205 protein-coding genes, 4 tRNA genes, 3 rRNA genes, 2 pseudogenes and 2 riboswitches (2 of these 216 only partly in view) are annotated in these 230,686 nt (G+C 33.5%); of the genes and pseudogenes, 94 read left to right on the forward strand and 120 right to left on the reverse strand.

Annotated elements, in window-relative coordinates:
* The 21 genes from rplR to rpsL form a co-directional block, all read right to left on the reverse strand.
* Positions 1–56 carry the start of a 50S ribosomal protein L18 gene (rplR, locus tag ACVEGE_RS04050; RefSeq protein ID WP_173852659.1) on the reverse strand. It extends 295 nt beyond the left edge of the window, so only the first 56 of its 351 coding nucleotides appear in the window; it begins with the start codon at positions 54–56; the stop codon falls past the left edge of the window.
* 13 nt (positions 57–69) lie between these two features.
* A complete protein-coding gene (gene rplF / locus ACVEGE_RS04055) occupies positions 70–612 on the reverse strand; it encodes a 50S ribosomal protein L6 (protein ID WP_173852657.1) in 543 nt (180 codons plus the stop codon).
* Positions 613–627: 15 nt separating this feature from the next.
* Positions 628–1,026 carry a 30S ribosomal protein S8 gene (gene rpsH, locus ACVEGE_RS04060; protein ID WP_192500705.1) on the reverse strand — a complete coding sequence of 133 codons (399 nt, stop codon included), beginning with the start codon at positions 1,024–1,026 and terminating at the stop codon, positions 628–630.
* Between the two features lie 71 nt (positions 1,027–1,097).
* Positions 1,098–1,367: a 30S ribosomal protein S14 gene (rpsN, locus tag ACVEGE_RS04065; RefSeq protein ID WP_126745308.1), complete on the reverse strand. Its 270-nt coding sequence runs from the start codon at positions 1,365–1,367 to the stop codon at positions 1,098–1,100.
* A 3-nt stretch (positions 1,368–1,370) separates the two neighbouring features.
* Positions 1,371–1,922 carry a 50S ribosomal protein L5 gene (gene rplE / locus ACVEGE_RS04070; protein WP_173852655.1) on the reverse strand — a complete coding sequence of 184 codons (552 nt, stop codon included), beginning with the start codon at positions 1,920–1,922 and terminating at the stop codon, positions 1,371–1,373.
* 2 nt (positions 1,923–1,924) lie between these two features.
* Positions 1,925–2,239, reverse strand: coding sequence for a 50S ribosomal protein L24 (gene rplX, locus ACVEGE_RS04075; protein WP_173852654.1), 315 nt, complete (start codon positions 2,237–2,239; stop codon positions 1,925–1,927).
* Between the two features lie 11 nt (positions 2,240–2,250).
* The gene (gene rplN / locus ACVEGE_RS04080) at positions 2,251–2,619 is read right to left on the reverse strand and encodes a 50S ribosomal protein L14 (protein ID WP_007136556.1); all 369 of its coding nucleotides are present in this window, start codon (positions 2,617–2,619) and stop codon (positions 2,251–2,253) included.
* Between the two features lie 2 nt (positions 2,620–2,621).
* Positions 2,622–2,882, reverse strand: a complete 261-nt coding sequence (gene rpsQ / locus ACVEGE_RS04085) for a 30S ribosomal protein S17 (RefSeq protein WP_072945395.1) — start codon at positions 2,880–2,882, stop codon at positions 2,622–2,624.
* Between the two features lie 17 nt (positions 2,883–2,899).
* Positions 2,900–3,091, reverse strand: a complete 192-nt coding sequence (gene rpmC, locus ACVEGE_RS04090; RefSeq protein ID WP_026707011.1) for a 50S ribosomal protein L29 — start codon at positions 3,089–3,091, stop codon at positions 2,900–2,902.
* Positions 3,092–3,104: 13 nt separating this feature from the next.
* Positions 3,105–3,530, reverse strand: coding sequence for a 50S ribosomal protein L16 (gene rplP / locus ACVEGE_RS04095; RefSeq protein WP_173852652.1), 426 nt, complete (start codon positions 3,528–3,530; stop codon positions 3,105–3,107).
* An 18-nt stretch (positions 3,531–3,548) separates the two neighbouring features.
* A complete protein-coding gene (gene rpsC, locus ACVEGE_RS04100) occupies positions 3,549–4,298 on the reverse strand; it encodes a 30S ribosomal protein S3 (RefSeq protein WP_026707012.1) in 750 nt (249 codons plus the stop codon).
* A 6-nt stretch (positions 4,299–4,304) separates the two neighbouring features.
* Entirely contained in the window at positions 4,305–4,715 is a 411-nt protein-coding gene (rplV, locus tag ACVEGE_RS04105) for a 50S ribosomal protein L22 (RefSeq protein ID WP_173852650.1), read from the reverse strand.
* Positions 4,716–4,721: 6 nt separating this feature from the next.
* A complete protein-coding gene (gene rpsS, locus ACVEGE_RS04110; RefSeq protein ID WP_007136562.1) occupies positions 4,722–5,000 on the reverse strand; it encodes a 30S ribosomal protein S19 in 279 nt (92 codons plus the stop codon).
* Between the two features lie 6 nt (positions 5,001–5,006).
* On the reverse strand, positions 5,007–5,831 hold the full coding sequence (rplB, locus tag ACVEGE_RS04115) for a 50S ribosomal protein L2 (protein ID WP_026707014.1): 825 nt from the start codon (positions 5,829–5,831) through the stop codon (positions 5,007–5,009).
* A gap of 9 nt (positions 5,832–5,840) precedes the next feature.
* A complete protein-coding gene (gene rplW, locus ACVEGE_RS04120; RefSeq protein WP_026707015.1) occupies positions 5,841–6,131 on the reverse strand; it encodes a 50S ribosomal protein L23 in 291 nt (96 codons plus the stop codon).
* 6 nt (positions 6,132–6,137) lie between these two features.
* A complete protein-coding gene (gene rplD, locus ACVEGE_RS04125; protein WP_173852648.1) occupies positions 6,138–6,767 on the reverse strand; it encodes a 50S ribosomal protein L4 in 630 nt (209 codons plus the stop codon).
* Complete coding sequence (gene rplC, locus ACVEGE_RS04130; RefSeq protein ID WP_026707017.1) at positions 6,767–7,384, reverse strand: 50S ribosomal protein L3; 618 nt, start codon at positions 7,382–7,384, stop codon at positions 6,767–6,769. The genes rplD and rplC overlap by 1 nt, the downstream gene beginning before the upstream one ends.
* A 156-nt stretch (positions 7,385–7,540) precedes the next feature.
* Positions 7,541–7,846 (reverse strand): 30S ribosomal protein S10, encoded by a 306-nt coding sequence (gene rpsJ / locus ACVEGE_RS04135; protein WP_007803605.1) that lies wholly within the window; start codon positions 7,844–7,846, stop codon positions 7,541–7,543.
* 10 nt (positions 7,847–7,856) lie between these two features.
* On the reverse strand, positions 7,857–10,013 hold the full coding sequence (gene fusA / locus ACVEGE_RS04140) for an elongation factor G (RefSeq protein WP_173836777.1): 2,157 nt from the start codon (positions 10,011–10,013) through the stop codon (positions 7,857–7,859).
* A gap of 10 nt (positions 10,014–10,023) precedes the next feature.
* The gene (gene rpsG, locus ACVEGE_RS04145) at positions 10,024–10,500 is read right to left on the reverse strand and encodes a 30S ribosomal protein S7 (protein ID WP_173852647.1); all 477 of its coding nucleotides are present in this window, start codon (positions 10,498–10,500) and stop codon (positions 10,024–10,026) included.
* A gap of 73 nt (positions 10,501–10,573) precedes the next feature.
* Positions 10,574–10,957 carry a 30S ribosomal protein S12 gene (gene rpsL, locus ACVEGE_RS04150; RefSeq protein ID WP_007136570.1) on the reverse strand — a complete coding sequence of 128 codons (384 nt, stop codon included), beginning with the start codon at positions 10,955–10,957 and terminating at the stop codon, positions 10,574–10,576.
* A 179-nt stretch (positions 10,958–11,136) separates the two neighbouring features.
* Between rpsL and ACVEGE_RS04155 the strand changes: the two genes are divergently transcribed.
* From ACVEGE_RS04155 to rlmB, 10 genes and pseudogenes are all read left to right on the forward strand, one after another.
* Positions 11,137–12,819, forward strand: a complete 1,683-nt coding sequence (locus ACVEGE_RS04155; RefSeq protein WP_192500706.1) for a BamA/TamA family outer membrane protein — start codon at positions 11,137–11,139, stop codon at positions 12,817–12,819.
* Positions 12,820–12,904: 85 nt separating this feature from the next.
* The gene (locus ACVEGE_RS04160; RefSeq protein WP_192500707.1) at positions 12,905–16,030 is read left to right on the forward strand and encodes a SusC/RagA family TonB-linked outer membrane protein; all 3,126 of its coding nucleotides are present in this window, start codon (positions 12,905–12,907) and stop codon (positions 16,028–16,030) included.
* A gap of 13 nt (positions 16,031–16,043) precedes the next feature.
* Positions 16,044–17,624, forward strand: a complete 1,581-nt coding sequence (locus ACVEGE_RS04165; protein WP_192500708.1) for a SusD/RagB family nutrient-binding outer membrane lipoprotein — start codon at positions 16,044–16,046, stop codon at positions 17,622–17,624.
* Positions 17,625–17,967: 343 nt separating this feature from the next.
* The gene (locus tag ACVEGE_RS04170; protein WP_225738100.1) at positions 17,968–18,279 is read left to right on the forward strand and encodes an ISAon1 family transposase N-terminal region protein; all 312 of its coding nucleotides are present in this window, start codon (positions 17,968–17,970) and stop codon (positions 18,277–18,279) included.
* Positions 18,280–18,570: 291 nt separating this feature from the next.
* A pseudogene (locus ACVEGE_RS04175) lies at positions 18,571–19,050 on the forward strand (transposase); the annotation flags it as partial.
* Positions 19,040–19,228, forward strand: a pseudogene (locus ACVEGE_RS04180) (transposase); the annotation flags it as partial. The pseudogenes ACVEGE_RS04175 and ACVEGE_RS04180, both read left to right, overlap by 11 nt.
* 847 nt (positions 19,229–20,075) lie before the next feature.
* Positions 20,076–23,225 (forward strand): SusC/RagA family TonB-linked outer membrane protein, encoded by a 3,150-nt coding sequence (locus ACVEGE_RS04185; protein WP_192500709.1) that lies wholly within the window; start codon positions 20,076–20,078, stop codon positions 23,223–23,225.
* A 10-nt stretch (positions 23,226–23,235) separates the two neighbouring features.
* Positions 23,236–24,939 (forward strand): SusD/RagB family nutrient-binding outer membrane lipoprotein, encoded by a 1,704-nt coding sequence (locus tag ACVEGE_RS04190; RefSeq protein ID WP_192500710.1) that lies wholly within the window; start codon positions 23,236–23,238, stop codon positions 24,937–24,939.
* Between the two features lie 13 nt (positions 24,940–24,952).
* Positions 24,953–25,837 (forward strand): hypothetical protein, encoded by an 885-nt coding sequence (locus ACVEGE_RS04195; RefSeq protein ID WP_192500711.1) that lies wholly within the window; start codon positions 24,953–24,955, stop codon positions 25,835–25,837.
* 71 nt (positions 25,838–25,908) lie between these two features.
* Positions 25,909–26,643, forward strand: coding sequence for a 23S rRNA (guanosine(2251)-2'-O)-methyltransferase RlmB (rlmB, locus tag ACVEGE_RS04200; RefSeq protein ID WP_173852637.1), 735 nt, complete (start codon positions 25,909–25,911; stop codon positions 26,641–26,643).
* A gap of 50 nt (positions 26,644–26,693) precedes the next feature.
* Here the strand turns inward: rlmB and ACVEGE_RS04205 are convergent, their stop codons facing one another.
* On the reverse strand, positions 26,694–27,461 hold the full coding sequence (locus tag ACVEGE_RS04205) for a rhomboid family intramembrane serine protease (RefSeq protein WP_192500712.1): 768 nt from the start codon (positions 27,459–27,461) through the stop codon (positions 26,694–26,696).
* Between the two features lie 228 nt (positions 27,462–27,689).
* Between ACVEGE_RS04205 and ACVEGE_RS04210 the strand changes: the two genes are divergently transcribed.
* Complete coding sequence (locus tag ACVEGE_RS04210; protein ID WP_173856687.1) at positions 27,690–28,967, forward strand: replication-associated recombination protein A; 1,278 nt, start codon at positions 27,690–27,692, stop codon at positions 28,965–28,967.
* A gap of 65 nt (positions 28,968–29,032) precedes the next feature.
* Here the strand turns inward: ACVEGE_RS04210 and ACVEGE_RS04215 are convergent, their stop codons facing one another.
* Genes ACVEGE_RS04215 through radC form a run of 3 tightly spaced genes read right to left on the reverse strand, consistent with a single transcriptional unit; the run spans position 29,033 to position 31,189 of the window.
* Positions 29,033–29,794, reverse strand: coding sequence for a hypothetical protein (locus ACVEGE_RS04215; RefSeq protein WP_173852632.1), 762 nt, complete (start codon positions 29,792–29,794; stop codon positions 29,033–29,035).
* Positions 29,795–29,797: 3 nt separating this feature from the next.
* Positions 29,798–30,487 (reverse strand): YjjG family noncanonical pyrimidine nucleotidase, encoded by a 690-nt coding sequence (locus ACVEGE_RS04220; RefSeq protein ID WP_173852630.1) that lies wholly within the window; start codon positions 30,485–30,487, stop codon positions 29,798–29,800.
* 9 nt (positions 30,488–30,496) lie between these two features.
* Entirely contained in the window at positions 30,497–31,189 is a 693-nt protein-coding gene (radC, locus tag ACVEGE_RS04225; protein WP_173856684.1) for a RadC family protein, read from the reverse strand.
* 94 nt (positions 31,190–31,283) lie between these two features.
* Between radC and ACVEGE_RS04230 the strand changes: the two genes are divergently transcribed.
* Positions 31,284–31,910 carry a DUF1287 domain-containing protein gene (locus ACVEGE_RS04230; RefSeq protein WP_192500713.1) on the forward strand — a complete coding sequence of 209 codons (627 nt, stop codon included), beginning with the start codon at positions 31,284–31,286 and terminating at the stop codon, positions 31,908–31,910.
* A 50-nt stretch (positions 31,911–31,960) separates the two neighbouring features.
* On the opposite strand, the gene ACVEGE_RS04235 is transcribed toward ACVEGE_RS04230, so the two are convergent.
* Positions 31,961–33,316 (reverse strand): UDP-N-acetylmuramate--L-alanine ligase, encoded by a 1,356-nt coding sequence (locus ACVEGE_RS04235; RefSeq protein ID WP_192500714.1) that lies wholly within the window; start codon positions 33,314–33,316, stop codon positions 31,961–31,963.
* A gap of 17 nt (positions 33,317–33,333) precedes the next feature.
* Positions 33,334–34,023, reverse strand: a complete 690-nt coding sequence (locus ACVEGE_RS04240) for a tetratricopeptide repeat protein (RefSeq protein WP_173852622.1) — start codon at positions 34,021–34,023, stop codon at positions 33,334–33,336.
* A gap of 242 nt (positions 34,024–34,265) precedes the next feature.
* On the opposite strand from ACVEGE_RS04240, the gene ACVEGE_RS04245 reads away from it, so the two are divergent.
* The 3 genes from ACVEGE_RS04245 to lysM all read left to right on the forward strand — a co-directional run bounded on the left by ACVEGE_RS04245 (position 34,266) and on the right by lysM (position 36,484).
* Positions 34,266–35,255 (forward strand): glycosyltransferase family protein, encoded by a 990-nt coding sequence (locus ACVEGE_RS04245; RefSeq protein ID WP_173852620.1) that lies wholly within the window; start codon positions 34,266–34,268, stop codon positions 35,253–35,255.
* Between the two features lie 210 nt (positions 35,256–35,465).
* A complete protein-coding gene (locus ACVEGE_RS04250; RefSeq protein WP_173856681.1) occupies positions 35,466–35,927 on the forward strand; it encodes an Mpo1 family 2-hydroxy fatty acid dioxygenase in 462 nt (153 codons plus the stop codon).
* Between the two features lie 98 nt (positions 35,928–36,025).
* Positions 36,026–36,484 carry a peptidoglycan-binding protein LysM gene (gene lysM, locus ACVEGE_RS04255; RefSeq protein ID WP_192500715.1) on the forward strand — a complete coding sequence of 153 codons (459 nt, stop codon included), beginning with the start codon at positions 36,026–36,028 and terminating at the stop codon, positions 36,482–36,484.
* 84 nt (positions 36,485–36,568) lie between these two features.
* On the opposite strand, the gene obgE is transcribed toward lysM, so the two are convergent.
* The 4 genes from obgE to hpt form a co-directional block, all read right to left on the reverse strand.
* The gene (gene obgE / locus ACVEGE_RS04260; protein ID WP_173852614.1) at positions 36,569–37,570 is read right to left on the reverse strand and encodes a GTPase ObgE; all 1,002 of its coding nucleotides are present in this window, start codon (positions 37,568–37,570) and stop codon (positions 36,569–36,571) included.
* Positions 37,571–37,774: 204 nt separating this feature from the next.
* Positions 37,775–39,049, reverse strand: a complete 1,275-nt coding sequence (locus ACVEGE_RS04265) for a hemolysin family protein (protein ID WP_173852612.1) — start codon at positions 39,047–39,049, stop codon at positions 37,775–37,777.
* 151 nt (positions 39,050–39,200) lie between these two features.
* Positions 39,201–39,773, reverse strand: coding sequence for an adenylate kinase (locus ACVEGE_RS04270; RefSeq protein WP_173856678.1), 573 nt, complete (start codon positions 39,771–39,773; stop codon positions 39,201–39,203).
* Between the two features lie 16 nt (positions 39,774–39,789).
* A complete protein-coding gene (gene hpt, locus ACVEGE_RS04275) occupies positions 39,790–40,320 on the reverse strand; it encodes a hypoxanthine phosphoribosyltransferase (RefSeq protein WP_173856677.1) in 531 nt (176 codons plus the stop codon).
* Positions 40,321–40,431: 111 nt separating this feature from the next.
* On the opposite strand from hpt, the gene ACVEGE_RS04280 reads away from it, so the two are divergent.
* From ACVEGE_RS04280 to ACVEGE_RS04315, 8 genes are all read left to right on the forward strand, one after another.
* Positions 40,432–40,962 (forward strand): hypothetical protein, encoded by a 531-nt coding sequence (locus ACVEGE_RS04280; protein ID WP_192500716.1) that lies wholly within the window; start codon positions 40,432–40,434, stop codon positions 40,960–40,962.
* 55 nt (positions 40,963–41,017) lie between these two features.
* Positions 41,018–42,172 carry a 5-(carboxyamino)imidazole ribonucleotide synthase gene (locus tag ACVEGE_RS04285; protein WP_192500717.1) on the forward strand — a complete coding sequence of 385 codons (1,155 nt, stop codon included), beginning with the start codon at positions 41,018–41,020 and terminating at the stop codon, positions 42,170–42,172.
* A 64-nt stretch (positions 42,173–42,236) separates the two neighbouring features.
* Positions 42,237–43,544, forward strand: coding sequence for an AAA family ATPase (locus ACVEGE_RS04290; protein WP_192500718.1), 1,308 nt, complete (start codon positions 42,237–42,239; stop codon positions 43,542–43,544).
* Between the two features lie 2 nt (positions 43,545–43,546).
* Complete coding sequence (locus ACVEGE_RS04295; RefSeq protein ID WP_192500719.1) at positions 43,547–44,143, forward strand: hypothetical protein; 597 nt, start codon at positions 43,547–43,549, stop codon at positions 44,141–44,143.
* Between the two features lie 8 nt (positions 44,144–44,151).
* A complete protein-coding gene (gene purE / locus ACVEGE_RS04300) occupies positions 44,152–44,634 on the forward strand; it encodes a 5-(carboxyamino)imidazole ribonucleotide mutase (protein ID WP_192500720.1) in 483 nt (160 codons plus the stop codon).
* 60 nt (positions 44,635–44,694) lie between these two features.
* A complete protein-coding gene (locus tag ACVEGE_RS04305) occupies positions 44,695–46,722 on the forward strand; it encodes a M3 family metallopeptidase (protein ID WP_192500721.1) in 2,028 nt (675 codons plus the stop codon).
* Positions 46,723–46,736: 14 nt separating this feature from the next.
* On the forward strand, positions 46,737–48,386 hold the full coding sequence (locus ACVEGE_RS04310) for a hypothetical protein (protein WP_192500722.1): 1,650 nt from the start codon (positions 46,737–46,739) through the stop codon (positions 48,384–48,386).
* Between the two features lie 236 nt (positions 48,387–48,622).
* Positions 48,623–52,300, forward strand: coding sequence for an SNF2-related protein (locus ACVEGE_RS04315; RefSeq protein ID WP_192500723.1), 3,678 nt, complete (start codon positions 48,623–48,625; stop codon positions 52,298–52,300).
* A 581-nt stretch (positions 52,301–52,881) separates the two neighbouring features.
* Here the strand turns inward: ACVEGE_RS04315 and ACVEGE_RS04320 are convergent.
* The 4 genes from ACVEGE_RS04320 to ACVEGE_RS04335 form a co-directional block, all read right to left on the reverse strand.
* Entirely contained in the window at positions 52,882–53,913 is a 1,032-nt protein-coding gene (locus ACVEGE_RS04320; protein WP_192500724.1) for a hypothetical protein, read from the reverse strand.
* A gap of 25 nt (positions 53,914–53,938) precedes the next feature.
* Positions 53,939–54,616, reverse strand: a complete 678-nt coding sequence (locus ACVEGE_RS04325) for a hypothetical protein (protein WP_192500725.1) — start codon at positions 54,614–54,616, stop codon at positions 53,939–53,941.
* A gap of 53 nt (positions 54,617–54,669) precedes the next feature.
* Positions 54,670–55,434, reverse strand: coding sequence for a hypothetical protein (locus ACVEGE_RS04330; RefSeq protein ID WP_225738101.1), 765 nt, complete (start codon positions 55,432–55,434; stop codon positions 54,670–54,672).
* A gap of 311 nt (positions 55,435–55,745) precedes the next feature.
* Positions 55,746–56,489 carry a putative adhesin gene (locus tag ACVEGE_RS04335; RefSeq protein ID WP_458008623.1) on the reverse strand — a complete coding sequence of 248 codons (744 nt, stop codon included), beginning with the start codon at positions 56,487–56,489 and terminating at the stop codon, positions 55,746–55,748.
* A 557-nt stretch (positions 56,490–57,046) separates the two neighbouring features.
* Between ACVEGE_RS04335 and ACVEGE_RS04340 the strand changes: the two genes are divergently transcribed.
* The 6 genes from ACVEGE_RS04340 to ACVEGE_RS04365 all read left to right on the forward strand — a co-directional run bounded on the left by ACVEGE_RS04340 (position 57,047) and on the right by ACVEGE_RS04365 (position 61,188).
* The gene (locus ACVEGE_RS04340) at positions 57,047–57,550 is read left to right on the forward strand and encodes a GbsR/MarR family transcriptional regulator (protein WP_192500727.1); all 504 of its coding nucleotides are present in this window, start codon (positions 57,047–57,049) and stop codon (positions 57,548–57,550) included.
* A 61-nt stretch (positions 57,551–57,611) separates the two neighbouring features.
* Positions 57,612–57,923, forward strand: a complete 312-nt coding sequence (locus tag ACVEGE_RS04345) for a hypothetical protein (protein WP_192500728.1) — start codon at positions 57,612–57,614, stop codon at positions 57,921–57,923.
* 11 nt (positions 57,924–57,934) lie between these two features.
* A complete protein-coding gene (locus ACVEGE_RS04350) occupies positions 57,935–58,978 on the forward strand; it encodes a YqjF family protein (RefSeq protein ID WP_370566971.1) in 1,044 nt (347 codons plus the stop codon).
* Positions 58,975–59,796, forward strand: coding sequence for a DCC1-like thiol-disulfide oxidoreductase family protein (locus ACVEGE_RS04355; protein ID WP_192500729.1), 822 nt, complete (start codon positions 58,975–58,977; stop codon positions 59,794–59,796). The genes ACVEGE_RS04350 and ACVEGE_RS04355 overlap by 4 nt, the downstream gene beginning before the upstream one ends.
* A 4-nt stretch (positions 59,797–59,800) precedes the next feature.
* On the forward strand, positions 59,801–60,709 hold the full coding sequence (locus ACVEGE_RS04360; RefSeq protein ID WP_192500730.1) for a TIGR01777 family oxidoreductase: 909 nt from the start codon (positions 59,801–59,803) through the stop codon (positions 60,707–60,709).
* Positions 60,706–61,188: an SRPBCC family protein gene (locus ACVEGE_RS04365; RefSeq protein ID WP_192500731.1), complete on the forward strand. Its 483-nt coding sequence runs from the start codon at positions 60,706–60,708 to the stop codon at positions 61,186–61,188. The genes ACVEGE_RS04360 and ACVEGE_RS04365 overlap by 4 nt, the downstream gene beginning before the upstream one ends.
* Here the strand turns inward: ACVEGE_RS04365 and ACVEGE_RS04370 are convergent.
* From ACVEGE_RS04370 to ACVEGE_RS04390, 5 genes are all read right to left on the reverse strand, one after another.
* Positions 61,159–61,536 (reverse strand): hypothetical protein, encoded by a 378-nt coding sequence (locus ACVEGE_RS04370; RefSeq protein WP_173856659.1) that lies wholly within the window; start codon positions 61,534–61,536, stop codon positions 61,159–61,161. The two genes, ACVEGE_RS04365 and ACVEGE_RS04370, sit on opposite strands and share 30 nt — an antisense overlap.
* A gap of 313 nt (positions 61,537–61,849) precedes the next feature.
* Entirely contained in the window at positions 61,850–62,596 is a 747-nt protein-coding gene (locus ACVEGE_RS04375) for a LytR/AlgR family response regulator transcription factor (protein ID WP_192500732.1), read from the reverse strand.
* The gene (locus tag ACVEGE_RS04380) at positions 62,589–64,334 is read right to left on the reverse strand and encodes a tetratricopeptide repeat-containing sensor histidine kinase (protein ID WP_192500733.1); all 1,746 of its coding nucleotides are present in this window, start codon (positions 64,332–64,334) and stop codon (positions 62,589–62,591) included. Before ACVEGE_RS04380 ends, ACVEGE_RS04375 begins: the two co-directional genes overlap by 8 nt.
* A gap of 101 nt (positions 64,335–64,435) precedes the next feature.
* Positions 64,436–64,897: a hypothetical protein gene (locus tag ACVEGE_RS04385; protein ID WP_192500734.1), complete on the reverse strand. Its 462-nt coding sequence runs from the start codon at positions 64,895–64,897 to the stop codon at positions 64,436–64,438.
* A gap of 455 nt (positions 64,898–65,352) precedes the next feature.
* A complete protein-coding gene (locus tag ACVEGE_RS04390; protein WP_192500735.1) occupies positions 65,353–66,165 on the reverse strand; it encodes a UbiA prenyltransferase family protein in 813 nt (270 codons plus the stop codon).
* A gap of 138 nt (positions 66,166–66,303) precedes the next feature.
* On the opposite strand from ACVEGE_RS04390, the gene gcvP reads away from it, so the two are divergent.
* From gcvP to ACVEGE_RS04420, 6 genes are all read left to right on the forward strand, one after another.
* Positions 66,304–69,147, forward strand: coding sequence for an aminomethyl-transferring glycine dehydrogenase (gene gcvP / locus ACVEGE_RS04395; RefSeq protein WP_192500736.1), 2,844 nt, complete (start codon positions 66,304–66,306; stop codon positions 69,145–69,147).
* Positions 69,148–69,433: 286 nt separating this feature from the next.
* On the forward strand, positions 69,434–70,495 hold the full coding sequence (locus ACVEGE_RS04400; protein WP_192500737.1) for a 3-oxoacyl-ACP synthase III family protein: 1,062 nt from the start codon (positions 69,434–69,436) through the stop codon (positions 70,493–70,495).
* A gap of 202 nt (positions 70,496–70,697) precedes the next feature.
* On the forward strand, positions 70,698–71,231 hold the full coding sequence (locus tag ACVEGE_RS04405; RefSeq protein ID WP_173852576.1) for a methyltransferase domain-containing protein: 534 nt from the start codon (positions 70,698–70,700) through the stop codon (positions 71,229–71,231).
* Positions 71,232–71,280: 49 nt separating this feature from the next.
* Positions 71,281–72,129: a glycosyltransferase family 2 protein gene (locus ACVEGE_RS04410; RefSeq protein ID WP_192500738.1), complete on the forward strand. Its 849-nt coding sequence runs from the start codon at positions 71,281–71,283 to the stop codon at positions 72,127–72,129.
* 79 nt (positions 72,130–72,208) lie between these two features.
* Positions 72,209–72,958, forward strand: a complete 750-nt coding sequence (locus ACVEGE_RS04415) for an MlaE family ABC transporter permease (protein ID WP_173852572.1) — start codon at positions 72,209–72,211, stop codon at positions 72,956–72,958.
* A complete protein-coding gene (locus ACVEGE_RS04420; RefSeq protein ID WP_173856652.1) occupies positions 72,955–73,716 on the forward strand; it encodes an ABC transporter ATP-binding protein in 762 nt (253 codons plus the stop codon). Before ACVEGE_RS04415 ends, ACVEGE_RS04420 begins: the two co-directional genes overlap by 4 nt.
* Before the next feature lie 68 nt (positions 73,717–73,784).
* Here ACVEGE_RS04420 and ACVEGE_RS04425 read toward each other — a convergent pair whose 3' ends face one another.
* From ACVEGE_RS04425 to ACVEGE_RS04435, 3 genes are all read right to left on the reverse strand, one after another.
* Complete coding sequence (locus tag ACVEGE_RS04425; RefSeq protein WP_192500739.1) at positions 73,785–74,384, reverse strand: SprT-like domain-containing protein; 600 nt, start codon at positions 74,382–74,384, stop codon at positions 73,785–73,787.
* 15 nt (positions 74,385–74,399) lie between these two features.
* Entirely contained in the window at positions 74,400–75,077 is a 678-nt protein-coding gene (locus ACVEGE_RS04430) for an SDR family NAD(P)-dependent oxidoreductase (protein WP_192500740.1), read from the reverse strand.
* A gap of 112 nt (positions 75,078–75,189) precedes the next feature.
* Positions 75,190–76,329, reverse strand: a complete 1,140-nt coding sequence (locus ACVEGE_RS04435; protein ID WP_192500741.1) for an acyl-CoA dehydrogenase family protein — start codon at positions 76,327–76,329, stop codon at positions 75,190–75,192.
* A 223-nt stretch (positions 76,330–76,552) separates the two neighbouring features.
* On the opposite strand from ACVEGE_RS04435, the gene ACVEGE_RS04440 reads away from it, so the two are divergent.
* From ACVEGE_RS04440 to ACVEGE_RS04475, 8 genes are all read left to right on the forward strand, one after another.
* The gene (locus ACVEGE_RS04440; protein WP_192500742.1) at positions 76,553–77,620 is read left to right on the forward strand and encodes an anhydro-N-acetylmuramic acid kinase; all 1,068 of its coding nucleotides are present in this window, start codon (positions 76,553–76,555) and stop codon (positions 77,618–77,620) included.
* 146 nt (positions 77,621–77,766) lie between these two features.
* Entirely contained in the window at positions 77,767–78,351 is a 585-nt protein-coding gene (locus ACVEGE_RS04445) for a chalcone isomerase family protein (RefSeq protein ID WP_173856648.1), read from the forward strand.
* An 89-nt stretch (positions 78,352–78,440) separates the two neighbouring features.
* Positions 78,441–79,667 carry a Glu/Leu/Phe/Val dehydrogenase dimerization domain-containing protein gene (locus ACVEGE_RS04450; RefSeq protein WP_173856647.1) on the forward strand — a complete coding sequence of 409 codons (1,227 nt, stop codon included), beginning with the start codon at positions 78,441–78,443 and terminating at the stop codon, positions 79,665–79,667.
* A 217-nt stretch (positions 79,668–79,884) separates the two neighbouring features.
* Positions 79,885–80,589, forward strand: a complete 705-nt coding sequence (locus ACVEGE_RS04455) for a MotA/TolQ/ExbB proton channel family protein (protein ID WP_173856646.1) — start codon at positions 79,885–79,887, stop codon at positions 80,587–80,589.
* A 46-nt stretch (positions 80,590–80,635) separates the two neighbouring features.
* Entirely contained in the window at positions 80,636–81,028 is a 393-nt protein-coding gene (locus ACVEGE_RS04460; protein WP_173856645.1) for an ExbD/TolR family protein, read from the forward strand.
* A gap of 33 nt (positions 81,029–81,061) precedes the next feature.
* Positions 81,062–81,856 carry an energy transducer TonB gene (locus ACVEGE_RS04465; protein WP_173856644.1) on the forward strand — a complete coding sequence of 265 codons (795 nt, stop codon included), beginning with the start codon at positions 81,062–81,064 and terminating at the stop codon, positions 81,854–81,856.
* A 41-nt stretch (positions 81,857–81,897) separates the two neighbouring features.
* Positions 81,898–83,118 (forward strand): bifunctional folylpolyglutamate synthase/dihydrofolate synthase, encoded by a 1,221-nt coding sequence (locus tag ACVEGE_RS04470; protein WP_192500743.1) that lies wholly within the window; start codon positions 81,898–81,900, stop codon positions 83,116–83,118.
* A gap of 87 nt (positions 83,119–83,205) precedes the next feature.
* Positions 83,206–83,280: transfer RNA gene (locus tag ACVEGE_RS04475), tRNA-Val, on the forward strand.
* A gap of 822 nt (positions 83,281–84,102) precedes the next feature.
* Here ACVEGE_RS04475 and ACVEGE_RS04480 read toward each other — a convergent pair.
* Both ACVEGE_RS04480 and gldJ read right to left on the reverse strand, forming a co-directional pair.
* Positions 84,103–85,389: a UDP-N-acetylmuramoyl-tripeptide--D-alanyl-D-alanine ligase gene (locus ACVEGE_RS04480; RefSeq protein WP_192500744.1), complete on the reverse strand. Its 1,287-nt coding sequence runs from the start codon at positions 85,387–85,389 to the stop codon at positions 84,103–84,105.
* Between the two features lie 65 nt (positions 85,390–85,454).
* Complete coding sequence (gene gldJ, locus ACVEGE_RS04485) at positions 85,455–87,131, reverse strand: gliding motility lipoprotein GldJ (protein ID WP_173856641.1); 1,677 nt, start codon at positions 87,129–87,131, stop codon at positions 85,455–85,457.
* Between the two features lie 209 nt (positions 87,132–87,340).
* Between gldJ and porU the strand changes: the two genes are divergently transcribed.
* The 5 genes from porU to ACVEGE_RS04510 all read left to right on the forward strand — a co-directional run bounded on the left by porU (position 87,341) and on the right by ACVEGE_RS04510 (position 95,744).
* Positions 87,341–91,174 (forward strand): type IX secretion system sortase PorU, encoded by a 3,834-nt coding sequence (gene porU / locus ACVEGE_RS04490; RefSeq protein ID WP_192500745.1) that lies wholly within the window; start codon positions 87,341–87,343, stop codon positions 91,172–91,174.
* A gap of 38 nt (positions 91,175–91,212) precedes the next feature.
* Positions 91,213–92,385 carry a type IX secretion system outer membrane channel protein PorV gene (gene porV, locus ACVEGE_RS04495; RefSeq protein ID WP_173856639.1) on the forward strand — a complete coding sequence of 391 codons (1,173 nt, stop codon included), beginning with the start codon at positions 91,213–91,215 and terminating at the stop codon, positions 92,383–92,385.
* A gap of 77 nt (positions 92,386–92,462) precedes the next feature.
* Entirely contained in the window at positions 92,463–92,945 is a 483-nt protein-coding gene (locus ACVEGE_RS04500; RefSeq protein WP_173854711.1) for a cytidine deaminase, read from the forward strand.
* Positions 92,946–93,086: 141 nt separating this feature from the next.
* Positions 93,087–94,085, forward strand: coding sequence for a pyruvate dehydrogenase (acetyl-transferring) E1 component subunit alpha (gene pdhA / locus ACVEGE_RS04505; protein ID WP_173854712.1), 999 nt, complete (start codon positions 93,087–93,089; stop codon positions 94,083–94,085).
* Between the two features lie 3 nt (positions 94,086–94,088).
* A complete protein-coding gene (locus ACVEGE_RS04510) occupies positions 94,089–95,744 on the forward strand; it encodes a pyruvate dehydrogenase complex dihydrolipoamide acetyltransferase (RefSeq protein WP_173856638.1) in 1,656 nt (551 codons plus the stop codon).
* Between the two features lie 244 nt (positions 95,745–95,988).
* Here the strand turns inward: ACVEGE_RS04510 and ACVEGE_RS04515 are convergent, their stop codons facing one another.
* Positions 95,989–96,567, reverse strand: coding sequence for a hypothetical protein (locus ACVEGE_RS04515; RefSeq protein WP_173856637.1), 579 nt, complete (start codon positions 96,565–96,567; stop codon positions 95,989–95,991).
* A gap of 49 nt (positions 96,568–96,616) precedes the next feature.
* Positions 96,617–97,855: a glycosyltransferase gene (locus ACVEGE_RS04520; protein WP_370566972.1), complete on the reverse strand. Its 1,239-nt coding sequence runs from the start codon at positions 97,853–97,855 to the stop codon at positions 96,617–96,619.
* A 326-nt stretch (positions 97,856–98,181) separates the two neighbouring features.
* Here ACVEGE_RS04520 and miaE point away from each other — a divergent pair, with 326 nt between their 5' ends.
* The 4 genes from miaE to ACVEGE_RS04540 all read left to right on the forward strand — a co-directional run bounded on the left by miaE (position 98,182) and on the right by ACVEGE_RS04540 (position 100,105).
* Complete coding sequence (miaE, locus tag ACVEGE_RS04525) at positions 98,182–98,763, forward strand: tRNA-(ms[2]io[6]A)-hydroxylase (RefSeq protein WP_192500746.1); 582 nt, start codon at positions 98,182–98,184, stop codon at positions 98,761–98,763.
* A gap of 159 nt (positions 98,764–98,922) precedes the next feature.
* Entirely contained in the window at positions 98,923–99,156 is a 234-nt protein-coding gene (locus ACVEGE_RS04530; RefSeq protein WP_458008649.1) for a hypothetical protein, read from the forward strand.
* Positions 99,157–99,419: 263 nt separating this feature from the next.
* Positions 99,420–99,746 (forward strand): transposase, encoded by a 327-nt coding sequence (locus tag ACVEGE_RS04535; protein WP_370566973.1) that lies wholly within the window; start codon positions 99,420–99,422, stop codon positions 99,744–99,746.
* Entirely contained in the window at positions 99,746–100,105 is a 360-nt protein-coding gene (locus tag ACVEGE_RS04540) for a transposase (protein ID WP_370566974.1), read from the forward strand. Before ACVEGE_RS04535 ends, ACVEGE_RS04540 begins: the two co-directional genes overlap by 1 nt.
* A gap of 467 nt (positions 100,106–100,572) precedes the next feature.
* Here ACVEGE_RS04540 and rrf read toward each other — a convergent pair.
* From rrf to ACVEGE_RS04570, 6 genes are all read right to left on the reverse strand, one after another.
* Positions 100,573–100,682, reverse strand: a 5S ribosomal RNA gene (gene rrf, locus ACVEGE_RS04545).
* A 153-nt stretch (positions 100,683–100,835) separates the two neighbouring features.
* Positions 100,836–103,719 (reverse strand): 23S ribosomal RNA (locus tag ACVEGE_RS04550).
* A gap of 189 nt (positions 103,720–103,908) precedes the next feature.
* Positions 103,909–103,982 (reverse strand) — tRNA-Ala (locus tag ACVEGE_RS04555).
* A gap of 90 nt (positions 103,983–104,072) precedes the next feature.
* Positions 104,073–104,146, reverse strand: a tRNA-Ile gene (locus ACVEGE_RS04560).
* 184 nt (positions 104,147–104,330) lie between these two features.
* Positions 104,331–105,844, reverse strand: a 16S ribosomal RNA gene (locus ACVEGE_RS04565).
* Together the 16S, 23S and 5S rRNA genes with 2 tRNA genes alongside form the textbook arrangement of a ribosomal RNA operon.
* A gap of 794 nt (positions 105,845–106,638) precedes the next feature.
* Entirely contained in the window at positions 106,639–107,874 is a 1,236-nt protein-coding gene (locus tag ACVEGE_RS04570; protein WP_173853714.1) for an ABC transporter permease, read from the reverse strand.
* Positions 107,875–107,951: 77 nt separating this feature from the next.
* Between ACVEGE_RS04570 and ACVEGE_RS04575 the strand changes: the two genes are divergently transcribed.
* Positions 107,952–109,214 (forward strand): exo-beta-N-acetylmuramidase NamZ family protein, encoded by a 1,263-nt coding sequence (locus ACVEGE_RS04575; RefSeq protein ID WP_370566987.1) that lies wholly within the window; start codon positions 107,952–107,954, stop codon positions 109,212–109,214.
* 2 nt (positions 109,215–109,216) lie between these two features.
* Here ACVEGE_RS04575 and ACVEGE_RS04580 read toward each other — a convergent pair whose 3' ends face one another.
* Positions 109,217–109,711, reverse strand: coding sequence for a YkgJ family cysteine cluster protein (locus ACVEGE_RS04580; protein WP_173853712.1), 495 nt, complete (start codon positions 109,709–109,711; stop codon positions 109,217–109,219).
* An 82-nt stretch (positions 109,712–109,793) separates the two neighbouring features.
* On the opposite strand from ACVEGE_RS04580, the gene ACVEGE_RS04585 reads away from it, so the two are divergent.
* On the forward strand, positions 109,794–110,501 hold the full coding sequence (locus ACVEGE_RS04585; protein ID WP_192501176.1) for a class I SAM-dependent methyltransferase: 708 nt from the start codon (positions 109,794–109,796) through the stop codon (positions 110,499–110,501).
* A 10-nt stretch (positions 110,502–110,511) separates the two neighbouring features.
* Entirely contained in the window at positions 110,512–111,057 is a 546-nt protein-coding gene (locus ACVEGE_RS04590; protein WP_192501175.1) for a YfiT family bacillithiol transferase, read from the forward strand.
* Between the two features lie 79 nt (positions 111,058–111,136).
* On the opposite strand, the gene ACVEGE_RS04595 is transcribed toward ACVEGE_RS04590, so the two are convergent.
* The 8 genes from ACVEGE_RS04595 to ACVEGE_RS04630 form a co-directional block, all read right to left on the reverse strand.
* Positions 111,137–111,541, reverse strand: coding sequence for a DUF2059 domain-containing protein (locus ACVEGE_RS04595; RefSeq protein ID WP_192501174.1), 405 nt, complete (start codon positions 111,539–111,541; stop codon positions 111,137–111,139).
* A 56-nt stretch (positions 111,542–111,597) separates the two neighbouring features.
* A complete protein-coding gene (locus ACVEGE_RS04600; RefSeq protein WP_192501173.1) occupies positions 111,598–112,230 on the reverse strand; it encodes a 7-carboxy-7-deazaguanine synthase QueE in 633 nt (210 codons plus the stop codon).
* Between the two features lie 128 nt (positions 112,231–112,358).
* Positions 112,359–114,029 (reverse strand): tetratricopeptide repeat protein, encoded by a 1,671-nt coding sequence (locus ACVEGE_RS04605; protein ID WP_192501172.1) that lies wholly within the window; start codon positions 114,027–114,029, stop codon positions 112,359–112,361.
* A 22-nt stretch (positions 114,030–114,051) separates the two neighbouring features.
* The gene (locus tag ACVEGE_RS04610) at positions 114,052–114,981 is read right to left on the reverse strand and encodes a PstS family phosphate ABC transporter substrate-binding protein (RefSeq protein WP_173857528.1); all 930 of its coding nucleotides are present in this window, start codon (positions 114,979–114,981) and stop codon (positions 114,052–114,054) included.
* Between the two features lie 233 nt (positions 114,982–115,214).
* On the reverse strand, positions 115,215–116,015 hold the full coding sequence (locus tag ACVEGE_RS04615) for an energy transducer TonB (protein WP_173857526.1): 801 nt from the start codon (positions 116,013–116,015) through the stop codon (positions 115,215–115,217).
* A gap of 40 nt (positions 116,016–116,055) precedes the next feature.
* A complete protein-coding gene (locus tag ACVEGE_RS04620) occupies positions 116,056–116,601 on the reverse strand; it encodes an ExbD/TolR family protein (RefSeq protein WP_173857524.1) in 546 nt (181 codons plus the stop codon).
* A gap of 19 nt (positions 116,602–116,620) precedes the next feature.
* A complete protein-coding gene (locus tag ACVEGE_RS04625) occupies positions 116,621–117,232 on the reverse strand; it encodes an ExbD/TolR family protein (protein WP_192501171.1) in 612 nt (203 codons plus the stop codon).
* Positions 117,233–117,263: 31 nt separating this feature from the next.
* Positions 117,264–118,082: a MotA/TolQ/ExbB proton channel family protein gene (locus ACVEGE_RS04630; protein WP_173857521.1), complete on the reverse strand. Its 819-nt coding sequence runs from the start codon at positions 118,080–118,082 to the stop codon at positions 117,264–117,266.
* A 375-nt stretch (positions 118,083–118,457) separates the two neighbouring features.
* Between ACVEGE_RS04630 and ACVEGE_RS04635 the strand changes: the two genes are divergently transcribed.
* Positions 118,458–120,002, forward strand: coding sequence for a helicase HerA-like domain-containing protein (locus ACVEGE_RS04635; protein ID WP_173857520.1), 1,545 nt, complete (start codon positions 118,458–118,460; stop codon positions 120,000–120,002).
* A 55-nt stretch (positions 120,003–120,057) separates the two neighbouring features.
* Positions 120,058–120,420 carry a cupin domain-containing protein gene (locus ACVEGE_RS04640; protein WP_173857518.1) on the forward strand — a complete coding sequence of 121 codons (363 nt, stop codon included), beginning with the start codon at positions 120,058–120,060 and terminating at the stop codon, positions 120,418–120,420.
* Between the two features lie 75 nt (positions 120,421–120,495).
* Here ACVEGE_RS04640 and ACVEGE_RS04645 read toward each other — a convergent pair whose 3' ends face one another.
* Entirely contained in the window at positions 120,496–121,833 is a 1,338-nt protein-coding gene (locus tag ACVEGE_RS04645) for an FAD-dependent oxidoreductase (protein ID WP_192501170.1), read from the reverse strand.
* Between the two features lie 273 nt (positions 121,834–122,106).
* Entirely contained in the window at positions 122,107–124,491 is a 2,385-nt protein-coding gene (locus ACVEGE_RS04650) for a penicillin acylase family protein (RefSeq protein ID WP_192501169.1), read from the reverse strand.
* Between the two features lie 161 nt (positions 124,492–124,652).
* Between ACVEGE_RS04650 and ACVEGE_RS04655 the strand changes: the two genes are divergently transcribed.
* Positions 124,653–125,297 carry a flavin reductase family protein gene (locus ACVEGE_RS04655; RefSeq protein WP_192501168.1) on the forward strand — a complete coding sequence of 215 codons (645 nt, stop codon included), beginning with the start codon at positions 124,653–124,655 and terminating at the stop codon, positions 125,295–125,297.
* Positions 125,298–125,379: 82 nt separating this feature from the next.
* Here the strand turns inward: ACVEGE_RS04655 and ACVEGE_RS04660 are convergent, their stop codons facing one another.
* Positions 125,380–125,808: a YMGG-like glycine zipper-containing protein gene (locus ACVEGE_RS04660; RefSeq protein WP_192501167.1), complete on the reverse strand. Its 429-nt coding sequence runs from the start codon at positions 125,806–125,808 to the stop codon at positions 125,380–125,382.
* Positions 125,809–126,033: 225 nt separating this feature from the next.
* On the opposite strand from ACVEGE_RS04660, the gene ACVEGE_RS04665 reads away from it, so the two are divergent.
* Positions 126,034–127,596: an AsmA family protein gene (locus ACVEGE_RS04665; RefSeq protein WP_192501166.1), complete on the forward strand. Its 1,563-nt coding sequence runs from the start codon at positions 126,034–126,036 to the stop codon at positions 127,594–127,596.
* 44 nt (positions 127,597–127,640) lie between these two features.
* On the opposite strand, the gene kynU is transcribed toward ACVEGE_RS04665, so the two are convergent.
* From kynU to ACVEGE_RS04720, 11 genes are all read right to left on the reverse strand, one after another.
* Positions 127,641–128,912: a kynureninase gene (gene kynU, locus ACVEGE_RS04670; RefSeq protein WP_192501165.1), complete on the reverse strand. Its 1,272-nt coding sequence runs from the start codon at positions 128,910–128,912 to the stop codon at positions 127,641–127,643.
* Positions 128,913–129,253: 341 nt separating this feature from the next.
* Positions 129,254–130,303: a tRNA preQ1(34) S-adenosylmethionine ribosyltransferase-isomerase QueA gene (queA, locus tag ACVEGE_RS04675; RefSeq protein WP_173853694.1), complete on the reverse strand. Its 1,050-nt coding sequence runs from the start codon at positions 130,301–130,303 to the stop codon at positions 129,254–129,256.
* A 193-nt stretch (positions 130,304–130,496) separates the two neighbouring features.
* Positions 130,497–131,735, reverse strand: coding sequence for a 3-phosphoshikimate 1-carboxyvinyltransferase (aroA, locus tag ACVEGE_RS04680; RefSeq protein WP_192501164.1), 1,239 nt, complete (start codon positions 131,733–131,735; stop codon positions 130,497–130,499).
* 79 nt (positions 131,736–131,814) lie between these two features.
* On the reverse strand, positions 131,815–132,141 hold the full coding sequence (locus ACVEGE_RS04685) for a nucleotide pyrophosphohydrolase (protein ID WP_173853692.1): 327 nt from the start codon (positions 132,139–132,141) through the stop codon (positions 131,815–131,817).
* Between the two features lie 61 nt (positions 132,142–132,202).
* A complete protein-coding gene (dtd, locus tag ACVEGE_RS04690; RefSeq protein WP_192501163.1) occupies positions 132,203–132,655 on the reverse strand; it encodes a D-aminoacyl-tRNA deacylase in 453 nt (150 codons plus the stop codon).
* Complete coding sequence (rsgA, locus tag ACVEGE_RS04695) at positions 132,652–133,632, reverse strand: ribosome small subunit-dependent GTPase A (protein WP_173856151.1); 981 nt, start codon at positions 133,630–133,632, stop codon at positions 132,652–132,654. The genes dtd and rsgA overlap by 4 nt, the downstream gene beginning before the upstream one ends.
* 141 nt (positions 133,633–133,773) lie before the next feature.
* On the reverse strand, positions 133,774–134,856 hold the full coding sequence (locus ACVEGE_RS04700; protein WP_192501162.1) for a bifunctional 3-deoxy-7-phosphoheptulonate synthase/chorismate mutase type II: 1,083 nt from the start codon (positions 134,854–134,856) through the stop codon (positions 133,774–133,776).
* A 76-nt stretch (positions 134,857–134,932) separates the two neighbouring features.
* Positions 134,933–135,790 carry a prephenate dehydrogenase gene (locus tag ACVEGE_RS04705; protein ID WP_192501161.1) on the reverse strand — a complete coding sequence of 286 codons (858 nt, stop codon included), beginning with the start codon at positions 135,788–135,790 and terminating at the stop codon, positions 134,933–134,935.
* Between the two features lie 156 nt (positions 135,791–135,946).
* Complete coding sequence (locus tag ACVEGE_RS04710; RefSeq protein ID WP_192501160.1) at positions 135,947–137,092, reverse strand: pyridoxal phosphate-dependent aminotransferase; 1,146 nt, start codon at positions 137,090–137,092, stop codon at positions 135,947–135,949.
* A gap of 37 nt (positions 137,093–137,129) precedes the next feature.
* Positions 137,130–137,963, reverse strand: a complete 834-nt coding sequence (locus tag ACVEGE_RS04715; protein WP_192501159.1) for a prephenate dehydratase — start codon at positions 137,961–137,963, stop codon at positions 137,130–137,132.
* Between the two features lie 329 nt (positions 137,964–138,292).
* On the reverse strand, positions 138,293–139,534 hold the full coding sequence (locus tag ACVEGE_RS04720) for a dicarboxylate/amino acid:cation symporter (RefSeq protein ID WP_192501158.1): 1,242 nt from the start codon (positions 139,532–139,534) through the stop codon (positions 138,293–138,295).
* A gap of 152 nt (positions 139,535–139,686) precedes the next feature.
* Between ACVEGE_RS04720 and gldA the strand changes: the two genes are divergently transcribed.
* The gene (gene gldA / locus ACVEGE_RS04725) at positions 139,687–140,583 is read left to right on the forward strand and encodes a gliding motility-associated ABC transporter ATP-binding subunit GldA (protein ID WP_192501157.1); all 897 of its coding nucleotides are present in this window, start codon (positions 139,687–139,689) and stop codon (positions 140,581–140,583) included.
* An 84-nt stretch (positions 140,584–140,667) separates the two neighbouring features.
* Here the strand turns inward: gldA and ACVEGE_RS04730 are convergent, their stop codons facing one another.
* The 13 genes from ACVEGE_RS04730 to ACVEGE_RS04790 all read right to left on the reverse strand — a co-directional run bounded on the left by ACVEGE_RS04730 (position 140,668) and on the right by ACVEGE_RS04790 (position 157,586).
* On the reverse strand, positions 140,668–141,450 hold the full coding sequence (locus ACVEGE_RS04730) for a hypothetical protein (protein WP_192501156.1): 783 nt from the start codon (positions 141,448–141,450) through the stop codon (positions 140,668–140,670).
* A gap of 88 nt (positions 141,451–141,538) precedes the next feature.
* On the reverse strand, positions 141,539–142,495 hold the full coding sequence (gene metF, locus ACVEGE_RS04735) for a methylenetetrahydrofolate reductase [NAD(P)H] (protein ID WP_192501155.1): 957 nt from the start codon (positions 142,493–142,495) through the stop codon (positions 141,539–141,541).
* A 169-nt stretch (positions 142,496–142,664) separates the two neighbouring features.
* Entirely contained in the window at positions 142,665–146,177 is a 3,513-nt protein-coding gene (locus ACVEGE_RS04740) for a vitamin B12 dependent-methionine synthase activation domain-containing protein (protein WP_192501154.1), read from the reverse strand.
* Positions 146,178–146,503: 326 nt separating this feature from the next.
* Complete coding sequence (locus tag ACVEGE_RS04745) at positions 146,504–147,283, reverse strand: hypothetical protein (RefSeq protein ID WP_173839290.1); 780 nt, start codon at positions 147,281–147,283, stop codon at positions 146,504–146,506.
* Between the two features lie 12 nt (positions 147,284–147,295).
* The gene (locus ACVEGE_RS04750; RefSeq protein WP_173839289.1) at positions 147,296–147,961 is read right to left on the reverse strand and encodes a hypothetical protein; all 666 of its coding nucleotides are present in this window, start codon (positions 147,959–147,961) and stop codon (positions 147,296–147,298) included.
* Positions 147,962–147,965: 4 nt separating this feature from the next.
* A complete protein-coding gene (locus ACVEGE_RS04755; RefSeq protein ID WP_192501153.1) occupies positions 147,966–148,967 on the reverse strand; it encodes a homocysteine S-methyltransferase family protein in 1,002 nt (333 codons plus the stop codon).
* Positions 148,968–149,215: 248 nt separating this feature from the next.
* Positions 149,216–149,336, reverse strand: a riboswitch (SAM riboswitch).
* A 93-nt stretch (positions 149,337–149,429) separates the two neighbouring features.
* Positions 149,430–150,482, reverse strand: a complete 1,053-nt coding sequence (locus ACVEGE_RS04760) for an NAD(P)/FAD-dependent oxidoreductase (protein ID WP_192501152.1) — start codon at positions 150,480–150,482, stop codon at positions 149,430–149,432.
* Between the two features lie 245 nt (positions 150,483–150,727).
* Positions 150,728–151,312 carry a precorrin-2 dehydrogenase/sirohydrochlorin ferrochelatase family protein gene (locus ACVEGE_RS04765; RefSeq protein WP_173853674.1) on the reverse strand — a complete coding sequence of 195 codons (585 nt, stop codon included), beginning with the start codon at positions 151,310–151,312 and terminating at the stop codon, positions 150,728–150,730.
* Positions 151,299–152,093, reverse strand: coding sequence for a uroporphyrinogen-III C-methyltransferase (cobA, locus tag ACVEGE_RS04770; protein ID WP_173856164.1), 795 nt, complete (start codon positions 152,091–152,093; stop codon positions 151,299–151,301). Before cobA ends, ACVEGE_RS04765 begins: the two co-directional genes overlap by 14 nt.
* A complete protein-coding gene (locus ACVEGE_RS04775) occupies positions 152,086–154,176 on the reverse strand; it encodes a HEPN domain-containing protein (protein WP_192501151.1) in 2,091 nt (696 codons plus the stop codon). The genes cobA and ACVEGE_RS04775 overlap by 8 nt, the downstream gene beginning before the upstream one ends.
* A gap of 288 nt (positions 154,177–154,464) precedes the next feature.
* Entirely contained in the window at positions 154,465–155,709 is a 1,245-nt protein-coding gene (locus ACVEGE_RS04780) for a sulfate adenylyltransferase subunit 1 (RefSeq protein ID WP_192501150.1), read from the reverse strand.
* A gap of 168 nt (positions 155,710–155,877) precedes the next feature.
* Positions 155,878–156,777 carry a sulfate adenylyltransferase subunit CysD gene (gene cysD / locus ACVEGE_RS04785; protein WP_192501149.1) on the reverse strand — a complete coding sequence of 300 codons (900 nt, stop codon included), beginning with the start codon at positions 156,775–156,777 and terminating at the stop codon, positions 155,878–155,880.
* A gap of 107 nt (positions 156,778–156,884) precedes the next feature.
* The gene (locus ACVEGE_RS04790; RefSeq protein ID WP_192501148.1) at positions 156,885–157,586 is read right to left on the reverse strand and encodes a phosphoadenylyl-sulfate reductase; all 702 of its coding nucleotides are present in this window, start codon (positions 157,584–157,586) and stop codon (positions 156,885–156,887) included.
* 313 nt (positions 157,587–157,899) lie between these two features.
* On the opposite strand from ACVEGE_RS04790, the gene ACVEGE_RS04795 reads away from it, so the two are divergent.
* A complete protein-coding gene (locus ACVEGE_RS04795; RefSeq protein ID WP_173839280.1) occupies positions 157,900–158,688 on the forward strand; it encodes a sulfite exporter TauE/SafE family protein in 789 nt (262 codons plus the stop codon).
* A gap of 82 nt (positions 158,689–158,770) precedes the next feature.
* Here ACVEGE_RS04795 and ACVEGE_RS04800 read toward each other — a convergent pair whose 3' ends face one another.
* From ACVEGE_RS04800 to ACVEGE_RS04830, 7 genes are all read right to left on the reverse strand, one after another.
* Positions 158,771–159,181 (reverse strand): RrF2 family transcriptional regulator, encoded by a 411-nt coding sequence (locus ACVEGE_RS04800; RefSeq protein ID WP_173839279.1) that lies wholly within the window; start codon positions 159,179–159,181, stop codon positions 158,771–158,773.
* Positions 159,182–159,256: 75 nt separating this feature from the next.
* A complete protein-coding gene (locus ACVEGE_RS04805) occupies positions 159,257–160,429 on the reverse strand; it encodes a trans-sulfuration enzyme family protein (protein ID WP_192501147.1) in 1,173 nt (390 codons plus the stop codon).
* A 100-nt stretch (positions 160,430–160,529) separates the two neighbouring features.
* On the reverse strand, positions 160,530–160,976 hold the full coding sequence (locus tag ACVEGE_RS04810; RefSeq protein ID WP_192501146.1) for an OsmC family protein: 447 nt from the start codon (positions 160,974–160,976) through the stop codon (positions 160,530–160,532).
* Positions 160,977–161,079: 103 nt separating this feature from the next.
* On the reverse strand, positions 161,080–161,766 hold the full coding sequence (locus ACVEGE_RS04815) for a hypothetical protein (RefSeq protein ID WP_192501145.1): 687 nt from the start codon (positions 161,764–161,766) through the stop codon (positions 161,080–161,082).
* Positions 161,767–161,824: 58 nt separating this feature from the next.
* Positions 161,825–165,211: a bifunctional aspartate kinase/homoserine dehydrogenase I gene (thrA, locus tag ACVEGE_RS04820; protein WP_192501144.1), complete on the reverse strand. Its 3,387-nt coding sequence runs from the start codon at positions 165,209–165,211 to the stop codon at positions 161,825–161,827.
* A gap of 80 nt (positions 165,212–165,291) precedes the next feature.
* Positions 165,292–165,400, reverse strand: a riboswitch (SAM riboswitch).
* A 180-nt stretch (positions 165,401–165,580) separates the two neighbouring features.
* Complete coding sequence (locus ACVEGE_RS04825) at positions 165,581–165,784, reverse strand: hypothetical protein (RefSeq protein ID WP_173853665.1); 204 nt, start codon at positions 165,782–165,784, stop codon at positions 165,581–165,583.
* A 543-nt stretch (positions 165,785–166,327) separates the two neighbouring features.
* Positions 166,328–167,602, reverse strand: a complete 1,275-nt coding sequence (locus ACVEGE_RS04830) for an O-acetylhomoserine aminocarboxypropyltransferase/cysteine synthase family protein (protein ID WP_192501143.1) — start codon at positions 167,600–167,602, stop codon at positions 166,328–166,330.
* Positions 167,603–168,465: 863 nt separating this feature from the next.
* Here ACVEGE_RS04830 and metK point away from each other — a divergent pair.
* Positions 168,466–169,716: a methionine adenosyltransferase gene (metK, locus tag ACVEGE_RS04835; protein ID WP_173856174.1), complete on the forward strand. Its 1,251-nt coding sequence runs from the start codon at positions 168,466–168,468 to the stop codon at positions 169,714–169,716.
* A gap of 177 nt (positions 169,717–169,893) precedes the next feature.
* Here the strand turns inward: metK and ACVEGE_RS04840 are convergent, their stop codons facing one another.
* On the reverse strand, positions 169,894–170,412 hold the full coding sequence (locus ACVEGE_RS04840; protein ID WP_192501142.1) for an outer membrane beta-barrel protein: 519 nt from the start codon (positions 170,410–170,412) through the stop codon (positions 169,894–169,896).
* A gap of 147 nt (positions 170,413–170,559) precedes the next feature.
* Here ACVEGE_RS04840 and ACVEGE_RS04845 point away from each other — a divergent pair, with 147 nt between their 5' ends.
* Both ACVEGE_RS04845 and ACVEGE_RS04850 read left to right on the forward strand, forming a co-directional pair.
* Positions 170,560–171,351: a hypothetical protein gene (locus ACVEGE_RS04845; protein WP_192501141.1), complete on the forward strand. Its 792-nt coding sequence runs from the start codon at positions 170,560–170,562 to the stop codon at positions 171,349–171,351.
* A complete protein-coding gene (locus ACVEGE_RS04850; RefSeq protein WP_173853660.1) occupies positions 171,351–171,965 on the forward strand; it encodes a deoxynucleoside kinase in 615 nt (204 codons plus the stop codon). Before ACVEGE_RS04845 ends, ACVEGE_RS04850 begins: the two co-directional genes overlap by 1 nt.
* Before the next feature lie 307 nt (positions 171,966–172,272).
* On the opposite strand, the gene ACVEGE_RS04855 is transcribed toward ACVEGE_RS04850, so the two are convergent.
* The 3 genes from ACVEGE_RS04855 to ACVEGE_RS04865 form a co-directional block, all read right to left on the reverse strand.
* Entirely contained in the window at positions 172,273–172,803 is a 531-nt protein-coding gene (locus ACVEGE_RS04855) for an inorganic diphosphatase (protein WP_173853659.1), read from the reverse strand.
* 284 nt (positions 172,804–173,087) lie between these two features.
* Positions 173,088–175,574, reverse strand: a complete 2,487-nt coding sequence (locus ACVEGE_RS04860; protein WP_192501140.1) for a DUF5686 family protein — start codon at positions 175,572–175,574, stop codon at positions 173,088–173,090.
* Between the two features lie 71 nt (positions 175,575–175,645).
* The gene (locus ACVEGE_RS04865; protein WP_173853657.1) at positions 175,646–176,626 is read right to left on the reverse strand and encodes a pyruvate dehydrogenase complex E1 component subunit beta; all 981 of its coding nucleotides are present in this window, start codon (positions 176,624–176,626) and stop codon (positions 175,646–175,648) included.
* A 268-nt stretch (positions 176,627–176,894) separates the two neighbouring features.
* On the opposite strand from ACVEGE_RS04865, the gene ACVEGE_RS04870 reads away from it, so the two are divergent.
* The 4 genes from ACVEGE_RS04870 (at position 176,895) to ACVEGE_RS04885 (ending at position 180,379) form a co-directional block, all read left to right on the forward strand.
* Complete coding sequence (locus ACVEGE_RS04870) at positions 176,895–177,641, forward strand: electron transfer flavoprotein subunit beta/FixA family protein (protein ID WP_173853656.1); 747 nt, start codon at positions 176,895–176,897, stop codon at positions 177,639–177,641.
* 72 nt (positions 177,642–177,713) lie between these two features.
* Positions 177,714–178,682, forward strand: coding sequence for an electron transfer flavoprotein subunit alpha/FixB family protein (locus tag ACVEGE_RS04875; protein WP_173853655.1), 969 nt, complete (start codon positions 177,714–177,716; stop codon positions 178,680–178,682).
* 158 nt (positions 178,683–178,840) lie between these two features.
* Positions 178,841–179,467 (forward strand): bifunctional nuclease family protein, encoded by a 627-nt coding sequence (locus ACVEGE_RS04880; protein WP_192501139.1) that lies wholly within the window; start codon positions 178,841–178,843, stop codon positions 179,465–179,467.
* An 87-nt stretch (positions 179,468–179,554) separates the two neighbouring features.
* Positions 179,555–180,379 carry a thymidylate synthase gene (locus tag ACVEGE_RS04885; RefSeq protein ID WP_173853653.1) on the forward strand — a complete coding sequence of 275 codons (825 nt, stop codon included), beginning with the start codon at positions 179,555–179,557 and terminating at the stop codon, positions 180,377–180,379.
* Here ACVEGE_RS04885 and ACVEGE_RS04890 read toward each other — a convergent pair.
* Positions 180,376–180,672 (reverse strand): isoamylase early set domain-containing protein, encoded by a 297-nt coding sequence (locus tag ACVEGE_RS04890; RefSeq protein WP_173853652.1) that lies wholly within the window; start codon positions 180,670–180,672, stop codon positions 180,376–180,378. The genes ACVEGE_RS04885 and ACVEGE_RS04890 overlap by 4 nt on opposite strands.
* A 237-nt stretch (positions 180,673–180,909) precedes the next feature.
* Here ACVEGE_RS04890 and ACVEGE_RS04895 point away from each other — a divergent pair, with 237 nt between their 5' ends.
* Both ACVEGE_RS04895 and ACVEGE_RS04900 read left to right on the forward strand, forming a co-directional pair.
* On the forward strand, positions 180,910–181,239 hold the full coding sequence (locus ACVEGE_RS04895; protein WP_173853651.1) for a 2TM domain-containing protein: 330 nt from the start codon (positions 180,910–180,912) through the stop codon (positions 181,237–181,239).
* A gap of 12 nt (positions 181,240–181,251) precedes the next feature.
* Entirely contained in the window at positions 181,252–181,734 is a 483-nt protein-coding gene (locus ACVEGE_RS04900) for a dihydrofolate reductase (protein ID WP_192501138.1), read from the forward strand.
* Positions 181,735–181,936: 202 nt separating this feature from the next.
* Here ACVEGE_RS04900 and ACVEGE_RS04905 read toward each other — a convergent pair whose 3' ends face one another.
* On the reverse strand, positions 181,937–182,254 hold the full coding sequence (locus tag ACVEGE_RS04905; RefSeq protein WP_217424418.1) for a hypothetical protein: 318 nt from the start codon (positions 182,252–182,254) through the stop codon (positions 181,937–181,939).
* A gap of 228 nt (positions 182,255–182,482) precedes the next feature.
* On the opposite strand from ACVEGE_RS04905, the gene ubiE reads away from it, so the two are divergent.
* Together ubiE and porT are read left to right on the forward strand one after the other, a co-directional pair.
* The gene (ubiE, locus tag ACVEGE_RS04910) at positions 182,483–183,214 is read left to right on the forward strand and encodes a bifunctional demethylmenaquinone methyltransferase/2-methoxy-6-polyprenyl-1,4-benzoquinol methylase UbiE (protein ID WP_192501137.1); all 732 of its coding nucleotides are present in this window, start codon (positions 182,483–182,485) and stop codon (positions 183,212–183,214) included.
* A gap of 25 nt (positions 183,215–183,239) precedes the next feature.
* Positions 183,240–183,944, forward strand: a complete 705-nt coding sequence (porT, locus tag ACVEGE_RS04915; protein ID WP_192501136.1) for a type IX secretion/gliding motility protein PorT/SprT — start codon at positions 183,240–183,242, stop codon at positions 183,942–183,944.
* An 11-nt stretch (positions 183,945–183,955) separates the two neighbouring features.
* Here porT and ACVEGE_RS04920 read toward each other — a convergent pair whose 3' ends face one another.
* Positions 183,956–184,684: a TrmH family RNA methyltransferase gene (locus tag ACVEGE_RS04920; protein WP_192501135.1), complete on the reverse strand. Its 729-nt coding sequence runs from the start codon at positions 184,682–184,684 to the stop codon at positions 183,956–183,958.
* 36 nt (positions 184,685–184,720) lie between these two features.
* Between ACVEGE_RS04920 and tamL the strand changes: the two genes are divergently transcribed.
* From tamL to accD, 3 genes are all read left to right on the forward strand, one after another.
* A complete protein-coding gene (tamL, locus tag ACVEGE_RS04925; protein WP_192501134.1) occupies positions 184,721–187,285 on the forward strand; it encodes a translocation and assembly module lipoprotein TamL in 2,565 nt (854 codons plus the stop codon).
* Between the two features lie 66 nt (positions 187,286–187,351).
* On the forward strand, positions 187,352–188,419 hold the full coding sequence (gene fbaA, locus ACVEGE_RS04930; RefSeq protein WP_173856188.1) for a class II fructose-bisphosphate aldolase: 1,068 nt from the start codon (positions 187,352–187,354) through the stop codon (positions 188,417–188,419).
* 77 nt (positions 188,420–188,496) lie between these two features.
* The gene (gene accD, locus ACVEGE_RS04935; protein ID WP_173853644.1) at positions 188,497–189,351 is read left to right on the forward strand and encodes an acetyl-CoA carboxylase, carboxyltransferase subunit beta; all 855 of its coding nucleotides are present in this window, start codon (positions 188,497–188,499) and stop codon (positions 189,349–189,351) included.
* Positions 189,352–189,621: 270 nt separating this feature from the next.
* On the opposite strand, the gene ACVEGE_RS04940 is transcribed toward accD, so the two are convergent.
* Entirely contained in the window at positions 189,622–190,872 is a 1,251-nt protein-coding gene (locus ACVEGE_RS04940) for an ABC transporter permease (RefSeq protein ID WP_173856189.1), read from the reverse strand.
* Between the two features lie 197 nt (positions 190,873–191,069).
* Between ACVEGE_RS04940 and purH the strand changes: the two genes are divergently transcribed.
* The 6 genes from purH to rodA all read left to right on the forward strand — a co-directional run bounded on the left by purH (position 191,070) and on the right by rodA (position 198,290).
* Positions 191,070–192,596 (forward strand): bifunctional phosphoribosylaminoimidazolecarboxamide formyltransferase/IMP cyclohydrolase, encoded by a 1,527-nt coding sequence (purH, locus tag ACVEGE_RS04945; protein ID WP_192501133.1) that lies wholly within the window; start codon positions 191,070–191,072, stop codon positions 192,594–192,596.
* A 54-nt stretch (positions 192,597–192,650) separates the two neighbouring features.
* Positions 192,651–193,679, forward strand: coding sequence for a rod shape-determining protein (locus tag ACVEGE_RS04950; protein WP_173856191.1), 1,029 nt, complete (start codon positions 192,651–192,653; stop codon positions 193,677–193,679).
* A gap of 102 nt (positions 193,680–193,781) precedes the next feature.
* Positions 193,782–194,606 (forward strand): rod shape-determining protein MreC, encoded by an 825-nt coding sequence (gene mreC, locus ACVEGE_RS04955; protein WP_192501132.1) that lies wholly within the window; start codon positions 193,782–193,784, stop codon positions 194,604–194,606.
* Entirely contained in the window at positions 194,599–195,105 is a 507-nt protein-coding gene (locus ACVEGE_RS04960) for a rod shape-determining protein MreD (protein ID WP_173856195.1), read from the forward strand. Before mreC ends, ACVEGE_RS04960 begins: the two co-directional genes overlap by 8 nt.
* Complete coding sequence (gene mrdA / locus ACVEGE_RS04965) at positions 195,102–197,036, forward strand: penicillin-binding protein 2 (protein ID WP_173856196.1); 1,935 nt, start codon at positions 195,102–195,104, stop codon at positions 197,034–197,036. The genes ACVEGE_RS04960 and mrdA overlap by 4 nt, the downstream gene beginning before the upstream one ends.
* Positions 197,037–197,054: 18 nt before the next feature.
* Positions 197,055–198,290: a rod shape-determining protein RodA gene (gene rodA / locus ACVEGE_RS04970; RefSeq protein ID WP_192501131.1), complete on the forward strand. Its 1,236-nt coding sequence runs from the start codon at positions 197,055–197,057 to the stop codon at positions 198,288–198,290.
* Between the two features lie 15 nt (positions 198,291–198,305).
* Here the strand turns inward: rodA and ACVEGE_RS04975 are convergent, their stop codons facing one another.
* From ACVEGE_RS04975 to ACVEGE_RS04985, 3 genes are read right to left on the reverse strand one after another with little or no spacing between them, the layout of a single operon-like run.
* Complete coding sequence (locus tag ACVEGE_RS04975; protein ID WP_192501130.1) at positions 198,306–199,142, reverse strand: DNA/RNA non-specific endonuclease; 837 nt, start codon at positions 199,140–199,142, stop codon at positions 198,306–198,308.
* A gap of 24 nt (positions 199,143–199,166) precedes the next feature.
* On the reverse strand, positions 199,167–200,273 hold the full coding sequence (locus ACVEGE_RS04980; RefSeq protein ID WP_173856199.1) for an ABC transporter permease: 1,107 nt from the start codon (positions 200,271–200,273) through the stop codon (positions 199,167–199,169).
* 13 nt (positions 200,274–200,286) lie between these two features.
* The gene (locus tag ACVEGE_RS04985) at positions 200,287–202,509 is read right to left on the reverse strand and encodes a carboxy terminal-processing peptidase (RefSeq protein ID WP_173853633.1); all 2,223 of its coding nucleotides are present in this window, start codon (positions 202,507–202,509) and stop codon (positions 200,287–200,289) included.
* A gap of 208 nt (positions 202,510–202,717) precedes the next feature.
* On the opposite strand from ACVEGE_RS04985, the gene surE reads away from it, so the two are divergent.
* The 5 genes from surE (at position 202,718) to ACVEGE_RS05010 (ending at position 207,520) form a co-directional block, all read left to right on the forward strand.
* Positions 202,718–203,497, forward strand: coding sequence for a 5'/3'-nucleotidase SurE (gene surE / locus ACVEGE_RS04990; protein WP_192501129.1), 780 nt, complete (start codon positions 202,718–202,720; stop codon positions 203,495–203,497).
* Entirely contained in the window at positions 203,490–203,762 is a 273-nt protein-coding gene (locus tag ACVEGE_RS04995; protein ID WP_192501128.1) for a hypothetical protein, read from the forward strand. Before surE ends, ACVEGE_RS04995 begins: the two co-directional genes overlap by 8 nt.
* A 71-nt stretch (positions 203,763–203,833) precedes the next feature.
* Positions 203,834–204,946, forward strand: coding sequence for a lipid-A-disaccharide synthase (gene lpxB / locus ACVEGE_RS05000; protein ID WP_192501127.1), 1,113 nt, complete (start codon positions 203,834–203,836; stop codon positions 204,944–204,946).
* A 6-nt stretch (positions 204,947–204,952) separates the two neighbouring features.
* The gene (locus ACVEGE_RS05005; RefSeq protein WP_192501126.1) at positions 204,953–205,450 is read left to right on the forward strand and encodes a C40 family peptidase; all 498 of its coding nucleotides are present in this window, start codon (positions 204,953–204,955) and stop codon (positions 205,448–205,450) included.
* A gap of 39 nt (positions 205,451–205,489) precedes the next feature.
* Entirely contained in the window at positions 205,490–207,520 is a 2,031-nt protein-coding gene (locus ACVEGE_RS05010) for a ComEC/Rec2 family competence protein (protein WP_192501125.1), read from the forward strand.
* Between the two features lie 3 nt (positions 207,521–207,523).
* On the opposite strand, the gene ACVEGE_RS05015 is transcribed toward ACVEGE_RS05010, so the two are convergent.
* The 6 genes from ACVEGE_RS05015 to ACVEGE_RS05040 form a co-directional block, all read right to left on the reverse strand.
* Positions 207,524–207,982 carry a thioredoxin domain-containing protein gene (locus ACVEGE_RS05015; RefSeq protein WP_192501124.1) on the reverse strand — a complete coding sequence of 153 codons (459 nt, stop codon included), beginning with the start codon at positions 207,980–207,982 and terminating at the stop codon, positions 207,524–207,526.
* Positions 207,983–208,082: 100 nt separating this feature from the next.
* Entirely contained in the window at positions 208,083–208,550 is a 468-nt protein-coding gene (locus tag ACVEGE_RS05020) for a thioredoxin family protein (RefSeq protein ID WP_192501123.1), read from the reverse strand.
* Positions 208,551–208,591: 41 nt separating this feature from the next.
* Positions 208,592–210,142, reverse strand: coding sequence for a peptide MFS transporter (locus ACVEGE_RS05025; RefSeq protein ID WP_173856205.1), 1,551 nt, complete (start codon positions 210,140–210,142; stop codon positions 208,592–208,594).
* A 31-nt stretch (positions 210,143–210,173) separates the two neighbouring features.
* Positions 210,174–211,688 carry a peptide MFS transporter gene (locus tag ACVEGE_RS05030; RefSeq protein WP_192501122.1) on the reverse strand — a complete coding sequence of 505 codons (1,515 nt, stop codon included), beginning with the start codon at positions 211,686–211,688 and terminating at the stop codon, positions 210,174–210,176.
* Between the two features lie 22 nt (positions 211,689–211,710).
* Positions 211,711–213,225, reverse strand: a complete 1,515-nt coding sequence (locus ACVEGE_RS05035) for a peptide MFS transporter (RefSeq protein WP_192501121.1) — start codon at positions 213,223–213,225, stop codon at positions 211,711–211,713.
* Positions 213,226–213,232: 7 nt separating this feature from the next.
* Positions 213,233–215,401 (reverse strand): S9 family peptidase, encoded by a 2,169-nt coding sequence (locus ACVEGE_RS05040; protein WP_192501120.1) that lies wholly within the window; start codon positions 215,399–215,401, stop codon positions 213,233–213,235.
* A 181-nt stretch (positions 215,402–215,582) separates the two neighbouring features.
* Here ACVEGE_RS05040 and ACVEGE_RS05045 point away from each other — a divergent pair, with 181 nt between their 5' ends.
* On the forward strand, positions 215,583–216,899 hold the full coding sequence (locus ACVEGE_RS05045) for a hydroxymethylglutaryl-CoA reductase, degradative (RefSeq protein WP_192501119.1): 1,317 nt from the start codon (positions 215,583–215,585) through the stop codon (positions 216,897–216,899).
* A 121-nt stretch (positions 216,900–217,020) separates the two neighbouring features.
* Positions 217,021–217,932, forward strand: coding sequence for a GYDIA family GHMP kinase (locus ACVEGE_RS05050; protein ID WP_173856210.1), 912 nt, complete (start codon positions 217,021–217,023; stop codon positions 217,930–217,932).
* Positions 217,933–217,951: 19 nt separating this feature from the next.
* Here ACVEGE_RS05050 and ACVEGE_RS05055 read toward each other — a convergent pair whose 3' ends face one another.
* The 7 genes from ACVEGE_RS05055 to ACVEGE_RS05085 form a co-directional block, all read right to left on the reverse strand.
* Positions 217,952–218,383 carry a hypothetical protein gene (locus ACVEGE_RS05055; protein ID WP_173856211.1) on the reverse strand — a complete coding sequence of 144 codons (432 nt, stop codon included), beginning with the start codon at positions 218,381–218,383 and terminating at the stop codon, positions 217,952–217,954.
* A gap of 295 nt (positions 218,384–218,678) precedes the next feature.
* Complete coding sequence (locus ACVEGE_RS05060; protein WP_192501118.1) at positions 218,679–220,775, reverse strand: peptidylprolyl isomerase; 2,097 nt, start codon at positions 220,773–220,775, stop codon at positions 218,679–218,681.
* A 107-nt stretch (positions 220,776–220,882) separates the two neighbouring features.
* A complete protein-coding gene (locus tag ACVEGE_RS05065; protein WP_173853618.1) occupies positions 220,883–222,142 on the reverse strand; it encodes a hemolysin family protein in 1,260 nt (419 codons plus the stop codon).
* A gap of 3 nt (positions 222,143–222,145) precedes the next feature.
* A complete protein-coding gene (locus ACVEGE_RS05070) occupies positions 222,146–222,340 on the reverse strand; it encodes a hypothetical protein (protein WP_192501117.1) in 195 nt (64 codons plus the stop codon).
* 17 nt (positions 222,341–222,357) lie between these two features.
* Positions 222,358–222,912, reverse strand: a complete 555-nt coding sequence (lptC, locus tag ACVEGE_RS05075) for an LPS export ABC transporter periplasmic protein LptC (RefSeq protein ID WP_173853616.1) — start codon at positions 222,910–222,912, stop codon at positions 222,358–222,360.
* A 41-nt stretch (positions 222,913–222,953) separates the two neighbouring features.
* Entirely contained in the window at positions 222,954–224,204 is a 1,251-nt protein-coding gene (locus ACVEGE_RS05080; RefSeq protein ID WP_192501116.1) for a hypothetical protein, read from the reverse strand.
* Positions 224,197–224,931, reverse strand: a complete 735-nt coding sequence (locus ACVEGE_RS05085; protein ID WP_192501115.1) for a type III pantothenate kinase — start codon at positions 224,929–224,931, stop codon at positions 224,197–224,199. The genes ACVEGE_RS05080 and ACVEGE_RS05085 overlap by 8 nt, the downstream gene beginning before the upstream one ends.
* A gap of 99 nt (positions 224,932–225,030) precedes the next feature.
* Between ACVEGE_RS05085 and ACVEGE_RS05090 the strand changes: the two genes are divergently transcribed.
* The 6 genes from ACVEGE_RS05090 to ACVEGE_RS05115 all read left to right on the forward strand — a co-directional run.
* Positions 225,031–225,103 (forward strand) — tRNA-Phe (locus ACVEGE_RS05090).
* A 609-nt stretch (positions 225,104–225,712) separates the two neighbouring features.
* Positions 225,713–226,132 carry an IS1/IS1595 family N-terminal zinc-binding domain-containing protein gene (locus tag ACVEGE_RS05095; RefSeq protein WP_192501114.1) on the forward strand — a complete coding sequence of 140 codons (420 nt, stop codon included), beginning with the start codon at positions 225,713–225,715 and terminating at the stop codon, positions 226,130–226,132.
* A gap of 107 nt (positions 226,133–226,239) precedes the next feature.
* On the forward strand, positions 226,240–227,478 hold the full coding sequence (locus ACVEGE_RS05100) for a hypothetical protein (protein ID WP_192501113.1): 1,239 nt from the start codon (positions 226,240–226,242) through the stop codon (positions 227,476–227,478).
* 26 nt (positions 227,479–227,504) lie between these two features.
* The gene (locus tag ACVEGE_RS05105; RefSeq protein WP_173853611.1) at positions 227,505–227,765 is read left to right on the forward strand and encodes a DUF4212 domain-containing protein; all 261 of its coding nucleotides are present in this window, start codon (positions 227,505–227,507) and stop codon (positions 227,763–227,765) included.
* 26 nt (positions 227,766–227,791) lie between these two features.
* Positions 227,792–229,543 (forward strand): sodium:solute symporter family protein, encoded by a 1,752-nt coding sequence (locus tag ACVEGE_RS05110; protein ID WP_192501112.1) that lies wholly within the window; start codon positions 227,792–227,794, stop codon positions 229,541–229,543.
* A 266-nt stretch (positions 229,544–229,809) separates the two neighbouring features.
* Positions 229,810–230,686 carry the 5' end (the start) of a sensor histidine kinase gene (locus ACVEGE_RS05115; protein WP_192501111.1) on the forward strand. Its footprint extends 1,832 nt past the window's final position, so 877 of the gene's 2,709 nt are visible here — the first part of the coding sequence; the start codon lies at positions 229,810–229,812; the stop codon falls past the right edge of the window.

Here is a 230,686-nt window from a genome sequence, read left to right on the forward strand (position 1 = left end):
GTTTTTCTAATTCTGAATCTAATTCTCTGTCTTCTTTCAGGTTTTGTTAATGACATAATCTCTTATTTTTTAAGCTGATTTACCTGCTTTTCTTCTTAATACTTCACCCACAAACTTAACACCTTTCCCTTTATACGGCTCAGGCTTACGGAAACCTCTAATCTTTGCCGCTACTTGACCTAAAAGTTGTTTATCAATTGATGTTAACTTTACTATTGGGTTTTTTCCTTTTTCAGATATTGTTTCAAGAGTTACTTCAGGAGCAATATCTAAAACAATATTATGAGAATATCCAAGAGCTAAATCTAGTTTTTGACCTTGATTTGAAGCTCTATAACCAACACCTACCAATTCTAAAGATTTTGTAAAACCATCAGTAACACCTAAAATCATGTTATTGATTAATGATCTATATAAACCATGTTTTGCTCTTTGGTCTTTATGATCAGATGATCTATCAACTTGGACTTGATCACCTTCAACTGTTACAGTAACGTCCGAGAACTCCTGAGTTAGTTGACCGTTTTTTCCTTTTACTGTAATAATACCGTCTTTAACTTCTACAGTTACGCCAGCAGGGATTACAATTGGGCTTTTACCTATTCTTGACATCTTATAGTCTTTTTATTAGTATACGTAACAAATTACCTCTCCACCAACATTAAGTTGTTTTGCTTTCTTTCCAGTCATCAAACCTTTTGACGTAGAAACGATAGCAATTCCTAATCCATTAAGGATTCTTGGAATAGAAGAAGAACTTGAATATTTACGTAAACCTGGTTTACTAATTCTTTGGATATCTTTAATTACTGACTCCTTAGTATCTTTATCATACTTCAAAGCAATTTTGATTGAACCCTGAACAGCGTTGTCTTCAAATTTGTAACTTAAGATATAACCTTGATCAAATAAGATCTTAGTTATTTCTTTTTTTAGATTAGATGAAGGAATTTCGACAACTTTGTGGTTTGCAGCCACAGCGTTTCTAACCCTTGTTAAATAATCTGCAATAGGATCTGTATACATATGTATAAATTTGCGATTATGGTTTTCTTTAGACTTTCTAAAGAACCTTTAACCAATTAAAATTCAATTTTTTACCAACTAGCTTTTTTCACGCCTGGTATCAATCCATTATTAGCCATTTCACGAAATGTAACACGTGAAACACCGAATTGACGCATATACCCTCTTGGTCTACCTGTTAATTTACATCTATTATGTAAACGAACTGGCGAAGCATTTTTCGGTAACTTTTGCAAACCTACGAAATCTCCAGCTTCTAACAAAGCTTTTCTTTTCTCAGCATACTTTGCTACCGTTTTTTCTCTCTTAACCTCACGGGCTTTCATTGATTCTTTAGCCATATCTTAATTCTTTTTAAAAGGTAATCCTAGTTCAGTTAACAATGACTTTGCTTCCTTATCTGTCTGAGCAGTAGTAACAAAAGTAATATCCATCCCTGAAATTTTGTTTACTTTATCAATATCAATTTCTGGAAAAATGATCTGTTCTAAAACACCAAGGTTATAGTTTCCTCTTCCATCAAAACCTGTAGCTTTAATCCCACTAAAATCCCTTACACGCGGTAAAGCAGAAGTAATAAGTCTATCTAAAAACTCATACATTCTCTCTCCACGTAAAGTAACTTTTGCTCCAATTGGCATCCCTTTTCTTAATTTGAATGACGCAACGTCTTTCTTTGAGATAGTAGATACTGCTTTTTGTCCAGTAATTTTAGTCAATTCATCAACTGCATAGTCGATTAATTTTTTATCAGAAACTGCTGCTCCAACTCCACGGCTTAAAACGATTTTTTCCAATTTTGGAACTTGCATTACGTTTACATATCCGTACTCTTCTTTAAGAGCAGAGATAACTCTACTCTTATATTCTTCTTTCAATCTAGGTGTATACGCCATTACTATAGTACTTGATTAGATTTTTTTGAAAATCTTACTTTCTTATCTCCTTCAACTCTAACTCCAGTTCTAGTTGCTTCCTTAGTTTTAGGATCAATTAGAGAGACATTAGATATTTGAATAGAAGCTTCTTTTTTCACAATACCACCTTGAGGGCTTTTTGCACTTGGTTTCGTATGTTTAGAAACCATGTTTACACCTTCTACGATAGCTTTGTTTTTCTCACGGTCAACACGTAATACTTTACCTTCAGAACCTTTATGGTCTCCAGCAATTACTCTTACAATGTCACCTGTTTTTATTTTTAGCTTTATCATCTTAAAACGAATTAAAGCACTTCTGGTGCTAATGATACAATTTTCATGAATTGTTTTTCACGAAGTTCTCTTGCTACGGGTCCAAAAACACGAGTTCCTCTCATTTCACCTGCAGCGTTCAAAAGAACACATGCATTGTCATCGAAACGGATATAAGAACCATCGGCTCTTCTCACTTCTTTTCTGGTACGTACAACAACTGCAGTTGAAACAGCTCCTTTTTTAACGCTTCCGTTAGGAGTTGTATCTTTGATAGAAACTACAATCTTGTCACCAACAGAGGCATACCTTCTTTTGGTACCTCCTAAAACACGGATAGTTAAAACTTCCTTTGCTCCAGTGTTATCTGCTACTTTTAGTCTTGATTCTTGTTGTACCATAATTATTTAGCTCTTTCTAGGATTTCAACTAATCTCCAACATTTAGATTTACTTAAAGGACGCGTTTCGCTAATTCTTACAGTATCTCCAATATTACAGTCGTTTGTTTCGTCGTGTGCAACATATTTCTTTGTTTTCAACACGAACTTACCGTATAATGGGTGTTTTACTTTACGAACTTCTGCAACAACAATAGATTTATCCATTTTGTCTGAAGTTACAACACCAATTCTCTCTTTTCTTAAATTTCTTTTTTCTTCCATCTTTCAGCAGATTACAATTATTGTAACTCTCTTTTTGTAAGTTCTGTAGCTAATCTTGCAACTGTTCTTCTTACACCTCTAATTTGAAGTGGATTCTCAATTGGAGAAATAGCGTGAGCCATTTTTAGGTCGGCATATGCCTTCTTAGTTTGACTAAGTTTTTCTTGCAACTCCGCTGCAGAAAGATCTTTTATTTCTGATTGTTTCATAATATAATATAGATTATGCTTCGAAATCTCTAGCAACAACGAATTTAGTTTTTACTGGAAGCTTTTGAGCTGCAAGACGTAACGCCTCTTTTGCAACTGACAAAGGAACTCCTCCAACTTCAAACATAATTCTTCCGGGTTTAACAACGGCAGCCCAATACTCAACTGCACCTTTACCTTTACCCATACGTACCTCAAGAGGCTTCTTAGTAATTGGTTTGTCTGGAAATATTTTGATCCATAATTGCCCCTCTCTTTTCATAAAACGAGTTGCAGCGATACGCGCAGCTTCAATTTGACGAGAAGTTAGAAACATACCATTTTCATGTACAGATTTAATACCAAACATTCCATTAGAAAGTTCATGCCCTCTTCCAGAGTTCCCTTTCATTTTACCTTTTTGTACCTTACGGTATTTTGTTCTTTTAGGCTGTAACATTTTTCTTTAATTTAAAAATTACTTTCTTTTACGAGCGTCTGGTTTACCACCTTTGTTAAAGTTAGATTTTCCACGAGGAGAATCACCACCTTTTCCACCAGATTGTTTCTTGTCCATTCCAGCAAGTGGAGAAAGATCTCTCTTTCCGTAAACTTCACCTTTCATGATCCACACTTTGATACCCATTCTACCATAAGTAGTATGCGCCTCAGCAAGTGCATAATCAATATCAGCTCTGAAAGTTGATAAAGGAACTCTTCCTTCTTTGAAACCTTCTGAACGAGCCATCTCAGCACCATTCAAACGACCAGAAATCAAAACTTTGATACCTTCAGCGTTCATACGCATAGAAGCAGCAATAGCCATTTTGATTGCACGTCTGTAAGAAATTCTGCTTTCGATTTGACGGCAGATACTTGTTGCAACTAAATAAGCATCAAGTTCAGGTCTTTTAATTTCAAAGATGTTGATTTGAACCTCTTTGTCAGTAATTTTCTTAAGTTCTTCTTTTAACTTGTCTACCTCTTGCCCACCTTTCCCAATAATGATACCAGGTCTAGCTGTAGTGATAGTAACGGTTACAAGTTTCAAAGTTCTCTCGATGATTACTTTTGATACACTAGCTTTTGATAAACGAGCATGGATATACTTTCTGATTTTATGATCTTCGGCAAGTTTATCACCATAATCATTTCCACCATACCAGTTTGAGTCCCATCCTCTGATGATACCAAGTCTATTTCCAATTGGATTTGTCTTTTGTCCCATCTTGTATTAAATTGCTTGTGTGTTATTAATAGATCCAAGCACGATTGTTACGTGATTAGAACGTTTTCTAATTCTGTGTGCACGACCTTGTGGAGCCGGACGAAGTCTTTTCAACATCATTCCACCATCTACTCTGATCTCCTTAACAAATAAACCTGCTTCTTCCATATTAGCATCAGGGTTTTTTGCTTGCCAGTTGGCAATAACAGATAAAACCAATTTCTCTAATTTTCTTGAAGCTTCTTTAGAACTAAATCTTAATATGTTAAGTGCTCTTTCTACCTTCTGACCTCTTACCAAGTCCGCTACTAAGCGCATTTTTCTAGGTGAAGTAGGGCAGTTATTCAATTTCGCGAAAGCAATAGACTTATTAGCCTCTTTTCTCGCATCTGCTGTTTCTCTTTTACGAACTCCCATTGCTTCTTATTTTTTACCTTTATTTTTTGCTCCAGCATGACCTCTAAAAGATCTAGTTGGTGAAAATTCTCCTAATTTGTGACCTACCATGTTTTCAGTTACATAAACCGGTACAAATTGACGACCGTTATGAACTGCGATAGTTTGACCAACAAAGTCTGGAGTAATCATAGAAGCTCTAGACCATGTCTTTACAACTCCTTTATTCCCACCTGCTATGTTTTCTTGAACTTTCTTGTCTAACTTATAATGAACGAAAGGTCCTTTTTTTAATGAACGTGCCATATCTTATTATTTCTTTCTACGTTCTACGATATACTTGTTACTCGGGTTTTTCTTAGAACGAGTTCTATAACCTTTTGCTGGTATTCCATTTCTTGAACGTGGATGTCCACCAGAAGAACGTCCTTCACCACCACCCATTGGGTGATCGACAGGGTTCATTGCAACAGGTCTTGTTCTAGGTCTTCTACCTAACCATCTTGTTCTACCTGCTTTTCCAGATACAACTAATTGATGATCAGAATTAGAAACCGCTCCAATTGTAGCCGAACATGTTAACAAGATTAATCTTGTTTCACCAGAAGGCATTTTAATAGTAGCGTATTTCCCATCTCTTGCCATTAACTGAGCAAATGTACCAGCAGAACGAGCAATAACAGCTCCCTGACCTGGACGTAACTCAATACAAGAGATTACAGTTCCTAATGGAATTTTACTCAATGGTAACGTGTTACCAATTTCTGGCTGAGATTCTGGTCCTGAAACTAATTTCTGACCAACCTTCAATCCATTTTGAGCAATAATATAAGTTTTCTCACCATCAGCATAAGCTAACAAAGCGATAAACGCAGTACGATTTGGATCATATTCTATTGATTTCACAGTAGCAGGAATTCCTTCCTTAGTACGTTTGAAATCAATAATACGATATCTCTGCTTGTGACCACCACCCGTATAACGCATGGTCATCTTTCCTTGACTATTTCTACCTCCAGAGTTTTTTATCGGCGCTATCAAAGAGCGTTCCGGCTTATCAGTTGTAATGGCGTCATAACCATTCACAACTCTAAATCGCTGACCTGGGGTAATAGGTTTTAATTTTCTTACTGACATTTTTCTATCTTAGATATTGTTGTAAAAATCAATTGTTTCTCCTTCTTTTACTTGAACAATTGCTTTCTTAATTGCATTTGTTTTTCCAGTAATTAAACCACTTTTAGTGTATTTTGTAGTTCTATCCGGTCTTACGTTCATCGTGTTAACACTCAAAATAGTTACACCATAAGCAGCTTCAACAGCTTTCTTAATCTCAACTTTATTTGCTTTTTTGTTAACAACAAATCCGAAGCGGTTTAAAACTTCACTTTCTTTGGTTACTTTTTCTGTTACTATAGGTTTAATTATGATACTCATATCCTATTATTTACTTAAATTTTCTTCAATTACTTCCAAAGAACTCTCTAAAAGCACTAAATTATTAGCGTTTAATATAGCATAAGTGCTTAATTCTAAGCTACTTACAACACTAGCCGCTTTTAAATTGCGTGACGACAAATATACGTTTTTATTCGTATTACCCAACACAAACAGCGATTTTTTATTCTCTAACTCTAAAGCCTTCAAAACATTAATGAAATTTTTAGTGTTTGGAGCATCAAAACTAAAGTCTTCTAGAACAATAATATTTGACTCTTTTGCTTTCATTGAGAAAGCAGATTTTCTTGCTAAACGCTTCAAGTTTTTATTCAATTTAAATGAATAACTTCTTGGTCTAGGTCCAAAAACCGTTCCCCCACCTTTAAACAATGGATTTTTAATACTTCCCGCACGAGCAGTACCTGTTCCTTTTTGCTTTTTAATCTTACGTGTACTTCCCGCAACTTCAGCTCTTTCTTTAGCCTTGTGCGTTCCTTGTCTTTGATTAGCTAAGTATTGCTTAACATCAAGGTATACAGCGTGATTATTTGGTTCAATTGCGAATACTGAATCAGAAAGTTGAACTTTTCTCCCAGTATCTTTTCCGTTGAAATCTACTACTTTTACTTCCATTACTTGTGAATGATTACATAAGAGTTATTATGACCAGGAACACATCCTTTGATCACAAGTAGGTTCTTTTCAGTAACTACTTTTAAAACTCTAAGGTTTTGAATGTTTACATTTTCTCCTCCCATACGTCCAGCCATACGCATTCCTTTGAATACTCTAGATGGATATGAAGAAGCTCCTACAGAACCTGGCGCTCTTAAACGGTTATGTTGACCATGAGTTGCTTGACCAACACCACCAAAACCGTGACGTTTAACAACCCCTTGAAAACCTTTACCTTTAGATACACCTTGTACATCTACAAATTCTCCTTCTACAAACATAGAGACATCAATAAGATCCCCTAATTTTTGTTCTGTTGCAAAATTTTGGAATTCAACGACTTTTTTCTTAGCTACAGTTCCCGCTTTTTTAAAGTGACCTAAAGCCGCTTTAGTGGAATGTTTCTCGTTTTTGTCATCGAAACCCAGTTGCAACGCTTCGTACCCGTCAACACCTTTGGTTCTGACTTGGGTAACAACACAAGGACCAGCTTCGATTACTGTACAAGGAATGTTTTTCCCGTTTTCATCAAAAATGCTAGTCATGCCGATTTTTCTACCAATTAACCCAGACATAAATATTAATTATTAATTATTAAATATAAAAATAGAACACATCATTTAAGTGAACTCTTATTTTTAAAGTGGTGCAAAAGTATAACTTATTTACACACAATCCAAAAAAAGTTTTCACTTAAACAAAGTGCCCTCAATTTTCCTTTATTAAGATACTTAAACTTTGATCTCTACTTCAACTCCACTAGGCAATTCTAATTTCATTAAAGCATCAATTGTTTTAGATGAAGATGAATAAATATCAATTAATCTCTTATATGACATTACTTCAAATTGTTCTCTCGCTTTTTTGTTAACGTGTGGAGAACGCAATACTGTAAAAAGTTTTTTGTGAGTTGGCAATGGGATTGGCCCTGTAACAACTGCACCAGTAGTTTTAACTGTTTTTACAATCTTTTCAGCAGACTTGTCTACTAACATATGATCGTAAGATTTTAGTTTTATTCTGATTTTTTGACTCATTTTCTTAAAATTAAGCGTTTCCTTTTGCTTTTTTGATTACTGCTTCCGAAATATTAGAAGGCGTTTCTGCGTAGTGTGAGAATTCCATAGTTGAAGTTGCACGACCTGAAGACAAAGTCCTTAAAGTTGTAACATATCCAAACATTTCAGATAATGGCACATCGGCTTTAATAGTTTTTGCTCCATTTCTATCACCCATGTCATTAACCTGACCTCTACGACGGTTGATATCACCAACGATATCCCCCATGTTTTCTTCAGGAGTAATAACTTCCATTTTCATGATTGGCTCAAGAATTACAGCTCCAGCAGCTTTAGCCACTTCTCTATAACCCATTCTAGCAGCTAACTCAAAAGAAAGTGCATCAGAATCCACAGGGTGGAAAGACCCATCCAATAAAGTTACTTTTAAACTATCAACTTGATATCCTGCTAAAGGACCAGTCTTCATAGCTTCTCTAAATCCTTTCTCTACAGAAGGAATATATTCTTTAGGAACGTTACCACCTTTTACAGAGTTAACAAACTGTAATCCAACAGGAGCTTTACCATCAACTTCATCAGCAGGCTCTAAAATAAATACGATATCACCGAATTTACCACGACCTCCAGATTGTTTTTTGTAAGTCTCTCTATGTTGAGCAGTTCTAGTAAATGCTTCTTTGTATTCAACTTGAGGCTCACCTTGGTTTACTTCAACTTTAAATTCACGACGCATTCTATCTACTAAGATATCCAAGTGAAGCTCACCCATACCAGAAATAATTGTTTGCCCTGAAGCCTCATCAGTTCTAACTGTAAACGTAGGATCTTCTTCAGCTAATTTAGCCAAAGCCATACCCATTTTGTCTACATCTGCCTTAGTTTTAGGTTCAATAGCAATACCAATTACCGGTGCAGGAAATTTCATTGACTCAAGAATAATTGGGTGTTTTTCATCACACAATGTATCTCCAGTTTTAATATCCTTAAATCCAACTGCCGCTCCAATATCTCCAGCTTCGATATAATCGATTGGATTTTGTTTATTAGCATGCATTTGGTAGATACGTGAAATTCTTTCTTTGTTGCCTGAACGTGTGTTCAAGACATAAGAACCAGCATCTAAACGACCTGAATAAGCACGGAAGAAAGCTAAACGACCTACGAATGGGTCAGTAGCAATTTTAAATGCTAAAGCAGCGAAAGGCTCTTTAACATCTGGCTTACGCAAGATTTTAGTTTGATCTTCTTCTAATAACTCAGCATCATCAGGATGAATTCCTTCAATCCCGTCTTTATCCATTGGAGATGGCAAATATTTACATACCGCATCTAACATGAATTGAACACCTTTGTTTTTAAAAGACGACCCTGCAATCATAGGTATGATCGCCATATCCATTACAGCAGCTCTTAAAGCAACATTGATCTCTTCTTCTGTAATAGATTCAGGATCTTCCATATACTTGTCAAGCAAATTCTCATCATAATCAGCAACTGCTTCGATAAGAATATCTCTGTATTCTTTAACTTCATCAACCATATCAGCAGGAATATCAACAACTTCATAAGTCGCTCCCATTCCAGCATCATCCCAAACAATAGCTTGGTTTCTTACTAAATCAACAACACCTCTAAAGTCATTTTCTTCACCAATAGGTAAAGTAATCGCAACAGCATTAGATTTCAACATATCTCTTACTTGTTGACATACCATCAAAAAGTTAGATCCTTGTCTATCCATTTTATTAACGAATCCAATACGAGGCACTTTATATTGATCAGCTAATCTCCAGTTAGTTTCTGATTGAGGCTCAACACCATCAACAGCACTAAACAAGAAAACTAAACCATCAAGAACACGTAAAGAACGGTTTACTTCAACTGTAAAGTCAACGTGCCCCGGTGTATCGATAATATTAAAGTGATAAGGTAGCGTCTCAGGTAAAATTTTACCTTGAGTAGTTGGAAAATTCCACTCACAAGTTGTAGCTGCCGAAGTAATTGTAATACCCCTTTCTTGCTCTTGTGCCATCCAGTCCATTGTTGCAGCACCATCGTGTACTTCACCAATTTTATGTGATTTTCCTGTATAGAATAATATACGCTCAGTAGTTGTTGTTTTACCAGCATCAATATGAGCAGCAATTCCTATGTTTCTTGTATATTTAAGTTCTCTAGCCATTTCTTAAGAATTAAAATCTAAAGTGAGAGAACGCTTTATTAGCCTCTGCCATCTTGTGAGTATCCATTCTTTTCTTAACAGCAGCACCTTCCTCTTTAGCCGCAGCTAAACATTCATTTGCCAACCTTTGAGCCATAGATTTTTCGTTTCTTCTTCTTGAATAAAGAATCAACCATTTCATAGCCATAGAAATTTTTCTATCCGGTCTAATTTGCATTGGAATTTGAAATGTAGCTCCACCTACTCTACGACTACGCACTTCTACGTGAGGCATAACGTTAGTTAAAGCGTCTTTCCAAATTTCTAATGAAGGTTTTTCTGCATCTTGCTTTTTAGATTCTATAATGTCAATTGCATCATAAAAAACTTTAAAAGCTGTTGATTTCTTACCATCCCACATTAGGTTGTTCACAAAACGTGTTACCAATTGGTCGTTAAACCTTGGATCTGGTAAAAGTGGTCTTTTCTTTGCCGCTCTTTTTCTCATGTCTTTTTTTTAATAAAATACCATACTTATAAAGTTGTAATAAATCACAACACTAGAAGCATATTATTTTAAATTACTTTTTTGCTTCTTTTGGGCGTTTAGCTCCGTACTTAGATCTTCTTTGCGTTCTTCCTGCTACTCCTGACGTATCAAGTGCACCACGAACGATGTGATATCTAACTCCTGGTAAATCTTTTACCCTTCCACCCCTAACTAATACTATCGAGTGCTCTTGTAAATTGTGTCCTTCACCAGGGATGTAGGCATTTACTTCATTACCATTTGTCAAACGTACACGCGCTACTTTACGCATTGCAGAGTTTGGTTTTTTTGGTGTTGTAGTGTAAACACGCGTACAAACCCCTCTTCTTTGAGGACAAGAATCTAAAGCAACCGATTTACTCTTCTTAGTTATCTGAGTTCTTCCTGTTCTTACTAATTGTTGAATTGTTGGCATAATTAATACTAAAAATTTATTATGTATATTTAATTCCCGCTTTTTACGGGGTTGCAAATGTATAAAATATTTTTTACTCTACAAACGTTAATCCATTAATTTTCAATAACATTATTTATCAATTCCTAAATATTTAAACAATAGCAGAATTTTACATTACTTTTATCAAAAAAAAACTCTTGAAAAAACTCTTAATATTTATACTAATCCTTATATACCAATCGAATTGCCATTCCCAGCAATTAAATTTAAAAATTAGCGGAGAAAACTCATTCGAAACAACTTCAATAGATTCATTAAACTACCAAACAATACATCCAAACCTTAATTCAATTCAAAACACAATAACCGAACTAAATGAAAGATTAATCAAAAAGGGTTTTTTAGAATGTAAAATAATTGAAATAAAAAAAATAAACGAAACAACTTATCAAGCTAAACTGAACCTTAAAAAAAAAATAAGATACATTACTATCTATAGTGATGAAAATAATCTTTTAGACAAAACAGCAAAGCCAACTTTAAAAAGCAACAGCGTCACACTACACTATTCCGAAACAGATAATTTCTTAAAAACTACTTTAAAAAAACTCGAAATAGAAGGATACCCTTTAAGCAAATTGAAATTTCTAAATACAACAATAAATAACGACACACTTTACACGAAACTCAATATTGTTTATAACCAACAAAAAAAAATAAACGCCATCGTCGTAAAAACAGAAGACAAATCAGCCAGCATCTTTCCAAAAAGTCATCTATATCAAATTAGTCAAAAATATAAAAACAAGATTCTCACAAAAGACATCGTAAATCAACTTTATTTAGATTTTCAAAAATTAAACTATATAGATCAAATAAAGCATCCTGAAATATTGTTTTTAAAAGATAGCACAAAAATCTACATCTATCTTGAAAAAAGAAAAGCAAACACATTTGACGGATTCATTGGCTTTAACAACAACGAAAAAAACAAATTAAAAGTAAACGGTTATCTGGACTTAAATCTAGAAAACACAATTAAATCAGGAGAAAGAATTGCGATATTCTGGAAAAGTGACGGAAATCAACAAACGACATTCAAGGCAAACCTTGAAATCCCCTATTTATTCAAAACTCCATTAGGATTAAAAACAGAACTATCAATATTTAAACAAGACAGTACTTTTCAAAATACTAAAACTGGAATAAACATTGGCTACTTATTTAATTACAATAGTAAAATCTACTTAGGATATTCAGCGACTACCTCAAGTGATATACAAAACACAAACAGTACCATCATTACTGATTACAAAAATAGTTTCTTCACAATGAATTATGAATACTTAAAAAAAAGTCAACTCTTCACAGACGAAACGAAATCAAGCATTAAAATTAAGAGTGGAATTGGAAAAAGAAACCTTCTCACTGAAAACCCAAATTTAAGTACAAACAAACAATTTTTTATAGAATCGGAAATAACCTACGTGTTTTACATTAATAAAAAAAATAACATCAGTTTAAGAAATCAAACTTGTTTTCTACAAAGCAAAGATTATCTAAATCCAGAACTTTATAGATTTGGGGGCATCAATTCGATTAGAGGATTTGAAGAAAATAGCTTAATCGCTAACCAATATTTAACTTTTTTAAACGAGTACAACCATATTGTAAACTCTAATTTTAAAACACATACACTACTGGATTATAGCATATTAAAAAATAGTAGCTATGAAAAAATATTTAGTATTGGAACCGGGATATCGATAACTAACACCAATAGTACTTTAAAGCTAATAATCGCTAGTGGTAATAAGAATATACAGTCAGTAAAACTTAGCAATACAGTAATGCACATTTCTTACAATGTTAAATTTTAACTTGTCACAAAAAAAAAAGAATATTATATTAGGAAAGTTAACAAATTATTAAGATTTTCGCATGACTAATTCAAAATAATATAAAATGAAACTAAAGTTCAATGGAATCTTAGTACTATTATTAGTACTAATGGCGCAACTAACTTTTGCGCAAGAGAGATCTGTGACAGGAATTGTTTCTGACAATACAGGAATGCCTTTACCAGGTGTTAGTGTATTAGTCAAAGGAACTAAAATTGGCACACAAACTGATTTTGACGGGAAATTTACGCTTAAAGCGAGCCCATCACAATCAATTATTTTTAGCTACATTGGGATGAAATCTCAAGAAATAACAGCTACTTCGACTACACTTAACGTTAAACTTGTAAGCTCAGCACTAGAACTAGAAGGTGTAGTAGTTACTGCATTAGGAATTAAAAGAGAGAAAAAATCTTTAAGTTACGCAGTTCAAGAAGTTTCAGGTTCAACTTTAACAGATGGTGGATCAAACAATGCAGTTTCCGCACTTTCTGGAAACGTTGCTGGTTTGCAAATCACAGCTCCTTCTACAATGGGGGGGTCAACTAGAATTGTCCTTAGAGGTATTGGATCTACTACTGGAGAAAACAGACCTTTAATTGTTATTGATGGAATTCCATTAGATAATGGAAATTACAACAGCACAACTACTCAAAGAGGTTCTGGTGGAAGAGATTATGGTGATGCGTCTGCAGATATTAATCCTGACGACATTGCATCTGTAACAGTATTAAAAGGAGGACCTGCAGCTGCTCTTTATGGAAATAGAGCTGGTAACGGTGCTATTTTATATACTACTAAGTCTGCAAAAAGCGGTAGTGGTAAAGCAGAAGTATCTTTCAATACTGGTATTACATTTGAAAGTATAAACGTTATGCCAAACTTACAAACTCAGTATGGTGGTGGTAGTTCTAGTACTTTCCAACAAGCAACTATAAATGGTCAAACATATAATATTGCTGATTATGGAACTGACGAAAGTTGGGGACCAAAATACGATCCAAATTTAAAATATTTAGCTTGGAACGCATTTGATCCAGAATTTGCTGATGATTATCTTAAAGAAAGATCATGGGTAAACCCTAAAGACGGAGTTAAATCATTTTTTAACACAGGTATAACAAGAAACAACTCTATATCATTTTCAAAATCAGGAGTAGATTCTGGTGTTAGATTTTCATATGCTAACCAAAAGACAGAAGGAATTGTTCCAAATTCTACTTTAACGAAAAACACTTTTGCTCTTAACGGTAATGCTAAATTATCTGAGAAATTAAAAGTTGAAGGTATGATGACTTATGTTCAAACAAGAGGTTTCAATAGACCAGAAGTTGGATACGGAGACAATGGTTTAGCTCAAAAATTCTTTCAATGGAGTCAAAGACAACTTGACTTTTCTGTACTGAAAGACTATAAACTTGCTAATGGATCTGAAAGATCTTGGAATAGAATTGCATATGATAATGCAACTCCAAATTATTCTGACAATCCATATTGGATTATAAATGAAAACACTTCTAGCGATAAAAGAAACAGAGTGTATGGTAACGGAAAAATTACTTATAACTTCACACCTGAATTTTATGCTGTAGGTAACGTTTACGGAGATACTTACTCTTTAAATATCACTGAAAAGGTAGCAATTGGTTCACAAGCAACTTCAAGCTACACAGCAAGTGCAAGAAACTTAACCGATTTTAATTATGAAGGGCGCCTACATTACGATAAGAGATTTGATAAATTTAGCGTAAATGCATTTGCTGGAGTTAATAGAAGAAGTTATAGCTTAACAAGAGTTTCAGGACAAAGTGTAGGAGGCTTAGTACTTCCAAACATTTATAACTTGTCAAATAGCGCAACACAAGCTTTAGCAACAAATTATGAAGAGAAAACTAGAACAAATAGTGTCTATGGATTTCTTTCTATAGGTTATGATGATTTCTTATTTTTAGAAGCTACAGATAGAAATGACTGGTTTAGTACGGTAAATAAAGATGTTAATTACGCTTCATTCACTGGAAGTTTTATTTTCTCAGAATTAACTGATATATCATGGTTGAATTATGGTAAAATTAGAGGAGGTTGGGCTCAAGCAGGTAATGCTACAACACCTTATAGCCTAAGTCAAAATGGAGCTTCTGACACACCTTTTCAAGGAGATATAAGATACAGTCAACCAAATACAGCTGCAAACCCAAATTTAGTTCCTGAATTAAAAACAACTAAAGAAATTGGATTAGAACTAAGCTTATTTGATAAAAGAGTTGGATTAGATGTTAGTTACTATGACGTATTGACTACTGATTTAATAACACCTGTTCAAGTTGACCCTTCAGCAGGAAATACTTTTGCATTAAAAAATGCAGGTAAATTAGAGAATAAAGGTTTTGAAGCAACTTTAACGCTTAACCCTGTAAGAACAGAAGACTTTAGATGGGATATTACATGGAATTTTGCAAAAAACAACAATAAACTACTTGAATTATCTCCTGGACTAAATGAATTAATAATTGGTTCAGCTCCTTTTCAAGCAACTTTACTAGCTGTAGTAGGACAACCTTACGGACAAATTTACGGTACTGATTTTACTTACGATGGTAATGGTAACAAAATCGTTGATGCTGATGGTGCATATGTAGCTTCAAGTAGAAAATCATTAGGTACTATTACTCCAGATTATAACATGGGTATTAGAAACTCATTTAAATACAAAAATTTAAGTTTAGGTTTCTTGATCGACATGCAAAAAGGTGGTAGCTATTTCTCTACTACTCATATGTGGGGTAGTTACTCAGGTTTATTAGAAGCTACTGCAGCTAACGGAATCAGAGAAAACGGAATAGTAGTAGACGCTGTTTATGCAGATGGAACAAAAAACACTTCTGTTCTACCTGGGCAAGCATGGGCTCAACAACATTACGGTCTTGATGCATTAAATGTTTTTGACGCTGGTTATATAAAATTAAGAGAAGTAACTCTTGGTTATAGCGTTCCTAGAAACATTATTGGATCAGTATTCACTGATATAAGATTCTCGCTTTTTGCTAGAAACTTATTTACATGGGGACTAGACTGGAAAGGAATGGATCCAGAGATGGCTTCTTACGGTAGTGGTAACATACAAGGTCTTGAAGGTGGTTCATTGCCATCAACTAGAACATACGGAATGAATCTAGAATTTAAATTCTAAAAAAAAAATCAAGATGAAAAAAATATTTATATCAATATTATCTATTGCAGCAATACTTACAGCTACTGTAAGTTGTACTGATAAATTAGAGGAAATAAACGAAAATCCTAATTCTCCTGCTGTAAATAGTATCCCAGCATATGCATTTTTCAATAATGCTACTGTATACTTAATGGATAATACAAGAGGAAGCTTTTCTTCAGGAAGAATGGCACTGCCGTGGGTACAATATTCAGCTCAAAGAAACTATACAGAAGAGGATAGATTTCAATTTAGAGAAGGTACAAATCAAAACTTGTATACAGATCTTTACTTAGCAGCAAAAGATTTTAAAACTGTAATAGATTTAAATACAAATACAGCAACCAAGGATAGAAACTCAGCTTATGGTAACAATAATAATCAAATAGCTGCAGCTAGAGTTATGTTAGCATATACTTTCTTACAATTAGTTGATGCTTATGGTGATGTTCCTTACTACTCTTATGGAAATGACGATCCAGATTTTCAAGCTTTACAATTAACTGAAGGATTCGAAAAGCCAAAATTTGTTACTCAAGTAAAGATTTATACAGATCTTATGAAAGAGTTAAAAGAAGCAGCTGCAATGATAGTAACAACAGAGTCTAAAGTTTTCACAAACGGTGATCAACTTTTTGGAACTCCAGCAAAACTAAAAAAGTTTGCTAACTCATTAAGATTACGTATCGCTAATAGAGTAAAAGGTGTTGTTCCTGGAGCAGAAGCAAACATTACTGAAGCTATAGCTGGTGGTGTCATGACATCTAACAATGATAATGTAGGAGTTAAATATGAGGCAAACGATGTAAATCCAAGTCCTTTTTATGATGATTTCTACATTCAAAATAGAACTGACTTTGCAATTTCTAACACATTTGTTGACTTGTTAAAAGGTACTTTAGGAACTTTTGGAATTGTTGATCCAAGATTACAAAAATATGCAGCTCCTAAATCTGCGAATAAAACAGCTGTTAAAAATGCAACCTATAGCGAAACAGATGATTTGTCACAATATGTAGGTATGCCATACGGTATAACAAGTGCACAAGCAGCTGGACAAAGAGGTGGTACATCTTACTGGAGTTCAAATGTATTAAAACAAGATTATACAGAAATTTTAATGGAATATGCTGAAGTAGAATTTCTATTATCTGAAAATAATGGTTGGAATGTAACTAATTACCAAAATGGTGTTAGAGCATCTATGCAACGTTGGGGAGTTAGTGCAGCTAAAATTGATACATATGTTGCTACATTAGTAATAGCTAATGAAGAAAAAGTACTTACTCAAAAATACATTGCTTTATTCATGCAACCTTACGAAGCATTTGCTGAGTACAGAAGAACAGGATATCCAAACACATTACTTAAACCAAATGGAACTTATAATTTAAATACACCAGTTGATGGAGTAACAACTTATACTTTTCTAGCTTTAAATGATTTAACAGCAATACCTGCTAGATTCACTTACCCTGTAAATTTAGAACAAATTAACGGTGAAAATGTAGCTGCTGCTGCCGCTGCTATAGGTGGTGACGAATTAGACACAAAATTAATTTGGGCAAAATAATAAATCAACATTTTTTTTAAACTCATCAATTTAGAGTTAATATTTAAAAGTGGTAGTAAACATAACGTTTACTACCACTTTTTTTTTAACTCTATTTCTTAAAATTTATTATTTATTGTAAAGAATTAAAATAGCTTAAACAATATAGACACTCTAAATTTTAATAATATCATTTATTACAAATAATATCAAACACATATATTATATAGACCAAATTTCGGTTCAGATAAAAAAATTGGGTATAAATCTTAATTTAGCATAAAAAAGCAAATGAGTTTTTCGATATTTTCTTCCTTTCTACCCGAAGGATTATTATTTCATTTTGATATTGTTGATTTAAGAGTTGGGGAATTTTCAAACAAAGAAAGATTGTTTCTTTATTTATTTGGATGAGAAGAACATTCTTCCCAAAGACTACAATTCGAATGAATTTGAATCTAAAGGGTTTTATGAACGAGCTTTAATACAAGACTTTCCAATAAGAGGAAAAACAGTATATTTAGGTATTCGAAGACGAAGATGGCGTAATAAAATAGATAGAAGCATAGATATCAAAAGTGATTATTCTTTTATAACTGAAGGTTCAAAATTAACAGTTGAGCTTTCAGATTTTTTAAAAGATACAGCTCGAAACCCGAGAAGATACGATAAGTAATACTGCTAGTTACTATGGTTTTAAAGCTAATTTATTACAACGTCATTACAAGAAAAAAATCAGTGGTTTTAAAGACTGGGAACAATTTAATCACGCCGAAGATTATTTGATATATCCTGAAAACATTGGAGAAAATCTTAGTATTGACTAATTGAGTTTATCAAAAGGGGAGCTTTATACCTTTGTAACAAATAAGGAAGAGGAAAGAAAAACACATTAGGCGCAGTTATAAAAGGGACTAAAAGTCAGGATATCATTGACGTTTAGAATAAAACTCCATTAGATAAAAGAAAATCGGTAAAGGAAATAACCCTTGACATAGCTAATAATATGCAATTGGCCACAAGAATGAGTTTTCCTGAAAGTAATTTAGTTAACGACCGATACCATCTTGTAAAATTCGTAATGGAAGCCTTGCAACATCAAAGAATTAAATTGAGATGGGACGCAATAGAAAAGTAGAATCAAGCAATTAAACAGTCCAAAGAACTGGGGACAAAATATACTCCAATTACTCTTGAGAACGATGATACTCCTAAGCAGTTATTAGTTTGAAGTCGTTACATTATCGCTAAAAAGGAAAAACAGTGGACAACAAACCAAAAAATAAGAGCAGAACTGTTATTTAAAAATTATCCTTTATTGCATCAAGATTATAAACATACCCTAGAGTTCAGAAACATTTATAAACAAACCTCAAAAGAAATAGCAAAAGACCAAATCATAAAATGGATAGAGAAAACTAAAACTATTAAAGTTAAACGATTTTAATACCGCTGCAAACAGCTTTAAATATCTTTTAAAAACCATTTTGAGCTTCTTTATTAAAAGACATACAAATGCCAATACAGAATCATTTAATTGTAAGATAAAACTATTCAGAGCTAATCAAAAAGGAGTAGTTGATGTGAAATTATTTCTCTTTAGAATGGAAAGACTTTTTGCTTAATACCCAGAAAATTTATGTGAACCGTCAAAATTTACCAATCTATATAATGCTATTTCTTGACAGATTCATTCGAAGTCTTTTTAAAAGAGATCCTCTGATCTTCGTCTTTTTTGACATGACTTTTGCAGACTACTTTTAAACTTTATTTAAAATTTCTGATGCTATAATAGAGTAATGCGTTGAAATTAAAAGCCTTACCTAATTCTTTTTTAATCCAATCTTTAAGCTCAACACAGCCTTGAAGTCCATTTGAGGATTGTTTAGTTTTCTTTCTAACATATCGTGTTCAATAGCATTAAAACTCACGGCTTAAACCCAGTTTTTTTTGATGATTCATCAAACCCTCAATACCAGCATTAAGGTATAATATTCTCCAATTCTGAACGCTATTAGAACCAATAACCGTTAATTTTGCAACCTCACGTTTAGAAATCCCTACTTTTCGTTTTCAATCAAAATCACCAAAACTCTCAAACGTTGACCAATAAATGGAATAGATTGTTAGAGTAGGTTATTTATTTTTTTTAGGTTTCCTAAATTACTAAAATTTTTATATGTGCCATAATTACTGTTATAATATAGTCTCATTTAATATAAAAGAACCAATTGTTAAAATTGGTTCTTTTATATTTTCGTTTGGTATAAGTTAAGAAAAGTTTATATGACAAACTGGGATTAAAATAAAACAAAAAAAAACTGATAAAATATAAAAAATTCAAGACTATTCTAAACAAATGAAGCTTTTTACTTCATAAAAAATCATATAATGCAATTTACAACAACTGAAATTAGTAATTTTAACTTTTATTTAGCATATTTGTTTATAACTAATTCAAAATAATTAAACATGAAACTAAAGTTCAATGGACTCATAGTACTACTAGTAGTACTTATGGCGCAAATAACTTTTGCACAAGAAAGATCCGTTTCAGGTATTGTCTCAGATAATACAGGATTCCCACTACCGGGAGTTAGTGTATTAATAAAAGGCACAAAAACTGGAACGCAAACTGATTTTGATGGAAAATATACTATCAAAGCTTCTCCTTCACAAACGATAATTTTCAGTTATATTGGAATGCAAACTAAAGAAGTTGTAGCTTCAAGTAGCGCTTTAAGCATAACGTTAAAAGAAAACTCAGTTGAGCTAGAATCTGTAGTAGTAACAGCATTTGGAATTAAAAGAAATGCTAAAAACTTAGGTTATTCTGTTAGCGCAATTAAAGCTGATGAAATTACTGAGAATGCAGAGCCAGATTTAGTACGTTCATTATCTGGTAAAGTAGCCGGTGTTAATGTGAATGTATCTAACGGTGTTGCAGGAGCTTCAAATCAAATTACAATTAGAGGTGTATCCTCTTTTTCAGGTAATACGCAACCTTTAATTATTGTTGACGGAATTGCTTATGATAACACGCAAGTAACTTCTTCAAATCAAACTAGTGGTGGTGGTGGATACGAGTCAGCTTTATCAAGTTTAGACCCTAATGACATCGCCTCTATTAACGTGCTTAAAAGTACAGCATCAGCAGCGCTATATGGTTCTAGAGCAGTAAATGGAGTTATCGTCATAACAACAAAATCAGGTTCTCCAAGTAATAGAAAAGGAAAAAAACTTAGTGTAAATGTTGGATCTGCTACCTATTTAGAGAATATTGCGAACTTACCTGACTATCAAAATACTTATGGAGCTGGGTCAAATTTCAACTATTCAAATGCAAATGGTTCATGGGGACCTCGTTTTGATTCTAGAGAAACTATTCCAACATGGGCACCTATTTTAGCAGCATTTCCAGAAATAGGACCAACTGTACCCTATGTAGCTAAACCAAATAATGTTAAAGACCTTTTTAGAACTGGAACAGTTCAAGACAATACAATTGGATTTAATTATTCAGGTGAGGATGGGAGTTTTAACGCAACAATTTCTGATTTAGCACAAGAAGGATACATTCCTGACAATACTTACGACAGAACTTCAGTCTCGTTAGGGGGAAACTTCAAACTTGCTAATAAACTTACTTTGGGTGCAAACATGAGTTTTTCTGACACTAAACAAGTTGGTGGATTCTTTGGTGAGCAACAATTTGATGGAGCCTCATCTTCATTTGCAAGAACTTTATTTTTAGCAAGAAACTGGGATTTAAGTTTGCCTTATGTTAACCCAGTAAACGGAGCATCTGTTACACCAAACGGTACAGCATTTGACCATCCATTTTGGTCATGGGAACATGATCAAATTACCACAAAAACTAACAGAACAGTTGCTGGGATAAATCTTAATTATGTGTTTAATGAACATATCAATGCTTCTTATAGAGCAGGTATAAATAAATACACATTAAACAGACAACAAATACGCGATCTAAATTCTAGAGCTGACAATGGAATAGGATCTTTATTAAATGATTCCTTCATCAATACAGATATAGAAACAACTTTGTTAATTAACTTTGATTATAAATTATCTAAAAACTTTGGATTAAATGCAATCATAGGAAACAACATGCTACAGAATAATAATTCTAGAGCTATATTTCAAGGAACAGATTTTAAAGTGCCTAACGTATTTACTTATGGTAATTTAATAAATGTATCAAATACGTTTGACGGGAAAGAAACAAAAAGAAATATTGGTTTATTTGCTGATGTAACTTTATCATATAAAGATTATTTATTTTTAAACGGTACTGGTAGAAACGACTGGAGTTCATCATTACCTAAAAACAACAACTCTTATTTCTATCCTTCAGTAAGTGCCTCATTTATTGTAACTGACGCATTTAACATTGACAGTAAAGTATTAACATTTGCAAAAATTAGAGGAGGCTTCGCTAAATCAGGTAGAGATGCAGATGCTGAATTTACAAATCAATCATTTATACTTGATGACACTTTTAACAAAATTCCTGTAATTAGAAATAGTAGAACATTTTCTGATCAAGATGTTAAACCTGAGTTTACGGATGAATTTGAAGTAGGTGCTGACATAGAATTCTTTAACAGAAGAATAGCATTAGATTTCAGTTTATACAAAAAGACTACAACAAGTTTAATAACACCAATTAGCGTTCCAACCTCAAGTGGATTTGACACTTTTAATACTAATTTAGGCTCTTTAGAAAATAAGGGGATCGAAATAGGATTAACCTTGGTTCCTTTTAAAACAAACAGTTTTAAATGGACTATATTTAGTGCATTTACAAAAAATAAAAACACAGTTACTGAATTAATTGACGGTTTAGATAGATTTGCTATTGACGTTAATAATGTAGGGTTTGTAATCCCAGGACAAGCATTTGGTGTTTTTTACGGAACTAAATTCGCAAGAGATGAAGAAGGAAATTTCTTGATCAATCAATCTGGAGGAGGGATTATACAAGACCCAACGCCAGGTATAATTGGAGACCCTAATGCTGACTTTAAAGTGAGTTTCACAAACACCTTAAATTACAAAGGTTTTAGCTTAAAAGCACAATTTGATTGGAAACAAGGAGGAGATGTTAGTTCATCAACTATTGAAGCCCTATTGGGACGTGGTGTAACAAAAGATACTGAGGACAGAGAAAGAACCTTTATCATACCAGGTGTTTACGGAGACAATAATGGAAACCCAATACTAGATGGATCAGGAAATAAAATTCAAAATACAACTCAATTAAGTATGAATGAGCTGTATTTTTCACCAGCTGGAGGAAATACATTTGCAATTAATAGTGTGGATGAAGCTAGAATATATGATGGAACGGTATTTAGATTAAGAGAAGCAAGTTTGTCTTATGATGTACCAAAACAATTTTTAGATAAAACACCATTTGGTGGGATTACATTTAGCGTTATTGGTAGTAACCTTTGGTATTTTGCTCCAAATGTTCCAAAGTACACTAATTTCGATCCTGACACAGCAAGTTTTGGATCTAGTAACCTTCAAGGAATTGAATCTTCTGCAGCACCAACAGCTAAAAGATACGGATTAAAACTTAATTTAACTTTCTAAAATAAAAAAAATGAAATTTATACAAAAAATAAAAAATAACAAAAGCAGTATTGTTTTGTTATTAACTACAACTCTTTTTGTAGGTTGTAGCAATTATCTTGATGTAAATAAGGATACAGATAATCCAACAATTGCACCTTTAGACTTGTTGTTAAGTAACATTGAAAAAGATGTTTCAAACACTGGAGACTTTGGTATTTATAGCGGTAGTCTACTTTCTGTGTATACACACCAAATGACAACAAGAGAAGAGCAAGATCAATATGGCGCTAAGGTTGACAACTTTGCAACCAACAATGAATGGAATAATATTTATCTGACATTGAAAGATATTGAGACATTAATTTCTCAATCTAAAGAAACAAACAACTTGGTTTATTTAGGTATTGCTCAATTACAAAAGGCATACTTATTATCAGTTGCAGTTGATTTATGGGGTGATGTACCTTTTAGTGAAGCTTCTCAATTAACAGCAGGAATACTTAGTCCTAAATTTGATGATCAAAAAGTCATTTACAGTGAAGTTTTAAAGTTGATAGAAACAGCTAAAACAAATATAAAAAGTAATGAAGGGCTACAAAAACCTGGCACAGATGATTTTTTCTATGGTGGAGATACTGCTAAATGGATCAAATTTGCAAATACATTTAAACTAAAGCTGTATAATCAAACAAGACTAACATCTGATTTTGACCAAACAGGTTTCAATGCTTTAATCGCGGAGAACGATTTCTTTTCATCTAATGCTGATGATTTTCAGTTTGCAAGATATGGTAACATATCTCCTACAGATGAGAGAAATGAATATTTCAAAGATTCTTATAACAGTACACAATTTGGATCTTATCAAAGTCCTTGGTTTTATGAAATTCTTAAAGGTGTCAATCCAAACATACACCAAGGTAATCCAGACCCAAGGATGAAATACTATTTTTACAACCAATTAATAGCAGGTCAATTCCCTCCTGATCAAGGCGATGAAACAACTGGAAATCCTAAAGCTGATTACTGGGATGAATCTACAGGATTTTACAGCATAAGATTTGGAAGTGTTGGTCCATGGAGAGATAGTAGTGCTGAAAACTCTTATACATATCCTGGAATATTTCCTGCTGGAGGAAGATACGATGATGGAAAAGGTGAAATCATGGGTACATCTACAGCTACTGGTATTGCTCCAAAAAGAATCTTAACTTACGATGAATTCTTATACATACAAGCTGAATTGATCCAAGCAGGAAAAATGACAGGTAATTCAGCTACAAAGCTGCAAGCAGCTGTTACAGCAAGTTTTGCAAAAGTTGATCAAGTAGTTAGTGGTAATGGTTCTACACAAAAGGACATACCTGTATTAATTGGATCAGAAATGGTTAACACTTTCATTACTAACTTAATGACTGAATTTAATGCAGCATCAGCCGCAAAAAAATTAGAAATAATCATGACTCAAAAGTGGGTTGGTACTTATGGAGATCCACTAGACCAATATAATGATTACAGAAGAACAGGATACCCTATATTAGCTGACCCTACAAGTTCTTCTAAAGAATATCAATTAGATAATGCAGATGGATTTCCTATAATTGATTCTCAAACAGTTTTAAACAACCCCTACCAAATATCTTTATTTTGGCCACAAAGTGAATTAAATGTAAATAAAAATTCACCTGATCAAAAAAATACTGGGACCTATAAAATATTTTGGGATAATTAAAAAATAAAATACTATGAAAAAATTAAAAATAGCTTTGCCAATATTGACTTTGTTGCTATTGACAATATCATGTACTAGTGACGGAGGAGACTCAAACAATCACTTACAAGAAGGCGCAGTACCTAATCTAAAGAAGATAACAACTGCTGACCAAGGTATAAATATAGCTGCTTTACAAAACGGTGATGATATCGATATAGGATTAACTTTAGATGTAGGTTTCGGCGAAGTATCATCAATGGATGTTATTGGGTTTTATACTAAAGACGGAATTATCAGTAAAGGAGTTTTAAAAACAGGTGTAACCACTTTTCCAAGTGATGTACACATTACAAAAGAAGACCTCTTTAATGCTTTTACTGTGTTAAACACTTCAGCTGATGTAGACATTTTGGATAAATTAGTAATTAGCACTGAGCTTACATTAAAAAATGGAACAATCATTAAAATGTATAGTGATGATGGAACGGCGATTTTTGGAGCAGACATCTCTAACGCTACGTTATTTACAGTTTTACAAACTTACGTTGTTTCTTGCCCTTTAACTAATGCCTCTATTTTCAACGGGGATTATAAAGTGGTAGTAGATAGTTGGGCAGATTATGCCGTGGGTGACATAATCCCTGTAGAATATGTTCCTGCTGATGGTACTTATACTTTTAGAATATTAAACAAAAACAATCCTTACATAGCGAATCCAAATACGTCGTATATGATTTGCGTAATTGACCCAGTTACGTCACAAGTAACTGTTACGTCAAACGAGGATTTTGATTACTCCCCAGGTTATGGGGCAACTACAGGAACTGGCTCTATAGGATCTTGCACTGGAGATATTAATTTAACTTTAGCATTTGGCCCTTATGGTGGGTATAGTTTTGATTTAGTAAAAAACTAATTTATACATCCATAAATTTTAATAAAACCATCTCATTCATTTGAGATGGTTTTTTTTTATATATTTGCATTATGGAAAAAGAACATCAAATATTTGGAATTAGAGCGATCATCGAAGCTATTCAAGCGGGAACTACAATAGATAAAGTTTACATTCAAAAAGAGATTTCAGGCGAGTTAATGAAAGACTTAATGAAAGTAATGAAACGCGCTAATGTAAATTTCTCCTATGTACCAGTTGAAAAACTAAACAAACTAACCCCTAGTAATCATCAAGGAGCTGTTGCAAGCATCTCTCCTATTTCATTTTTTGACTTAGAGACTTTGATTGATACCGTTGTTGATAACGGAAAAAAACCTTTGTTTTTAATCCTAGATCAAATATCTGACGCGCGTAATTTTGGTGCTATCATTAGAACAGCCGAATGTACTGGAGTAAATGGTATTATTATTCAAAAATCAGGTGCTGCGCCTGTAAACGGAGATACCGTTAAAACATCTGCAGGTGCCGTTTTTAATATTCCAATTTGTAAAGTGGAGCACATTAAAGATGCTATATTTCTATTACAAGCTAGCGGAATAAAAACTGTTGCTGCAACTGAAAAAACAGATAAAAATATCTATGACGTTTCCTTAAACGAAGGAGTAGCTATAATTATGGGTTCTGAAGATCGTGGTGTAAACCCTTCTGTATTAAAAATTGTAGATGAAAAAGCTAAACTTCCTATGTTTGGAACAATAGGTTCATTAAACGTATCTGTTGCTTGTGGAGCTTTTTTATATGAGGCATTAAGACAAAGACAATAATCAAAAATATTTTTTTCGACTTCAAAAAGTTGAAAACTATAAAAAACGAATCAAGACTCCGGTTTTGATTCGTTTTTTTTATCTGCAATAATTTCATAATTGATAAGTATATTAGACGTGAAGTGAGCAGGCTGCTCCTCTTCTATCACTTCTTCGGGCAAGTTTACAAAATTACCGTTTTCATCAAATCGTTGCATAAACTTATCTTCTGACGCATCAAAATCCTTTTTTTCCCAATCGTATTTAATTACTTTTTTATACTCTGGAGTTTTAAAAAAAATAGCAAATATAAAACCAGATAATAATCCCGCTAAATGTCCCTCCCAAGATATTGCTTCGTCAACTTTAGGAAAAATATACCAAACCATTCCTCCATAAAGTATCACTACAGTTAATGAAAGCGCAACTAATCTAAAATACTTAGTTATAATTCCTTTTAAAAATACAAACCCCACAAGAACATAAATCAATCCGCTTGCGCCAATATGATAACTTGTTCTCCCTATTAACCAAGTGAAAATACCCGTTAATAAAATACCATAAACAATAACTGCAAAAGATTGTTTTGGATAAAAAAATTGCAATGCAGCTAACAATATCAATAAAGGAACCGAATTATTATAAAGGTGACCTAAGTCTGAATGGATAAAAGGACTAAACAGCACGCCTTGTAATCCTGAAAATGTTCTTGGTAAAATACCGTTTGTAGCAAAATTATAATGAAAACGAATTTCAACCCAATAAACAATCCACAACGATAAAACAAAAAAAAGTGGTAATGCAATTACGGCATTGGTATATTTAAATTCTCTTTCCATAGTATTCTCTAAAAATTATCTATCCTTTAAGTGCAAAAATGAAACCAAATAAAAAGTATGCTATTATGTCACCTTCCCTAAAGATTTCGTTGTTCTTAAATCACATAACTTTTTTTTAGCCCAGATCGAAACGGCATCCTTTTTTTAAGATGCGAGGGACGAGCAATCTTAAAAAAAGATATAGTGGAGAGCTGGAATAGCTTCAAATAAAATTAGTAATTTTGTAAAATGGAAGCACCATTAGCAGAACGCATACGACCACAAACTTTAGAAGATTACGTAAGTCAATCCCATTTAGTAGGACCTAAAGGTTCCTTGACACACCAGATTACTAAAGGAATTATTCCGTCTTTAATTTTATGGGGACCACCGGGAACGGGAAAAACAACACTAGCGCAAATAATTGCGCAGGAATCCAAACGTCCTTTTTATATATTGAGCGCCATTAACTCTGGTGTAAAGGATATTAGAGAGGTTATTGAGAAAGCAAAACAAAGCGGCGGACTTTTTACTGCCAAGAATCCGATATTATTTATTGATGAGATTCACCGTTTTAGTAAATCGCAGCAAGATTCTCTTTTGGCAGCAGTCGAAAAAGGATGGATTACTTTGATAGGGGCTACTACTGAAAACCCAAGCTTTGAGGTCATTCCTGCCCTTTTATCACGTTGTCAAGTCTATATTTTAAATGCTTTTACAAAAGAAGATTTAGAAGCATTATTACAACGTGCGTTAAAAAAAGATGTTTTTTTAATGTCTAAAAACATCAATCTTAAAGAAACAGAAGCGCTACTACGTCTTTCAGGAGGTGATGGACGCAAGCTATTAAATATATTTGAACTCGTTATAAACGCTTCTGCAGAAGAGGAAATTATTATTACGAATGATCGTGTTTTTGCTTTAGTACAACAAAACACAGTTTTGTATGACAAAAGTGGCGAGCAACATTATGATATTGTTTCGGCGTTTATAAAATCCATTCGTGGTAGTGATCCTAACGGAGCAGTTTATTGGCTTGCAAGAATGATTGAAGGCGGCGAAGATGTAAAGTTTATTGCTAGACGCATGTTGATCCTTTCTAGTGAAGATATAGGCTTAGCTAACCCTACTGCGTTTATAATGGCTAACAACACTTTTCAAGCGGTTACAACAATAGGTTATCCTGAAAGCCGAATCATATTGAGCCAATGTGCAATTTACCTAGCTACTTCTCCTAAAAGTAATGCCTCTTACCTAGCAATAGGAAATGCCCAACAACTGGTTAAACAAACCGGTGATTTGTCAGTGCCCATACATTTACGCAATGCGCCAACTAAATTAATGAAAGAGTTGGGGTATGGGGACGAATACAAGTATTCACATGATTATCAAAATAACTTTGCAGAACAAGAATACCTGCCTAACGAAGTAAAGAATACACCACTGTATACTCCAGGAATAAACTCTCGTGAAAATACTACTAGAGAATTTTTAAAAAATCGCTGGAAAGACAAATACGGTTATTAAATAAAAAAGGTTCTAAAAACAGCATCAATCTGTTTTTAGAACCTTTTTTAAAATATTATTTCAATTTAAAACTTAACTGCAATTTTTTCTGAAACAAGTTTTTCATCTTTATAATACTCAAAATACCAAGCTCCATTTTTAGCAACTAATACTCCCTGAACTTCGCCTTTAGTCGCTATATATGTTGATGGACTAGAAGTTTTAGTAACTTTCATAACCACTTTAGGGCTTGCGTCTACTAATTGATAACCATTTTCTATAGGCTGTGCATATAATAAGTCGGCTGCGTTAGTAACATCTTCCATTACTGTAGTTGCGTTATTTTGAACTGACTCATCCTTGATGATTGTTTCAGGAATATCTTCCTCTTCAACTTCAGTTTCAACAACAACTTTTTTAGCTGCTCCAGCGTAAATGTAATGTAAAGCGTTAATTGACTCAAATGCCTGATTTAAACACTCAACGTAAGCCGTTTCATATTCTTTATCTTTACTTCTTCCCGTTTCTGACTGAAAAACCAGCTTCCCTTCACAATCTTTTAAGGTCACAAAAAGTTTAGTAACTAAAAAACCGCTCTCTTTTTCAACATTTAAATATAATAGATCACATCTTTTTGCAAATTGTTTTGGCATTTGTTCATTTGAATAAAAAGCTTCAAATCCTGCTTTTTTCAAATTAAACTTGGATAATGTATTTAAACGATACGCATTATCTGATTTTAAAAAATCAAATTTAATAGGCACAACAACCGCTTTATAATTATTAACAGATTGCGCATTAACAAAGTTCCCTGCTACTATAAGCAGTAATAAAATATATTTTTTCATGGTTTAAAGGTATTTTTTTAATTCTAATAAATGGTTAACTTGTTTAATATTTGAGGCTACTTTAACATTACTTTCGTTAAAGAAAATAGCATCTAACCCTATATTCAATGCGCCCTCTACATCTGCTTCTAGAGAATCACCTATCATGATACTATTTTCTTTTTTGGCTTTAGCCAAATCTAAAGCGTATTCAAAAATAACAGGATTAGGTTTTTTTACACCCGCTAATTCTGAATTAGTGATCGTTAGGAAATAATCTTCTAATTGAGCATTTTTTATTTTTCGATCTTGAACTGCTGCAAAACCATTAGTTATTATATGCAAATTGTACCTTTCGTTTAAATAATCCAAAACTTCAAAAGCACCATCAAAAAGATGGTTATTATCCGGTAAATGGGTTAAATAGTCTTCAGCAATAACTGATATTTGAGCATCCGTAATCACGTAATTGATAGCATCAAAGGATTCTTTAAGTCGGTTATAACGCAATTCTTCGTGTGTGATCTTATCAAATTGATACAATTTCCAGCAAGCCTGATTAATAGGCACATACTTTTCTATAAATTCTGTTATTTGAACTGAGGGATGGTAATTAGACAATATTTTACCGAAAGTAATTTCAGAATTTTTATCAAAATCCCAAAGAGTGTGGTCTAAGTCAAAGAACACGTCGCTAATATTTGTAATCTTCATTTGTAATTTTTAAAATATTCCTTCGTCTACAAAGCTAAAATAATTTACCTCAGTAATAATCAAATGGTCTAAAACTTTAACTTCTAAACTATCGCCAGCAAGTTTCAGTTTTTTAGTGATTTGTTTGTCGGCTTCACTTGGAACTAATGTTCCTGAAGGATGATTATGACACAAAATTAATGCCGTTGCTCCTATTTCTAGCGCTAATTTAAAAACAATTCTAACATCTACTAAAGTTCCGGTAATGCCGCCTTTGCTTAATTGTGATTTTGACAAAACTTTGTTCGAATTATTCAAATAGACTATCCAGAATTCTTCATGCGGTAACTCCCCTATTATGGGTTGCATTAGTTCAAATATTGCTTTGCTGGAAGTTATCTTGACCAAATCTAAAGCATCCTCTGACCTCCTACGCCTACCCAATTCTAATGCTGCAATTATCGAAATAGCTTTTGCCTCACCTATTCCTTTATATTGCGTTAATTGTGCTATAGAAAGCTTCCCTAATAAATTAAGATTATTATTCACACCAGCTAAGATTTTTTTACTCAATTCCACTGCCGACTCGTTGCGACTTCCTGAACCAATCAAAATAGCAATTAACTCGGCATCACTTAAAGCACTTTTGCCTTTGAGCATCAGTTTTTCTCTAGGCTTATCGTCTTCTGACCAATGTGTAATTGGAAAATTACTGCTTTCCATATTATTTATTTATGAATGTTATTTAGCTAAACTACACAAAAAAAGGAACTTAACTAAATTCCTATCAAAAATAGCCTTAACTTTAAAATAAAAAATGAAATTCTTAGTAGCAGCCATCACGTTTCTATCCGTTTGTTCTTGTGGCCAAAAACAAGAAAGCAAAACACCTCTTATTGCCGAGAATGTTATTATAAACACCTTTGAGCAAAAATTATCTGACGCCGCTTTGTCTATAATTAATCCTTCAATAGTATACGATCCCAGTTATTTTTCGATAAAATACCCTAACGGTGACATTGCAGCAAACAAAGGCGTTTGTACTGACGTGGTCATTAGAGCTTACCGAAAATTAAATATTGATTTACAAAAAGAAGTACATGAAGATATGAAAGCAAATTTCTCTAAATATCCCAATTTAGTAAAATGGGGAATGACAAAAACAGACACAAATATAGATCATAGACGTGTACCAAATTTAGAAGTTTTCTTTGATCGAAAGGGAGAGCATCTACCCATAAATCAAGACCCGTCAACTTATAAAACAGGAGAAATTATAACCTGGATGATTAATGGAAAACTGCCACACATAGGGATTATAACAAACCAAAAATCAGCTGATGGGAAACGAAATCTAATAGTCCATAACATTGGTGGTGGTCAAGTACTCGCAGACTGCTTGTTTGATTTTGAAATTGTTGGACATTATAAATACCAAAAATAAAAGCCAATTATCAAGTTGACAATTGGCTTTCTATCATATTCTATTCTTAATTATTCTATTAATTTCTTAATTTCATCAAAATCTAATCCTCCATAATTTCCAGAACTCATTAATAACAAGGCAGCATTGTCAAAGTTTAAACTAAAAAGATATTCTTTGAACTCTTTTGGGTTTGTGTAAATAACAAGATCTTTTCTATTAAATGCAGTTGCTATTTGTTCATAACTAACTTCGTCTAATTGCTTAATTTTTACTGCATCTGGTGAATAAAATACCACAGCCACATCAGCATATTCAAGAGCACCTTCGTATTCTTTTAAAAACTCTGCATTCAAACTACTGTAGGTATGTAACTCTAAACATGCTATTAATTTACGATCAGGATATTGCTCTTTTACAGCTTTTGTAGTCGCTGCCACTTTACTTGGCGAATGTGCAAAATCTTTATAGGCAACACTTGTATTACTTTCAGCTATTTTTTCTAGACGTTTTGAAGCTCCTTTAAAACTAGCAATCGCCTCATAAAAGGCAGCTTCATCAACACCCATATTTTGACAAATCCATTTGGCTCCAGCCAAATTATTCAAATTGTGAGCACCAAAAACTTCAATAGGCATATCTCCTTCTGGAGTTTCTAATAAAGTTACTCCATTATCAACTTTGTAATTTGGAGTTGAATACGGTAATTTTCGTATCGGGTTTGTTGCTGCTTCCGCTACTCTTTTCACTTCGGTATCATCTTCATTGTATACTAAAATTCCGCCATTAGTAATTTTACTAATGAAAATTTCAAATTGCTCCACATAATTTTCATATGTTGGAAACACATTGATGTGATCCCAAGCAATTCCTGATATTAAAGCAATATTAGGTTGGTACAAATGAAACTTAGGACGCCTATCAATTGGTGAAGACAAATATTCATCACCCTCAAGAACAATAAAATCATTCTCCTCCGTAAGATGCACCATTGTATCAAATCCTTCTAATTGCGCACCTACCATATAATCAACAGCAATATCATGATAATGCATCACGTGCAAAATCATTGAAGTAATGGTTGTTTTACCATGAGAGCCACCAATCACTACTCTCGTTTTATTTTTAGACTGTTCATATAAAAATTCAGGGTACGAGTAAATCTTTAGCCCCAACTCCTGCGCTTTTAATAATTCAGGATTATCAGCCTTAGCATGCATTCCTAAAATTACTGCTTCAATATCTTGGGTTATTTTTTCAGGAAACCAACCCATTTCGACTGGTAAAATTCCTTTTTTATCTAAGCGTGATTTTGATGGCTCAAAAATTGCGTCGTCACTCCCAGTTACTTGATACCCTTTATTCTTTAATGCTAAAGCTAGATTATGCATGGCGCTACCACCGATAGCTATAAAATGAGTTCTCATATATTGTTCTTAAATGTTCAATTTAATTTTTTAATTTGTTCTTGTATTGCATTTGCCCTAGTTGGATCATCCATTTTATTTCGGTATAAATCAGCTAGCATTTTATAACTCTCAATAGAATTATTACTCACCACAATAGCCTTTTTATACATGTTTTCGGCTGATTTATAGCGTTTAAAATATTCCTCAATTCTTCCGCGTGACATGTAACCATCAACCGGTGAAATTGCTAATAGTTCATTAGAATACCGTATTGCTTTAGACTCACTCCCTCCTACAATTCCAGGCAACTGAATATACAGCATTACTAAAGCCCACCTGGCATCAATATGTTTAGGCTCCAGCTCAATTGCTTTTTCAAAGGATTCTTTTATATCATCAATCATCCCTAAAGCTTTGAATTTATTTACTTCTAAAGCATACATACCTGTAGCGCCGCCATATTTATAATGATAATTTGCCTCATTAGGCTTAAGTGTTTTTAACCTTTTGTAGTATCCTATTGCCTCCGGCCAAGATTTACTCGCCCCAGCAATATCACCTAAGTCTTCAATAATTACGAGATTAGTACTATTTGATTTCAACAGCGTTTCAAAGATAGGTTTAGCTTGTTCGTATTTTTTATCGTCAAACAGCCTCTGAGCTCGCTCATAATTAGATTGCGAAAAAAGCATTACTGGAAATAATAAGAATAACAACTGTTTCATTTTTCAAAAATAAGAAATTTATATAAGCATTAGAAAGATAATTCATCAACATTAAAACTAAAAAGTATAATGAAATAGAAAACTTAAGAACACTTTACCATAACACACTCCACTTAATTTAGCCATGTATCATTTTGATAAAAATTAATAGCATTATTAATAAACAAAGTTCTTGCCATATCGCCAATATAAAATAACGAATACCTACCAAATTAGATTTCTTATTAGCACCACAAAATTATATGAAAATATTTTATGCCATTCAAGCCACTGGAAACGGACACATAAGTAGAGCCACACAGTTATACCCTTATCTTTTAAAACACGGAACTGTTGACTTCTTTGTAAGTGGAAACAACGCCACTCTGGACCTTAAATTGCCTATTAAATTTCAAAGCAAAGGTTGCAGTCTCTATTATAGCAAATGTGGCGGACTCGATTATTGGAATATTACTAAAAATATTAGACCGCGCCAAATCTATAAAGATGCTGATGCGCTCCCGTTGAAAGACTATGATATAATTATTAATGACTTTGATGCAATAACGTCATTAGCTTGCAAGATGCAAAACGTACATTCGGTGCAGTTTGGGCACCAAGCAAGTTTTCTTTCTAAAAACACACCAAGACCAGAAAAAAAAAGCCTTATGGGCGAAATGATTTTAAAACATTATGCAAGCGCTCCTAAAAACATTGGATTGCATTTTGAAAAATACGACAGTTTTATTCGTCCACCCATCATTAAAGACCAAATACTTGAAGCAACACCAAAAAACTTAAACCACATTACCGTTTACTTACCTTCCTTCGATCAAGACTGCTTACAAAAAGCCTTCAATAAACTAAATGATGTACAATTTCATTGGTTTCTAAGTGATGTAACCCAAAAACATACTGTAAACAATATCACCTATTATCCCGTAAACCAAAAGCAGTTCAATCAAAGCTTAATAACTTGTGACGGAATCATTACCGGTGGCGGATTTGAAACTCCAGCCGAGGCACTTTACCTTGGTAAAAAAGTACTTTCCATCCCTATTCGCAATCACTATGAACAAGAATGTAATGCTGCAGCACTAAAAAAATTAGGTGTTCCCGTAGTTTATGATGTAGCTAAAGACTTTGACCAAATCATTGCTAACTGGTTGGATTTAAAAATAACGTATCCCAAAATACAAGCCAACAACATTCCCGAAACATTGGATTATTTATTTGATACTTATCGCAGCTAAAAAAATATTTGGGAATGTCCCGCAAAAAAAGCGGGTCGGGCTATGCGCTACAATCTTTTTAGAGGAAAAAACCTCAAAAAAGGATTTCTGCTTCTATCCCTCATTCAAACTAGAATAAAATAGAAAAACCCTCAACTAATAAATACGCATTATAAAACCACATTAATTATCAATTTCATGTTTTTTTATTACATTAGTAAAAAATAAAACATGAAAACACTACCACAATGGTTTGAAGAATACGGAGTAAGTCACAAAAATGTAACCAATAAAAAAATTCATTACATCTGTGTACCGTTGATTTTTTTCTCAGTTGTAGGCCTTTTTATGAGTATTCCAAACCAGCTTTTGACTCCGCTTGCTAACTTACACCCTGTTTTTGCAAATTGGGGTTTTATCGCTTTAGTTTTTGTGTTATTATTTTACTTTAGATTATCCCTTATCATGGGTTTAAAAATGCTGCTTTTTACAACATTGTGCTTGATTGGCAACTATATAATCTCTCAAACAATAAATATACTATGGTTTTCTATGGCCGTATTTGCAATTGGATGGATTGGTCAATTTTATGGCCATAAAATTGAAGGAAAGAAACCATCATTTATAAAAGACTTGCAATTTTTACTCATAGGACCAGCATGGGTAATTGATTCTGTACTTAAAATAGATTAATTATGATAACATAAATTTCACAAAGTTTTAAAACAGCTTATTGTAACAGCATATTTTTTTTTAGTAACTTGTTGATTATTAATCTAAACATAATTAAAATGGGATTACTATCATTTATCAAAGATGCTGGAACAAAATTATTTGGAAAAAAGGAAGACGAAGCACCAGCAGCCGAAAAAGAAACCTTAAAAGCAAGTGCGCTATTAGCACACGTGCAATCTTTAAAATTGCCTTTTAAAAGTTTAAAAATATACCTACAAGCAGAAAAAGTTACTCTTAAAGGAGAAGTAGAAAATCAAATAGATGCTGAGAAAATTGCATTAGCAGTGGGTAATATCGAAGGCGTATCCGAAGTTGACAATCAAATGGAAGTAACTATTAAAGAACCTGAAGCAAGATACCACACGGTAGAAAGTGGCGATTGGTTGTCTAAAATAGCCAAAAAATATTATGGAGATGCGAATAAATACAATGTTATTTTTGAAGCAAACAAGCCCATGCTTACCGACCCTGATAAAATATATCCTGGTCAAGTTTTAAGAATACCCAACTTGTAACTATTAGAACCAGTAAAGTAAACCTATAAAAAAATCCGCTTCAAGTTTCTTGAGCGGATTTTCTAATTTATAATGACTGACTAATTAATCATTCAGCATTTTCCAAAGTTTGTCTTTCAGTTCTGTTAATCCTTGTTGCGTCACAGAAGATATAAACATATAAGGTACGTCTTTGAAAGCAACATCAAGTTCTACTTTCAGTTCTTCTCTTAGCTCGTCATCTAGCATATCAATTTTTGAAATCACTAACAAACGTTCTTTATCAAGCATTTCTGGGTTGTACTTTGTCAACTCATTTACTAGAATATCGTATTCCCCTTTAATATCTGGAGTGTCAACAGGAACTAAAAACAATAGCGTTGAATTTCTTTCAATATGTCTCAAGAAATAATGTCCTAATCCTTTTCCTTCTGCAGCACCTTCAATAATCCCTGGAATATCAGCAATTACAAATGATTGATAATCTCTGTAAGCTACAATTCCTAAATTGGGTTTTAAAGTTGTAAACGGGTAATCAGCAATTTTTGGCTTAGCTGAAGTTAAAACAGATAATAAAGTTGATTTCCCAGCATTAGGAAAACCTACTAATCCTACATCAGCAAGTACTTTAAGCTCTAAAATAACATCACTCTCTGTACCTGGTAAACCTGGCTGAGAATAACGTGGTGTTTGATTGGTTGAACTTCTAAAATGCCAGTTCCCTAATCCACCTTTACCACCTCTTGACAGTACTTGACGTTCTCCATCTTCAGTAATCTCGAATAAGATTTCGCCTGTTTCTTTATCTTTTACAACAGTTCCTAATGGTACTTCGATAAATTTATCATCACCATCAGCACCTGTACTTCGGTCACCACTACCATCTCCACCGTTCCCAGCTTTGACGTGTCTTGCAAATTTAAGGTGAAACAAAGTCCATAGTCCTTTATTTCCAACTAAATATACGTGTCCTCCACGACCACCATCACCACCATCTGGCCCACCTTTTTCAATAAATTTCTCTCTGTGCAAGTGCGTAGATCCCTTTCCTCCTTTTCCTGAAGAAACAAATATTTTTACATAATCTACGAAGTTTCCTTCTGTCATAACTCTTTATTTAATTTGACACGATTCAAAAAAACTGACAACCGCTGATTGCCTTCCTTTTAATTTTAAATCCTCTGTCATTTTTTTATAATCTGTTTAAAGATTCCATCTACCAAAGTTGGCAAACAACAACTCTTAAACAATCTACTATTTTTGCATGAACAATATAAAGTTTCAAGCAGAACTGAATATTGAATTTTTATTTTATTTTCGTAATGATTTCACTATCACTTTATCAATCTTTATTCCGTCCATATCGATTACCTCTAACTGGAATTTATTCCAAATCAGTTTTTCTCCTTGTTTAGGAATATGTGAGAGTTCTGTCATAATTAATCCACTAACGGTAGTTACATCATAATCATTGATTAAATCATCTAACTCAAAATAAGTTAAAAAATCATGCAATGAATAATGTCCGTCAACTAACCAAGTACCGTCTTCTCTTTCTATTAATTGAAAATCGTCTTTATAAAATTCTGAAGCATCACCTACAAGCGCTTCAAGAATATCATTAAGCGTAATAATTCCCTGAAAAATACCATACTCGTCAGAGACGAAAGCATAGTGAATTCCGGTTTTTTTAAATTGCTCTAGAGCTTTATAAGCAGTGGTATACTCCATCATAAATGGTGCATCTGTCATAATACTTTGCAAACTAAAACCTTCATTATCAATGGTTGCAAAGATGTTTTTTAAATTCGCAACTCCTACAATATCATCGTAATTATCATTGTAAACTGGATAAATTGAATGCAATTCTTCGAGCATAAATTTTTTAACGTCAATTTTACTGGAAGTCAATGGTAAAAAAACCACTGATTTACGATGTGTCATCAACGAATTTATTTTTCTATCTCCAATATGAAAAACACGTTCTACAATATCTTGTTCAATTTCTTGTACTTCACCACCTTCAGTACCTTCTTTAATGATGGCTTTGATTTCTTCTTCGGTTACTTTACCATCAGCACTAGGTCTTATTTGCAAAACATTTAATAAGAACTCCGTCGAATTAGTTAGTAACCAAATAAATGGTGCCGTAATTATAGAAACCACTTTCATAGGCATTGCTACTTTTTTAGCAATTGCTTCTGGGTGATTTAATCCAATTCTTTTGGGCAATAACTCTCCTAATACTAAAGAGAAGAATGTCAATATTACCACCACTACTCCTACTGCAATAGTAGGCGCGTAGGGTTTTAAAACCGCAAAAGAACTAACAAATGCTTGCACATCAGTCGTTATTTTATCACCGCTATAAATACCCGTTAAAATACCAATAAGGGTAATTCCTATTTGTACGGCTGACAAAAACTTATTAGGAGCATTAGCTAGTTCTAATGCTATTTGGGCGCTTTTATTGCCTTTTTTTGCTGCAGATTCTAACCTGTTTTTCCTTGCTGAGATCAGTGCGATTTCAGACATGGAGAAAAGTCCGTTTAGTAAAATCAGAAAAAGTATGATTAGTATTTCCATATTTTTTTTAGCCCAGATGGCAGCAAAAAGTGCGACGCTTGTAAAACTTTGTTTTTCTTGATAAAAAAGAGCGACCGGAGGAAGCTCCTTTTTTATTTTAGAAAAGCTGTTTTATAAGCAAGAACTTGTAGCGTACAGCTGGAATTGCTTCTTATAAATTATCTATAACATCACTTAGACGTACTGTAATTTCATCAATAGTTCCTATTCCGTTTACGGCATGAAACTTATTTTGTTCTTTATAGTACCCCATTAAAGGTGCTGTTTTCTCATTGTATTCTTGGTATCTATTACGAATTTTATCTTCGTCTTGATCGTCAATTCTTCCGCTTGTTTTTCCTCTATCAAGTAATCTTGCTACAAGAATTTCATCATCAGCTTCTAAGGCAATTGTAGCCGTGATGATTTCATTTTTAGAAGCTAAAAAAACATCTAAGGCTTTAGCTTGAGAGATCGTTCTAGGAAAACCATCAAATAAAAAACCAGCAGTATTTGGATTTTTTTCTACTTCACTTTGTAACATTTTAATTGTTACTTCATCAGGAACTAGATCTCCTTTGTCCATATAAGTTTGCGCTAACTTCCCTAATTCAGTCGCATTTTTTATGTTGTATCTAAAAATGTCTCCTGTTGAAAGGTGCGTTAATTTGTACTTTTCTTTTAGAAATTCAGCTTGAGTTCCTTTTCCTGCTCCTGGTTTCCCAAATAAAACGATGTTAGTCATAATGTGTGTTGCGTAGTTATTCTTTTAGTTGATATACTTCTGGCAAGTTTCTTCCTAGACCGTCATAGTCTAGACCAAAACCTACTATAAATTTATTTGGAATTTCGATTCCAACATAGTCAATTTTAATATCTTTTTTATAAGCCTCTGGTTTAAAAAACAAAGTTGCTATTTTTAACTCCTTTACATTTTGTTTTTTAAACAACTCTTTTAACTCAACAAGTGTATTTCCTGTATCTACTATGTCTTCAATAATTACTACTGAACGACCTGTTAAATCTTGATTTAGACCTATTAATTGTTTTACCTCATCTGTAGAAGAGGTTCCTTCATAGGAAGCCATTTTTATAAAACTTACCTCGCAAGCACTTTTATACGCTTTCATAAAGTCAGCTACGACCATAAAAGAACCATTTAAGACACCTATAAATACAGGCGTTTCATTTTCAAAATCAGCTACTACTTGAGTGGCCATTTTATCGATTGCAAAGGCTATTTCTTTGGCTGTTATAAACGGAACAAATTGTTTATCGTGAAGTTGAATCATTATTTTTGTGTTTAAAATAATGTGCAAAGATAGGAATTTCTGAGTTGCCAATTCAGATTAAAAACCATAAGAATAGTTTACAATTGAAAATAATAGGTATTTTAGCCCTAGATGAATAGTGAATTTTATAAAAACATAGCCAAAAGCAATGCTTACAGAGCGAGTCGTGACAAAAACACACAGCTAGTTATGACTAATTTGCTTTTATTTCCTGATTTATTAGCAATCGCACTCAATACCGCCGACAAAAACCACTATAAAGCATGCTGGATTATGGAGTTAGTTCTTGAAAAACAACTGCATTTACTCACTGATTATCTTGCATTATTTTGCAATAGTCTCTCTAGCTTTACTAACGAAAGTGCTTTGCGTTCTATTTCAAAAATTTGTTTGTTTTTAAGTCTGCACATTCACCTAACACCATTACAAGAAGAGCAAATCACTGAAAACTGCCTTGACTGGCTCATTCAAGAAAATCGAAAAGTAGCCACAAAAGCCTACGCTATTAGAACTTTATTTGAATTAGGAAAAACTCAAAAATGGATTTACCCAGAATTACAACGCATCCTTAGTGATGACTACCCAAAATATTCTGCTGGATACAAAGCTGTTGCAAGAGAAATATTGAAGAAAATAAAATAGCATTTTTTGATTTGCTACATATAAAGTATCTTTGCCAGTAACAAACAACTACACAATGAATTATTTTTCTTCTGATTTTAAATTAGGAATTTTGGGCGGTGGACAACTAGGCAAAATGCTGTTATCTGACACCCGAAAATTTGACATACAAACCTACGTTTTAGACCCAAGCGATGAAGCACCTGCGAGAATTGCTTGTAATAAATTTTACAAAGGCGACTTAATGCATTTTGACACTGTTTACCAATTTGGAAAAATGGTAGATGTTTTAACTATCGAAATTGAATTAGTAAACCTCGACGCTTTAGAAAAACTAGAAAGTGAAGGTGTCAAAATATATCCTTCACCAAAAACATTAAAAGCCATTCAAAACAAAGGAAAGCAAAAAGATTTCTATGTAGAAAATGGGATACCAACATCAAAACACCTTCGTTTTGTGGATATCGCCGACTTGACGAAAGCATTAGAAAAAGACGAATTAGAATTTCCTTTTGTCTGGAAATGTGCCGAATTTGGTTATGATGGTAATGGGGTAAAAATTGTACGTTCTACTTTAGACCTGATTAACTTACCAGATGTAGAATGTATTGCTGAAGATATGGTGCCTTTTAAAAATGAATTGGCAGTCATTGTTTGTCGCAATCCATCAGGAGAAATTAAGACTTACCCTGTTGTAGAAATGGAATTTCATCCCGAAGCCAACCAAGTGGAATATGTGATTTGCCCTGCGAGAATAGATGATAAAGTAGCTAAAAAAGCAATCGCTATTGCATTGAAAGTTTCAGAAAGCTTTGACCATGTAGGTTTATTAGCCGTAGAAATGTTCCAGACTGAAGATGATGAAATCCTTGTAAACGAAGTAGCTCCTCGCCCACACAATTCAGGCCATTACTCTATAGAAGCGAGTTATACATCACAATTTGAAAATCATTTACGCGCTGTTTTAAACTTACCATTAGGAAACACTGCTAGTAAAGTTGCTGGCGTTATGGTAAACTTAGTAGGAGCCGAAGGATATGAAGGCCAAGTAGTTTATGAAAACATAGAAAAAATCATGGCAATTGATGGTGTAACACCCCATATTTACGGCAAAAGACAAACTCGTGCTTTCAGAAAAATGGGACATGTTACCATAGTAAATGAAAACATGGCTGAAGCGAGACGCATTGCCGAGGAAGTGAAGAAAACAATAAGAGTTATAAGTTTTTAATAGCATTCTATTGTGATAAAACAGCCCTTTTTTTTAATTAACTTTACAGCATACAGCCTTAACTATGAAATTATCAAAATTACATATAGAAGAATATAGACATTTAGAAAATCTATATTTTGATTTCACTTATCCTGCGGATTATAAAGACAAAACGAAAGCGGGAAAACCTTTGGATAAAATTTGTTTTATTGGACAAAGTGCGACAGGAAAGACTGGGTTGCTGGAGTTGATTTATAATTTATCAAATAGTCTTTTAAGTGTTCATGTTGCTAATAATAGATCATTATCTTTACCTATAAAAAGTGACTACAGTTCAGAGTTATATGGTGAAATTCTATTTACAATTAATGATAATATCATAAACCAAAAACACAAAGAGGTTACATACAAAAATCAAAAATATTTTTTTGAAAATTTCAGCGGAACATTAGATTCTTTAGTACCTGAATCAGATAAGAAAAATATATATTATTTTAAATCCAATATTATTTCTGATAAAAACATTGATATTTTCACTAAAAACCCAATTGACTTAAATGAAAAGCACAATGAAGATTTACTTCTGCTTGCTGTTCATTTTCATAGCAAAAATTCATATGGAAACACTTTCAATGACAATGTTGATGAAAAAATTTGGCTATATTTAATAAGTGAAATTTTAGAATATCGGAAAAATTTCACTCAAAAAATGTCTGAATTAATCCACAAAGGGCTATTGTCAAATCCTTCAAAATTAGATAGTGAATATAAAAAATGGCAAAAAGAAAATCCAAATGAATTGGAAGATTTCGCTAAAAAATTCAATCCAATTATAGAAAAACTAAATCTAGAAGTTGATTTAGTGAATACTGAATATTCTATTCCAATAAAAAACAAGAAAACAGACGAAGTTATTCCAATCCAAAATACCAGTACAGGAACAAAAGGGTTATTATTGTCGTTTCTACCTTTGTTTAAACTAGACACCAAAGATTCGATTATCCTTATAGACGAACCAGAACGTTCATTGTATCCTGATATGCAAATGGATTTAATGGATCATTATCAAAATTTGGCTCCCGAAGCACAATTTATCGTTGCTACCCATTCGCCTTTTATAGCCGCTTCGTTTGAACCCGAAGAACGTTTTATTCTTTATTTTGACGAAGAAGGAAAAGTAGCAATTCGTAGTGGAAAATCTCCTATTGGTGATGACCCGAATGATATGCTTAAAAATGATTTTGCTGTTAACTATTACAATAAATACGGAGAAGCTGCTTACAAACAATATTTGAATTTAAAAGAACAAATTACTAAAGAGAACGACCCTAATAAAAAGAAAAAACTTTTATTAGAAACGGTTAAATTAGGTGACACTTATAATTTTTGATAATGAGACGAATAGTTAAAGATGTAAACTCCGAAATTGCCACTCAGAATTTGAAATATAAAGAAGGGGACTCAACTAACAATCGTAAAATTTCTCAGATTCTTTTTGGAGAACAAAAAGGATTTTGTGCCTACACGGAAGAGTATCTTGGCCGTGCTGATGCGCGAGATATTGAGCATTTTAATCCCAAATTAAAAGATACTACTGCTGACTCTAACACCAATTGGTTTTTAGTCAAACACAAATGGAACAGTGAAAAAAGCACAAAATGGGAAAAATTCCAACCTGTACTGTACCCGACAGATAAGGATTTTGAAACCAGAATAATTTACGATAATGGAGACTACCGAGTTAGCGATTCAACTGACCTAGAAGCAGTAAACTTAATAAAACTACTGAAACTTGATGATATTCCTTTAGCAGACGAACGCAAAAGATACATCAAAAGAAAAGCGTTGGAAATAGAGACGTTTGGCGTCTCAAACGAAGATTTCTTCAAGATATTAATTGAAGACAATGTAAATCAAATATCATACCTCCGAGCCATCCAAGAAGAATTCAATATAAATATTTGGGATTTAATCCCCCAACCAAAATAAACATAAAAATGAAAGTAGCCGTAATCATGGGAAGCATCTCTGACATGCCCGTAATGCAAGATGCCATTGATATATTAAAATCATTTAACATTGAAGTAGAAGTTGATATAGTGTCTGCTCACAGAACACCTGAAAAGTTATTTGATTTTAGCCAAAACGCACATCTTCGAGGAATTTCAGTAGTAATTGCCGGTGCTGGTGGTGCAGCGCATTTGCCTGGAATGGTGGCTTCAATGTCTCCCCTTCCTGTAATTGGAGTTCCTGTAAAATCGAGTAATTCTATTGACGGATGGGATTCTGTTTTGTCAATTTTACAAATGCCGGGTGGTGTTCCTGTTGCAACTGTCGCTTTGAACGGTGCCAAAAATGCCGGAATATTAGCCGCTCAAATTATTGGCAGCAGCAACAAAGAAATCCTTGATCGCATCATCGCATATAAACTAGAATTGAAAGAAGCAGTGATTACCGCTTCTGAAAATTTGAAAAAATAAAAATATTTTAAAAATACCTTATCAAGGTTTAAAAACCTGATAGGGTTAAATAAATACAACATGAACATCCTAACACAATATTTCAATACCAAACATAATACGGCGCCTTTTTCGCAGATTAAAAACGAAGATTATTTGCCTGCGATACAAGAAGGAATTGCTTTGGCAAAAGCAGAAATTGATGCCATTGCTAACAATCCAGAAGAACCGACTTTTGAAAACACAATTGTTGCCATGGATTACACCGGAGATATTTTGGATAGAGCGTCAAGTATCTTTTTTAATTTGAACTCGGCAGAGACGAATGACGAAATGCAAAAAATAGCTCAAGAAGCTTCGCCTCTATTATCTGAATTTGGAAATGACATCACGCTAAATCCTGTTTTGTTTGCTCGCGTAAAAGCGGTTTACGATTCAAGAGAATCATTAGACTTGACTACTGAGCAGGCCACTTTATTGGACAAAAAATACAAAGGTTTTTCTCGAAATGGTGCTAATTTGCCCGAAGATAAAAAAGACCAACTACGTGCTATTGACAAAGAATTATCGAAATTAAGCTTACAGTTTGGCGAAAATATTTTGGCAGAGACCAATGCATTCGAAATGCATTTAACCGATGAAAAGGATTTGGCTGGACTACCAGAAGGAACTATCGAAGCCGCGCGTTCTTTGGCGAAAGCCCAAGAAAAAGAGGGCTGGATTTTCACATTAGATCACCCGAGCTACGTTCCGTTTATAACATACGCAGATAATCGTGAATTGCGTAAAAAACTGGCAATTGCCTTTGGTGCCAGAGGTTTTCAGAATAACGAATTTGACAATCAAGAAATTGTTTTGAAGATTGCTAAACTTCGTTTTGATAGAGCACAATTATTAGGCTACGCGACCCATGCTCATTTTGTATTGGAAGAACGTATGGCGCAAACTCCAGAAAAAGTACTTTCGTTCTCGAATGATATGCTAGCAAAAGCCAAACCGGCAGCTTTGAAAGAATTTGAAGAGTTGTCGGCTTTCGCCAAAAAACTAGACGGAATCGAGCAACTAGAAAAATGGGACGGTGGTTATTATGCTGAAAAATTAAAACAACAACTTTTCAATTTGGATGACGAAAAATTGAAGCCTTATTTCCAGTTAGAGAAAGTATTGAAAGGCGCTTTTACAATCGCTGATAAATTATACGGTTTAACTTTTACCGAAGTATTTGACATTGACAAATACCATCCTGAGGTAATGACTTACGAAGTTACCGATGAGAAAAAAGATTTAGTTGCCATTTTCTACGCTGATTTTTTCCCTAGAAAAGGAAAACGTAACGGCGCATGGATGACTTCATTCAAATCACAATATGTAAAAAACGGAATCAACGAAAGACCGCATGTGTCTAACGTTTGTAATTTTACAAAACCAACAGAAACAAAACCATCGTTATTGACATTTAATGAAGTGACAACATTATTTCATGAATTTGGACACGGATTACACGGAATGTTAGCCAACACCATTTACCCAAGTTTATCAGGAACATCCGTATTTTGGGATTTTGTAGAGTTGCCTAGTCAGGTGATGGAAAACTGGTGTTACGAGCCTGAAGCTCTGGCTTTGTTCGCAACGCACTACCAAACGGGTGAAGTTATTCCGCAAGAATATGTAGAAAAGATCAAAGAAAGCGCGAGTTTCCACGAAGGATTAGCAACGATGCGACAATTGAGTTTTGTCCTTTTAGACATGGGATGGCACGGACAAGACCCTACGGGAATCACGTCTGTAAAAGCATTCGAAAAAGAGCAATTTGAATCTACTAGATTATACCCAGAGGTTGCCGAAAACGCTATGAGTACGGCTTTCTCACATATTTTTCAAGGTGGTTATTCATCAGGATATTATAGCTATAAATGGGCAGAAGTATTAGATGCTGATGCTTTTGAATTTTTCCAAGAAAAAGGAATTTTCAATAGAGAAGTCGCTACCAAATTCAAAGAAAATGTTCTCTCAAAAGGAGGAACAGAACCACCAATGGAATTGTACAAACGCTTTAGAGGACAAGAACCGAAGCCTGATGCTTTATTGAAAAGAGCGGGGTTGTTGTAAAAAAATATATTCAAATGACTATCACAACTTTTTTAAAAGAACATAATTCAAAAATAAAAACGGCTAAAAAACTAAACGTTAGAGATTTAGATCGATTAAATGATTTTGAAACTGTTGCTTATGTCGATGATGCAAAAGAAAGTTACGATGTGAAAGTTGTGATTAACAGTCGCAAAAATATTGTAGATACAATTTGCGACTGCGAAGAAGGTGGCGTTTGCAAACATATTGTTGCGCTTGTTTTGCATCTTTCAGAAAATAAAACTGAAAAAGCAGTTTTGAAACCCCGAAGCAAAAAGCAAACAGAAACTGATACTATATTAAACGCTTTAGACAACGACAACTTACGAATTTGGATTTCAGAAATATTGAATACGAATAAAGAATTAGCTTTTTTATTTAAAAATCAATTTGGGACCAAACAAGTAGTTTTTAATTCAGATTATATAAAAAAAACCGTCAAGGCAAGTTTGCAATCTGTCATTGGAAAGCGTCGAACTATTGAAACCAATGAAGTGAAAAAATTTGTTGATGCCTTAACGATATCTACAAAAGAGGTACTAGAACAGCTTTTTTTTGGGCCAATAACCAAAGAAAAATACTCCTTAATTAAAATCCTAATAGATGAATTAGCAAATATCAATGCAAACTATTACATCAGTAGTATTAAAATCACTCGTTTTATAGAAAACATTTATGACACCTTGATTAAAAGTCTCTTCACGATAAAAGATATTGACGTTTGGAAAGAAAGTGTTCAGTTATACTTTTCATATATTTTTGAAAAACAATTTTTGTTATTTGAATTGCATCAATGTGAAAAAATTTATGAATTTTCTAAAACCAATGAAAATCAACAAAAAGCTATAGTTCAAATTGTAGCACATAATTTTGAATTAATTCTCGAAAAATCAAAAATTAGCCCTTTAAATTTGATCCAGGAACTAGAATCCTTTATTTTCAAAATCTTCACTGAGAATGGCTTATTCGAAAAATATGCATCAAAATTCAAACCTCGATTGTATCAAAACGAATACAACATTAATTTGCTCAATGCACTAATGGAAATTGAGCACTTTGATAGCGTTGAAGTTTATTGTAACGAAATCATAGAACGAAATTATCAAGAAAAATATAATGTTCCTTATTTACAATTTTTAATCACCATACATAAAGCCAATAACGACAATAAAAAATTAGCCCAATTGTATAGTGTTTATGGCAAGTTTATCTATGACATTGAAGTCTATTTGTTTATTAAAGAGAATTTACCTTTAGCCGACTTTAAAAAATATAGAATGTCAGTTTTTATTCATGCACGCAACAGTTATCAATCTGGAGATTTGAAAGCTTTTGATTTTTATTTTGAAATTAAAAAATTAGACGGCAAAGAAGAAGATTTATTTGAAATGCTTCAAAATAGCGCAAATTTATCATTCGTAAATAAATACAAAGAAATAGCAATCGAGATAAAAGAGAGTAAATTTTTCACGCTGCTTTTTAGATTTGGTTATGAATATAGAACTAATTTTGAAGATATAGAAAGTATCGCAAATTACATTTTCAATAAAATTGAAAAATCGACAATACAATTCTATTTAAAACAAAATTCTACTTATAGCTATACTCGTTTTTATAAAAAAATATTGGAACTAGTGAATTGAAATATAATTTTTAAACGCGGCACCGAATTGCCAATGGAATTATACAAACGATTTACAGGACAAGAACCTCAGCCTGATGCTTTGTTAAGAAGAGCGTGATTGTTGTAAAAAAAAATAAATTCAAACGTAGAACCCTTTCAGAATTTACAACTCAGAAAGGGTTCTTTTTTTTTATAAAATAAGTTTCGATAAAAACAGACTTATCTCTATATTTGAAAAAAACAGGACGTAGATAAATGGATATTAAAACTATAAAAAAATACATCAAATTACATAGCAATCCCAATTCAAGAAGCAATTCACATTATGTATATCCCATACTTTTAGAGCATTCTACTACTGCTTTTCAGTTTGAGTGCGAAGGTCAATACGGAGAATATGTGATCAATGTAAAACTAAATGATGCAATAGAAACTTCTTGTTCTTGTCCTTATAAAAAATCATATTCCGGTATTTGCAAACACGTTATCGCATCCTTAAAAATAATTATCGAAGATTATAGTGACGAAATAGAAAACCCTGTTTTAAAAAACAAAGAATACACTAGGTTTGAAGATTTAGGAGATGAAAAAACAACTAAACGAAAAATAAACGAAATTCAGTTAATTGATGGTGTAATTAGCTCCTTGATAATTAAAAATTGGACCGTAGCTCCCAAACACCGTGGATTTTACTATAATGATCTAAAAATAAAAAAGGCTTCCCAAACCGAAGTAACCACAAAATCATCAGGCTGGGATACTTGTGAACAAGTATTTAAATACAATCCCGAAACAGAAATTTTAGAATTTGAATGCTCCTGTTCTAAAACAAAAAAGGTGTGTGAACATATTGGCACTTCTTTGGCAGAAATAGTAGGTGTTTTTGGCCATGATTTATTTTCTAAAAAGTACTTCGATACAAAAATACAGGAAGCAATTGCCGCTTATGACTTTACATTAGAAGACGATTATCATAGTATTTTTAACTTTAGTCTTACTCCCAAAGGATTTCAGGCAAAGCCAAAAATTAAAAATATGATTACCGATTCTCGGGATTTTTCAAGAATATTCAAAGACGAGAATGATGATGCTACCGTGTATTTACCCAATACAAAAACCAACGACAATGAATTTGGACTAGGGGTTTATTTTGAATTTCAACGAAAAACGTTTGAAGGAGTATCCCTTTTTCAGGCCAAATACAATAAAAACAGAACCGACTTTTCTTCTTCAATCACGCTTATAAATACCTATAATTTTGAAGATGCTTTGACTATTTATTCTTCAAACGAAGAGCAGTTCTTACTTACAAAATCGATTCAAATTAACAAATCCTTATCCAAATATAAATCCTCGAAAGATATTGGATTTCTAAAAAAAGCCATCGATTCCAATCAAGAATTCCTTCAAGTTGTACAAAAAAAGTTAAGTTATACGTATGATAATGCTAAAAGTCTTGTTCGGAAAAATCTAGTTCCTTGCATTTTTGAAGATAAAACAATCAAACTATTTTTTACGCTAACCGAAACCAACTATTTCTATACGCTAAAAGCAAAAATTTCATTGGATGACAAAAACTATAATTTAAACGCTTCGGCAATACAAATTTCACATTTATATATCTTTATAGATAACGTTATTATCCCAATAAAAGACACACGCTTGTCTCTCTATCTCAATCATTACAGCAGTCTAGCTGAGATTAATTATCTTAAAAAAGACACTCCTGACTTTTTTGAAAAAATACTATATCCATTATCTAAAAAATTTGAAGTACAAACTACCATTTTCAAAAAATCAAAAGAGAAAACCACTGACGATGATTTAGAAAAGCAAGTTTATTTGACCGATCATATTGGAGAATTTATCACTTTTAAACTAGCCGTAAAATATCCCAATCAGTTAGTAGAGGTGCAGTCTTCTGAAATGCTTTTCGATAAAGAAACCAATCGATATCAAGAACGAAATCAATCTTTTGAAGATAATTTTATAGAAGAATTCAAGCAATTGCACCCCACATTTGAAACGCAAGAAGATTTTTTTTACCTCACACCCGATGAACTTTTCGAAAACTATTGGATGTTGCATTCTATCGAAAGGATGAAACAATTAGGAATAACCGTTTTTGGGGCAAATGACTTAAAATCCTTCAAATTCAATTTGAATAAGGCAGTTATTCGAGTGAATTTAAAATCGGATATTGATTGGTTTGACATTGAAATTGACATTAGTTTTGGCAATCAAAAAGTAAATATCAAGGAATTGCAAAAAGCTTTTTTAAAGAAAGCGAACTATGTTACCTTAGGCGATGGCACACTCGGAATTCTTCCTGAAGAATGGATGAAAAAGTTTGCCAACTACTTTAAAACGGGAGAAGTAAAGAAAAATGGGATTCAGATCTCGAATTATCAATTCGGAATTATTGATGAATTGTATGAAGAATTAGAAAACAAACCCACTTTTTTAGAAGAGCTTTACAACAAAAAACTTCGCTTGCAAAACATCTCAGAAATAGAACCGATTGCTATTCCAAAAGGGATCAAAGCTAAACTAAGAGATTATCAACATCACGGACTGAATTGGTTGGCTTTTTTAGACAAAAATCAATTAGGCGGTTGTTTGGCAGATGATATGGGATTGGGGAAAACATTGCAAACTATTGCGTTTTTACAACATTTAAAAATAACGAATCCTAAGAATCAACCATCGCTCATTATTGCGCCAACTTCTTTAATTTTTAACTGGAAAAACGAAATTGAAAAGTTTTGTCCGACGCTAAAACTATTGACATTTACAGGTTCAAATCGATTAGAAAACAAGGATAATTTCAATAAATACGATTTAATTATTTCTACTTATGGCTCGTTGTTGAATGACATTGAATTTCTGAAAGATTTTAAATTTCACTATGTAGTATTAGACGAAAGTCAAGCGATAAAAAACCCCAATTCAAAACGTTACAAGGCGGTACGTTTATTGAATTCTTACAATAAAATCGCCCTTACAGGTACGCCTATTGAGAACAACACCTTTGATTTATACGCGCAACTCAATTTCTTAAACCCTGGATTATTGGGTAATATGTCCCACTTCAAAACCAATTTTTCTGATGCAATAGACAAAGAGAAAGATGTAGATGCTTCCTTACTTTTAGGTAAAATTATCGCCCCTTTTATGCTAAGAAGAACCAAAGAACAGGTCGCTACCGAATTGCCCGAAAAAACCGAAAGCATTATTTTTTGCGAAATGGAAAAAGAACAACGCAAAGTGTACGATACCTTCAAAAATAAATATAGAGATTATTTGCTTAATAAAATTGATGAAAACGGTGTAGAAAAATCGCAAATGTACATCTTGGATGGATTGACTAAATTGAGACAAATTTGCAATTCGACCGCACTGATTCCGACTGAAGAAGATTTTGGAAATTATTCTGTAAAACTCGAATCTTTAATCGAAAACATCAAAGAAAAAACGGGGAATCACAAAATTTTGGTTTTTTCACAATTTGTAAAAATGCTTCAAATTGTAAAAACTCGTTTGGAAGAAGAACATATTACTTTTGAATATTTGGATGGACAAACTACCAACAGACAAGATCGAGTTGAGAATTTTCAGAATAATGCTGCTGTTCGTGTGTTCATAATTAGTTTGAAAGCGGGTGGAACTGGACTTAATTTGACCGAAGCCGATTATGTTTTTATCATCGACCCGTGGTGGAATCCTGCTGTAGAAAATCAAGCCATCGACCGTTGTTACCGCATTGGACAAACCAAAAAAGTAATGGCCTACCGCATGATTTGCAAAGATACGATTGAAGAAAAAATAGTCTCCTTGCAACAAAAGAAAAAAAATGTAGCTTCGAGTATTATATCAATAGACGACGAGAAAAAATCATTTGATATAAATGAGGTGAAGGAATTGTTTAAATAGGTCATATTTAAGATCAAAATCAATGCCTTTCAAAACACAGTACAGCAATTACAAACGTTTTAGCCAACAAGAACAAAAACTAGATGCTTTGTTAAAAAAACGGGATTGGTAATAATTTAAAGCTTTATTCTATATATAAGTTGTGAATTCCGTTTAATGTCGTGTTTTGTATTTGCTTTAAATGGTGTAAGTTGTTTTTTTACAATTGTTTGTTAGAAAGTTTTTGCATTTAACTTTACGACATTTAAACTTTTGACTTACTTAGTTATTATATATCATCATAATTTTAATACTAAAAAAAAATATAAAATTTTTATTTATCTCTTGTTGGTTTGATTATGTTTCTTCTAGTAAATTAAGATGAAAAATCTCAATCTAAAAAAGTACTTATTTTGAATATTATTTTAACTTTTCTAAACCTCTAAAACCAATTATGGATATATATTAGTCTTTAAAAGAATAAACCAAACTATTTTATAACCTTAATTGGTATAATATGAAATATTTATTAGATTGATACAATTTAATTTTCTTATTTTAACATTTTAAGTTTGAGTGAGGATTAATTTACAACTATTTCTTTAAGCCCATTTGATTGTATAAAGCTCTGAGATATTTTTACTTCTTGTCTCTGTACCACCATTTTTTACTGTATTTGATGTCATCATTCTATTTATGCTTGGCATAGCTGCAGACGGTCCTGCTGGAATTTGTCCAGTAAGATCAAATTGCAATTCATGATCATGTTCTTTAAATTGATCGAGTTCTACAGTTCCAACATTATCTCCAGAAACTTTACCCTGTCCAAGAGGTGTTCGCTTAGTTGCATCTGTATCTATTTTTGCTTTATTATCCCAAGCACGACTAAAATAACCTCTCATATCTGGAAGTAGGGAATAACCATTAGTTCCTTTACCAAATTTTCCATTAAGAAAAGAATTTAATCGGGTATATGTCATTGGTAATTCTGCACTAGCGTTACATAGTGACAACTCCATGGCTGGTGGAACATCGGTAGACATATATTGCTTTCTTTCTCCAATAGTTCCTTCAACAATACAAGGTAAGTTTTCAAGAGCTACACTCCCTAAATTTGCAAATATCTTTCTTATGTAGATTACAGCATCAGTCGAACTAGATTGAATACTTATCACTAACGTACTTGCATTAGAAGCAACATCAAGAACTATATTTATTTCTTTGTGTTCTTTAGATTTAAAAAAAGCAGAAACACTACTAGTATTCATTCCATCATAAATCGAAAAAGTAATTTCGCAATCTAGACTTCCAACATTTGCAATAATAGCACAGGCACTAACTTTTTTACTACAAATCAAATCCTTCCATCTTGGAAATTCATTTATTGTTTGTTTAAAAGTCATTACATCTGTACTTCTACTCTTTATTATAATACAAGAATTTGATTCTGGATCGAAACCAATTTTAGCATTTGCTCCATTATCCTCGTAAACCCAGCCGTCAGGATGTTTATAATCAATATTATTGCCATCTATAATTTTGTTACTGTAATTTATAAAATTATAATTATATACTAAATTTCTTTGAAGCATAGCATATAAAAAATCATCATTATTAAAAAAACTTGAATTCATATTTTTAAAAATTTAGTTATTTAGTTTAAGAAGAAAACCTAAAGGCATTAATTGTACTATCAAACAAAACACTTGTTGCTTCTTTTAAATCAATTAAATCAATTTCTAAATAATTACCTATAATTAATGATGAGTTTGAAGGTTTATTAATTTTCCTCATATATTCCATTTTAACAGGAGTTAGCATATCGTTAGGAAGGATCATATTAGAAGAAATACCTTTAGCAACAAAAACCCAAACAAGTTGAGGCAAATCAAAATAAATAGTTTGGTTTTGAGGAACTGAACCAATACTAATTGTTCGAGATTCTTCTTGATTAACAGCATTTATTTTTTGCGTTATACCTGATGTCAAATTTTTGGTATTTGCTGATTCATTTGAAAGCCCACAAACATGTTTAGAAAAGGCTTGACGATCATAACTATAACTTATTCCATCAAACTTATAAACATTTCCATAATTTATAGGTTGTTGATTATTAAAATCAATAATTTCAAATCGTGAAATATCTTGTGCTGTTGCATTTAAAAAAAAGTCATCAAAAAATTCTACTTCATTAGAGTCTCCAAACGGAGAAAAAGATAAACAAGTAATGGAAAATTCATCTTCTTTACATGGAAAAACGAGAATAATATTCTCATCATTATCCAGAAGAAACCGTCTTCCTTTAGCATCTATGTTAATATTTAATTTTACACCCATCTTTATTTATGTAAAGCCACTTTAACATTATCTATCAAAGTGGCTTTTCTTATTTAGTTTAATAATTGACTTAATGAAGCTCCAGAAGTGATTGCCGTTACTGGTAAACCACCTGCAGCACTTGTTATACCATAAGTGCTAGGTATCATTTCTAAATTATAGTTAATATTTGAAGCATTAAACATAAATGTGCATCCTGGTGAAGCAGCATTGCCTATAACAGCTCCTGATACAATATTTGTTTGAGCAGCAAATAAAACCACTTTTTCATTAGGTTCCATACTTACTGTTCCTTGTGGAGTACTAGTAAAGGCACAAAATGGAGCATAGTCACCATTTACTTTAGCTGCTAAACCAACAGTTACATCAGTTGTTCCTGAAGGACGATTATTCAATATAGAAATTGTTCCCGGTTTTGCGCTTCCTATTGTAGAAAACGTACCATCTGAATTAAATTGAATAGCTGTTCCTAAAGGTAGTTCAATAGATAAAACCTCCATTTTAATAGTAGTATTAGCACCAATTACTGCTTTATTAAAAACATATACTTTATAAAGTGGTTCGTAGTCAATTTCAACACTTCCAAACATTTCTATATATGGCACAGCAAACCAAGTAGGTAATCCCGAAGAAATTTGGTTTGGTCCAGAGGCTCCTTTATATCCAAACAATTTATACTTATTAGTTTGTAAATACTTTAAAATTGTTCTTTGACTTGCATCAGTAAAGTCAAAATCCATTGTAAAAATAGTTGCAGAAGCATCAAACAAAGATGATCTTACAAGTTCTTGTGTTAAATTTCCATTTTTAGTTGACATAGTTTCTAATATTTAATTAATTTATCCCTACTCATAAGCTTTTCAGGTTCCGCCTCGAATTATTTTCTGAAAACGAACAGTTGTTAATAGTTATAAAAATGATCAACATTTTTATTTTACCTCGAGTTTATCGTATAATCTTATCAATCAAAATGTACTTTTAGTTTTTGATTGAGATAAAAATCTCACTACACTGTTGAATTAAATTATATTTTGAATACTCTTGGTTTTATCATGTTCCGGATCTGCAGTATTAGTTCATGATTTCTAGAATATATTTTTACAAATGATTAATAGGTAAAATTTCCATTCTATGTTAAACTAGCGTAATTTCCGCTCACTTGATTTGCGCATGCGGACCAGTATAATTTCAATTTTTCACCAGGAAGCAGTTTTTTAACAGCTTCTTTGATTTTATCGTTAGTTAAAATTAATTCTGATAACAAAATATCTTTATCAACAGTAACGACGTTCTTCTTGTCTCCAATAGTTTTCTTTCCCCAATCCGAAAGCGTCCCTAGATTATACAGTTTAAGATCAGGTGCAAGATCACCTCCTTTATATACTGCCATTGGAGGATCGACAACTTCAGTACCACCTGTAGCATGATGCAATACTATTTTTGCAATTTGATCTTGATGAATCATTGCTGCTGCTACATCGGTTTTTAAAGTGTATCCAATAGGCGGCAAAAGGTAAAGATCAATATTATTAGGAAGTTTTTTGTTTTTAGCTCCTCCTTCGTAACTTCCATGTCCGAGAAGAACAATGTCTTTGTTTGTAATTTGTACACTCATGATTTTTGTTTTTAAATAATTAATTTTTAAACTTTTGTAATCTAATTTTTTATAGTCTTTAACATCAATTATGGTTTTCCATACGTCTATTTCTAACCTTAAAATACAACATGAATACATTCTAAAACTAAATAAATGATCTTGACTTTTACATTGCTTTAGGTATCTATCAGAATCATACTTTTTGCAACTTTCAAAATCATTGAATTCTCTATTAAAGAAATCAACTGTACGAAAATAGGTATAGTCGAAAAGCACTTATTTTTATCCGTGTTTAATTTGAATTTCGAAACTCACAATTAGGACATTTCTAAGAAACCTTTAATTTGACTTCTTTTTTTATCGAAAAAAATTGTACTAATTATTAATTTGTTGAAACTTAAAAAATTAAATATGTTTTTTATTTCTTCTACAAAACTACTAATCAACAAGTACTTAATTTCAAAAAATGGAATGAGGAAAGTATTTTTACCCTTAAAAGCCGTTAAGAGCAGCATAAAAAAAACTTTAAAAAATTAATCATGTCTTTTTTAAAAGTATTCTAAATATGATTAAATGCATGACAAAAAAACGGAACATATTGTTGTTGTTTTTTAAAATTAATTAAATCCTATTAAAAGAAATTTCGACAGAAAATCTAGTCCTTATTTGAATACGCTTACTATTTTTCTACCATGTTTTTTTTATTCTTTTCATCTAAATAATCTCCAAATTTATAACACCATACAAAAGCAATAATTCTTAGTACTAATTTTTTTGATTAAAAACTTTCATTTATTTTTGAAAGTTTGAAAAGATTTGTATACATTTGTACTATGGAATTTAAAGACGCAAAAAACAAATTCGTTCAAACCTGGGGAGCACTAGGATCGCAATGGGGAATTAATAAAACCATGGCGCAAATTCACGCTCTTTTGATGGTTTCAGCAGAACCGGTTTCGATGGAAAATGTGATGGAAGAATTGCAAATTTCCCGTGGGAATGCTAGTATGAACTTACGCGCTTTGATGGATTGGGGAATTGTTTACAAAGAATACAAAGCCGGAGAACGTAGAGAGTTTTTTACCGCCGAAAAAGACTTAGACGAATTAGCAGTAAAAATTGCAAGAGAACGCAGTAAAAGAGAAATCAAACCTGCACTAAAAGTTTTAAAAGAAGTATCGTCGATTAGTGCGAATCAAACAGCAGAAGAAAAACACTTTGTAGAACAAACTACCAAATTGTACGATTTCGTTTTGAAAGCCGATAATGTTTTAGACAAAATCACAGAATACAAAGACAATTGGTTGACTAAGCTAGTTGTGAAGTTTATGAAATAAGAATAAAAAAATTTAACCAAAACTTTCATTCTTTTCTGAAAGTTTAAAAATATTTAAAGTTATGAATTTTCTAAAAGTATTAAATACAGTTGCGATTATGATTCCGTTACTCTTTGTTATTGTTGGTTTATTTATTACTGACCTACTTGCGCTAGCAATGATTTCAACAATATTAACAGGTATCATTCAATTAATTATAGGAATTTCTTATTTCATGAAATTCCCTAAAAACAATGATATTAAAATCTATTTCGTTTTTGTTGTCTTATTTTTCATTTGCATAAGTTTCAATTTAACTTCAGGTTGGATTTGGATCTTACCTCCAGCCCTTTGCTCTTATTTATCGATATTAATTTATTCACCAAAAGAATAAAATCTTAAGCCATGAAAAATTACAAACTTTACCACACCATAAATCAAATTCTATATTTCACCACCTTATTTTTATACTTTACTGTATATTTAGGCATGCTTTTTCAAATGGTATTAGGTACCGCACAGATCGTGATTGGAGTATTGTTAACTATTTCTATTAAAAAGATGAATAAATCCACTAAAAAAAGAATTCTAATTTACTGGACTCTAGTATTTATTTCAGCAATATTAATCGGTTCCAATTATTATCATGGAACGGATATAGGCAACTTATTTACCATATTTATTATACCAATGCTTATAGCTACTTATTTCTATTATGTAACAGCAAATATTGACAACAACTCTTTCTTAAAAGCAAATTGGACCAATTTAGCCTTAATCAACTATGAAGTTGATGCTAAATTACTTGAACACTATATTCCAAAAGGAACTGAAATCGAACTATATAATGGCAAATGCTATGTGAGCTTAGTCGGATTTATGTTTGAAAATGTCAAAATATTAGGATTCAAAATTCCGTTTCATGTGAATTTTGAAGAAGTAAATTTACGATTCTATGTAAAGAGATTTGAAGATGGAAAATGGAAACGCGGTGTTGTTTTTATAAAAGAAATTGTTCCCAAACCTGCTTTAACTTTTGTTGCAAACACAGTCTACAAAGAGCATTACCAAACGCTACCGATGAAACATTCTGTAACTCAAAATAATGAATCAAACAATTATGAGTACCAATGGAAAACAAACGGAAAATGGAATTCTATGCTAATCGAAACAGAAAAAAAAGCATTGGATATTGCAATTGATTCAGAAGCGGAGTTCATCACAGAGCATTATTTTGGATATACTAAAATAACCGATAACAAGACTTTTGAATACGAAGTAAAACACCCTAGATGGAAGCAACTAAAAGTCAAAAAACATAAAATTGACGTTGATTTTAATGCGACTTATGGCAATGAATTTGACTTTTTGAAAAATAGTATCCCAACATCGGTCTTATTCGCAAAAGGTTCTGAGATTAGTGTTGAAAATAAAAGAGAAATAAAATGAAAACTTTAGACAACCACACCCTTCTTTACGATGAAGAATGCCCAATGTGCAACATGTACACCTCAACATTCATCAAAGCAAATATGTTAGATAATCAAGGTAGAAAACCATTTGTAAATATAACAACCGAAGAAGAAAACTACATTGATTTAGAAAGAGCCAAAAACGAAATCGCTTTAGTCGATAAAGTAAACCAAAAAGTATATTACGGAATTGACAGTTTACTCAAAGTAATTGGGAATTCTTTTCCTTGGATGGAGAAAATAGGTAATTGGAAACCCATAAATTACTTTTTGAAAAAGTTATACAAATTCATCTCTTACAACCGAAAAGTAATTGTTCCTAGCAAAACTAAGGCCGAACACAAGATAAATTGCATTCCAGATTTCAATACAAAATACCGTTTATTCTATATTGCATTTGCTACTTTATTTACAGCATTAGTTTTATTTCAATATGCAGAATTGATTGTATTTTTACCAAAAGGGACTTTCGTAAGAGAACTACTTTTAGCAGTGGGACAAATAGGTTTTCAAGCGATTTTTACACAAAAATTAGACAAACAGAAACAACTTAACTACATAGGCAATTTAGTCACTGTTTCCATAATAGGAAGTTTGCTTTTGTTACCGATATTAATCTTAAACAGTTATTTTGATCTAAATGATTATTTTATTTTAGGTTGGTTTGGATTAACCGTGAATTTTATGATTTACGAACATTATAGAAGAATTAGCCTACTCGAATTACCTAAATATTTAACCCTAACATGGATTTTGTATCGAATAATCGCATTGGTCATCATCTTAAAATTATAACATCATGAAAAAACTAATCATTGCAGCAGGAACAGGGTTTTTGGGTCAAGTTCTAGTCAAACATTTCGAAAATAAATTTGATGAAATTATCATTCTTACACGTGGTCAAAACAGTATAAACGGTAAAGTTAAATTGGTCAATTGGGATGCCAAAACATTGACAGGTTGGGAAACAGAATTAGAAAACGCCACTGTTTTAATTAATCTCGCAGGTAAATCGGTGGATTGTCGCTATACCGAAAAGAACAAAAAAGAAATATTACTTTCTCGTATACAAAGCACCAAAGTGCTTAACCAAGCCGTACTCGCTTGTACAAATCCGCCAAGACATTGGCTGAACTCATCAACCTCAACTATTTATCGTTTTTCATTAGACAAACAAATGAGTGAAGCAAATGGAGAAATTGGGAATGATTTTTCGATGAATGTAGCGCAATCTTGGGAGAAAGCTTTTTTTAAGACCACTACCCCTAAAACATTAAAAACAGCTTTGCGTACTTCTATCGTTTTGGGTAAAAATGGTGGTGCTTTTATTCCCTTAAAACGATTAACACGATTAGGATTGGGAGGTAAACAAGGAAAAGGAAACCAATTCATTAGTTGGATTCATGCTGAAGATTTTGCTAGAGCCATTGATTTTATTATCGAAAGTCAAATGACGGGCGTTATCAACATCGTTTCACCTCAACCTATTTCTAATAACGATTTCATGGAGAAATTACGAAAACAATTGAACGTTTTTATCGGAATACCAACGCCCGAGTTCCTATTAAAAATTGGAGCAAAAATCATTGGAACAGAAACCGAATTGGTATTGAAGAGTAGAAATGTGATTCCGAAACGACTATTAGAAAATGGTTTTAATTTTAAATTTAAAACGTTAGATGCAGCAATAAGAAACATAATAAAATGACAACAATACAATTATCAACAGTTATAAAGGCACCTATTCAAATTGTTTTTGACTATTCTAGAAACATTGACACCCACCAACAATCAGCAAATAAGACTAGTGAAGTAGCGATAGCAGGCAAGACAAAAGGGTTAATAAATAAAGGCGAAACCGTGACGTGGCGAGGAAAACACTTTGGCCTCTACTTACAACATCAAAGTATTATTTCACAGATGGAATTGTATACTTATTTTGTAGACGAACAGTTAAAGGGACATTTTAAAAGTTTTAAACACCAACATTTTTTTGAAGAGAAAAATGGAGTAACCATTATGAAAGATGTAATGGAATATGCAACACCTTTTGGTATTTTGGGGACGTGCTTTGATTTACTTTTTCTAAAAAAACACCTTAATAATTTCCTTATACAAAGAAACAATTATTTAAAACTACAATCTGAACAAAAATCGCTACAAACAAGTCATTTTAAACTCATTTAATTTTTCTAATTGAAAATTTTCGTATTCTATTACAACTTCAAAACCCTCAGGATAATTCGCTGTTATAATACTCACATGGGCTGATCTTAATTGAGACAATGGTAAAGGCATTATGAATTTTTCATCAAAATCATAATCATGCATTTGCCCCGTAATAAACCCAGACCATGCTTGCAGTTTGTACTGCAAGCCATCAGCATCAAAATCTCTTTTAAAAGCATACCCATAAGTACTTCCCATTACGCAACCCTTAGCGCTTAAAATTAACACCTGATTCATTACATCATAGGTTGCTTTTATTTCATCTGAAGGTATTGTTCTTAAAAATCCCATAACAAATAGTGCCATAATTAATACATTTATTACCCAAAATCATACATAAAAGTCTAATCCTTTTTTCAACAAATAAAAATCTCATTGTCCTGCATTAATTCTTAATTGAACCCGTAGGGACAATCAAACTCTATTTAAACAATTATGAGCAACCCGAAAAAACTTTCTTTAATCTTTATATAAAACTACCTTTTCAAATCATTGTATTTCTAAAAAATGGAATGAAAACATATATTTAAGGTATAAAATTGGTAAATAGGCGAATAAAAAAACCTTTGAAGTTTTAATTCAAAGGTTTTTTATGTTTCTAAAAAAAAAAAATGGATAACTACTTTAAAACACGTGTTTTTTTAATAATATCCTTATATTTTTCACTTAAGGTCGCTTTATGACCATTCATTAATACAATTAGATTATCTGAGGGTATAATTTCAATAATTTTATCATTGTTTACTATAAAATTACGGTGGGTTCTAGAGAATTTGGTATTGTCTAGTAACTCTAGAATTTTAGTTAATGAAATCAAAATGACAAATTTTTCTTTTTCAGTAATAATATTACAGTATTTCTCTTCAACTTCTATGTATATAATCTCTTGAATATGAACTTTCTTCAATGATTTACCTTTTTTAATAAAGAGATATTCCTCTGTGATTACAGTATCCTCATCATCTCCTAAAAAAGCATCTTTTTGAAAATAAAATTTTTCAATAGCTAAGTCAATCGCATATAAAATCTCTAATTCATTAAATGGCTTCATCAAATAACTAAATGGCTTAGTTAATTTTGCTCTTTCAAAAATTTGCCTGTCAGTACAACTAGTCAAGAAAACAAAAGGCTTCGCGCCATTAGGGACTATATTAATTGTTTCTGCAAATGCAATTCCGTCAGGAGAACCATTTAAAAAAATATCAACGATTACAATATCAACCTTATTATTATAAAACAAATCTAAGGCGTCCTTATGATTTGTTGCTAATCCTACTATTTTAAAGCTATTAGACTCTAATAGTTTTATTAAAGAATCACTTTCAGATGGGGTATCCTCAATAATTAATACTCTAATATTATCCATTTGGGTTTGTTTTAGGTAAAGATACAATGATTTTTGTACCTTTTCCTATTTCACTTTGTATATCTAATTTCCCAATATTTTTTTTAATCATTGATTTACAAAGCTGCATACCTAATCCAGCACCAATAATATTCTCATTTTCTTTTTTAGAAAGCAAGGTAGTTTCTTGAAGTAATTGTATTCGAGTACCTTCATTCATCCCCAAACCAGAATCTTCTATTATTAAATTGCAATACAGTTCATCATGATTTTCAGAATAGATTTTGATAGTACCATTTTCTTTAGAAAATTTAATTGCGTTGTCAATAAAATTGCGAAGAATTAGTTTTAAAGATTCTTGATCAGCAAAGACAATATCCTTTTTAGATACAATATTCTCAAATAGTATATTCTTTTCAGCTAATAAATGCTGGTAGTTATACGCTACGTGCTCTACAATAAAAAACAACCGATGGGATTCAATTTCAAAATAAGATTGCTTTGTTTGTAACAAAGCCCAATTGAGTAAATTATCTAATAAATTATAAGTACTATTTGCAATTGTACTGTTTTGATGTAATAATTTATCAATTTCAATTAAGTTCCTAAGCGCCAAATTTTCTTGTAGTTTAGCATTACTACTTTTCATAGCATTTACAGAGGATCGTAAATCATGACTCACTATTGAAAAAAGTTTGTCTTTAGTAGCATTTAATTCATCGAGTGACTCTTTTTGAGCTAGTATAATTTTATTCCTTTTTATTTTTTCTCGATAAAAATAGACAGCAATACTTAACAATAATAATAAAACAATGGCTGAATAAAGTAACCCATTTCTCTCAGCAATTTTTATCTTATTTTCTGCTTGCAGTAAACTAACTTCCTTTTGCTTTTGCTTAACTGCAAATTGCTTTTCTAACTCTGCTACTTGCCATATTTTGTTTTGGTCGTTTAAAGAATCTTTCCATTGATCATATTCTTTTCTATAAACTAATGATTTTGAAAAATCTTTTCTATTTTCTTCAACAACAGCCATATTGAGAGCTGTTCTTCTTTTTAAATCGAAATTTTTGATTATTTTAGATAATTGGTAAGCTTTTTCAAAATAAGGAATGGCGAGATTGTCTTTGTACTGTTGATAATACAGTGTAGCAATATCTCCATAAGAGCTTATAAGAAAAATAGAATCTTTTTGTTGCTCTTGTAATCTAGCACTTTCAAGTAAATAAAATTCGGCTTTTTTAAATTCATTGAGATGTAAATAACATACTCCTAAATTATGTTTTATACGACTTTTTTTTACTCCTAGAAGTTTAACATCATTTACAGTGTCAATTTCTTTGAAATACTTAATCGCTTTTTGAAACTCTTTTTGCTCTAAAGCAATTTCACCTAACTTTGTCTTCGTAGCATAATAAAAAGTAAACTCTTTAGTAACTTTTTTAAACTCTTTTTGGCTCTCATTAAATATTTTCTTTTCTATAAAACTATATCCTCTAAATAAGTGACAATAATTCTTAATTTCTTGATTTTGTGAAGACAGACTTAACTGTTTCATGGTATAAACTAATGTAGAATCCCAATTCTTCTCTAAAAAAAAGAATTGTGCTTTCTTAAAATTCAACTCAGTCATGAATGAAGTACTTCTGTTTTTTATTTCTTGCTCAAAAGTTAATGCATTAGTATTATGCTGAGAAAAAACAAATAAAGAATGAGTAAAAATAACAAACAAAAAAATTACTTTGCATACATCTTTCATAGGCGAGTTTTGATCGCAATGTAGTCAAATTTGAGAAATAAAAAAGCAGAGAAAATTATTCCCTGCTTACATTTAATAATGTTGGTCTAATTTATTCACTACTATGTCCCTGATTGCACACTTGTTTCAGTACCTCTAGATGCAATTGGATCCTTATCAATCAAAAACACTTCTACAGTATCTACCTGACCTAACTTAACTCCTTCTGGTAATTTTTCTTGTTTGGCATCAAAATTCAATTCGTAACTTTTAAAATTGCAAGATTCAACCTCTTTATAATTATACGTAATAAAAAATTGCAATTGCTTAGTACCTGCGCTTGAAATCGAGTAAGACTGGGTTACGTTAATAGTTGGGTTCTTAAACTCTTCTATTATAAATACCACTACACTAATATTAATCCCGCTGCCCTCTTTATTTCGGTTTGCTTCAATTAAAGCGGGTAAAGGTTTTTTAGAACGAGTATGATTAAACTGTATTGAACCATTAGATTGGGGTGTAAAATTACCTAAATTTACATAAGGGTCAAATTTGACTTTTTTTTCTACTTCAGTTGTTTGCATAATTAAATATTTAAAAATTAATAATCAGTTACTATAAAAAACAAATTAACTTTTGTGCAATTGCTTTAAAAAAGCGTTACCATTTCTAAATAATTAGGCTAAGACAAACTCAATATCTTTTTCTACTTCTCTTCTAGAAATAGGTGATTTTTAATATAAGCCATAGCCTAAAGCAATGAAGCCTATTCATCTTTGAGGAAACACTTCAAGCTGCAATTTGACAATTTAATTATAAAGCGCTTCTTAATAATAACATAGAGCTCTTTCAAAACTTCTTTACATAACAAATCTAATTAATTATGTTTAGAAGGAACTCATTTTAAACAAAGGAAATATAAAGTACTTTTAATTTTCAAACATTAGGCATAAGGCCTTATATTTTAAGCACAAAACCACTTTTTATTAGTACAAGACACTAAAAAAGTTCAATACAAATAGTAAAAATTCATAGTTATCTAAAAAAACACCACCATCAACCACCAGAAAATAGGAATACTCTCTACCCATAAAGATGTGTAATATTTTGAGCGTTTTTCATTGGCGAAAGCCAAAAATAAACCAAGCATTAATACTAGAATTCCGTTGATGATTAATTGTTCTTCGATGAAATTATTTTTCAAAAACTCTAAAAAATAAAAAGGAATCAACAGCAACAAACCAGCAACTTTTGTTCGTTTTACCCCTATTTGTTGTGGCACCGTTTGCAAATGCGGATCATCATTGGGCATATCCAAGATTTCGAAGATTAAAATAAGTACAAAAACAAGAATAAAGCGTTGGACGCATTTCAAGAAAAAATCATTCCCCAACAAAATATGCGCATTCAATAAGGGCAGGACTAAAGTCACTCCTACCCAACACAAAGCCACAATATAAATTTTAACTCCAGCCCAGTTTCGAGCATTTTTTCTATTTGGAAAAAACGGCAGGGTATATAACAATGTCAGACCCAAAACTCCAACAGAAACAATTTGCGTAATCAATTCAAGCTGAAAAAAATAATAGGCTACACCAAGTAACGACACAAAACTCAATGTTGCAATTAGTTTCAGCTCGTTGCGCATTGCTCTTTTTTTGGCTCTAGCCAAAGCATCATACTTCACAAAATTATACCCAACAATTGTACCCAAAAAAGCAAAATTTGCCATAGCTACATCTTCCTTTATGTTGAACATAAAATGGGTCATTCGCACTAATGCATACACTGACAAAGCCACATGAATACTGCTGCGAATATAAAAATCAAAAAATCTTTTAAAACTAATCATTAAACAAATCTAATCAATTGTGAACAAATACCACATTTAGTTGAAAAATTGATAAAAAATCAATCCAAAAACACGAATTAGATTGTTTATAATACTTATTTTTGCAACACTAAAAAAACACAACATTACCATACTTACATGAAAACAGACTCATTTGCATTAAGACACTTAGGCCCAAGGGAAAACGACTTACCAAAAATGTTAGAAACCATAGGTGTTGAAACTTTAGATCAGTTAATATACGAAACTATTCCTACTGATATTCGTTTAAAAAAACCTTTAGAATTGGAGCATATTATGACCGAATACGAATATGCAAATCACATTCGTTTATTAGGGCGTACCAATAAAGTCTACAAATCATACATTGGTTTAGGATACCACCCTACAATTGTTCCTCCGGCAATTCAAAGAAATATTTTTGAAAACCCAGGATGGTACACGGCATACACGCCTTATCAGGCTGAAATTGCACAAGGTCGTCTAGAAGCGATTTTGAATTTCCAAACTATGGTGATTGAATTGACTGGAATGGAAATTGCAAATGCTTCGTTACTTGACGAAAGTACCGCTGCCGCAGAAGCAATGGCTTTGTTGTATGATGTACGTTCAAGAGATCAAAAAAAGAATAACGTTTGTAAATTTTTCGTTTCAGAAGAAATTTTACCACAAACATTATCTGTTTTACAAACACGTTCAGCACCTATTGGTGTAGAATTAGTTGTTGGTAACCACCAAGAGTTTGATTTCTCAAAAGAATTCTTTGGAGCAATCCTACAATATCCAGGAAAGTATGGTCAAGTATACGACTATGCTGATTTTATCAAAAAAGCGAATGAAAACGAAATAAAAGTAGCAGTTGCTGCTGATATTTTATCCTTAGTAAAACTGACTCCTCCGGGAGAAATGGGAGCTGATGTAGTAGTTGGAACAACTCAGCGTTTTGGAATACCAATGGGTTACGGTGGACCACATGCTGCTTACTTTGCTACTAAAGATGAATACAAACGTTCTATGCCGGGTAGAATCATCGGTGTGTCGCAAGATGCAGATGGTAACCGTGCGTTACGTATGGCATTACAAACAAGGGAACAACATATTAAACGTGAAAAAGCAACTTCAAATATTTGTACTGCTCAGGTTTTATTATCTGTAATGGCTGGAATGTTTGCTGTGTATCACGGCCCAAGAGGTTTGCGTTATATCGCTAATAAAGTCCACTCGATGGCAGTTACGCTAGCCGATGCTTTGAATAAATTAGGCGTTTACCAAACTAACTCTTCTTTCTTTGATACTATTGTTGTAAAAGCAGATGCTAAAAAAGTAAGAGCGATTGCAGAAAGAAACGAAATCAACTTCTTCTATATTGATGATGAAACGATTTCTATCTCGATAAACGAAACAATTTTGTTTAAAGATGTTAATGAAGTAATTGCTGTTTTTGCAGAAGCATTAGGAAAAGATGCTTTTGAAGTAAGCGAATACACTTTGGAAAACAACTATCCAACAACTTTAAACAGAACAACAGAATTTTTAACGCACGAAGTATTCAACAAATACCACTCCGAAACGAGTTTAATGCGTTATATCAAAAAACTAGAACGTAAAGATTTATCATTGAACCACTCGATGATCGCTTTAGGTTCTTGTACAATGAAATTGAATGCAGCAGCAGAAATGTTGCCATTGAGTATGCCTTATTGGAATACTATTCACCCATTTGCACCTTTGGATCAAGTAGAAGGGTATACAAAAATGCTTAAAAAACTAGAGCATCAATTGAATGTTATTACTGGTTTTGCTGGAACTACATTACAACCTAACTCTGGTGCACAAGGAGAATATGCTGGATTAATGACTATTCGTGCGTACCACCATTCAAGAGGAGACGATAAAAGAACAATCTGTTTGATTCCGGCATCGGCTCACGGTACAAACCCGGCATCGGCAGCGATGGCTGGAATGAAAATTATCGTAACGAAAACTACAGAAAACGGTAATATTGACATCGAAGATGTTAGAGAAAAAGCATTACAGTATAAAGATGAATTATCTTGTTTAATGGTTACTTACCCATCTACACATGGTGTTTTTGAAAGTGCTATTAAAGAAATTACTCAAATCATTCACGACAATGGCGGTTTAGTATATATGGATGGTGCTAATATGAACGCACAAGTAGGACTAACAAACCCTGCAACAATTGGCGCTGATGTTTGTCACTTAAACTTGCACAAAACTTTCGCTATTCCTCACGGAGGTGGTGGACCAGGTGTAGGGCCAATTTGTGTAAACGAAAAATTAGTTCCGTTTTTACCAAGTAATCCATTAGTCCAAGTAGGTGGCGAAAAAGGTATTACAGCAATCTCAGGAGCTCCTTATGGTTCGGCTTTGGTTTGCTTGATATCTTACGGATACATTTGCATGTTAGGAGCAGAAGGAATTACCAATGCTACTAAATACGCAATTTTGAATGCGAATTATATGAAAGCGCGTTTAGAAGCCCACTACCCTATTTTATATTCTGGTGAAAAAGGAAGAGCGGCACACGAAATGATCTTGGATTGTAGAGGTTTTAAAACCAAAGGAATTGAAGTTTCGGATATTGCGAAACGTTTAATGGATTATGGCTACCATGCACCAACGGTTTCTTTCCCTGTGGCTGGAACATTAATGATTGAACCAACTGAATCAGAAGATTTAGGAGAACTAGATCGTTTTTGTGATGCAATGATTGCTATTCGTCAAGAAATTGATGCTTCATCAGCAGACGAGCCTAATAATGTATTGAAAAATGCACCACATACTTTAAATATGTTAACGGCTGATACTTGGGTTTTACCTTATACAAGAGAGAAAGCAGCGTATCCATTAGAGTATATCGCTGAAAATAAATTCTGGCCAAGTGTTCGTCGCGTTGATGAAACTTATGGTGACAGAAACTTAGTTTGTAGCTGTGCGCCAATTGAAGCGTACATGTAATAAATTATGGATTTATATTCTAAAAATGCCTCGATTGTTTCGAGGCATTTTTTTTTGGTTACAATTAATACAACTTTCAATAATTTAAAGATACTTCAAAACTGTAGTATTTAGACTATAATAAACAGCAATGAAAAAACAATAGCTTTTTTGCACATATATTAAAAAATCATCAGTAAATTAGCTAAAAAGCTATTATTCTATAATTATATGCACGCATAGTAAATATCATGGCTATATTTATTTTTTTATCTTTAAATTAGCCTCAAATTTGGAAAACAATTCGATGAAAATAAAAATAACTGGGATAGGAAGTTATATTCCTGAGAAAAAAGTAAGCAATTCCGACTTTGGAGATCATGTTTTTTTGAATGAAGACGGAACCCTGTTTGGACGTCCAAACAATATTATAATAGATAAGTTTAAAGGAATAACAGGAATCGAGCACAGGCGTTACGCTGAGGAAAATCAAAATTCATCTGACTTAGCCTTCTTAGCCTCGCAAAAAGCAATTGAGAATGCAGGAATTGATCCTGAAACAATTGATTATATCATTTTTGCTCACAATTTTGGTGAGGTGAAATTTGGGACTACACAAGCAGATACAGTACCTAGTTTAGCTACTAGAGTAAAGCACAAACTACAAATAAAAAACCCTAAATGCGTTGCCTACGATATCCTTTTTGGATGTCCAGGTTGGATTGAAGGCGTGCTTCAAGCAAATGCTTATATCAAATCTGGAATGGCAAAACGCTGTTTAGTAATTGGGTCTGAAACTTTATCGAGAGTCGTTGATGACCACGATAGAGATTCCATGATATATTCTGATGGTGCTGGTGCTTCTATAATTGAAGCTTCTGATGATGATGAAACAGGACTACTTTCCTACGAAAGTGGTACCTATGCCATGGATGAAGCTAACTACTTGTTTTTTGGACAGTCTTACAACAAAGACCTAGAAGAAGATACGCGTTACATTAAAATGCACGGTCGCAAGATTTACGAATTTGCATTAACAACTGTCCCTGCTGCTATGAAAAGCTGTTTGGACAAGAGCGGAATCGCAATTGATGATGTAGCAAAAATATTGATTCATCAAGCAAATGAAAAAATGGACGAAGCCATCATACAACGTTTTTACAAACTGTATGACAGACCCGTTCCTCAAGACATTATGCCCATGAGTATTCATGAATTAGGAAACAGCAGCGTAGCTACCGTACCTACTTTATTTGATTTATTGATTAGAGGCGAAATAAAAGACCAACAAATAAATAAAGGAGACATCCTTCTTTTTGCTTCGGTAGGAGCTGGAATGAATGTAAATGCTTTTATATATAGGTATTAATTTTAAAGAATTTGTTTAAATACAAGTCCGCTATTATTGCAATAGCGGACTTGTTCTTTTTATTGAAATACTAAATAGCAATAAATTATATCTAATTAATGTAAACTGCAATAAAATACTGTTCATAAAGAAGGATATCTTTGTAACTTTGCAACTTTATAAACCATAACGAACGAGGAGCAACTTCGTTCCCGCAACGACTATGTACGAAAAAACGTTTCCTAATAAAAGATTCAAGCATACTTTAGAATTTTTAAATAAACACATTTCAACTTCAGAGAGCATTTTGGATTTAGGTGTCGAAAATCCTTTTTCAAAAATAATGAAAGAAGATGGATACACTGTTAAAAACACTTCTGGCGAAGATTTAGATCTAGACCAATCAGTATTTTCAAAAGAAAAGCAAGATGTAGTAACCGCTTTTGAAATTTTTGAGCATTTGCTAAACCCATATACTATTTTAAGTGAGATAAAATCAGATAAACTTTTTATTTCCATCCCAATGCGTTTGTGGTTTTCGCCAGCATATAGAAGTAAAACAGACATGTGGGACAGACATTACCATGAATTTGAAGACTGGCAACTGGACTGGTTATTAGAAAAAACAGGATGGAAAATTATTGATAGACAAAAATGGACCAATCCAGTGAAAAAATTTGGTATACGCCCATTATTGCGTTATTTCACAAACAGGTATTACATAGTTTATGCTGAAAAAATAAAAAAACAAGTATAAATTATCCTTTTTTATTTTACAACTCAAGATTTTAATTCCCTTTAACCAAATGAATTACTACATAGTTATTCCTGCACACAACGAAGAAGCTTTGATTAGTCTAACATTAGAGTCATTAATTTCGCAGACATTATTACCAAAAAAAATAGTGATTGTGAATGATAACTCTACAGATGAAACTGCCAGTGTCGTTTTGGCTTTCGCCAAAGAGCATCCATACATAACATTAGTAGAAAAAAAATCTAGTGCAATTCATTTACCAGGAAGTAAAGTAATACAAGCATTCAATACCGGCTTAGAAACTCTTGATCAGGACTATGACATCATCATGAAAGCTGATGCTGATTTAATATTTCCAGCTAATTATTTAGAAACGCTAACAAAACATTTTCACTCAGATCCTACTATAGGTATGGTAGGCGGTTTTTGTTATATCGAAAAAAACGGCGATTGGATATTAGAAAATCTAACCGATAAAGATCATATACGAGGTGCCTTAAAAGCCTATCGTAAAGAAACTTTTAAACAAATAGGTGGATTAAAAGCCCAAATGGGTTGGGATACAGTAGATGAATTACTTTGTAAATTCTATTATTGGAAAGTAGTTACAGACAACTCTTTAAAAGTAAAACACTTGAAACCAACAGGAGCTAATTACAATAAAACAGCTCGTTTCAAACAAGGAGAAGCATTTTACACCTTAGGTTACGGATTTTTAATTACAGCAATAGCTTCGGCAAAATTATCTTTTATGAAGAAAAAACCTTTGCTGTTTTTTGATTACATCCAAGGATTCTGGAAGGCTAAATCATCTAAAAAACCACTAATGGTAACCGAAGAACAAGCACTCTTTATTAGAAATTACCGCTTGAAAAAAATGAAAGAAAAAATTTTATAAGCCCAGCTATTACTTTACTATTTATAAAATACTAAATACTATTCACTAAATTTGTAATTTAGCCCATATTCGCAAAACTATGATGCTCATTCGATATTTATCACAAGTAGGTCGCTACTTTTTAATGCTACGAGAAATTTTCATTAAGCAAACCAAATGGTCTGTAATGAAAAAATTAATCTTTAAAGAAATAGACGATTTAATCATCGACTCATTAGGAATCGTTGCTTTTATCTCTTTCTTCGTAGGAGGAGTTGTTGCCATACAAACAGCACTCAACCTTACGAACCCATTGATTCCCAAATACCTTATTGGGTTTGCAACTAGACAGTCAGTAATTCTAGAGTTTGCCCCCACTTTTATCTCCGTTATTATGGCGGGTAAAATGGGATCATTCATCACCTCTAGTATTGGAACCATGCGTGTTACCGAACAAATTGATGCGCTTGAAGTAATGGGTGTTAATTCATTAAATTACTTGGTTTTCCCTAAAATTATTGCTTTACTAATGTATCCTTTTGTAATAGGTATCAGTATGTTTTTAGGAATCCTAGGAGGATGGGTAGCTGGTGTTTACGGTGGTTTCACTTCAAGTGATCAGTTTATTTTAGGAGCACAAATGGAATTTATTCCGTTTCACATTGCATACGCATTTATAAAAACATTGATTTTCGCAATGTTATTAGCAACAATACCTTCTTTTCATGGATATTATATGAAAGGTGGCGCACTTGAAGTAGGAAAAGCAAGTACAGTAGCCTTTGTTTGGACAGCTGTATGTATCATACTTTTCAACTATATTTTAACCCAATTGTTACTAGGAGCATGATAGAAATAAAAAACATAGAGAAATCATTTGGTGGAACCAAAATTCTCAAAGGTATTTCGACTGTTTTCGAAACTGGAAAAACAAATTTAATCATCGGACAAAGTGGATCAGGTAAAACTGTTTTACTAAAAAGTCTTCTCGGAATACACACACCAGAATCAGGGCAAATTTGTTTTGACGGAAGGGTATATTCAGAATTAGAAGATGACGAAAAAAGAGAATTACGTACAGAAATAGGAATGGTTTTTCAAGGAAGTGCCTTATTTGACTCCATGACTGTTGCCGAAAATGTAGCTTTTCCATTAAAAATGTTCACCAAAGACAATAGAGCGGCAATAAAAGAACGTGTTGATTTTGTACTTGAAAGAGTTGCTTTAAAAGATGCTCACAACAAATTACCTTCGGAGATTTCAGGAGGAATGCAAAAACGTGTTGCAATTGCAAGAGCCATCGTTAACAAGCCTAAATACCTTTTTTGTGACGAACCTAACTCAGGCTTAGATCCAAATACGGCAACGCTAATTGACAATTTGATCAAGGAAATTACTGAAGAATATGACATCACAACCGTTATCAATACACATGATATGAATTCGGTTATGGAGATTGGAGATAACATTTTATTCCTAAAAAACGGTATAAAAGCATGGCAAGGAAACAAAGACGAAATTTTCAGAACAGATAATGAAGATGTTGTTGACTTTGTTTACTCCTCTAACCTTTTCAGAAAAGTAAGAGAAGCGTATTTAAGAGAGTAATCTTAAAAATGACACATTGTAAAAAAAACAGAGATCGATCTAAAATCAGTCTCCGTTTTTATTTTTTTTTAATTTGGTAGTAATTCAACTTCTGCATTTGGATTGAACAAATACAATTTTCCTGAACTTATTTCTAAACACTCAAAACGTTTTGTTCGCACCGCCATTTTCTTAAATATCTTACCGTTTTTGATTCTGAAAACGCTCCCAAATGGAATTTCAAAAACGTAGTTGTTATCATTTTGCTTGTCAAATTGCTTTAGAGCGAGCGCTAAAGTCGCATCAGTATCACTACTTGCACTAGGATTTCTAAAGTGCTTCGCTAGCAATGGTAAAAGATGATTTGGAAAAATCTCTGGTCGAATATAAGGCACCATTAATTGTTGAAATGTGTATTTCCACTCTTGCCCATGCGGCTTGATTTTTCTACCAAACTTTTCAAAGGCAACTAAATGACCAATTTCATGAATAAGCGTTATTAGAAATTTGTATTTATTCAAACTTGAATTAACCGTTATTTCATGTTTGCCGCTAGGACCTTTTCTATAATCACCATGGCGTGTAGCACGTTCATTTACAATTTTTAAATGCACTTGATTGCCAACTATTAAATCAAATACAGGTTTAACAGCATGTTCCGGAATATATTTAGCAAGTGTTTCAATCAAAACTTATAGTAACTTTTATGGATTAGTAGAAGAAACCTGCAACACTTTTCCGTTAAAATATTTATCCCCTGTTAGGGTAAAATCATAAATATAGTCCGCCATTTCGTTAGCTTGAATTGGCGCTTGGTAACCTGGAAAAGCTTCTTGTAACATTTCTGTTTGTACTGATCCTAATGCCAAAACATTAAATGAGATTCCTTTTTCTTTGTATTCTTCTGCTAATAATTCTGATAACGTAATCACTGCTCCTTTACTCGAGCTATATGCTGCTAGTCCAGGGAACTTAAGACTTCCTTGGATGCCACCCATCGAACTTATCGTTACTACGTGGCTTCCTTTTTGAAGGTATGGAATACAAACGCGTGTTAAATTTGCTACAGCAAAAACATTTACTTTATATACGTTTTCAAAGTCAGCTTGTGTTAATTGTTCAAAAGGCTTATTAATTAGACTTCCTGCATTGTGAATAACCGCATCAACGTTTTTCCATATTGCCGAAAGGAAATTTACTACTTTATCTAATTGTGACTCATCTGACAAATCAACTGACAAACAATTTATATTTTTATGTGATAGCAATGCCTCTGGTGTTTTTCTAGAAATAGCTAAAACCTGATGTCCTGCATTTGCAAATTGCAACGCTAGCTCATACCCTATTCCTCTGCTTGTTCCTGTAATTATAATATTTTTCATGATACAAAAATAAACAAAACAAATAAAATATTCTACAACAGTAGTAGCAAAAAAAAATCCATTTCCCTAGTTAAGGAAAATGGATTTTAAAATATTTTATGTAAATCTTATGTTATGAAGTTAATCCTCTTGAAATTACAATTCTTTGAATTTCTGAAGTTCCTTCATAAATTTGAGTAATCTTGGAGTCACGCATCATACGTTCTACATGGTATTCAGCAACGTATCCGTTACCACCATGAATTTGTACCGCTTCGTTTGCTACTTCTAAAGCAATTTCAGAAGCATATAATTTTGCCATTGCTCCAGAATGTGCAATATCCATACCTGCATCTTTCTCACAAGCTGCTTTCATTACTAACAATCTAGCTGCAGTAACTTTTACATACATATCAGCTAATTTAAAAGCAATAGCTTGGTGATTGAAAATCTCTTTACCAAATGCTTTTCTTTCATGAGAATACTTCAATGCAATCTCGTAAGCTCCGGTTGCTATTCCTAATGCTTGAGAAGCAATACCAATTCTTCCTCCATTCAAGACGTTCATTGCAAACGCAAATCCAAATCCATCAGCACCAATTCTATTTTCTTTAGGAACTTTTACATCATTAAACATTAATGAATGTGTATCTGATCCACGAATACCCATTTTCTTTTCTTTAGGACCAACATCAAACCCTGCCCATCCTTTTTCAACGATAAAAGCATTGATTCCTTTGTGTCCTTTTTCGATATCTGTTTGTGCAATGACAATATAGGTAGATGCCGAAGACCCGTTAGTGATCCAGTTCTTAGTTCCGTTTAATAAATAGTGACCCCCTTTGTCAATTGCAGTTGTTTTTTGAGAAGTTGCATCAGAACCAGCTTCTGGCTCAGATAAACAAAAAGCACCAATTATATCTCCTTTTGCTAAAGGAACTAAATATTTCATTTTTTGCTCTTCACTACAATATTTCTCTAGACCTGCACATACTAATGAGTTATTCACTGACATAATTACAGCTGCAGAAGCATCTACTTTAGCGATTTCAGTCATTGCAAGAACATAGGAAATACTATCTAATCCTGATCCACCATATTTAGGATCTACCATCATTCCCATGAAGCCTAAATTGGCCATCATTTTAACTTGTTCAGTTGGAAATTTTGAATGTTCGTCACGTTCAATAACTCCTGGCAACAATTCTGCTACAGCAAAATCTTTAGCTGCTTGTTGAATCATTAATTGTTCTTCGGTTAGATTAAAATCCATAATTCTATTTCTTTTTTATTATTTTTTTTTAATTCTTATTATTACAAAATAGTGTTTTTTAATGTAATTTTACGCGTTACATTTAGATAAAAACATTTATTTCACAGTTTAGAATTGATGACTATTATATGTTGTTTAAAATTCCTTTCTTTATCTATAAAAAAAGTAGTCAAAGATACTTTTTTATTGTGAAATTTTCAATAGCGATTAACAATTTTGACCAATGAAAGAAGAATACTATAACGTTATCGGAGTAATGTCAGGAACTTCTCTCGATGGAGTCGATTTAGCCCACATTGAATTTTCGATAATAAACACTATTTGGAAGTTTAAAATTAAAGAAACAGCAACTATACCTTATAATAAGCTATGGATTGAAAGACTAAAAATAGCTGTAAATTTCTCTACAAAGGCTTTAGAGGAACTAAATCAAGAGTACACAATACTTCTTGCTAATATCATAAACAACTTTATAGAAAAAAATGCTATTGTAAATCTGGATGCCGTATGCTCTCATGGACACACTATTTTGCACCAACCACATGAAGGCATCACTTTACAAATAGGAAACCTTCCTGACATTGCTTCATTAACCCGTCAAAAAGTAGTTTGTGATTTTAGGGTTAAAGATGTTCAACTTGGTGGTCAAGGTGCTCCACTAGTTCCCATAGGTGATCAACTGTTATTTTCAGAATATGATTATTGTATGAATCTTGGTGGGTTTTCTAATATTTCATTTAATAATGACAACGAACGAATTGCTTTTGACATTGCACCGGTAAATACTGTTTTGAACTATTATGCAAATAAATTAGGATTAGATTATGATGACAAAGGGCAAATTGCAAAAGAAGGTACAATAAATCAAGCGTTACTTGCTGAATTGAATGATTTAGACTTCTATAGAAAGAGTTTTCCTAAATCATTAGGTTTTGAATTTGTAAAAGAAAGAGTCCTACCTATTATTGAATCTTATAAAATCACAATAAAAGACAAACTAAATACGTTTACTGAACATATTGCACAGCAAACAGCTGCGGCACTTCCTTTAAAAAAAGGTAGTTTATTAATTACAGGTGGAGGCGCTTACAATCAATACCTTATATCTCGTATAAATAATTTATTGCCAGATTTAAAGATTATTATCCCAGCTAAAGGAATTTTAGAATTTAAAGAAGCGTTAATATTTGCACTTTTGGGTGTTTTAAGATTAAAAAACGAAATTAATATTTTAAAAAGTGTAACAGGAGCATCAAAAAATCACAGTTCAGGAACGATTTATGATTTTTAAATCCATTTTTATTTGTTTTTAAGCAAAAAACAAATAAAATCCATAATTCTACTGATTTGACATCAATTCTAAGATATTTTTATGAAATTGATTTAAAATTGTGTAGTACTTTTGCAAACGAAACCAAATAAATAAAATTTTTTAGTATGAAAAAACTATTATCATTATTCGCATTAATAATCGCAATGCAATTTAACACTGTAAATGCGCAAAAAAAATTCATCGTTAACGGTGTCGAAATTCCTAGAACATTAGAGTTTAAAGGAAAAACAATGTCTCTAAACGGAGTTGGAGAACGTTCAAAGTTCTGGACAGATCTTTATGTTCAAGCTTTATACTTAACCTCTTTGTCTCAAGACCCTAAACAAATCCTTAATAGCGAAACTGAGATGGCAATATCTTTGCACATCACATCAGGACTTGTTAGCTCTAAAAAGTTATCAAAAGCTTTAGCAAAAGGTATGGAAAAATCTGTAGGAGAGCAAGGCATTAGAAAATTCGCTAAAGAACTTGAAGAGCTTGAAGCTTTATTGAGTACTGAAGATACTAAAATAGGCGATATATTTGAATTAACATTCAATCCTTTAGATGAGTCCCTTTGGATAACAAAAAACAAAGATTATAAAGGAAAAATTAAAGGCCTTGAATTCAAAAAAGCATTCTTTGGTATTTGGTTGTCTGAAGACCCAGTTGACAAAGGATTGAAACAAGATTTATTAGGTATATACTAGTAAAATTATTCTTTTAAATATTTCTACAATAATAAACAAATTGCATAATTCCTTTTTTATATTTGTAAAAATAAATATATCATAATAAAATGAAAGATTTACTGAAGAAATTCGAAAATAAAGAACCTGAAATTGTTTTTAACTGGAAAGATGCCGAAACGGAAGCCGAAGGGTGGACAGTAATCAACTCCCTACGTGGTGGTGCAGCTGGTGGTGGTACTAGAATGAGAAAAGGTTTAGACATGAACGAAGTTTTGTCTTTAGCTAAAACAATGGAAGTTAAGTTTTCGGTTTCTGGACCTGCAATTGGAGGCGCTAAATCTGGAATTAATTTTGATCCTAACGACCCTAGAAAAAAAGGCGTATTACAACGCTGGTACAAAGCTGTTTCTCCTTTATTAAAAAGCTATTATGGAACAGGTGGTGATTTGAATGTTGACGAAATTCACGAGGTGATTCCCATGACGGAAGAATGTGGTGTTTGGCACCCACAGGAAGGTGTTTTTAATGGTCATTTTAAACCTACTGAAGCTGATAAAATCAACCGTATTGGTCAATTGCGTCAGGGTGTTGTTAAGGTAATCGAAAATCCAAAATTCTCACCAGATGTTGCTCGCAAATATACTATTGCTGACATGATTACTGGATACGGTGTTGCTGAAGCTGTTCGTCATTTTTACACCACTTATGGAGGAGATGTAAAAGGTAAAAAAGCAATCGTTCAAGGTTTTGGAAACGTAGGATCTGCAGCTGCTTTTTATCTCGCTGATATGGGTGCAAAAGTTGTAGGTATCATTGATAGAGATGGTGGCTTGATTAACGAAGAAGGTTTTTCTTTTGAAGAAATCAAAACCCTTTTCTTAAACAAAGACGGTAACAAATTAGTTGCAGAGAACATGATCCCTTTTGAAGAAATCAATAAAAAAATATGGACTATTGGTGCTGAAATTTTCACACCGTGTGCCGCGTCAAGATTAGTACAACAAGACCAAATTGATAGTTTGATTGCTAGCGGACTTGAAGTAATTTCTTGTGGTGCGAATGTTCCGTTTGCTGATAAAGAAATCTTTTTTGGACCAATCATGGAGGATGTAGATCACAAAGTAAGTTTGATTCCTGACTTTATTTCTAACTGTGGTATGGCGAGAGTTTTTGCTTACTTCATGGAGAAAAAAGTTCAAATGACTGATGAAGCGATCTTTCAAGACACTTCAGAAATCATTAAAAATGCAATCGTTAAAGCACATGCGTTAAACAGCAGCAAAACTAATATTAGTGCCACTGCTTTTGAAATCGCTTTAAAACAATTAGTTTAAGACAAAATACGTCAAAAACAATTTACAAATCATTAAGCCAAATGTATTTCTACGTTAGAAATACATTTGGCTTTTTTTATTAAATAATTAATCCATAAAATTGGTATAATTATTGCAAAACAAAAGACAATGTTAAAAGTAGATTTGTTTATTTTTTTATCTAAAAAAGTAACAATTTTTATAATATATTAGCGTTTCATTACTAAAGAAAAATTGTATGAGTTTAATGTTACAAGCAGACACCTTATCTGTAGCACAAGAAAATCTAGCCGATGCGGTTCCAGTTGAAAAGACTTTATCTATTATTGAACTGTTAACTAGCGGAGGACTAGCAGGTCAAATCATTATGACTTCATTGTTCATTATGTTTTTTGCTGCTCTTTATCTTTATTTTGAACGCCTAATGGCAATCAATGCAGCCTCTAAAATTGACAGTAATTTCATGAGTCAAATTAGAGACAATATTAGAAACGGACGAATAGATAACGCAAAAATGCTTTGCGCTCATTCTAAATCTCCCGTTGCACGACTAATCGAAAAAGGGATCTCAAGAATTGGCAAGCCACTTGACGATATTAATACAGCAATCGAAAATGCTGGAAAACTCGAAATTTACAAATTAGAGAAAAACGTAAGTATGTTAGCTACAATCTCAGGAGCAGGCCCTATGACGGGTTTCTTAGGAACCGTAGTTGGAATGATTCAAGCATTTCATAGAATGGCAAGTGCTGGTGGTCAAATTGAAGTTGGCGCACTTTCTGAAGGGATTTATACTGCAATGACAACAACAGTTGTAGGTCTAGTAGTAGGAATTATTGCTTATGTAGGATACAATCACTTGGTAGTTAAAACCGATAAAATTGTGCACCAAATGGAAGCAAATGCAGTTGACTTTTTAGATTTACTAAACGATCCTGCATAAAATACAATCATTCGATTAAATTTCCGATAAATAACAAACATACAATATGAATTTAAGAGGAAGAAATAAAGTTAGTCCAGAATTCAATATGTCATCAATGACTGATATTGTTTTTCTTTTGCTAATCTTCTTTATGCTAACATCAACAATGGTAACCACTAACGCATTAGATTTAGTACTACCAAAGGCAAAAGGGAAAACAGACAGTAATAAAAACATCGCAGTAAGTATTAATAAAAAACTAGAATTCTTTATAGACAAAGAACCTGTACCTGAAGCAGAATTAGAATCTAAACTACTATCAGTACTTGGAACCGATAAAGAAAAAGCTATTATTTTAAGAGCTGAAGAAGGTGTCCCTATCGAAAAAGCGGTTAATGTTTTAGATATTGCTAACAGAAACCAAATTAAGGTTGTTCTAGCAGTTAGACCTAAATAATCCTTATTTGAAGTTAAAAAAGCACAATTCTACATGAAATACTTAGAAACAGAAGAAGAAAAAAAATCATTTGCCATCACATCAGTACTTTTTGTGATCATGTTTATTTTGTTTTTTTATTTAGGATTAACCTCTTTAGATCCACCTCCTGAAAACGGGATTGCGATTAATTTTGGAACTACTGAATTTGGATCTGGTGATAAGCAACCTACTGAAGCAATTCAGTCAGCTCCACAGCCCACAGCAGCACAGCAAGCAGCCTCGAGTGACGATGAAGTGTTATCGCAAGATGTTGAAGATGCTCCTGTAATGAAACAAGTAAAAAAAGCCCAACCTACAAAGGCAACTGCAGAAGATGAGAAACCAAAACCTAAAGAAAGCCCTAAGCCTTCTAAAAGCACCTCTGATGCATTATCAAGCCTAATCAACGGACCAAAGTCAGATGGCAAAGCTGCTGGAGGAGAAGGAAATGACGATAAAGCTGGAGATAAAGGAAGTATTAATGGCAATCCTTACGCTAACAGCTATTACGGATCCGGAGGTGGATCTGGAAACGGAAGCGGTTGGGGACTAAACGGACGATCCATAAGTTCTAGAGGTAAAGAAGTTCAAAAATGCAATGAATTTGGTACCGTAGTAGTTCAAATTACTGTAAACAGAAACGGAAGTGTTATTGGTGCCAAATACACTAAGGGAACAACTAACACTAACCCGTGTTTAGTAGAACCTGCTTTAGCCACTGCCAGAAAATACAAGTGGCAACCTGATGCTGATGCTCCAGAAACTCAAATAGGCTTCATAACAGTCAACTTCAAGCTAGGAGAGTAATCAACACTCCTACTCCATTCCATAATAATAAATTACGAAAAATGAATTACCAACAAACTACAGATTGGATGTTCAACCAACTCCCTATGTACCAACTTCAGGGAGCTTCTGCTTATAAAAAAGATTTAACAAACACTCATTTACTTATAAACCACCTTAACAATCCGCATCAAAATCTAAAATTCATACATGTTGCAGGTACAAACGGAAAAGGATCCACCTCACACATGCTAGCTTCAATATTACAAGAAGCTGGCTATAAAGTAGGGCTTTACACTTCGCCACATTTAAAAGATTTTAGAGAACGAATAAAAATAAACGGAAAGGATATACCAGAATCGTTTGTTTGTAGTTTTATTAATACCAACAAGACGTTTTTTGAAAGCAACGACATTAGTTTCTTTGAAATGAGTGTAGGATTAGCTTTTGATTATTTTGCTAAAGAAAAAGTCGACATTGCCATTATTGAAGTTGGAATGGGCGGTAGATTAGACGCTACAAACATCATTACACCGTTAGCATCTGTAATTACCAATATAGATCTAGATCACACCCAGTTCCTAGGAAACACTCTGACCGCAATTGCTACTGAAAAAGCAGGTATAATAAAACAAAATATACCCGTAATTATTGGCGAATATACAACAGAAACAAAAGCTGTTTTTTTGGCTGTAGCCAAAGAAAAAAATACAAACATCTATTTCGCCTCTGAATTAATCTCAGTTAACTTCCCATCTGACTTAATTGGTGATTACCAAATACACAATAAAAAAACCGTTTTACAAACTATTGAAATTCTTAATAAAGAAAAAGAATTTAGCGTTTCTGAAATTATGATAAAAAACGGATTATTAAATGTCATTAAAAACACGGGGCTGCAAGGAAGATGGCAACAACTAAAAGAAAACCCAAAAGTAATTTGCGATACGGCACACAATAAAAACGGACTAGAAATTGTATTTCAACAAATAGCTAAAGAACAATTTAAAAATTTGCATGTGATTTTTGGCGTAGTCAATGATAAAAACCTAAACTCAATACTACCTATACTTCCTACAAATGCAAAATATTATTTTGCTAAACCAAATAATCCTCGCGGATTAAACGCAGCTATTCTTGCTGAAAAAGCAACCCAACACGGGTTAAACGGAGAAGTATTTAATTCAATTACAGAAGCTTACACAAAAGCACTCGAAACCGCTAGCCACAGTGACTTGATATACATTGGAGGAAGTACATTTGTAGTTGCAGAAGTTTTATAATTTTTTTTCTCAAAATGCTTGTTTATCCAAAAAACAGTCTTATATTTGCACTCGCAATAAGGAAATGAAAATTATCGAATTGCAATAGGGCGATTAGCTCAGCTGGTTCAGAGCACCTCGTTTACACCGAGGGGGTCGGGGGTTCGAACCCCTCATCGCCCACAAAACTTCTCAAGAAATTGAGAAGTTTTTTTTTGCTATAAAATTTTCCAAAAAAGTCAACTTTTAGAACTCCTCTATTCTCAATGGCTATCTGGAGAATTCTGAAAACATTTATTTGCATTAAAAGATTCGCAGAAGTATTTGCATCTCTATTGTCAATAGTAATTTAATACTACATGATATTGTATTGAATGATTTAAAACCTGATTAACTCCTTTTTATCCCATTTTAATAATCTAGGTAGACTTTAGATACCATCTCGGTAGTCTTTTCAAATACATTTCTTAAATGTTGGTAAGATCATATTCTTTATTCAGCAACTATAACCACTATACTATCTTTCTTTGCCTTAGCTTCTTTGTTAGTTATTAAGCATAAAACTCTCCAGTTGACAGTAAGGTTATGTTTATGGATAAGTTTTTGATTAAATTATCAAGAAATAAAAGTAATTATTTAATCTACTGTCTATAAGCCAAGTTCTAAAGTCGTTAAAAAAATAACTTGTACTGATTTTGTAAGTTCTTACTTTACTCACTACAAAAGAAAGCAATAGCACTACAGTCATTAGTCATTTAATCTATTGATCTCTTTAAATAAATATGTAAACTCTTGTAGCAATTGAACTTCGTCTGTTATTAAATTCATTTCCAAAACCAACAAGATAAAATACAACTTGTCTTGTATCCTCATTAAGATACCATCTATGTGTAATATACAGATATACTTTGCATACACATAGGGTAAAGCCTCGATTTTTATTTCAGTAAAAAAAGCCGTCAAAAAAATATTTTGACGGCTTTCCTAAAATAAATAAATAATAGTCTATTTTAAATACTCTAAAGTTCTTTCTAATGCCATTCCTCTAGATCCTTTTATAAGTAACATACTGTTATCAATGCTATTCCCTTTCAAGTATTCAGAAAAATCATTGAATGATTTATAAAACTTAAAATTTTGTTTAGTATTTCTGCAATCATAAAAAGCCTCTCCTATAAAAAAACAGTTTATTTTTGAATTTAATTCCAGCGATGCTACCAAAGCCTTATGTTCCTCTTTAGATTCATCACCTAATTCAAACATATCCCCAAGAATCATTATTTTATTAGGCTTCTCTAATTGAACGAAATTAGCAATAGCAACTGCCATGCTACTAGGATTAGCATTATATGCGTCTAATATTATTTCATTAGAACCTTTAGCCGTTAATTGAGATCTATTATTAACAGGAACATATCCTTCTAAAGCCTCTTTTATAGCCGGTATATCAACTTTAAAATAAGTTCCAATAGCTATTGCAGCATCAATGTTATTTGCATTATACAAGCCTATTAAATGAGAGGAAATTATACAATCTAAATATTTAATAACGACAAATGGATTTGCGCTTGCTGAAGCAATATTTACATTAACCTCTTTATTAGCTATTCCAAAAGTAAAAGAATTCAAAACCTTACCTTTTTCTAATTGAATAGGGTCGTCCAAATTAATAAATGCCAACTTATTATTTTTTGAAATATAAGTATACATTTCGCTTTTACCTTCAATTACACCTGCTACTCCTCCAAAACCTTCTAAATGTGCTTTACCAAAATTAGTTATATACCCAAAATCCGGTGTAGCCAATTCACATAAAAAAGCAATCTCTTTTTTGTGATTTGCCCCCATTTCAACGATTCCGATTTCAGTATTAGAATCAAATGAAAGCAATGTTAAAGGAACACCAATATGATTATTTAAATTTCCAACAGTAGCTTTAGTATTGAACTTTTTAGAAAGAACAACATGTATCAATTCCTTTGTAGTTGTTTTACCATTACTACCCGTTAAAGCGATAATTGGTAATTTTAGATACTTGCGATGAAATTTCGCTAATTCTTGTAAAGCAACTAAACTATCATTTACTAATATAGTACGATCATCAATATAATAATCTTGGTTGTCAATAATAACATATAACGCGCCTTTATTTAAAGCTTCTTGAGCAAAGGTGTTTGCGTCAAAATTATCTCCTTTTATAGCAACAAAAAATGATTTTGGGATAATCTTACGAGTATCAATAGAAACTGATTTACTTTTTAAAAACAACTGATGAATGCTATTAATATCCATTAAAAAGGTGTTATAAGACAAAAGCCCTAATTAAAGGGCTTTTTATCAAAAATTATATTTTAAATTTAGTTTCTAGGAGATCTTCTTCTATCTGCTTTTGGTCCTACTCTAGACATAGCACATCTAAAACCAATGTAGTCAGTAGCCATATCTTGAGGATAGTATCTTCTTTGTGCTGGATCTAACCAATATGCTCTATCTCTCCAAGAGCCTCCTTTATAAACACGTACATCATCATTTATTAAAGTAGTTCTCGCACTTGATCTGTCATACTTTCTAACCATTCCACCTAAGCTGTCTGTAGTAACATTATGTTTAGGAGAATTATACATCTTTTTTGTTGCTGATGTTTTATTCTCATCAGATTCTGATGCACCAAAATCATAATATTTAGAAGATTGTTTATCTCCATCCCTATAGTTTATATTATCACTTTTAGAAAAGTTTTGTCTTAAATAAGTTTCATTTTCATCAACAGGAACCTGAGCTATATCTCCAGGTAAGTTTCTAACAATAATTTTACCATTACTTAAAGTATCTCTTTTCATTGTTTCTAATGTAACAATTTCTACTTTTCCGTCTTTTCCAATTTTGTTTTTAGTATAACGGTTACCTCTAAAGTAATTAAAGTCATTTGCTTCATTATCAACAATAGGTCTGTAAACATCCGCTACCCATTCAGCAACGTTTCCTGCCATATCATATAACCCAAAATCATTAGCTGGATATTTTTTTACTTCGTTAGTAATATCAGCACCATCATCAGACCACCCTGCGATACCACCATAATCTCCATTACCTTGTTTAAAGTTAGCTAATTGATCACCTTTAGTCTGTCTTTTACTTGAACGAGTGTATTCACCTGACCATGGATATTTCTTTTGACCTTTGTAGATATTATATTCTCTTTGTCCCACATCTGCCGCAGCTGCGTATTCCCATTCTGCTTCAGTAGGTAATCTATATTCTGGTAAAACAACACCTGAAGAACGTTGTGCATATACATTTTTTTCTTCAGTTACATTTCCATCTTTTCCTGGTTTAGGTGCTTTTCTAGCATCTTTTCTTTTTAAAACTAAATCTTCACTACCTCCGTAAGTTAATGTTGGAGCAATTAAATATGTCTCAGTACTAAAAGAACTTTCAGCAGTAACATCATCGGTTTTAGCATCTTTCTTCAAGAAACCTTTTTTCTCAAGAATAGCTTCATTTACACGGTCAGTTCTCCACTTACTAAATTCTACTGCCTGAATCCAATTTACACCAACTACAGGGTAATTTCCATAAGCAGGATGTCTCAAATAGTTATTAGTCATTGTTTCATTATATCCTAACCTGTTTCTCCATACTAAAGTATCTGGAGAAGCACCTTCGTAAATATGTCTGTATCTTTCATCACTTGGAGGAAAAACACTTTTTAAATACTCTAAATACTCTAAATACATTAAGTTTGTCACCTCAGTTTCATCCATATAGAATGATTGAATGTGTTGCTGAGTTGGAGTATTGTTCCAATCATGCATAACATCATCCTGAACTTTTCCCATTGTAAAAGTTCCTCCTTCTACAAAAACTAAACCTGGACCTGCTTCTTGTTTAGTAGAAGCTTTTTTTCCATCTACATTCCAACCAGTAGCTCTTGATGTGTTACTTGAACTAGATTTCTTGCTACAGCTAGCAAAACCTAAGACCATCATCATAGATAACATCAATCTTAAGGCCATAAATTTGTTTACTTTCATAATATTTTAAAGGTAATGATTTGGTGCCGCAATATAATAATTAACCATTAACATGCAATGCGGTTTTGAATAATTTTAAATTTTTGAAACTTATAACATAAATTATACATTTCAAAACGCGAAATTATACAATTTATTATTTACTTTTATATTAAATGATTTATTTTTGCTCATATATCATGTAAAAAAAATATTAGAACGAAAAAATAATGAGAAAATTACTAATTATTTACCTATTACTCATTTGTTTTGATTCTTTTGCGCAACCCAAAATTGATATAAATATTCATTGGTCAGAGAATAAAAAAACTTTTTTTGGTGAAAATAATTTTAACATACCTCAGTTTGCAGGTAAAGAATATTTTTATGATTTTAATCAACAAAAATTATTTTTTACTATAAATACCAACACGCAATTTCCATTAAACGACAGTGATATAATTATTAGTAATGTAGTTTTTGAAAATACTACAAGCAATCAACTTGGAGATTTACCTATAGAAAATATAACAACACAGTTGTACCCGAGAATCACAAATAGTGTTTCTAGAAGTGTTTCTCAATCATTTCTTACCATAAATCCTATAATCAGGGATCAAAACGTAATTAAGCGCGTAATGTCATTTTCATATACAATTAATAAAAAAAGTTATTCTTCAAATCAAAATACAAATAGGTTTCAAAATATTATTAGTAATTCAGTTCTTTCAAATTCAGAATGGTACCGCTTTTATGTAGAAAAATCTGGTGTTTATAAAGTTTCTAAAACCTTTTTACAAGATTTAGGAATGAATATAAACTCGATTGATCCTAAAAGAATTAAAATCTATGGCAATGGAGGACGTATGCTTCCATTGTCAAATAACATAAGGTATCCAAATGACTTAACCGAAAACGCGATACAAATTATTGGTGAGGAAGACGGAGCTTTTGACTCAAATGACTATATTCTTTTTTATGCAGAAGGAGTTGATACTTGGAATGATGAAAGCCAAACCAATAACAATTTATACGACAGTAAATCCTATTACTATATTACCGTAGCATCAAGTAATGGGAAACGAATTCCTGAAAAAACGCAGCCTAGCGGTAATGCTACAATAGATTTAATAAATTATGATGACCATCAGTTTCATGAGCAAGACAATATAAATATTGCCCATTTAGGCAGGCAATGGTTTGGTGAGGCATTTGACATTAATCAAGAACAAGAATTTAATTTTAATTTTCCAAATTTAGATAGCAGCATACCTATAAAAATAGAAGTTACCGCCGCTGCTGCTGCATATACCCCAACAAGCTTTTTGATCACTTCGAGTGGACAAAACATTGGTACAATTACTTTTCCTGCTTTAAACACCAATACTGATACTGAGTTTTACGTACGCTCTTTATCAAGCAGCAGCACTTTTAATGGATCTGAAGATACTAAAATTAAAATCATATATAACAACAACGGCGTTCCAGGATCAAAAGGCTATCTTGACAATATAAGATTAGTTGCCAAAAGAAAACTTCAAGGCTACGGTAAACAATTTCCTTTTCAATATGATTTAGCAGGAAACTCCTTAGCGATCGCAAGATATGCTTTTTCTAATGCTTCACTAATCAATCAAATTTGGGATGTAACTGATATTTATAATGTATCTAAAATAACCAACTTAAATCAAGATAATTTTTCTTTTAAAAGTGTTTTAGGTGAAGTAAGAAAATACGTTGCCGTAGATCAAGGTGATTATTACACTCCCTTTAAAGATGGAAGGTCAAAAGTAGCTAATCAAAATATTAAGGGAACAATACTTAAAAATAAACAAGGACAATTCCAAGACATTGATTATATTATTATAGCTCCAAATACGCTACTTACGCAAGCTGAAAAATTAGCTGATTTTCATCGAATGAACAACAACCTCAGTGTAAAAGTTATTTCGGCAGAAAGTATTTATGAAGAATTCTCGTCAGGTAAACAAGATATTGCTGCAATAAGAAACTGTATAAAATATATTTATGAAAATGCATCTTCGACCGAGAAAAAGGTGAAATATGTGAATTTATTTGGCGACACTTCTTTCGATTATAAAAACCGAACAGCTAACAACAATAATATAATTCCAATTTATCACGCGCTTAATAGCAGTTCTTCTGGAGAAGCTTCTTTTGCATCGGACGATTTTTACGGACTAATGGATGCTAACGAAGGGAATATAACTTCTTTTTTTGGCGGAATTGATATTGCCGTAGGACGGATGCTTGTTAATGACTCTAAACAAGCTGAAGAAATGGTCAATAAAGTCATTGAATACCACAACGAAGCGTCTTACGGGAGTTGGCGCAACGAATTTGTAATGATTGCTGATGACTCTGACGCTTCATTTGATGCTAATTTACAATCCAGACAAAACAGTCTGGCTGACTTAATCACTACCAAAAAACCTTTTTTTAATATCAATAAAATTCTTTTAGACTCTTATTCTCAAGAAGCTTCCGCAGGTGGATTTAGATATCCAAAAGCCAGAACAGACTTATTTGATGCTTTCGAAAAAGGTGCTTTAGTGTTTAATTATCTAGGTCATGGTGGAGAAGATGGCTTATCATCTGAAAGAATCTGGGAGAAATCCGATGGTCAAAACTTAAACAACCAATACAAGTACCCTTTATTTATAACAATTACATGTGAATTCTCTCGTTTTGATAATCCATCAAGACCTACCGCAGGTGAATATACTTATTGGAACCCAAAAGGTGGAGCTATTGCAATGATTACCACAATTAGAGCAATAGGACAATTTAATGCCGAAAACTTTAATGACACGCTGACCGAAAACTTATTTAGTTATGACAACGATCAATACACCTCAATTGCCGAGGCTTTAAGAATATCTAAAAACAGTAACCCTAACTCCTCTACAAATGTAGTTTTTTACATAGGAGACCCAGCTTTAAAACTAGCGATTCCACAACCTAAAATCCGACTCACAAAAATAAATGATATTCCAGTTACACAAACTACAGATGATTTTAAATCATTAGCAAAAATAAAAATTACTGGTGAAGTCACTGATGAAAACAACATACTGCTTACAAATTACAACGGGACACTTGCTGCTACTATATTTGATAAAGTGATTTCTAGAAAAACACTTAATAATGATGGAAATAGCCCTCCAATAGATTTTAAAACATTAGGTGAAACTATTTTTAGAGGAAATGCTTCTGTAAAAAATGGAGCATTTGAATTTAGTTTTGTTGTACCAAGAGATATTAGGATACCGCTTGATAATGGTAAAATTAGCTTTTACGCCAAAAAAGAAAAAACATTAGAGAATGAAACTGGCTATGATACAACTATTAAAATAGGAGGAATAAATGAAAATGCACCTCAAGACAATATTAGCCCAAAAGTAAAGTTATATATGAATGACGAAACATTTGTTTCGGGTGGCATTACAAATAGCTCCCCTTTTTTACTTGCGTATCTTGAAGACGAAAACGGAATAAATACAGCAAGCGGAATTGGACATGATATTACAGCAATTTTAGATGGAGATGTAAGTAATCCTTATGTCTTAAATGACTACTATCAAACCGATGTAGATGATTATACCAAAGGTAATTTAAGATTCCCTTTGCGTAACTTAGCCTCAGGAATACATACTGTAACGTTCAAAGCCTGGGATGTATATAATAACCCTGTAATACTAGAAATTCAATTTGTAGTTGTATCAGATGAAGGGCTAACTTTAACTCATGTGTTGAATTATCCCAACCCATTTGTAAACTACACTGAGTTTTGGTTTACCCATAATAGACCCTACGAGCCCTTAACTGTTCAAGTTCAAGTAATGACTATAACAGGAAAGGTAGTTTGGACAAAAAATCAAATAATAACAACCGAAGGGTTTCTTTCAAAAGAGATCACTTGGAATGGTAAAGATGATTTTGGAAATAAAATTGGAAAAGGTGTTTATATTTATAAGCTTACAGTAAAGTCAAACCTATCAAATAAAAAAGCTGAAAAAATCGAAAAACTTGTTATACTTTAATAAAATCCTATATTTGTTTAATGAATCTTTATAATAAAATGAAAAAAATAATATTTGCAATTAGTTGCCTTCTTGGAATTTCCTACACTCATGCACAACAGGAAAGAGTAATCACAACTGGGGTGCCCTTTTTAATGGTGTCTGCAGATGCAAGAGCAGCAGGTATGGCAGATTTAGGAGTTGCAACATCTGCTGATGTATTTTCACAACAATGGAATCCTGCTAAATATGCTTTTTCGACTGATAAGCAAGGTTTTTCAGTAAGTTACACGCCTTATTTAACTGATTTAGCTAATGATATTTCATTAGGACAAGCGACTTATTATAACAAAATAAGTGACCGTAGTGCTTTTGCAGGAAGTATTCGTTTTTTTGGATTTGGTGACATTGAACTTCGACAAACTTCTGATCCAAATGAAAACTTTAAAACGGTATCTCCTAATGAATTTGCATTAGATGGATCGTATTCCTTGAAATTAAGCGAAAAATTCTCTATGGCAGTAGCCGGAAGGTACATACGCTCCAATTTAAAAATAGCTTCCGAAACTGTAGACGCAAGCTCAGCAGGAACATTTGCAATTGATGTAGCTGGTTTTTATCAATCAGAAGAAATTGCTTATTCAGAGTTTAACGGAAGATGGAGAGCTGGTTTTAATATTCAAAATTTAGGTCCTAAAATAAGCTACGACAGAGATGATTTTAGCACAAACTTTATTCCTGCTAATCTAAAGATAGGAACCGGTTTTGAGTTTATCTTAGACGATTATAATACAGTGGCGGTTAATGTTGAATTTAACAAATTATTAGTTCCAACACCTCAAAATCCAGATCTAGATGGTGATGGAGATATCACTCCTGAAGAAAGAAGTAAAAATAATGATGACTATCGTTCTATAGGGTGGGCTTCTGGAATTTTTAAATCTTTTGGAGATGCTCCTAACGGCTTTAGCGAAGAACTAAAAGAAGTAACTTATGCTGTAGGTGCTGAGTACATGTATCAAGATTCATTTGCTTTCCGTGCTGGATATTTTAATGAGAACGTATTAAAAGGAGCTAGAAAATACTTTTCTCTAGGTGCTGGTTTTAAATACAATGTAGTAAAAGTTGATGTATCCTATTTATTCTCAACATCAAAAGTTAAGAATCCGTTAGAAAATACCTTACGTTTTTCTTTAACGTTTAACTTTGGAGACAAATATGACGTATATTAGCACTCAAAAATAATTTTTAAATTAAAGATCCAAATTTCAGTAAAATGAGATTTGGATTTTTTTTCCCTTTATAAAAAATGAAACAAATAGCAATCACCACCCAATTTTCGGTATATGATGCCGTATCTGAACTTCCAGCCGAAATAAAAGATTTAATGGAACAAGCCGTTGCAGTTAGAAAAAATGCTTATGCGCCGTATTCTAATTTTAGAGTAGGAACAGCTTTATTGCTTGATAACGGTAAAATAGTTTTAGGTTCTAATCAAGAAAACGCTGCTTATCCATCAGGATTATGCGCAGAGCGCGTAGCCATTTATCATGCAGGTGCAGTTTATCCTGATGCAAAAATATTAAAAATGGCAATCACAGCTGCTTCTGATGCAAATCAAACTTCAGCACCTATTCCACCATGTGGATCTTGTAGACAATCTATAGCTGAATATGAAATTCGTCAAGAAACCCCTATCGAAATCTACTTTATGGGAGAAATAGGCGCAATTTATAAGTCGGATTCCCTTAAAAACTTGCTACCATTCATGTTTGATAAAAAGTTCTTATAAATAAATCAGAAAATTAGCTTTAAAATTTTAGTTCTAAGCTTGAATGTCTTATTTTTGCGATTCGCAAATTTGTGGGAGGAAACTTTTTTGCGTGAGGGTAATTGATGAACAATAAAAACTTTAGCAAAAAAGACAACTGAGATGAAAGAAGTTACAAAAGAGGTTTATTTAAAGTGGTACGAAGACATGCTGCTTTGGAGAAAGTTTGAAGACAAACTTGCAGCATTATACATTCAACAAAAAGTTAGAGGTTTCCTCCACTTATATAACGGTCAAGAAGCGGTTCTAGCAGGTGCATTGCATGCAATGGACTTAACTAAAGACAAAATGATTACTGCTTATAGAAATCACGTTCAACCTATTGGGATGGGTGTTGATCCAAAAAGAGTAATGGCTGAATTATTAGGAAAAGTTACTGGTACCTCTAAAGGTATGGGTGGTTCCATGCACATATTTTCTAAAGAGCACCGTTTTTATGGTGGTCACGGAATTGTAGGTGGGCAAATTCCTGTAGGAGCTGGTTTAGCTTTTGCTGACAAATATTTTGAAACTGGTGGAGTTACAATGACCTATTTTGGTGATGGTGCTGCACGTCAAGGTTCCTTACATGAAGCTTTTAACATGGCTATGTTATGGAAATTGCCAGTAGTTTTTATCGTTGAAAACAACGGTTACGCTATGGGAACTTCTGTTGAGAGAACGGCAAATCATACAGATATCTGGAAATTAGGTTTAGGGTACGAAATGCCTTGTGGACCTGTAGATGGAATGAATCCTGTAAAAGTAGCAGAAGCTATGACAGAAGCTATCGATAGAGCAAGACGTGGTGATGGACCTACTTTCTTAGAAATGAAAACATATAGATACAGAGGTCACTCTATGTCTGATGCTCAATTATACCGTTCGAAAGAAGAAGTAGAAGAGTACAAAAAGATAGATCCTATTACACAAGTTTTGGATGTAATTAAAGATCAAAAATATGCTACTGAAGAAGAAATTGATGCAATCGAGCAAAGAGTTAAAACTTTAGTTCAAGAATGTGTGGATTTTGCTGAAGAGTCGGAATACCCTCCAATTCAACAACTTTACGACGTAGTATACGAACAAGAAAACTATCCATTTATACCTCATAAACTATAAATTATGGCAACAATTATTACAATGCCTCGTTTGAGCGATACGATGACGGAAGGAACGGTAGCGACTTGGCTTAAAAAAGTAGGTGACAAAATTAGTGAAGGTGATATCTTAGCTGAAATTGAAACCGACAAAGCAACAATGGAATTTGAGTCTTTCAATGAAGGAACTCTTTTATATATTGGAATTCCAGCTGGAGAAACTGCTCCAGTTGATTCTTTATTAGCAATTATTGGTGAAGAAGGTGAAGATATTACAGCATTAATTGCTGGAGGATCAGCTCCTGCTGAAGCAAAAGAGACTAGTACTGAAGAAGCTCCAAAAACAGAAACTAAAAAGGACGAAGTGGCAGCTACTGCAAACAGTTTTGAATTGCCTAAAGGTGTCGTAGTAGTAACTATGCCTCGCTTGAGCGATACAATGACCGAAGGAACTGTAGCCACATGGCTGAAAAAAGTAGGAGACAAAATTAGTGAAGGAGATATTCTTGCTGAAATTGAAACAGACAAAGCAACTATGGAATTTGAATCTTTCAACGAAGGTACATTATTGTACGTTGGTATCGAAGAAGGAAATGCAGCTCCAATTGATAGTTTATTAGCCATCATCGGGCCTGCGGGAACTGATGTTTCAGGAATAGCAGCCAACTTTAAAGCGGGTGCAAAGACAGAAACTAGTTCAACTACCGAAGCACCGAAAGCAACTACAACCGAAGCTGCTGCTCCAGTTGTACAAGAAGTAGCTACAGATGGAAAAAGAATTTTAGCATCGCCATTAGCAAAGAAAATTGCTAGCGATAAAGGAATTCAATTAAACCAAGTTAAAGGTTCTGGTGAAAACGGACGTATCATCAAAAGTGATATCGAAAATTTCACTCCAGCAACAGCAGCTCCACAACAGGCTGCCGCTACTTCAGCTGCAAAAACTGAAACTGCTGCCGCTCCTGCCGCTGCACCACAAGTATTTGTTCCAGCAGGAGAAGTATTCAAAGAAGAAATTAAGAATTCGCAAATGCGTAAAATCATTGCGAAAAGATTAGCCGAATCTTTATTCACAGCACCTCATTACAACTTAACTATTGAAGTTACAATGGATGATGCTATGAAATCAAGAGCAATAATCAATAGTGTTCCTGACATAAAAGTTTCTTTTAACGACATGGTTATCAAAGCATGTGCAATGGCATTAAAGAAACACCCAAAAATCAACTCTCAGTGGAAAGAAGATGCAATCACAATTAATCACCATGTGAATATTGGAGTTGCGGTTGCTGTAGAAGATGGATTAGTTGTACCTGTATTGAAATTTACAGATGCAATGAGTTTGTCACAAATTGGCGGAAGCGTAAGAGATTTAGCAGGAAGAGCTAAAAACAAAAAACTATTACCTACAGAAATGGAAGGAAGTACGTTTACTGTTTCTAACCTAGGAATGTTTGGAATCGTAGAATTTAATTCTATTATCAATCAACCTAATTCTGCAATCCTTTCAGTAGGAGCAATTGTAGAGAAACCAGTGGTTAAAAACGGTCAAATTGTTGTAGGAAACACAATGATGCTTTCACTAGCTTGCGACCACCGTACAATCGATGGAGCAACTGGAGCACAGTTCTTACAAACATTAAAACAATACATTGAAAACCCAGTGACTATGCTTGCATAATTACTGAGTTATTATAATAAACAAACCCCGTTAAGTCTTGACTTAACGGGGTTTTGTATTTTAAATCGTCTTCAGAAATAAAAGCAGAAGCTTAGTTTTTATCAGGAAATTGAGTTACCTCTAGACGCTGTATCATGTGGGGTGTCCCAAAGCATAGCAAGTTGCACCCACAAGGATTTTCACTTCAGTCGGGGCTAAAGAGGAAGATTTCGTTTAGATTAAATATCCAAATTAGATACGCATTTTAAAATGTATATCCAATTTTTGCCTGTAGATCAGTATAACTATTTAAGTGATCACAATTGCAGCTATGTGAGTTGCTGTAAATATTATATTTTACACCATAACCAAAAGCAAACTCATAACTAAAATTCTTTGCAAAGCTACGTCTAATTCCAAAAGTTGGAATAGCAAGTATGCTGTTAGCAATTCTACTATTATCCTCAGTTATATAAATTGGTATTCGATTGGCAGAAAACGAAGTTTTTAATGAGAAAAAATTTGAACTGTTATGAGCAATGTTTCTACCTAAGCGATTTCTTCTATCGATCCCGTAATAAAATCGGGGCTCAACAACCACACTTACAGGGATAATAGTTCCGTTAGTAAGCCCAGTGTCCCAATCGAAATAAGTATATGTACTCAATTCCGTAGCTAATTCTGTGCGTAAGGCCCACTTTCTATCTAGCTTAAATTCATAAAAAACATCTGCTTTTACAATCCCAAGCTCGACACCATACATTTTTTCTTCAACGCTTATCTCTTGTGCGCTTGCGGCGATACCAAACAAAATAAGCAACAACCCAAAAGTATTTTTTTTCATATAAAGGTTTTGATATTCAACTGTAAAAATAGAAATAACTTACAATAAATCACAATATTTTATTTTTTTCTTCAATCCACTTTGACATGTATTTGGTACTTCTTAAAGAATGATGTTGCAGTAATTCACCTAAAAAGTTATTCAATCGATGTTGTTTTAAATTATTCAGTAAACTTTCAATATGTTCTTTAAAATCAAACTCAAAAAGTGTTCTTACATACCTTTGATTTATGATATCTAAACCCTTTTTTTGGGCATCAAGCCACAATTGTTCCTCTTGATACAGTAATACTGCCTTGTTTGCAAAACCTTCAGGACTGTCTTCAACAAACCCATTCCAAACTAATGTGCCGTGCATGGATTCAGCGCCAATGGAAGTGGTTACACTTGGCGTACCACATTGCATCGCTTCAATCAATTTTCCTTTTATACCAGCGCCAAAACGCAAAGGAGCCAAAACAACCTTTGCTTGCCGCACCACTTCACTAGCATCTACAGCACGACCCCGAATTAAAAAACCCTCCTTAACATTATTTAGTTGCACTACTTTTTGAGATGGATAAGCACCGTACACATTCAAAACTTCATCAGGCAATTGTTTTTTTATCAAGGGCCAAATTGTTTCTTTTAGATACTGCACGGCATTCCAGTTGGGCTCATGAAGAAAATTGCCTATAAAAACAAAATTCTCCCTTTCTTTGAATAAGGACAACTGTTCTAATTTTGGAACTTCACTACTTTCCACTAATAAAGGCAAATAATACAGTAATGCACTATCTATTTTAAAAGTAGTCGTTAATAATTCGATTTCAAATTGGGATATCATTAATGACAAATCACATCGTAAAATACTGGCTATTTCTCGTTTTGCGACTTCTTCTACTACTAAATCTTCGGTTTTAAATACACGTTTTTCTTTGAATGCTTTTTGCCTAGCCAATCGCAAAGAATGCAAATCTTCGGTATCTAAAATCCTTAAAGCGTCAGGACAACTATCAGCAACGCGCCAGCCAAATTGTTCTTCTATCATGAAACGATCAAACAACACTACAGATGGATTGAGTTCTTTGATGAAAGTATCAAAAATAGGTGAGTTTAATAAAATACTTTTTTTGTCGACATTATACGTACTCAAATCAATCATGAAATCACTGTCCTGGGCTGGACTTGCAAATGTGATTTGGAAACCCTGTTCTTGAAATAGAGCTATTAATTGCATCATTCTTCCACCAGCTGCTGAAGAATTGGGCTCAGGCCAAACAAAACCAATAATTAAAAGTGATTGCACTGTTTTTTGAGTATAAAATTATTGTTGCAAAATAAGACTATTTTGCTGAAACTCTTCTATTCTTAAAGAGTTTAAGCTGCTTTATAACGCCTTTATTGCCGACAAATCAATCTAATATGCGGGATTTCGTGTGAGGGATAGCAGCGGAAATCCTTTTATGGGGCTTCTTGACCCCATAAAAGATTGAAACGAATAGCCCGACCCGACCCCGATAGCTCTCGGGGTTTTGGAGGGGCACACCCTAAATAATCCAACTTTGATTCCGCAATGGATCCAAGTTAATTAGAAAGAAAACACTAATTTTGTAAAAAACAAAAAGAACGGAGATGTTAGGATTAAAATTAGCGACAGACCCAAGATGGGTAAATATAGTAGAATCGAATATTGAAGAAATATTGACAGACCACGCTTGGTGCGAACAAAAAGCAGCATCAAATGCGATAAGTTTAATTACTCAAAATTCGGAGAAGGAAGAATTAGTTTCTGAGCTGATGATTATTGCTCAAGAAGAAATTGAGCATTTTAAAATGGTGCACGATCTTATAAAAGAACGCGGACTCAACTTTGGTCGAGAACGTAAAGACAGCTATGTTAATGAACTTTTTAAATTCATGAAAAAAGACGGAAGTAGGAACGATGCTTTATGTGAGCGTTTGCTATTTTCGGCTGTGATAGAGGCAAGAAGTTGTGAAAGGTTTAAAGTACTCTCAGAAAACATTAAAGATCCTATATTAGCTAAATTTTATAGAGATTTGATGGTGAGTGAAGCGGGACATTATACTACTTTTTTAGGATTTGCTAGAAAATATGCAGAAAATGTAGACGTTGAGAAGCGCTGGCAAGAGTGGATTACTTATGAAACGTCGATAATTACCAATTATGGTAAGCAAGAAACAATTCATGGGTAACAAATGAATAGTATTAAAATTGAAAAGGGATCAAGACAAAAAGTTGTGGGGAAATATTAAAAACTAGATATTTGTGTTTCCAAATTCCAGCAAATGCAAGATTCATATAGCGAACTAATCAAGTTATTATTACCTGAAATCATTGTTGAATATTTTGAAATGACTTCTTATAAAAAGGAAGAAGAGATACTACATTTGTATTTGAAGGAGATAAATTCCATTCCCAAAGAATACAGACTTTTTAAATTAAGTTCAAAAGGATTCTTCGATGAAATAACAGTCCAGAATTTCCAATCCGCGGTCATAAAGTATATCTTGATATCACTCGTAGAAGATGGCTTAATGAAGACACAGGGGAAAATTGTTTTTAGTACCGATAGCTATCGGGATTAATTTAGTAGCAGACGGAACTCGTGTAACACAAGAGTTTGCGTCTTTTTCAAAAGAGATCAATAGATTCTAGTCCAAATAATTGTAGCACTATTTCTTCTTTCTATGGAGTCTCTGGTAGAAACCTCCAATGTCAATACAAAGACTTTTTAAGTGATTTTAAAACTTGGGATAAAACATACTAAAAATGTCTTGTTTTTCCGCAAAACATCGGAAAGAATCTATCTGTAGATGAAACCTCACTTTCAAATGGCGAACTCTATACTATTTTAACTAACAAATCTAGAAAAGGAAGAAAGGGAACTATTGAAGCTATGATTGCAGGAACTAAAGCCGATAAAGTTATTGGAGTTATAGAAAAAATCGCTCTTAAAAAACGAAATCTAGTTCAGGAAATAACTTTAGACATGGCGGGAAATATGAATTTGATTGCCAAAAAATATTTTCCTAATGCAACTCGTGTTACAGATCGATTTCATGTTAAAAAACTAACTACAAAGGCTTTACAGGAAATCAGGATTAAATATCGTTGGGAAGCTATCGATCAAGAAAATAATGGTATTGAAAAAGAAAATCAAATTTCGAATCTCTAATACTTTCAAATGGAGATACACTTAAGCAATTACTCGCTAGAAGTCGCTATTTCTTATACAAAAACAAATCAAGATGGACGCACAACCAAACGCAACGTGCCACTTTATTGTTTGAACTATATCCAGACATTTTAAAAGCATACGATTTAACACAAGACTTGAGTACTATTTTTGAAAAAACAACTGACAAAATCATTGGGTTTGCAAAACTAGCCAAATGGCATGAAAAAGTAGATCAATCCGGATTCAAATCTTTTGGCACAATTTCTCATACAATTACAAATCATTATCAGACCATATTAAATTATTTTGACAATAGAAGTACTAATACCTCTGCAGAATATTCAATGCCAAAATAAAAGCATTCAGATCAAAATTCAGAGGTGTTAGAAATATAGAATACATCCTGTTTAGACTAACTAATATATATGCTTAATATGTTCCACTCCACAGATTTTCGTTATGATCCCATATTTCACCTATTTAAGTTATCCAATTTCGATTCAGAGAATGATTTAATCAACCAACTGGATAGAACGTTTTAATCGAGATTACAAGCGGGTATTGAAAATGAGAGGAGCAATGCCAAGCTCAGAATCAGTACTTTTTTAATGAGATCAATGGCTATGGAAAAAGAATATAAATCCAACGTCTATCCCTTATCAGTTTTTAGAAAGATTGAAGAATTAATAATAATAAAAACAACTTTCACACACTTTTTAATACACCACCGATTAATACCAAAACTTTCAGGAGGGCTCCCACATAACTGCATCATTAATTTAAAACAAAAAACCCCTATCCGATAAGGATAGGGGTTTTTAAAGAAAGGCGACGACATACTCTCCCACATAACTGCAGTACCATCTGCGCAGGCGGGCTTAACTACTCTGTTCGGGATGGGAAGAGGTGAGCCCCGCCGCAATAACCACCTTAAGGTCGTTTTGCAAGGGGTCCCGATACTATCGGGAACAATTACATAATATCTTAACATACTGAGATAAAGAAAAAAGTATTAATCTTGACTTGCACTGAGCGAAGTCGAAGGGAGAAAGTTTCCCCAGTGCACTTTCGTGCACTGGAAAGGGTGTACATAAGCTTACGGATTATTAGTACTACTCGACTATGACATTACTGCCTTTACATCTATAGCCTATCAACGTGGTCATCTCCCACGATCCTTAAAAGAAATCTCATCTTGTGGTGGGTTTCGCGCTTATATGCTTTCAGCGCTTATCCCTTCCAAACGTAGCTACTCTGCGATGCCACTGGCGTGACAACAGATACACTAGAGGTTTGTCCAATTCGGTCCTCTCGTACTAGAATCAGATCCACTCAAATTTCTTGCGCCCACAGTAGATAGAGACCGAACTGTCTCACGACGTTCTGAACCCAGCTCGCGTGCCACTTTAATGGGCGAACAGCCCAACCCTTGGGACCTTCTCCAGCCCCAGGATGTGACGAGCCGACATCGAGGTGCCAAACCCCCCCGTCGATATGAGCTCTTGGGGGAGATCAGCCTGTTATCCCCGGCGTACCTTTTATCCTTTGAGCGATGGCCCTTCCATGCGGAACCACCGGATCACTATGCTCTACTTTCGTACCTGATCGACCTGTATGTCTCTCAGTCAAGCTCCCTTATGCCATTGCACTCTACGCACGGTTACCAAGCGTACTGAGGGAACCTTTAGAAGCCTCCGTTACTCTTTTGGAGGCGACCACCCCAGTCAAACTACCCACCAAGCAATGTCCCCCGCAATGCGGGGTTAGGCTTCAGACAAACAAAGGGTTGTATTTCAACAATGACTCCACAACGCCTAGCGACGCCACTTCACAGTCTCCAACCTATCCTACACATCATTTGTCCAAAGTCAATACTAAGCTATAGTAAAGGTGCACAGGGTCTTTTCGTCCCACTGCGGGTAAGCGGCATCTTCACCGCTACTACAATTTCACCGAGCTCATGGCTGAGACAGTGTCCAGATCGTTACACCATTCGTGCAGGTCGGAACTTACCCGACAAGGAATTTCGCTACCTTAGGACCGTTATAGTTACGGCCGCCGTTTACTGGGGCTTCATTTCAATGCTTCTCCGAAGATAACATCTCCACTTAACCTTCCAGCACCGGGCAGGTGTCAGGCCCTATACTTCATCTTACGATTTTGCAGAGCCCTGTGTTTTTGATAAACAGTCGCCTGGACCTCTTCACTGCGGCCAGCATTGCTGCTGGCGACCCTTCTCCCGAAGTTACGGGTCTATTTTGCCTAATTCCTTAGCCATGAATCTCTCGAGCACCTTAGAATTCTCATCTCGACTACCTGTGTCGGTTTGCGGTACGGGTACTATTAACCTGAAGTTTAGAGGTTTTTCTTGGAAGCCCTTAGGTGCACTATCTCTTTGTCCGAAGACGCCGAGTACTATCGTATTTCCCCAAGCCGCGTGGATTTGCCTGCGCAGCTTATAGGTAGGTACTTCAACGAACTATTCCGTCAGTTCGCGGCACTTTCATCACTCCGTCACCCCATCACAGTTAACAGTAGTACGGGAATATTAACCCGTTGTCCATCGACTGTCCCTTTCGGGTTCGCCTTAGGTCCCGACTAACCCACAGCTGATTAGCATAGCTGTGGAAACCTTAGTCTTTCGGTGTGCGGGTTTCTCGCCCGCATTATCGTTACTTATGCCTACATTTTCTTTTCTCACCGGTCCAGCATACCTTACGATACACCTTCTACCCTGTGAGAATGCTCCCCTACCACTTACAATAAATTGTAAATCCATAGCTTCGGTAATATACTTATGCCCGATTATTATCCATGCTCGTCCGCTCGACTAGTGAGCTGTTACGCACTCTTTAAATGAATGGCTGCTTCCAAGCCAACATCCTAGCTGTCTATGCAGACAAACCTCGTTCTTTCAACTTAGTATATATTTGGGGACCTTAGCTGATGGTCTGGGTTCTTTCCCTCTCGGACTTGGACCTTAGCACCCAAGCCCTCACTGTTACGAAACATTATATAGCATTCGGAGTTTGTCAGGAATTGGTAGGCGGTGAAGCCCCCGCATCCAATCAGTAGCTCTACCTCTATATAACTTTAAACATAACGCTGCACCTAAATGCATTTCGGGGAGTACGAGCTATTTCCGAGTTTGATTGGCCTTTCACCCCTACCCACAGATCATCCCAAGACTTTTCAACGTCAACGGGTTCGGTCCTCCACTTTGGGTTAACAAAGCTTCAACCTGTCCATGGGTAGATCACACGGTTTCGCGTCTAACACTACTGACTAAAGCGCCCTATTCAGACTCGCTTTCGCTACGGATCCGTGGCTTAACCACTTATCCTTGCCAGCAACGTTAACTCGTAGGCTCATTATGCAAAAGGCACGCCGTCACCCCACTAAAGGGCTCCGACCGCTTGTAAGCGTATGGTTTCAGGATCTATTTCACTCCGTTATTCACGGTTCTTTTCACCTTTCCCTCACGGTACTGGTTCACTATCGGTCTCTCAGGAGTATTTAGCCTTAGCGGATGGTCCCGCCAAATTCAGACAGGATTTCTCGTGTCCCGCCCTACTCAGGATACCACTATTGTTATCTTCTATTACTTATACAGGGCTATCACCTTCTTTGGCTTTACTTTCCAGTAAATTCTAATTCTATCCGCAACAAATAACGTGGTCCTACAACCCCAACATTGCCGTAACAACATTGGTTTGGGCTAATCCGCGTTCGCTCGCCACTACTTACGGAATCACTTTTGTTTTCTTCTCCTCCGCCTACTTAGATGTTTCAGTTCAGCGGGTTTGCCCACCCGAAGGTGTACTAGATCTTCAATCTAGTGGGTTGCCCCATTCAGGTATTTACGGATCAATCAATGTGTGCTTGTCCCCGTAACTTTTCGCAGCTTATCACGCCTTTCATCGCCTCTGAGAGCCAAGGCATCCCCCATACGCCCTTATTTTGCTTATTGTACCAATCTTAAAGTTAATTAAGACCGTTTTTTTTGTCTTTTACTATCTCTAGTAAAAAACGCTTTCTACTTTTAATATTTTTCTTATCTCAATATGTCAATGAACTTTAATCCCCCTCCAACTCCCCCGAAGGGGGAGAGCCGATTACTCTGGGTTCCTCCCCTTTGGGGAGGTTAGGAGGGGATTTGTGGAGAATAACGGAGTCGAACCGTTGACCTCCTGCGTGCAAGGCAGGCGCTCTAGCCAGCTGAGCTAATCCCCCAATTTCATGAGTGACTAGTGAACAGTAATTAGTGACTAGCACTAATTTTGTTGCTTTTCAACTCTAGAATTTCCTTTAAGTTTTTAATAGTTGTCTCGGACAGACTCGAACTGTCGACCCCTACATTATCAGTGTAGTACTCTAACCAGCTGAGCTACGAGACACTCTTATTCTTAAATTATTTTTTATTCAATTTCTTTAAATTAACAGCAAGAGTAATAAAGCTTCTAAATCAGACCCCAATGTCTCTTTTCGTCTCTTTCCCTACCGTGCTTTTCTTAATTCTTAATTCTTAAGTATAAATACTTATTCATTAAAAACAATACTTAGCTAACACTAAGGCTCTAGAAAGGAGGTGTTCCAGCCGCACCTTCCGGTACGGCTACCTTGTTACGACTTAGCCCTAGTTACCAGTTTTACCCTAGGCAGCTCCTTGCGGTCACCGACTTCAGGCACCCCCAGCTTCCATGGCTTGACGGGCGGTGTGTACAAGGCCCGGGAACGTATTCACCGGATCATGGCTGATATCCGATTACTAGCGATTCCAGCTTCACGGAGTCGAGTTGCAGACTCCGATCCGAACTGAGAACGGTTTTGTAGATTCGCTCCTGGTTGCCCAGTGGCTGCTCTCTGTACCGTCCATTGTAGCACGTGTGTAGCCCAAGGCGTAAGGGCCGTGATGATTTGACGTCATCCCCACCTTCCTCACAGTTTACACTGGCAGTCTTGTTAGAGTTCCCGACATGACTCGCTGGCAACTAACAACAGGGGTTGCGCTCGTTATAGGACTTAACCTGACACCTCACGGCACGAGCTGACGACAACCATGCAGCACCTTGTAAATTGTCTTGCGAAAAGTCTGTTTCCAAACCGGTCAATCTACATTTAAGCCTTGGTAAGGTTCCTCGCGTATCATCGAATTAAACCACATGCTCCACCGCTTGTGCGGGCCCCCGTCAATTCCTTTGAGTTTCAAACTTGCGTTCGTACTCCCCAGGTGGGATACTTATCACTTTCGCTTAGCCACTGAGATTGCTCCCAACAGCTAGTATCCATCGTTTACGGCGTGGACTACCAGGGTATCTAATCCTGTTCGCTACCCACGCTTTCGTCCATCAGCGTCAATATATTAGTAGTAACCTGCCTTCGCAATTGGTATTCCATGTAATCTCTAAGCATTTCACCGCTACACTACATATTCTAGTTACTTCCTAATAATTCAAGTCAGACAGTATCAATGGCCGTTCCACCGTTGAGCGATGGGCTTTCACCACTGACTTATCTGACCGCCTACGGACCCTTTAAACCCAATGATTCCGGATAACGCTTGGATCCTCCGTATTACCGCGGCTGCTGGCACGGAGTTAGCCGATCCTTATTCTTACAGTACCGTCAAGCTGGTTCACGAACCAGTGTTTCTTCCTGTATAAAAGCAGTTTACAATCCATAGGACCGTCATCCTGCACGCGGCATGGCTGGATCAGGCTTGCGCCCATTGTCCAATATTCCTCACTGCTGCCTCCCGTAGGAGTCTGGTCCGTGTCTCAGTACCAGTGTGGGGGATCTCCCTCTCAGGACCCCTACCCATCGTAGTCTTGGTAAGCCGTTACCTTACCAACTAACTAATGGGACGCATGCTCATCTTTCACCGATAAATCTTTAATAGTAATCTCATGCGAGACTACTATACTATGAGGTATTAATCCAAATTTCTCTGGGCTATCCCTCTGTGAAAGGTAGATTGCATACGCGTTACGCACCCGTGCGCCGGTCTCATTATCCGAAGATAACTACCCCTCGACTTGCATGTGTTAAGCCTGCCGCTAGCGTTCATCCTGAGCCAGGATCAAACTCTTCATCGTATATTATTTGCTTATTACTAAGCTATTTATTTTTGACTGAAGATCTATTGGTTATACTCTAATCTATCTATTCTATTACTCTTATTCTTTTGTTCTAACATCTCTGTTAAAACGGCTGTCAATTCAATATGTCTAGGAACGTGTTCTTATCTTTTTTTCAACCTCGTTTGCATGTTAAACATGTTTCCCGAATCGGGTGCAAAAGTAATAAACTCTTTTATTTCTCACAAGCTTTTTTTAAAATAATCTGAAAATAAATTTTCAACTTATTCCGTTTTGCTTGCCATAATGTAAAGAACTTATTCGCTGTTGCGGGTGCAAAAGTACTGACTCTTTTCCGTTAAACAATACTTTTGATTGCCTTTTTTTAATGTTTTTATAACTTTAATTTTAAATTGCTGGAAATCTTATCTTTGAAAAAGAGCTGCTGGTGCAGTTTTGAGTAAAAGTAGGAATTATTACTATTGTAGATTGGGTTTTTATTAGATTTACAACCTATTTATTATTTCCCCTGACTTACAACTCGCTTAAAATACCTTTCATTAAACTCCTTTACAGTCAAGAGCGACTTTGCAGAAGCTACTAATCCTCTTAACTTAGTTCAGTTATTATCTTTTATTCCTAAATGCAATTTGAATAAACTAATTACTCCTTATATATGGTAGCAAAATCTTGATTCAAACACACCACTCCTCCCCTAGCCCTGATAGTAGTGAAAATCCTAGGGAGCCGGTGTTCGGCGAACTAGATTGTAGCGGATAGCAGGAAATAGCTCCTGTAAATTAAATAAATAACTAATCGTAGCGTATTGCTTTTACTGGAGAAATCTTTGTTATTATGTAGGACGGGATCAGCAGCACAATAAAACAAACTGTTATTGTGAATAAATTCAATAGTGCTATGTAACCTAAATTAATATAAACAGGTGCTTGGTCTACATAATAATTTTCAGGATTTAGTTTTATTACCCCAAAATACTGCTGGATAAGCAAAATTACAATTCCAATTAGATTACCCCAAAACAATCCACGTAAAATAAGATACGAAGCGTTATATAAAAATATTTTACGCACAGTCCAGTTATTAGCTCCCAATGCCTTTAAAATCCCTATCATTTGTGTGCGTTCGAGAATTAAAACTAACAATGCTACCACCATATTTATTGTTGCCACAATAATCATTACTACTAATATGACGATGATATTAAAATCAAACAATTGCAACCACTCAAATATATAACTGTATTTTTCGATAATTGTTTTTGTATCCAGCGTAGAACTTGTTTGTTTATAAACCTGATCACCTACCTCTTTTATTTGATCAAAATCTTTAACAAAAACTTCAAACGCTCCTACCTGATCAGCTTTCCATTTATTTATGCGTTGCATGTGACGAATATCCCCTACTATATAGGTAGCGTCAAACTCTTGAAAACCTGAATTAAAAATACCCGTAATTTTAAACCTTCGAATATTAGGTAACTTATTCTCTCCTTCCTTCATAAAGAAAGTATTAAAAGCATCACCAACTCTTAAATGCAATCTATTTGCTAAGAATTGTGAAATAACCACATCCTCATTCAAATTTTTCGAAAAATCAGGCAATTTCCCTTCAACGAGATATTCCTTTATATTATCCCATTTATAATCGGCACCTACTCCTTTGAAAATAATTCCCTCAAAAGCATTTTCGGTTCTGATTATTCCTGCTTTGCTCGCAATAGCCTGTATGTGACTTACACCAGGAACGCTAGTAAATTTAGGATAGAAACTTTGGTTTTTAGAAATTGGAGTAAGTGTTGCGTCAGATTGATTACTATCGTAATTAGTAATTGTAATGTGCCCATTGAATGCAGCAATTTTCTCACGAATTTTCTGTTGTAACCCAATTCCAGTTGCCACTGAAACGATCATCATTACCATACCGATAGCAATAGCAGCTATCGCAATTTTTATAATTGGCGCAGATATACTACTTTTATAATCTTTAGCAGTTACAAGTCTTTTGGCTATGAAATATTCTAAATTCAATTTGATTGCGTTTCTAATTTGGCTCCAAAAATACAGCTAAAACACGAATTACACTAACTTATTCTACATCAAAAAAAATGATTCTATTTATAAAAAAAATCTCCATTACTTTAATTCCGTTATCCATTATGATTGCTTGTTCAGGATTAATCGATGGTAAAAAAAGCTCAGTTACCAGCGCGGTACAAGACACTATTGAGAGTAACGAGATGCTGACTTCAGATACAACCGAAAAAACGCTAGTTAAAAATTTAAGCATAAGAACTGGTGCAGATAATTTTGAGGAGTATTTGCCGCTATTAAGAAATAAAAAAATAGGCGTGGTAACAAATCAATCAGGCATACTTGCAAATAAAACGCACTTAGTAGATTTTTTACTTTCGAAAAACATTAAAATTCAAAGTATTTTTGCTCCAGAACACGGTTTCAGAGGAACTGCAGATGCTGGTGAACACCTATTAGATGGGAAAGATAATAAAACTGGACTTTCGATTATATCATTGTATGGGGATAATAAAAAACCAAAAGCAGCACAGCTTGTTGGGATTGACATTATGGTTTTTGACCTCCAAGATGTAGGCGCCCGTTTTTACACTTACATCTCTTCATTACATTATATAATGGAAGCTTGCGCAGAAAACAATATAGAATTAATGATTTTAGACAGACCTAATCCAAATGGAAATATTGTTGACGGCCCTATTTTAGAAAAAGCCTACTCCAGCTTTGTAGGAATGCACGCAATACCACTACTACACGGGATGACAATAGGAGAATATGGTAAAATGATTAACGGTGAAAAATGGTTAAAAAATGGCGCTCAATGTAAACTAACCGTAATTCCGTGTACAAATTATAACCGGAATATGCCTTACAGCCTACCTGTAAAACCCTCGCCAAATTTACCAAATGATCAAGCTATAAACTTATATGCAAGTTTGTGTTTATTTGAAGGCTCCAACGTAAGTGTAGGGCGTGGAACAGAAAAACAATTTCAAATATACGGATCTCCTTATCTTCCAAAAACCGATTTTAGCTTTACACCAAAACCAAACATTGGAGCCCAAAACCCAGTTTATAGCGGCACAGCATGTTATGGCGAAGATTTAGCGGCTACAGCCAAAGTAAAACAACTTGAAATTAAATGGTTAATTAAAGCATACAGTAACACTGCCGATAAATCAAAATTCTTCAATTCATTTTTTACAAAATTGGCCGGTACCAAAAAACTACAAGAACAAATTAAAAATAATATTTCTGAAGAATCAATAAGAGCTAGCTGGAAAAAAGGCTTGACAGACTTTAAAATTAAAAGATCAAAATACCTGATTTATAAATAAAATTATAGAGGTAATTTTTTCTTCATTTCTTCAACAATATTATATGCCGCTGGACAAATAGGTATGTTTTTTAGCGTTAAGTCGGTTATTTGTTGAAACTTCTTTCTATCAGTATGAGGGAATTCCCTGCATGCTTTTGGTCTGACATCATATATGAAACAAGAATTATCTGCATCTAGAAAATTACAAGGAACAGTTTGCAATACATAATCTTGTTCCTCATCCATACGCAAATATTGCTCTATAAACTGCTGTGGTTTTTGTTTTAGATATTTAGAAATACGCTCAATATCTGCTGATGTAAATAACGGTCCCGTTGTTTTACAACAATTAGCACAATCTAAACAATCTGTCCTTTTAAATTCAGCGTCATGTATATCTTGCATTACATAATCCAATTTTTTAGGCGTTTTCTTTTTCAGCTTATCAAAATACTTTTTGGTTTCGATATGCGTATCTTTGGCTAGTTTCCCGAGTTCGTTTAAAGAAGGTTTCAAATGATCTATTTTTTTTTACAAAACTAGCACTTTTAAAACAATGTTCTGGGATTAAACCATTTTCAATTTTGAAATACATATTATGAAAGACCTTTTTGGCAGAGCCATACTTGATTATCAAACAAATAATTCCCCTGAAGACCTACTTACAGAGACCAGTATATCCGAAGAAGATGAAATGAGCGTATCATACCTCTTTAGAACACACGACGAAATGCCTAAAATCGAACAACATGCTTTATCACTAGCGAAAGGAAAAGTTCTTGACATAGGTTGTGGCGCAGGTAGTCATAGTTTGTACCTACAAAAAAATCCAGATTTAGAAGTTACCGCTATCGATATTTCTATAAAAGCTATCGAAGCTTGTAAATTAAGAGGAATAAAAGATGCACGGGTACATGATTTCATGAATCTAGAAGGAGAAAAATTTGACACCATTTTATTATTAATGAATGGAACTGGTATTTGTGGAAAATTAAAAAAGTTACCAAAATTTTTATCTCAATTAAAATCATTATTGAGTCCGGGGGGGCAAATATTAATTGACAGCTCGGATATTATTTACATGTTTGATGAAGATGAGGATGGCGGAAAATGGATTCCGTCAGAAAATGATTATTATGGAGAAATCACTTTCAACATTTCTTACAAAGGAGAAAAAGAAGCACCTCTAGATTGGTTATATTTAGATTACAATACACTACAAAATGCCGCTTTCGCAAATGGCATAGCGTCGGAATTATTAATGGAAGGAGAACATTATGATTATTTAGCTAAATTATCTCATTAAAAAAACAGCTATGAAAGACGAAGCACTGGAGCAATTAAAATATCCTATAGGAAAATTTCAAGCACCCGAAATTTATTCAGCAGCATATTTATCAGCAAAAATTGAAGAAATCGCTAGTTTCCCCGAAAGGTTAAGAGTAGTTGTCACGAATTTAATTGAAGAACAGCTTGACACAAACTATAGAAATGAGGGCTGGACCGTTCGTCAAGTAATTCACCATTGCGCAGAAAGTCACATGAATTGCTATATAAGAATAAAATGGGCATTAACAGAAAATAATCCTATCATAAAATCCTATGACGAGAACTTATGGTCTACATTAGATGATAATAAACACATGCCAATTCAACCATCACTTTCTATACTTGATGGATTGCATTACAGATTAGCCTATATTATGCGAAATTTATCAATAACAGATTTAGAAAAATCATTTATTCATCCTGAAAGCGGTGCTACTGTAAAAGTAAAACAGATAATAGGAACGTATGCATGGCATAGCAATCATCACTTGGCTCATATAACCGAATTAAAAAGAAGAAAAAATTGGAAATAAACAAAACTCGTTAGCACAACTAAAAAAGCCAAACAATTTAAAATTATTTGGCTTTTTTATTAAATAAGAATAGCTAAAACTACTGTGCGTACTTAGCCATTATTCCTTGTAAGTCTGCGCCCCAAGTTTGAGATGCAGCTATAATTTTTTGCGTAAAAGTACCCATATTACTACTCATCTTTTTTCCAACAGGACTTTCATAAAAAGCAATCATGTCTTTAACATCCTTTTCATTGTACATTTCCACATAGATATCAGCCATTGAATCATAAAGAGCTGGTAGTGTAGCGTCAAACTCTTTCAAGAAAGCTTCACGTTTATCTGTAGGAATCATATTTATGATTTGATCCTTAGCTACTTTTATTGAAGAATCACTTCCGCTTAAAGTAATTAATTTCATTACTTGAGCTTTAGTAGCTGGTGCTTGCGCAAAATTTACTTGAACTACACATAATAAAATTGCTGTAAAAAAAAGTCTTTTCATAATAGAAATAATATTCATTGGTTAATATTCTACTAATATAGTACTATAAAATTAAATTACGGAATATTTAAATACTTATGCGTTTGTAAGGAAACACGCCATTTAGGATTATTCATTACATAATCTACTATAAGAGGAGTCATCTCTTCTTTTTTACTCCATTCTGGCTGTAAAAACAAAATAGCATTATCGTTTACCAACTCTGCTTGCTCTTCAGCAAAAATAAAATCGTGTTTATTATGAATAATCACTTTCAGTTCATGTGCATTATCATACACAGTTTGGGTGGGTAATTTATTCTTTTTTGGAGAAAGGCAAATCCAATCCCAAGTACCTGACAAAGCGTAGGCTCCTGAAGTTTCAACATGTACTTTTCTATTATTCTCTTTTAACTTTTGCGTAAGCAATGTCATGTCCCACATAAGAGGCTCTCCACCTGTTACAACTACCGTTTCTGCATATTTACTCGCATTAGCTACAATCAAATCTAATGCTGTAGGTGGATGTAATTCCGCATTCCAACTTTCTTTAACATCACACCAGTGGCAACCTACATCGCATCCACCAATTCTAATAAAATAAGCAGCAGTTCCTGTATGATAACCTTCACCCTGGATGGTATAAAATTCTTCCATTAACGGCAGCATTGCTCCTTTGTTAACTTCTAATTGTATTTCTTTTGATAACATTTTTTTAATTTAAAGGGCAAAGATAACTAATTATAAAAGGACTTAATTAAAAACAGCAATAGACTTAGATATAAAACAAAAAACCCGATAGTTAAAAACTATCGGGTTTTAATATTAATATTGGTATCTTATTTATTAAGAATACCTAAAGATTGAGTTGCATAAGCGTTTGTTGGGTCAATCGTTAATGTCTTTTGGAAATATTCTTTAGCTTTTGGTTTATCAAAATTTGCATAACCTGCCGCCATAGTATTATAACATTCCACAAGTTTAGATTGAACCGCTGGCTTAGCTAATTCTTCAGGACCTTTTTTAGTAACTAGATCAATATATTGTTGATAATACATGATCATCGCTTTATCATCTTCTAATAAACTATTAGTTCTAGCACGAGAAAGGTAAACATCTTGTGTATCAGGAGACGCTTTAATTACATTTCCATAAGCAATATCCGCTTTTTTAAGTGCAATAGTATCCTTTACAACTCCTGCTTTTGCATTATCAAAATAGATTGCATTTCCTAAATAGTAATTATCATATAAGAAACCATTAGTTTTGGGATTAGATGTTGCAATTTCTAAAATCGCAGCAGCTTCTTTATATAATTTTTGCTCATATAAATTCTTACCTACCTCACCTAAATCATTAGTAACTGATACTTCCATATCAACTGCTTTTTTAATATTTACAATTCCTTTTTCAAAAAGAACTGGATCGATAGCTGAACCATCAGCATTTGTACCTTTTTTAATATTAGATAGACCTAAATATAAATAATCTAAATTGATAATTTTATTATCAGCACCTGCAGTAAAATCTTCTAATGATTTGATCGCTAAATCAACATTCCCATTTTGGTAAGCCGAATACCCTAAATAACGTAAGATACGTGGATTTACTTTATCCAACTCTTTCATTTTATTAGCTTCAATTTCTAAAGCTTTATAATCTTTAGCTAAGATCAAAAAGTCAGCATGACGCATACGAGATGCCAAAGAGTAATCAGTCAAAGTCATGTACTTTTCGTAATATCCTAAAGCTTTTTTCAAGTATTCATCTTGTCTACCTGGAACATTTAATCCCCATAAATAGTATGTTTCAGCTAATTCACGGTAAAGAGGACCATAGTTAGGGTTTGTTGCTAATACTTCATTATAAGCCGCAACCGCTTCAGTGTATGCTTTTGCACCTTTAAGCAAAACACCTAATTGTACTTTAGCTCTAATTAAACTATTATCAGCTTGAAAAGCATTACGGTAGTTGGAATAAGCTTCATTTTGGTTTTTATCGCCATAATAAGCATCTCCAAAAGCTAAAAGAATTTGAGGCTCTTGACCATTTTTTTCCTTAGCTAAATTTAAAGTAGCAATAGCACTTTTATAGTCTGGTTTTGTAGAATTCATGTAAGCTCTCGCAACATATTGGTATTCTTCAAAATCTTTTCTTCTCATTTCCTTGATCGCTAAATCAAAGTTTGTTTTTGCAGCTGCTTTATTGCCTTTATCAAGATCTATTTGTCCTAGACCAATACGATTAAAATGCTCATTATCTTTAGCAGATAAACCACTTTGATAAGCCATTTTAGCAGAATCTGCTATATTTTGATAAAGGTAAACATTTCCTAAAAGGAAGAATGCTTTACCCTCTGAAGGATCTGATTTTACAATTGATTTCAAAGTTACCTTCGCATCTTGGTATTTTTCGGCGTCAATTTCTTTTTTAGCTTGATCAATGTTTTGAGCATAACTAGCCGTCATTCCGGCCAAAAAGGCAACTCCTAGAATTTTAAATTTGTTCATTTTAACTTTATTTGATTTATTCTTATTCATTTTCTTTTTCTTTTGGGGCATTGTTTTTAAATATAAGTTTGCGTCCTGGCGTACGTATTGGATACAAACCAGACTTCAAAATTATTCTTTGCCCAATATCTCCAGCAACAAAGGAAGAGAAACCCATTCCTAAGCCTGAAGATCCTTGACAATTAATTATAAACAAATCACGTGCCAAAGGATAAGTTTCTTCAGCAATATTATTTTGAGAAGGCGAAATATAAGCACTACTATTAAGTCCTTTAACGCTTAAAGCTTTGATTTGACTTACATATTTTTTAGCGGCTGGAGTAGGTTGATACAACCAGTTTATACCAATAACACCTATCATACCATCGTTCTCAGAAATAAATTTTATAACATCTTCATTCGTCTTGAATGAAAAAACTCCTGTTTGTGGCAATTCCTTTATTCCAGCAATATCAGTTAAATATCTAACTGTACTTGAATTCGGATTGTCAAAAACCAAGCCTTTAATGTTTGTTCCTGGCTTTCCTTTCATGAAACTAACGACATCTTCTAACGCAATCAAGGTATCTTTAGTATTTTGATTTGCTATAAATGCAATAGCGTCTTTACCAATTTTAGTTACTCTAGGAAGTATTTTTTTTAATTTAAAATTTTTAATCTCATTCTCATTCAAATCTCTTGAAAGAACAGCGATTCCCGATGTATCATTAAGAAAAGCTTGAATAACTTCTTTTTCTGATTTAGCAACAAGTGTAATTTTAGCATCATATTTACTTTCAAAAATTGCAATTTCATCTTCAATAATTGGTTTGAAAGACTCATCAACTAATATGCTAGCACTCCCTTTAAGAATTGTTTCTTTATTTACTTTTTCTTGTTTACAACCAAACACGATTGCAAATACAAATAGAAGCACAAAAGCAATGTATGGAATTTTATTAAATTTTTTCATAGATTAATCTTTGTTATTATAAATGATTCGCACAAATCTTATAAAAGAATATACAATTAACAGAACTCCAAAAGAAACCCTATAAAGCTTAGGCATTTCTAAAGGAAATTTCTTCATAAAGATAATAAATAATCCTAAAATAAAATAAAAGATAAAAAACAAAATTCCTATAACGAGAAGAAATCGCTCTTTGGGCGATTTCTTCTGAATATTTTTAATAATATTATCCAACATTAATCTGCAGTTTGAATAGTAATTGGTAATGAGTAAAGAACCCTTACTGGTTTTCCATTTTGTACTCCAGGATTCCACTTTGGACATTTGTTTAAAACTCTAATAGCTTCTTTTCCTGTACCGTAACCGATATCTCTCAAAACTTTAATATCACTTAATGAACCATCTTTTTCAACAACAAAAGTTACATAAACTTTTCCTTTAAGACCTTCTTCCTCAGGTGCACGGTAGTTATCTCCTACAAATTTGTAGAATTTAGCCATACCTCCTGGAAATTCAGGTTTAACTTCAATACCAGCCGTGTTGTAAATTTCATTATCTACTGCATCAACTACTATTGCAGGTCCTTTTCCAACTGGAGCAACTGTTAAGATAGCATCTGGATCCCCTTTAATAGTTTCTGCACCAATCTTCTTCTCTTTCATTTCAACAATTTTCGGTGGCTCTTCAGTCACTTCTTCCGCTTTAGCTACAACTGGCTTTACAAACTTCACTTGATCCACTTTTGGTGGTGGCGGCGGTGGTGGTGGCGCATTTAATTTAGGCGGCTCAACTTTTTTAGGAGGTAACTTTATCGCGGTGACTTTAACGGTTCTTACTACATCGTCATTTTCAGACTCAGGTAAAAGATCCGCAATAAGTGGTGCCGCTAAAGCGATAGTAAAAATAACAGCTCCAAAAATTAGTGCTTTTATTGTAGTACCTCTATTAGACTTCCTTAATTCATAAGCTCCGTAAGTTTTATTACGTCCTTCAAAAACTATATCCAGCCATTGGTTTTTTAATATATCTAATTTCATTTTTCTTAATTATTAGGTTATTAAGAAAACAAGATAATTCTTATTTTCCTTCTAACAATTTTAATTCCTCAGGCGACAAATCGTTAACGATAGTATAGGTAGGCACGTCAGATATAACCATTTCATCAAGAATATCAATCATGTTTTTATAACTTGATTTTTTACTTGGTTTAATAATTACAATCATACCTTTTTCCTTATCTCCAGTATATTCAAGTACTGATTTCTTTCTAACAAGTATTTCCTTACGAATACCGTCTTTACCATATGCCATATCCTTAGGTCCGGCAATTGGAGTTGCTAATAAACCCATATAATATACTAGTTTATTATCTTCTCCTAACATTAAAGTCATCGTACGATTCTCATCAACTTTAATATCTACATTATCTTTAATAGGATCTTTATCTGGCAAACCCAAACTCATCGATTGAGGTTTAGACAACGTCGTAGTAAGCATAAAGAAAGTAATCAATAAGAAAGCCAAATCCACCATAGCAGTTAAATCTACTTTTGAATTTTGTTTTTTACTTCTTACTTTTCCACCTTTTCCGCCTCCACCGTCGTCGGTATTTAATTCAGCCATTTTAGTGTCTTTTTATTAATTAAAATTCTTCTCCTCTTAAACCAGTAACCAAACTGAAGCTGTTGATTTTTTGCTCTTGACAAATATCCATTACTTTACGGATCTCATCATATTGCTCTTTTGCATCTCCTTTGATAGCGATTTGCAATTCTTTATCATTCACTGCAATATTAGCAATTCTAGCATTATAGATCCACTCCTTCAACTGATTGTCTGTAGAATCCATAGGGATTCCTGTTTGACCAGCTTTAGTCCTGTCTGAAGACTTCATATCGATAATTTGCTTAAGACTTTGAATTGGAACACCAAAACCATCCATTAAAGCAAATTTTTCTTTATCGTCATCTGTAAAAGGAACATTGTATTTCTCACTCATAAGCTCAAGCGTTTTTTTACGAACCTCTCTACCTTTTAAATCAAAAAACACCATCCCTTTTCCAACTGTCATAGTAGCCAAATCAGATTCTGGCAACTTAATTAAAACAGTAGAATTTGGAGTATCTACAGGTAGTGCCTCTGGCAATTTAGCTGTCGACGTCATTACAAAGAAGGTAAGCAAAAGGAATGCGACATCACACATCGCAGTCATATCCGTAGACCCCGGATTTTTTTTTATTTTTATTTTAGCCATTCTTTTTATTTTTTATTTGATATCAATATAATTATTGCTTCAAACTTCCTCTGAATTTTCTGTAAGTATTTACAATAGAAACTGCAGCTTCATCAATTGAGTAAGTTAAATCATCAATTTTAGAAGTAAAGAAGTTGTAAGAGATAATTGCTACAGCAGATGTACCAATACCTGTTGCAGTATTAATAAGCGCTTCAGAAATACCACTTGCAAGTGCCGCTTGATCAGGAGTACCAGCAGATGCTAATGCACCAAACGCTTTAATCATACCAGATACCGTTCCTAATAATCCAATAAGAGTACCTAAAGAAACTAAAGACGAAATAATTGTCATGTTCTTTTGTAACATTGGCATTTCAAGAGATGTAGCCTCTTCAATTTCTTTATGAATAGTTTCAGAAGCTTCTTCACTATTGAAACCTTCTTTTTTAACTGCTTGGTATTTTACTAATGCAGATTTAATTGCATTTGCAACAGAACCTTGTTGTTTATCACAAGCAACAATAGCTTCTTCAATTTCACCTTGTTTGATACTTGCTTGTACTTTAGTCATAAAAGTATCTAATTTACCTTTTCCAGCTGCCTTAGAAATAACAATATATCTTTCGATAGAAAACACAAGAACCATTAATAACATTCCTAATAATACTGGTACAATTGCTCCACCATGATAAACTTGACCTAAAGTATTTAATGGATGACCTGTTTCAATATTTCCTCCTTCAAAATTCGCAGGTGCTCCCATGATGAATTTCCAGATTAATACACCAACAACAATACATGCCACAATAATCATTCCTGAAACCATTCCTCCACCGTTTGAAGTGCTTTCTTTTTTAACGTTTGCCATTTTTTCTAATTTTAATAGTTTTAAATAATTTATTTTAGTTGTAATAAACTTGTAGTCCCGCAAATTTATATGTTTAGTTGAAATAAAAAAACTTTTTTTAATTTTATTCGAATTAAATTTAGTTAAAAAAAAATCAAACAAAATTAATAATTAAACTTTTATCAGTTTACAAAGCATAAATTGGGTTTTTTAGAAAAATAACACAATAAATTAGGAATAAAACCTCCATTTACACAACAATTATAACGTTGTAGTAAAAAAATCTTTTTTTAATTATTAGCAATAAAAAAGGAATTAAATTACAGTTAACGCTATAAAGTACAATATAAGAAAAATAATAATATCTTGCATATAATTATAACAACAAATTCAATTATGAATAGCACAGAAGATTTTATAAAACACATTAACGAAGGATACACCTCTAAAGGAGAGAGCATTACCCTTGGAGGAGCAATTCTTAATGGAGAAGCTATAGCAGATGCCTTTGTAAAAATACCTTTAAAGACATTAAATAGGCACGGATTGATAGCTGGAGCTACTGGAACTGGAAAAACAAAGACAATTCAAGTATTTTCAGAGCAATTATCGTCTTTTGGAATCCCTGTACTAATGATGGACATCAAGGGAGACTTTAGTGGAATTGCTAAAGAAGGAGAAGAAAAATCCTTTATTACTGACCGCCACGCTAAGATCAACCTGCCGTATCAAGTTGCTAAATTTCCAGTTGAACTTCTAACACTATCAGAACAAAATGGCGTTCGCCTTCGCGCTACAGTTTCTGAGTTTGGACCTGTACTTTTTTCTAGAATATTAGATTTAAATGATACCCAGTCAGGGGTAATCTCCATAATATTTAAATATTGTGATGATAATAAGATGCCTTTATTAGACCTTAAAGACATCAAAAAAGTAATTAATTATATTACTGAAGAAGGAAAAGAAGAGATTACAAAGAGCTACGGAAAAATATCTACATCGACTACAGGAACTATTCTACGTAAGATAATCGAATTAGAGCAACAAGGCGGAGATATCTTTTTTGGTGAAATGTCATTTGATATTGAAGATTTAATGCGCATTGATGAAAACGGAAAAGGCTACGTAAATATTCTTCGTTTAACTGATATACAAGACAAACCAAAACTTTTTTCAACATTCATGCTAAGCATGCTTGCCGAAATATACCAGCAAATGCCTGAAAAAGGAGATTCAGAACAACCTGAATTGGTTATTTTTATTGATGAAGCACATTTAATTTTCAATGAAGCCAGCAAGGCATTATTGGAACAAATAGAAACAATCGTTAAATTGATCCGTTCTAAAGGAGTCGGAATCTACTTTGTAACACAAAACCCAATGGATGTGCCTAGTGGTGTTCTAGCGCAGTTAGGTTTAAAAATACAACATGCTTTAAGAGCCTTTACAGCAAATGACCGAAAATCAATTAAGCAAACTGCTGACAATTATCCTACTTCCGAATACTATAACACTAGTGAAGTTTTGACGAGTTTAGGTATTGGAGAAGCCTTAGTTACTGCTTTAAATGAAAAAGGAATCCCTACTCCTCTTGTTGCAACTATGCTTAGAGCCCCTATGAGTAGAATGGATATTTTATCAGAAACAGAAATTCAAGAAATCAACAATAAATCGAGATTAGTCAAGAAGTACAGTGAACTTATTGATCGTGAAAGTGCATATGAAATGCTAAACAAGAAAATTACGGTTATCGAAAACGAAGCTGCTGCTGAAGCTCAAAAAGAAGCCGATGAAAAAGCGGAAGAAAAGGCAACAAAAACCAGAACAACTAAATCTAGCAATACAACTAGTGCAGTAAGCAAGTCGGTTATTAAAGTACTTACTAGTGCCACCTTTATTAGAGGAGTATTTGGTGTACTGACAAAAATATTCAAAAAGTAAAATCATTTATAACCTCTCTTAACTAATTAGGAGAGGTTAACTTATTTTTAGCATTATGAAGCAATACTTAATACAAAACAACCCCTTTATTGTTCCAACAACTGACGGAAAACGTATCGAAGAACACCACGGACTTGCAGCAACAAACAATCCTGAAATCTCGATTGCACACATGGTTGCTCCTCCAAAATGGGCAGAGCCATTTCAAACTCCAGAATTTGAAGAGTACACCTATATATTAAGAGGTAAAAAACAATTTATTATTGAAGACGAAACCATAATTCTAGAAGCTGGACAATCTATCAAAATCGAAAGAAATACGCGCGTACAATATTCAAATCCTTTTGATGAAGAATGTGAATACATTGCAATTTGTAAACCCGCTTTTGACTTTACTAAAGTCCATCGCGAAGAATAAAATATTACACAAAAAAAACCAACTTACTTTTTTAAAATAAGTTGGTTTTTTTTTGTGTTTTAATTCACGCTAATACTACCCTAGCAGCGCTAATATTTTATCTTCAATTTCTTTACTGTCCCAGATTTTATCAATGTTCTCAGTTTTCAAAACTTTTTGCATTATTTCGTTTTGCAAATCACCAATCGCAAGCGCTTCTGCATACGGGCGATCACTAAAAGTCACTCTACTGTATAACGGAATCCATTTTTCAGGATGCCTCTCTGAGAATAATTTTTCAATTTTCTTTTGCAACAAGAATTTATCATCAGCTGTTTTAGAGCTCATCTCCATAAAATTACGATAGGACAATTCTGCAATTGCATCAGCATTTGGTTTACGAGAATCTTGATATTCTGAGAATATTTTTTCCCAATCATCTCCGTATTTCTCTATCATTTCATATAAAACAGAAATATCTTCAAAACCTGCATTCATCCCTTGTCCATAAAATGGAACAATCGCATGACACGCATCCCCAATTAAAGCCACTTTATTCTCGTAAGTCCAAGGAAAACATTTCATAGTCACTAAAGTACTCGTAGGGTTTTTAAAGAAATCTTCAGTCAACATAGGAATAACCTCTATGGAATCCGGAAAATTCTTTTCAAAAAAACTCTCAACATCCTTCACCTCTTTCAAAGAATCAAAGGAGTTCTCCCCTTCAAAAGGCATGAATAAAGTACAGGTAAAACTTCCGTCAAGATTAGGCAATGCAATCAACATATATTCGCCACGAGGCCAAATATGAAATGAATTCTTATCTAATTTATGTGTTCCATCGGCATTAGCCGGAATATTCAATTCTTTATAACCAATATTTAAAAATTCTTGCGAATAATTAAACATACTCTGGCGTTGCATGCGGTGTCTAATTCTTGAAAAAGCTCCATCAGCACCAAAAACCATATCATATTGCTTCTCTTCCCAAACTCCTCGCTCTGTTTCTCCAGTATGTAAAGTCGCCTCTTTTAACGTAACATCCCATATTTTTTCATCAAAGAAAAACTCTGCTCCAGCAGCTTCGGCAAGATCAATCATTTTTCTATTTAAAATCCCTCTTGAAATCGAATAAATCGCCTCTCCCTCTTGTCCATAAGACTGAAAATTAAGTTTATCAACTAAGTGAATTGCGCGTTTATCCATTGGGATCGCAATGTCTCTAACTGCATCACCCACACCTACTCCATCAAGTGCTTTCCAGCCCCTGTTAGACATTGCCAAATTAATGGAGCGTCCCGAAAAGATGATTTTACGAATATCTGGACTTCGATCATAGATATGAACCGTGTGTCCAGCTTTTTTTAGATAAATTGCCAGCAGTGAGCCAACTAATCCCGAACCTACAACAGCAATTTTAAGTGGAGTTTGCATCAAAAAAATTCTAATTATAAGTTCGTAAAAATAAGTATATAATATAAAGAAGCCATTAAAAAAAACATAAAATTTAAATTATTAGCAACAAAATAATGATTTTGGCGTGCCCTTCGCTAAAAAGCTTCGGTCGGGTTTTTCGCTGCAATCTTTTTATCATTCCTTAAAAAAGGATTTCCACTACACCCCCTCACGCAAAAGCACCAATAACACCATCCCTAAAACAACAAATTCTATTTTCTAAACCCAAAATAAAACTTTTTAAAACAATTTCTATTTTGCTTTAAAAACCAACTTAGTACCAGTCTTTACAATCTCCTCTTTGTTCATTTTCATCTTTCTAAATTTTCCTTCGTTATACAACTTAGCCTGGTCGTCATAATGTTTGCTAAAAGGATTTCCAGATTGTCCAGTTGGTAATATACTCCAACTGTTTTCTACATCCGAAAAATCTACAATTCTCCTAGTAGAGGGGCCTCCTGTCACAGTATATTCTTTGTCGTTAGTATAATGAAACATTTGATTGTTTATCACTTCATTAGAGCCAGAAACAGCAAACGGACCTACATTAAAAATTTTGCGTAAAGCAGCAACCTTACTTAGCGGATGCTTAAATTCTACATTATGAACCGTACTCCAAGTCCATTTTTCAACCGTATTCCCTAATTGCTTTTCTAAAGAAGCAACAGCTTCTTTGAACGACTGAGAAACAATCTCGCTACGTGTTTCTTTTTTACCCTTAGTTGTAACATTATCCCACCACAAAGACTTTTCGTTTTCAAGCAACTTAGCAATTGCTTGTTTCATAATGTGGGTGCCTAAAAATTGCTCAAAACCATCAGCTCCTAATTCATCCTCAAAAGTATTTTTTAAATAAAAATAGATCCATTTATTATAAATTGTTGGTGCAATATCGGTAACATCATTCCTGCCACTCCAGTTTTTTAAATATTCTAATGCTTTGCCCTCATTTTTAGTAAGCTTTTTTAAAGCTAAATTATGAATCAATTTGGCCGCCACAATTGGCGAAACTGGAGATGTATTATCAGTAAGCATTTTTGAGACAGTTTCTTTATCCCAATCCGACTTTGGATCTAATAAATCCGTAATACGTTTTGCTCTGTCTTCAGGTAAATAATAGCCTGGATATAGGAACCCATCAACTGCTTCGGGCTGATTGTTTGCTGAATAAACATAATCCCAATCGGGATTCATTGCCGAAGGATTTTTGGAGAAATCCAAAAACTCTTGAATATCATCATTACCTGATGCTCCGTTTAAAATAAAATTAGAATTCACTCCTTCCTTATGTTTATATAATTTCCCAGTTGCCCACCAAGCAACATTTCCTTTAGCATCACCATACATAATATTTAAACCGGGTGCTGCAATCAACTTAACACCACGTTGAAAATCGTTTATATTTTTAGCATGAGACAACGTATAAACCGCATCTAATATTTGTATGGGTTGTTGTGTATAGATCCAGGACATAGCTACTGGATTTTTAGAATTTAATCCTTTAATCAAATCATTCATGATTGGTCCATGGCGACTCCATTTTACATTCAACACGTAATCACTAGTGTCTTTAACCTTTATGGTTTTTTTTATAATAGTATAGTCAGCAAAACCGGTTGGAGTTTTGTATTGATTAGCGTTCGCACTGTTATTTTCTTCTTGGTACAAATCAATATCATCATTTTCAAACATAGTCAAACCATAGGCATAATCACGATTGTGTGCTAATAAAGGAAACGGAGTACCGGCTAAGTAGCAACCATACAATTCAAATTCAGGCGTAACAATATGTGCTTCATACCACGTTCCTGGTTGCGAAAACCCAATATGCGGATCATTAGCAAAAAGCACTTTACCACTTTTAGTCTTCTTACCTCCTATTACCCAACTGTTGCTTCCTATAAATGGTGGAATAGGAGATTTATTCAGTAAAGCAGCAACCGACTTTGAAATTGCAGCATATTCCTCTGGTTTGCTCTTCGAATTTTTAATTTTTACCGAATTGAATGCGCCATCAATACCTAAATCTTTCAGGTATTCCATGCCATATTTATTACGAATATCAGTCATTAAAGGATCTGATTTTTGAGCCATCGCAAAACTAAATGACATATAACCAAAAATATTATAAACATCTTTTATAGTAAACTTTTCTTTTTTGACACCTAATAATTGAAACTCAATAGGCGTAACCTCTTCATCCATGTATTGATTGATTCCGTCTAAATATGCCATCGTTAATTGATAGCTAGGACTATTTTTATCAAGAGTAGCAATTGCTTTTGCAGAAGCTTCTTCAATTCCTAATCCTGCAAAAAACATATCATTATCTATTGCGACACTACCAAAAATGGCTGATAATTTACCCGGTGCTATCCTGCGCATTAATTCCATTTGCCACAATCTATCTTGTGCATGTACATACCCTAAAGCAAGCATAGCATCCTTAGGGTTATCAGCATAAATATGCGGAATACCATAATCATCAAAGTACACTGTAGTTTCTTTATTTAAGTCTTTTAATAAAACTTCGCCTTCATACTTAGGTTTGAGATAGAAAATATAGCTTGTTACGGCTATTGCCAAAAACAAAATAACAACCACTAAAACCAAAAGACTTTTCTTGATTATTTTCATAATAGATAATAAATTGAGTATAACAAATATAAATTATTTCAGAAGCAAAAAACAGTCTCTTCAAGTAGCTAGTCATTTTAAAATACAATAAAACTACACTTGTTTAATTTTATTGTATTTTTGTTAAACAAAAAAAACACTTTATCTTTAAATAAAAGAATATGAAGGAAATAACAGCAGCAGCTATTGCTAAAATGCAAAAGATAGAAAGACTCAATTTAATCAACTCTTGTACGGGATATAAATCTGCTAACTTGATCGCTACAAAATCTGTTAACGGAATAAATAATGTAGCCGTATTTAGCAGCATTACTCATTTAGGAAGTAATCCAGCTCTGATTGGTTTTATTATGAGACCTACAACTGTTCCTCGAGATACATATAAGAATATTACAGAGACGGGATATTTCACTGTTAATCACATTACCGTCACAATGATTTCTGATGCACATCATACATCGGCAAATTATGATCCGGATGAATCCGAGTTTGACAAAACAAATTTACAGGAAGAATTTAAAACGGATATAGCAATTCCTTTTGTAAAAGGCAGTCCTGTACAGTTATATTGTAAATATCTTAATGAATATTACATTAAAGAAAATGACACAGTACATGTTATAGCTAGCATTGAAAAATTATTTTATAATGAAGAACTCGCTGACAAAGATGGATGGTTACAAATTGACAAAGGAAATGTAGTAGCGCTTAACGGACTAGACGGATATTGCTTACCCAAATTAATTGACCGTTATGAATATGCTAGAAGAGATACACCTACAAAATCCTTTTACAGTAAAGAATAATTTAATAATGTCATTACTTAAAAGCCATAAAAAAAGCGCTTAGAATTAATATAACTCTAAGCGCTTTCTATAATAAAAAGGATTACTTTTTCTTTCCGTCAATAATTGCACCTGTTCCAGCACCAACTCCTGCTCCAGCTAAGCCACCAATAATAGCACCTTGTCCTTTTTTCTTGCTGATAATTGCACCTGTTGCAGCACCTACTCCAGCTCCTATAACAGCTCCTTTTGCAGTACTACTCCAACCTTTCTTTTCAGTTGTAGGGGTTGTAGTGGTCGTTGCATTAGTAGACGCTGTAGTGTTTGCTGGCTGATTCACGACAATAACCTCTTTTTTCTGTGTTTCCACTTTAGCCATTTCCGTTTGCATTGAATCTATTACTTTTTGTTTTTCAATCTGGATTTTCATTGAATCAATACTAGCCTGTTTAGCATCTTTGATATCCATTGACCCTTGATTTCTACATGAAACAATCGCTAACGATAGTAAAACAAAATAAAGTGCTCTCATAATAATATTTTTAATTTATAATCCAGCAAAGTAAAGCTAATAAAGGGCGTAAATTGTTATGTCATACCGTAAATTACTTATACAATTACAAGTTTAAAATTTTTATATGCAACAAAAGCTACAAAACTAGTATCCAGCCTTATAATGTTACAACTCTTACTTAAAATAACGTTAAATACTTTAAGAGGATAAGAGTACTTTTATACGACAATTAAAAAACATTGGATGAATAACTATAAAAAAATAGCCATAGCAATAATTGCTTTATTGAGTTTGCTCGTAGTATTGAATATTGGTTTGAATTTTTGGATTAATAAACAGCTACCCAAAATCATCTCTGATAAAAACGAGACTCCTTATGCTATTTCATATACTGACCTTTCTATAAATCTTTTATCGAGAACAATCTCTGCCGAAGGAATTGCTATTATTCCAAAAAAGAGAGACACAGTAGTTAATGAAAAACTTGGAATCTATTCTAAAATAAAATCTATAGAAATTAATGACTTTAAAATTTGGCCTATATTATTTAACAACAAAATAAAAGCGAGTAGTATTACAATTAATACTCCGCAAGTGTTACTTTATAAAAAGACTGAAAAAGCCATCAATAACTCCAAAAGTTTAAGCTCAGAGGTTTTTAAACCCTTTCAAGAAATCATTGTTGTTTCAAAAATCAAACTTCATAAAGGAAACCTCAAAGTTATCCATACGCAAACTAGTCAACCCATTTTAAGTATCAATAATATCAATTTAGAAATTAACGGAATAGTCATTAATGAAACAAGTTTGAATAATACGATTCCGTTTATGTTTGATGATTACAATATAAGTGGTGATAGCTTGTATTACAAAACAAATGAATTTTATCATTTGACCGCTCAAAACATACAAACTACCAATAAAGACTTAAAAATCAGTAAATTTAAATTAACTCCAGAATATAGCCGAAGAGAATTTACCAGCAAATTAAGTAAAGAGAAAGACCTATTTACACTACAATTAGACTTGATAAAAATTACCGCCTTAGACTGGGGATTCAAAAATAAGAAACCATATTTTAACGCAAGTAAGATCGCTATTGAAAAATTAGCAGCTAATATCTACAGGAACAAAATACCTACTGATGATTTAAGTAAAAAACCGCTGTACAATAAGTTATTACGTGATTTAAAATTCCCTTTAAAAGTAGACACTCTTGCTATTAAAAACTCCTTATTAGTTTATGAGGAGGAAATTGATTTTACAAAAGGCCCTGGAACACTAACTTTCAATGAATTTAACTTAATAGCAACTAACATACAGAGTGGTTTTGAACAAAAGAAACTTAAGGATATTAAAATTGCCATTAACTGTAAGTTCATGAACAACTCCCCTTTTAAAGTGCATTGGAATTTTAATGTATTAGATAAAAAAGACCGTTTTAATTTTACAGGGAAAATTACTAATTTAAATACCGCTTCACTCGCAAGGTTTACGAAACCGTATATTAACGCAACCACCAAAGGAACTTTTGACTACTTAGAATTTAAAATTGATGGTAATGATTATAACTCCTATGAAACTGCTGCATTAAAATATCATGATTTAAAGGTCACTTTGTATCAAAAAAATGGGTCTAAGAAAAAAAGCGTTATTAAAAGTGTTATTGCTAATTTAATTGTAAAAAATGATACTGATAAAAAAACCACAACTACAACGGTTAAAACAGAAAGAATACCTGAGAAATCCTTCTTTAATTTCTTATGGCTTAATGTTGCTGGAATTTTGAAACAAATCGTAATTTAAAACAAAGTCCCCTTTTTCAACAATGAAAAGGGGGGCTTTGTCTATTATTTTAAAATTCCTTGTTTTAATATTTGTCCAAAGTTATACATATCTTCAAAAGAACAATATAACGGTACGGGTGCTAACCGAATCACATTAGGCTCACGCCAATCTACGATGACACCGTTTTCCATTAAGTAATCAAACAAACTGCGTCCTTCGCCATGCAATAAAACAGACAATTGACTTGCTCTTTCTGATGGATTAGAAGGGGTAATAATCTCAAAACTACTATCAACTTCTTTATCAATTTCTTGAAGAATAAACTCTAGATATGAAGTTATGTTATTTCTTTTTTCTATAAGTGCATCCATTCCAATTTCTGCAAACATATCTACTGAGGCTAAGTAGGGCGCAAGTGATAAAACGGGTAAATTACTTATTTGCCAGCCATCAGCACCGTGAACCGCGTCAAACTTAGGCTCCATTTTAAAACGTCTTTCTTTATTGTGTCCCCACCAACCAGCAAATCGAGGTAAGTTAGCATTGTGATGTTTGTCATGCACAAATACTCCAGAAGCATTACCAGGTCCTGAATTCATATATTTATAACTACACCATGCGGCAAAATCCACATCCCAATCGTGCAATTCTAGTTTAATATTTCCTGCTGCATGTGCAAGGTCCCAACCTACTTTTGCCCCTGCTTTATGACCAGCAGCGGTAATTGTTTTCATGTCAAAAACTTGACCAGTGTAATAATTAACACCACCTATTAAGACTAATGCAAGCTCATCTCCTACTTCTTCAATTTTAGCGAGCACATCTTCCAGTCGAATATTATGTTCTCCTTCTCTGCGTTTGATTTCTACAATAGCATCCTCGGGTGCATAGCCGTGAAAATCAACTTGGCTTTGAAACATATACTGATCAGAAGGGAAAGCTTTTTCTTCGCAAATGATTTTAAAACGCGTTGCAGTAGGTTGGTAAAAAGAAACCATCAATAAATGAAGATTCACCGTTAGTGTATTCATAACAGTAACTTCACTAGGTAAAGCGCCTACTATTTTACTAAGTGGCGCGGCAAAACGTTCGTGGTAATCCCACCAAGGTTTGTCGGCATAAAAATGACCTTCTACAGCAAGATTTGCCCAATCGTCCATCACTTCATCAACATAGGCTTTAGTCCGTTTTGGTTGTAAACCCAGCGAGTTTCCTGTAAAATAGATAACTTCTTTGTTGTTTACTTTAGGGAAAATAAATTCTGATCTGTATTTATGTAGTTTGTCTTGCGAATCTAATTGTTGCGCAAAAGCTTTAGTATTTTCGAAAGTCATATTTTAATTTTTGTTTTGTAAAAATAACAATTAAAAGCGGGCTATCAAATGGGTTTTATAGCTTTAACAAAAATCAATTGTGTTTATTTTGACAAGTAATATTACAAATTGGAATGAAATTTATTCCAATCTTTAACAATGTACGTTATTAAACGCAGGGTTTTGCGTGAGGGATAGTCGTGGAAATCCTTTTTTATAATGTAGCGGTAGCGGAATTAAAAAAAGATTGCAGCAATAGCCCGACCCTTTTGGGTCACGCCCAAATTTAAGTAGGAATGGAGCAAAAAAAAATCTCGCCAATTTACTGACGAGATTTTTAATGAATTAACCTTTATGGTTTTTTAGATGATCAACATTGCATCACCGTAAGAGTAGAATTTATAATGCTCTTCGATTGCTATAGCGTACGCTTTTTTCATTAAATCGTGACCACAAAAAGCGGAAACCATCATTAATAGCGTTGACTTAGGTGTATGGAAATTAGTTATCATACAAGTAGGAATCGTGAATTCATGAGGAGGAAAAACAAATTTATTTGTCCAACCATCAAATGGATTCAATGTTCCGTGAGATGATACAGAGCTTTCAACAGCACGCATAGAAGTAGTTCCTACTGTACAAATACGTTTTTTATTAGCTTTTGCATCATTTACAATATCACAAGCTTCTTGATTGATTTTTAACTCTTCTGAGTCCATTTTATGTTTAGATAAATCTTCAACCTCAACTGGGTTAAAAGTCCCTAAACCTACGTGAAGTGTTACCTCAGCAAATTTAATTCCTTTGATTTCTAATTTTTTTAATAGGTGTTTAGAAAAGTGTAATCCTGCTGTAGGAGCTGCAACTGCACCTTCCTCTTTAGCATAGATTGTTTGGTAACGCTCCGCATCTTCGGGAGTTACTTCTCTTGAGATATATTTAGGAATTGGAGTTTCTCCAAGTTCTGTTAATTTACTTCTGAATTCTTCGTAAGAACCGTCGTAAAGAAAACGCAACGTTCTACCACGAGAAGTTGTGTTATCAATAACCTCAGCTACTAATGAATCATCATCACCAAAATATAATTTATTTCCAATTCTGATTTTACGTGCTGGATCTACTAATACATCCCAAAGGCGTTGCTCTGCGTTAAGTTCTCTCAACAAGAAAACTTCGATTCTTGCTCCCGTTTTTTCTTTATTTCCGTACAAACGTGCTGGAAAAACTTTAGTATTATTCAAGATTAAAACATCCCCATCATCAAAATAATCAATTACATCTTTGAACATTTTATGTTCGATAGTTTGTTTTTTACGATCAATAACCATAAGACGTGCTTCATCTCTGTTTTCTGAAGGGAATTCAGCAAGAAGTTCTTTTGGTAAATCAAATTGAAAATGTGATAATTTCATTTATATTTTATATTAGAGTTAACCCTTTGACGATGCTCAGGGTGACAAAAAGTTAATTGAAAAACAAATAACTAAGCGGATGCAAATATACGACTGTGGAATAGGCGTTGTCAAGTATTTTAGTGTTTAATTTAGTTTTATTATTTAAAAATCACTATACAATTGACAAATGCCTTGTAAACACTGTAGTTTTTTATTGAATTTGAGCTACTTTAAAATCTAATTTTTTCATGTCTTCCCAAAAATCAGGGTAGGATTTAGACACAACCTCAGCATTTTCTATAATTATTGGCACTTTTAAAGCCAGTGGAGCAAATGCCATTGCCATTCTATGGTCATTATATGTTGCAATTTTTATATTTTGATTGATTACTGTTGTAGGTTCCAGCGTTAAACTATCATTAGTAACAGAGATATTGGCTCCTAGTTTTGTTAGTTCAATTTTTAAGGCTTCTAAACGGTCTGTCTCTTTAATTTTTAAGGTATGTAAGCCTGTCAAATGACAACCAATACCCAGACCCAGACAAGTAACCACTATTGTTTGCGCAATGTCTGGCGTGTTGTTTAGTTCGAAATTGACTCTTTTATGTTTAAAATTAGCTACTTTAGTTAAGATTAATGTATTGTTTTCAAAATGGGAATCAACACCTAATTCTTTATAAATTCCCACTAGAGCAGCATCTCCTTGCAAACTATTTTCTTTATAACTACTAATTTTTATTGAAGCAGAATCAGCCAAAGCTACTAGACTAAAAAAATAAGAAGCGGAACTCCAGTCAGACTCCACGGTCATTACTTTAGCAGCTACAGCAGCTATTGGGAACACTTTAATTACATTTCCTTCAAAACTAGTTTTTATAGCCAAATCATTTAGCAAAGCCAAAGTCATCTTGATATAAGGAATTGAGGTTATCTCTCCTTCAAGAGTTAATTCTATTCCGTTTTTTAATGTTGGAGCAATTAATAAAAGTGCTGAGATATACTGGCTACTTACATTGGCATTCATACTCACTTTTGAAGCTGTAATTTCTTGACCTTTTATTCTTATGGGTGGGTAACCGGCTATGTTTTCGTATGAAATTTGAGCACCTAAATCTTGCAAAGCTTCAACCAAAACTTTAACAGGTCGCTCTTTCATACGGGTTGATCCTGTAAGTACTACTTCGCGACCTTCTCTTGATGCGAAATATGCAATTAGAAAACGCATTGCTGTTCCCGCGTGATGTATATCTATTTCTTGACTATTGGAAAAATCTTTACTTTCTAATGCTTTTTGCATTACTTCACTGTCATCAGAATTTGAAGTATTCTCTAATGCAATTTTTGGAAACAATGCTTGTAATAATAACAGTCTATTGGTTTCGCTTTTTGATCCTGTAACCGCTATTGTGGCTTTTAAGTTGGAATGATCAGTTTGTAATAGTAAATTCATTTTAAAAATATTGATTGGTCAGTTCTACAAATTTATTTTAAATAAAGTTGTCGCCAAAGTTTTGTAACTACTTATAACATTATTTTAGTTTATCGTTGTTTTTATGGCGGTCTTTGTCACGAACCGACTTTAAATCCATCTTTTTATCAAAGGCTGCTTGCAAATCAATACCTGTTTGATTAGCTAAACACATCACCACAAAGACAACATCGGCTAATTCTTCGCCTAAATCTTTGTTTTTATCACTTTCTTTCTCTGATTGTTCTCCGTAACGACGCGCAATTATTCGGGCTACTTCACCTACTTCTTCCGTAAGTTGAGCCATATTTGTCAACTCATTAAAATAACGAACTCCGTGTTCTTTAATCCAATTATCTACGTCTAGTTGGGAATCTTTTAAATTCATGTTATTATGTTTTTGACACAAAGGCATTTCCGATAGTTATCAGAAGTTACAAAAGTGTAATTTACTCTCTATTTTTACTATCAATAATTATGGTCACAGGACCATCGTTTAGCAAGCTAACTTTCATGTCAGCGCCAAACCTTCCTGTTTGTACTTTCTTATTCAATTCTTTCTGAAGCTGAGCTACAAAATTCTCATAGAGCGGAATTGAAATTTCCGGTTTTGCGGCTTTGATATACGACGGACGGTTTCCTTTTTTTGTAGCTGCATGAAGTGTAAATTGACTCACTACTATTACCTCTCCATCAATATCTTGTAATGACAAGTTCATTACATGGTTTTCATCATCAAAAATTCGCATTTTAGAAACTTTCGATACAAGCCAACCTATATCATCCTGACTATCGTCATTCTCGATACCTATCAAGATCAATAAGCCTTTTTGGATATCGGCAACAATTTCATTTTCTATTGTTACAGATGCTGAGGCAACTCTTTGAACAACTACTCTCATAACCCTCTAGTTTTATCACTTTCAGCTCTGTCTTCATTGTAAATATCCGTACGATAGTGCTCTTCGTCTCCTTCTAGTATTTTTAAATAACTGTTGTAACGTGACCAAGCAATTTCATCTCTATCCAACGCTTCTTTAACGGCACATTTAGGTTCTTCTTTATGCAAGCAATTGTTGAACTTACATTGGTCTTTCAATTTAAAGAACTCAGGGAAGTAACCCCCAATTTCTGCTGGCTCCATATCGACCATTCCAAAACCTTTAATCCCTGGTGTATCTATAATTCTAGCATCAAATGACAAATCATACATTTCAGCAAATGTGGTAGTATGTTGCCCTTGTTTACTTGCTTCTGATATGGTTTTTGTTTTTAAATGAAGTGACGGTTCCATAGCATTTACTAATGTAGACTTCCCAACACCTGAATGTCCTGAAAACATACTTACTTTACCTATCATCAATTCTTTTAATTGCTCGATTCCTTTTCCTTCAGTAGACGAAACACGCAGGCATTTATAACCAATCTCTTGATAAACATGTTGCATGTACAATTGTTCATCTAAAGTGGCGTCATCTAATGTATCAATTTTATTAAAAACTAAAACTGTTTCTATTCCGTATGCTTCCGCAGTGACTAAAAACCGATCGATAAAATTAAAAGTTGTAGGTGGATTGTTGACGGTAATCAATAAAAATACACGATCAATGTTTGACGCAATAATATGCATCTGATGCGATAAATTAACCGACTTACGTACTATGTAATTTTTTCTTTCGTGAATATTATAAATCGTACCTGTAACGGTATCCGATGATTCCTCAAGTTCAAAATCCACAATATCACCCACGGCAATAGGGTTTGTACTCTTAATCCCTTTGATCCTAAACTTCCCCTTCATCCTACACTCAATAAAATCTCCTTGATCTGATTTTACGGTGTACCAACTTCCTGTAGATTTATAAACGATTCCTGTCATGTTGCAAAGATAAAATTTTGTTTCAAGTTTGTTCTGTAGTCTCTAAATAAAGTTTAAAGTTTTTAAATCCCAATTACATAAAAAAACTCCACAACTAAAAATAAGCTGTGGAGTTTTTTTTTTATAAAATACAGACTGCAATTATGCGTTAAGCACTTTGTCCTGATGTCCAATACTCTCTTGGTGAATTGCTTTAAACATTCTAAGAACAAATTCTTCCGAAAGTCCTTTTTTCTCTCCTTCAAGAATCATTTTTCCTAAAATTTCATTCCAACGCTTATTTTGCAACACAGCAACATTCGCTTCTTTCTTAACCTGACCTATTTCGTCAGCGATTTTCATTCTTTTTCCTAATAACTCTAATAAGTTAGCATCTAGAACATCAATATTAGCTCTTAATTTTGTCATTTTATTAGTAAATTCATCCGAAGCATCGTTTACTTTTCTAACTCTTAAATCTTTGAAAATTTGTTTTAAAGTATCTGGCGTCACTTGTTGCGCAGCATCACTCCATGCATTATCTGGATCAATATGCGTTTCAATGATCATACCATCATAATTTAAATCTAGTGCTTCTTGTGTTACTTCAAGAATCATTTCACGATTTCCTGTAATATGAGATGGGTCAATGATTAAAGGTAAATCAGGAAATTTATTTTGCAATTCAATAGCAATTTGCCATTCTGGAATATTTCTGTATTTTGTTTTTTCGTAAGTAGAAAAACCTCTATGAATAACTCCTAAGTTTTTAATTCCTGCATTATACAAACGCTCTACTCCACCTAACCATAAAGCCATATCTGGATTTACTGGGTTTTTAATTAAAACGATTTTATCAGTTCCTTTCAATGAATCAGCAATTTCTTGTACTGCAAATGGATTTGCTGTAGTACGAGCTCCAACCCATAAAACATCAATATCATGTTCTAAAGCTAATTTACAATGTGCAGCAGTCGCAACTTCTGTCCCCATCAACAAACCAGTTTCAGCCTTAGCTTTTTGCAACCACTTTAATCCTATTTCTCCAACACCTTCAAATCCTCCTGGACGAGTTCTTGGTTTCCATATACCTGCTCTAAATACACTAACGTCCGAATCTTTCAATTCATGTGCAATTTTCAATACTTGTTCTTCTGTTTCAGCACTACAAGGTCCCGCGATCACAAATGGGTGAGTTAAATTAAATTCATTCAACCAATTTCTCATTTCTTTCTTGTTTTCCATCTTTTCTAATTTTATTATTTTTATTATTTTTTATTATTTTTTTTGTGTTATTTTCTATTATTGTGTTTAAACTGACTTACCTTTTACTATTCATTCCGTTCAAAATTTCTTTTATTCTATTCACGCTTTCCATCTCTTCAAAAATAGCGTCGTAATCATCATTTATTAACAAGTCTTTAAACTGCGTTAAATTAGAAATATATTCTTCTAACGACTCTACTACTTCTAACTTATTTTGTCTAAAAATTGGTGTCCACATTGCTGGTGAGCTTTTGGCCAATCGTACTGTACTTTCAAAACCGGAACCTGCCATATCAAATATATCTTGCTCGTGTTTTTCTTTATTAATCACCGTTTTTCCAAGCATAAATGAACTAATATGCGACAAGTGAGAAACGTAAGCAATATGTTTGTCATGCGATTTGGGATCCATATACCTAATGCGCATTCCCATAGCTTTAAATAAATCCAATGCTTTTTCTTGCAACTTAAAAGCAGTACGCTCTACCTCACAAATGATATTTGTTTTCCCTTCATACAACCCCCTAACTGCTGCTAATGGCCCTGAAAACTCTGTTCCCGCAATGGGGTGCGTAGCTATAAAATTCCTCCTTTTTGGATGTTTCGCAATCGCTTCACAAATAGGACTCTTAGTTGAACCTACTTCAAAAACAATAGTGTTTTCTCCAATGTTGTCTAAAACTTGTGGCAAAATTACCAATGCAACATCTACTGGTACTGAAACAATTACAAAATCTGCTGTACCAATAGTCTCCAACTTCCCTTCAGCTTCTATAACAGCTAGCGCAATCGCCTCGTCAACATGCTTTTTATTGGTATCTATTCCATAAATAGTCGCCTCAGGATGCACCGCTTTAATATCCAGCGCCATAGAACCACCTATCAATCCTATTCCAATTATATATACGTTCATTTTATATTTTATTTGTAGCAAATCCTGCTATCCGCTGTATCTTTTTCTGGCAAAAAAAGCCAGAAAAAGGATGCCGCTTCTATCAGGGCTAGGTATTCCCTTTCTCAATAAATTTTAGTTATACCTACAATTACATTACTACCTATTATTAGAGTACTAAAATCTATCTATCGCTTCTTGCACTTTCGTTTCATCTACGCACAATGAAAACCGAATATACCCTTCTCCATTACTACCAAAAATAGTTCCCGGTGTAATAAATAAATGCTTCTCATATAGAATAGCATCGATAAATGCTTCTGCAGAAGCAACTCCAGCTGGTAATTTTGCCCAAACAAATAATCCAACGCCCTCTTTATATACTTTACAATTCAGCTTTTCAGCCAACTGCTCTGTTAGCACTCTTCTTCTTTTATAAATTGCATTTTGTTCTTCAAACCAAGATTTTCCACAATTTAACGCTGCAATTGCTCCTTTTTGAATTCCGTAGAACATACCGCTATCCATATTGCTTTTCACTTTCAAAATTGCATCAATAGCTTCCGCATTTCCTAAAACCATTCCTACTCGCCATCCTGCCATGTTGAATGTCTTACTCAAAGAATTTAGTTCTAATGCAACATCCTTTGCACCTGCAACTTGCAACAAACTCATTGGTTTATCATTCAAAACAAAACTATACGGATTGTCATTAATTAACAATATCTCATGTTTTTTGGCGAAAGCCACTAACTTTTCAAACAAAGCAATACTTCCTCTTGATCCCGTAGGCATGTGAGGATAGCCTATCCACATGATTTTTACTTTCGATAAATCTAATTTTTCTAGCGCTTCAAAATCGGGCTCCCAATTCGTTTCCTCTTTCAAATCATAATAAACAGGCACAGCTCCCACTAAATTTGTCACTGAAGTATAGGTTGGATATCCAGGATTCGGAATTAAAACATGATTACCTTCATTTAAGAACGCCAATGAAATATGCATGATTCCCTCTTTCGAACCCATCAAAGGCAATATTTCAGTCAATGGATTTATAACAGCCCCATAATTATTTTTATAAAAATCAGCCATACCTTGACGCAACTCAGGAAGTCCCTGATAATTTTGGTATTGATGTGCATTTTCATCAGTAACTGCTGACTGAATTGCTGCAATAACCTCTGGCGACGGACTCATATCAGGACTCCCAATTCCCATATTGATAATTGGTTTCCCTTCAGAAGCCAACTGTCTCACTTCTCTTAACTTAGAGGAGAAGTAGTACTCTTCTATAATATCTAAACGTTTTGCTAATTTAATCATGGTCTGTTTTATTACTTTGCTGCTAAATCTTTGTTGGTTATGATAAGGGTTTTGTGTTTTTATACTCTCCCAATACTTTGAAATATTCTGCCATAATTTCTAATAACGACTTTGTTTTAGCATAATCACTGTATTTCTCAAAAGTGACATCCACAAAAAAAGAATATTTCCAAGGCGTTTCAATTTTTGGTAATGACTGTATTTTGGTTAAATTCATTTTACAATCACTCAATACATTTAAAACTGCCGCTAGACTACCCCGTTTATGATCTAATTCAAATTTTAAAGAAGCCCTATTAATTGCTTCTTGCGGTACAAATGAATTTTCTTTTTTAAGAATTACAAAACGAGTCATGTTATCATTTATCGTTTGAATCTCTGGTGCCAAAATTTCTAAATCATACATTTTAGCAGCCGTTTTACTTGCAATTGCCGCTATCCCTTTTATATTATTCTGCTGGATTCTACGTGCCGTTTCTGCAGTATCCTTATCTTCTACTCGTTTAATATTTGGATACTTTTTTAAGAAATCCATACATTGCAACAAAGCCATTGGATGTGAGTGTACCTCGGTAATATCTTCAATTTTTTGACCAGCTAAAGCCATTAAATTTTGATGAATTCGCAAATAATGCTCTCCTATAATGTGTAAATTATTCTTATCAATAAGTGCGTAATTTGGAATAATAGGTCCCGCAATCGAATTTTCAATTGCCATTACCGCTTGATCGGTTTTTCCAGATAACAAACTGTCTACCAGCTCGTCAAAAGACAAACACTCATCAACCTGAACATCTTCTCCAAAATATTCTTGCGCCACTTGATGGTGAAAAGAACCTTTAATCCCTTGTATTGCGATTTTTATTTCCATTTATTCCAAAAAAAAATCCCGATTCGCATCGGGATTGTATATTTATAATTATAATTTAATTTTCTAATTAAATAACCATACGACAATCCCTATCCTCTTTCCAGAAGAAATAATAAGTATTGCTAAAATAAAATCGGTTGTTTAACATGATTCTTGTATTGATTACTTTGCGAATGTATAACTAATTTTTAGTGCGCCAAAAAAAAAACGTCATTTTAGCAAACTAAAAAAGAATTCTTTAAAAAATGCCTTTTAAATTACACATTAATTAAAAAAACAGCCTAAACTCTTTTTTAAAAACAGCGTAAATACTTCAACAAGAAGCCACTTTAAATTGGCATTGCATTAGAAAGCCATTTTTTACCCTCAGAAACCCTTGCAATCATCATCGCCGAGACAACGTCTCCATTTGCATTTAGCAAAGTAGCCATAGGATCTACTAACGTTCCCACAATCATTGCGGCGGGTAAAGCCTGCTCCATTGGAAAACCATAAATAGTAATTGCTAAAATTTCTCCAATATACCCTCCATTTGGAATACCACCTTCCACTACTGAAACGACAACAGTAATTCCTAGTGCCGTTAATAATGTCATAGGATCTGTAAAATCCTTGCCAAACATAGCAAAAATAACTGCTATCTTTACAATTGAGGAGACACTAGAGCCATCCTTATGCAACGGCGCCCCTAAAGGTATAGCTACATTTCTAATATAAGCTGGAACTTTCATTTTTTCTGCAGCTTCAAGATTAGCAGGAATCGTTGCAATACTACTGCATGTTCCTAATGCAGTTAATGCAGCTGTAATATTATTACCCCAAAAAACTTTTACGCCTAATTTACCTCCAGCTAAAAAAGCATATAAACTAAAAAATACGACAAAGTAAAAAGCACAAACGCCATAATACAGTCCAAGTGGTTTTGCATAAGCACCAAATAATTGCGGCCCGAAAATTCCAACTTGATACGCAAAATAAGCACCTAATCCTATTGGTGCTGTTTTCATAATGAGGTGTAACAACTGTTTCATCACTTCGTTACCCGAGTTTAAAAAACCCCTAAAGTTTTCTCCTTTTTCTCCTGAGCGCAAACTCGCAAAGCCAATTAAAAATGAAAACAGGATTAGTGCCAACATGCTTTTTCTTGAAAGTAGTTCATAAAAATCATTAGCAGTAAGCAGTTGCGTAATTTGAGAACCTCCACTGGCAGCTTGTATACTCTCTAAAGGCATTTTTGAAATAATAATATCTTGATGAATTGGAAAAATAAAAACAGCTACAATCATTAATATAGCCGAAACTAAAACGGTACTTAAAAAAACACCTATAACCACTACAAAGAGTTTACCTAATTTTTCAGATTTTTCTAAACTCGCTATAGAAGAGGCTATCGTAAAAAACACTAACGGAATTATAGCTGTAAAAAGTAAATTTAGAAATATATCTCCAAGTGGTTTTATGATTTCAACCTCTTTTCCAAAAACGAGACCTAATATACTTCCTGCGACAATACCGCATAACAACCATATAATTCCACTATAGGTTTTAAACAAACTTTTACTTTCCTCCATTTTATAATTATTTTTTATAAATATATTAATCTATTGCCCAAATAGCAATCAATTTGACAAGTAAAGAATCTTATTAGATTACTTTTTTATATTGTACAATAAAAACAGCAAATCATTGTTTTTCTTTTTACTTTTGCTACAAATAATTCATCATGTCAATAGCAGTAAATAACATCTCAAAAAGTTACGGTACACAAAAAGCACTAGATTCTATCTCTTTTTCTATTCAAAAAGGAGAAATTGTAGGTTTCCTAGGTCCTAATGGTGCTGGAAAATCAACTTTGATGAAAATATTAACAACCTATCTTGCTGCTGATAGTGGTACCGCTCTGGTTAACAATCAAGATGTAACAGTAAATCAAAAAGCGGTTCAGTTATCTATAGGGTATCTACCAGAACACAATCCGTTGTACTTGGATTTATACGTGAGGGAATATTTGGCTTTTAATGCCGATGTTTATAAAATTTCAAAATCTAGAATTGAAGAGGTGATCAAACTAACAGGTTTGACTACTGAAAGCCATAAAAAAATAAGTCAATTATCTAAAGGATACCGTCAACGTGTAGGCTTAGCAAACGCGTTATTACATAATCCAGATGTTTTAATATTAGACGAACCTACCACTGGTTTAGATCCCAATCAGCTAATCGAAATTAGAAATGTTATTAAAAATGTAGGGAAAGACAAAACCGTTTTCCTTTCTACACATATTATGCAGGAAGTAGAAGCAATTTGTGATCGCGTGATTATCATTAATAAAGGTAAAATTGTAGCCGATAAAAAACTAGATAATTTAATATCCGAAGAAGCGGAGCAAGTTATCGAAGTAGAGTTTGATTTTAAAATTGAAGAACAAGCAATTGCTAAAATCGAAAACCTTGTTAGTTCTAAAAACACCCATGATATGATTTGGGAATTAACTTTTAAAACTGACAAAGATATGCGTCCTGCCGTTTTTGATTTTGCTACAGCAAATGGTTTAAAAACACTTCAACTGAATCAAAAAAACAAGAATCTGGAAGCGATTTTTAGAGAAATCACAAAATAAAACATTTGCTTTTTAGCTAAATAAAAACACGCTCGTTAAAATTAATTTAACGAGCGTGTTTTTTTATATAAAGAAACTTAATATCTATGTTTTTGGCAATGGTGCTCCAACGGCAATATCACATCTATGCCCCTCTTTTCCATGTGCTGGATTCATTCCTGATGGAGTCGCAGCATCAGTAGTTCCAGTTGCCAACAATGAAGGCAAAGCAGGTTGTACATTTATTTGCTGTGATACTTGTCCTGAATTAGCGGCAGGTGCTTCAGGTACTTTTGAGTTTAAAGGTGCTCCAACAGCAATATCACATCGGTGATTTTTTTCTCCATGTGGCGGGTTCATTCCTTTAGCTGTCGTTGTTTTAGCAGCAGTACTTGCTTGATTTACCACATAATTAGGAGTTTGAACTGGCGCTGCAGCTTTTGAATTTAAAGGCGCTCCAACGGCAATATCGCATCGGTGATTTTTTTCTCCATGTGGCGGATTCATTCCGCTAGCAGTTACGGTATTACTTGGTGTGGCAGTAACTACTTGCTGGGTTTGTACATTTGTGTTTTGAGTAGGAGTAGTTCCATTTGGAGCTGAGTTTAAAGGTGCGCCAACGGCAATATCACATCGGTGATTGGGTTGCCCATGAGCAGGATTAATTCCGCTTAAAACTGTAGTAGTTGCAACCGAATTGCTTTCATGAAATAAGTTATGATCTCCTGATGTAGCTGTAGTCACCGGAGTAGTACTCGTTGTTAATGCAGTTTGCTGTGTAAAAGGAACTAATAATCTTGGATCCCTTTCGTTTTTTGCGGTTTCATCATTTTTACATGAAGTTGCAGTAATAGCAATTAGTAAAAAAGCACCATAAAAATATTTCATATTCAAATTGATTTATAAATAAATTGCAATATAAGATTTTATTACAACACTACCTAAATCCAACATACACACCATATAAAAAATATCCTTAAAAAAGTTTACTCGCGATTTGTCTAATATTCTCCGATTTTCCCATAGAGTAATAATGCAACACAGGAACACCCGCCGCTTTCAACTCTAATGACTGTTGAATTGCCCATTCGATTCCAACTTGTTTCACATCGGCATTTGTCTTGCATTTATCTACAGCATCAATTAAATCTTCTGGCAAATCTATCCTGAAAATTTGTGGTAAAACATGCAAATGCCTTTGTACGGCCAATGGTTTTATACCCGGAATAATAGGCACCATAATCCCCATTTCTCTTGCCTTGGCTACAAATTCGAAATATTTAGCATTGTCAAAAAACATTTGAGTAACAACATAATCTGCACCACCATCTACTTTTTCTTTCAATCTTTTTAAATCCGAAAGCAACGAAGGAGACTCTAAATGCTTCTCTGGATAACCTGCCACACCTATACAAAAATCAGCTTTATTGTCTACATGCATTACATCATGCAAATATTGCCCTTCATTTAGCAATTTTATTTGCTGCACTAAGTCAACAGCATAATTGTTCCCACCTGGTTTTGGTACAAAAGATTGTTCATCTTTCATCGCATCACCACGCAAAGCCATAACATTATTGATTCCTAAATAATGACAATCTACTAATAAATACTCTGTTTCCTCCTTTGTAAAACCACCACACAATACATGGGGAACGGTGTCTACATTGTATTTGTGCTTAATCGAAGCACAAATACCCAAAGTACCAGGTCGCATTCTTGTTAGTTTTTTATCTAATAATCCGTTGCCTTTATCCACATAAATAAATTCCTCACGAGAAGTAGTTACATCAATAAATGGTGGTTTAAACTCCATTAACGGATCAATATTATCGTACAGTTCCTGAATCCCTTTTCCTTTTTGAGGCGGTATAATTTCAAATGAGAATAATGTTTTCCCTTTTGATTCATCTATATGTTGTGTTACTTTCATAGCCCCCTAACCCCCGAAGGGGGAATTACAATCGAGCTTAAAAAAAAAGACTCGACTTGGTTAATAATTATATATTTTTTCATTCTCTTATGTGTATTAATTAATCATGACTTCCTACCCCGCTTTTTATTTACAAAGATTTGAGTTCCCCCTTCGGGGGCTAGGGGGATTAGTCTGCTATATTCGGGTTCAACCATTTAGTAGCCATATCTGTAGAGATACTTCTTCGCTTAGCATAATCGATTACTTGGTCTTCTTTTATTTTCCCAAGTCCGAAATACTTGCTTTCAGGATTCCCAAAATAATATCCCGAAACAGATGATGCTGGCCACATTGCCATACTCTCTGTCAAGGTAACTCCTATTTCTTTTTCTACATTCAGCAATTTCCAGATTGTAGGTTTCTCTAAATGGTCTGGACAAGCAGGATATCCTGGTGCAGGTCGAATTCCTTTATAGGTTTCTGCAATCATATCTTCGGTGCTCAATGCTTCATCAGCCGAGTAACCCCAAACTTCTTTACGTACTTTTTCGTGTAAATATTCGGCGAAGGCTTCTGCAAAACGATCGGCCAATGCTTTTACCATAATCGAATTATAATCATCTAAATCTTTTTCGAATTCAGCTGCCCATTCATCAACTCCAAAACCGGTAGTCACACAAAAAGCACCCATATAATCTATTTTACCCGAATCTTTTGGCGCGATGAAATCTGCCAAAGCAATGTTTGGAGCTCCTTTTGTTTTTTGTGATTGTTGGCGTAATGTTAGAAAGAGCCCCCTAACCCCCGAAGGGGGAACTTCCAAGTTTGTATTTAATTCTTTTCTGATACTTTCAATAGTGTTATTAATATCACTTAAAACTTGTCTATTGGTATATCTTACAACCTTAAAACCTTTTGATTCCAACCAATCAGTTCGATATTCGTCATGTTCTTTCTGTTCGGCAGTATCATGAATACCACCATCAACTTCAATAACCAGCCTTCGTTCTAAACACACAAAATCCACTATATACTCCCCAATTACATGCTGCCTTCTGAATTTTAAGTTCTCAATTCCTTTATTCGATAACACATTCCAAAGCATTTTTTCAGCTTCCGTTGGTTTATTTCTCATTTCCTTGGCTCGCTCTTTTAAGACGTCGTATAAAGCGGGACTTGCTGTTTCCCAAGTTTGCTTTTCCTCAATCTGAATAGCTCCCCCTTCGGGGGCGGGGGGGGCTTGGTATAATTCAATATCATCATCATTGATTTGATTCGCAGGAAAGATTCCGTAGATTCCTTTGGCTGTCAATTTCTTTTCTTTCAAAATTACAGCCAACATTTCTTGTGCATCCGCAAAAACCGAAGTTGCTTGCTCCCCCACTACTTCATCCGTTAAAATCGCTGGATATTTTCCAAACAATTCCCATGTTCGAAAAAAAGGCGTCCAGTCAATATAAGGAACCAATACGTCCAATTCTACTTCGATAACTTGTTCGCCAATAATATTTGGTTTCACAGGCGTAAAATTATCCCAATCTAATTGTAATTTATTTTTTCGAGCTTGCTCAATTGTTAAGAAATTCTTGTCACGAGAACGGTTTAAAAACGTTTCTCTAAACGCATCGTATTCTGCTCTTATATCACTTGCATATATTTTTTTATCCTTGTTCAATAAGCTTCCAGCTACAGTTACCGCTCTCGAAGCATCGTTAACATGAATGACTGTTTCTCTATATTGAGGTGCAATTTTCACGGCGGTATGTGCACGCGAAGTCGTCGCTCCACCTATCATCACTGGAATTTTCATTCCGCGTTTGTCTAATTCTTTGGCTAGATATACCATCTCGTCAAGCGAAGGTGTAATCAAACCACTCAGTCCAATAATATCCACTTCGTGTTCGATCGCTGCAGCAATAATTTTTTCAGGAGGCACCATAACGCCAAGATCCACAATCTCATAATTATTACAAGCCAACACCACCGAAACAATATTTTTACCAATATCATGGACATCTCCTTTTACGGTTGCCATTAATATTTTTCCCGCCCCCCTTGCCCCCGGAGGGGGAGCCGTTAGAGCTGAATGTATTTTACTTAAAACCTTTTCCATATCAAACAGAACTTCCTCATTTGAAAAACGTATCACTTGATACCCTTCAGAATTCAACCAAGCTGTCCTTTGAGCATCACTTACTTGATTTTCTGGCAACTGATGGATTAATCCATCAACTTCAACAATTACATTTTCTTTCAAACATATAAAATCAGCTATATAATCCCCAATAATATGCTGTCTTCGAAATTTATAATTTTCCAATTGTTTACCACTCAATTCCTGCCATAACCTTTTTTCAGCATCAGTTGGTTGATTACGCATTTTTTTAGCATGCTCTTTTAACAAGCCATAATTAGCTCTATTGGCAGTTTCCCAATGCTTTGCGTCCTTAACTCCCCCTTTGGGGGCTGGGGGGCGTTTACTCGCTTCGATGTACGGCAATAAATACGCCACCGCTTTTTTCATTACACGCGCCGATTTTACCACTTGCGGCAAAAACATTTTACCCGAACCAAATAAATCTCCCACCACGTTCATTCCCGTCATCAAGTTGATTTCGATTACTTCAATAGGTTTTGTGGCAGCCTGTCGCGCTTCTTCAACGTCTAGTTCTATAAAAGCATCTACTCCTTTTACCAGCGAGTGCGTGATTCTTTCTTGAACCGTTCCTGAGCGCCATTCTTGAATTGCCTTTTCATTGCTCTTTACATCGCCTTTTACATTCTCAGCAAAGTCTAATAAGCGCTCCGTAGCGTCATCGCGTCTATTCAGGATCACGTCTTCAACATGCTCTAATAAATCTTTTGGAATATCATCATAAATCGTCAACATCTCTGGGTTTACAATCCCCATTGTCATTCCGTTTTTGATCGCGTGATACAAGAAAACCGAGTGCATCGCTTCCCTAACCGTATCATTACCTCTAAATGAAAACGACACATTACTCACCCCACCGCTTATGTGTGCGTGCGGTAAATTTTCGCGAACCCATTTGGTTCCTCTAAAGAAATCCAAAGCGTTTAATCGGTGCTCTTCCATTCCTGTGGCAACCGGAAATATATTCAAATCAAAAATTATATCCTGAGGTGGAAACCCTACTTTATCAACCAAAATATCATACGAACGTTGACATATTTCTACTCTACGATCGTAATTATCAGCCTGACCTGTTTCGTCAAAAGCCATGATAATCGCCGCAGCACCGTAACGCTTAATCAATTTAGCATGATGAATAAATTGTTCTTCTCCTTCTTTTAACGAAATCGAATTCACCACACTTTTTCCTTGTACGACTTTTAATCCGGCCTCAATAATATCCCATTTCGAGCTATCGATCATGATAGGCACACGCGAAATATCCGGTTCGGCAGCAATTAAATTCAAGAATTTGGTCATGGCATATTCGCCATCCAGCATTCCCTCATCCATATTAATATCGATGATTTGCGCGCCACCTTCCACTTGCTCCTTTGCAATACTTAGTGCTTCTTCGTATTTTTCTTCCTTAATTAACCGAAGGAATTTTCTAGAACCCGTCACATTGGTACGTTCCCCAATATTCACAAATACGCTATCTGGCGTAATGATTAAAGGCTCTAATCCCGCTAATACAAGGTTTCTTCTAGTTTCTTGTTCTGCCATTTTTTCTTAAATTCCTGAGTTCCTATCCCAATAGCTATCGGGAGCTAGTCTCTAAGTTTATATTTTGTGCTTTTTTTAGAAAGCTATTTTTTCATTATTATTTGGGCGTGACCCAAAAGGGTCGGGCTATTCGTTCCCGCTCTTTTTCTTGAATTACCTCGGATTTCAACCCGTGGTAATTCAAGAAAAAGGAGCTCCACTACTATCCCTCACGCAATTTTGTGCATTCTATTTCGTTCCCAGGAACGAAGTAATCACGCATCGTATTCACAAAAAAAATCTTTACGGACACCTTAGTTGCGCTCTCGTTAGCTGAACCCAGTATTTTACCAGTATTTATACCATTCGTTTTTATCTCCTTCAGCATAAATATCTTCCATCATTTTATTATCTATCTTATACTTTATACAAATAACTTTTTCATACTTTTTAGTCAATTCATCTAATTTGTTAGCAAAATTTTCAGTGTCAAAATTTTCAGTATAAGGATAAATTTTATCTAACTTTTCTCTTGCTCTAGTCTCAGTTTCTGCTAATTCTGAATATATCTTCTTCCTTAAATCAAAACTTAAACCTGAAATAGCAACTTTTTCTAATTCATTATTTAAATGTTCTTCAAAATTGTCGGCAATTTGAAAATTTGCAACATAGGATGTTTTATCATTACTTAAAGCGATTTCTTTAGTTACTTCACCATTTGATGGTGCAAAAGTTGCCATAGCAACATCATAAGAACCATCTATATATTTTTTATCACTATACAGCCAAACTGTAATATCATCTATATCTTTATCATTTCGAACAATATCCTCAATTAATTTAGTCAGTAAGGGAGGTAATTGCTCTCTTCTTACTGCTTTAGAAACCAAATATTTGTACGTAAATCTTTTATTTAAAGGAGCATTAGCATCCATAGATGTTTTAATACTTATGTCGGATTTTTTTAATAACGAATATTCAGGCAAATCAACTTTAATAATTTCTTGTTCTTCATTTCCGACTACTACTTGTGGAGGAGCTACTACTTCTGTTTTTTCTTTACCACAGGAAAGCAAACATAAAATCATCAAATAACTTGATACTAGAAACCTTTTTTTTATTCCCATGAGTTTTAAATTCTAAATTAAAATCAAATTTTGTTTATCATTTGGTCTTGTAACTTTTTCTATTTTCACAATAAATCCATGAGATAAGTCAGTATAATACACCAAAGAGATCGGAAACGAATATTCTCCCTTAAAAAAATCATAAATACTGTCAATCCATTCGTCATCTATTTTAGCAACAGGAATTAAGACTTCAATAATATAGTGAAACCCTGAATTAACTAATATCTGTCTGAATGATTTATGGTGCTTTTTCTTTAAATAATCAGCTACTTGTAACAGTGATTCTGATCCAAATAATAAATAATGATAATTCTCAAACAAATCATCTTTTACTAAGCCAAAATTTATTTCATTCTTAGTATAAAACTTATTATCATATAGCCTCTCATTAGAAAACCATTCTTTTATATCCTTCTCAATCTCTTTCGATTTTGATTCAGATTCATTTACTATGAACCGATGTATAGCTTTACTCTCCAACAATTCTTTAGAAGCTATTTTAAGTCCTTTTTTTTGAATACAAATTAATTCTTCATTACTTAAGTTAGTTGCGTGAAATGCTACTATGTATTTAAACTTTAATTTAAATGCAGTTCTAAAAGCTACTATACTCTCAAAACTATACACAAACCTCTCACTATCTATACTTACAATATCGAATTTTTCTTCTTTCATAACTTTACATAACCGCTACCGAAACTCTTGGTTTATAATCCTTAGCGATATCTGCAATTAGCCTGATGTGTTCTGGGGTTGTACCGCAACATCCACCTATGATGTTTACTAAATTATCGTCAAGGTATGTTTTTATCTGGGCTTGCATTTCTGCGGGGGTTTCGTCGTATTCTCCAAAAGCGTTTGGCAATCCTGCATTAGGATGCGCTGATACATTGAAGGCGGTGTTTTGGGACAAAGTCTGTAAATATGGTTTCAGTAAATCGGCACCAAGAGCACAATTGAATCCTACACTCAGTAATGGAATATGCGATACCGAAACTAAAAAGGCTTCGACCGTTTGTCCAGAAAGTGTTCTTCCTGAGGCATCGGTAATTGTTCCTGAAACCATGATTGGAATATCGATATTGCGATCGTCTTTTACTTCTTCGATGGCAAAAAGTGCTGCTTTGGCATTTAGTGTATCAAAAATAGTTTCTACTAATAAAATATCGCTTCCGCCATCAATTAACGCTTCTACTTGTTGCTTGTAAGCAATTCGCAAATCATCAAAAGTTACCGCTCTATATCCTGGATCGTTTACATCTGGTGACATGCTCGCGGTACGGTTTGTTGGCCCTATGGATCCGGCGACAAAACGCGGTTTGTCTGGATTTTTAGCGGTAAATTCATCGGCTACTTCGCGGGCTAGTTTAGCCGATTCGTAGTTAAGCTCATATACAAAATCTTCCAAATGATAATCGGCCATACCGATGGTGGTTCCTGAGAAGGTATTGGTTTCAACGATATCAGCTCCGGCTTCAAAATACGCAGCGTGTACCGCTTTTATAGCTTGTGGCTGTGTGAGTGATAGTAAATCGTTGTTCCCTTTGAGAGAATGTGGAAAATCTTTGAAACGGGCTCCTCTAAAATCTTCTTCGGAAAAATTATAGCGTTGCAACATAGTTCCCATGGCTCCATCGAGGATGAGTATGTTTTTTTTAATGGCTTCGTGAATGTTAGACATAACTTTTTATTTCTTGAAAATCACAATCGGAATCGGGATTTTTACTTTTGATTATTAATTACAAAAGTTCACTATTGTTTCTCTTTAGCCCTGATGGTAGCGGCATCCTTTTTAATTTTTCTTTAAAAATAAAAAGATATAGCGTACAGCAGGAAGGGTGATGGTAAAAAAGCACCAATCATTCGCTCTAAAAAAATAATATAAAAGTTGTCAAGAAAAGGTTTGAGAAATACGTGAGACGTATTCTTGTGTTATCTATCTTAGATACTGAAGTAAGTTCAGCATAAAGTAGAATGTAGCACCTTCTTTATAAGATAAAGGGTTGCTAAGGTTTCATCGGGTCTTTCCCTCCGCCTTTCGTGATAACGATCAATAAATATAGGAACACTGCAAAGAAAAGACATAGCGCTATTACTTGCAAGTATTAGCGCTATATTTTTTAACTTGTATTTATGTTTTTTGTTAAACTATTGCTTTAACAACAGCTTTTGGTGCTTCTTTACGAGTTCCGTCAAATCCGTCCACTCCTGAAACTGTAGTATATTTCAATACATAACGTTTTCCGGGATTGATAATTTGGTAGGCCGCTTGACACATTAATGTTGCTTCATGGAAACCACAAAGAATTAACTTCAATTTTCCTGGGTAGGTATTTACATCACCAATGGCAAAAATACCTGGAATATTCGTTTGGTAATCTAAAGCATTATTTACTTTGATAGCATTTTTTTCTATTTCTAATCCCCAGTTTCCTATAGGACCTAATTTTGGCGTAAGACCAAAAAGCGGAATAAAGAAATCGGTATCAATAGTACGATTGGCTCCATTTTCCTCGATTACAATCGACTCGATGTGTTCTGTTCCGTTTAACCCTACTACCTCAGCTGGTGTAATCATGCGAATTTTTCCAGCATCTTTTAATTCTTGTACTTTTTCGACAGAATCTAAAGCTCCACGGAATTCATTACGACGGTGAATCAAAGTCACTTCTGAAGCGACATCTGTCAAGAAAATACTCCAGTCTAATGCTGAATCTCCTCCACCGGCAATAACCACTCTTTTATCTCTGAACTCTTCTGGATCTTTGATAAAATATTTGATTCCTTTATTTTCGTAGAAATTGATTCCGTCGATTAATGGTTTTCTAGGTTCAAAACTTCCTAAACCTCCGGCAATAGCAATTACCTTAGCGTGGAACTGAGTTCCTTCGTTTGAAGTAACAATAAAACTTCCATCTTCTTGTTTATCGATAGTTTCAGCGCGTTCTCCAAGTGTAAAACCTGGTTCGAATTGCTTGATTTGTTCCATCAAGTTATCTACTAAATCTCCTGCTAAGACATCAGGAAAACCTGGGATATCATAAATAGGTTTTTTAGGGTATAACTCTGATAACTGCCCTCCTGCTTGTGGTAAAGCATCTAAAATATGGCATTTTAATTTTAATAATCCTGCTTCAAAAACTGCAAAAAGACCAGTTGGTCCGGCTCCTATTATTAGGATATCTGTTTCAATCATGTTCGTATTAATTTTTCCTCCCCCCATCCCCCTCCAACCCCGATAGCTATCGGGAGGGGTGACTGGGTGGAGTTTCTTTTGTTATACTAGTTCTTACTTATTATTATTTTGCAAAGGAACGATTGAATATCTCTCATTCAAATGATAAATATCATCCGAACACTTTACTCTTAATTCTTAAATCTTTCCTCTAACCTCAATTCTCTTTATTCTTGGCTCTTGCCTATTGACTCTTGCCTCTAACTTCAATTCTCTTTATTCTTCAAACTTTCGGTGATCTCGTTCATCTTCTGAACTTTCTCTTCAAAATCTCCTTTTAGCGTTTTGCGAAATTCATTCAAGTTTTCGACCATTGTATTAATGTCCTCTGGAATTACTTCTTCAAAAAACTCTCTTAATCTTTTGGCTGTTGTTGGTGATTTTCCATTGGTCGAAATGGCAATTTTTACATTTCCTTTAGTTACAATTCCGCCTAAATAATAATCACATAAAGGTGGCGTATCGGCAATATTGCAAATCAAATACCGCTCTCGAGATAAATCATATATCTTTTTATTTACTTCAAGATTATCCGTACAAGCAATAACCATATGCCTTTTCTTGAGCATCTTTTTCTTGAATTTCTTCATGGTTAATTTTACCGAATTATGCTTGTTGACCAGCTCAACTAACTCTGGTAAAAAACGCGGAGCAACTACCTCAACATTAGCATTAGGACTGGATTTTAGTAAAAAAGATAGTTTCTCTAAACCTACATTTCCGCCTCCAACAATCAATACATTAAGATTGTTGAGTTTTAGAAATACGGGATATAATTCATTCCTTTCCATATAATACTTGTTTGTTGCTAATGGATTTTAATTCTTTATAAAACCCAGTGCTTTTCTTGCTATCTCCTACCACTTCTCCAATTACAATAATCGCGGGAGAACTTAGATTCTTGTCAGCAACTACTTGCTGAATCGAATTTATTGTTCCTATTCCAATTTTCTCTTCTGGAGTGGTTCCGTTTTGAATAATCGCAACTGGTATTTCCCCTTTAGATTCTTTTTGGAAAATTGCCACAATTTCATGCAATTTACTCATTCCCATCAAAACAACAACAGTTGCTGATGATTGAGCCGCCAAAGCCACATCTGTTGATAATTTTCGCGCCGAAGTTGTCCCTGTTATTACCCAAAAACTCTCCGAAACGCCTCTTTTTGTCAAGGAAATTCCTTGCGAAGCAGGTACGGCAATCGAGGAAGAAATTCCAGGAACAACAAATGTAGGAATTCCAAAGCTTTCTACATAGTCAATTTCTTCACTTCCTCGTCCAAAAATAAAAGGATCACCACCTTTAAGACGAACGACATGACCATAAGTCAAGGCATTATCTACAATTAGTTGGTTGATTTGATCTTGCGTGTACGCGTGGCATCCTTTTCTTTTCCCAACAAATATTTTCAACGCTTTCTTTGGAGCGTAACTTAATAACTCGTCATTTGCCAAAGCATCATATAAAACCACATCGGCTTCAGCAAGTGCTTTTGCTCCTTTTATAGTAAGCAAATCTGGATCTCCTGGACCAGCTCCTACTAAAGTTACAATAGGTTTTACAATTTTATGCATTTGCTAAATCTTTTGTTCTGTAGGTTTCTATATTTTGAAAAAAAGCAATTGCTTCTTGTATGTATTTTTTGGCGAAAGCCTCAGAAGGTTCGTTTTGATTAATTTGGTATACTAAATCTTTGAAGTTTGTATCTAAAGTGATTTTGTTACTTTCTACAAAAACAGTGTCAAACAAATTAATGATTCCTGCATGGTGGTTTGTTTTTTGGTTTTCAGCCAATAACAATGCTTTAGCACCGTTAACAAAACCAGCATAAGCCAAGTAAATAGCATCAGCCCAATTTTTATCTTCGAAAGCCTCTTGAGCAAACGTCAATTTATCTTTTGCTTCCAAAATTAAAGTGGCAACCAAGTCAATTACAACTCCCGCACATTCTCCTACTCCAACTGCTTTTACATAATTATCTGCATTTCCCCAATCGATAAAATCTTCGTCAGTAAGATTAGTCACATCTGCCAAGGGTTTTAAGAATTCGTAAAAATACTTTTCTCCCTGCGCATCGTAGTAATCTAAGAAAGATTTTCCGTTAGCATTCGCTTCAAAATCGTTTAAAATAAATCGCAATGCATCTGGTCCTCTACGACTTGGAATTTTAATTACTTTATCAGAAAAACGTCCTTTTCCATCTCCTAAAATTCCACCACCAAGCAATACTTGTAAAGCTGGCGCTACTAATTTACCAGAGTTGATCGACATTCCTTGAAAACCTATTGACGACATGTTATGTTGCCCACAAGCATTCATACAACCGCTGATTTTAATTGTAATTTCGCGATTCTCTTTGTATTGCGGAAACTCTAATTTCAATACGCGTTCTAGCTCTTCGGCAATTCCAGTACTACTTGCAATCCCAAGGTTACAAGTATCTGTTCCTGGACAAGCGGTAATATCATTAATTGTATCGTAACCTAAAGTAACAAAATCTAGTTTGGCTAATTCTTGGTAGAAGAATGGTAAATTCTCTTCTTTTATATTTCTAAGAACAATGTTTTGTTTTAGTGAAAAACGCAATTCATTAGCTCCGTAATTTTTAATTAATTCAGCTAAAGCTCTTGCTTTGTCTGTATAAAAATCTCCTAACAGCACTTTGATTCCAATCGCAACATAACCTGCTTGTTTTTGAGCAATCACGTTCGATTTTTTCCAAGCTTCGTAAGCAGCTGCATCATCAATGGTTACTGCAGGTACTTCTAATAAAGGAGCTGGAATTGCACCATCAAAAGCGGTAGTGTCTATTTCGTATGACTGGTAGGATAATGCTTTTTTCTCTTCCTCTACCAAACGTAAAAACTCTTCTTTACCAATGTCTTTGATTAAGAATTTCATACGTGCTTTTAAACGCTTGGCTCTTTCACCATGACGGTCAAAAACTCTTAAAACTCCTTCGGTAGTTGGGATGATTTGGTTTACCGGAATAAATTCGGATAACAATTCGGCGTGATGTGGTTGCGATCCTAATCCTCCTCCTAACATCACTTTAAAACCACGTTCCCCATTTACAATCTTTGGAATAAATCCTAAATCATGTAAATAACTCAAGGCAGTATCTTTATCTGAAGAAGAGAATGATATTTTGAATTTACGTCCCATCTCTTGACAAATAGGATTTCTCAAGAAAAATTGAAACATGGCGTGCGCATAAGGCGAAACATCGAAAGGTTCGTCTACATCAACACCCGCTAATTCACTTGCTGTGATATTACGTACGGTGTTCCCGCAGGCTTCACGCAATGTGATATCGTCTTTGGCTAAATTTGCCCAAAGCTCTGGAGTTCTATCTAAACTCACATAATGAATTTGGATATCCTGACGCGTTGTGATATGCAAACGCCCTGTTGAGTACTCATCAGAAACTTTAGTAATACGCTGCAATTGTTCGCTTGTCACCTTACCAAAAGGCAATTTGATACGAATCATTTGCACGCCTTCTTGACGCTGCCCGTAAACTCCACGCGCTAAACGCAGACTACGAAAACGCTCATCATCAATTTTACCATCTTTGAATAATGCTATTTTTCTTTCTAAATCGATGATCTCTTTTTGAACAATCGGATTTTCTATTTCGGTTCTAAAACTTTTCATACCTATTTTTACTATTATCCTCCCCCCGGCCCCCTCCAAAGGAGGGGGAGCCATTGAGGAGCTTTATTATGTTATATTCTGTTTCTGAATTTTCAATTCATCTTCAGTATTCAATTTCAAAAAGACAAAGTCCGTAGAGGAGCTTGAATCTTGTTATTTAATCGTAATTACCTGCTCGGTAAAAATTATTATCGGCATTTTAACATTTAAATAATAAATTTTATGACCACAAACATTTTCTACAATCTCTCCCTCTTCGCCGCGGCGAAAGGGTTGGGGTGGGGATTCTTATCTGATAAACCCTACTCCCGCAGTCGTATTGGTTGCCGCATCAATTAAGATAAAAGCACCGTTTGATTTATTATCGTTGTAAGCATCAAAATAAATTGCTTTGCTTAACTTGATATTTACTTCTCCTATTTCGTTAATTGCTAATTGAGACGCTTCTGTTGTTCCTGAAAAATCTGTAGCAATCACATTTTTCACGCTGTCAATCTTAGCCAAAACTCTGTTGGTGTTGTGTTGTACAAAATATTTTGCACCTGGAATTAGCTTTTTACTGTCCATCCAACAAACGGTAGTATTGATATCTTTCTCTACTTTAGGTAATTCCGATGATTTTACAATCATATCTCCTCTAGTTACATTGATATCATTTTCTAATTCGATAGTAACTGAAGATCCTACTGAAGCTTCGTCAAATTGCTTATCGAAAAAGTGAATGTTGGTTACTTTCGATTCTGTTAAAGACGGCAATACCGTTACAGCATCTCCTACTTTAATATTATTACCGTATAATTTACCAGCGTATCCTCTAAAATCGTGGTACTCTTCTGTTTTTGGTCGGATAACCGTTTGTACCGGAAAACGTGCTTTACCTTTTTCGTACACATCAGCTGGCTCTAAAGCCTCTAAATGTTCTAGGATTGTTTGTCCTTCGTACCAAGGCATTCCGCCTAATGATTCTACAACATTATCACCTGTCAAAGCACTCAACGGAATGTAACTTACGTTTTGTTCTTTGAAAGTACTTTTGGCGTTTAACGCTTCAAAGTCGGCTTTAATTTTATTAAAAACTTCCTCTGAATAATCAACTAAATCCATTTTATTTATAGCAACAATCACCTCTTTCACTCTCAATAAATTATTGATAAAAAAGTGACGGTAGGTTTGCTCAATAACCCCTTTACGCGCATCAATCAAAATGATAGAAACTTGTGAAGTCGAAGCTCCTGTAACCATGTTACGAGTGTACTCAACATGTCCTGGAGTATCAGCAATGATGTAACTTTTTTTGGCTGTCGAAAAATAAATGTGCGCCACATCAATTGTAATTCCTTGTTCTCTCTCAGCCACTAAACCATCAGTAGCTAAAGAAAAATCTAGATAATCATATCCTTTTTGCTTGCTGCTTTTTTCAATTGCTTCTAATTTATCTGTTGTCAAAGATTGTGTATCGTATAATAATCTCCCAATTAAAGTACTTTTCCCGTCATCTACACTTCCTGCTGTTGCTATTTTTAAAACTTCCATATTCTTATTTTTCCCCACCCCGACCCTCCCCGAAGGGGAGGGAGACGAGTCTGGTATGTTTTTATAAACTAATATATTTTTTATTTTCTTCCTTTAAAGATCAAAACTCGAAATTACTACTAATCGGCTTTGACCCCCTCCCCTTCGGGGAGGGCTGGGGTGGGGATTCTAAAAGTATCCTTGTTGTTTTCTTTTCTCCATCGCTGCCTCAGATCGCTTATCGTCAATTCTGGCACCTCTTTCTGATATCGTTGACAATCTAATTTCGCCTACTACTTCTGAGATTGTTGCTGCATACGAATCAACTGCTGCAGTACAACTCATATCACCCACTGTTCTAAAACGAACAATACGTTCTTCAATTTCTTCGTTTTCTTCTTGGTAAACGTATGGAGAGTGTGACCAAATCATTCCGTCTCTCAAGAATACTTTACGCTTGTGTGAAAAGTAAATTGACGGAATCTCAATTTGCTCTTGTTCGATATAACTCCAAACATCCAATTCTGTCCAGTTCGAAATAGGAAAAACACGTACGTTTTGACCATTTTCGATTTTACCATTTAATAAATCAAATAATTCTGGACGTTGGTTTTTTTCATCCCATTGACCAAAGTCATCACGAACAGAAAAAATACGCTCTTTAGCTCTCGCTTTTTCTTCATCACGACGAGCACCACCAATACAAGCGTCAAATTTAAACTCTTCGATTGCGTCTAATAAAGTGGTTGTTTGCAAACTGTTTCTACTAGAGTATTTACCCGTTTCTTCAACTACTTTTCCTTCGTCAATAGCATCTTGCACATTACGAACAATTAATTCTAATCCTAATTCTTTAACCAATCGGTCTCTGAATTCTATTGTTTCAGGAAAGTTGTGCCCTGTGTCTACGTGTAACAATGGAAAAGGAATTTTAGCTGGAAAGAACGCTTTTTGCGCCAATCTTACTAAAGTGATTGAATCTTTTCCTCCAGAAAAAAGCAATACTGGCTTATCAAATTGAGAAATCACTTCTCTAAAGATGTATATTGCTTCGCTTTCTAATGCGTTTGTTTTTAATATTGAACTCATTTATTTTAGTTTAAAATTTAAGGTTTAAAGTTTCAAGTTATTGCAACCCAAATAAATCCTTTAACTATTTATATTTTTTCTAATTACTTTGTACTTTTCACTAATTACTACTTCCCGTGCAAACCACATTCTTTGTGACTGGATTCCCACCACCATCTACCGGCTCTAATGTCTTCACCTTCGGCAATTGCTCTGGTACATGGCGCACAACCTATACTTACAAATCCTTTTTTATGCAAGGAGTTTTGTGGCACGTTGTTCAATTTTATATAATCTTCTACTTCTTTCAATGTCCATTTTAATAATGGATTGAACTTGATAATTTCGAATTTAGAATCATATTCGAAAAGATGTAAATCATGTCTATTTTCTGATTGCTCTGCTCTTAATCCTGTAATCCAAACTGAATTTCCTTTTAAAGCTTTAGTCAATGGTGCTACTTTTCGAATAAAACAACACTCTTTTCTATTGTCAACCGACTCATAGAAACTATTTGGACCTTTTGCATTCAATAAGTTTTGTACAGCTGTAGTTTCCGGAAAATAAACTTCGATATGTTTTTTATACTTCTTCAATGTTTTATGAAAAACATCATAGGTCTCTTGAAACAACCGACCCGTATCTAAAGTGAAAATAGTGATAGCCGTATTGCTATTTGCAATCAACGCCGTGATCACTTGATCTTCTTGCCCGAAAGACGTAGAAAAAACCACCTTATCTTTATATTCCTCTGCCAAAAAAGCAAAAGTCTCTTCAATTGAAAAGTCTTTTGTTTTGTCTATTAATGCTTGTACTATTATTGCGCTCATTTGTCTAATTTAATAAAAATCTATTACCCTATCGGATTAGTAGATTAGATTACAAAAGTAACACTTAAATCCTAACAAAAAAATAAAAGCAAGTATTTTATTTACTCCCAAATTTTCGCTGAAGTCTTAAATAATAGCGACTTAAAGCAAATATTAAATATTTCTAAAAAATACTGCTCTCCAAATTACTATTTCAAAATACAACGTCTATTTCAATAACATATTCGCAAAATTGAATAAAAATATTCATTAGTCTACTTCCCCTATAGGATAATAATAAAATAGTAGTTAATTTTGTCCAAAATATTTTGTTATGGATTTTCAATTGGGTTTGATCATTGCAGGTTTAACGGTAGGCTTTATAGTGGGACTCACAGGTGTAGGTGGTGGTTCATTGATGACTCCTATATTATTGTGGTTTGGCATCCCGCCCACAACCGCCGTAGGTACTGATTTACTATATGCTGCTTTTACAAAAATGGGTGGTATTTATGTGCACCATAAAAAGAATAATATTAATTGGAAAATAACTGGATGGCTTTCTCTTGGAAGTGTACCAGCGGCATTAATTACCTTATGGATTTTACATAGTATAAAGGCGGATATCTCCTCATTAAATTCGGTAATCAAATATAGTTTGGGTTGGGCACTTCTATTTACTTCAATAGCGGTATTGTTCAAGAAAAAATTATTGGCTATCTCACAAAAACATTCTGGAAACAAATTTCACACTGAGAGTCGTACTCAAAATTGGTTAACTGTGGCGATTGGAGTATTACTGGGGGCTACGGTAACTTTAACCTCTATTGGCGCAGGAGCTTTAGGGACAGTGACATTGTTCTTTTTATACCCACTATTAGCAACACCAAAATTAGTGGGTACCGAAATAGCTCATGCCGTCCCCTTAACTTTAGTCGCAGGACTTGGTCATGCCAGTATGGGAAATTTAGATTTGGGTTTACTAGCGCAACTACTAATGGGGTCGCTACCAGGAATATTTATAGGAAGCATGTTAAGCGGTAAAGTTCCTGATTTATTTTTACGAAATGCAATTGCAGGAATGTTATTCTTTGTAGGTTACAAATTGGTTTTCATGGCTTAATTAAAATTTAAGATGTGAAAAACCCCTTACTATACATTAGCAAGGGGCTTTTTATATTTTAATCACAAACGGATTCACGCATTTAAAAGGCAATATCTGCCAGTGTATTATTCTCTAATATTTGTAGTGTATTGTCTCTTACTTCAGTCATTAATTTTCGAACTGCGCAAGAAACCTCATCTTGACAGTCGTCACACTTTTCATAAAAATTATGACTAGCACATGGCAATAAGGCAATCGGTCCTTCAAGGATTCGGTATACTTTGGCCATATTAATGTCCTTTGGCTCTTTGATTAAATAATAACCTCCGCCTTTTCCTTTTTTAGCACCTAAAAAACCAGAATGACGTAATAGCAATAATATACTTTCTAAAAACTTAACAGAAATATTTTCACTTTTTGCAATATCAGCAATGGCAACCGGTGTTTGATCTTCTTGGCGAGCCAAAAAAGTCAAAGCTTTGATTCCGTATTTAGTTTTCTTTGAAAGCATAATTTAGTAACTGATATTTATTTCATTATTGATACCAAATCTACAATCTAATTTTCGCAATAACAAGCACCCAATTTAATCTAAAGCCTGATTTAAATCTGCAATGACATCAGCGACTGTTTCTAATCCTACAGATACACGTACCAAACCATCTGAAATACTAACTTTTAAGCGTTCCTCCACAGATAATTTACTATGCGTTGTAGAGGCAGGATGTGTAACAATGGTTCTTGTGTCACCTAAATTTGGCGAAAGCGAACACAGTTTTATCTTATCTAAAAAATTTCGACCTGCTTCCAGTCCACCTTTTATTTCGAAAGCGACAATGTTACCACCAGCTTTCATTTGTTTTTTGGCGATTTCGTGTTGCGGATGCGATCTCAAAAACGGATATTTCACTTTATTTACATTGGGATGCTGCTCTAAAAACTCCGCAACTTTCATTGCATTTTCGCAATGTCTGTCTAATCGAATAGCCAAAGTCTCCAAACTCTTAGACAAAACCCAAGCATTAAACGGTGATAATGAGGGACCTGTCAAGCGACTAAACAAATATATTTTTTGAATCAGTTCAGGATCACCAACTGTAATTCCGCCTAAAACTCTTCCTTGTCCGTCCATTAACTTCGTAGCCGAATGCACTACCAAATGTGCTCCCCATTTTATAGGTTGCTGCAAATAAGGAGTTGCAAAACAGTTGTCAATTACTAAAATTAGATTGTACTTTTTGGCAATTTTTCCAAGCAATTCCAAATCAATAATGTCAACCGCAGGATTTGTTGGTGATTCTGCAAAAAGAATCTTTGTATCTGGGGTGATGAAACTCTCGATAGTTTCTGGTTTATTGATGTCAAAGTAGGATGTTTGAATGTTCCATTTTGGAAAATAGTTCACAAACAAGGAATGCGTCGCTCCAAAAACACTACTTGACGAGACAATATGATCACCAGATTTCAATAAAGCAGCCATGGTCGAATACACCGCAGCCATCCCAGAAGCAAAGGCAAAACCAGCAGTTGCTCCTTCCATTTTACATACCTTTTCTACAAACTCGTTAGTATTTGGATTGCTGTAGCGGCTATAGATATTTCGGTCTTTTTCTTCGGCAAACGAGGCACGCATGTCTTCGGCATCTTCAAATACAAAACTTGAAGTTAAGTACAAAGGAACCGAATGTTCTAAATATTGAGTGCGTTCTAATTGGGTGCGGATGGCTTCAGTTTCAAAACCGAAATTATTATTTTCCATAAAATAGCCCCCTCACCCCCAAAGGGGGAATTGATACTGGGGTGATTTAAATTGTTACTAAATATTATTAATTCTCTCAGATTGTGACTTTCACCATAATCTATAGCGTTCCCCCTTCGGGGGTTAGGGGGATTCCATTCAAAACTACTTTGTAATGTATTGTCGCTGTAGGTTCTAATGTTTTAGAAACCGAGCAATATTTATCAAAAGAAAGTTGGGCCGCTTTTGCCGCTTTGTCTTCTTTAATATCCCCTTCCAAATGAAACACCAAATAGATGTCTTTAAAAGGTTTTGCTTCGCCTACTTGCACGCGTTCTCCTTCGACCTCAGCTTTGAATGAAGTGATCACTTGGCGTTGTTTTTTTAGAATCGAAATCATATCAATGGCACTACATCCAGCAACTCCCATTAATACTAATTCCATTGGGCTTGGTCCTTGATCATCTCCACCAAATTCTGGACGGCTGTCTACATTTACTATGTGACCACGTTCGTTTTTTAATTCGAAATGGAAATTGTCGTTTACTCTATTTAATGTAATTTTCATAATGTATTTTTTTGAACATTGTTATTGCTTATTTTAAATGCGGATAAACTAGCCTTAAAAACGCTAACAACTTATATTTTTATATTCCTTAGATAAAACTTTATTATTTTTTCTTTTTAGGACTAGCTTTTTTCGGAGCTTCTACTTTAGCAGGTTTGTTGCAATCATTGGTTTCATACAACTCTATTAATTTGTTTATCAAAGTTGTTTTTTTGAAATTTTCAGCATTTACAGCAGCTAAAAATTTTGGACAATCTTTAAATAATAAATCACAATGCTTTCTAACTGTTTTATCTAAACCTACATTAATAGACATCATGTCAGACAAATAAAAAATAAAAAACACACCATCTTCTTTTTCTTTACCCATATAAAGAATTGTACCTCCGCTCATTCCTGTACTAGTCCCATTTGAAGGGTTATATCTAAATGTTGACACAGCAATATCAACTGCAAGCTTAATACCCTTCGAATAAACAACATAAAGCCAATATTTCTTGCCCGTTTGCTTAATTCCTTTTTCTCCTTTGTCAGTATTAATAAAAAGTCTTTCAGCTATAGATATATTGCCTTCGCTATCGCTAAACTCTATTTTTTTAAGACCTTCACTTAGTATTTTTTCGGTATCCCCCTTTTCAGTAAGTCTAAACTTAACTTTTGAATCATTTATTTCAACCATTTCTGCAAAACCTTCTTTTGTGGTACCATTTTCAAAAGTAAGTGTTGCTTTTATAAATTTTGCCTGCATGCTTATTGACATTAAACAAAAAAGGACAATAATTTTCTTCATTTTTTTTATTTTAGTTTAAATTCAAAAGTACTTAATTTTAGGATCTAATTATCCAATTTTATCCTTTATCCGATAATCTCAAAATATCTCCAAAAACACCTCTCGCAGTAACCGCTGATCCAGCTCCGGCTCCTTGTATTACGATTGGACGATCTCCATACGACTCCGTATATATTTCGAAGAAAGAATCAGAACCTTTAAGTCCACCCAAAGCAGTATCCGAAGGTACGGAAACTAATTTTACTTCCAAAATTCCTTTGTCATGTTGTAAATCTCCAGACAACTCCCCTATGTATCTCAATACGTGATTCGGTTTTTGATCTTTTTTTATTTTATCATAAATAGGATCAAACTCTTTCAATTTCGTCAAGAAATCAGCAGCGCTACCTTCACGTAAATGTTCCGGAATTAAATTTTGGATAGCAACCTCATCAAACTCGTTTTGTAAATCCAATTCTCTAGCTAAGATCAATAATTTTCTTCCCACGTCATTCCCACACAAATCTTCTCTTGGGTCGGGCTCTGTGAATCCACTGTCAATTGCTTCCTTTAATATTTCGCTGAACGGAACATCCTTAGCAGAAAAATGATTGAACAAATAACTCAAAGTTCCTGAGAATACCCCTTTGATTTTAGTGATATTCTCTCCCGAAAGGTGTAGCAACTTAATAGTATCGATAAGCGGTAAACCGGCACCAACATTGGTTTCGTACAGATAATTCTTTTGATTTTCGGCTAGTACATTTCGCAATTCTTTATAAAAACCATAACTCAAGGTATTGGCTACTTTATTAGACGAAATCAAATCAAAACTATGCTCTGCTAACGGAATATAATTTTCCACAAAAGTAGCACTCGCAGTATTGTCAACTGCGATCAAATTCTCTAAATGATGTTCATTTGCATAAGCGATCACATCATCAATAGTGTACGAAGCGCCATTAGTATCAATTTGGTTTTTCCAATCAGCGGCAACTCCGTTTTTATTTAAAAGCACTTTCTTAGAGTTGGCGATAGCAAAAACATTCAGCTTAATATCTTTTCTTTTTTCAATGGCTTTTGCCGATTCCAGAATTTGGTTAATCAATGTTCCTCCCACTAATCCATGTCCGAAAATAGCAATATTTATTTTCTTGGCTACACCAAAAATTTCTCCGTGAATAACATTCAGCGCTTTGTTGAGCTCAGACTTTTTCACCACCAAACTTACATTTTTACCCGTAACGGTATTATTAAATAAGATAGGAACGATTTTGTTTTTAATCAAAGCGGTATAAGGCTTATGAAACGTACTCAAATCTTGACCAATTATCGAAATCACCGATACATTATCGACCACCGTAATTTTATTGACATCTTTAGAATAGAAATCATTTTCGAATTCTTTTTCTAGTTCGATCATCGCTTTTGTGGCTTTATCAGCCGCTACTACAAGGCCAATTCCACGTTCTGACGAACCTTGCGAAATAATACTTACACTAATGTCATTGTCACCCATTACTTTAAAAATACGGGCATCAACTCCTGTTTTCCCTAACAATCCCCTTCCTTCAAGATTAACCAAAGACACATTCTCTAAAACAGACAAGGTTTTAATTCCGCTTTCATTAGAGTTTGAAGTAATTAATGTTCCTTTATTTTCATGATTGAACGTATTCAAAATACGCAGTGGAATATTTTTTTCTAACAACGGAATGATTGTTTTGGCGTGCAAAATATTCGCCCCAAAATTGGCCATTTCATTCGCCTCGTTATAAGATAAGGATTCGATTTTTTTAGCATCAAGAACCAACTCAGGATTGGCCGTGTATATTCCGTCTACATGTGTGAAGTTTTGCAATTCTTCGGCATTGATATAATTTGCGATCAAAGAAGCCGTATAATTACTTCCGTTTCTACCTAGAGTAGTTGTTTCCTGTTTCGCATTTGAACCAATAAAACCTGTAAGTACTAAAACCGAATCTTTATTTTCTTTAAAAACTTGGATAACATTCTTTTTCGAAATAGCATCTAATGGCTGTGCATCACCAAAATTTGAATCGGTGATAATTAATTCTCTTGTATCGGCCAGCTTTGCAGGAATGTTTTTTTGGTTTAACAAAAACACCACTAGTTTCGCAGCAAGCACTTCTCCTTGCGCTAGTACTTGGTCTTTAATTTTGTCGCTATAATCACCAATCAAGCTTACGCCTTCAAATAGTTTGTCCAGTTTATCAAATTCTGCCGAAAAATCGACTGCATCAAAACCATCCTTTTGGTAGGTTTTAAAACTTTCTAGCAGTGGCTTATAATTTCCGTTTTTGGCAGCAATTGTCAAGATATCGTCTAACTCATCAGTTGCTTTCCCTCGTGCCGACACCACAATTGCTATTTTTTCATCTTGCTTAATTTTATTCTCGATTATATTTACAACTGTATCGATACCTTCGCCATTAGCTAAAGATTTTCCACCAAATTTTACTATTTTCATCTGTTTTTTATTTTTGAAAACAACTTCTAATAAATTGTCTAATTGTTCGTATTCCATCAAGAAAGCATCATGACCATGTGCAGAGTCAATCTCACTGTAGAATACATTATTTTTAAATTTCTTGATTTCCATGTAGGTTTCTCTATTCTCCTTTGCTGTAAAAAACAAATCAGAATTAATTCCTACGATATAAATATTGGCTTCTACTCTTGAAATGATTGATTCTAAAGACTCGTGATTCCGAGTAATATCAATCGTTTTTAAAAGCTGATTCATCATTTTGTAAGCCGCAAGTTGAAATCTTTTTTCTAGTTTTTCTCCATGATAGTTCAGCCAACTCTCCACTTGAAAAGTCTCTAGCTGTACATTAATGTCACGATTAAATTTTTCCTTAAATGACTCTGGCGTGCGATAACACAACATGGCATGTATGCGCGCATCTTCAATTGGCTTTTTAGAATTATTCAAAATTTGCTCTTGTAAATAACAATTGGCAATCAACCAATCTGTCGCTTTCCAATCTGTGGCTATGGGAATAAAGTTTTGCGCTAGTTTAGGCTCTAAGGCCAAAATTTCCCAGGCAATTCCACCTCCTACCGAGCCTCCGATAAGGGCAAATAAAGAATCAATCTTTAAAACGCGAAGTCCTTCGATAAATATTCGAGCGATATCTCTAGCAATAAAATCTCTGTAGTTCTCAATGGTAGCTGAGTTGAAACCATTACCAGGCACATCAAAGGAGACGATGGTATATTTTCGAGTATCAATTGTTTTGTCTATGCCTACAATATCATTCCACCAACCCGACTCTCCAATCACTTGAGAATTTCCAGTCAAGGCATGATTAATTAAAATAATGGGAGCAGTATGCAATGGGGCGCCAAAAACCTGATAACTTAAGTTTAAGGTAGCATAAACAGCACCATTGTGTGTGGTGAAATTATGTATGGCTATATGTGTTGGTTTATTTTCCAATGTCAAATCTTTTATTGATTTTGATTTGTATTTGGAAATATTAAAAAGAAAAAACTAGGTAAATACTAGAGAAATTCTTGTTGTTATCTTTCCACTTTTGGGAGTGGTAGAATGCAGCACCTTCTTCGATTTCTCGAAGGGTTGCTAAGGCTTCATCGGGTCTAATCCCTCGTCCTTTCTTTATAACATTTCAATACGTGTGTGAACTTAAAGATACAAATTAACTATTATTTTTTTTAACAAGCAAATAATAATAGCGCCCTTTTAGGATATAAAACATAATGTAACAAAAAAACGCAAGACATCACTGAACATAACAATTCAGAAATTCCTCGCGTGTAAATCACTATAAAGACAGCTCGCTATCAATTAGATAAAAAGAGTATCGTTTTCCTTTGAATACATCAAAAACTGTAACGAATTTGGCGATTTATTTAAATCATTAGCATTTGTATCATTGATGCCAAATCTTGGATGAACTAAATCATCAACTGTAATTTTTATAATATTTTTTTTAGCCTTTAAATTCTTTAAAAAACTTACTGCTCTGGTAATTCTACTAATTGTCCCCATGTGTCTACTTATTTAATTGTTGTTATGTTTATCCTTGCTTGTTTATTACTCTTTATTCTATTTAAATACTATAAAAAAACCCTTTTGGGTGTATACCAAAAGGGTTTAAGTTATAATAACTTATACTTTTGGTGTATCAACAAATTTTCGCAAATAAGGTAATCAGTAGCGATTTATTATTTCTAAAAAAATGTTTTCCCATATTAATTATCTTTAAATTCTAAATTATTTTAATAAAAAAGCCCTCCAATAATATAGGAAGGCTGATGCTTAATTATAGATATAATGTAAGGCAATCACTTCCTTGCGGATGATTCCGAAATAGTTTTAAAATTTACAATAATGATTAAATTCATCTTTGGTATTTTCTTGAGACAAATTTCAGTATTTTTTTCCTGTTTTCCTAATGATATTCAACATTTTAACGCTTATTTAAGCAAAATATTGTAATGTTATAAACCGAGATTATAATAGTATAAAACTCACCTTACATTTAGTCCTAAAAACTGTTTTTAATCGATAATAATCGCTCTTTATAAATTCTTACAAAAAATCAAAAACTGCTTTTAAGTCGGATTTTAAATCATCAATATCTTCCAAACCTACAGAAAGCCGAATTAAATCCTTAGAAACCCCCGAAGCCAATTGTTGTTCATCAGATAATTGTTGGTGCGTTGTACTTGCTGGATGAATAATTAATGATTTTGTATCTCCAATATTAGCCAACAACGAAAACAACTTTGTATCATCGGCTACTTTTTTTGCCGCTTCAAAACCACCTTTTAAACCAAAGGTCACTAAACCGTTTTGTCCCTTTGGCAAATAACGTTTCGCTAATTCGTGGTATTTGCTTGATTGCAATCCTGGATAATTAACCCAAGCCACTTGATCTTGACTTTCTAACCATTGCGCTAAGGCTAATCCGTTTTCGCTGTGTCTTTTTACACGAACAGCTAATGTCTCTAAGCCTTGAATGATTTGAAACGCATTAAACGGACTCAAAGCAGCTCCATAATCACGTAGTCCTTCTATACGCACTCTTGCTATAAAAGCAGCGTTTCCTAAAGCTTCATGATAAACCAAACCATGATAACCAGCATTAGGTGTTGTAAACTCTGGAAAACGACCACTACTCCAGTCAAAAGTTCCCGCATCAACTATAACACCTCCTAAAGAGGTACCATTACCTGATATGTATTTTGTCAAAGAATGAATAACAATATTTGCTCCGTGCGCTATTGGATTCAGTAAATAGGGAGAAGCAACCGTGTTATCTACAATTAAAGGCACTTTTAATGCTTTTGCTTCAGCAGAAATAGCCTCAATATCTAATACATCTAACTTTGGGTTACCTAAACTTTCGATAAAAAACACTTTTGTATTCTCATTCGCTGCCTTAGTAAAATTAGCCGGGTCAAAAGGGTCTACAAAAGTGGTTGTAATTCCTAGTCGTGGTAAAGTTGTTTGCAATAAGTTGAAGGTTCCACCATACAAACTGCTCGAAGCCACAATGTGGTCTCCCGTTTTTAACAACACTAATAAAGCTGTTGTGATGGCCGCAGTACCTGAAGCAGTCACTACAGCTCCTATTCCGCCCTCTAATGCAGCCAAACGTTGCTCCAGAATGTCATTAGTAGGATTATTAAGTCTCGTATAGATATACCCAGCTTCAGAAAGTCCGAATAGGTTTGCTGCATGTTCTGAATTATCAAAAACATACGATGAAGTTTGGTAAATAGGCACTGCTCTCGTTCCTGCGTGCTTTGTTACATCATGACCTGCATGCAATGCGTTTGTTTCAAATTTATTAGTACTCATAATTAGTTTATTTATTAGTGTTAATACGATTATTAATTTCAAAAAAAAACCTCCCAATATCATGGGAGGCTTTGCAAAAAATCTTAGTTATATTTAGATTCAAACAATAGAGCATTCCCAGGAAATATCCTGAAACTTAGTGCACATCATTTGTTTAATTACAGCCATTGTTATTATTTTATATTCCAAATTTGCAAACTAATTACCAAACCACCAAACTATCTCAGCATAATTAACAAATTTACTAGTATTTGTTGTTTTTTAATAATATTGAAATTAAAACAAATTCAAAGAGGCCTTGAAATAATTTATCCCACAATAACTAAAGCAACATTAATTTGAAGCAGAAGATTCCGTATTCAAGAACACCCCTCCTGCTCTTCGCTAAATCTCCTGTATTTGCTAGCGCAATACAAGAGGATACCGCTGCGATCAGGGCTAGCAAACAAGATCTCATTTTACAAAACACAACCCTGATTGTACTATTATTATAAACGCGCTCAATTACAAATTAAAACAGCAACGTTCACATTTAACCTGATCAAATGACCGTCTTGAAAATACAATAAGAGCTCAATTTATCATCATAAATACAGTCTAATAACGTTATTTTTCACTTTAATCAATTGTCATGCTTTTATCTTAAAAAAAAAGTTAAGTTTAATTTGCAATTCAAAATCGTTTCATACCTTTGCACTCTAATACAAGAGGAAAAATTTGAACTGATTGCAACCTCTTCATAATGAAATGAATTCATTATGGATGCTGAAAAATTTTCAGTAGAAAAAATGCTAAAGCAGAAACTCTACTTTAGTATTTCCCGCAATTATTTTTCCTCCGTTAATTTTAAATTTATATTTATTATGGCATATTTATTTACGTCAGAATCTGTGAGTGAAGGACATCCAGACAAAATTGCAGATCAAATTTCCGACGCATTAATCGATAACTTTTTAGCATTTGATGCTAATTCAAAAGTAGCATGTGAAACTTTAGTAACTACAGGTCAAGTAATTTTGGCTGGAGAAGTAAAGTCAAATACCTACTTAGACGTACAACAAATTGCTCGTGATGTAATCTCAAAAATAGGTTACACTAAAAGCGAATATATGTTTGAAGCAAATTCTTGTGGTATCCTTTCGGCTATACATGAGCAATCTGCGGATATCAATCAAGGTGTTGATCGCTCAAGCCCAGAAGAACAAGGTGCCGGTGATCAAGGAATGATGTTTGGTTATGCTACAAATGAAACAGAAAACTACATGCCACTAGCATTAGACCTGTCTCATAAATTACTAAAAGAACTAGCCATATTAAGACGCGAAAATAACGAAATTACTTATTTACGTCCTGATGCTAAGTCCCAAGTTACTCTAGAATATAGTGACGATAACAAACCAACGCGTATTGAGGCGATTGTTATCTCTACACAACACGATGATTTTGCTGAAGAAGCGATTATGCTTGCTAAAATCAAAAAAGACATCATTGAAATATTAATCCCAAGAATCATTGCTAAAAATCCAGCTAGCGCTCATTTATTTAATGATACTATTCAATACCACATTAACCCAACGGGTAAATTTGTTATTGGTGGGCCTCATGGTGATACTGGTTTAACTGGTAGAAAAATCATTGTTGATACATATGGAGGTAAAGGTGCACACGGTGGTGGTGCATTTTCGGGTAAAGATCCAAGTAAAGTAGATAGAAGTGCTGCTTATGCTACCCGTCATATCGCTAAAAATCTAGTTGCTGCAGGTGTAGCTGACGAAATTTTAGTACAAGTTTCTTATGCTATTGGTGTTGCAAAACCAATGGGGATTTTTATAGAAACATACGGTACATCAAAGGTGAATTTAACTGATGGTGAAATTGCTAAAAAAGTAGAAGCAATCTTTGATATGCGTCCTTACTTTATTGAGCAACGTTTAAAGTTAAGAAACCCAATCTATAGCGAAACAGCTGCTTACGGACACATGGGACGTACGCCAGAAACGGTAACAAAAACTTTCTCAGCACCAGGAGGATTAACAAAGACAGTTAACGTTGAGTTATTTACTTGGGAGAAATTAGATTTTGTTGATCAAGTCAAAACAGCTTTTGGATTGTAATTTAAAAACATACTTAAATTTAAAACGGCTATCTATTCAGATGGCCATTTTTTTTGCCATATTAATCAGAGTGAACTCGTATAACATTACGAATTCGCAAGTTTCCTATTACATAAAACACAAAAAAAGCTGCTTCTAGAAAGAAACAACCTTTTTAAAATTACCTAAATTGTTTAATTACAATTTGTATGTGATACCAGCTCTAACACCACTAGCTGAAGTACCTCCTCCTAATTGTAAGTTTACACCAAAGTTATCTGTGAAAAAATAACGACCCCCTACATGTAATCCTAAACCAATATTATCCGGAGTATTATCATAAATAACAATACTATTATTATTAACATCGTTTTTTGAAAACCAATTATAATAATTCAAACTAGCTCCTGCATAAACATCCCACTTACTTGGAACATTAAGTAATTCATTAAAATGGTAATTCCCATTAGCCTGTATTCCTAATGCATTTTGGCTATAATCGTAACCATATCTAGTTTCTCCCCAAGATTGATAAGATAATTCCGCTCCAATAGTAATATTAGGAAGAAGACCATAATCAAGACCCACATATCCTAATCCTCCCCATCCAGAAGATCCTAATCCACCATTCAATTGTATCCCACCTTTTTCTAAAGGTGCCTGTGCATTGACAAAGCCAAAAGCAAATAATGCTAATAAAAGAGCAATTTTTTTCATTTTTTAAGTTTTAAATTAAGCGTCACATCATGTGAAAATCGATAAGTAAAAGTAGTATTTTTCAACTAAAAACTTATAATAACCATATTAGATGAAATAACGAAGATTGTGACTTATTATTATGCGGTTTATTGTAATTTTACTTTTATGAAAAAACTGCTTTTTTTATTCCTTGTTTTACATTTCACTTTTGCGAAAGCGCAGAGTGAAAAAATTAATATTACTAAAATAAATACCTTTCCATTTCAAGCGGAACAGTTTATTGGTTTTGACTCTTATCAATTTTATTATTTTATCGAAAACAATGTTTTGCACCGAATTAAAGACCACAAATCCTTAGAATACAAAAATATTTCACTGGGTAAAATTACCCAAGTAATTATAGAAAACCCACTTAAAATCATTCTGTTTTACGGAGACTTTAACACAATCATAATACTAGACAACCAACTTAACGAAATCCAGAAAATTAATTTGACAGAGAATAATATCCCCATTATTGCAAGTAGTACCGGGATTGCAGTACAAAATCAATTGTGGATTTACGATAGTTTAAACCAGCAAATTGGACTTTACAATTACCTGAAAAATAGTTTCCGTTACATCTCAACTTCTTTCCCGGATCAGTCAAAATATGAGCAATCAGACTTTAATAATTTTTACTGGATAGACAAAAAAAACAATTGGTATAGTTGCGATATTTTTGGTAAAATAAACTTGATTGCTAAAATCCCTGATTTTGAAATGGTTAAAATATTAAATGAAAAAGAATACATTTACTTTAAAAACGGAAACTTTTTTTATGTAGATGTAAATAAAAAAGAAATACAACAATTTGAAATTTTGGAAAAAACGTTTAAAAATTTCTATTACAAAGACCAAATTTTAGCTATTTTTACATCAGAAGGAATTATCAATTATAAAATCACAACACCGTAATGCACATAGCAGTAGCAGGAAATATAGGTTCTGGAAAAACAACTTTAACACGTTTGTTAGCAAAACAATTTAAATGGGAACCCCATTATGAAGACGTCGTTGACAATCCTTACTTAGATGATTTTTACCATCAAATGGAGCGCTGGTCTTTTAACTTGCAAATTTACTTCTTGAACAGTCGTTTTAGACAAGTAATGCAAATTCGCGAAAGCGGTAAGAAAATCATTCAAGATAGAACCATTTATGAAGATGCGCATATTTTTGCTCCCAATCTTTTTGCCATGGGATTAATGACCAACCGTGATTTTCAAAATTACTCTTCGCTTTTTGAATTAATGGAATCAACAGTTAAAGCTCCTGATTTATTAATTTATTTAAGAAGCTCAATTCCCAACCTAGTGGGACAAATTCATAAAAGAGGACGTGAATACGAGAATTCCATATCAATAGATTATTTAAGTCGCTTAAACGAGCGCTACGAAGCTTGGATCCACACTTATGATCGTGGAAAATTGTTAATTATAGATGTAGACAACATTAACTTTGTAGATAATCCCGAAGATTTAGGAACAATTTTTAATAGAATTGATGCCGAATTAAACGGATTATTTTAGTTTATTGCCTTACACATACTAAAAAAGAGGTTGCTTCATAATAAGAAGTAACCTCTTTCTATTTATTAAAAGAATGGATTATCCCCAAGTTAAACTATTATACCTAATTTTTGCTGTTCCAGAAGATTGGCAATACTCAGCTGTTTTAAAATAATACACATTATCAAAACTTGAACCCAAGCTTTAATAAAAAGCTGATTTTTAAAACAATTAAAAAAGAAATAAAAATAGCATCAAAAAGTTATAAGCATAAAAAAAAAGCAATATTCAATTAAGAATATTGCTTTTTGAACTTTATATCGTAAAATTATTTAATACTAAATAATCCTGCTGGTTTGTTTTCTAATGCATTAAAACGGTCTGTACATTTTTTAATAATGTCATGCGCTTCAGTAACATCTCCCCATCCACCTACATCAACAGTTTTGTTTTCAAGGTCTTTGTATACTCTAAAAAAGTGTTCAATTTCTTTAATTAAATGTGGGTTCATATCAGACAAGTCATTTAATGAATTCCAAATAGGATCAGAAACTGGTACACAAATTACTTTCTCGTCTGGTCCTTTATCATCAGCCATATGAAAAACACCAATAGGCTTCACTTCCATTACACATCCAGGAAAAGTTGGTTCAGTCAATAAAACCAATACATCTAATGGATCTCCATCTAAAGCTAGTGTTTCAGGAATAAATCCGTAATCAGCTGGATACATCATCGATGAATATAACATTCTATCAAAACGCATTCTTTTTATTTCAAAATCGTACTCGTATTTATTTCTACTTCCTCTTGGAATTTCGATTAAAACATCGAAAGTGGTTATTTTGTCTGCTGTCATTTTATTATTTTGTTATCTTATGTACTTTTTATGCGGAGGCAAAAGTAGTTTAAAATCCTTTTTATTACAAGAATTATCACAGTTAAAACGCAATACTACAAAAGCTTCCTTATTTATTTGTCACTAATTAGGTTATCCATTTCGATAAAAATCCCAACTACAAGTTTAAATATTGCTATCAAAGTTAAACTATTTTGGCCTATGCCAAAGTTTTTAAGAACAATTGGTGCTTTTACACTAAAACACTTTGACATTTGTAAGCTCTAAAATCAGTAGTGTAGCTATTAGAAATAAAAACCAAAAGAACCTTTAACTGTAAACTTTTGAGCATCTGGTGTATTTAGGTAATTCCCTCTCCAACCAAAATCAATTCTAAAAACCTTGAAGATATTACCAATACCAGCGCTATATTCCCAGTAAACACTTTCTGGAGCAACATAAGTCAAGCCAGATGCATTTATTGCTCTATTAGCATCAGAGATTGTTCCGTAAACTCCTTTAGCACCTATAATCTCTCTCCAATTGAGTTTACGCATAAACGGAATTCTAGAAAAAAGTCTTCCTCCAAAATTATGTTCCCATTGCACTGTAGCATATTGATCAGTAACAAACTCATAGAAATTAAGATTACTAAATGTATTCTCAATAGTAAAATAAGTTTGGTTTCCAGGAATCACACTCATCAATCCTAACGGAATAGTTCCAAATGTTTTACCCGCCTCAACTATAACATTAGAACGCCCTAATGGCCCTATTATTATAGGTTGCTTATAATACAACTGCAATCTGTCATACTGAAAATCACTACCTAACAATCCTTTGAATCCATGACTGTAGTTTACATAGAAACGACTAAACGGACTATCAACATCTGACCTTTCTACACCATAACCTATCGTTTTTCTATTAGGCGTAAACTCAACTTGAAAATTCACCTCAGATTGTTTTACTCTATTTTCTACAACCGTATTGGCTGTATCAGTATAATAATCCAAACTAAAACTATCCGAAGCTGCCTCTAAGGTTCTGTAAGAAAAACCGGTTTGAAAAGTAAGGTTTTTAATAGGCTCCATTTCGATACCTACATTAGTCAAATTAATATTGGTAAGCTTACCGTTGCTCCCTGTAGAGAACAATGATGACGAAGCAAAACTTCTACCTAGAACATCATTTGTGGTGGTCAAACTCGCACCTATTTGCTCAATATCTCTACGATTACCTCCAGAGATAATAATACGTTTCTTTTTATCAATCATCCATTTACCTGACAACCCGTATTTGAATTTATTATCATCAAATCCGTACGCGGTGTACCCTTGTAAACGCCAAGCATCATTAGGTCCAAAATAAGTTCTACCTCCTACTCTCAATCGAACTCCCTCTACTTCATTATAACCAAAAGTAGAAAATATGGGTCCATAATCAAAATGACCAAACTGCATATATCCACTTCCTAAAATAGACGCTAAATTATATAAATTCTTGAATTTCTTGACTGTTTGTAAAGTATCAAGCATTTTATAAATCCCTTTCTCATCTTTATTTAAATTCTCGAAACGATTTTCATCCCAGTATTCATCTGATCGATTATAGACATCATTATCTATGTAATTAACTTCCTCCTTATAAAAAGCAGCTGGTTTCTCTATATTAAATTTATGACTATCATAAAGTGTGGTTCTTTTTCCATAAACCCCTTTAGACCCTTCTTTTTTATTCAAAGCAAAGTCTGACATCATATAATCACGTGTTAATAAAAACACTGAATCATTTTGAACATCAAATTCTTGCTCAATATAAATTTCTTTCACCCAGTTAATATTAGCACTTCTAGTAACAGCCATATTAATTTTCTTAATCGCATAGGTGGTATCATTTACCCAAAAGTCACCTTTAAAAGTCAACTCATTTTTTCTTCTTGGATAAAAAACAATATTATAACACCACTTTTTATCTATGTAAGCACTGTCTCTTAAAATGTAATTGTAAACATCAATTCCAGTTTTTGATAAAGGACTTGTAAAACTCTTGTCAAAAAAAGTTAAGTGATTGTTATAAATATCATAGTCAGAATACAAATCTTTTACAAAAGACAAAATTTGCTGGTTATCACTAAAGCCCGAATTTTTATTTGCATTAAGCTTCTCTTTTACTTTTTTAAGTTTATTATTTCCGTAAACTTCAGATAATGTCTCATTTATAAATATTGGTAAATAGGTTTTCCCAGTAACACTAGATGTATCCATATGATCAAAAATAAACTCCATACCCTTGAAAAGCTTATTTTTCATGAAAGCGCTATCAATAGTATTCATATCAAACTCAACCTTTTCATATTTCTCCATTTGATATTGATCAAACTGATACAAACCGTTTTTACGCTTTCTTTCCCAAATCTTTCTAAGAATATCAAGTGCAGGATTGTCTTTTTTAGATGTTTTACCAGTAAAAATAACCACTTCATTCAGCGTTTCCGTCTCCCCCAGTTTAACTTTTAAATTATAACTTACCGCTTGCAGCAAATTAATTTCTCTATCATTAAAACCTACAGACGACACTGTTAAAACAGTATAAGTACTAGGTGATTCTAAATAAAAACGACCATCTTCGTTAGAAACAATCCCTTCGCTAGAGCCTTTAAAGGCAACATTAGCAAAAGGAATGGGCAAGTTGTCTTTATCAAGAATAACACCGCTTACTTTAGTTTGCCCAAACAAACTAGTAGCAACCGTCATCAATAAAAACAAACTTAAAAAAATATATTTTTTCATAATTCAACTTTAAAAAAAAACTTCATCACACTAATGTATGATGAAGCTTTAATAGTATTATTTGCAATGTATTATTTTTTATACATTACTTTTTTAACTGCCTTAACAACATCATCAGCATTAGGCAACCACTCCTTTAATAAAACAGGAGAATATGGTGCTGGTGTATCAGCAGTAGTAATTCTTTGTATTGGCGCGTCAAGAAAATCAAAAGCACGTTCTTGAACAATATATGTAATCTCCGAAGCAACACTTGCAAAAGGCCAAGCCTCTTCAAGAACCACCAAACGATTTGTTTTTTTAACCGACTTTAAGATCGTATCATAATCCATAGGACGTACCGTTCTTAAATCAATAATCTCACATGAAATTCCTTCTTTGGCTAATTCCTCAGCAGCAATATGTGCTTCTTTGATAATTTTTCCAAAAGAAACAATCGTCACATCAGTACCTTCACGTTTTATATCAGCTACTCCTAGTGGAATTATATATTCTCCATCAGGAACCTCACCTTTATCACCATACATTTGTTCTGATTCCATAAAAATTACAGGATCATTATCACGAATAGCAGCTTTTAAAAGCCCCTTAGCATCATAAACTGTAGATGGAACAACTACTTTAAGACCCGGAGTGTTAGCAAACCAGTTTTCTAATGCTTGTGAGTGTGTCGCACCTAATTGACCTGCAGATGCAGTTGGACCACGAAAAACGATAGGAACATTAAATTGTCCTCCAGTCATTTGACGCATTTTAGCTGCGTTATTTATAATTTGATCAATACCTACTAAACAAAAGTTGAAAGTCATATATTCAACAATAGGACGACAACCATTCATCGCTGAACCTACAGCAATACCAGTAAAACCTAACTCAGCAATAGGAGTATCAATAACTCTTTTTGCACCAAATTCATCAAGCATACCTTTAGATGCCTTATAAGCACCATTATATTCAGCAACTTCTTCACCCATTAAATAAATGGACTCATCATGACGCATCTCTTCACTCATCGCTTCGCAAATGGCCTCTCTAAATTGTATCGTTCTCATATTTATATTGTATATGTGTATTTTCGAAAAGCAAAAATAAATATTTTAAATCACTTTTATGCATAAAATTCTTTAAAATAATTAGAAGCTATTTCCGGCTATCCGCTTTATCTTGCTGTGGCTAAAGGAGCCACAGCAAGGATACCACTCCTATCCGGGCTACGAAATCGAAATAGTGTTAAAAAAAATATTATGCACGCATAGTATATTATTCAAATTATTATTTTAAATTTGTAAAAGAAATTACGAAAATTAAAAACATACAACCATGAAAATATTAGTTTGCATCAGTCACGTTCCTGATACTACTTCGAAAATTAATTTCGTCAATGGCGATTCAGAATTTGACACAAATGGAGTACAATATGTAATCAACCCAAATGACGAGTTTGGTTTAACAAGAGCTATTTGGTTTCAAGAGAAACAAGGAGCTACAGTTACAGTTGTAAACGTAGGAGGTCCTGAAACAGAACCAACTTTAAGAAAAGCACTTGCAATAGGAGCTAACGAAGCAATTCGTGTTAATGCTAATCCTACTGATGGATTTTTTGTTGCAAAACAATTAGCCGAAGTAATCAAAACAGGAGGTTACGATTTAGTAATTGCTGGTAAAGAATCATTAGACTACAATGGCGGTATGGTTCCTGGAATGATTGCTGGAATCCTTGGATACAACTTCCTAAACTCTTGTACGGAATTAACTGTTGATGGAAATAACGCAACAGGAGTTCGTGAAATTGACGGAGGTAAAGAAACTGTTTCTACAACATTACCATTAATCATTGGTGGTCAAAAAGGATTAGTTGAAGAAAAAGATTTACGTATTCCTAACATGAGAGGAATTATGACCGCTAGATCAAAAGCATTAGCAGTAGTTGAACCAGTTGACGCAGCTGTAAATACTAAAGCAGTGAAATTTGAAAAACCAGCTCCAAAATCAGCAGTGAAATTAGTTGCTGCAGATAATTTAGATGAGTTAATCAATTTATTACACAACGAAGCGAAAGTAATTTAATTTAAGACCTCTCTTTCACATAGAAATTGAATCTTTAAATAATTACATTTTCCAATCTTTAAATTTAAAATTATGTCAATATTAATATATGCAGAATCAGCAGAAGGAAAATTCAAAAAAGTAGCTTTTGAATTGGCTTCTTATGCAAAAAAAATAGCTGAATCTTTAGGAACAACAGTTACAGCTGTAGCAATAAATGCTGGAGACGTTTCTGAATTAGCAAAATACGGAGTAGACAAAGTATTAAAAGTAAACAACGATAAACTTAAGGGTTTTACTGCAAAGGCTTATGCTGATGTAATTAAACAAGCTGCTGAAAAAGAAGCGACTAAAGTGGTTGTTCTATCTTCTACAACTGATAGCATTTACTTGTCTTCACTTGTAGCCGTTGCTTTAAATGCTGGTTACGCGTCTAACGTTGTTGGACTTCCTGTAAGCACAACTCCTTTTCAAGTAAAAAGAAATGCTTTTTCAAACAAAGCTTTTAACATTACTGAAATTACAACTGATGTAAAAGTATTAGGATTAGCCAAAAACTCTTACGGGATTTTTGAAAACGCAGCAACTTTAACAGAAGAAGACTTTAACCCAACTATTGCCGATAATGACTTTGGAGTAAAAGTAGAATCAGTTGAAAAAGTTTCTGGAAAAGTTTCTATTGCTGATGCTGACATCGTGGTATCTGCAGGTCGTGGATTAAAAGGACCAGAAAACTGGGGAATGATTGAAGAATTAGCTTCAGTACTTGGTGCTGCAACTGCTTGTTCAAAACCAGTTTCTGACTTAGGATGGAGACCTCACTCTGAGCACGTAGGACAAACAGGAAAACCTGTTGCTACTAACTTATATATCGCTATTGGAATCTCTGGAGCAATTCAACATATTGCAGGTATCAACTCTTCTAAAGTAAAAGTAGTTATCAACACTGATCCTGAAGCACCTTTCTTTAAAGTAGCTGATTATGGTATCGTAGGAGATGCCTTTGAAGTAGTTCCTCAATTAATTGAGAAACTAAAAGCATTCAAAGCGCACAACTCATAATATAATAATTTATTAAAAAATTAGCTGCCAAAAAAGATAATTGTATCTTTGTTTTTGGCAGCTTTTTTTATGCCCATTTTTTAACAAAGAAAGCACCAAATCTAATTCCATATTAAAAACTTTAAATTAAGTACCAAGTACTTTACATTACAGCAATTATGAGCTTAGTTAAATTGTCAATTAAAGGAATTTCTTATAGTCAAACTCAAAATGGTGCGTACGCGCTTATTCTAAACGAGGTTGACGGCGAAAGAAAACTTCCAATTGTTATAGGTGCATTTGAAGCACAATCTATTGCTATAGCTCTAGAAAAAGAAATCAAACCACCACGTCCATTGACTCATGATTTATTTAAGAATTTTGCCGAGCGTTTTGATATCGTAGTTAAACAAGTGATTATTCATAAACTTGTAGATGGCGTTTTCTACTCTAGTATTATTTGCGAAAGAGATAAAATTGAAGAAATTATAGATGCTAGAACATCTGATGCTATTGCTTTAGCATTGCGTTTTAACGCTCCTATTTTTACTTACAAAAATATTCTTGATAAAGCAGGTATTTATCTAAAAGCAAACCCACTTGAAACCGATAGTGATTCGCAAGAAATCGATGACATCCTTTCTAATCCAGAAACTTTTGGAACTGAAACCGATAATAACCAATTAGGTCGCACCTACATGAAACATAGTTTAGAGGAATTAAATGATCTATTGCAACAAGCAGTAGAACAAGAAGATTATGAAAAAGCGGCAAAAATAAGAGACGAAATTTCTAAAAGAGACTAATAACTCCCTATTATTTGTTTGATTTTATTCTGGCGAAACCCATTAATTTTCAACAACATTATATTTTATTACAAAGCAACAATTCAAATGAAGCAATATTTAGATTTAGTACAACACGTAATGGAAAACGGTTGTCAAAAAGGAGATAGAACCGGAACTGGAACAAAAAGTGTATTTGGATACCAAATGCGTTTTGATCTAGCCGAAGGTTTTCCAATGGTAACTACTAAGAAGTTACACCTAAAATCTATTATTCATGAATTGCTATGGTTTTTAAAAGGCGACACTAACATTAAATACCTTCAAGAAAACGGAGTAAAAATCTGGGATGCTTGGGCAGACTCTAACGGGGATTTAGGCCCTGTTTACGGTCACCAATGGCGCAACTGGAATAGTGAGGAAATTGATCAAATTACTGATTTAATTACCGAATTAAAAACCAACCCTAATAGCCGCAGAATGTTAGTTTCTGCATGGAACCCTTCTGTATTACCTGACACCACAAAAACATTTGAAGAAAATGTAGCTAATAACAAAGCAGCACTTCCACCCTGTCACGCATTTTTTCAGTTTTACGTAGCAGATGGAAAGCTATCTTGCCAATTGTATCAAAGAAGTGCCGATATTTTTCTGGGCGTACCATTTAACATTGCTTCTTATGCACTATTTACAATGATGATTGCACAAGTATGTGACCTAGAATACGGAGAGTTTATCCATACTTTTGGCGATGCACACATCTACAATAATCATTTTGAGCAATTAGAGTTACAACTATCTAGAGAGCCAAAAAAATTACCTAAAATGCTTTTAAATCCTGAAATTAAAAACATCTTTGATTTTACATTTGATGATTTTACTCTAGAAGGTTATGACCCGCATGCAGGAATAAAAGGAAGCGTCTCAGTTTAAACTACTAAAACTCCATTTTCAGACCCAGCATAATCATTCCATTTATAATAATCTGCTTCTGTTTCATTAACATAAGCACCATCAATCATGTACTTAAATTCATACGAAGCGTCTTTATTTAAATCAAAAACACCTTTAAAATTTCCGTTTTTCAATTTACTCAAAACTCCTACTTCAGGATTCCACTCATTAAAATCACCTACAACCGATGCTTTTTCAGCATTACCTCCAGCAATTATAAATGTAACTTTACATACTGGTTTTGACTTTACAAACCGCTTTTTTAAAGACATAATTATTTCATTTTTAATATATTAGCTAATTTAATATAAAATATCACTCATAGTAAAATTCGAGTACGATTTATAACAAATTACAAATGGGTGTTAAATTTTAATTAATTCAATAATTTTACAGCCCTAATATTTTTATCAGAATAAAAAAACAGAACCATCACAGCTCAAATATTACACAACATGGAGTTGAAAATTACGTTTTATACTTTATCTTTATAACCAAAATTATGCCTTATGGAAAAAGAACAACATGAATTATATGAATACGCCCGTAGAAGAATTAAACAAAAAAAAGGGCTTTACTATCATTTTGTACTTTTATTTCTAGTAAGCTTATTTTTATTTATAGCGATTAAACTTTTTAATTTTAGCGCTGAATCCAATTTATTTATCTGGATAATTACGGCTTGGTTTTTTATTTTCCTACTGCATTTCATTAAAGTTTTCATCACTGATCGTTTTATGAATAAAAACTGGGAAAGAGAGCAGATTGACCGTTTAGTTACTTTACAACAAAACAAAATAAATGAATTACAAGATCAAATAGAAGATACTACTAAATAAAGTTTACAACCAATGATTACAATGATTGCTGCGGCAGCTAAAAACAATGAACTAGGAAAAGACAATAAATTAGTTTGGCATTTGCCAGATGATTTTAAACGTTTTAAAGCAATTACTTCAGGTCATTATATCATTATGGGAAGAAAAACATTTGAAAGCTTTCCAAAACCGCTACCTAATAGAACACATGTTGTAATAACAAGGCAAAACAACTACAAACCGGAAGGTTGCATAGTAGTTAACAGTATTGAAGAAGCAATTAAAATTTGCCCTCAACAAGAAGAAGTATTTGTAATAGGAGGTGGAGAAATATACGCTTTAGCAATGCCCTTAGCAGATAAGGTTGAACTCACTAGAGTGCATCACAAATTTGAAGCAGACGCTTTCTTTCCTGAAATCAATAGTAAAAACTGGAAACTCAGTAAATCAGAATTTCACGAGAAAGATGAAAAACACCTGTTTAAGTTTACTTACGAGACTTACTTAAGAAAATAAAAACACTTCATGAAATAAATTACCCCAAAAAAAATTTACTGCTTTTTTTGGGGTAATTTCATTTATAAAAAGTACTTACATACAATTATAAACAAAAAAAGCCCGGTGCACTACCGGACTTAATTTGATTTTCAAATTATTTCTTTAAAAGAAACCCTTTGAAATAAGGTTTTTACTTTGAACAATGATTAGGAAAAATGACTTATCCTTGAAATAATATTTGATAACATAACAAAATTATTACAAACGTTAAAAACACTCCAGAAGCGAAGGTAATAACATTAGAAATTTTTTGAGAGTACATCTCAAAAAAGCCTTTAATACCAAATACCACGAAGGTACTAAAGACAAAGAAAATTAAAATTTCCAAAAACAAATTTAATCCTAAGAACGTATTTTGCGTAGTCGTTACGCTGCCGTGATTTAACACAGCTCCATCAAAAAAGCACACAAGGCCAAGCGATAAAATTAACGCAAGTAACAACCACTTGATTTGAGCCACTAATCCTTTTTTAATCATTCAAAAAATACCTTATATTTTTACAATGTAAAACTCGTTATTAAAAACGTACCTCACAATACCCACTTTTAGTGATATTTCAATTTATTTTCACAAAAAAATCCATTACTACTTACTTTTGACTCAAAAACCTAAAAACCAAGCTTAACGTATATATATTTATAGAGAAATCTAAAAACTAGATAACAATAAAATCAGATTGTAGTATATTTGTGAAAATTTAAAAAAATGTCAAAAAACATCACCCCATATAAAGACTCATCCCTTGGTAAAAAAGAACAAGTAGCCCAAATGTTCGATACTATCTCTGGAAATTACGATAATTTGAACCGTGTTATTTCATTTGGTATCGACATTAAATGGCGTAAAAAAGTATTGGATATTGTAAGTAAAAAAAATCCTGAAACTATTTTAGATATTGCAACCGGAACAGGTGATTTAGCAATATTAATGGCACAAACAAAAGCAAAAAAAATTATCGGATTAGATATTTCTGCAGGAATGCTTGAAGTAGGTGATAAAAAAATTGCTGCAAAAAACTTATCTAACACTATAGAAATGGTTTTAGGTGACTCAGAGAACATGCCATTTGATGACAATCACTTTGACGCAGTAACAGTTGCCTTTGGAGTTCGCAACTTCGAAACTTTAGAAAAAGGATTAACTGAAATATTAAGAGTACTGAAACCTAATGGCGTATTTGTAATTTTAGAAACTTCGGTTCCTGACAAAACACCTTACAAGCAAGGGTATAATTTCTATAGTAGAAACATCCTTCCATTAATAGGAAAACTATTTTCTAAAGACAATGTTGCCTATGGTTATTTATCAGAATCGGCTGCTGCTTTTCCTTATGGCGAAGCTTTAAACAATATTTTAAGAAAAGTTGGGTTTATAGATGTTGTAGCTTTGCCACAAACATTTGGTGTTGCTACAATTTATTCTGCATCAAAAAAATAATTAGTCCAGATACTATATAAAGTCTATGAAAAAAATAGTCCTACTTATACTCCTTATTATTGCAATTAAAGGGAACGCACAATTCAACAAAGGGATGTTTAGTAAAAACCCTATTCTTAACTTGGAGAACTTTCAAAAACAACGCGTTTATTTTGGGTACTACCTAGGATTCAATAGCTTTGATTATAAAATTGATTATAAAGCTGTAGGTCCAGACATACAAACGATAAAAACTACTGGTTTTAACGTAGGAGTTGTAGGTGATCTACGATTACAAGAATACATTAGTCTTCGTTTTGAGCCAGGACTGTATTACTCGAAAAGAAATTTGCAATATCCTGGTTTTACAAATGAAATTGACGCAATAAGAGAAGTAAACAGCACCTACATTCACTTTCCGCTATTGGTAAAGCTTATGGGATTGAGAGCAGGAAATGTACGCCCTTATGTACTGGGAGGACTATCAGCAACGCTTAATCTATCTAGTAATGAAAAAGCACAAGACGATAATCTAGAACAAAAATTTAGAGTTAAATCCTGGACTACTAATTATGAATTAGGTTTGGGTATTGACATTTTCACAGAGTACTTTATTTTTTCACCATCTGTAAGAGGTGTTTTTGGTTTAGGTGATGAGCTTGTTCGAGACAAGGACCCAAACAGCCCGTGGACTAGCAATATCGAATCAATAAAAAACAGAGCAATCTTAGTTAATTTTACTTTTCACTAAAATAAAATCAACTAATTACTCCTCCTAAACTCACTTAATACAATTGCTGTTGCGGTAGCAACATTTAAGCTTTCCGTTTTTTGGATGTCTCCAAAACGCGGAATTGAGAGTCGGTTTATGATTATTTTTTCAATTTCTTCCGAAATTCCGTTAGCTTCATTCCCCATTACCACGATTCCTTCTTTAGGTAAAGTAGTTTTATAAACAGAATTCCCATCCATAAATGTACCAAAAAGAGGCAATTTGGCTTCAGCCAAATAAAGGTTTAAATCTACATAACTAACATTAACCCTACTAATAGATCCCATTGTAGCTTGTACTACTTTTGAATTATAAAGATCAACTGTTTCATTAGAACAAATTAACTGCTTCACTCCATACCAATCACATAAACGCAAAATGGTACCTAGATTACCTGGATCCCTAACATTATCTAAAGCTACAATTAGGCCTGAAGAAATTATTTCTTTATGTGGAGGAATTTTAAAAACCGCTAAACAGGTATTAGGATTTGCTAACGCACTTATTTTTTTTAAATCACTTTCATGAATAAGCGTTCGCTTTGATGACTCAACGTTATCAAAATCATTTTGAGTAGAATATAAATGATCTAGTTCTAAGTTAGAATCTAACAATTCTTGGATTACCTTTACACCTTCTGCAAAGAACAGTTTGTTAGCTATTCTATACTTTTTTTGCTGTAAACTTGTTATAAGTTTTATTTGGTTTTTACTAACCATAAAAATATGTACTTTTGAATTAAATATTTTAAACCCTTGAAAAAAATTTCAGCAAAAATATCACTATTTATTCTAATAGGAATAATAATATCCGCTTGTAACACTGAAAAAAGAGTTCCTGAAGGAAAAACGCGACTTGTAAAAAACAAAATTATTGTAAATGACAAAGTCACAAGTGAGGAAAACGCTTATAATCAGCTATATCAAAAACCCAATAGTACTTTTGTGCTGGGATACCCATTACGTTTAAATTTATACAATTTAGCAAATTTAAACCCAGACTCAACTTATCTAGCAAAATTTAAAAATCACCCAGGATTATACGAGCGTCAATCAAAATTCCTTTCGGCAAAACAGGTGGACCGATTAGGAAAATCTTTTCTTTATCACGGCATTCATGAGTTCTTAAAAAAAGTAGGTGAACCGCCAGCAATTATTGATACATCAAAAACTGTTAAATCAGTTACACGCTTGAAATATTATTATTTCAACAAAGGCTATTTTGATGTAACTACAAGCTATAAATTAGATACTATAAAAAATAAAAAAGCAAAAATTAGTTACCTCATAGATACTAAAAAACCATACCTACTTGACTCTTTAAAAACCACAATTTCTACACCCGTTTTAGATTCGCTATACAAAACGCAAGTATCAAACTCGTTGATCAAGTCAGGTATGCAATATAAAACTGCTGATTTTGACGAAGAAAAAAACCGAATCGCTACTCATTTTAGAAATAATGGAGCTTATTATTTTCAGCCCACTTATGTAAGTTTTAACATTGACACCATTAACAAAGTAAATAAGGCCAATGTAAATTTAATCATTAACGATTATACCTATCAAAACAAAGATTCTACAACCACAGAACCTTTTAAACTATATAAAATTAGTGATGTGAACATCTATACCGATTACGTTACTAATAAATCAAATCAAGTTTTTAAGGATAGCGTAACCTATAAAAACTTTAATTTATACAGCCAAGAAAAATTAAAATACAAACCATACGCCATTGCTGATGCAATTTTCATTACTAAAGGTTCTGAATATGCTGATTTTAAAACCGTCTTAACAACACGTTATTTAAATAATTTAAAAATATTTAATTATCCAAGTATTCAATATGAAGTTGATAAAAGAGACAGTACAGCAAGTTCTCTTATCGCAAAAATTTATTTGACTCCCAGAAAAAAATATAGTTTTGGTGCTTTTTTTGACATAACTCATTCTAACATTCAAGATATTGGTATTTCACTAAGTCCTTCAATAACTGTTAGAAATGTTTTTAATGGAGCCGAAACACTTGAGCTTTCAGGTCGTGCGAACATAGGTTCATCAAAAGATTTAGCAAACCCTAACAATCAGTTCTTTAATGTCTCGGAATATGGTGCCGACTTAAAGCTTAATATCCCTAGAATTTTTCTACCTTTTTCTACAGAGAGAATTATTCCTAAAAGCATGATCCCGTCTACACTTATGTCACTTGGTCTCGCGAGACAAACTAACATAGGTCTGGATAAAGAAAACTTTACAGGAGCAGTTAGCTATAATTGGAATCCAAAGAAAAACAATACAGCTCGTTTTGACTTATTTAATGCACAGTTTGTTCGCAATCTTAATCCAAACAACTATTTTAATGTTTATGGCTCTTCTTATGATGCGCTAAATGCAGTAGGAAAAACGTACAACACTATTAATGACTATTTTGACAATACAACTGATAAAAACTTAATCATTCAGTCAGGCACAACGGGTTTTACAAACGCAGTGCTGAATAATTCTACAGGATTGACATCAACAGATGATGATTATCAATCTGTAAAAAGTATTGAAGAAAGAAGGGTTCGTTTGACTGAAAATGATTTTATATTAGCCACCAGCTTTACCTATACAAAGACCACTAAAAAAGATTTACAAGACAAAACTTTTTATCTATTTAAGACTAAAATCGAATCGGCTGGATCATTATTGTCCTTAATTGCTGACGCCACAAATCAGTCGGTCAACGCCAATGGGAACCGAGAGATTTTTAATTTAGAATATTCAGAATATATAAAAACAGAATTCGATTATATCAAACATTGGGATTTAACTAAAGAGAAAGTACTTGCCATTAGAAGTTTTTTTGGTATAGCAATTCCGTTTGGCAATTCTGACAACATTCCATTCTCAAGAAGTTATTTCTCTGGTGGATCGAATGATAATAGAGCTTGGCAACCTTATAGCTTGGGACCAGGACGCAGTGGCGCTGTGAATGACTTTAATGAGGCCAACATGAAAATAGCTTTAAGTGCTGAATTTAGATTTAAAATATTAGGAGATTTTAAAGGTGCCCTATTTGTTGATGGCGGAAACATATGGAACGTACTCGATAATGTAACTGATGAAAAATCCACATTTAATGGATTTAAAAGCCTAAAAGACATTGCGGTAGGCTCAGGAATTGGACTACGATATGATTTAAATTTTTTAGTAGTAAGATTTGACTTTGGATTTAAAACCTATGATCCAGCAAATGAAACAGGAAAAAAATGGTTTAGAGATTATAATTTTGGGAACTCTGTTTTAAATTTTGGAATAAATTACCCCTTCTAATGCTATTTAATTCTTATTTTTGCAGTCTTGAACTAATAACAAAAAAAACCACTAAAAAATTTTACAATGGCACACAACATCAAACCAGGAGTAGCTACAGGAGATCAAGTACAAGAAATTTTCAATTATGCGAAAGAAAAAGGCTTTGCTCTACCTGCAGTAAACGTTACTGGATCTAGTACAATAAATGGAGTTTTAGAAACTGCCGCAAAATTAAACGCACCCGTTATTATTCAATTTTCTAACGGAGGAGCACAGTTTAATGCTGGAAAAGGACTTTCTAACGCAAACGAGAAATCAGCTATTGCTGGAGGAATCGCTGGAGCAAAACACATCCATGCATTAGCAGAAGCTTACGGAGCTACAGTGATTGTTCATACTGACCACTGCGCTAAAAAACTTTTACCTTGGATCGATGGATTATTAGATGCTTCAGAAGAACATTTTGCTGCAACTGGAAAACCATTGTTTAGCTCTCACATGATTGACTTATCAGAAGAGCCAATTGAAGAGAACATTGAAATTTGTAAAGGATACTTAGCTAGAATGAGCAAAATGGGAATGACATTAGAAATCGAACTTGGAATCACCGGAGGTGAAGAAGATGGTGTTGATAACTCTGATGTTGATAGCTCTAAATTATACACACAACCTGAAGAAGTAGCATTTGCTTACGAAGAATTATCTAAAGTAAGTCCTCGTTTTACAATTGCAGCAGCTTTTGGAAACGTACACGGAGTTTACAAACCAGGGAATGTAAAATTGACTCCAAAAATCTTAAAAAATTCTCAAGATTTTGTTCAAAAGAAATTTAACACAGGAAACAACCCTGTTGATTTTGTTTTTCACGGAGGATCAGGTTCTACACTTGAAGAAATCAGAGAAGGAATTAGCTACGGAGTGATCAAAATGAACATTGATACTGATTTGCAATTTGCATACACTGAAGGAATTCGTGATTATATGGTTAAAAACATTAACTATCTAAAAACTCAAATTGGTAATCCTGAAGGAGCTGATATTCCAAATAAAAAATATTACGATCCAAGAAAATGGATACGTGAAAGCGAAGTAACTTTCAACACAAGATTGGAACAAGCATTTGCTGACTTAAACAACGTGAATACACTATAACAAAAAGTTTAAAGTTTTAGGTTTAAAGTTTAGCAAAACAATTAAACTTTAAACCCAAAACAAAAAAAACAATAAATATGGCTTGGTTTAAAAGAAAAGAAAAAGGAATTACGACGGCTACCGAAGACAAAATGGATGTTCCAAAAGGACTTTGGTACAAATCACCTACCGGTAAAATAATTGATGCTGACGAGTTAGAACGCAATTTATTTGTAAGCCCAGAAGACGGCTTTCACGTTAGAATTGGTAGTGCAACCTATTTTGAAATTTTGTTTGACAACAATGAGTTTGTTGAATTAGATAAAAACCTAACCTCTAAAGATCCTTTACATTTTGTTGATACAAAAAAATATGCAGATCGATTAAAAGATGTCATGGAAAAAACCAAACTTAAAGACGCTGTGCGTACAGGAGTAGGGAAATCTAAAGGTAAAGAATTAGTGATCTGCTGTATGGACTTTGCATTTATTGGAGGATCTATGGGAGCTGTTGTTGGCGAGAAAATTTCGAGAGGAATTGATCATGCAATAAAAAACAAACTTCCATTTGTAATGATTTCTAAATCTGGAGGTGCCCGTATGATGGAAGCTGCTTATTCATTAATGCAATTAGCTAAAACATCAGTAAAACTAGCACAACTAGCCGAAGCAAAATTACCGTATATTTCATTATGTACTGATCCTACTACTGGAGGAACAACCGCATCTTACGCAATGTTAGGAGATATTAATATCTCTGAGCCAGGCGCTTTGATTGGATTTGCAGGACCTAGAGTTGTTAGAGACACAACTGGTAAAGATCTACCAGAAGGTTTTCAAACATCAGAATTTTTATTGGAGCACGGTTTCTTAGATTTTATTACACCAAGAAAAGAATTGAAAGACAAAATCAACTTATACATTGATTTAATTCAAAACAATACTGTTAGATAATTCTGAATTATTTAATAAACTAAAAAATCCCAAGAATTTACTTCTTGGGATTTTTTTTTGTGCTATAAAACTAAAACGTTTATTCTTTATTTACCGTTACACCAATATTATTTATAGAAAAACCCTTTTGTAAATTCAGTAAAACCATAAACATTTATTTAATTTCGATTCGTTTAATGCAACAAAAATTAGATTGGACTATATTGTACTTAATTTAGTTTTCTACGAAACTAAATCACTTTATAAATTTTAGACAAAGCAATCTACTAATTACATTCCCGTTCTAATCGCTTCAACAGGATCTAATTTAGACGCACTTATTGCAGGAAGAATTCCAGCTATTAAGCCAATTAAAGCCGCTAAACTTGTTCCTAGTATTATATTTGAAGTGCTTAATACAAACTCAAAATCCAACAAGTTTGTTAAGATAATAGATATCAACCAAACAAGTATTAATCCAATAATCCCTCCGATAACAGACAGAATTACTGCTTCAAACAAAAACTGAAATAAAATAAACCTATTTTTCGCGCCAAGCGATTTCTGAATTCCTATTAGGTTAGTACGCTCCTTAACCGATACGAACATAATATTCGCTATTCCAAAACCACCAACTAATAGCGAAAATCCACTTATTATCCAACCTACAAAATTCATCTGACCTATTATTCCATCAATTAAATCCGTAAATCCAGACATTACATTGATGAAAAAATTATCAATTTCACCTGCTTTTAGTCCGCGTACGTTTCTTAATTTCTGAGATACTTCTGCTTTATACGCATCCATATCAACGCCTTTATTGGGCTTGATTAAAATAACCGGTGTCATTGAATCATTATTATCACCATACAACCTTCTTAAAAAATTCACTGGAATATACGCTGATGTATCATCATTATCTCCAAACATTCCCTCTCCTTGCTTTTTTAAAACACCAATAACCGTAAAGCGTTGTCCGTACAAACGAACATTTTTACCAATAGGGTCTAATTCATCAAAAAGTCCGCTTGCTATTTCACTACCCAAAACAATTACAGCAGTACCTGAATTAGATTCAGATGCATTGTAAAACCTTCCCTTCTCAAACTCTAATCCTTGAATATCAATTAACTCATTAGAAGCCGGAGTAATATTCACGTCACTTACTAATTTAGACTCATATTTTATACTTTCATTTTTTACAAAAAGTTGGTACGCAATTTCATCCGTGTTCGTCAATGCTCCTTGCAAATAAGTATACTCATCGTATTTGACATTAGGAAATTGCTCTCTTTTCCATTTCGGAATTTCAGAGGGACCAAAAGAAAAACGCATTAAATAAATGGTGTTTTTATCTAAACTACTCAAGTCTTTTGTGATTTTTTTATCCAAAGAATCTACTGCAGCAAGTACCGCAATGATAGATAAAATACCAATTGTCACTCCTAACAAAGAAAGTAATGTTCTTAGCTTATTATTTGTTAAAGCACTTATTGCAAAAGCAAAACTCTCTTTTAATAATCGAAAATAGACTATCATAATGTAATAATTTCTGTTAAAGTAAAATTCTATAATTTAAATTCAAAAACCTAATGAAATAAGTAATCCTTGTATATCTGCACTTTGATTTTGCTTGTTCTCTAAAATTAGCAGAGTATTAACAAATTATCTCTTTTTCAAATAGTTTAATTTTCAGTTTAAAAAACTATTTTTGCACCTTATAACTACAACTAAACATGGACACAACAAAAACAATTAAATCTGCATTAATTTCAGTATTTTCGAAAGAAGGCCTTGAACCTATTGTAAGACTACTAAACAGTCAAAACGTTACACTTTATTCAACAGGAGGAACAGAAGATTTTATAAAAAACCTTGGAATTCCAGTTGTACCGGTTGAAGATGTTACTTCTTATCCTTCAATTTTAGGTGGAAGAGTTAAAACATTACACCCAAAAGTTTTTGGAGGAATCTTAAATCGTCAAGACAACGAGAGTGATGTGCAACAAATGAAAGAGTTTAACATCCCACAAATTGATTTAGTAATTGTTGACTTATACCCATTTGAAAAAACTGTCGCATCTGGCGCAAGCGAATCAGATATAATTGAAAAAATTGATATTGGTGGAATTTCTTTAATTAGAGCTGCTGCCAAGAATTTTAAAGATACTGCAATCGTAGCTTCAGTAGACGAATACAGCTTATTACTCGACATGATTAGCGCTCAAAATGGCGCTACAACTCTTGCAGATAGAAAACTATTAGCTACAAAAGCTTTTCACGTTTCTTCACATTACGATACCGCTATTTTCAACTACTTTAATACTGATGAAACAGTATACAAAGAAAGTATTGCTGAAGGACAAGTTTTAAGATACGGAGAAAACCCACATCAAAAAGGTTATTTCTTTGGTGACTTTGACGCTATCTTCAAAAAAGTACACGGAAAAGAATTGTCATACAACAACTTACTTGATGTAGACGCAGCTGTAAATTTAATCAATGAATTTAAAACTGATGGACCTACATTTGCAATTCTAAAACACAATAATGCTTGTGGATTAGCATCTAGAAAAACAATTAGCGAAGCTTACGTAGCCGCATTAGCTTGCGATCCTACTTCAGCATTTGGGGGTGTTTTAATTTCGAATACAAAAATAGATATAGCAACTGCAACAGAAATAAACAAGTTGTTTTGTGAGGTGGTAATCGCTCCAGAATACGACAAAGAAGCTATTGCAATTTTACAAGAAAAAAAGAATCGTATAATACTAATTCAAAACGAAGTAGCATTACCAGCAAAACAAGTGAGAACTTGTCTTAACGGTTTGTTAATTCAGGAAAGAAATGGGATTACAGACAATAAAGACGGTTTAAAAACCGTTACAATAACAAGTCCAACATCACAAGAAATTGAAGATTTGATTTTTGCCTCTAAAGTTTGCAAGAATACAAAATCAAATACGATCGTTTTTGCAAAAAACGGAACCCTTATTTCATCTGGAACGGGACAAACTTCAAGAGTGGACGCCTTACTTCAAGCAATTGAAAAAGCAAAAACATTTGGATTTGATTTACATGGAGCTTCTATGGCTAGTGATGCCTTTTTTCCATTTCCTGATTGTGTAGAGATTGCAAAAAATGCAGGAATCACAGCTGTAATTCAGCCAGGTGGATCAATAAAAGATGAATTAAGCATCAACTATTGTAATGAAAATAAACTTGCAATGGTATTTACAGGAACACGTCATTTTAAACATTAATTTGTTTAACTTTGCTAGCTCTTAATTTTTAACTTTTAAACCCCTAAAAAACTTATGGGATTTTTTGATTTCATGACTGAGGATATCGCGATAGACCTTGGTACAGCTAACACTTTAATCATACATAATGATAAAGTTGTAATTGACAGCCCATCAATTGTTGCCAGAGATAGGATTTCTGGTAAAATCATTGCCGTTGGTAAAGAAGCCAACCTGATGCAGGGTAAGACACATGAAAACATTAAAACAATAAGACCTTTGAAAGACGGTGTAATTGCGGATTTTGATGCTTCAGAAAAAATGATCAGCATGTTCATAAAGAGCATACCAGCATTGAAAAAGAGGATGTTTACTCCTGCTCTAAGAATGGTAGTATGTATCCCTTCTGGAATTACAGAAGTAGAGATGAGAGCGGTTAAAGAGTCCTGCGAGCGTGTAAATGGTAAAGAAGTTTACTTAATTCACGAACCAATGGCTGCTGCTATAGGAATAGGAATTGATATCATGCAGCCTAAAGGAAACATGATTGTTGATATAGGTGGTGGAACAACTGAGATTGCTGTAATTGCATTAGGCGGAATTGTTTGTGACAAATCTGTTAAAATTGCAGGTGATGTTTTTACAAATGATATCGTTTATTATATGCGTACACAACATAATCTTTTTGTTGGAGAAAGTACTGCTGAAAAAATAAAGATTCAAATTGGAGCTGCTATTGAAGATTTAGAAACAGCGCCAGAAGATATGTCAGTCCAAGGTAGAGACTTATTGACAGGAAAACCAAAACAAGTTGACGTTTCTTATAGAGAAATTGCAAAAGCATTAGACAAGTCTATTCAAAGAATTGAAGATGCTGTAATGGAAACCTTATCTCAAACTCCTCCAGAATTAGCTGCTGACATCTATAACACCGGAATTTATTTAGCTGGTGGAGGTTCTATGTTAAGAGGTCTTGACAAAAGAATTTCACAAAAAACAGATTTACCTGTTTATATTGCTGAAGATCCATTAAGAGCAGTTGTTAGAGGAACCGGAATGGCACTTAAAAATATCGAAAAATTTAAAAGTATCTTGATAAAATAAGAATATTCAAAAGGTATTATTTCACTAAAATAGATTTTTATATTTGATTTTAGTGAAATAGCATCTTGAGAACTTCTTTAAATAACAAAACAAAGACAAGAAATGCAGCAAATATTTAATTTCATATTTAAAAACAGTAATCGTTTACTGTTTTTGCTGTTATTATGCATTTCATTAGCACTCACAATACAATCTCATTCGTACCATAAAAGCAGGGTAATTAGTTCTGCTAATTTTTTAAGCGGTGGTGTTTACGAGAAAATCAATAATGTAAGTGAATATTTGAATTTAAAAACGCAAAACGAGGCGCTGGCTTTAGAAAATGCACGACTAAAAAGTGTGATTTTTAAATCAAAAGACTCTACAGCGATTAAAAAATTTCAAAACTTAAAAACAGACTTACCTGATGATATCATGGTATCTAAAGTTATTCACAACTCTTTTAATGTTCACGAAAACTTCTTAACGTTAAATTCTGGAACCCTTGCAGGTGTTGAGCCTGATATGGGTGTTGTTAACAACTTAGGAATTGTAGGAATAGTAGATAAAACATCTCCTAACTACGCTACTGTAATTAGTATCCTGAATGTTAAATCACAAATAAACGCAAAAGTTAAAAAATCAAACCACTTTGGATCTTTAGTTTGGAATGGTAAAAGCACTGGATATGTTCAGTTAATAGACGTACCGAGACTTGCATCTGTTAGAAAAGGAGACACTATTGTTACTGGAGGACAGTCAGTAATTTTTCCAGAGAATATTAACATTGGAACAATCAACAAAGTATACATTGACAATAAGACCAATTATTACACCTTAGACATTAAACTATTCAATGACATGACCAATTTAGGCCATGTCTATATTATCAAAAGTAAAAACAGAAACGAACTTAATAATTTAGAAAAAACAACGAAAGATGAATAGCACTTTGTTAGTCAATATTTCTCGGTTTATTTTATTATTAGCCGTTCAAATAGTTATTTTTAACAATATGACATTTTTGGGTTTTATAATGCCCTTCCCTTACCTATTGTTTATTATACTATATCCAGTAAACGGAAACAAATCAGGATTACTAATTGCTAGTTTTTTTCTAGGATTAGTAATGGATTTCTTTTCTAATTCAGGAGGAATTCATGCCACAGCTTGTTTGTTACTAGCTTACATGAGGCCCTCAATATTTAAATTTTCATTTGGTGTCAGTTATGAATACCAAACCATTAAATTAAATGATTCTTTAACACCCGAACGATTTTCATTTATATTAATCTCGGTTGTATTACATCATTTTACACTGTTCATATTAGAAGCTTTTCAAATTAGTTTCTTCTTAGACACATTAATACGTGCTTTATTAAGTACCGCTTTCACCACTATCAGTTGCATTATTATAATATACCTTATTAAGCCTAACAAAAGATGAGAAAATTTCTGCTGCCTTCATTAATAATCATTGCAGCATCTTTGCTACTAATCCGCATTTTTTATTTGCAAGTCATCAACGATACTTTCAAATTAAAATCAGAAAATAATGGTATTAAGAAAAAATTCGAATATCCTGAAAGAGGCTACATCTACGATAGAAATGGTAAATTATTAGTTGCAAACCAGGCGTCGTATGACATCATGGTTATTCCTAGAGAACTTAAAAAAATTGATACTGTAGAGTTCTGTCAACTATTAAAGATTACTAAAGAGGATTACATCCAGAAAATCGCTAAGGCGAAGGTGTATAGCCCAAGACTTCCATCAGTATTTTTATCGCAATTAAATAAAAACGAATTTGCTGCTTTTCAAGAAAAAATAAGAAAATTTGAAGGTTTCTACTTTCAAAAAAGATCCCTACGTGATTATGAGGTAGATTATGGCGCTAATATTTTTGGCTTCATTACTCAAGTAAATGAAAAGTTAATTGCTAAAAAACCGTACTATAATAGTGGTGATTTAATTGGTAAACAAGGAGTTGAAGAAAATTACGAAGAAATTTTACGCGGGATAAAAGGAGTAAAATACATTCAAAAAGACAAGTACAACAGAGAAATAGGTTCGTACAAAGACGGAAAATATGATACAATAGCCGTACAAGGAGAAGACATCACACTATCTATAGATGCTGAAATTCAAAAATATGGTGAACAGTTAATGATTAATAAAAGAGGAGGTATTGTAGCTATAGAACCTAGTACAGGTGAAATATTAGCTTTAGTAACAGCCCCTTCTTACGACCCTTCCATTTTAGTGGGAAGACAGCGCTCAAAAAACTACACTTTATTGTATCATGATTCAATTGCAAAACCTCTTTACGATCGAGGTCTATTAGCTGAATACCCTCCTGGATCGCCTTTTAAAATCCTTACTGGGTTAATCGGTCTGCAAGAGGGGGTTATAGATGAACAAACCACATTTATGTGTCACCACGGATTTAGCTATGCACGAGGCCGATTCATGAAGTGTCACGGTTTTGGCCCACACAGTTTAAATAACGGAATATATAATTCATGTAACACCTATTTTGCACAAGTATACATGCGCACTATAAATAAATATGCGAAACCAGCTTATGCAGTAGACGTATGGAGCAAGCACGTACGCAGTTTTGGATTAGGACAATTTATGGGTTATGATTTACCTACTGGAAAAAGAGGAAATATTCCGGATTCTAAAACCTACAAACGTATTTACCCAAATGGTGGCTGGAGAAGCACAACTATTATATCCAACTCTATAGGACAAGGAGAAGTTTTAATGACCCCTATTCAATTAGCGAACATGATGGCAACAGTTGCCAATGAAGGGTATTATTACACTCCTCATATCATAAAAAATATTAAGGGCGGTAAAATAGACCCTAAGTTTACTGAAAAACATGTAACCACTATTGACCGAAAGTTTTTTAAACCCGTTATTCAAGGATTATTTGATGTTTACAATATGGGGACTGCAAAAAGTTTACGCGTAGAAGGGATTGACATTTGTGGTAAAACAGGAACTGCAGAAAATTATGCCAAAATAAATGGTAAACGAACAAAACTTGAAGATCACTCTATATTTGTAGCCTTTGCACCAAAAGACAATCCAAAAATTGCGATTGCGGTTATGGTAGAAAATGGTGGATATGGAGCGACAATCGCAGGACCTATTGCAAGTTTAATGATCGAAAAATACCTGCGAAAAAAGATATCAAGAGTTGACTTAGAAACAAGAGTCTTAAAAATAAGCTTAAGAGATCGTTATGCTAAATTAGGAGGTATGAAAGAAGCAAGCGCTATTGAAACTACCCCTAAAAACAATTTCGAAAAAAAGCCTACAAACGTAGATACTGCTGCAGTAAGTGACAGCACATCTAAAAACTAATATAGCTATTCATTTCAAATGAAAAATCAAAGCATTAAAAAAAACCTTGACTGGACGTGTATTATCATATACATATCATTAGTTGCGATGGGATGGATTAACATCTACTCTTCCTCGTTATCAGCGACTGATGACACCGCTCAAAAACAACTTATATTCATCTTATTAACAATTCCGTTAATTTTTATAATCTTAGCTGTTGATGGTAAATTTTATGAAAAATACGCTAGTATTATTTTCGGTGGTGCGTTACTACTGCTTGCCGGATTATTCCTTTTTGGAAAAACTATTGCTGGACAACGCTGTTGGTATGCAATAGGAAGTTTTACATTACAGCCATCAGAGTTTGCTAAAGCAGCTACAGCATTGGCTTTAGCCAAATTCCTCAGTGATTCGCAAATAAACTTAAAAGAAACCAATAGGCAAATTCAAGCATTAGCTATTGTGTTCTTGCCAGTAATGCTTATTTTACCACAGCCAGACCCTGGAAGTGCTCTTATCTATAGTATTTTTATAATTGTACTTTACCGCGAAGGGCTACCTTCTTGGTATGTGTGGACTGGTTTTATAGCTATTTTATTGTTTGTTTTAACGCTTGTTATCCAACCTGGATATATTATTCTAGCCTCTTTGTTAGTTATTTTAATAATTTACTACAGATCTAGATTAGGAGACCGCAATCCTATTGCAAGCTTAGTGATCTTCGGATTAATAAGTGGATTTGTTTTGTCAGTAAACTATGTATTTAATAATGTATTTAAACAACACCATCGTGACCGTTTTAATATATTATTAGGTAAAACAGTCGATTTAAAAGGAATTGGATACAACACTAATCAATCTGAAATTGCTATTGGATCTGGGGGTTGGATAGGAAAAGGTTTTCTAGAAGGCACACAAACTAAAGGTGGTTTTGTCCCAGAACAACATACTGATTATATTTTTACAACAGTAGGTGAAGAATGGGGTTTCTTAGGTTCGGTAACGGTAATCATATTATTTGTAACTTTATTTCTTCGCGTTATTTATTTGGCCGAAAGGCAAAAAACAAAATTTAGCAGAGTGTATGGTTACTGTGTAGCAGGAATATTATTCATTCACTTCTTTGTGAATATTGCTATGGTTATTGGTATATTTCCAACAATTGGAGTACCATTACCTTTCTTTTCTTATGGAGGTTCAGGTCTCTGGGGATTTACAATTTTGCTGTTTATATTCCTAAAAATGGATGCTAACAAAGTAAATGAGTGGTAGTATTAAATCTTTTTTTTAATTAAAAACCCATGATTTAATACTGCTGTTTTTCTCTAAATTATTTTCAACAGCATCCTCTAGTTTAGGAAAGAAATCAATACCAGTCATTTTTTCGATACTATCCACAGATACTACAAAATCATACAAAGGTTTGTTGCTTTTTACATTAGGAATCAAAAAAGCAATCATTTTATATTTTCCATTTGATTCATCAAGAATAATTTTATAGAAAAAATCAGGAACCACTACCTTTTCCGTACCTATGGTTTTAGAGGTGTTTTTTAATACTCCTCCTGTAACAACATAAACCCCATCATATCTTTGTGCCCAATAGCGGACTTTTTGCTCCAAACGATTCCATATTCCGCCATTAAAATCATGATTTTGTGGAGAAATATTAGAAGTATAAAACGTATCATCATAAGCCGATTTACTAAATTCCATATCTCCTGCTGGACAAAGATGCCCCTTATCATACCCAGACCTTTTATAATTCCTCCAGTCAGCTGATTGTGATTTTACTTTAGGATCTTCAATAAAATAAGGTCTTTTAAAATCATTATTAATGATGTAATTTTTTTTTAGTTCGTAAGCCAACCATTCTGCCTGCTCAGCATCTTCATTATAAGACAACGTGTAATAATCGTGTTTTATAATTTGATTATTCGTAGCAGTAGGAAAGTAATCAAAAACAATATCCCCTACAGTTTGTCCTCCTTTAACTCTAGTATCATTTCTTACATCGAGACTATCCAATAATATGACGTCATCTTGATATGCAGTTTCTTTTTTACAAGAAACTAAAGCAACTAAACATACTATTGAACTTAAAAACAGTTGGTTAATTCTCATATTTATTTTTAATTATAACATTTATTATTGTTTTACATCTAGTGCATCGCGTAATGCATTACCCATCATCATAAAAGCTAAAGTAAGCGACATAATTGCTAAGCCAGGCACCATTGCTAAATAGGGTTTCCCCAAAATAATATAACTGTAATGATCTTTGATGATACTCCCCCAACTAGGTATTGGCGGCTGTGCTCCTAATCCTAAAAAGCTTAATCCACTTTCCACAAGAATAGCACTAGCAAAGTTTGCTGCCGAAATCACAATAACGGGAGCCATAATATTAGGCAGAATATGATTGAATATAATTCTGAAATTACCAAAACCCAATGCTTTTGCCGCAGTTACATATTGCATTTCTTTCACGCTAATTACTTGTCCTCGAACCACACGCGCAACCTCTACCCACATGGTCAAACCTACGGCAACAAATACCTGCCAAAATCCTTTACCTAGAGCAAGTGTAATTGCAATAACTAGTAATAACGTAGGAATAGACCATATAATATTTACTACCCACATAATAAGCGCATCCGTTTTCCCTCCAAAATAGCCACCAATAGCACCAAAAAAGATACCTACAACTAAGGAGATAACTACAGCAACAACACCAATAGAAATCGAAACCCTTGAACCTATTAACATTCTGCTCAAAAGGTCTCTACCATATTTATCAGTACCCAAATAAAAAGTTCTACTTGATATAAATTTACCTGCTGCCGCTTCAATTGACGTCTCTCCAACAAAAGACTTCAAAGAAACTTCTTTCACCATTTGAAGAGATGGCTCGTCAGAATACGCTACGTATTCAATTACATTATTCTTGATTTTATAACTCGATATGGGAATTTCTGTCAAACTATTGGCACCGCCAAAAAAATAATCAGAAAAACTACTTTCAATTTTATCCCCCAAAGGGATTGCCATGATTTTTACATTAAAACCTGGTGGCTTTGAGTGAATTGATAAATGCATTTGATTTGCATTAGCTGATTTATCTGGCGCTAGAACATAAGCAAATACAGATACAAAGACTAAAACAAGTATAAATGCAAAACTAAAAACGCCCCAAAAATTCTTTTTGAATTTTTGGAGCGCAATAGCTGTTAAAGATTGTGTATTATTATTCATTTATAAACTACTACTATGATTTTACTAATTTATCGTTTTTTAGTTTATCGTTTTTCATTTTTGTCATGCTTCGCTTTTGATCAACACTTGTTTGTAAATCATCAAGAACATTTAAAGCCTCTTCGATATAAATATCTTTAGCTAAACTTTCATGCCATCTTTCTCGCTTTTCTTTCAAACTAGGATCTTGATTCATTTCAGTAACTTCATAAGGTAAAGATGTAAATTCCAAACCATTTTTATATTGAGAAAGCGGACGGTATTTTTTAGCTTTATCTTCAATTTCACGTTGAGCAACTTTAAACTTTTCCATGTTTAAACTGTACGTATTATCATTACTACGACTATCAATCCATTTTGCGTTTTCTTCCATCAATTGAAACTGTGGATTACTTGCAATACGTTGTTTACTATTGTTAATAGCTAAATTAAATCGCTGTGTTTTATTCCAAATAGTATATTGTGCTGGATCAATTTTATCCCATGGCATGGCATTATCAACATCACGTTCTCCCATTTTTAAATAAGCATAACGGTCTGGCATAACCACATCACTACTTACTCCTTCAAGTTGAGTAGACCCACCATTAATTCTATAAAATTTTTGAGTTGTTGTTTTCAAAGCCCCTAAATCACCTACAGTACTACTTCTAACAAACTGATTCAAATCAATTACATTTTGTACTGTTCCTTTACCATATGTTTGTTTACTACCAATTATAATTCCTCTTTTGTAGTCTTGTATAGCTGCAGCCAAAATTTCTGAAGCCGAAGCAGAGAAACTATTAACTACAATAACTAAAGGTTTGTCCCATTCAATTTTTGGGTCTTTATCATATAACACTTCTTTTTTTCTACCAGAAGATTTAATTTGAACAATAGGCCCTTGCTCGATAAACAATCCCGCAATATCAACAACTGTAGATAAAGATCCACCACCATCATCACGAACATCAAGAACTATTCCGTCAACATCAGCTTCTTTGAATCGCTCTACTTCTAACGCAATATCTTTTCCAGCATCTCTACCGTCTTTATTTTCGAAATCAATATAGAATTTTGGTAAATAAATAACCCCATATTTCAATCCATTTTTCATTACAACACTTGACTTAGCATAAGTCTCTTCAATTTCAACGATATCTCTAATTATTGAAATTACTTTTATTGTTCCATCAACTTTTTTAACGGTAAGCTTCACTTCAGAACCTTTTGGTCCTTTTATTTTCTTTACTACATCATCAAGACGCATTCCTACAATATCAACAGGTTTTGCATCACCTTGAGCAACTTTCATTACAATATCACCAGCTTCAAGATCTTTACCTCTCCATGCAGGACCTCCAGAAATAAGATCAGAAATCTCGGTATAATCATTTTTCTTTTGTAAACGCGCACCAATTCCTTCAAGTTTACCACTGATACTTACATCAAAACGTTCTTTTTCTTCAGGAGCAAAATAATTTGTATGTGGATCAAAACGGGCAGTAATCGAATTGATATAAACTGAAAACCAATCTTCTCTATTCAAATCATTCATAAACCCAAAATACTCATCTAATGATTTTTGAGCATTTTCGCGCGTTTCTTTTTCTAGTTCAGCGTACGATTTAGATTTATCAGTATTAGTTATTTTTGTGTCTTTATTTTCCGGGTCAGCTTCTTTTTTAGCATTTTCTTCTTGCGTTTTTAAACGATCAGTTAATGAGGACAAAGTCGACAATTTGATCTGCTTACGCCATCTTTCCTTTAATTCATTAGAATTTTTAGCATAAGGCGCTTTTTCATAATCCGTATCAAAAGACTCATCAACTTTATAATTAAAAGGCGATTTTAAAATACCACAATAAATATTTTTACTCTCTTGCATTCTTTTCATCAAGCGTGTATAAGTAAGATTAAAGAACGTTAAATCTTTATTCACTAACTCATCATCTAATTGTGTTTCGTATTTAGAAAACTCATCTATATCAGACTGTAAGAAAAAACGTTTAGAAGGATCTAAAGCTTGTACATAATCTTTATAAATACCCCTAGAAAAGTTGTCATCTATCGCAGCAGGATTATAGTGTCCTTTTTCTACAACAAACATTAATAATTCTAAAAGTAACTTGTCTTTATCCGGGTCTGGTTCGTCTCCTGATTTAATTTTAAAAGCAAACAATGTCGCTGAAAGCGCAACAACTGCTAGGAGTATTTTATAATGTCTTTTCATAAAGATAATAATTGTATTCATTCATTTTTTAAACTAAGTTACGGTAAAAACTATGCCAGCAACCGTGAACTGCCTATAAATTTTTGTTAAAGATATAAAAATGTTTTTTTGTTTTAGCTTTAACGGTCGAAGTTAATAAAATTTGTTTCCTTTGTTTATGATTACTTGATTTAGAAACACATTTTGTAATCGAGATAAAAAATACAATTAAAATTCAAATTAAAAAAATATGTCAAAGACTAAACCATTAATTTTAGTGACTAATGATGACGGAATAACAGCTCCCGGGATGCGTGCATTGATTGCAGTAATGTCCGAAATAGGAGAAGTTGTAGTAGTTGCACCAGACAAACCACAAAGTGCAATGGGACATGCCATTACTATAAATAGCACATTGTATTTAAATAAAATATCTAAAGAAGGTGCTGACATAACAGAATATAGTTGCTCCGGAACACCGGTTGATTGTGTAAAATTAGCAGTCAACGAAATTTTAAAAAGAAAACCAGACTTATGTGTTTCAGGAGTTAATCATGGATCTAATTCTTCTATAAATGTGATTTATTCTGGAACAATGAGTGCTGCAGTTGAAGCAGGTATTGAAGGAATTCCAGCTATTGGTTTTTCCCTTTTAGATTATGACTGGAATGCCGACTTTGAAACCATAAAACCTTTTATAAAAAAAATAACTCAGGAAACATTACATAACGGACTACCTAAGGATGTAGTGTTGAATGTGAATTTTCCAAAATTAAAAAAGGAGCAAATAAAAGGAATCAAAGTTTGCCGTCAAGCGAAAGCAATATGGGCTGAAAAATTTGATAAAAGAGTAACACCTCAAGGAAAAGACTATTACTGGCTAGCGGGTGAATTTATAAATTTAGACAAAGGCGAAGATACCGATGAGTGGGCGCTTGCAAATGGATATATTTCAGTTGTACCAGTACAATTTGACTTAACTGCGCATCACACAGTACAACAACTTAACAACTGGAAATGGAATGAATAAGTTAGCTGTTTTTTATGGTTTATTATTGGGTTTTGCTGGCACTTTGTTAGGTAGCTATATCTTTGTAACCTTATTTACTGAATATACTTTTTATACAGGTGTTCAAATAATGAAAATGCAAGGTTCATTAGGCAAACTTATTACTTTAGGATCAATTCCAAATCTTATAATTTTTGCCATTTTATTAAAAATGAATAAAGATATTATAGCACGTGGAATTATTTTATCCTTATTAATAATGACTTTAATTACGGTATTAATTTAAACACATCGTAATTAAATTAACGAGTAACTTTTGGATTTTGGATGTTGCACTTTTACACTAATTGTTTTTAAATGAAATATTATATTATAGCCGGAGAGGCATCAGGAGATTTACACGGATCAAATTTGATTAAGGAGATTCTCAAAGAAGATAATAACGCTCAAATTAGATGTTGGGGTGGTGATTTAATGCAACAAGCTGGAGCTGAATTAGTCTCTCATTACAAAGAGCGCGCTTTTATGGGATTTGCGGAAATCATAAAAAATCTATCTTCTATTCTGAAATTTATTGACTTTTGCAAAGAAGACATTGAAGCTTTTAATCCAGATGCTTTAATATTTATTGATAATTCAGGCTTTAATCTCCGAATTGCAAAATGGGCAAAACCAAAAGGCTATAAAACATTTTATTACATTAGTCCACAAGTATGGGCTTCAAGACCTGGAAGAGTAGAAACAATTAAGAATACAATTGATCACATGTATGTGGTATTACCTTTTGTAAAGCCCTTTTATGAAAAATACGATTACGAAGTAGATTACGTAGGACACCCATTAATTGATGCTATTCAAAATCAAAAAAACATAGATGAACCTACTTTTAGAAAAGAAAACAACCTAGACCACAAACCCATAATTGCTTTACTTCCCGGCAGCCGTAAACAAGAAATCACAAAAATGTTAACAGGAATGTTAAGTATTGTTGATGATTTTCCTGATTATCAATTTGTCATTGCTGGTGCACCAAGTCAAGATTATGCCTTTTATGAAAAATTTATTATTAATAAAAACATTAAATTCATAACAAATAAAACATATGATTTACTAAAAATTGCTACTGCAGCATTAGTGACATCAGGAACAGCAACTCTTGAAACTGCACTATTTAAAGTTCCTGAAGTAGTTTGTTATAAAGGCAGCTGGCTATCATACCAAATTGCAAAACGTATTATTACTTTAAAATACATCTCGCTTGTAAATCTTGTTATGGATGAAGAAGTAGTAACCGAATTAATACAAGACGACTTTAACTATAAAAACATTAAAAAAGAGCTTACTAAAATTTTAGAACCTAATTACCGAAAAACACTTCTTACTAAATATGATGTACTCGAAGAAAAATTAGGCGGAGTTGGCGCAAGCAAAAAAACTGCTGAGTTAATCGTAGCAGAATTAAAAAAATAAATTATTTTGAAAAACCTTTTATATCTACTTGCTTTCACAATACTTTTTAGCTCTTGTAAATCGAGCTCAATTGTCACTAGTAAATCTTCAAAAAAAAGCACAAAATCAAGCAATCAACTAGCCGAAAATATTATTGAATCGGCTACTGATAATTTAGGAATAAGATATAAAACAGCAGGCACAACAAGAGCAGGGTACGATTGTTCTGGATTGGTTTTTACAGTTTATAGTGAATATAATGTAAAACTTCCTAGAACTTCAATTCAGCAGTCTCAAACGGGAATAAACTTAGGAAAAGACATATCACAAGCCGAAAAGGGAGACTTAATTTTCTTTAAAACAAATAACCGTTCCCAAATAAATCATGTAGGAATTATAACTGAAGTGTATGATGATGAACTCCAATTTATCCATACCTCTACTTCAAAAGGAGTAATTCTTTCTTCAACAAAAGAAGCATATTATCAAAAAACATTTGCACAAATAAATCGCGTACTTTTTTAAAAATCTGACTATCTAATTATAATTCTGTACTTTAGAAGAATGAAAGTACTAGAATTTCCATTAACCCAAATTACAATAGCTTTTATACTTGGTATAATTGCTGCAAATTTAACCGGTTTAAATAGTACTTTACTATTTGGCTTACTTTCATTATCCTCACTAATTTTAGTAGTTTTTTACTTTATTAAAAAACGCTTTATTGCACTTAATCTTTACTTTGTCTTTTCCGTTTATATCGTTTCTTTTTTGATTGGAATCACCACACAAATTACACATACTGATACTTTACAAGAAAGTCATTACACCAATAATCCATTAGCTTTTACCGCAAATCAAGAAATAGAACTCGTTCTTCACGAAAAGCTAAAAATGTCAGCATATTCAGAACGCTATATCGCTTTTATAACAAAAATAAATGGCAATAAAACCACTGGGAAAGTCATTATAAACTTCCCAAAGCAAAAACAAACTGCCCATTTACTAACCGGAAGCTATATTAAACTAAAAACAAAATTGCTCCCTCACAAAACAGTTTTAAATCCTAATCAATTTGATTATGGTAAATATTTAGAGCGAAAACAAATTTATGCGCAACTGTACACTAACGATAATACTGTTGTTATAGGCAAAAAATTAAAAGAAGACATTTGGTTTTATATTTCCAATTTAAGAAACACTATCATAAGCAATTTAGAAAATAAAGGGTTCCACAAAACCGAACTAAGTGTCGCAACTGCTTTGATAATGGGACAAAAACAAGACATTTCTCCTGATATTTTACAAGATTATCAATATGCAGGAGCAATACATATTTTATCGGTTTCTGGATTGCATGTTGGTTTTTTATTGTTTTTTATGAAATTTATTTTAAAACCCATTCCTAACACTAAAAAAGCTTCATTTATAAAATTAGTGATCACCATTGCCGTCTTACTATTCTTTGCGTTATTAGCAGGATTATCTCCTTCAGTGGTGCGCTCAGTAACTATGTTTTCTTTTTTAGCAATAGGATATTATTTGAAACGAAAAAACTCCATCTACTATACCCTAATAATTTCAATGTTGCTTATCCTACTTTTTCAACCGTCATTTCTATTTGACGTAGGCTTTCAACTGAGTTACCTCGCGTTATTTTTTATTCTATGGTTACAACCAATACTCTTTAAACTATGGAGACCAAAGAACAAATTACTTAAATACGCATGGAATTTACTCACCGTTGCCTTTGCAGCACAACTAGGAACGTTACCTCTTAGCATTTATTACTTCCATCAATTTCCTGGATTATTTTTTATAACCAACCTAGTTGTCATTCCGCTAATGAGTATTATTATGGTTTTGGGAATTATTGTAATGTCATTAGCAGCTTTTGGATACACTCCTATAATTTTAATAAAACCATTTGAATGGAGTATCTTTTATTTGAATAAAATCATCAATACAATCGCATCTGCAGAACAATTTATAATTAAAGACATTCCGCTAAATGTAGCTTTATTGATCAGTTTATATTTAGTTATAATCACTCTTACACTTTGGTTTCAAAAACCAAAATTCAAACAACTTGCATTTACTTTAATAGCTATTATGATACTACAGCTAACTTATTTTCAAACACAATGGAACATAGGTAACCAAAAAGAATGGATTGTTTACAACTCTAGCAGGAATACCATTATCACAAAAAGAATGGGTAAAGACATTGCAATTTATGGTAATGACAGCATTTTAAAAGCTAAAAAAGATATCTTGAAAACTTATGAAATAGCCAATTTTAGTACGATAATAAGCAACGAAAAAACACCAAATATATTCTACTTTAAAAATAAAAAAATCTTATTAATAGATGCTTCAGGAGTATATATAGAGAAAAGTAAACCAGATATAGTTGTTTTAACACAATCGCCTAAAATAAATTTAGAGCGCTTAATTAATAAACTAAAGCCTAGTATAATAGTAGCAGACGCATCAAATTATAAAACAGTTCAAGAACTATGGAAAAAGACTTGTGAAAAACAAAAAATCCCTTTTCACGCTACTGCCGAAAAGGGATTTTATATACTAAAATAGCGATTAATAATCAGATGGACCACTTAAAACTTGTTTAGCATTAGCAATCCAAGCTTTAACTCCACCAGGTCTATAACCTGTTTTACCAATTAACTGGTAATTAATTCTCTCTTTACGAATGTCAGCTTTCGAAAAACATATAGTTGGTACTTCCTGCACACCAAAAGCTTTTTTCAGAGATAAATTACGTTCTAAAAATTCATTATTAGGACTATCAGTAAGGTCTAATTTCACTAAAATAACATTATCTCTTGACCAAAGTGCAAAATCTAATGTGTTAAAAATTTGTGCTTCTAAAACGCCTTTACTTGAGTAATCATCAGTAAACAAAAGCAACATTGGCTTCCGTTCTGAGTTACTTATTGGAATTGCACTAACAACATCAGTGTTCCAATTAATAACTTGAGAATTCATACTAAAGCAAAATAACAATAAAAACGAAAAGAGTAATTTCTTGATCATATGGTTTGTTTTGGGGATATTTAGTAAAACTAACAAATAAACCAATAATTCCCAACAAAAGAAGAGATTACTTTAATATAATTAACTAAAAAAGGAAAAACTACGATTTATTTCCATTTACAATCTTATCAGCTACTGCTAACCAAGCTGTTGGACCGCCAGCAACATATCCTGTACTACCCAAACCTTCAAAGTTTACTTTACCGCTTTTAGTAATTCCCTTAGCAAAATGAATTGTTGGAAAACCTTGAATACCGAAAGCTTGCTGTAATTCACTGTTTTGAGCTTTAATTTCATTAGTTTGAGGAGTTCTTCTTGGATAATCTAACTCTACCAAAACGACATTTTCACTCGCCCATTCTTTAAATTCTGGAGTCAACAAAACCTCTTTTTGCAAACGAATACACCATCCGCACCAGTCACTACCAGTAAAGAACAATAATAAAGGGCGCTTTTGTTTTTCACTAACAGCAATTGCTTCTTTTACATTAGTATGCCAAACAAGTTCTTGAGATTGTGCAAACTGCACCCCAAAAATCAATAAAAATAGTATTACATTTTTTTTCATCTTATTATATTTTAAATAACATTTTACAAAGTAAACACTTTTTACTTTACTCCGTGCATTAATTTTTTCATCAATGGAGACAATAACACCATCAATAAACCAGCTCCAACAGGTACAATTGTAAAAATCAAAAAGAAAGTAGACAAACTATACTGATGTGTAATTGTTTCAATCATTCCTCCCATTGATCCTGCAATTTTGTTTCCCATACCAATGAAAAGGTAATAAACTCCAAACATGATGCCAATCCATTTAGCAGGAACCAATTTACTTACATAAGACAATCCTACCGGAGAAATACACAATTCACCTAGTGTATGGAATAAATAGGCAGCAATCAACCAGAACATACTTACTCGAACTACTGATACCGCACTAGTATCAATACCCATACTTCCATATGCTAAAAATCCAAAACCTAAACCTAATAAAGTAAGTCCTAATCCAAATTTCATAGGACCAGAAAGATTGTATCTACTCTCCCACCATTTAGAAAATACTGGTGCAAAAACAACTATAAATAACGAATTTAATATTCCGAACCATGTTGCTGGCACCTCAGTACCTGTAGCAGAGAATTCTCTACCTACTTTCCAAAGTACAATTGCCCAGATTATCACAAAACTGATAGACAAGATTATATTTCCTTTAGAATATCTTTTAAACGTTTTAGAAAATAATTTAATCAATACATAAGTAATAATCAATAAAGGAACTATTGTTAATAAAGTATCGGCTATTTTAAATAATGAAGCACTACTACCAAACAATTCTCTTTGAGTAAATTTCTCAGCAAAAATAGTCATTGAACCTCCAGCTTGCTCAAATGCAGCCCAGAAGAAAACGGTAAATACTGAAAAAATCAAAACCGCAATAATACGATCGCGAACAATATTAGCAGGTACTTTAACTTGTGCTGCTTTGTCTAAAGATTCTTGCTTAGAAGCTGCTGTTGGTTTTAAACCAATATTTCCAAAAATGTCCTGTGTAAAATAAAATTGTAACATCCCGAAGAACATAAATATTCCGGCTAGACCAAATCCCCAGCTCCAAGATATTTTTTCCCCAATGTAACCACAAAGCATAATTCCTAAAAACGCTCCAGCATTTACTCCCATGTAATATAAAGAGTAAGCACCATCTTTTTTCTCAGGATGACTTTCATAAGCATTAGATATTATCGAAGTCATATTAGGCTTAAACAAACCGTTCCCTACTATCAAACAACCAATACCAATATACAACATAAGTGGGGTTTCAAATGCCATTGAAGCGTGACCCAAAGTCATTGCTAAAGCACCTAAAATTACTGCCCAACGATAACCTAAATATTTATCTGCTAAAAAACCACCTATTACAGGAGTAAAATAAACCGACATGGTATACGTACCATACAATCCTAAAGCATCTTCTACACTCCATTCCCAACCACCTTTGGCAATTGAAGAAGTTAAAAACAATACTAATAAAGCACGCATTCCGTAATAAGAAAAACGCTCCCACATTTCTGTAAAAAACAATACAAACAATCCCGCTGGATGTCCTAAAACAGAATCTTTAAAAAATTGATCCGAAGAAGTATCTTGACTCATATAAATATATTTAATTGTAATCTAATAATTATTATTTTTCGTTATCCTCAGCACCGTGAGTTAAACGATTAAGTGGTTTTAGCAACATTAAGAACAAGGCACCTATCACAATAGTAAAAACTAAAATACCCATAAATACAGCATACTCACCTAAAGCACTCGCTGATTCTCCAATAATTCCCGCTACTTTATTCCCTAAACCTGTTGCAGCAAAATAAACTCCCATCATTAACGATGCGTATTTAACTGGCGATAATTTAGTAATAAAGGATAAGGCAACTGGTGAAATACATAGCTCCCCAATAGTATGGAATAAATATGCCATTACCAACCATAACATGCTTGATGAACCTACTTTTTCGAATTCCATTGTAGCAAATACCATGAATAAAAAACCAAAACCCATGATAATGATACCAATCGCCATTTTAAAAATTGAAGAAGCTTCTTTTCCTTTTAATTTTCTTTTGGCCCAAAAAGAAGCCACAATAGCAGCAAAAATAATGATAAAACCTGCATTCAAACTTTGAAACATTACCGTAGGAACTTGCATTCCTAATAGCATTCTGTCTGTTTTAGAATCAGCATATAAGTTCATTAACCCTCCAGCTTGCTCATAAGCTCCCCAGAAAATAATTACCATTATAAACGATAATAGTAAGACTAAGAAACGGTCTTTATCTTGTTGCGAATCTAATTCTTTGTAAATCATCATCATTAAAGCAGCAATTACTGTCAAAAAGATAAATAATAATCCAAATCCCCATCCTAGACTATACCACCCAAAAAGAGATACAATTGCCAAAGCAATAGTAACCGTTAATTGTTTTTTGGAAGTCAATAAATTCTGAAAAAGCACTCCATAAGAACTTTCGTCAACTTCTTTTTTGTCTTGAACTTCTAAATTACCAACATGTGTCAAGTATTTTTGCCCCCATACATAAACAACAAGTCCTAAAACCATTGCAATTCCGGCTAAACCGAAACCAGCATGCCATCCGTATTGTGCTACAACAAAACCAATAACCATAGTTGCTAGAAGAGATCCTGTATTAATTCCGATATAGAAAATACTGAATCCTTTATCTCTACGAATATCACCTTGTGCATATAACCCTCCTACCATGGTAGAAATATTAGGTTTTAATAAACCAACACCTAGAATCACTAATCCTAAACCAGTATAAAACGCCCATGTATCTGTAAAAACTAATACACCGTGACCAACACAAAGTATAACTGCTCCTAAAAGAACAGCCTTCTTTTGCCCTAATAACTTATCAGCTATCATTCCTCCCGGAATAGACATAACATAAACTAACATTGTGTACCAACCATATAAAGCAAGTGCTTCTTGGCTAGTCCAACCCAAACCTGGTCCTCTTGCGTCACCCATTGTTTCAGTTGTCATATAAAGCACTAGTAAAGCTCTCATTCCGTAATAAGAAAAACGTTCCCACATTTCTGTAAAAAACAAGATATACAATCCGATCGGGTGACCGAACAATGTTGATTTTAAATGAGCATCTGTAGTAGTGTTTGACATATTTTGTTTTTTGGTTTGTATTCTATTTAACTTCTTGCATTAATTTTTTCACCAGAGGTGAAATTGCAATTAAAATAATACCTGCAATTAATGCATAAATTGCTAAATCTTTATATCCATCGGCATAAACCGATAATTTTTCTAAATTCGTTGCGTGTTCTGAAGCTTCGGCAATATTTGCACCTAATAAACCTGCAAAATACTGACCATACGCACTTGCTAGAAACCACATCCCCATCATTACTGCTTGGGTTTTATGTGGAGAAAGCTTTGTCATGACTGACATTCCTATTGGCGATAAGCATAATTCTCCAAAAGTAATTATAAACCAACCAAAAGTAAACAAATCTAAAGAAGTTTTCCCATTTGCGTCAGCAAAGAATTTTGTGTAATAAAAAACATAAAATCCTCCAGCCAAAAATAGGAAACCTAATCCAAACTTAACCACCGTATTGGGTTCAATTTTTCTTTTGTGCATCCAAAGCCATACCAAACCTACTAAAGCAGCAAAAATAATTACAAAAAATGAATTCGCTGAATTGTTAACTCCGTTAGCGTCTAAAGGTATTCCAAGTACCGTATTATCTAAATTATGTGCTGCAAATAAACTTAAAGAACCACCACTTTGTTCGAAAAAAGCCCAAAAGAATATTGAAAAAATAATAAATACTAAAGCTGCAAATAATTTTTTATTTTCTGAAATAGAGAAATTTCTCATTTCGTAAAACAAATACAATAAGGAAGCAGGCCCAATGATAAACATGAATATATCCGTATATTCTGTATTAGAAACCATGGTCATAATAATAGGAATTATTACTAATGAACCTATATAGGTAACTATTTCAAGTGTTTTTCTTTTAGATTTTTCTAAATCAGCTAAAGGAGAAAGTCCTATATCTCCCAAACTTTTTTGAGTTTGTGTAAAAGTCAACAAACTAATTAACATTACAAAAGCCGCAAAGCCAAAGGCTACATTCCATCGTAAATGTGGCGGAACTATTGAGGTTAACATTGATCCATTTGCAACAGCGATACATAGATATCCACCTATTAAAGCGCCTAAATTCACTCCTGCGTAAAACAATGAAAAACCAGCATCACGCCTGTGATCATCATCTTTATATAATTTCCCTACCATTGTAGAGATATTTGGCTTAAAAAAACCAGTTCCAATAATGGTGAAACTTATTCCAAAAAAGAAAAACTGCTTCGGATCATACGCCAGAATCATACTTCCAACAATCATTAACAATCCTCCCCAAAAAAGGGATTTTCGATAACCTAAAATTTTATCGGCAAACAAACCTCCAATAAAGGTAAACGCATAAACAAAAGCTTGTGTGGCACCGTATTGCAAATTAGCAACCCGATCATTCATAGCAAGCTCGCTTACCATAAATATAACCAACATTCCGCGCATTCCGTAGAAACAAAAACGTTCCCACATTTCGCTAAAAAACAAATACCACAATTGTTTTGGATACTTGCCTTTGAAGTTTTGAATTTCTTCTAATGATAAATTTGTTGCGCTCATTACCCGATTACAAGTTAGCTTTGATAAAATTAGTCATTTTGTTATATAACTGAATTCTAGTCATACCACCATATATTCCGTGATTTTTATCTGGATAAATTTGAGAATCAAATTGTTTGTTAGCTTGAATTAAAGCTTCCATCATTTGCATCGAGTTTTGCACATGTACATTATCATCTCCGCTACCGTGAATCAATAAAAACTTCCCTTTTAAGCCATCTACATAATTTATAGGCGAATTATCATCGTATCCACTTGCATTTTCTTGTGGTGTATGCATGTATCTTTCAGTGTACACACTATCATAAAATCTCCAGTTTGTTACTGGTGCAACAGCAATAGCCATTTTAAAAGTATCATTCCCTTTAAAAAGACAATTAGAAGCCATAAAACCACCAAACGACCATCCAAAAATTCCAATTCTTGCTTTATCAACATAAGGATAATCACCAATTACTTTAGCAGCATCAATTTGATCTTCTACCTCATATTTCCCTAATTCTAATTGCGTTACTTTTTTGAAGTCGGCTCCTTTGAAACCTGTTCCCCTACCATCAACACAAGCAATAATATAGCCTTGTTGCGCTAGCATCATGAACCAATACTCATTTGAACTTCCCCAAGCATTAACTACTTGTTGCGATCCTGGCCCTGAATATTGATACATGAATACTGGATATTTCTTTGTAGCATCAAAACCTTTTGGCTTAATCATCCAAGCGTTTAACTCATTTCCTTTAGCCGTTTTTAAAACAAAAAACTCTTTTTCAGGTAAATCATATGCTTTTAAACCATTGGCTAAAGCCGCATTATCTTCAATAACTTGTAATTCTTTTCCTGCTTTAGCTTCGTTTAAAGTAAACACGGTAGGTTGAGCAGCACTTGAAAAAGTGTTTATAAAGTATTTAAAATTTGGACTGAAGGTTGCGTCATTTGTTCCAACTTTATTAGCTAAAACTTGTTTGCTCTTTCCGTTTAAACCAATACTATAAACAGCTCTATTAATAGAACCATTCTCTGTAGATTGATAGAAAATAGTACTTGATTTTTCGTCAAAACCATAATACGAAGTCACTTCCCAGTTTCCTTTAGTAACTTGATTTTTTAATTTCCCGTTTTTATCATAGACATAAATATGGTTGAAACCGTCTTTTTCACTAGTCCATATAAAACTATTGTCTTTCAAGAAGGTCAAATTATCAGTAATATCAACATAGGCTTTGTCTTTTTCGTTCAAAGCAACTTTTACAGCCGCTGTAGTTCCGTCAATAAAAAGCAAGTCCAAATTATCTTGGTGACGATTTAAAACCTGAGCTGATAATACATTGGCATCATTTGTCCATTGCATGCGTGCGATATAGAAATCTTCGTAATTCCCTAAGTTGACTGCCTTAGTAGCATTTGCGGAAGCGTCATAAATATGCAACGACACTAGCGAATTCTTCTCACCTGCTTTTGGGTATTTAAAAGTTTCAACTGTAGGATACAAAGCAGTACCAAACATTGACATAGAAAATTCAGGAACTTCACTTTCGTCAAAACGAATATATGCTAATTTCTTACTGTCTTTACTCCAGTCAAATGCTTTTACAAATGCAAATTCTTCTTCGTAAACCCAGTCCGTAATTCCGTTTATGACAGCGTTTTTCTTTCCATCAGTAGTGATTTGCGTTGTTTTTTTAGTTGCTAATTCATACACAAAAAGATTATTGTCTTTTGCGTAAGCGATCATCTTACCATCTGGAGAAAACGTAGGCTCTTGAATTTGAAAGTCAAACAACTTTGTTAATTCTTTATTTGTAGTATTAAATAAATAATAATCTGCTGTAAAAGAGTGGCGAAAGATTTGATTTGAGTTACAAGCTAACAAAATCATTTTTTCGGTAGCGTCAAATGTGTAACTATCAATCGCTGGTAAAGTAGCGTAATCTTTAGTATTAATTAAAGTAGCGGTCTTTTTTAGAGTAGCAAAATCGTATAAATCGATTTGCATTGTTCTAGCTGATCGATCATAATTTAAGACCGTGTATTGATTTGAATTTTTCAAAGATTGTAATTCATCCATTCCTTGCGTGCGAAATGCACCTGTGTAAATTTCTTCAACCGAAATTTTTTGCTGTCCGAAAACAGTAAAACACAAAAATAAAAATAAGACCGAGAATTGTTTAGATTTCATACTATTGATTTATATGTAAAAAAGAGTTCAATTTTAGTGAAAATTTTACAATTAATTTACATTTTGGGTGTTAAATATTCAAAACAATATTATACGAACCGTTGTAAACCTACTAATTTAATCGCTTTCAAAAGCACTAAATCAGTATATTTGCGGTAAATTACATTATAATCAATTGAAAATGAATAACCCTATCGCTGGATTTTCAAAATTATCCAAAGAAGAAAAAATAAACTGGATTGCAAAAGAATACTTTTCGTCTCCTACTGATGCTATTGCATTACTTAAAAACTACTGGAATACAGACGAAAAACTACAGAAATTACATGATGAATTTATTGAAAACACCATCACAAATTTCTATATACCATTAGGCGTTGCGCCAAATTTCTTGATAAACGGTAAATTTAGCACCGTTCCTATGGCTATAGAAGAAAGCTCTGTTGTGGCTGCGGCGTCAAAATCGGCTAAATTTTGGTCCACTCGTGGCGGATTTAAAGCTACCGTGATCGATACTGAAAAAATAGGACAAGTGCATTTTATCTATAAGGGAGACGAATCTAAACTAGCCTTATTTTTCGCTCAAATAAAAAATAAATTTTTCTCTAATACCGAAAGCATAACTAAAAACATGCAAAAACGCGGTGGCGGAATTTTAGATATTAAACTAAACGATAAAACAAATTTACTTCCAAACTACTTTCAGCTTCATGCCACTTTTGAAACTAAAGACAGTATGGGTGCTAATTTTATCAATTCATGTTTAGAACAATTTGCCAAAACTTTAAAAGACGAAGCACAAGGTTACGCCCTTTTTAATACCGAAGAAAAGGATATCCAGGTAGTCATGAGCATTCTTTCAAACTATGTTCCCAACTGTATTGTTCGCGCAGAGGTTTCTTGCCCAATAGATGATTTAAAGGAAAAACAAATAGAAAATCCCTTAGATTTTGCACAACGCTTTGTGCAAGCAGTACAAATTGCCGAAGTAGAACCATTTAGAGCAGTAACACACAACAAAGGAATCATGAATGGTGTTGATGCAGTTGTCCTGGCTACAGGAAATGATTTTAGAGCCGTAGAAGCTGGAATTCATGCTTACGCCTCTAAGTCTGGTCAGTACACTAGTTTGTCACACGTTAAAATTGAAAACGGAATATTTACTTTTTGGCTCGAAATCCCATTAGCTTTAGGAACCGTAGGCGGACTAACTTCGCTTCATCCTCTAGTTAAACTGTCACTTGAAATGTTAGAGAATCCATCGGCTAAAGAGTTAATGCAAGTAGTTGCCGTTGCTGGTTTAGCACAAAATTTTGCTGCTTTGCGCTCTCTTACAACAACCGGAATTCAAGAAGGCCACATGAAAATGCACCTCAATAACATCTTGAATCAGTTTGACACTAACGACAAAGAACGCCATGCGATCAACAAACATTTTAAACACAATACCGTTACACATAGCGCTGTGGTAGCTTTCATCGCTGAATTACGAAAATAATTTTTAGGAGCTAATCACGCTATCCGCTATATCCAGCCTTTTTTTCGTCCCTCTCTAAAGGCTGGGATGCCGCTACTATCGCGGCTGAAAAAAAGACAAAAATAGGAACAAATTTAGTACAATGAAGAACACTTATTACAGCAACGGAAAACTACTAATCACCGGAGAATACCTGGTTCTAGACGGCGCAAAAGCATTTGCATTACCTACAAAATTTGGCCAAAGCCTAACAATTGAACAAGGAGACAACCAAGTCATCCACTGGAAAAGTTACGACAATGACAAAAGTGTTTGGTTTGAAGACTGTATTTTATTCAACGAAATCATAGCGCCAAAAAACAGCTACTCATCTGTAAAAGATACCTTAATTACTATTTTACATCAAGCCTACCTAGTAAACCCTAATTTTATAAACAATAAAAAAGGGTATCGTATAACTACTGAACTTACTTTCCCTAGAAAATGGGGACTAGGAACATCATCTACATTAATTAACAATATTGCACAGTGGCTAGAAATTGATGCATTTGAACTGCTTAATACAAGTTTTGGGGGGAGCGGTTATGATATTGCTTGCGCTCAAAACAACAACCCTATTATCTATCAATTAGACAAAGGTAAACCTGTAGTTAAAAAAGTAAATTTTGATCCTGAATTTACAAAAAACATTTATTTTGTATACCTTAATAAAAAACAAAGTAGTAAAAATGCCATTGCTAATTATCAAAAAAACAAGAGTCACCATTTAGATAAAGATATTGCTACAATCAACGCGATAACCATTGATTTACTAAACGCAACTAACATTGAGCAACTTAACCAAGGTATTGTAAAGCATGAAGCTAAAATGAGTCATATATTAGAAACTACCACTATTAAAGAATCTATATTCCCAGATTTTCATGGAGAAATAAAAAGTCTAGGCGCATGGGGAGGAGATTTTGTAATGGTTACATCGAGTACAAATCCTAAAATTTATTTTTCATCAAGAGGATTCGAAACATTCCTAACTTACGAAGAAATGATATTTTAGGTTAAAGCAAAAAACTTTATTAATTCAACTTACTGTTTTTAATATTTTCAAAGTTAATAAATTGAACCGTTTCATTTTCTTTTTCGTTTGACTCAATTAAAGTATTATGCAAGCGTTCCGCCATTTTCTCAATACTGCTAGTAATAGAGTCGCAAACTAATTCCATACGCCGATGCTTTTCTTCCTTTACCGACTTTAAAACATTTTCAACAAAAAACTTATCATATTTCTCTGCAACAGAATCGTGTGTATTTGTCATTCTTATCACAGACTCATTACCAAAAATGGTGACTTTAAAATGCCTATCTTCATTACTTATATAATACTTGGCCCCCAATTCATCACAATTAATATCAGTAGCACTAACTTTCAATAACTCTGTAATAATCCCAAAAATGTGACTTTCAATCTTGGTATACACCTTTGGCTTTCTTCTAAAAATTCTAAACATATGAAATAATATTAAGAAAGATTTTCATCTCTTTTATTCTATAAATTAATGTAAAATTGTATAGTTACTAGATAAGGGGATTTCAAAAAACAATACGGACAAATTAACAGTAATATTTCTAAAAAAACAAACTATTTTATTACATTATAGTTAATTTTCCATTTTTAGCAAGAATTAAACTGAATTTACGCAATAAAAAAACATAATCTGCAGACTCTCTTAAAACATAACATAAAAAAAACCCGATACTAAGTATCGAGTTTTTTTTTATGGAATTAATAATAACTACTTAATATTAGTAATTAAATTGTTTTCTATTGTCTTTAATCTCAGCGTTATCTTTAAGAGCAGGTAAAACTCTGTTTACATCTCCTGCAGATTGCGCTTTTAATTTAGCAATATAAGGTGCAAAATCTTTAATAGATGGTGCTTTTACAGTACTAATGTTTTTTACAACATAAACTCCTGTAATTCCTTCAATAGGACCAGATATTTTATTAGCAGCTAATGCAAATGCACTACCTACTACTTGTGGTTCTTGACCAGCACCCACTAATGTTGGGTTATCAAGAGTTACGTCAGTAGCTTGTTGTATTGTTGAACCAGCTGTTTTAGCAATTGCTTCAAGAGAGCTTCCTGTCATTTTTCCTTTGATGATAGCCGCTTTTTTCTTGTTTTTAAGAATTGACTCCACATAAGGTCTTGCTTGTGTCACAGATGCTAAACCTGAATCATCGATACTCTTAACACGAGCAATAACGTGACCAACATTAGCAACTTCAAAACGTTTAACAGTTCCTACTTTAGAATCATCTTCAAAAGCCCATCTTACAATAGTTCTTTGATTTCCTAATGGTCCAAAGTTCTCTTGCATTGCAGTAATCGTTGCAGGAGCAGCAATAGTAAGACCCATATCTTTAGCAACTTTAGTAAAGTCTTTATCTGTAGCATCCATTTCAAACTTAGTTGCTTGTGTAAAAACTCTATCAGAAGTAGCTTCAGAAGCTTCAACTTTTTGTGCAATTGTAGCTAAACGTATTCCGTCTTGCTTGTCTGTAATTTTTATAATATGAAATCCAAAAGGAGTTTCTACTAAACCTACTTTTCCAATTCCGTTATTGAACACAAAATCATTAAATGGTTTAACCATTTGGTTTGGTCCAAAATATCCTAAATCTCCACCTTGTTGTGCTGATGAATCATCAGAACTACTAAAAGCTAACATTAAGAAACTATCCGGATTAGCATTTACTTGTGCCAAAATTTCTTCTGCTTTAGCTTTAGCTTCTTCTTTTGTTCTTTTTTCTTTTTGGTTTGGAACCTGAGTTCCTTCATAACTAATAAGGATATGACTTGCTTTAGCATTTACCCCTAATTTTTTACCCATTGATTTAGAAATACAATAGTATTTTCCAAACATATAAGGTCCATAAACTTCTCCAGGAGCAAGATTAAATAATTGATCAGCATCAACAGCTGGCAAATCTTTCTTCGCAATATAAGTAGAGTCATAAGCAACATCAGAATTTGAATTTACAAATTCAATTGTATTTTTAGCTGCTTTAAATCCTGATAAAGTATCGTTTTTATTTGTTGCTTGGTTATAAACAACGCTTCCTGACAACAATCCAGTTATTTTAGCTTTAACCTCAGCAACATCTTCTTTAGAAGGTTTGTCTTCGATTAACACATATTCTACTTCACGAGATTCATCAGCTTTGAATTTTTTCTCGTTTTTCTTCATGTAGTCAGTAATTTCAGCATCAGTGATTTTTACATCACTGTCTTTTACTGTCGAATATAAACCAGCAACATAAGCAAAGTTCACTTTGTTAGCTTCCATTTCATATTTCAATTTCCCTTCACTAGCAGTTGTATATACAGCTGACTTGATCAAAGTATTGTAAATTTGAAACTTTGCATTTAACTCTGCATCTTTTTCTCTGTCTTTTAAAAACTGAGCTTGTGCAGGGTTCGCTTTAAAGTATTCTTTAAATTTGTTTAAATCAAACATTCCAGCAGCATTCATAAACATTGGGTTTTTACCAATACTTTGATCTGCTTGTAAAACTTCTAAGATATGTTTTTCACCTACTCTTAATCCTAATTTATCAAACTCAGATGTTAATAAAGCAACCGAAACTTCTTGATCCCATACTTTATTTGCTGCAGCAGTAGAAGAGATTCCTTCACCACTTTTTTCAACATTACTAACTTTGAGTCTGAAGTCTTCAAATGAAATACCATTTCCATTAATACTTCCTACGTCTTTTGATGTACTGTTGAAACTACCACTTTTGAATAAATCACCGATGATAAATGCAAATAAACCTAATGCAATAACTGCAATCATTAAAGCGGAACGTTGTCTAATTTTTGATAAAACTGCCATTTTTATTGTTGTTAATTTTATATTCAGTTTGCGAAAATACAATTATCTAATTAATAATTATACTAGTAGCGTTTTATTTTACAAAAAAAATATTTTTATAAAATAAATCACTCTTTTATGGTTAATTTAACCAATTCAATTTTCTTGTTTGTTGCCTCTTGTATTTCAAAATGATAGTTCCCTATCGTAATCTCCTCACCTACTAGCGGAATATCATTAGCAAAATCTACGATAAAACCTCCTAATGTTCCGTAGGAATCACTTTCAGGAATGGCTAATTTATAGGTTTGATTTAAATATTCAACATCAAAACGTGCAGAAAATACAAATTGATTTTCTCCAAGCTCTTTTTCTATCAGTTCCTCATCTGAATCATGCTCATCTTCAATCTCCCCAAAAAGTTCTTCTACAATATCTTCGATAGTAACAATTCCAGATGTACCTCCGTATTCATCCAAGACAACAGCAACACTCTTGCGCTTCTTTGTCAACAAACTCATGACGTCTTTTATAAATATAGTTTCAGGAACAAATTCAACCGGAATAATTATAGAGCTTATCGTTTCTGGTTTTTTAAACAAGTCAAATGAATGTACATACCCTAAAATATCATCGAGTGAATTTTGATAAATCAAAACCTTAGAATACCCTGTTTCTATAAATAAATCCTTTAAACTCTCAATAGAATCAGTCATTTCAATGGCAACAATTTCTGTTCGCGGACTCATTACATCTCTCGCTTTTACACTTGAAAAGTCTAACGCATTTTGAAACATTTGAATCTCCGAATCTACTTCGTCATCATCTTCAACCGTACTCATTTGCTCATTAATATAATCCCCCAATTCAATTTTTGTAAAAAACAACTGCACTTGATCACCATCAGTTCTAAAGAATTTTTTCAATACAAAATCTGAAACCCAGATGAAAAAAGTAGAAATAAAATAAAAAAGCTGATAGAAAAAGTATGCAGGAATAGCAAAAACTTTAATTAAGGTATTTGCATATATCTGAAAAAATACTTTAGGTAAAAATTCTGCAGTGAGCAATACTAACAAAGTTGATAAAACAGTTTGAATCAACAAATTAGAAAGATCTGAAAAATGATATACTAATGAATTAATCCAGCGCATTAACAACTCACCCATAAAAAAACCATATACAACTAAAGCAATATTGTTTCCAATAAGCATTGCTGCAATAAATTTAGACGGCTTTTCAGTAAGTTTAGTAAGTATTTTTGAAAGGAAATTATCTTGTTTCTTTTCGATTTCAAGATAAATTTTATTGGAAGAAATAAAAGCAATCTCCATTCCAGAGAAAAAAGCACTCAGTATTAAGCATAATATAATAATGCCAATTTCCATAAATTATGATTTATTATTACGGTCTGCCATTTTTTTAGCAAATTTCCTTCTGAAGAAAAACATAAAAACAGCAAGTCCTGCAATTAGCAGACTTAAAATCGGTGTCGCCTGAGGATCCCCCCATTTAGCAATACCATCATAGATAAAATAGCCTGCAAAAATAAGATAAATATAAGGCGTGTATTTCATGTAAGTCATAGGGTAATTTTTAAATTTTATTCAGCTGAATCAAATTCACCTGTTATTTTCTGTGAATTTACTATTTTAAAATCCCTACTAAAGTCAATACCTTGACCGTTAGAAGATCCTTTAATATCGGTAAATTTAAACCTTTTTTCAGTAAAAAACCATTCATTTTTCTGATCGTAATACAATTGCTCTGTTTCAAGCAACTGCCCTTTTTCGGTAGCAATTTTCACTTTTCCTTGTAAATCAATGATACCAGTCTCTTTATACGAAATAGCATAATTAGACGTTACTCTAGTTTTTTGTGCTTTATTATCATAAAAAGTCACATCAATCCCTTTTGGGAATTCAGTAAAAGGAAAACTAACACTTGAAAAATCAAGCATTTTAGGACTAATTAAGATCACTTTTATCAAGCCTGAATCAGTGTATTTTAAATCCACATTATCAGCATCACCACTAGGTGTGAATTCAGTAAAATTAATCTTTTGTACCTCTTTAAAGTTACTTTCGCACCCTAAACACAGAGTCACAGCAAGAGCCGTGACTAAGAGTAATATTCTATATTTTTTTAATATAATCATTTATAAATACTGACTAAGAAACACATACATAATCATTTTTATTAATCAAACTTTCTTTTATTAAACCACTTATCGCTAAATGAAAATCCAACACTAATATTAGCATAATTTTCTTGTACTAAACTTGCATTAGTCGTTCCTCTTTTCCCTAATTCTAAACCAACATTGATATTAGAAAAAGTTCCAGAAACCGGCATCCCTATACCTAAAGTTAACGCCATATCATTAACTGATTCCGAGTTAATTACCAATCCAGTTTTTTCGTAGCGTAATCCTCCTCTATAGACAATGCGTTTAAGGTAATTATTAAACGAGTTGTAATTTGGAATAAAATAACCTCCTAAACTCACACTTCCGTAACGACCATAACCTACATTTGAAGCCATATTATAGCTGTTTGCCTCGCCAGGTGATTTTTGATACGAAACCTTACCTCCTATAAGCCATCTTCTTGCTTCTCCAATACCAGCACTTACTGACAGTTTACTTGGGAAAGTTAATTTATTCTTTGTTGTTTCTTCGCCTAAAATATCAACAGTTGAAATATCGAAAGTAGAATTATAGAATGCTGTAGAAATATTTCTAGTATTTCTAGAATTCAAAGTATTTTCTAATGTATAATTAATCGCTCCGTAAAGATTCAACTTATCTGTAAATTTTCTTTGATACATAGCGCCAAGATTAAAATTAACCCCAGATAAATTAGCTGTATTCATTTCACTTGTCCCAATAGCAACTCCAGTTATATACTCAAAACTACTCGTTTCTATTCTTCCAAAATTATAATTAACATCAACACCAACACTCAAATTAGGATTAATTTTATACCCTACACCTAAAAAAGCTTTATTCAAACCACCTGATCCGTTATACCTGCTGCTAATTGCATCAGTAACAGTTGACAAAGATTGTATTTTATATCCTACTGAAGAATAAGGAATCAAACCAAAACCAACCCCTAATTTACCCATAGGTAATCCTACAGCGAGATAATCTAAAGTTGTTCTTCTTGCTTTTTCTTCATTAGTATCCGATTTTAATCTTGTTGTATTATAAGTACCTCCAACAGTAAAAGTAGTTAGTTTTAGGTGAGCAAAACTTGCTGGATTTTCTAAATTAATGTGAATACTATCTTGTTCTACTGAAACACCACCCATAGCACGGTTTTCTGCAGTTCCTTTAAACCTAACTTCACCAATACCGTAAAAAGAATATGGTGATGAAGAACCCTCTTGAGCAAAGGAAACTAATGACAAAAGCAAACAAGCGCTTATAATAATTTTTTTAATCATTTTTGATTTTATATTGAAATGTTTGGTTTAAACTCTCTAAAAGAAAATTTGAATTGGCAAATATGGTATTTTTTAATCGTTTAGCCAAAAAAACTGTATCGCCGCCCGTTAAAATTATTATAAAATTTATGCTCAGTGCTTTATATTCATCTATAAAACCATCCATTTCATAGACCAATCCATTTACAACACCTGAATGAATTGACTCTGAAGTACTGTCGCCAATAAATCCCACAGGACTTTCTAATTGCAACAACGGCAACTTTGAAGTAAAATTATGCAATGCTTCATAACGCAATCGCAACCCTGGCGAAATGGCACCCCCCAAATAATTATCATTTGCATCAATAAAATCATAAGTAACACATGTACCTGCATCAATTACTAACCTGTTTTGATTAGGGAATTGCAATGTGGCTCCTGTTGCTAATACCATTCTATCAATACCTAATGTTTTAGGCGTAGCATATTTATTTACAAAAGGAAACAAGTAATCATGTGAAACAAAGTGCACAATAACGTCTTTATCAAAACTTAAAAACAGTGTTTTAGCAACATCACCCACCGAAGCCACTACCAAATTCTTAATTCCTTGAAAATTAAACAGAATTTCTTTAATTTTTTTTTCAAGATCATTTTTATCAAATACAAAAAACTCCAACATGGTATCCTGCTCAAAAACAGCACCTTTAATTCTTGTATTTCCTATGTCAATTGTTAAAACCATAAACTACTTTTTGATCCCGCGAAGGTACGAATAGATTTTTTTTTAAAATTATATTGCACAAACAAAAAAACATTCTATATTTGCAACCGCATTACGCAAGGTACCTTAGCTCAGATGGTAGAGCAATGGACTGAAAATCCATGTGTCCCTGGTTCGATCCCTGGAGGTACCACAAAACCCACTAAGAAATTAGTGGGTTTTTTGTTTCAAGTAATATCAGTACTTTTTCAAAATAGTTTGAGCTGTATCGAGAACTGCAATTGCATCTCGACAGTACTAGATGTAAAAAAATTAAGTTTGACGATATTATACTTATTTTTAATACGAACCTATGCATTGCTTTATACCTTTTACAGCAAATCAACTGATAACTTTTTACCCGAAAAACTCCTAATTTTTCTAAAGGCTTTAATTTTGGAATTACAAAAATCTTTAAATCAAGAACCAAACTTGCGGAATAAGATTTCTTTAAAAGAAAAATTGTTCTGTGAGTCATCAAGATTAATTTTACATTGACCATCTTTAATCTGAAATAATTATCCCTTCAGTCGCAATTACCCCTTTTCTAACTCAGCCTTAAATCGACAATCAAAACCAACTTACTTGGTTTCATTATTATTTTATCAGAAATCACTTTGAATTTAAATTTTACAAAAAAAAATATAAAAACCCCAACAAAATCAAGTATTAGATAGCATTTTCGTAAATTAAACAATATATTTTTACATTATTCTCTTTACTATTATTGCTAATTTAGTATATTTATGCAAATTAAATATACATGAAGATATTATCGTGCCCAAAATGCCAAGACAATCACATCATTAAAAGTGGCGTTGTCAACAATAAACAAAGGTATCTATGTAAAAAATGCAACTACTTTTTTACTGTTAATAAAATAGGAAAAAAAATAGACGATTACTATGTTACTAAAGCTTTACAACTCTACCTTGAAGGATTAAGTTATCGAGAAATTGAGCGTATTATAGGGGTTTCACACGTTACCATAAGCAACTGGGTAAAGTCATTCAATATAAAAAAACCATCACACGGCAACTACCATCCTACTTACAAGATATTTAACCACTTAGAATTAGTAGAATACATTAAAAACAAAGATTTATTATCCGGTGCAGGAATGATTATAACCGAACTTGGTGACAAGTTTATGCTTATAAAATGGGAGCGTTTCAAAGATTAACTATACTACTTTACATAAATATATATCATAATTTTTTTTCTTAACAAAAAATTAGAATTTAGTACTATTAAAACTAACCATTTTATTAACCAAACTTATAATTTATCATGAAAAAAATTTATTCGATTGCGGTAATTATGTTGCTATCACTTAAAGGTTTTTCTCAAGGCTCTCCTGATTATGGTGCCGGAATGAAATTCAACTTAAATGATGACGGGTCTAAATATCTTAGAGTATTATCTTGGGCACAAGTATGGAGCCAGTATAACTCTGACCGTCCTCTTGATGGAAACGGAAATGAACAAGCTGATCTTGACTTCAGCGTTAGAAGAGCACGTGTTTTACTATACGCTCAAATAAACAAAGACTTTTTAATTGTAACTCACTTTGGATTAAACAGTCTCAACGCTACTACACTTAGCCCAACTGGAAAAGGTGATGGTTCTCAATTATTTATGCATGATGCCTACGTGCAATATAGCCTTGGCAAAAACAATGCTGTTGGTGGTGGTCTACATTACTGGAACGGAATTTCTCGTTTAAACAATCAAAGTACTTTAAATTTAATGACACTCGACAATCAAAGGCAAGCCTGGGCAACACTAGGGTTATCTGATCAGTTTGCGAGACATATAGGCGCTTACGCAAAAGGAGCATTTGGTAAATTTCAATACCGAGTTGCCATAAACGGAGCCGCTACAAACAACTTACAAGCAACAACCGTACCTACAAATGGTGGTGCTGCAACCTATACCGGAACAAGACTTTTAGGTTCTAAAGAAGCTGGAAGAACATATGCTGGTTATTTTGAATATGGTTTTTTAGATGCCGAAAGTAACTTCCTCCCTTATAAAGTGGGAACCTATTTAGGAACTAAAAAAGTATTCACCGTAGGAGCTGGTTTTTTTGCACATCCTAACGGTGCTGTAATTGCAGATCTCGCAGGAAATTTAAGCGGAGAAAACGTCACTATTTTTGGACTTGATGCTTTTTATGATGTTCCTGTAGGAACACAAGGCGCCGCGCTTACTGCTTATGCTTTATACCAAAACTCTGATTACGGAAAAAACTACACCTTAGGGACCACTTACGAAACTGGATCTATGCTTCACGGACACGTAGGCTACGTTATTCCTGGAAAATCAAAAACCCGTTTCCAACCTTATCTTTCCTATGATAACCGAAAAATAGACGCCATAAATGACAATGCTTCTCAAATAGGTATTGGAGCAAATGCCTTCTTTAGCGGACATAATTCTAAACTTACACTAGAATACCAAACTTTAAAATACGCTTCAAACAAAGCCGTAAACACTATTACGCTTCAAGCAATGATTTACCTATAATCTATTCATTTTTAATCTAAAGTATTATGAGCACTAAACAAGATAAAGCGTCAGCTTATTGGAAGGAAAACCTTAGATACCTTCTTATTTTATTAAGCATATGGTTTGCTGTTTCCTATGGAGCAGGAATCATTTTCAAACAAGCACTCGACTCCATAAAATTAGGTGGTTTCCCACTGGGTTTTTGGTTCGCTCAACAAGGTTCAATTTACATATTTGTCATATTGATATTTGTCTACGTTCGGTTAATGAACAAACTAGATAAAAAATACGGATACGACGAATAATTTTTAAACTATAAAAATAAAACATCATGGATTTACAAACTTGGACCTACATAATTGTTGGAATAACATTTGCACTTTATATCGGAATTGCAATCTGGTCGCGTGCAGGAACTACTAAAGAATTTTATGTTGCTGGAGGAGAAATTTCACCACTCGCAAACGGGATGGCTACTGCTGCTGACTGGATGAGTGCCGCTTCATTTATATCGATGGCTGGAATTATTTCCTTTGATGGCTACGATGGAGCTGTTTACTTAATGGGATGGACGGGCGGATACGTTTTACTCGCGCTTTTACTCGCACCTTATCTTAGAAAATTCGGTAAATTTACTGTTCCTGATTTTATTGGAGAACGTTATTACTCTAATAGTGCCCGTACGGTGGCTGTAATTTGCGCACTTGTAGTCTCTTTTACTTATGTTGCTGGGCAAATGCGTGGCGTAGGACTAGTATTCTCTAAATTTCTAGAGGTTGATATTAATACCGGAGTAATTATAGGGATGATTATCGTACTTTTTTACGCAACCTTAGGAGGAATGAAAGGTATCACCTATACGCAAGTAGCACAATATTGTGTGTTGATTTTTGCTTTTATGGTTCCTGCAATTTTTATTTCGATCCAAATGACAGGAAATCCAGTTCCACAATTAGGAATGGGAAGTACCGTTACAGGATCTGATACGTATTTACTAGATAAATTAAATGGATTATCAACTGATTTGGGTTTTGCCGTTTACACAGATGGAACCAAATCAATGATTGATGTTTTTGCAATCACACTTGCCTTAATGGTAGGAACAGCAGGATTACCACACGTAATTGTTCGTTTCTTTACCGTAAAAAGAGTGAAAGATGCCAGAAAATCAGCTGGGTACGCTTTAGTTTTAATAGCCATTTTATACACTACTGCACCTGCTATTGCTGTTTTTGCAAAAACAAATTTAATTGAAACCGTAAACGGAAAAGAATATTCATCAATGCCTGCTTGGTTTACTAAATGGGAAACTACAGGATTACTTGCTTTTGATGATAAAAACGGAGATGGGAAAATTCAATATTATAATGACAAATCAACTGATGCTGCTTTCTTAGCCGCTCAAGAAGCAAAAGGAAATAAAGGAAGTGAATTGACCATTGACAAAGACATTATGGTACTTGCAAATCCTGAAATTGCTAATTTACCTAATTGGGTTATTGCATTAGTTGCTGCTGGAGCTTTGGCTGCTGCTTTATCTACTGCTGCTGGATTATTATTAGTGATTTCTGCTTCGGTATCTCATGATATTATTAAGAAAATGATCAACCCAGATATTTCTGAAAAAGGAGAACTTTGGGCTGCTCGAGGAGCTGCAGCTGTTGCTGTTGTAATTGCTGGTTATTTCGGGATCAATCCTCCAGGATTTGTCGCCGCTGTCGTCGCATTAGCTTTTGGACTCGCTGCTGCATCACTTTTCCCTGCAATTATCCTTGGAATTTTTGATAAAAAAATGAATAAAGAAGGCGCTATCTCAGGAATGGTAATCGGATTATTATTAATGCTTTTCTATATGTTGAAATTTAAATTCGGATTATTTGATGGCGGAAAAGACGCTGTTGCGGGCTTAAAATCAAGCTGGTGGTTCGGGATTTCTCCTGAAGGTTTTGGAACAATCGCCATGGTTGTAAACTTTGCTACTGCTTTCATCGTTAAAAGCTTTACTCCTGAGCCTCCTAGTGATGTTCAAGATATTGTAGAAAATATCCGTATTCCATCTGGAGCTGGCGATGCTACGCACTAGTTGTTATTTAATAGATTAAAATAATTTTTAAACAATACAATCTCTACATTTGTTTGTAGAGATTGTATTATTTAATGCTATGAAAAAAAGACACGAACAAAAATTAGTTATCTTATCACTGCTAATGTTATTGGTATTGAATATTCCGCTGTTGTTGTTATTTGATAATGCCTCAGCTGTTTTAGGCTTCCCTGTTATTTATTTGCACATTTTCTCTGCATGGTTATGTTCAATCCTCATCTCTTTCATTATTATAAAAAGGTATTATGAGTAGTCTCGGCCTCTTATTAATTTTAACCATCTATGTATCAATATTATTTTACATAGCACATTGGGCTGAAAAAAAGAGTCGGTCTAAATGGACAAATAACGCCTACATTTATTCCTTTTCTCTTGCCGTTTACTGTTCTGCATGGACTTATTATGGCAGTATTGGTGTAGCTGCAGACTCAGGCTTGAGTTATTTAACAATTTATATAGGCCCCATTATTATCATTCCTACTTGGATGATTATTTTAAAAAAAATAATCCGAATTTCAAGAGTGAATAAAATAACAAGCATTGCTGATTTTATTTCTCTTCGTTATGGCAACAGTAGGTTTTTAGGAGCACTAGTAACTCTAGTATGCATCTTTGGGGTTTTACCCTACATCGCACTGCAACTAAAATCTATTTCAGATACCTTTAATATCGTCACAAAAACCCAATCAAGCACTAATATTTTTAGTGATACCACAACTTATGTTTGTATTGCATTAGCTTTATTTGCTTCTTATTATGGTACAAGATATGTCGATGCATCTGAAAAAAGACGCGGAATTGTTACCGCTGTAGCAATAGAGTCTATTCTTAAATTAATCTTCTTTTTAATCATCGGGATTTACGTTACTTATTTTGTCTTTGATGGATTTGATGATATTTATACCAAAGCTTCTTTACTAGAAAATTTTGATAAAAAAAACACCATCGGCGGACTATCCGAAGGAATCAATTGGTTCTTTCTTTGTGTTTTATCCATGTTTGCCATTTTCCTTTTGCCAAGACAATTCCACACAGCTATAGTCGAGAACAATAAAGAGAAACACATACAAACAGCGATTTGGTTGTTTCCATTATACTTATTGCTATTTAATATTTTTGTTT

The sequence above is a fragment of the Flavobacterium sp. PL002 genome (assembly GCF_054165825.1).

What these genes read in the sequence shown, in the direction of transcription:
- rplF (WP_173852657.1), bottom strand. Translation starts at nt 612, where the DNA reads ATGTCAAGAATAGGTAAAAGCCCAATTGTAATCCCTGCTGGCGTAACT.
- rpsH (WP_192500705.1), bottom strand. Translation starts at nt 1,026, where the DNA reads ATGTATACAGATCCTATTGCAGATTATTTAACAAGGGTTAGAAACGCT.
- rpsN (WP_126745308.1), bottom strand. Translation starts at nt 1,367, where the DNA reads ATGGCTAAAGAATCAATGAAAGCCCGTGAGGTTAAGAGAGAAAAAACG.
- rplE (WP_173852655.1), bottom strand. Translation starts at nt 1,922, where the DNA reads ATGGCGTATACACCTAGATTGAAAGAAGAATATAAGAGTAGAGTTATC.
- rplX (WP_173852654.1), bottom strand. Translation starts at nt 2,239, where the DNA reads ATGATAAAGCTAAAAATAAAAACAGGTGACATTGTAAGAGTAATTGCT.
- rplN (WP_007136556.1), bottom strand. Translation starts at nt 2,619, where the DNA reads ATGGTACAACAAGAATCAAGACTAAAAGTAGCAGATAACACTGGAGCA.
- rpsQ (WP_072945395.1), bottom strand. Translation starts at nt 2,882, where the DNA reads ATGGAAGAAAAAAGAAATTTAAGAAAAGAGAGAATTGGTGTTGTAACT.
- rpmC (WP_026707011.1), bottom strand. Translation starts at nt 3,091, where the DNA reads ATGAAACAATCAGAAATAAAAGATCTTTCTGCAGCGGAGTTGCAAGAA.
- rplP (WP_173852652.1), bottom strand. Translation starts at nt 3,530, where the DNA reads ATGTTACAGCCTAAAAGAACAAAATACCGTAAGGTACAAAAAGGTAAA.
- rpsC (WP_026707012.1), bottom strand. Translation starts at nt 4,298, where the DNA reads ATGGGACAAAAGACAAATCCAATTGGAAATAGACTTGGTATCATCAGA.
- rplV (WP_173852650.1), bottom strand. Translation starts at nt 4,715, where the DNA reads ATGGGAGTTCGTAAAAGAGAAACAGCAGATGCGAGAAAAGAGGCTAAT.
- rpsS (WP_007136562.1), bottom strand. Translation starts at nt 5,000, where the DNA reads ATGGCACGTTCATTAAAAAAAGGACCTTTCGTTCATTATAAGTTAGAC.
- rplB (WP_026707014.1), bottom strand. Translation starts at nt 5,831, where the DNA reads ATGTCAGTAAGAAAATTAAAACCTATTACCCCAGGTCAGCGATTTAGA.
- rplW (WP_026707015.1), bottom strand. Translation starts at nt 6,131, where the DNA reads ATGAGTATCATAATTAAACCTATAGTAACAGAAAAAGTAACCAAAGAA.
- rplD (WP_173852648.1), bottom strand. Translation starts at nt 6,767, where the DNA reads ATGGAAGTAAAAGTAGTAGATTTCAACGGAAAAGATACTGGGAGAAAA.
- rplC (WP_026707017.1), bottom strand. Translation starts at nt 7,384, where the DNA reads ATGTCTGGGTTAATTGGTAGAAAAATCGGCATGACTAGCATTTTTGAT.
- rpsJ (WP_007803605.1), bottom strand. Translation starts at nt 7,846, where the DNA reads ATGAGTCAAAAAATCAGAATAAAACTAAAATCTTACGATCATATGTTA.
- fusA (WP_173836777.1), bottom strand. Translation starts at nt 10,013, where the DNA reads ATGGCTAGAGAACTTAAATATACAAGAAACATAGGAATTGCTGCTCAT.
- rpsG (WP_173852647.1), bottom strand. Translation starts at nt 10,500, where the DNA reads ATGAGAAAAAGAGCGGCAAAGAAAAGACCACTTTTACCAGATCCAAGG.
- rpsL (WP_007136570.1), bottom strand. Translation starts at nt 10,957, where the DNA reads ATGCCAACAATTCAACAATTAGTAAGAACAGGAAGAACTCAGATAACT.
- ACVEGE_RS04160 (WP_192500707.1), top strand. Translation starts at nt 12,905, where the DNA reads ATGAAACTAAAGTTCAATGGAATCTTAGTACTATTATTAGTACTAATG.
- ACVEGE_RS04165 (WP_192500708.1), top strand. Translation starts at nt 16,044, where the DNA reads ATGAAAAAAATATTTATATCAATATTATCTATTGCAGCAATACTTACA.
- ACVEGE_RS04185 (WP_192500709.1), top strand. Translation starts at nt 20,076, where the DNA reads ATGAAACTAAAGTTCAATGGACTCATAGTACTACTAGTAGTACTTATG.
- ACVEGE_RS04190 (WP_192500710.1), top strand. Translation starts at nt 23,236, where the DNA reads ATGAAATTTATACAAAAAATAAAAAATAACAAAAGCAGTATTGTTTTG.
- ACVEGE_RS04195 (WP_192500711.1), top strand. Translation starts at nt 24,953, where the DNA reads ATGAAAAAATTAAAAATAGCTTTGCCAATATTGACTTTGTTGCTATTG.
- rlmB (WP_173852637.1), top strand. Translation starts at nt 25,909, where the DNA reads ATGGAAAAAGAACATCAAATATTTGGAATTAGAGCGATCATCGAAGCT.
- ACVEGE_RS04205 (WP_192500712.1), bottom strand. Translation starts at nt 27,461, where the DNA reads ATGGAAAGAGAATTTAAATATACCAATGCCGTAATTGCATTACCACTT.
- ACVEGE_RS04210 (WP_173856687.1), top strand. Translation starts at nt 27,690, where the DNA reads ATGGAAGCACCATTAGCAGAACGCATACGACCACAAACTTTAGAAGAT.
- ACVEGE_RS04215 (WP_173852632.1), bottom strand. Translation starts at nt 29,794, where the DNA reads ATGAAAAAATATATTTTATTACTGCTTATAGTAGCAGGGAACTTTGTT.
- ACVEGE_RS04220 (WP_173852630.1), bottom strand. Translation starts at nt 30,487, where the DNA reads ATGAAGATTACAAATATTAGCGACGTGTTCTTTGACTTAGACCACACT.
- radC (WP_173856684.1), bottom strand. Translation starts at nt 31,189, where the DNA reads ATGGAAAGCAGTAATTTTCCAATTACACATTGGTCAGAAGACGATAAG.
- ACVEGE_RS04230 (WP_192500713.1), top strand. Translation starts at nt 31,284, where the DNA reads ATGAAATTCTTAGTAGCAGCCATCACGTTTCTATCCGTTTGTTCTTGT.
- ACVEGE_RS04235 (WP_192500714.1), bottom strand. Translation starts at nt 33,316, where the DNA reads ATGAGAACTCATTTTATAGCTATCGGTGGTAGCGCCATGCATAATCTA.
- ACVEGE_RS04240 (WP_173852622.1), bottom strand. Translation starts at nt 34,023, where the DNA reads ATGAAACAGTTGTTATTCTTATTATTTCCAGTAATGCTTTTTTCGCAA.
- ACVEGE_RS04245 (WP_173852620.1), top strand. Translation starts at nt 34,266, where the DNA reads ATGAAAATATTTTATGCCATTCAAGCCACTGGAAACGGACACATAAGT.
- ACVEGE_RS04250 (WP_173856681.1), top strand. Translation starts at nt 35,466, where the DNA reads ATGAAAACACTACCACAATGGTTTGAAGAATACGGAGTAAGTCACAAA.
- lysM (WP_192500715.1), top strand. Translation starts at nt 36,026, where the DNA reads ATGGGATTACTATCATTTATCAAAGATGCTGGAACAAAATTATTTGGA.
- obgE (WP_173852614.1), bottom strand. Translation starts at nt 37,570, where the DNA reads ATGACAGAAGGAAACTTCGTAGATTATGTAAAAATATTTGTTTCTTCA.
- ACVEGE_RS04265 (WP_173852612.1), bottom strand. Translation starts at nt 39,049, where the DNA reads ATGGAAATACTAATCATACTTTTTCTGATTTTACTAAACGGACTTTTC.
- ACVEGE_RS04270 (WP_173856678.1), bottom strand. Translation starts at nt 39,773, where the DNA reads ATGACTAACATCGTTTTATTTGGGAAACCAGGAGCAGGAAAAGGAACT.
- hpt (WP_173856677.1), bottom strand. Translation starts at nt 40,320, where the DNA reads ATGATTCAACTTCACGATAAACAATTTGTTCCGTTTATAACAGCCAAA.
- ACVEGE_RS04280 (WP_192500716.1), top strand. Translation starts at nt 40,432, where the DNA reads ATGAATAGTGAATTTTATAAAAACATAGCCAAAAGCAATGCTTACAGA.
- ACVEGE_RS04285 (WP_192500717.1), top strand. Translation starts at nt 41,018, where the DNA reads ATGAATTATTTTTCTTCTGATTTTAAATTAGGAATTTTGGGCGGTGGA.
- ACVEGE_RS04290 (WP_192500718.1), top strand. Translation starts at nt 42,237, where the DNA reads ATGAAATTATCAAAATTACATATAGAAGAATATAGACATTTAGAAAAT.
- ACVEGE_RS04295 (WP_192500719.1), top strand. Translation starts at nt 43,547, where the DNA reads ATGAGACGAATAGTTAAAGATGTAAACTCCGAAATTGCCACTCAGAAT.
- purE (WP_192500720.1), top strand. Translation starts at nt 44,152, where the DNA reads ATGAAAGTAGCCGTAATCATGGGAAGCATCTCTGACATGCCCGTAATG.
- ACVEGE_RS04305 (WP_192500721.1), top strand. Translation starts at nt 44,695, where the DNA reads ATGAACATCCTAACACAATATTTCAATACCAAACATAATACGGCGCCT.
- ACVEGE_RS04310 (WP_192500722.1), top strand. Translation starts at nt 46,737, where the DNA reads ATGACTATCACAACTTTTTTAAAAGAACATAATTCAAAAATAAAAACG.
- ACVEGE_RS04315 (WP_192500723.1), top strand. Translation starts at nt 48,623, where the DNA reads ATGGATATTAAAACTATAAAAAAATACATCAAATTACATAGCAATCCC.
- ACVEGE_RS04320 (WP_192500724.1), bottom strand. Translation starts at nt 53,913, where the DNA reads ATGAATTCAAGTTTTTTTAATAATGATGATTTTTTATATGCTATGCTT.
- ACVEGE_RS04325 (WP_192500725.1), bottom strand. Translation starts at nt 54,616, where the DNA reads ATGGGTGTAAAATTAAATATTAACATAGATGCTAAAGGAAGACGGTTT.
- ACVEGE_RS04330 (WP_225738101.1), bottom strand. Translation starts at nt 55,434, where the DNA reads ATGTCAACTAAAAATGGAAATTTAACACAAGAACTTGTAAGATCATCT.
- ACVEGE_RS04340 (WP_192500727.1), top strand. Translation starts at nt 57,047, where the DNA reads ATGGAATTTAAAGACGCAAAAAACAAATTCGTTCAAACCTGGGGAGCA.
- ACVEGE_RS04345 (WP_192500728.1), top strand. Translation starts at nt 57,612, where the DNA reads ATGAATTTTCTAAAAGTATTAAATACAGTTGCGATTATGATTCCGTTA.
- ACVEGE_RS04350 (WP_370566971.1), top strand. Translation starts at nt 57,935, where the DNA reads ATGAAAAATTACAAACTTTACCACACCATAAATCAAATTCTATATTTC.
- ACVEGE_RS04355 (WP_192500729.1), top strand. Translation starts at nt 58,975, where the DNA reads ATGAAAACTTTAGACAACCACACCCTTCTTTACGATGAAGAATGCCCA.
- ACVEGE_RS04360 (WP_192500730.1), top strand. Translation starts at nt 59,801, where the DNA reads ATGAAAAAACTAATCATTGCAGCAGGAACAGGGTTTTTGGGTCAAGTT.
- ACVEGE_RS04365 (WP_192500731.1), top strand. Translation starts at nt 60,706, where the DNA reads ATGACAACAATACAATTATCAACAGTTATAAAGGCACCTATTCAAATT.
- ACVEGE_RS04370 (WP_173856659.1), bottom strand. Translation starts at nt 61,536, where the DNA reads ATGGCACTATTTGTTATGGGATTTTTAAGAACAATACCTTCAGATGAA.
- ACVEGE_RS04375 (WP_192500732.1), bottom strand. Translation starts at nt 62,596, where the DNA reads ATGGATAATATTAGAGTATTAATTATTGAGGATACCCCATCTGAAAGT.
- ACVEGE_RS04380 (WP_192500733.1), bottom strand. Translation starts at nt 64,334, where the DNA reads ATGAAAGATGTATGCAAAGTAATTTTTTTGTTTGTTATTTTTACTCAT.
- ACVEGE_RS04385 (WP_192500734.1), bottom strand. Translation starts at nt 64,897, where the DNA reads ATGCAAACAACTGAAGTAGAAAAAAAAGTCAAATTTGACCCTTATGTA.
- ACVEGE_RS04390 (WP_192500735.1), bottom strand. Translation starts at nt 66,165, where the DNA reads ATGATTAGTTTTAAAAGATTTTTTGATTTTTATATTCGCAGCAGTATT.
- gcvP (WP_192500736.1), top strand. Translation starts at nt 66,304, where the DNA reads ATGAAAACAGACTCATTTGCATTAAGACACTTAGGCCCAAGGGAAAAC.
- ACVEGE_RS04400 (WP_192500737.1), top strand. Translation starts at nt 69,434, where the DNA reads ATGAAAATAAAAATAACTGGGATAGGAAGTTATATTCCTGAGAAAAAA.
- ACVEGE_RS04405 (WP_173852576.1), top strand. Translation starts at nt 70,698, where the DNA reads ATGTACGAAAAAACGTTTCCTAATAAAAGATTCAAGCATACTTTAGAA.
- ACVEGE_RS04410 (WP_192500738.1), top strand. Translation starts at nt 71,281, where the DNA reads ATGAATTACTACATAGTTATTCCTGCACACAACGAAGAAGCTTTGATT.
- ACVEGE_RS04415 (WP_173852572.1), top strand. Translation starts at nt 72,209, where the DNA reads ATGATGCTCATTCGATATTTATCACAAGTAGGTCGCTACTTTTTAATG.
- ACVEGE_RS04420 (WP_173856652.1), top strand. Translation starts at nt 72,955, where the DNA reads ATGATAGAAATAAAAAACATAGAGAAATCATTTGGTGGAACCAAAATT.
- ACVEGE_RS04430 (WP_192500740.1), bottom strand. Translation starts at nt 75,077, where the DNA reads ATGAAAAATATTATAATTACAGGAACAAGCAGAGGAATAGGGTATGAG.
- ACVEGE_RS04435 (WP_192500741.1), bottom strand. Translation starts at nt 76,329, where the DNA reads ATGGATTTTAATCTAACCGAAGAACAATTAATGATTCAACAAGCAGCT.
- ACVEGE_RS04440 (WP_192500742.1), top strand. Translation starts at nt 76,553, where the DNA reads ATGAAAGAAGAATACTATAACGTTATCGGAGTAATGTCAGGAACTTCT.
- ACVEGE_RS04445 (WP_173856648.1), top strand. Translation starts at nt 77,767, where the DNA reads ATGAAAAAACTATTATCATTATTCGCATTAATAATCGCAATGCAATTT.
- ACVEGE_RS04450 (WP_173856647.1), top strand. Translation starts at nt 78,441, where the DNA reads ATGAAAGATTTACTGAAGAAATTCGAAAATAAAGAACCTGAAATTGTT.
- ACVEGE_RS04455 (WP_173856646.1), top strand. Translation starts at nt 79,885, where the DNA reads ATGAGTTTAATGTTACAAGCAGACACCTTATCTGTAGCACAAGAAAAT.
- ACVEGE_RS04460 (WP_173856645.1), top strand. Translation starts at nt 80,636, where the DNA reads ATGAATTTAAGAGGAAGAAATAAAGTTAGTCCAGAATTCAATATGTCA.
- ACVEGE_RS04465 (WP_173856644.1), top strand. Translation starts at nt 81,062, where the DNA reads ATGAAATACTTAGAAACAGAAGAAGAAAAAAAATCATTTGCCATCACA.
- ACVEGE_RS04470 (WP_192500743.1), top strand. Translation starts at nt 81,898, where the DNA reads ATGAATTACCAACAAACTACAGATTGGATGTTCAACCAACTCCCTATG.
- ACVEGE_RS04480 (WP_192500744.1), bottom strand. Translation starts at nt 85,389, where the DNA reads ATGGATATTAATAGCATTCATCAGTTGTTTTTAAAAAGTAAATCAGTT.
- gldJ (WP_173856641.1), bottom strand. Translation starts at nt 87,131, where the DNA reads ATGAAAGTAAACAAATTTATGGCCTTAAGATTGATGTTATCTATGATG.
- porU (WP_192500745.1), top strand. Translation starts at nt 87,341, where the DNA reads ATGAGAAAATTACTAATTATTTACCTATTACTCATTTGTTTTGATTCT.
- porV (WP_173856639.1), top strand. Translation starts at nt 91,213, where the DNA reads ATGAAAAAAATAATATTTGCAATTAGTTGCCTTCTTGGAATTTCCTAC.
- ACVEGE_RS04500 (WP_173854711.1), top strand. Translation starts at nt 92,463, where the DNA reads ATGAAACAAATAGCAATCACCACCCAATTTTCGGTATATGATGCCGTA.
- pdhA (WP_173854712.1), top strand. Translation starts at nt 93,087, where the DNA reads ATGAAAGAAGTTACAAAAGAGGTTTATTTAAAGTGGTACGAAGACATG.
- ACVEGE_RS04510 (WP_173856638.1), top strand. Translation starts at nt 94,089, where the DNA reads ATGGCAACAATTATTACAATGCCTCGTTTGAGCGATACGATGACGGAA.
- ACVEGE_RS04515 (WP_173856637.1), bottom strand. Translation starts at nt 96,567, where the DNA reads ATGAAAAAAAATACTTTTGGGTTGTTGCTTATTTTGTTTGGTATCGCC.
- miaE (WP_192500746.1), top strand. Translation starts at nt 98,182, where the DNA reads ATGTTAGGATTAAAATTAGCGACAGACCCAAGATGGGTAAATATAGTA.
- ACVEGE_RS04530 (WP_458008649.1), top strand. Translation starts at nt 98,923, where the DNA reads ATGACTTCTTATAAAAAGGAAGAAGAGATACTACATTTGTATTTGAAG.
- ACVEGE_RS04575 (WP_370566987.1), top strand. Translation starts at nt 107,952, where the DNA reads ATGATTCTATTTATAAAAAAAATCTCCATTACTTTAATTCCGTTATCC.
- ACVEGE_RS04585 (WP_192501176.1), top strand. Translation starts at nt 109,794, where the DNA reads ATGAAAGACCTTTTTGGCAGAGCCATACTTGATTATCAAACAAATAAT.
- ACVEGE_RS04590 (WP_192501175.1), top strand. Translation starts at nt 110,512, where the DNA reads ATGAAAGACGAAGCACTGGAGCAATTAAAATATCCTATAGGAAAATTT.
- ACVEGE_RS04595 (WP_192501174.1), bottom strand. Translation starts at nt 111,541, where the DNA reads ATGAAAAGACTTTTTTTTACAGCAATTTTATTATGTGTAGTTCAAGTA.
- ACVEGE_RS04600 (WP_192501173.1), bottom strand. Translation starts at nt 112,230, where the DNA reads ATGTTATCAAAAGAAATACAATTAGAAGTTAACAAAGGAGCAATGCTG.
- ACVEGE_RS04605 (WP_192501172.1), bottom strand. Translation starts at nt 114,029, where the DNA reads ATGAACAAATTTAAAATTCTAGGAGTTGCCTTTTTGGCCGGAATGACG.
- ACVEGE_RS04610 (WP_173857528.1), bottom strand. Translation starts at nt 114,981, where the DNA reads ATGAAAAAATTTAATAAAATTCCATACATTGCTTTTGTGCTTCTATTT.
- ACVEGE_RS04615 (WP_173857526.1), bottom strand. Translation starts at nt 116,015, where the DNA reads ATGAAATTAGATATATTAAAAAACCAATGGCTGGATATAGTTTTTGAA.
- ACVEGE_RS04620 (WP_173857524.1), bottom strand. Translation starts at nt 116,601, where the DNA reads ATGGCTGAATTAAATACCGACGACGGTGGAGGCGGAAAAGGTGGAAAA.
- ACVEGE_RS04625 (WP_192501171.1), bottom strand. Translation starts at nt 117,232, where the DNA reads ATGGCTAAAATAAAAATAAAAAAAAATCCGGGGTCTACGGATATGACT.
- ACVEGE_RS04630 (WP_173857521.1), bottom strand. Translation starts at nt 118,082, where the DNA reads ATGGCAAACGTTAAAAAAGAAAGCACTTCAAACGGTGGAGGAATGGTT.
- ACVEGE_RS04635 (WP_173857520.1), top strand. Translation starts at nt 118,458, where the DNA reads ATGAATAGCACAGAAGATTTTATAAAACACATTAACGAAGGATACACC.
- ACVEGE_RS04640 (WP_173857518.1), top strand. Translation starts at nt 120,058, where the DNA reads ATGAAGCAATACTTAATACAAAACAACCCCTTTATTGTTCCAACAACT.
- ACVEGE_RS04645 (WP_192501170.1), bottom strand. Translation starts at nt 121,833, where the DNA reads ATGCAAACTCCACTTAAAATTGCTGTTGTAGGTTCGGGATTAGTTGGC.
- ACVEGE_RS04650 (WP_192501169.1), bottom strand. Translation starts at nt 124,491, where the DNA reads ATGAAAATAATCAAGAAAAGTCTTTTGGTTTTAGTGGTTGTTATTTTG.
- ACVEGE_RS04655 (WP_192501168.1), top strand. Translation starts at nt 124,653, where the DNA reads ATGAAGGAAATAACAGCAGCAGCTATTGCTAAAATGCAAAAGATAGAA.
- ACVEGE_RS04660 (WP_192501167.1), bottom strand. Translation starts at nt 125,808, where the DNA reads ATGAGAGCACTTTATTTTGTTTTACTATCGTTAGCGATTGTTTCATGT.
- ACVEGE_RS04665 (WP_192501166.1), top strand. Translation starts at nt 126,034, where the DNA reads ATGAATAACTATAAAAAAATAGCCATAGCAATAATTGCTTTATTGAGT.
- kynU (WP_192501165.1), bottom strand. Translation starts at nt 128,912, where the DNA reads ATGACTTTCGAAAATACTAAAGCTTTTGCGCAACAATTAGATTCGCAA.
- queA (WP_173853694.1), bottom strand. Translation starts at nt 130,303, where the DNA reads ATGAAATTATCACATTTTCAATTTGATTTACCAAAAGAACTTCTTGCT.
- aroA (WP_192501164.1), bottom strand. Translation starts at nt 131,735, where the DNA reads ATGAATTTACTATTACAAACTGATCATTCCAACTTAAAAGCCACAATA.
- ACVEGE_RS04685 (WP_173853692.1), bottom strand. Translation starts at nt 132,141, where the DNA reads ATGAATTTAAAAGATTCCCAACTAGACGTAGATAATTGGATTAAAGAA.
- dtd (WP_192501163.1), bottom strand. Translation starts at nt 132,655, where the DNA reads ATGAGAGTAGTTGTTCAAAGAGTTGCCTCAGCATCTGTAACAATAGAA.
- rsgA (WP_173856151.1), bottom strand. Translation starts at nt 133,632, where the DNA reads ATGACAGGAATCGTTTATAAATCTACAGGAAGTTGGTACACCGTAAAA.
- ACVEGE_RS04700 (WP_192501162.1), bottom strand. Translation starts at nt 134,856, where the DNA reads ATGGAAAACAAGAAAGAAATGAGAAATTGGTTGAATGAATTTAATTTA.
- ACVEGE_RS04705 (WP_192501161.1), bottom strand. Translation starts at nt 135,790, where the DNA reads ATGAACGTATATATAATTGGAATAGGATTGATAGGTGGTTCTATGGCG.
- ACVEGE_RS04710 (WP_192501160.1), bottom strand. Translation starts at nt 137,092, where the DNA reads ATGATTAAATTAGCAAAACGTTTAGATATTATAGAAGAGTACTACTTC.
- ACVEGE_RS04715 (WP_192501159.1), bottom strand. Translation starts at nt 137,963, where the DNA reads ATGGAAATAAAAATCGCAATACAAGGGATTAAAGGTTCTTTTCACCAT.
- ACVEGE_RS04720 (WP_192501158.1), bottom strand. Translation starts at nt 139,534, where the DNA reads ATGGAGGAAAGTAAAAGTTTGTTTAAAACCTATAGTGGAATTATATGG.
- gldA (WP_192501157.1), top strand. Translation starts at nt 139,687, where the DNA reads ATGTCAATAGCAGTAAATAACATCTCAAAAAGTTACGGTACACAAAAA.
- ACVEGE_RS04730 (WP_192501156.1), bottom strand. Translation starts at nt 141,450, where the DNA reads ATGAAATATTTTTATGGTGCTTTTTTACTAATTGCTATTACTGCAACT.
- metF (WP_192501155.1), bottom strand. Translation starts at nt 142,495, where the DNA reads ATGAAAGTAACACAACATATAGATGAATCAAAAGGGAAAACATTATTC.
- ACVEGE_RS04740 (WP_192501154.1), bottom strand. Translation starts at nt 146,177, where the DNA reads ATGGCAGAACAAGAAACTAGAAGAAACCTTGTATTAGCGGGATTAGAG.
- ACVEGE_RS04745 (WP_173839290.1), bottom strand. Translation starts at nt 147,283, where the DNA reads ATGGGAATAAAAAAAAGGTTTCTAGTATCAAGTTATTTGATGATTTTA.
- ACVEGE_RS04750 (WP_173839289.1), bottom strand. Translation starts at nt 147,961, where the DNA reads ATGAAAGAAGAAAAATTCGATATTGTAAGTATAGATAGTGAGAGGTTT.
- ACVEGE_RS04755 (WP_192501153.1), bottom strand. Translation starts at nt 148,967, where the DNA reads ATGTCTAACATTCACGAAGCCATTAAAAAAAACATACTCATCCTCGAT.
- ACVEGE_RS04760 (WP_192501152.1), bottom strand. Translation starts at nt 150,482, where the DNA reads ATGATTGAAACAGATATCCTAATAATAGGAGCCGGACCAACTGGTCTT.
- ACVEGE_RS04765 (WP_173853674.1), bottom strand. Translation starts at nt 151,312, where the DNA reads ATGGAAAGGAATGAATTATATCCCGTATTTCTAAAACTCAACAATCTT.
- cobA (WP_173856164.1), bottom strand. Translation starts at nt 152,093, where the DNA reads ATGCATAAAATTGTAAAACCTATTGTAACTTTAGTAGGAGCTGGTCCA.
- ACVEGE_RS04775 (WP_192501151.1), bottom strand. Translation starts at nt 154,176, where the DNA reads ATGAAAAGTTTTAGAACCGAAATAGAAAATCCGATTGTTCAAAAAGAG.
- ACVEGE_RS04780 (WP_192501150.1), bottom strand. Translation starts at nt 155,709, where the DNA reads ATGGAAGTTTTAAAAATAGCAACAGCAGGAAGTGTAGATGACGGGAAA.
- cysD (WP_192501149.1), bottom strand. Translation starts at nt 156,777, where the DNA reads ATGAGTTCAATATTAAAAACAAACGCATTAGAAAGCGAAGCAATATAC.
- ACVEGE_RS04790 (WP_192501148.1), bottom strand. Translation starts at nt 157,586, where the DNA reads ATGAGCGCAATAATAGTACAAGCATTAATAGACAAAACAAAAGACTTT.
- ACVEGE_RS04795 (WP_173839280.1), top strand. Translation starts at nt 157,900, where the DNA reads ATGGATTTTCAATTGGGTTTGATCATTGCAGGTTTAACGGTAGGCTTT.
- ACVEGE_RS04800 (WP_173839279.1), bottom strand. Translation starts at nt 159,181, where the DNA reads ATGCTTTCAAAGAAAACTAAATACGGAATCAAAGCTTTGACTTTTTTG.
- ACVEGE_RS04805 (WP_192501147.1), bottom strand. Translation starts at nt 160,429, where the DNA reads ATGGAAAATAATAATTTCGGTTTTGAAACTGAAGCCATCCGCACCCAA.
- ACVEGE_RS04810 (WP_192501146.1), bottom strand. Translation starts at nt 160,976, where the DNA reads ATGAAAATTACATTAAATAGAGTAAACGACAATTTCCATTTCGAATTA.
- ACVEGE_RS04815 (WP_192501145.1), bottom strand. Translation starts at nt 161,766, where the DNA reads ATGAAGAAAATTATTGTCCTTTTTTGTTTAATGTCAATAAGCATGCAG.
- ACVEGE_RS04825 (WP_173853665.1), bottom strand. Translation starts at nt 165,784, where the DNA reads ATGGGGACAATTAGTAGAATTACCAGAGCAGTAAGTTTTTTAAAGAAT.
- ACVEGE_RS04830 (WP_192501143.1), bottom strand. Translation starts at nt 167,602, where the DNA reads ATGAGTACTAATAAATTTGAAACAAACGCATTGCATGCAGGTCATGAT.
- metK (WP_173856174.1), top strand. Translation starts at nt 168,466, where the DNA reads ATGGCATATTTATTTACGTCAGAATCTGTGAGTGAAGGACATCCAGAC.
- ACVEGE_RS04840 (WP_192501142.1), bottom strand. Translation starts at nt 170,412, where the DNA reads ATGAAAAAAATTGCTCTTTTATTAGCATTATTTGCTTTTGGCTTTGTC.
- ACVEGE_RS04845 (WP_192501141.1), top strand. Translation starts at nt 170,560, where the DNA reads ATGAAAAAACTGCTTTTTTTATTCCTTGTTTTACATTTCACTTTTGCG.
- ACVEGE_RS04850 (WP_173853660.1), top strand. Translation starts at nt 171,351, where the DNA reads ATGCACATAGCAGTAGCAGGAAATATAGGTTCTGGAAAAACAACTTTA.
- ACVEGE_RS04855 (WP_173853659.1), bottom strand. Translation starts at nt 172,803, where the DNA reads ATGACAGCAGACAAAATAACCACTTTCGATGTTTTAATCGAAATTCCA.
- ACVEGE_RS04860 (WP_192501140.1), bottom strand. Translation starts at nt 175,574, where the DNA reads ATGAAAAAATATATTTTTTTAAGTTTGTTTTTATTGATGACGGTTGCT.
- ACVEGE_RS04865 (WP_173853657.1), bottom strand. Translation starts at nt 176,626, where the DNA reads ATGAGAACGATACAATTTAGAGAGGCCATTTGCGAAGCGATGAGTGAA.
- ACVEGE_RS04870 (WP_173853656.1), top strand. Translation starts at nt 176,895, where the DNA reads ATGAAAATATTAGTTTGCATCAGTCACGTTCCTGATACTACTTCGAAA.
- ACVEGE_RS04875 (WP_173853655.1), top strand. Translation starts at nt 177,714, where the DNA reads ATGTCAATATTAATATATGCAGAATCAGCAGAAGGAAAATTCAAAAAA.
- ACVEGE_RS04880 (WP_192501139.1), top strand. Translation starts at nt 178,841, where the DNA reads ATGAGCTTAGTTAAATTGTCAATTAAAGGAATTTCTTATAGTCAAACT.
- ACVEGE_RS04885 (WP_173853653.1), top strand. Translation starts at nt 179,555, where the DNA reads ATGAAGCAATATTTAGATTTAGTACAACACGTAATGGAAAACGGTTGT.
- ACVEGE_RS04890 (WP_173853652.1), bottom strand. Translation starts at nt 180,672, where the DNA reads ATGTCTTTAAAAAAGCGGTTTGTAAAGTCAAAACCAGTATGTAAAGTT.
- ACVEGE_RS04895 (WP_173853651.1), top strand. Translation starts at nt 180,910, where the DNA reads ATGGAAAAAGAACAACATGAATTATATGAATACGCCCGTAGAAGAATT.
- ACVEGE_RS04900 (WP_192501138.1), top strand. Translation starts at nt 181,252, where the DNA reads ATGATTACAATGATTGCTGCGGCAGCTAAAAACAATGAACTAGGAAAA.
- ACVEGE_RS04905 (WP_217424418.1), bottom strand. Translation starts at nt 182,254, where the DNA reads ATGATTAAAAAAGGATTAGTGGCTCAAATCAAGTGGTTGTTACTTGCG.
- ubiE (WP_192501137.1), top strand. Translation starts at nt 182,483, where the DNA reads ATGTCAAAAAACATCACCCCATATAAAGACTCATCCCTTGGTAAAAAA.
- porT (WP_192501136.1), top strand. Translation starts at nt 183,240, where the DNA reads ATGAAAAAAATAGTCCTACTTATACTCCTTATTATTGCAATTAAAGGG.
- ACVEGE_RS04920 (WP_192501135.1), bottom strand. Translation starts at nt 184,684, where the DNA reads ATGGTTAGTAAAAACCAAATAAAACTTATAACAAGTTTACAGCAAAAA.
- fbaA (WP_173856188.1), top strand. Translation starts at nt 187,352, where the DNA reads ATGGCACACAACATCAAACCAGGAGTAGCTACAGGAGATCAAGTACAA.
- accD (WP_173853644.1), top strand. Translation starts at nt 188,497, where the DNA reads ATGGCTTGGTTTAAAAGAAAAGAAAAAGGAATTACGACGGCTACCGAA.
- ACVEGE_RS04940 (WP_173856189.1), bottom strand. Translation starts at nt 190,872, where the DNA reads ATGATAGTCTATTTTCGATTATTAAAAGAGAGTTTTGCTTTTGCAATA.
- purH (WP_192501133.1), top strand. Translation starts at nt 191,070, where the DNA reads ATGGACACAACAAAAACAATTAAATCTGCATTAATTTCAGTATTTTCG.
- ACVEGE_RS04950 (WP_173856191.1), top strand. Translation starts at nt 192,651, where the DNA reads ATGGGATTTTTTGATTTCATGACTGAGGATATCGCGATAGACCTTGGT.
- mreC (WP_192501132.1), top strand. Translation starts at nt 193,782, where the DNA reads ATGCAGCAAATATTTAATTTCATATTTAAAAACAGTAATCGTTTACTG.
- ACVEGE_RS04960 (WP_173856195.1), top strand. Translation starts at nt 194,599, where the DNA reads ATGAATAGCACTTTGTTAGTCAATATTTCTCGGTTTATTTTATTATTA.
- mrdA (WP_173856196.1), top strand. Translation starts at nt 195,102, where the DNA reads ATGAGAAAATTTCTGCTGCCTTCATTAATAATCATTGCAGCATCTTTG.
- rodA (WP_192501131.1), top strand. Translation starts at nt 197,055, where the DNA reads ATGAAAAATCAAAGCATTAAAAAAAACCTTGACTGGACGTGTATTATC.
- ACVEGE_RS04975 (WP_192501130.1), bottom strand. Translation starts at nt 199,142, where the DNA reads ATGAGAATTAACCAACTGTTTTTAAGTTCAATAGTATGTTTAGTTGCT.
- ACVEGE_RS04980 (WP_173856199.1), bottom strand. Translation starts at nt 200,273, where the DNA reads ATGAATAATAATACACAATCTTTAACAGCTATTGCGCTCCAAAAATTC.
- ACVEGE_RS04985 (WP_173853633.1), bottom strand. Translation starts at nt 202,509, where the DNA reads ATGAATACAATTATTATCTTTATGAAAAGACATTATAAAATACTCCTA.
- surE (WP_192501129.1), top strand. Translation starts at nt 202,718, where the DNA reads ATGTCAAAGACTAAACCATTAATTTTAGTGACTAATGATGACGGAATA.
- ACVEGE_RS04995 (WP_192501128.1), top strand. Translation starts at nt 203,490, where the DNA reads ATGAATAAGTTAGCTGTTTTTTATGGTTTATTATTGGGTTTTGCTGGC.
- lpxB (WP_192501127.1), top strand. Translation starts at nt 203,834, where the DNA reads ATGAAATATTATATTATAGCCGGAGAGGCATCAGGAGATTTACACGGA.
- ACVEGE_RS05010 (WP_192501125.1), top strand. Translation starts at nt 205,490, where the DNA reads ATGAAAGTACTAGAATTTCCATTAACCCAAATTACAATAGCTTTTATA.
- ACVEGE_RS05015 (WP_192501124.1), bottom strand. Translation starts at nt 207,982, where the DNA reads ATGATCAAGAAATTACTCTTTTCGTTTTTATTGTTATTTTGCTTTAGT.
- ACVEGE_RS05020 (WP_192501123.1), bottom strand. Translation starts at nt 208,550, where the DNA reads ATGAAAAAAAATGTAATACTATTTTTATTGATTTTTGGGGTGCAGTTT.
- ACVEGE_RS05025 (WP_173856205.1), bottom strand. Translation starts at nt 210,142, where the DNA reads ATGAGTCAAGATACTTCTTCGGATCAATTTTTTAAAGATTCTGTTTTA.
- ACVEGE_RS05030 (WP_192501122.1), bottom strand. Translation starts at nt 211,688, where the DNA reads ATGTCAAACACTACTACAGATGCTCATTTAAAATCAACATTGTTCGGT.
- ACVEGE_RS05035 (WP_192501121.1), bottom strand. Translation starts at nt 213,225, where the DNA reads ATGAGCGCAACAAATTTATCATTAGAAGAAATTCAAAACTTCAAAGGC.
- ACVEGE_RS05040 (WP_192501120.1), bottom strand. Translation starts at nt 215,401, where the DNA reads ATGAAATCTAAACAATTCTCGGTCTTATTTTTATTTTTGTGTTTTACT.
- ACVEGE_RS05045 (WP_192501119.1), top strand. Translation starts at nt 215,583, where the DNA reads ATGAATAACCCTATCGCTGGATTTTCAAAATTATCCAAAGAAGAAAAA.
- ACVEGE_RS05050 (WP_173856210.1), top strand. Translation starts at nt 217,021, where the DNA reads ATGAAGAACACTTATTACAGCAACGGAAAACTACTAATCACCGGAGAA.
- ACVEGE_RS05055 (WP_173856211.1), bottom strand. Translation starts at nt 218,383, where the DNA reads ATGTTTAGAATTTTTAGAAGAAAGCCAAAGGTGTATACCAAGATTGAA.
- ACVEGE_RS05060 (WP_192501118.1), bottom strand. Translation starts at nt 220,775, where the DNA reads ATGGCAGTTTTATCAAAAATTAGACAACGTTCCGCTTTAATGATTGCA.
- ACVEGE_RS05065 (WP_173853618.1), bottom strand. Translation starts at nt 222,142, where the DNA reads ATGGAAATTGGCATTATTATATTATGCTTAATACTGAGTGCTTTTTTC.
- ACVEGE_RS05070 (WP_192501117.1), bottom strand. Translation starts at nt 222,340, where the DNA reads ATGACTTACATGAAATACACGCCTTATATTTATCTTATTTTTGCAGGC.
- lptC (WP_173853616.1), bottom strand. Translation starts at nt 222,912, where the DNA reads ATGATTATATTAAAAAAATATAGAATATTACTCTTAGTCACGGCTCTT.
- ACVEGE_RS05080 (WP_192501116.1), bottom strand. Translation starts at nt 224,204, where the DNA reads ATGATTAAAAAAATTATTATAAGCGCTTGTTTGCTTTTGTCATTAGTT.
- ACVEGE_RS05085 (WP_192501115.1), bottom strand. Translation starts at nt 224,931, where the DNA reads ATGGTTTTAACAATTGACATAGGAAATACAAGAATTAAAGGTGCTGTT.
- ACVEGE_RS05095 (WP_192501114.1), top strand. Translation starts at nt 225,713, where the DNA reads ATGAAGATATTATCGTGCCCAAAATGCCAAGACAATCACATCATTAAA.
- ACVEGE_RS05100 (WP_192501113.1), top strand. Translation starts at nt 226,240, where the DNA reads ATGAAAAAAATTTATTCGATTGCGGTAATTATGTTGCTATCACTTAAA.
- ACVEGE_RS05105 (WP_173853611.1), top strand. Translation starts at nt 227,505, where the DNA reads ATGAGCACTAAACAAGATAAAGCGTCAGCTTATTGGAAGGAAAACCTT.
- ACVEGE_RS05110 (WP_192501112.1), top strand. Translation starts at nt 227,792, where the DNA reads ATGGATTTACAAACTTGGACCTACATAATTGTTGGAATAACATTTGCA.